Here is a 230,686-nt window from a genome sequence, read left to right as displayed (position 1 = left end):
CCATCGGGCGCAGTTCGAGCCGGTCGACGGAGGGCAGCCTGATCAGTTCGGCGAGCAGGGGCCGCAGGGGGTGGCGGCGGTGCAGGTCGTCCGCGCGGTACGAGGCGAGGAGCGCGAGGCGGTGGGGCGGGCCGCCGGGCGCGGGCCGCTGGAGGACGCCCCGGCTGAGCAGGAAACGGAGCAGGTCGCGGGAGGACTGGTCCGCCCAGTGGAGGTCCTCGATGATCAGGAGGAGCGGGGTCAGCGCGGCCAGGTCGGCGAGGAGCCCCGCGACCCCCTCGAAGAGCTGGAGGCGGCTGCCGGGGTCGGGCGCGGGGCCGGGTCCCGGGGCCGTGCCGATCAGGCGGTCCACCGCCGGGCGCCCGGCGAAGGCCGGGGCGAGCCGGTCGTCGGCGGCTGCCGCGCCGAGGATCTCCGTGAACGGCAGGTACGGCAGGCCCACGTCCCCAAGGTCCACGCAGTGGCCGGTCAGGACGGTCGTGCCGGTGGCACCGGCGTGTGCCGCGGCCTCCGTCAGCGTGCGGGTCTTGCCGACACCGGCGTCCCCGGCGACCAGGACGGCGCGGGGTTCGCCGGCCGCGGCCCGCTCCAGCACGCCGGTAAGCCGGGCGAGTTCGTCCGCCCGGCCGATGAACGGCGTATCGAATGTCTGTGCCACGGGCCCATCCTGGCACGCTCCGTCGAACGCGCCGGGGGTTCCGGGCCTCGGGGTGAGCGGGGCCCGGAGCGAGCGGGGCTCGGCGGATTGGCGGACCGAGGGCCCGGCGGATCGGGGACCTGGCGGACCGAGAGTTCGGCGGATCGGGGGCACAGCGGCCCTGGGCACAGCGGTCCCGGGCACAGCGGCCCCGGGCACAGCGGATCGGCGGCCCGGCGGACCGGGGGACCGGGGGCCCGGAGCGAGCGGGGCTCGGCGGATTGGCGGACCAAGGGCACGGCGGCCCAAGGGCCCGGCGTCAGACCGTCGCCCGCGCGACCGGCACCGCGCCGGGGGCGCCCGGCCCGGAGGTCTCGGGCCCGGAGGTCTCCAGCCCGGTGGTCTCCGGCTCGGGGCCCGCTTCCGACGCGGGGCCACGCACCGCCGCCTTGCCGAGGGCCAGTACGGAGAGGACCGCGGCGGCCAGCAGCAGGAGCGCCCCGGTGATCGCCGCCGCCCGCATGCCGTGGGTGAAGGCATCCCGCGCGGCGGCGGTCAGGGCGCGGCCCGCGTCGCTCGGCAGCCGGCCCGCGACCGCCAGAGCGCCGCCGAGCGTCTCGTGGGCCGCCGCGGGTGCGCCCGCCGGGACGTCGTGGCGGTAGACAGCCGTGCCGATGGAGCCGAGGACGGCCATGCCGAGGGCGCCGCCGAACTCGGCGCCCGTCTCCAGCAGGGACGCCGCGGAGCCCGAGTGGGAGACCGGGACGGTCCCGAGCGCCAGGTCCATCAGCTGGGACATCACGGTGACGATCCCGGCGGCGAGGACACCGGCGCCGGCCAGGACGAGCCACAGCGAACTGGTACCGGCGAAGGCCAGCAGGGCGTATCCGCAGGCGCCGACGGTGAAGCCGCCGCCGACGACATGGGCGCGGTGCACGCCCCGGGCGACGAGGCGCGCGGCGACGGGCGCCGCCACCCCGACCAGGACCGTGGGGAGCAGCGACCAGAGCGCGGCCGCCATGGAGCTCTTGCCGAGCACGGACTGGAGGTACTGCGTGGTGAAGAACGCCGAGCCCATCATCCCGAAGGAGGAGACGAGGTTCAGAACGACGGCGGGGGCGAACCCGCGGCCGCGGAACAGCTGGGGGGAGATCAGCGGCGACCCGCTGGTGCGCTGCCGGTGCACGAAGAGGGCGGCGAAGAGCAGTCCCACGGTGATCGAGACGACGTACCGCACGTTCCAGCCCTCGGACGGGATCTCCTTGATGCCGTAGATGACGGGTAGTACGGCCGCCATCGACAGCGGCACGCTCAGCAGGTCGAAGCGGCCGGGCTCGGGGTTCCTGGACTCCGGCAGCAGGACCGGGCCGAGGGCCAGGAGCAGCGCCATCGCGGGCAGGTTGACGAGGAAGACCGAGCCCCACCAGAAGTGCTCGACGAGGACGCCGCTCATCACCGAGCCGAGGGCGATGCCGCCGGTCATGACGGCCGACCAGAGACCGATCGCCTTCGCGCGCTGGCCGGGGTCGGTGAACATCGTGCGGACGATGCCCATGGTGGACGGCATGAGGGTGGCGCCGCCGATCCCGAGGAGCGCGCGGGCGGCGATGAGGGTCTCGGCGCTGTCGGCGTAGGCGGCCAGGGCGGAGGCGGCACCGAAGGCGGCGGCGCCGATCAGCAGCAGCTTGCGGCGCCCGATGCGGTCGCCGAGCGACCCCATGGTCATCAGCAGGCCGGCGAGCACGAACGCGTAGATGTCGAAGATCCACAGCTGCTGGGTGCCGGTCGGCGCCAGGTCCGCGTTGATCGCCGGGATGGCGAAGTAGAGGACCGAGACGTCCATGGAGACCAGGAGCAGCGGCAGCATCAGGACGCCCAGAGCGGTCCATTCGCGGCGCCCCGCAAGGGAGTTGGGGTTCGGGGCGGTGCCCGTCGGATTCGTCATGCCAGGGAATGTACGGCCGTCTTAAACGCTTGTCTAGTACGAGCGTTTAAGACGTGCGTCTGAATCCTCGGTAGGGTGGCGGCATGGGACATCGCGAGGATCTGCTCGAAGGCGCCAAGCGCTGCCTTCTGGAGAAGGGGTTCGTGCGCACGACGGCGCGCGACATCGTCAGGGAGTCGGGGACGAATCTGGCGTCCATCGGCTACCACTACGGTTCGAAGGACGCGTTGCTCGCGCAGGCGTACGTGGCCCTCGCCGAGGGTGCTTCGCAGGAGTGGGGCGAGCCGCGTGAACTGCCAGGTGCCCCGGGCTCGTTGGAGCGTTTCCGGGCCGTCATGGCGGGGCTCACCGACAGCCTCGGCAAGCCCGGCTCCATCTGGCACCTGTCCATCGAGCTCGTGACGATGGGGGACAAGCTCCCGGTCGTGCGCGCGGATCTGGCGGCGGCCCAGCGCGAGGCGGGCCGCGGCTTCATCGGCATGATCATGGGGGGCGAGGAGCCGCCCGCCGACGACCCGAGCGTGGACACCCTCGGCAAGTTCTTCTCGGTGCTGGTGCTCGGACTGATCGCCCAGCACACCTTCGACCCGGAGTTCTCCCCGAGCGCCGATCAACTCACCGAGGGCCTGCGGCAGTTGCTGTCCACCGCCGCGGCGGGCTGACCGCGGGCCGGACCTGACCGACGAACCCCTCCTCCCGCAGCCACCGGCCGGGGGCCCCGGAGCGCGCACCTGACGCCGCGGGACCCGCCCTTCGGGCGGGCGACGGGCAGGCGACGACACGCACTAGAGCCGCGACGCCTTGAGCCCCATGTGCAGCAGCAGCCGGTCCTCGCCCTCGTCCAGGTCGAGGCCGGTGAGCTGCTCGACGCGCGAGAGCCGGTAGTAGAGCGTCTGGCGGTGGATGCCGAGCGCCGCCGCCGTACGGCCCGCCTGGCCCGCGCAGTCGAGGAACACCTCGGCGGTGCGCGCCAGTTCACGGTGGGCGGGCGCGAGCAGCGGGGCCACCACCGGATCGTGGGCGGCCTCCGCGGGCAGCGCGGTGAGCAGCCGGTACGGGCCGATCGCCGACCACTGGGTGTCGGGGCCGAGCCGTGGATCGGCCAGCGCCGCGCGGGCCGCCGCCGTCGCCTCCTGCCAGGCCGTGGCCAGCTCGGCGAGGTCCGTGCGGGGCGCGCCGATGCCCGCCGCCGGGCCGCTGCCCGCCCGCGCCCGCAGTTTCGCCGCCGCCGTGAGCGCCGGGGCCACCACCTCGGGCGAACGGAGCCGGACCAGCAGCGCCAGGCACTGGCCGGTCGCCCCCCACGGCACCGTGCAGAGCGCGTCCGCCCCCGGGAGCGTACGGACGGCGGGGGCGTCCTGCGGATCGGCCGACGGCCAGGGCGCGACGCACACCACCGCGTGCGGTCCCTCCGCGCGGCCGCCGAGCGCCGTGCGCAGCGCGGCCACCGCCATGTCCCGCTGCCAGCCGCGCTCGGCCGTCAGGACCGAGTGGAACTCGCGGGTCAGATCGGCGCCCGCCTGCGCCTCGTCCGCCAGCTGCGCCCCGATCCGGCCTGCCACCTCCATCGCCGCGTCCAGCTGCTCCGGCGTGGGCCCCGGATCGTCGTCGAGCAGCCATACGTAGCCGAGGACGATGGACCGGTGCCGTACGGGGAGGCAGATGCGGCCGCGGTAGACGCCGGCCTCCGGAGTCGCCGGGATCCGCACCGGCTCCGTCGCCCGGGTGATGCCGAACCCCTCGAACCAGGTACGGACGGCCGCCGTGGAGCCGCGCGTCAGGATCGACCGGGTGCGGACCGGGTCGAGGGCCGAGGCGTCGAAGTCGTTGTCGGCGTCCGCGTCGCTGAGCTGCGCTCCGAAGGCGATCAGCCGGAAGTCGCGGTTCTCCAGGGTCGCGGGGGCGCCGAGGAGTGCCGAGATCTCGTCGACCAGTTCCTGGTAGTCGCCTTTCACCCCGCCATTCTCCCGCACCTCACGCCTTTCCTCATACAGATGTCTGAGGTGGCGGCCACGGATGCGTGACGTCTGTCGATGGCACAGGATCGGAGGGATCCCTAGATTTCACGGTGGTTCCCCGTGCCGTTCCCGCTCCGCGCGGGTCCGGCCTCTCCGCAACTCTTGCTCCATGGAGGTGCCCCGTGCTGGCTCCCCTGATCCTCGCCGCGTCGCGCAGTGACAAGATGCGCTCCTTCGTGTCGGCGGCGCCGGGCACCAAGCAGGTCGTCGACCGGTTCATCGCCGGTGAGACCGTCGACCAGGTCGTGCCGGTCATCGAGGACGCCAGCGCCAAGGGCCTCGAAGTCACCCTCGACGTCGTCGGTGAGGACATCACCACCGTCGAGCAGTCGCACGCCGCCCGCGACGCCTACCTGGAGCTGATCGGCCGCCTCAAGGAGCTGGGCCTGGGCGCCCGGGCCGAGATGTCCGTGAAGCTGTCGATGTTCGGCCAGGCCCTTCCCGGCGGTCACGAGCTGGCCCTCGCCAACGTGCGGCCCGTCGTCGAGGCCGCCGCCGAGATCGGCACCACGGTCACCCTGGACGCCGAGGACCACACGACCCTCGACTCGATGTTCGCCATCCACGAGGAGCTGCGGAAGGACTTCCCGCAGACCGGCTGCGTCATCCAGGCCTACCTCTTCCGCACCGAGGCCGACGCCCGCCGCCTCGCCGCCGCCGGCAGCCGCGTACGCATCGTGAAGGGCGCGTACAAGGAGCCCGCCGAGGTCGCGTACCAGGACAAGGCCGAGACCGACAAGGCGTACGTGCGGATCATGCGCATCCTCATGGAGGGCTCCGGATACCCGATGATCGGGTCCCACGACCCGCGTCTCATCTCCATCGCGCAGGAGCTCGCCAGGACGGCCGGCCGCAAGCTGGACGAGTACGAGTTCCAGATGCTGTACGGCATCCGCAGCGACGAGCACCTGCGGCTCGCCGCCGAAGGGCACCGGATGCGGGTGTACACCGCGTACGGCACCGACTGGTACGGGTACTTCATGCGCCGCCTCGCGGAGAAGCCGGCCAACCTGCTCTTCTTCGCCCGCTCGATCCTCACCAAGGGCTGAGCCGCCCCCGACAAGGGCCCCCACACTTCCCGCAACTCCCCGACCCCCCGAAGGAGATACGGACCCATGACGCTGGACGCCGTGACCCGAGTCCCCGCCCCGGTCAACGAGCCGGTGCACGGCTACGCCCCCGGTTCGCCGGAGCGTGTCCGCCTGGAGGCCAAGCTCAAGGAGCTGGCCGAGAACCCGATCGAGCTGCCCTGCACCATCGGCGGCGTCCGTCGGATGGGCGGCGGCGAGCGCTTCGACGTCGTGCAGCCGCACCACCACAAGGCCGTCATCGGCACGTACGCCAACGCCACGACGCAGGACGCCCAGGACGCGGTCGACGCCGCCCTGGCCGCCGCCCCGGCCTGGCGCGCGATGGCCTTCGACGACCGCGCCGCGATCATCCTGCGCGCCGCCGAGCTGCTCTCCACCACGTGGCGCGAGACGCTGGCCGCCTCCACGATGCTGGGCCAGTCGAAGACCGCGCAGCAGGCCGAGATCGACACCCCCTGTGAGCTCGTCGACTTCTGGCGCTTCAACGTCCACTACGCCCGCAACCTGCTCGCCGAGCAGCCGCCGGCCAACTCCACCGGCGTGTGGAACCGCATGGACCACCGCCCGCTGGAGGGCTTCGTCTACGCGATCACGCCGTTCAACTTCACGGCCATCGCGGGCAACCTGCCCACCGCCCCGGCGCTCATGGGCAACGTCGTCGTGTGGAAGCCGTCCCCGACGCAGACGCACGCCGCCGTGCTGCTCCTCCAGCTCCTGGAGGAGGCCGGTCTCCCCAAGGGCGTCATCAACCTGGTGACCGGCGACGGCCTGGCCGTCTCCGAGGTGGCCCTGAACCACCGCGACCTCGCCGGCATCCACTTCACCGGCTCGACCAAGACCTTCCAGCACCTGTGGAAGACGGTCGGCAACAACATCGAGAAGTACCGCACCTACCCGCGGCTCGTCGGCGAGACCGGCGGCAAGGACTTCGTCGTCGCCCACCCGAGCGCCGACCGCGCCGTCCTGAAGACCGCGCTGACCCGCGGCTCCTTCGAGTACCAGGGGCAGAAGTGCTCCGCCTCCTCGCGTGCGTACATCCCGGCGTCGATCTGGAACGACGGCTTCAAGGAGGAGTTCGCGGCCGAGGTCGACGGCATCAAGATGGGTGACGTCACCGACTTCTCGAACTTCATCGGCGCCGTCATCGACGAGCGGTCCTTCGCCAAGAACAAGGCCGCCATCGACCGTGCCAAGGGCGACGACACCTGCACGATCGTCGCGGGCGGCACGTACGACGACTCGACCGGTTACTTCGTGCGCCCGACCGTCATCGAGTGCACCGACCCGGCCAACGAGGTCTTCACGACGGAGTACTTCGGCCCGATCCTCGCCGTGCACGTGTACGACGACAGCTCGGACGGCCAGTACGACGCCATGCTGGAGCAGATGGAGTCGGCCTCCGACTACGCGCTCACCGGCGCGGTCATCGCCAACGACCGCGCCGCCGCCGCGCACACGATGGAGAAGCTCCGCTACGCCGCGGGCAACTTCTACATCAACGACAAGTCGACCGGCGCCGTCGTCGGCCAGCAGCCCTTCGGCGGCGGCCGCGCCTCCGGCACCAACGACAAGGCCGGTGCCCCGCAGAACCTGATGCGCTGGACGCTGACCCGCGCCATCAAGGAGACGCTGGTCCCGCCGACCGAGTACACGTACCCGCACATGGGCTGACCTCCGCCCCCGGTGGGCCCCGCCCACCCGCACGACTCCGCCCTCGGCCAGGGCCCCACCCCGGCCGAGGGCGGTGCTGTTCCCTGCGCTCGCCGCGCGCCCCTCGACCCGGGTCAGGAGGGGCGCGGTCGTGCAGTCCGTCTCAGATAGTAGGAAGTCCGAGTAATTGTGGAGACAGGAGCGGCGTCCTGTCCTAGCTTTGTAGAAGCCGAACGAATCGCTTACCTGGCGAATGGCGGCCGCGAGCCGGAGCACCTGGCAGGCAACCCCTGCAGCTCCTGGTTCCCCGCCCCTTCCGGCCCTCGAAATCCCCGTGATCTCAAGGAGTCGATCCGTCATGGCCACTGCGACGCCCGTACGCCGCCGAATCCGTCACGTCTCCCCGTCGAGCGAAGCCGACCGGCAGACCGCCAAGATCGCCGCCGCCGCCCTCCAGCGCGCACTGGACCGCAGGGACAACGGCGGCGAGACCGGTCACTGAGAGCCCGGTCACCGAGAGCCGACACCGTCAGGCGCGGGTGCGCGCCGTGCCGTTCTCCGCCTGCGCCTGAGCAGGGAGAACCCGCGGCGGCGCACCCGTGACGTCCGGTCCCGATCCGCCGGCTCGGGCCGTCCGTATTCTGGACATGACGTGTCATCCCATGGGACAGCGAGTACCGTGCGGGACATGTCTCGCAGCATCAATCTCGCAGTGATCCCCGGTGACGGCATCGGCCAGGAGGTCGTGGCCCAGGGTCTGAAGGTCCTCTCCGCCGTGCTTCCGCAGGATGTGAAGCTGGAGACCGAGGAGTTCGACTTCGGCGCCAAGCGGTACCGCGCGACCGGTGAGACGCTCACCGACGCCGACCTCGACGCCCTCAAGAAGCACGACGCCATCCTGCTCGGCGCCATCGGCGACCCGAGCGTGCCGTCCGGCGTCCTGGAGCGCGGCTTCCTGCTCAAGCTCCGCTTCGCCTTCGACCACCACGTGAACCTGCGGCCGAGCAAGCTGCTCCCCGGTGTCGCGACGCCGCTCGCCGGCCAGCCCGCGATCGACTTCGTCGTCGTCCGCGAGGGCACCGAGGGCCCGTACACGGGCAACGGCGGCACGATCCGCAAGGGCACCGAGCACGAGGTCGCCACCGAGGTCTCCGTCAACACCGCCTTCGGTGTCGAGCGCGTGGTCCGCGACGCCTTCGCCCGCGCCCAGGCCCGCCCCCGCAAGAAGCTCACGCTGGTCCACAAGAACAACGTGCTGACCTTCGCCGGACACCTGTGGACGAACGTCTTCAACAAGGTGGCGCAGGAGTTCCCCGAGGTCACCACCGACTACATCCACGTCGACGCTGCGACGATCTTCCTCGTCACCGATCCGGCCCGCTTCGACGTGATCGTCACCGACAACCTCTTCGGGGACATCATCACCGACCTCGCCGCGGCCGTCTCCGGCGGCATCGGCGTCGCGGCCTCGGGGAACATCAACCCGAGCCGCGAGTTCCCCTCGATGTTCGAGCCCGTGCACGGCTCGGCCCCGGACATCGCGGGCCAGGGCAAGGCCGACCCCACGGCCACCGTCCTGTCCGTCGCGCTGCTCCTGCGCCACCTCGGCTACGAGACCGAGGCCGCGCGCATCGAGACGGCCGTCTCCGCCGACCTCGGCGAGCGCGGCAGCGGCGTGCCCGCCGTCCGCTCCACCGAGGAGATCGGCGACGCGCTCGCCGGCCGAGTAGCCGGCTGATCCCGGCGCACCTCTCTCCACCGCAGAAGCCGCCGGGACGCAGTACGCACCCGGCGGCTTCTCGCACGCGGTCCCGGGTGTCACCATCAACCCTGGGCCGCACACGCCACAGCACCCACTGAGCCCGTTTCGAGCACACCTCCCCACGCGCGATAATCGAACGTGGGCCGCGATGTACGTAGGGAAGCTCGGACGTCCTAGTACCAGGAGTGCAGGCGTGAGCGCGGTCCGTCACAACCAACGGTGAAGGACACGCAACCATGACGACGCCCACGATCGAGCTCAAGCCCACTTCGACCCCGCTGTCCGCCGCGGAGCGCGAGGCGATCCTGGCCAACCCGGGATTCGGCCGCCACTTCACCGATCACATGGTGACGGTCCGCTGGACCGAGGGCCGCGGCTGGCACGACGGACAGCTCGTGCCCTACGGCCCGCTCTCCCTCGACCCGGCGACCAACGTCCTGCACTACGCGCAGGAGATCTTCGAGGGCCTCAAGGCCTACCGCCAGCCCGACGGCACCGTGGCCACCTTCCGCCCGGACATGAACGCCAAGCGTTTCCAGCACTCGGCCTGGCGCCTGGGCATGCCGGAGCTGCCGGTCGAGACGTTCATCGAGGCCTGTGACCTGCTCGTCCAGCAGGACCGGGACTGGGTCCCGGCACACGGTGGTGAGGAATCCCTCTACCTGCGCCCCTTCATGATCGCCACCGAGGTCGGCCTCGGCGTGAAGCCCGCGAACGAGTACCTCTTCATCGTCATCGCCTCGCCGGCCGGCGCGTACTTCCCCGGCGGCGTGAAGCCCGTCTCCATCTGGCTCTCCGAGGACCGCGTGCGCGCCGTCCCCGGCGGCGTCGGCGACGCCAAGACCGGCGGCAACTACGCGGCCTCGCTGCTCGCGCAGGCCGAGGCCGCCGCGAAGGGCTGCGACCAGGTCGCCTACCTCGACGCCGTCGAGCACAAGTGGGTCGAGGAACTGGGCGGCATGAACCTGTACTTCGTGTACGGGGACCGGATCATCACGCCCACCCTCACGGGTTCGCTGCTCGCCGGCGTCACCCGCGACTCGCTCCTCTCGGTCGCCGAGGACCTCGGCTACAAGTCGGAGGAGTCCCGGGTCTCCATCGAGCAGTGGCAGGCCGACTCCGCCTCCGGTGAGCTCACCGAGGTCTTCGCCTGCGGCACGGCCGCCGTCATCACCCCGGTCGGCACGGTCAAGCGGGCGGGCGGCGAGTGGCAGCAGTCCGGTGGCGAGGCCGGCGAGGTCACGATGAAGCTGCGCAACGCGCTCCTGGACATCCAGCGCGGCACGGCGAAGGACCCGCACGGCTGGATGCACAAGCTGGGCTGAACGCCGCTCACGCCTGCGCTTCGGCGTCGAAGCCCGCGAACATGTCGAGCAGTCTCCGCTGCGCGTCCGGGCCGAACATCAGCGTGAGGTTGGCCGCGGAGCCGGCCGCCGTCTCCGCGGCGCGCGGGAAGAGTTCCTTCTCGTACGAGGCGAGCGCGGCCTCCCGGTCACCCGGGTGCTCGACGATCGCGCGGGCCAGCTCGGCGCCGTCGAACATGGCGAGGTTCGCGCCCTCCCCGGCGAACGGCGACATCAGGTGCGCCGCGTCGCCGAGCAGGGTGACGCCCGGCACCCGGTCCCACTCGGCGCCGACGGGCAGCGCGTGGATCGAGCGCGGCGCCGGCGCTCCCGCGGCGTCCGCGATCAGCGCGCGCAGCCGCTCGTCCCAGCCGTCGAAGAGGGCGAGGACGGCGGCGCGCGCGGCCTCGGCGTCGGTGAAGTCGATCGTGCCGAGCCACTCCTCGGGGGCGCGGACCGCGACGTAGGTGTGGATGCGGCCGTCGCTCTCGCGGTGGGTCAGCAGGCCCTTGCCGTCGCCGAGGGTGAAGCTGCTGCCGCCGCCGGTGAACGCGGCGAGCTCCTCGAACCGCGCGGTGCCCGGCAGCACGTCGGTCTCGACGAACGAGATGCCGGTGTACGCGGGCCGGGCGTCGCTGAGCAGCGGGCGCACCCGGGACCAGGCACCGTCGGCGCCGATCAGCAGGTCGGTGGTGAACCGGCTCCCGTCGGCGAGGGTGACCAGATGGCGGCCGGGGACGTCGGTGGGCTCGGCCCCGGTGACCTTCGCGCCCCAGCGGATCGTGCCCTCGGGCAGCGAGTCGAGCAGGATGCGGCGCAGGTCGGCCCGGTTGACCTCGGGGCGCCCGCCGCCGCCGTCGTCCGCGTCGTGCCGGCGCAGTGTGCCGTCCGGGTCGATGACGCGGGTCTCCTCGCCGCCGGTCAGGACGATCGCGCGGAACTCCTCGTACAGCCCGGCCGCGCGCAGGGCCGCCTGGGCGGTCTCCTCGTGCAGGTCGAGCATGCCGCCCTGGGCTCGGGCGTCGGCCGAGGCGTCCAGGTCGAACAGGGCGCAGTCCACGCCGTGGACGTGCAGGACGCGGGCGAGCGTCAGCCCGCCGAGCCCGGCCCCGATCACGGCGATGGGGTGGTGGGGCGTGTGGTGGTGGGTGGCGGTGTTCATGGTGGCCTCCTCGGTCGGTGGCACTCGGTGCTTGATGCGCCGTGCCTGATGCGTGCCGTGCCTGATGTGGCTTCTCCATCACAGTAACGAACATGTTCGTAACGAACAAGTTCGTTCGAGGGTGCGATGCGCCCGGATCCGGTCGATGGCCGATGTCGGGGGGCGGTCGGTGACGGGGTCGGTCGGCGACGGGGCCGGCCGGTGACGGGGTCAGTCGGTGACGGCCGGCTCCGGCGAGGCCACGATGCCTGCGATCAGCGCGGCGAAGCCCCAGTCCAGCCGGGCCGGCGGCGCGCCCGCGAGGAGGGTCCGGGAGAGCCGGGTGAGCTGCGGGTGCCGGGCGGCGGAGGCCGTGGCGAGCGCGGCGACCGTGGCGTCCATGTGCTCCGCGTCGGCCCCCGCGTGCTCGGCGGCGGTGGCTGTCGCGCACATCAGGAGCAGGTCCACGCCCCAGGCGGCCCGCGCGTCGGGCACGCCGCCCGCGATCAGCAGCGACAGGACCGCCTCCACCAGGTCCAGGTAGTGCTCGCCCTCGGGGCGCACGGTCAGCGCGGACCGGGCCAGCGACGGATGGCGGAACAGCATCTCCAGGTACGAGGTGAGCAGCGCCTTCAGCCGGTCCTGCCAGGGCGTCGAGGTGTCCCGGGCCGAGGTGAGGTCCACCTCGGCGAGGAGCGCGTCGAGGACCGCCGCGTGCAGCTCGTCGGTGTTGCGGACGTACACGTACAGCGAGGCGGGGCCGGTGTCGAGCTCGCGGGCGAGACGGCGCATGGTCACCTTGCCGAGCCCCTCGGTGTGCAGGACGCGCACGGCGGCGGCGACGATGCCGTCCCTGCTCAGGGCGGGTTTCGCGGGCCGCTCGCGGCGGCTGCGGGGGGAGCGGCTCGGGGTGTTGTTCGGGTCGTCGCTGTTCACGGGCTTACGGTAGCGCCAGCCATCGGGGACGCGTTTGTTAGAGCAGTGCTCAATACGTAGAAAGCTCAGACCATTGGCCGTGACTTCCCTCCTGACTCCTCGCCCTTTAGAGTGGCGTTCAAATCACGAGGAGGTGTGCGGGTGTGCGACTGACCCCGACGGAGCGCGACCGGCTGCTGCTGTTCGGCGCGGCCGAGCTGGCCCGGTCCCGCAGGGCGCGCGGGCTGCGGCTCAACGTGCCCGAGGCGACGGCCCTGATAGCGGACACCGTCTGCGAAGCGGCCAGGGACGGACGGCGGCTCGCCGAGGCGATCGAGGCGGCCCGCTCCGCGCTCGGCCCCGACGACGTGCTGCCCGGAGTCGCCGACGTGGTCACCGAGGTGCACGTGGAGGCCGTCTTCGACGACGGATCGCGGCTCGCCGTCGTGACCGACCCGATCGGGGGCGGCCTGGGCGACCACGCCCCCGGGGCGCTGCTCCCCGGCCCCGAGCACGCCGAGGAGACGCCGCACGTGACGCTCACCGTCACCAACACCGCGACCGTGCCCATCTCCGTGACCTCCCACTTCCACTTCTTCGAGGCCAATCCGCGCCTCGACTTCCGCCGCGCCGACGCCTACGGGATGCGGCTCGCGGTGCCCGCCGGATCCTCCGTGCGGTTCGGGCCGGGAGAGACGCACGACGTGGGGCTCGTGCCGATCGGCGGGGCCCGGGTCGCGATCGGCTTCGCCGGGCTCGTGGACGGACCGCTGGACGCCCCCGGCGCCCGCGAAGAAGCCCTGCGCCGCGCCGCCGCCTGCGGCTACATGGGCGTTCACGACGAGGAGGCAGGCCGATGAGCCGTCCCGGAGGGCACCCCGCCGAGGCCCGCCGCCTCACCCCGCGGGAGTACGCGAGCACGCACGGCCCGCGCGCCGGCGACCGGCTCCGGCTCGGTGACTCGGGGCTCACCATCGAGGTGGAGTCCGACTCGCAGGCGTACGGCGACGAGTTCCTGGCCGGGTTCGGGAAGACCGCGCGCGACGGGCTGCACCTGAAGGCGGCCGCCGTCCGCGACACCTGCGACGTCGTCATCAGCAACGTCGTGGTCATCGACGCCGCGCTCGGCATCCGCAAGGTGTCCATCGGCATCCGCGAGGGCCGCATCCACGCGATCGGCCGCGCCGGGAACCCCGACACGCTCGACGGCGTGGACGTCGTCGTCGGGACGGGCACCTCGATCGTCTCCGGCGAGGGGCTCATCGCCACCGCCGGGGCCGTCGACACCCACGTCCACCTGCTGTCGCCGCGCATCATGGAAGCCTCGCTCGCCTCCGGGGTCACCACGGTCATCGGGCAGGAGTTCGGCCCGGTCTGGGGCGTCGGGGTCAACTCGCCCTGGGCGCTCAGGCACGCCTTCTCCGCCTTCGACGCCTGGCCCGTCAACATCGGCTTCCTGGGTCGGGGCTCCTCCTCCCACCAGGCCCCCCTGGTGGAGGCGCTCGCCGAGGGCGGCGCCTGCGGGTTCAAGGTCCACGAGGACATGGGCGCGCACACCCGCGCCCTGGACACCGCGCTGCGCGTCGCCGAGGAGCACGACGTCCAGGTCGCCCTGCACAGCGACGGACTGAACGAATGCCTGTCGGTGGAGGACACCCTGAAGGTCCTGGAGGGGCGGACCATCCACGCCTTCCACATCGAGGGCTGCGGCGGCGGTCATGTGCCGAACGTGCTGAAGATGGCGGGGGTCCCGAACGTCATCGGCTCCTCCACCAACCCCACCCTGCCCTTCGGCCGGGACGCCGTCGCCGAGCACTACGGCATGATCGTCTCCGTCCACGACCTCAAGACCGACCTGCCCGGCGACGCGGCCATGGCCCGCGACCGGATCCGCGCCGGGACGATGGGCGCCGAGGACGTCCTGCACGACCTGGGTGCCATCGGCATCACCTCCTCCGACGCGCAGGGCATGGGGCGGGCCGGCGAGACCGTGCGCCGCACCTTCGCGATGGCCGGGAAGATGAAGGCCGAGCTCGGTGACCCCGGCGTCGGGCACGACAACGAGCGCGTCCTGCGCTACATGGCCAAGCTCACGATCAACCCCGCCATCGCCCACGGCCTCGCCCACGAGATCGGGTCGATCGAGCCCGGCAAGATGGCCGACATCGTGCTGTGGCGCCCCGAGTTCTTCGGCGCGAAACCGCAGTTGGTCCTCAAGTCCGGGTTCCCCGCGTACGGAGTCGTCGGCGACCCGAACGCGGCCACCGACACCTGCGAACCCCTCGTCCTCGGACCGCAGTTCGGGGCGTACGGGGCGACCGCCGCCGAGCTGTCGGTCGCCTTCGTCGCGCAGGCCGCCGTCGACCAGGGCAACGACGGGATGCCCACGCGCCGGCGCCGCGTCGCCGTGCGCGGCACCCGTGGCATCGGCCCCGCCGATCTGCGCCTCAACTCCCGTACCGGCGCGGTCGACGTGGACCAGCGCACCGGCCTGGTCACCCTCGACGGCGAACCGCTGCGCTCCGAGCCCGCCGAGTCCGTCTCCCTCAACCGTCTCTACTTCCTCTGAGGTCCCCGCGATGACGACGCCGCACCGCACGCCGTACTTCATGCCGCCCGAGTGGGCCCCGCACCAGCGCACCTGGATGGCGTGGCCAGGGCCCAACCCCACCTTCACCGACGAACGGGAGCTGGCCGAGGCCCGCACTGCCTGGGCCGCCGTCGCCCGCGCCGTACGCCGGTACGAGCCGCTCACGATGGTCGTCGGCACGGGGCAGCTCGACTCCGCGCGCGAACTCGCCGCCGACGGGATCGACCTGGTCGAGCGGGACCTCGACGACGCCTGGATGCGGGACATCGGCCCCACCTTCGTCAAGGACCGAACGAGCGGTGAACTGGCCGCCGTGGACTGGACGTTCAACGGCTGGGGCGCCCAGGACTGGGCCCGCTGGGAGCACGACTCGAAGATCGCCCGGCACATCGCCGACCTCACCGGCGTGCCCGTGCACTCCTCGCCCCTGGTCAACGAGGGCGGCGGCATCCACGTCGACGGCGAGGGCACGGTCCTGCTGACCGAGACGGTGCAGCTCGACCCGGACCGCAACAAGGGCTGGACCAAGGAGCAGGTGGAGGCCGAGATCCATGCCCGGATCGGCACGTCGAAGGCGATCTGGCTGCCCCGCGGACTGACCGGCGACTACGGCGAGTTCGGCACGCGCGGGCACGTCGACATCGTGGCCGCTTTCGCCGCGCCCGGCGTGGTCCTGGTGCACTCCCAGCGCGACCCGGCACACCCGGACTTCGAGGTGAGCCGCGAGATCACCGGCCTGCTCTCCGGGAGCACCGACGCACAGGGCCGCCCCCTGGAGATCGTCGAGGTGCCCGCGCCGACCGTGCTCGCGGACGACGAGGGCTGGCTCGACCACTCGTATATCAACCACTACCTCTGCAACGACGGCGTCGTCCTGTGCGCCTTCGACGACCCGCGCGACGAGGAGGCCGCGGCGCTCTTCCGCCGCCTGTTCCCGTCCCGGACGGTCACCCTCGTCGACGCCCGGACGATCTTCGCGGGCGGCGGCGGCATCCACTGCATCACCCAGCAGCAGCCCGTGGCAGGGTTCTGACGTGACCCGTCGACACAGCCGCACCCCCGCCCCGCCCCTGGACAGCGTGCTGGCCGCGACCATGGCGATGATCGCCGAGCACGGCCTTGACCGGCTCACCATGGCCGCCCTCGGCCGCGAGGTCGGCATGAGCAGCGGGCACCTCGCCTACCACTTCGGGTCCAAGGACGAGCTGCTGCTGCGGACCCTCGAGTGGAGCGAGGGCCGGCTCGGCGAGGAGCGGCGGAGGTTGCTCGCGCCCGGCGGAAGCGCGCGCGAGCGGCTCGACGCCTACGTCGACCTGTACGTGCCCGACGGACACCGGGACCCGCACTGGACGCTCTGGTCGGAGGTGTGGAACCGCTCGCGGAGCGCCGCCGCCGACACCTCGGCCCGGCAGGCCGCCATCGAGCGGTCCTGGCACCGCGACCTCGTGGCGCTGCTCGCCGAGGGCATCTCGCGCGGCGAGTTCCGCGCCGTCGACCCGGACCGGTTCGCGGTGCGGCTGCGCGCGCTGCTCGACGGGTTCTCCATCCATGTGACGATCGGGCTCCCCGGCGTCGACCGGGTCCACGTCCTCTCGCACGTGAGGGAGTTCATCGACGACGGGATCGCGCCGCGGGACTCCTGAAGCGGCGTCCAGGTCCTCCGTCGTACGAGGGACCGCCCCGGCCCGGGACGGGTACGCGCGGCGCCTCAGCCGCTGGTGAAGCGCACCGGGGTGCCGGGTACCGCCTGGGCCGCGGCGGCCAGCGCCGCCTCGGGGACGACGGCGATCACCGGGTAGCCGCCGGTCGTCGGGTGGTCGTGCAGGAAGACCACCGGGCGGCCGTCCGGCGGCACCTGCACCGCGCCGAGCACCATGCCCTCGCTGGGCAGCTCACCCGTCGACCTCCGCTCCAGCGCCGGGCCCCCGGTCCGCAGCCCGATCCGGTTGCTGTGCACCGAGACCGTGTACGTCGCGGTCAGGAAGGTCCGCAGCGCGGCGGCGGTGAACCAGTCGGCGCGGGGTCCGAGGCGGGCGGGGAGGACCAGTTCGGCGGGGGGCGCGGGCCAGGGCGCCGCCGCGGGGAGCGCCGGGGGAGCGGTGGCCGGGCCGAGAGGGATCAGGTCGCCCCGCGCGAGGGGGGCCGGGCCGAGCCCCGAGAGGAGATCGGTGGACCGGCTGCCGAGCACGGGCGCGACGGCGATGCCCCCGGCGGGCGCGATGTAGGTGCGGATGCCGTGCGCCGCCGGGCCGACGTCGAGGGTGGCGCCCGCCGGGACGCGGACGGGGGCGCCCCAGGGGGCGGGGCGGCCGTCGACGGTGACCGCGCACGGGGCCCCGCCGACGACCAGGGTGGTGTCGGCGTCGGGGCGCAGGGCGCAGCCGTTCAGGGTGGTCTCCAGGACGGCGGTGTCCTGCGGGTTGCCGGCCAGCCTGTTGGCCAGGCGCATGGCGGGGGCGTCCAGGGCGCCGGAGCGCGGTACGCCCAGGTGGGCATGGCCGGCCCGGCCCGCGTCCTGGATCGTGGTCAGGGCGCCGGGCCGGACGACCGTCAGTCTCGTCGTCATCGCTCGTCCGGTTCCGGCTGGGTGTTGTCCGTTGCCCACCGGGCATCGCCGGTGGCTGGGCGCGCGGTTCCCCGCGCCCCTGGCGGGGCGAACCGGACTCGCGTTCCCGGGGCCAGCAGAGCCGCCTGTTCCCTCTCGGGGTCCCACAGCGGGGACGGGTCCGGCATCGTGCCGATGATCTGCCAGCCGCCCGGCGTCGCCCTCGGGTAGACCGCCGAGTACGGCCCCGCGAGGGCCACCGCGCCGGCCGGGACCCGGGTGCGCGGGGTGGACCGGCGCGGGACGTGCAGCGCCTCGGGCAGGCCGGTCAGATAGCCGAAGCCGGGGGCGAAGCCGCAGAACGCGACCCGGTAGGTGTACGAGGAGTGCCGCGCCGCCACCTCGTCCTCGGACACGCCCCACAGCGCGGCCACGTCGGCGAGGTCGGGGCCGTCGTAGTGGACGGGGATCGTCACCGCGTCGCCGTCGGCCGGGGGTGCGGCGGGGAGGGTCCAGGACGTGAGGCGACGGGCCAGCGCGGCGGGGTCGGGCACGCCGTCGAGCAGCACCGTGCACGCCCCGGGCACGATCTCGGCGACGGGTGGCAGGGTGCCCGCCGCCCGGCGCCGCAGCAGCTCCGCGTGGAGGGCGCCGGTGCGCTCGGCGTCCGGCAGCTCCACCAGGAGGGCGTGGCGCCCCGCGGGCCGGACCACGAGGCCGTCGGCCGCGCTCACGCGAACGCACCCACCGCGACCCCGGCCTCGGCCAGGGCCGCCCGCACCCGCGCGGCGATCCGGGCCGCGCCCGGGGTGTCGCCGTGCACGCACAGCGAGCGGGCCGCGACCGTGACGTGCGTACCGTCGATCGCCTCGACGCCGCCGTCCACGGCGAAGCCGACGGCCCGGCGCACCACCGCGTCCGCGTCCTCGACCACCGCGCCGGGTTCGCCGCGTGGCACCAGCGTGCCCCGCGCGGTGTACGCGCGGTCGGCGAAGGCTTCCCGTACCGGGGTCAGGCCCGCCTCCCCGGCGGCGGCGAGCAGCCGCGAGCCGGGCAGGCCGAGCACCGGCAGGGCGCCGCCCGCGAGCCGGACCCCGGCCACCACGGCGTGGGCCTGCGCGTCGTCGTGCACCGTCCGGTTGTAGAGCGCGCCGTGCGGCTTCACGTACGTCACCTCGGCCCCGGCGGCCTGCGCGAAGACCCGCAACGCCCCGATCTGGTACGCCACTTCGGCCGCCAGTTCGTCCGGCGGTACGTCCATGGCGCGGCGCCCGAACCCGGCGAGGTCCCGGTAGGAGACCTGCGCCCCGATCCGTACCCCGCGCTCGGCGGCCAGGTCGCAGACCCGGCGCATCACGGAGGGGTCGCCGGCGTGGAAGCCGCAGGCCACGTTGGCACTGGTCACGACGGAGAGCAGGGCCTCGTCGTCGGTGAGGGTCCAGCGGCCGAAGCCTTCGCCGAGGTCGGCGTTGAGGTCGAGCACGCCTGAGATGTCGTCCTGGGTCACCCGCTCAACGTAGGCGATCGTTCAACAATCCGACAAGGGGCCAATTTGATGGGTGATGTGCCACAACCTCTTGTTCGATCGTTGAACGATCACCTAGGGTCCGTGCATCCCCCATGGAAGCGGAGTCCCGACTTCCATGCCCTCCCCGTGCCCCTCGTCCCGAAGAAGGCGGCCGCATGATCGTGCTCCTCGGCGTGCTCGTGGTGATCCTCGGATTCGTCACGCGCCGCAACCCCGTCCTCGTGGTCGGTATCGCCGGCATCGCCACCGGGCTGCTCGGCAAGATGAACCCGCAGGAGATCCTCGCCGCCTTCGGCCAGGCGTTCGCCGACAGCCGCTCGGTCACCGTCTTCGCCATCGTGCTCCCGGTGATCGGCCTCCTGGAGCGCTACGGCCTGCGCGAGCAGGCCCGCACCCTCATCGGGAAGCTCGGCAGGCTCAGCGCGGGCCGCTTCCTCACCGTGTACCTGCTGGTCCGCCAGATCACGGCCGCCTTCGGGCTCAACAACCTCGGCGGCCCTGCGCAGACCGTACGCCCGCTCGTCGCGCCCATGGCCGAGGCCGCCGCCGAACGCACCGCCGGGGCGAAGCTCCCCGACAAGCTGCGCGAGAAGGTCCGCTCCTACTCGTCCTCCGCCGACACCGTCGGTCTCTTCTTCGGCGAGGACTGCTTCATCGCGATCGGCTCGATCCTGCTGATCACCGGCTTCGTGAACTCCACCTACCACCAGGAGCTCGAACCGACCCAGCTCGCGCTCTGGGCCGTGCCGCTGGCCGTCTGCGCCTTCGTCATCCACGGCGCCCGGCTGCTGCTTCTCGACAAGAAGCTGGAGCGCGAGATGGCCCTGGCCGCCGCCGAGAACGACCTGCCGCTGCCGCCGCAGACGCCGGGACAGACCCGTGAGGAGTCCGCCAAGTGATCAAGGTCGAATGGCTCTACTGGCTCATCGGTCTCGTCTTCGTCGTCATGGCCCTCCAGATGGCGGCCGACCGCACCAACCCCAAGCGCTGGACGTCCGCCGCCTTCTGGGGCCTGCTCGGACTGACCTTCCCCTACGGCACCGGAGTCGTCGAGGGCGGCGCGAGCTGGACCCTGCCCGCCGAACCGCTCGGCGTCGCCGTCCTCGCGCTGATCGTGCTCGCCGGATTCAACTTCATCGGCAAGGGCGTGCCCGTCACCACCACGCAGGAGCAGCGCGAGGCGTCGGCGGCCCGCCTGGGCAACAAACTCTTCATCCCGGCGCTCACCATCCCGCTGGTCGCCATCGTCTGCGCCTCCTTCCTCGACGAGTCGGGCCTCTTCGAGACCGGCAAGGCCACGCTGATCGGGCTCGGCCTCGGCTGTATCGCGGCGCTGATCGTCGGCATGCTGGTCACCGGCGAGCGCAAGGTGTCCGTCCCGGTCCACTCCGGCCGCTCGATGCTGGAGGCGATGGGCTCGGCGCTGCTGCTGCCCCAGCTCCTGTCCGTCCTCGGCTCGATCTTCGCCGTCGCCGGGGTCGGCACCCAGGTCGGCAAGCTCGTGAACGACGTCCTGCCCGACAACTCCAAGTACTTCGCCGTGGTCGCGTACTGCGTCGGCATGTTCCTGTTCACCGTGGTCATGGGCAACGCGTTCGCCGCGTTCCCCGTGATGACCGCGGCGATCGGCTGGCCGGTGCTCATCCAGCAGATGCACGGCAACGAGGCGGGGGTGCTCGCCATCGGCATGCTCGCCGGGTTCGCCGGCACGCTGTGCACGCCCATGGCGGCCAACTTCAACATCGTCCCCGCGTCGCTGCTCGAACTGAAGGATCAGTACGGGCCGATCAAGGCACAGTTGCCGACGGGGCTCGCACTGCTCGTCTGCAACATCGTGATCATGGCCGTTTTCGCGGTCTAGGAGGTCTCTTCGATGACCCGAGTCCTGCTCACCGGATTCGAACCCTTCGGCGGGGAGCACGTGAACCCGTCCTGGCAGGCGGCCCAGCTCGTCGCCGCCGCACCGCCGGAGGGGCTCGCCGTCACCGCGGTCCGGCTCCCCTGCGTCTTCGGGGCGTCGCTGGCCGCGCTGCGGACCGCCATCGACCAGGTGCGGCCCGAACTGGTGGTCTGCCTCGGCCAGGCGGGCGGCCGTCCCGGCGTCACCGTCGAACGGGTCGCGATCAACGTCGACGACGCGCGCATCCCCGACAACGCGGGAGCCCAGCCGATCGACGAGCCCGTCGTCCCGGGCGGCCCCGCCGCGTACTTCTCCTCCCTCCCGGTGAAGGCGTGCGTGGCGGCGATGCGCGCCGCCGGGGTCCCGGCGGCGCTCTCCCACACGGCCGGCACGTTCGTCTGCAACCACGTCGCGTACGGCCTGGCGCATCTGCTGGCGACCGAACTCCCCGGCGTCCGGGGCGGCTTCGTCCACGTCCCCTGGGCCCCGGCCCAGGTCCCGGACGGGTCCGCGCCGTCACTCCCCGCGGAGGTGGTGGCCACCGGGGTCCGGTCCCTACTGGCCGCTGCCGCGTCGACCCGGGACGACCTGAGGGTCACCGAGGGCGCCACCCACTGAGCGCCGTAGTACCTCCCGGTGGGGCTTCTCGCGCAGTTCCCCGCGCCCCTGGAGCATGCGACTCCGTCGCAGCCCCATGAGACGGCGCACGAAGTGCGCCTCTCAGGGGCGCGGGGAACTGCGCGCCCAGCCACGACGAGCCCGCACCCGGCAACGAACAACGCCCCGCAGACGCGCCCCCGGGGCATGCGACTCCGTCGCAGCCCTATGAGACGGCGCACGAAGTGCGCCTCTCAGGGGCGCGGGGAACTGCGCGCTCAGCCACGACGAGCCCGCACCCGGCAACGAACAACGCCCCGCAGACGCGCCCCCGACCCCGCACCCGGCACCCCGCACCCCGCACCCCGACCCCGAGAGGCACCATGCTCACCCCGGAGGAAACCGCTCAGCTGGCCGCCGCCAACATCACCCGCGAGTTCCCCAACTTCCCCGCCCACCTGGTGACCGCGGCCACCGAGAACACCCGCCCCAGCGCCCTGCACCCCGCGTTCTACGGCGCCTACGACTGGCACTCGTCCGTGCACATGCACTGGCTGCTCGTACGGACCCTGCCCGCCCTGCCGCCCGCCGCCGCGGCCCCGTACACCGACGTGCTCGACCGGCACCTCACCCCCGCCGCCCTCGCCACCGAGGCCGCCTACCTCCTGGACCGGCCGGGCTTCGAGCGGCCCTACGGCTGGGCCTGGCTGACCGCGCTCGCCGCGGAGACCCGGGACACCCGGTGGGGCGCGGCGTTCGCGCCCGCCGTGGACGCCGTGGAGCGGCTCCTCACGGACTGGCTGCCGAAGGCCACGTACCCCGTGCGCCACGGCATCCACACCAACAGCGCCTTCGCCCTCGGTCTGATCCTGGACACCGGTGAGGCGGCCGGTCTCGACGGCGCGACCCTCGACGGCGTCCGCACCCGCCTGCGCGACTGGTTCGCCGGCGACCACGACGCCCCCGCCCACTGGGAGCCCTCGGGTCAGGACTTCCTGTCGCCCGCGCTGAGCGAGGCCGACGCGATGCGCCGGGTGCTGGACGCCGAGGAGTTCGCGGCGTGGCTCGACCGGTTCCTGCCCGCGCTGCGCACCGGCGCGCCCTGCGCCGTGCTGGACGTGCCGGTCGTCTCCGACCACGCCGACCCGCACATCGGCCACCTGCTGGGCCTCGCCCTGTCCCGCGCCGCCGCCCTGCGCGCCCTCGCGGGCGCGCTGCCGGACGGACCGGTGCGGACCCGCCTCGCCGAGGCCGCCGACACCCACCTCGCGGCCGGCCTCCCCGCTGTCGACCGCGGCGACTTCACGACGGATCACTGGCTGGCCACCTTCGCGGAGCTCGCCCGCCACGCGTGACCCGCCACGCGTGACCCGCCACGAGCCGGGGGCGCCGTGCCGCCGTGAACGCAATGAACGCAAGTAGGCGCGATCGTTGCACGGTGCACCCTTGTCACGCGGTGCGGCGGTCCTCCATCGTGGCCCCCCATGGGACGAGAGCAATGGAAGAAAGTCCTGGTCGGATCGGCCGGGAACATGGTCGAGTGGTTCGACTGGTTCGTGTACGCGAGCTTCGCGACGTACTTCGCGGGGGCCTTCTTCCCCGACGGGAACCCGACCGCGCAACTGATGAACACGGCGGGCATCTTCGCCGTCGGCTTCTTCATGCGCCCGGTGGGCGGCTGGCTGCTCGGCCGGGTCGGTGACCGCAAGGGCCGCAAGGCGGCGCTGACGCTGACGGTGTCGCTGATGTCGGCGTCCGCGGTGCTCATCGCCGTCGCGCCGACCTATGCCGTGGCCGGGTACGGCGGCGCAGCCGTCCTGCTCGTCGCGCGCCTCCTGCAAGGACTCTCGGTCGGCGGCGAGTACGCGGCCAGCGCCACCTACCTCACCGAGGCGTCCGACCCGAAGCGGCGCGGCTTCGCCTCCAGCTTCCAGTACGTGTCCATGACGGCGGGGCAGATCATCGGCCTCGGCCTCCAGATCATCCTCCAGCGCACCATGTCCGACGACGCGCTGCACAGCTGGGGCTGGCGCATCCCGTTCATCGTCGGCGCCCTCGGCGCGGCGGTCATCTTCTACCTGCGCCGCAGCATGCTGGAGACCGACGTCTACGAGGAGTCGGCCGACGCGGACGGCGTCGTGGGCGGCGACGACAAGGGCACGATGAAGGCCCTATGGGCGCACAAGCGCGAGGCGTTCCTCGTCATCGCGCTCACCATGGGCGGCACCGTGGCGTACTACACGTACACCACCTACCTCACCAAGTACCTGTCCAACTCGGCCGGCCTCAGCAAGCAGACGGCGACCCTCGTCTCATTCTGCGCGCTCGTCGTCTTCGCCTGTCTCCAGCCGCTCGCGGGCGCGCTCTCGGACCGCATCGGTCGCCGCCCGCTCCTGATCACCTTCGCCGTCGGCTCGACCTTCCTGACCGTCCCGATCATGACGCTGCTCCAGCACGCCGGTTCCTTCTGGCCCGCGCTCGGACTGTCGCTGCTGGCGCTGGTCGTCGTCACCGGCTACACGTCCATCAACGCGTGCGTGAAGGCAGAGCTGTTCCCGACCGGCATCCGCGCCCTCGGCGTCGCGCTGCCCTACGCCATCGCCAACGCCCTGTTCGGCGGCACCGCCGAGTACGTCGCCCTGTGGTTCAAGGACGGCGGCATGGAGTCCGGCTTCTACTGGTACGTCGCCGGTTGCGCGGCCGTGTCGCTGATCGTCTACCTGAGCATGCGCGAGACCCGTGACATCGACCTGAACCGGGTGAAGCCGACGGCGGAGACCGCCATGGAACCGGCCGCCTGAGATCCACTGCCCGCATCGTGAGACCACAGTCCGGGCCGGTCCGGGCTGTGGCAGACTGCGGGCGTGCTCTCGTTCGCCATGATTATTGGCAGCAGGCGCGCCGGTCCGCAGTGACCGCCTCGTACGACCAGGTACGGGCGGACACCGTCGTCCTCGACCCGCGCGCAGACCTCTCGCACCCGCGAGAGGTTTTTCTGTTTCTGGCCCACCTTCAGCCAGGCGGAGAGCGCACGGGATCATAGATGGACGGTGGAGCCGGTCATTCCGGTAGACCGAGATCCCATACAGGAGCCCACCAGCATGAGCAGCAGCCCCAGCGAACGTAACGGCGAACGCACCGGCGCACCCGACGATTCCTTCCACGTCTTCGACACGACGCTGCGCGACGGCGCGCAGCGTGAGGGCATCAACCTCACCGTCGCGGACAAGCTGACCATCGCACGGCACCTGGACGACTTCGGCGTGGGCTTCATCGAGGGCGGCTGGCCCGGCGCCAACCCCCGGGACACGGAGTTCTTCGCCCGCGCGCAGGAGGAGATCGACTTCCAGCACGCGCAGCTCGTGGCGTTCGGCGCGACCCGCCGCGCCGGCGCCAAGGCCTCGGAGGACCCCCAGGTCAAGGCCCTTCTCGACGCCGGAGCACCGGTGATCTGCCTGGTCGCCAAATCCCATGACCGGCACGTCGAACTGGCGTTGCGCACGACCCTCGAAGAGAACCTGGAGATGGTCCGCGACACCGTCTCCCACCTGGTCGCCCAGGGCCGCCGGGTCTTCGTCGACTGCGAGCACTTCTTCGACGGCTACCGCGCCAACCCGTCCTACGCGAAGGCGGTCGTGCGGGCCGCGCACGAGGCGGGCGCCTCCGTCGTCGTGCTCTGCGACACCAACGGCGGCATGCTGCCCGCCCAGGTCCAGGCGATCGTGCACACCGTGCTCGACGACACCGGCGCCCGGCTCGGCATCCACGCGCAGGACGACACGGGCTGCGCCGTCGCCAACACCCTCGCCGCCGTTGACGCGGGCGCCACGCACGTGCAGTGCACGGCCAACGGTTACGGCGAGCGGGTCGGCAACTCCAACCTCTTCCCGGTCGTGGCGGCCCTGGAGCTGAAGTACGGCAAGAAGGTGCTGCCCGAGGGCGCGCTGAGCGAGATGACGCGGATCTCGCACGCCATCGCCGAGGTCGTGAACCTGACGCCCTCGACCCACCAGCCCTACGTAGGGGTGTCGGCGTTCGCCCACAAGGCGGGCCTGCACGCCTCCGCGATCAAGGTCGACCCGGACCTGTACCAGCACATCGACCCCGACCTGGTCGGCAACCGCATCCGGATGCTGGTCTCCGACATGGCCGGCCGCGCCTCCATCGAGCTCAAGGGCAAGGAGCTCGGCGTCGACATCTCCGGCGACCGCGAGCTGGTCGGCCGGGTGGTGGAGCGCGTCAAGGACCGCGAACTCCAGGGCTACACCTACGAGGCCGCCGACGCCTCCTTCGAACTTCTCCTGCGCGAGGAGGCCGAGGGCCGGGCCCGCCGCTACTTCAGGGTCGAGTCCTGGCGGGCCATCGTCGAGGACCGCCCCGACGGCAGCCACGCCAACGAGGCGACCGTGAAGCTGTGGGCGAAGGGCGAGCGCATCGTCGCCACCGCGGAGGGCAACGGCCCGGTCAACGCCCTCGACCGGGCCCTGCGCGTCGGCCTGGAGCGGATCTACCCGCAGCTCGCCAAGATGGAACTGGTCGACTACAAGGTCCGCATCCTGGAGGGCAAGCACGGCACGTCCTCCACCACCCGCGTCCTGATCTCCACGACGGACGGCGCGGGGGAGTGGTCCACGGTGGGCGTCGCCGAGAACGTCATCGCGGCGTCATGGGGAGCGCTGGAGGACGCGTACACGTACGGCTTGCTCCGCGCGGGAGTCGAACCGGTCGAGTAACCGAACTGAGCCCCTCCGGCGATTGAGGAGCGGGGTCCGGGGCAGAGCCCCGGGCCCCGGCTACAACAGCGTCCACTTCTGATTGGCGGCCCCCGTACAGGCCCAGAGCTGCGTAGCCGTACCGTCAGCCGAGGAATTCCCGGTCACATCAAGGCACTTGTCGGCGCCGGCGTTGACCAGGTCCCCGGAGGACGCCTCGTACCGCCACTGCTGCGCCGCACTCCCGTTGCAGTCGTAGAGCTGCACCTTCGCCCCGTCGGCGGTCGAACCCCCGCTGACGTCGAGGCACTTGCCGAGCGCCCGCACCGTCCCGTCGGCGCGCACGGTCCACGCCTGGTTCGGCGACCCGGTGACGCACGACCAGATCTGGGCGACCGCCCCGTTCGCCGTCGAGCCGTCCCGCACGTCCAGGCACTTGCCGCCGAGACCGTGCAGGGCGCCGGTCCGGTCCGTCCCGCCGGCCTGCGTCCCGCTCCACGTGAACGTCGCCGAGGTCTTGCCCGGCAAGGAGTAAGTGACGTGCTGGCCACCCCAGTTCAGCGTGACGTCCTTCGCGCCCGACGCGTCGTTGTAGGCGATGAGCGCCTTCGAGCCGTCGGTGTTGCGCCAGGCGACGTTCGGTACGGCGCTCGATCCGGTGGAGGCGATCCGGGACGCGCCCGGCCGCACGAACTTCGTCAGGTGACCCATCGTGTAGTACTCGATGTTGTAGTCGACCTGGCCGCTGCGCGCGTCCCCGTTGTGGACGGTGATCAGCCCGTCGCACGTGCCGCAGCCGCCGTTGTGCGGACCCCGGTTCTGGTCCACGGCCAGCGACCACTTCGTCACCGACTTCGCCCAGTTGCGGGTGTAGTCGATGAGGTTCATCATGTCCTCGCGCTGCTGGTTGGCGATCCAGGTGCCGCCGGAGTGCTCGGTCTGGAAGGCGTCCAGCTGCGGGTACTTGGTGTGGATCTCGGTCTGCTTGGCGACGTCGCCGCCGTAGCCGTGCCAGGCGATCCCGCCGAAGTTCGGGTGGGCGCGCACCGCCGCGTCGTCCACGGTCGGCGCCGCGTAGGCGTCGTAGGTGTCCCAGTTCCAGTCGTGCGCGAGGACCTTGGTCCTCAGCCCGGCGCCCGCCAGCTTCGGCAGCAGCTCGCTCTTGGTGAAGTACGCGAGCCCCGAGCCGTTCCAGCTCATCGAGGGGTAGCCGGAACAGCAGGTCGGCTCGTTCTGCGCGGTGACGTAGTCGATGGGGACGCCGGCCGCCTGGTACGCCTGGATGTACTTCACGAAGTAGGTGGCGTACGCCCCGTAGTTCTCGGCCTTCAGCCAACCGCCGTTGAGCTGCCCGCTGTCCTTCATCCAGGCGGGCGCGGTCCACGGCGAGGCCATCACGGTGGCGGCCGGGTTGAGCTGCTTGGCCTGCTTGGTCAGCGGCAGGACGTCGGCCTGGTCGTGCGCGATCGAGAACTTCGCCAGCGACGGATCGCTCTGCCCGGCCGGCACGTCGTCGTACGTGTACCCGAAGCGGGCGAGGTCCGAGCCGCCCATGGGGTTGCGGACGAAGGAGAGCCCGATGCCCTCGGTCGGCGAGAACAGCTTCTTCATCGTCGCGTCACGGGTGGCCCCCGACAGGGCGCCGCTGCTGTTCATCAGCCAGGCCGCGGTGTCCGTGAAGGAGGCGCCGCCGCCCGTGAAGGTCTGGTAGCGGGTGTTCTCGTCGACGGTGATCACGGTGCCGCTGCCGCCGGTACCGGGCGTGAACGAGACCGGGGCCTGCTGTTGCAGGCCCCGCGTGACGTGGCGGCCACCGCTGTCGTCGGTGGTGGTGAGGTGGACGGTGACCTGCTCGCCCGCGGCAAGCGCCGGGCTCGCGCCCGCGCCCGCGAGCCCGACGGTGGTCAGCGCCCCGGCCATCAGCAGCCGCAACAGGGTGGGGGGTCGCAACAGGGTGGGGGGTCTTGTGGGGGTGCGCACGATGCCTCCTGTGTCCCGACAGTCAACGCTCATGGCTTATTTCAAGACGTGAGTTAAAGGCGGTTCCATGTCCACGTCAAGACTTCACGTCGCGAACACCCCAACCCGCCATTCACACCCCGGCTGGGTTAGCGTCAAGGTATGAGGCCCTCCCTCGCAGCCCTCGCCGCTCCGCTGCTCGCCCTCGCCGCTACGTTCACCGTCACGCCCGCGGCTTTCGCCGCCTCGGACGTCTCCACGGTGGCGGACGCCTTGGAGAAGGGGCCGGTATACGTCGATCCGACCCTGGCCAAGGGCCTGACCTCGGCGGACATCGACGCGCTCGAAAAAAAGATCAAGGACGCGGACAAGCCGGTGATGGTGGCGGTGCTGCCCGCCGACTTCCCGAAGCAGGACCTGTTCAACAACCTCCGTACGAAGACGGGCGTCGTCGGTGTGTACGGGGTGCGGCTCGGTGACGCCTTCGACGCCCGCGCCGACCATCAGGTCATGTCGGCCGACGCCGTTCACAACCTGACGACGAGTGTGCGCGGCGAGCCGGTGAAGCGGCAGCTCGACGACTTCGTGAGCACCGCCGTCCGCACGGCGAGGGGCTCGGCGCCCTCCTCCTGGGGCGGCGGCGGTGGCGATGACGACGGCGGTGTGCCGGTGGGCGCCCTGATCGGCGTCGGCGCGGTCGTCGTGGCCGGTGGCGCGGGCGTGTACGCGCTGACCCGGCGCAACCGGCGCCGCCGCGAGGAGGAGCAGCGCCAGGCCCTCGACAGGCTGCGGGTCGTGGTCGACGAGGACATCACCGCGTTCGGCGAGGAGTTGGACCGGCTCGACTTCCACCCGGCGGAGGCGGGCGCCGACGACGCGATGCGCGCGGACTACGAGCGGGCGCTCGACGCGTACGAGAAGGCCAAGCAGTACATGGCGGCGGCCCAGCGGCCCGAGGACGTCCGGGGCGTCACCCAGGCGCTGGAGGACGGCCGCTACTCCCTGGCCCTGCTGGCCGCCCGCCGCGAGGGCCGCCCGCTGCCCGAGCGCCGCGTCCCGTGCTTCTTCGACCCGCGTCACGGGCCGTCGGTCCAGGACGCCGAGTGGACGCCGCCGGGCGGGGCGCCCCGCGAGGTCCCGGTCTGCGCGGCGGACGCGGCCCGGCTGCGCGACGGGGCCGAGCCGCTGGTGCGTACGGTCGATGCCGGGGCGGGCGAGCGCCGCCCGTACTACGACGCGGGCCCGATGTACGGCCCGTGGGCCGGCGGCTACTTCGGCGGCGGCATCCTGCCGGGTCTCCTCTTCGGCACGGTGCTCGGCTCGATGATGTCGAGCCCGGCCTACGCGGCGGACTACGGCTCCGGATACGGCGACTTCGGCGACGGCGGTGGTGACTTCGGCGGCGGCGACTACTCCGGCGCCGACTTCGACTCGTCGGACTTCGGCGGCGGTTTCGGCGACGGCGGTGGCGGTGACTTCGGCGGCGGCGGTGGGGGCGGCGACTTCGGGGGCGGCGGGTTCTGACCGCCCCCCCCGGGCGGCCCCCGGTGCTCAGTTGCGGCTGAGCGCCCGGGTGACTCCGGCCAGGACGGTCGTCGTCAGGACCCAGCCGAGGGCGATCAGCACGTACGCGAGTCCCTGGACGCCGCCCTCGGCCCAGTGCCAGCCGTCCCGCTGGCCGAACCCGCCCACCGGGATCAGCAGGTCGAGGGTGTACGCGACCGGGTTGAAGGGCGCGCCCTCTCCCTTCTTGTTCGGCAGCGGGGTATGGGTGTGGAAGACCAGTGAGCCCAGCAGGGTGAGCATGACCAGCCAGATCCCGGCGATCCACGGCCGGTAGCCGTAGCCGACGGTCGCTTCAAGGAGCAGCCCCCACGCCCGGCCCAGCGGGCGTTGCGTCGCCCGCCGCCTGCGCTCCCGCACCAGCAGGACCCGCCGGGCCTCGTCCTCGTGGCCCAGCTTCCGGTAGTACGCGGCCAGCTGCTCGTACGGCTGTGGTGTGAACGCCGACTGCAGCCTCAGCCACGCCAGCCGGTTCGCCGTGTCCTCGCGCTGGGTGGCCCCCGTCAGCTCCATCCAGTCGTACAGCAGCCCGTCCAGACCCAGCGGCGCGCGCCAGGTGGCCGGCCGGTCCTGGATGCGGGTTGCCCGCGCGTTGCCCAGGTTCACACCGCCCGCGGGAGGCCGGGCGAACCGCAGGTCGAGCGCCTCCACCTGTGCCCCGACCACCATCAACGACGAGCCCGTGCCCATGAGTTCGGCCTCGTGGAACGAGAGCAGGTCGTCGATGCGTGCCCCGCGCAACCGCACCCGCCCCTCGGCCCGGAACCCCTGGTGCAGCCGGACCGTCGACGCCCGCAGCGCGTCCCCGTTGAAGGCGATCTCCTCCGGAGCGACCCCGGTGATGTGCGCCCCGTCCATCCACAGCCCCCCGGGCAACTCGGCCCCGGGGAACAGTACTTGGCCCTCCGCCACGAACCCGATCTTGCAGAACACCCCGCCCTGCATGACCAGACCGCCCGCGTGCAGGGCGATCCCGTCGGTCGCCACCAGATGGGCCCGGTCGAGGATCAGCCCGCCCGCTATGTGCGTCAGCGTGACGTTGACGGCACCCCGGCGCCCGCCGGTGATCCTGGAGCCCCGCAGGTCGAGCCGGCCCCCGATCTGCGCGGTCGGCGCCACGAATCCGGGCAGCTCGCAATCCGTGACCGAGAACGCGAGGGTCGTCGTGCCCTCCAGCGTCATCGGCCCGTCGAACCGGCACCCCTCGAACCGTACGAGCCGCCTGATCTCGGCCCCGTCCAGGGCGAGGGCGCCGCGTACGTGGGCGCCGCGAAGTACGTACGGCTCGGACCCCGCGTCCGGGTCGAGAATCGCCCGCCGGACACGCTCGGCGTCGACGCTCCGCTCAGGGGCGGGTGGCATGGTTGCGCAGGAACGCGGTCCAGGTGTCGGGGGTGACGGTGAGCACGGCTCCGGTGGCGGGGTCGTTCTTGGAGTCGCGGATGTGGATGGCGGTGGCGTGGGTGGCGACCTCCAGGCAGTTGCCGCCGTTGTCGCCGCTGTAGGTCGACTTCCGCCAGTCGCAGGCGACTTCGAGGCAGTTGCCGCCTTCGCTGCCGCTGTACGTCGACTTGAACCAGTCGAGCCCGAAGGGTGCTGCGCTGCTCATCGCTCTCCTAGCATTTCGTCCAGCAAGTGCGCGCTCTCCGCTGGAGACAGTGCCTGTGACCGCAGCATTCCATACTTCAGTTGGTAGATACTCACCTCGCTGGGATCGTCGACGACGCTGCTCACGCGCTGGCCCTCCAGGTAGGCCACGAAGTCGTGATCCGGGTTCTCCAGCAGCTCCAGCGGGCCATCGAGTCCCGCGTGCGGCGCTCGGTCGGTGGGCATGACCTGGAGCCCCAGGCAGTCGAGTTCGCTCAGTGCCAACAGGCGCTGGATCTGGTCCCGCATGACGTCGGGGCCACCGATCGGCCGGTTGAGGATCGACTCCTCCAGGATGAAGGTCGCGCCGGGCGGATTCTCGCGCTCCCACACCCTCTGCCGCTCCAAGCGGCCCACGACCCAGTCGTCCAACATCCCCCGTCCGATGGGCGGATAACGGCAGTTGAAGACGGCCCGCATGTACTCCTCGGTCTGCAGCAAGCCGGGCACGACCTGAGTCTCGTACGACTGGATCGACACAGCCACCTGTTCGATCTCTACCAGGTCAGCCACCAGCACCGGGAACTTCTCCCGCGCCGGTACCTTGGCGACGGCCACGGCCAACGCCCCTTTGGTATCGAGGAGTTCGTCAATGCGGCCCGCCAGACAGAGGTCGACCGGGCGACGCCCCTGCTCGATCGACGCCATCTTGTCGTGGCTGACGCAGAGCTGATCGGCTAGGCCCGCCTGCGTCACCCCCGCGTACCGCCGAAAATGGGCGATCTGTGCCCCAATGGCGTGCCACGAAGTCACTCGCTTCTTCATACGCGGACCGTTCCCCTCTCGCACCCACCCCGACCAGCGCGGACTCGTACAAACGCAGATGTACGACCTGCCGCGCTGCCCCCACGAACCGCCCCCATAGAAGGCTGCGCGTCATGGAACAACTGCCGTACCGGCGCGAGGCGTTCTACCGCCGCGAACGCACATCGATCCCGGCGGCCCGCGCGTTCACAGCCTGGGCGTTGCGGGATTGGCGCGCAACCGAACGCCTTGACGATGCACTCTTGTGCGTAAGCGAGTTGGCGACGAACGCGCTGCTGCACGGCGTGCCGCCGGGGCGGGGTTTCCGGCTGCACATCGGGATGTGTGCGGACGGGGTCATCAGGATCGAGGTGCAGGACAGCGGCGACGGCACGGTCGAGCCCGGCGCACCGCGCCCCGAGGCCGAAGGGGGCCGCGGGCTGCTCCTCGTAGCCGCGCTGGCGGACAAGTGGGGCACGGAGGCGCGGGTGCCGGGCAAGAGCGTGTGGTGCGAGTTCGGACCTCAGTGACGTGGGGAGCCGGACTCCAGCTCCTCGGGGCGGGGCTTGGGGATGCGGGCGCCTTCCCCGTACATCCAGCGCGACAGAACGACCCGCATCCGCCGCACCCCGCGCTGGTCCCCGGCGGGCAGCGGCGCCGGCTCCTCGTGCTGGGTCAGCCGGTACAACTCCTCGCGCGGCAGCGGCTCGTGCAGCTCCACGTACTCCCCGTGCGGGAGGCGCTTGATGACGCCGGTCTCGCGGCCGTGCAGCACCTTGTCGCGGTCACGGCGCTGCAGGCCCAGGCAGACCCGCTTCGTGACGACGTACGCGAGGACGGGCCCCGCGATCAGTGCCACCCGGGCGAACCACGTGATGGCGTTGACGGAGAGGTGGAAGTGCGTGGCCCAGAGATCGTTCGCACCGGCCGCCATGGCCACCAGGAACCCGGTCAGCCAGCCGACCCCGAGCCCCGTCCGGACGGGACGATTGCGGGGCCGGTCCAGGAGATGGTGTTCGCGGCGATCGCCGGTGATCCACGACTCGACGAACGGCCACACGCCGATGAGGACGAGCCAGAGCGGGAACGCGACGAACGGGACGAGGATGCCGAGGTTGAGGGTGTGGCCCCACAGGACGAACTCCCAGCCGGGCATCGCCCGGACCAGGCCCTCCGCGAACCCGAGGTACCAGTCGGGCTGGGCACCCGTGGAGACCTGGTCGGGGCGGTAGGGCCCGTACAACCAGAGGGGGTTGACCGACGCGATCGCCGCGATCGCCGCCACCACGCCGAAGACGAGGAAGAAGAAGCCGCCCGCCTTTGCCACGTAGACGGGGAAGAACGGCTGGCCCACGACGTTCTCCTCGGTCTTTCCGGGGCCGGGGAACTGGGTGTGCTTGTGGTAGAAGACGAGGATCAGGTGGGTGACGACGAGCGCCGCCATGATGCCGGGCAGCAGCAGAATGTGCAGCGAGTAGAAGCGGGCCACGATGTCGGTGCCCGGGAACTCGCCGCCGAAGAGGAAGAACGACAGGTACGTCCCCACGATCGGGACGGAGAGCGTCATGCCCTCGATGAGCCGCATGCCCGCGCCGGAGAGCAGGTCGTCGGGGAGCGAGTAGCCGAGGAGGCCCTCGAAGAGGGCGATGAGGAGCAGCAGCCAGCCGAAGAGCCAGTTCAGCTCGCGGGGCTTGCGGAACGAACCGGTGAAGAAGTGCCGCATCATGTGCACGAACATCGCCGCGACGAAGATCAGCGCCGCCCAGTGATGGATCTGCCGGATGAGCAGCCCGCCGCGCACGTCGAAGCTGATGTCGAGCGTCGAGGAGTACGCCTCGGACATCCGCACGCCGTTCAGCGGGACGTAAGCGCCGTTGTAGGTCACCTCGTTCATCGACGGATGGAAGAAGAGGGTGAGGTAGACGCCGGTCAGGATCAGGATGACGAAGGTGTAGAGGCAGACCTCGCCCAGCAGGAACGACCAGTGGTCGGGAAAGATCTTCCGTAGGTACTTGTGGCCGAGGCCGTGGACGCCCAGTCGGCCGTCGGCCCAGTCGGCCACGCGTTCGCCCGCCGTGGGCGCCGGGGACTCCTCGGCGCGGGTGGTGCTGTCGGACATGACTGCCTCCCGTCGGTGCTCACAGCCCTGACAGCCGGGGAGGGCCGGGATGTGACACCGGACGGGGGTTGTGTGAGGCACGTCACGCGCGCGGGCGCGGGCCACGACGAGTCGGCGGCCACGCGTCTCGCGGCCGCCACGACTCGCTGATCACCCGGAGGGGTCAGGCGTTCCTGATCGCCGAGATGTCGAAGTTCAGCTTGATCTTGTCGGAGACGAGGACACCGCCGGTCTCCAGCGCGGCGTTCCACGACAGGCCCCACGCGGAGCGCAGGATCTCGGCCTTGCCCTCGAAGCCGACGCGCTCGTTGCCGAACGGGTCCTTCGCGGAGCCGTTGAACTCCAGGTCGATGGTGAGCGGCTTGGTGGTGCCGAGGATCGACAGGTCACCCGTGATGCGGTAGTCCGAGCCGCCCAGCGCCTCGGTGGACGTCGTACGGAACGTCATCGTCGGGAACTCGTCGGTCTTGAAGAAGTCGGCGCTCTTCAGGTGGCCGTCCCGGTCGGCGTTGCCCGTGTCGATGCTGTCCATCCGGACGTCGAACGACGCGGTGGACTTGGCCGGGTTCTCACCGTCCAGGTGCAGCTCGCCGGTGAAGTCGGTGAAAGCGCCCTTCACGTTCGTCACCATGGCGTGCCGGGCGACGAAGCCGAGGGTCGTGTGCGCGGGGTCGACCGTGTAGTCGCCGGTGACGGCGGCCAGAGCGGGGTCGACCGCGGCGGCGCCGGCCGGGGTGGTGTCGGTGGTGGTCTCGTTCTTGCGGTTGAAGATGCCCATGACGTGCTCCTTGGGGACGGGTCGGCACGGTGGGTGCCGGGCAAAGTTGAACGTTGAACTATCAACGAGAACGACTCTAGCGCGACAATGTTCAACTTTCAACATCAAGCGTTGCGTGTCTCCACGATTACGCCACGTTCATTACGTTGGCGCTCTTCCGGACGCGCGTAGAACCCGGGATCATCTCCCTGCTCCACCTGCACCACAGCCGTCTCCCCCTCAGCACGGTCAACAGCAGGAAGGGAACCCCCATGCGCATCCGCTCGGCGCTCACCGCGCTCGCGCTCGCCACCGGCGCCCTCGTCGCCCCCGGCTTCGGCGTCCTCACCACCGCGACCGACGCCTTCGCCGTCACCAAGATCACTCACTCCACCGCGACCTCGATGTTCAGCTCGGTCGGTGTCACCTGGTCGTCGTCGGGTGGCTGCTCGAACCGGAACAACTCCACCTGTACCTCCTTCGACCAGCTCAACCTCGCCACCGCCCAGGGCGCGCAGACCCTCAAGCGCGCCACCGGCTGCGCGCTCAACATCACCGGCGGCACCGAGACCGGCCACGCGAGCGGCACGTACTCGCACTGGAACGGCTACAAGCTCGACTTCGGCAAGAACACCTGCGTCACGAACTACGTCAAGAACACCTTCACGTACATCGGACTGCGCGGTGACGGCGCTCCGCAGTACAAGTCGGGCTCCGGCAACATCTACGCCGACGAGGGCAACCACTGGGACGTCCTCTACTACAACTGCGGCGGTTGCTGAGCGCCCCCACGCGCCTCAGCGCGCGGCGAGGCGCTCCATGAGGGCGGCGCCGCGCGCCAGCAACTCCCGCTCGTCGCCGGTCAGTTCGGCCTCGATGGCCTGAGCGAGCCAGCCGGCCCGGCGGCCGCGCTCCGTTTCGAGCGCGGCCCGTCCGGCGTCGGTGAGCTCCACCAGGGACTTGCGGCCGTCCGTGGGGTGCGGGCGGCGGGTGATCAGGCCCTGCTCCATCAGCAGGCCCACGGCGCGGGCCATCGACTGGGGGCGTACGCGCTGGTCCGTGGCGAGGTCGCTGGTGGTCATGGCGCCCTCGCGGTCCAGGGCCCCGAGGACGGCGACCTGCCCGAGCGGGATCTTGTCCTCGTGCTTCACGCGCCGCGTGAGCTTGCCCATCGCGGTACGCAGTTCGGCGGCGACGGCGGCGGATTCCGGGGTGGGCATAGGGAACTTTAACCCGCCGATACCCAGCGGAACTGCTCAGCCGACCTGCGCAGTCAAGGTGCGCAGCGTGGCTGAACAGACATGCTGAACAGCAGAACTGAACAGCATTGCTGTAGAGTCCTTCCGTGTCGGGCTCAGCGCCAGCGTCGTCGCAGCCGGGGCCCGGCCCGTGACCACGTGAAGGAACTCCCATGCCCGCACAGGCAGTTGAGTCCGGTTCCCAGCCCGGCGCCGGCGCGTCCGGCAAGGACACCACCATCCGTTCCGTCGCCGCCCGCGCCGTCCTCGACAGCCGCGGCAACCCCACCGTCGAGGTCGACGTCGTCCTCGCCGACGGCTCCCTCGGCCGCGCCGCCGTCCCCTCCGGCGCCTCCACCGGCGCCCGCGAAGCCGTGGAGCTGCGCGACGGCGACCCGCTGCGCTGGCACGGCAAGGGCGTCGACCGCGCGGTCGCCCACGTCCGGGACGAGATCGCGGCCGCGGTCACCGGCCGCGACGCCGACGACCAGGCGGCCCTCGACGCGGCGCTGGTCGCGCTCGACGGCACGCCCACCAAGTCCCGGCTCGGCGCCAACGCCCTGCTCGGCGTCTCCCTGGCCACCGCCAAGGCCGCCGCGGCCGCCCACCGGCTGCCCCTCTACCGCTACCTCGGCGGCTCCGACGCCCGCGTCCTGCCGGTACCGATGATGAACATCGTCAACGGCGGCGCCCACGCCGACAATCCGCTGGACTTCCAGGAGTTCATGATCGCGCCCGTTGGCGCCGCGACCTTCGCCGAAGCCGTCCGGATGGGCTCCGAGGTCTTCCACACCCTGCGCCGCGACCTGCTCGCCGCGGGCCACTCCACGGGCGTCGGCGACGAGGGCGGCTTCGCGCCCGCGCTGCGCACCGCCGAGGAGGCCCTCGACTTCGTCCTGGCCGCCGTCGAACGCGCCGGATACCGGCCGGGCCAGGACATCGGCCTCGTCATGGATCCGGCGTCGTCCGAGTTCTACCGCGACGGCGTGTACGCGTACACGGGTGAAGGAGTACGCCGCACCTCCGCCGAGCAGGTCGACTACCTGGCCAGGCTGATCGACGCCTACCCGGTGGTCTCCGTCGAGGACCCCATGGCCGAGGACGACCTCGACGGCTGGCGCGAACTGACCGCCCGCGTCGGCGCCCGCTGCCAGCTCACCGGCGACGACGTGTTCTGCACGAACGAGACGCTCGTACGCGAGGGCATCCGCACCGGGGTCGGCAACGCGGTCCTGGTCAAGGTCAACCAGATCGGTACGTTGACGGAGGCGCTCGGCACGGTCTCCGCCGCGCGGCGGGCCGGCTGGGCGGCGGTCATCTCGCACCGCTCGGGCGAGACCGAGGACACGACGATCGCCGACCTGGCCGTCGCCACCGGCTGCGGCCAGATCAAGACGGGCTCGCTGTCCCGCTCCGACCGCACGGCCAAGTACAACCAGCTCATCAGGATCGAGGAGGAGCTGGGCGACGCGGCCGTGTACGCGGGCGCCTCGTGACGCGCGACGGGACGTGGGGCGAGCCCCGGAAGCGCCCACACTCACCATGACGGACGGTCCGGTGTGAGGCGTATCTCACCGCCGGGCTTTGTATGACCCCGACAAGCCGACAGGGTTCTGAGCAGTGGCTTCACCTGCATAAGGGCAGGGTTCTGTTCAGGGCTACCAGGAAAACGAGCCGGAGACTGTGCGAAGTCGACGGTCCGTTTTCCTTGGTCGGCTTCGTAAGGTCACTACATGACCGTTTTGGACGACACTGCCTCAGCCCCTGGGGACGAGCCCACCGACGCCCGCGGGCGCGTGGCCGAGCTGCACGCGATCCGTGAGCAGGCTCTGCGTGGACCGAGTGACCGGGCGACCGAGGCCCAGCACGCCAAGGGCAAGCTGACGGCGCGTGAGCGTATCGAGCTGCTCCTTGACGAGGGGTCGTTCAAGGAGGTCGAGCAGTTGCGCCGGCACCGGGCGGTCGGTTTCGGCCTGGAGGCGAAGAAGCCGTACACCGATGGTGTGATCACCGGCTGGGGCACGGTCGAGGGCCGGACGGTCTTCGTCTACGCGCATGACTTCCGGATCTTCGGCGGTGCCCTGGGCGAGGCGCATGCCACGAAGATCCACAAGATCATGGACATGGCGATCGCGGCGGGTGCGCCGCTGGTCTCGCTGAACGACGGCGCGGGCGCCCGTATCCAGGAGGGTGTCTCGGCGCTGGCCGGCTACGGCGGCATCTTCCAGCGCAACACCAAGGCGTCCGGTGTCATCCCGCAGATCAGCGTGATGCTGGGCCCGTGCGCGGGCGGCGCCGCCTACAGCCCGGCCCTGACCGACTTCGTGTTCATGGTCCGTGAGACCTCGCAGATGTTCATCACCGGCCCCGACGTCGTCAAGGCGGTCACGGGTGAGGAGATCACCCAGAACGGTCTCGGTGGCGCGGACGTCCACGCGGAGACGAGCGGCGTCGCGCACTTCGCGTACGACGACGAGGAGACCTGCATCGCCGAGGTCCGTTACCTCCTGTCGATGCTCCCGCAGAACAACCGCGAGAACCCGCCGACCACCGCCTCCGACGACCCGGCGGACCGCCGCGGCGACGTCCTCCTGGACCTGGTCCCGGCCGACGGCAACCGCCCCTACGACATGACGAAGGTCATCGAGGAGCTCGTCGACGACGGCGACTACCTGGAGGTCCACGAGCGCTGGGCCCGCAACATCATCTGCGCGCTGGCCCGCCTGGACGGCCAGGTCGTCGGCATCGTCGCCAACCAGCCCCAGGCACTCGCCGGCGTCCTGGACATCGAGGCCAGCGAGAAGGCGGCCCGCTTCGTCCAGATGTGCGACGCCTTCAACATCCCCATCGTGACCCTCCTGGACGTGCCCGGGTTCCTGCCCGGCGTCGACCAGGAACACGGCGGCATCATCCGCCACGGCGCGAAGCTGTTGTACGCGTACTGCAACGCCACCGTCCCGCGCATCTCCCTGATCCTGCGCAAGGCCTACGGCGGCGCCTACATCGTCATGGACTCCCAGTCCATCGGCGCCGACCTCACCTACGCCTGGCCCACCAACGAGATCGCCGTCATGGGCGCCGAAGGCGCCGCCAACGTCATCTTCCGCCGCCAGATCGCCGACGCCGAAGACCCCGAAGCCATGCGCGCCCGCATGGTCAAGGAGTACAAGGCCGAACTCATGCACCCCTACTACGCGGCCGAACGCGGCCTGGTCGACGACGTCATCGACCCCGCCGAAACCCGCGAGGTGCTCATCCGCTCCCTGGCGATGCTCCGCACCAAACACGCCGACCTGCCCTCCCGCAAGCACGGCAACCCGCCGCAGTAACGGCGCCCCGCCGACCTAGTCGTAGGAGACCTGCCCCATGTCCACTCCTGACATCCGTGTCGAGAAGGGCCACGCCGAGCCCGAGGAAGTAGCGGCCATCACCGCGATCCTCCTCGCCCGCGCCGCCTCCACCCCCGAGGCCCCGGCCCACCGCGGCCGCCACACCCGCGCGGGCTGGCGCCGCCTGGAGCGCGAGCCCGGCTTCCGCGCCCCGCACAGCTGGCGCTGAGCGTCCCTCTCCGTACGCCCGCGGCCCCGCCCTCCTCCTGGAGAGCGGGGCCGCGGGCGTACGCGTCAGTGGATGGTCACCCGCGTGCCGGGCCGGCGCAGAACACCGGGATCGTCCGGCACGACGCAGGCGTTCAGCTCCAGTTCGCCGTGTACGTGGGGGAAGGGCTCGGCGGTCGCCAGCCACGCGGCCACGTCGATGTGGGAGAGCTGAAGGCTGCGCAGGCGGGGCAGGGTGGACAGCGCCCCGATGCCCGGCGGCAGACAGATGGTGTCCCCGGACAGATACACGTACAGGATCTCGGGGTGGCCGGTGACGAAGGTCAGCTCCGTGCCAGGGCCGGCCCCGAACACCGAGAGATAGCCCAGAGCCGGCGGCAGCGACAGGCTGCCCAGGTCGGGCATGTCCTCCAGCACGAACGACAGCGCCGCAAGCCGGTCGAAACGGCCCAGGACCTCCTGGCCCGTCACCGGCCCGTACGACATCACCGAGAGCGAGACCAGGTTCGGCTGGGCGGCCAGCGGGGACAGGTCGGCGCCGCCGAGCACGTCCCGCACGTCGAGGGTGTGGAGCTCCGGCAGCCCCTCCAGCGCCGTGAAATCCGAGAACGGGTAACTGATGTACAGCTCCGCCACGGACGGCAGCCGGGACAGGGCACGCAGCTGAGCGGCGTGGGTGACGTGCAGAGCGACCCCGCTCAGTGGCAGCGTGGCCAGCACGGCCTCCGCGTAGGCGTCGGCGTCGAAGTACCCCCAGGCCGAGACGAGTGCCTCCAGGACGACGGGCCGCTCGTCGCAGGAGTACTCGGTGAGCAGCGCCAGCGCCTCCCGCCCGCCGATGAGCGCGGCCGTGCGCACCGTCTGCACCGCCGCTCTCGCCGTCAGCTCACCCAGCGACCGGGGGAGCTTCCTGAGCAGCCCCGTTCCCACGGCGGCCAGCGCCGGCGGATCGGTCGACCGCCGCGCGGGCAACAACTTCTCCACCGCGCTGTCCAGCCGCCCGGCCAGCTCCTGGGAGATCTCCGGCAACGTCTCCTGGCAGGCCGCCGCGAGCAGCCGCAGCCGCCGTGCGTGCCGGGGCTCACGCTCCGCCCGGTCGAGGATCCCGTCCAGCAGCTCCTCCCGCTGGGGCCGGTTGGCGTGTCCGGCGGCCATGACGATGGTCTCCCGCCACAGATCGAGGTGGGCGCGCTCGACCAGATTGCCGACGCGGTCCTCCTCGGCGGCCTCCTTCGCGGCGAGATACTCCTGGAACGTGCGGTGGACGAAGTCCAGCCGCCCCTGCGCGGGGGAGCGCAGCACCCCTGAGCGGCCCCGCAGCTGCTCCAGCACCCCCCGTCCGTCGGGGCTCTCCAGATGCCGCATCCCGGCCAGCTTGCGGGCCACGTACGACTCGGCCTGCTCCAGCGGGATCTCACTGCGGTTGTTGTCCGAGAGCCGCCAGGCCAGGTCCCTGAGCAGGACCAGCTTGTCGGCGAGGCTCAGCGGGCTGTCCACCGAACTCGGTACGGCGCGGTCCGCGTCCCGCTCATGCACCAGGGTGTGCAGCGCGCTGCGGTACAGCTCCATCCGATCGCGGGGGAGCCGGCTGCCCCGGTCCAGGTGCATCGCGCACAGCATCGACGCGAGCAGGGGCGTACCGGCCAGCGACTGGAGGTGGGCCCGGTCCTTGAGGCTCGCCAGCAGCGACTGCTCGTACCGCGGCAGCTCCTCCACCTTGCACGGCAGCTCGTCGGCCAGCTCCCGTACGGCCAGATGCCACTGCCGTACGAACGCCGCGAGATCCGACGGTGTCATGCGGTCGATCTGGAGCGCGCTGAACTCCTCGCGGCGCAGCCAGTCCGCCCCGGCCGCCGCGGGCCGTGAGGTCACCACCACGCGGATGTTCTTGTACGTGCGCAACAGGGCCCGCAGCCAGTCCCGCACCGCCCGCCGCTCCGCGTCCAGGAGTTCGTCCACCCCGTCGATCAGCAGCAGCACCTTGCCGTCGACGAGCTGTCGCTCCACCCAGCCCCTCGGCATGACCCCGGTGATCGTCCGGGCCACTCCGTCCAGCATCTCCTCCGGAGCCGGAAGCGCTTCACCGCTGTACTCCCGCAACTTCACGAAGACGGGGACGAGGCCGTTCCAGTCGCTCAGCGCACCCTCGAAGGCGCCCCGCGCCGCGGTGATCGCCAGCCAGCGCAGCAGGGTCGTCTTGCCCGATCCGGCCTCGCCGCGCAGCAGCACCCGCGACGCCCCGCCGAGCGCCGACTCCACGCGCATCCCCGAGCTCTCGGCACCGCCGCGCTCCTCCCAGTCGCTCATCCCGGGCCGCACGAGCGGCAGCGAGCGCCGGGCGGGCGGGCGCTTCCCGTCGTCCCGCATGGCCCGCAGGCTCACGTACGCCACCGAAAGGCGGGCCGGCGCCGTCGCCCTCTCGGAGGCCCGGCGGAACAGCTCCACCTCGTCGAGGGACTCGCTCACCAGCCCCATGTACAGCCGCCGGAACCCCGCGTCCTGATCCGTCCCGTCCGGCGCGAACAGCGACCGGTCCGGCAGCCGCTCCAGGACCCGGGCGACCTCGGCCCCCAACGACGTGGTCCGGGCCAGAAGTTCACCCGCCACCCGCTCCTCGAACACCGGCAGGCTGCGCACCACACTCACGTAGTACTCACAGCACTCCGCGAACAGCAGCCGGTAGAAGCGGCCCTCGGCCTCGCCGAGCCCCACCGGCTCCGGCACCCCCCGGGTGATCCGCCGCACCAGCTCCGCCGCGTTCGCGTCCGCCGCCAGCACGGCCTCGTCCGACAGATCGGCCCGCGCGAACGTGTCGGCCACCCCGTCGATCGCGGCCTGCCGCCCGGCGGCGTCCAGACCTTTGAACTCCCGCGCGAGGAACGGCTCCACACGCGCCGCGACCGCGTCCGCGATCTCCTCGAACTGCCGCTCCACGCTGCGTTGCAACCGCAACCCGGGCACCTTCAGACGGATGAGCTCCGACATCGGCAGCGCCCGTTCCTGAGAGCGTCGTTTCCCGCCCAGCCACAGCCCCACCGCCGACTTCGCGACCGTCTGCCCGAGCCGTAACGCCGCCAGCTCCGCGCTCATCTGCACTTCCCCCCAGAAGACGTACTCCGGACAACGCACAACCGCCGAGGCCCCAAACGGGACCCCGGCGGCCGAAGAAACAGGACAGGTAGCTGCTACCGCAGCCGCGCCATCAGCGCGTGCTCCACCAGCGTGATCAGCGACGACTTCGCGTCGGCGCGGTGCCGGGCGTCCGTGGTGATGATCGGGGTGTCGGGGCCGATCTGCAGCGCCTCGCGGACCTCGTCGGGGCCGTAGGGCTGGTTGCCGTCGAAGCCGTTGAGGGCGATGACGAACGGCAGGCCGGAGTTCTCGAAGTAGTCGACGGCCGGGAAGCAGTCGGCGAGGCGGCGCGTGTCGACGAGGACGACGGCGCCGATCGCGCCGCGCACCAGGTCGTCCCACATGAACCAGAAACGGTCCTGGCCCGGCGTGCCGAACAGGTACAGGATCAGGTCCTGGTCGAGCGTGATGCGGCCGAAGTCCATGGCGACCGTCGTGGTCGTCTTGTCCCCGGTGTGGGTCAGATCGTCGATGCCCGCGGACGCGGACGTCATGACGGCCTCGGTGCGCAGCGGGTTGATCTCCGAGACGGCGCCGACGAATGTCGTCTTGCCGACGCCGAAGCCGCCCGCCACCACGATCTTCGCGGACGTGGTGGAGCGACTTTGAGCAACCGGCCCTCCGCTAGAGCTTGCGAAGTCCACTGAGCACCCTTTCGAGCAGTGTCACGTCTGGCTGGCCGCCGGCGTTCTCGTCGCCGCCGGGCTGATGGATGGCGACCAGGCCCGCCTCCGCCAAGTCGGCGACGAGAATCCTGGCCACGCCGAGGGGGATGGTGAGCAGGGCCGAGATCTCGGCCACCGACTTGATCTCTCGGCAGAGGTTGCAGATCCGCTGGTGCTCGGGCAGTTGGCCCTGCAACTGGTGCGGCTGCGCGGTGGTGTGCACCAGCGCCTCGATGGCGAGCTGGTAGCGCGGCCTGGTGCGGCCGCCCGTCATGGCGTACGGGCGCACCAGGGGATTGTTCGCAGCAGGGGGCCTCGCGTCAGAACGCGGCTGCGGCTGCACAGGCTGGATGCGCGGCGCCGACGGCTGGTCGTAGGGACCTGGCTGCCGGACCGGCCGCGCGTGGCTCGGCGTGGAAGGGAAGTTGTACCGGTTCTGCGAACCGTCGCCATGCCCCGCGCCTGGCTGACCCTGACCCTGGGCAGGGCCGTAGGGCGGCCAATGGGCCGACGAACCGCTCGGGGGTGTTGCTGAACCAGACACGTACTCCTCCTCCGACTGCGCTGGGCACCATCACTGTGGAGCCGCGTCCCGAAACTTTACGGCCACGGGACGCGAAAACGCACCGTCTGTCTGCTAGTTGAGAAGGCTTCCCTGAAGCTCCGCACGCAGGTCGGGCGTGAGAACCGTGCCCGCGCGGTCGACAAGAAGTGCCATCTCGTACCCAACGAGGCCAATGTCCGCCTCCGGGTGTGCAAGGACGGCAAGAGAAGAACCGTCGGAGATGGACATGATGAAGAGGAATCCTCGCTCCATCTCCACAACTGTCTGGTTCACCGCGCCGCCCTCGAAGATGCGGGAGGCACCCGCGGTCAACGAGGTCAGTCCCGACGCGACGGCCGCCAGCTGGTCGGCGCGGTCGCGGGGGAACCCTTCGGACATCGCCAGAAGGAGTCCGTCGGCGGAGACCACCACCGTGTGGGACACCCCGGGGGTGTTGTCCACGAAGTTGGTGATCAACCAGTTCAGGTTCTGTGCCGCCTGGCTCATCGGGCTCACACTAACGCTCCTGGTTGTAGGTGCTGTCAGGGCCACCGGGATACCCGCTGTCCTGGCCGTTCTTCGTCACTGCGGTCGCTACGTTCGCTACGGTCACTGCTGCTCACTGCTGCCTTCACTGCGCCCGCGCTGCACACCGCGGCGCAGATTGCTCAGCCTGCCCCGCACGTCCTCGGGGGCGCGGGAGATCTGGGGACCGCCCTGCGGCGTCGACTCCGCCGTGCCCTCGACCAGATTGGCCTTGGGGACCCGGCGCGGCAGACCGGAGGCGGTGACGCCGCCCGCCTTCGGCTCCTTCAGCCGCTCCGCGCGCCCCCACCGCTCGTCGTTGGCCGAGCGCCAGCTGGTGTCGCCGGTGGCGGGCTCCGCGGACTGGTCCTGGCCCGGCTCCTGCGCCGGCTCCTGGTGCTGCGGGGCGCCGGCGCCGCGGCGCGGAAGACCCGCGTCGGTCAGATCGTGCGTGACGGAGGGGGAGGGGCCGGCCGTCGCCCCCGGACCGGTGGAGGCACCCGGGCCGAAGCCTACGCTCTCCCGGCCCGCCGCGTCAGTGGCCTGCGCGGATTCCGTTTCGGGGGAGTACGGGGCCTGGAAGTCGTTCTGGTAGCCGTCCCGCGTCTGCCAGTCGGCCTGCCGGACGGGCTCCTCGAAGGCGTTGTAGGAGTCCCGGGGGGATTCCGCATAGCCGTTCTGCGGAGCGTATTCCTGTTCGTACGCACCCTGCTGAGCACCGTCGAAGGTCGGCTGCGCGGGCGGGAAACCGTCGTACCCGTTCTGCTGCCGGTTGTCGTACGCGCCCTGCTGCCGGTCGTCGTAGACGCCCTGGCCCTGATTGTCGTAGGAGATCTGCTGCTGAGGGTCGTAACCGAGCTGCTGACCGTCGTACGCGGACTGCTCGGGGTACGACGGCTGGTGCGGCTGGTGCGGCTGGTGCGGCTGGCCGGGCCGGGAGTGCTGGGGTCCGACCTCGTCGCGGAAGAGCGGGCGGTCGTCCTCGCCCTCCTGGCCCTGTGCCTGCGCCTCAAGGGCCGCACGCCGCTCCTCCCGCATCAGGGAGCGGCCGACCGGGTCCAGCTCGCGCGGGTCGTCCGGGACCTCGTAGCGGCTGTCGTCGAAGCCGAGCTCGGCCGCGGTGCGCAGCGGCTCCTTCTCGAACGCCGGCTGTTCCGGGATCATCGTCGAGACGGTGAACTCGCCGTACTCGGAGCCGTTCTGCTGCTGCTGGCCGCCACCGCCGTGCGTGATCGCGTCGGGCAGCATGACCAGCGAGGTCGTGCCCGCCTGCTCGCCCGAGGGACGCAGCTGGACCCGGACCCCGTGCCGGTCGGCGAGGCGGCCGACCACGAACAGACCCATGCGCTGGGAGATCGCGGCGTCCACGGTCGGCGGGTTGGCCAGCTTGTGGTTGATGTCCGCGAAGTCCTCGGCGGTGAGGCCGATGCCCTTGTCGTGGATCTCGATCATGATGCGGCCGTCGGGGAGACGGGTCGCGGTGACGCGGACCTTGGTCTGCGGGGAGGAGAACGTCGTGGCGTTCTCCAGGAGCTCGGCGAGCGCGTGCACGAGGTCGGTGACCGCGCGGCCGTGGATGTCGGCCTCGGGGACGCCGGACAGCTCGACGCGCTCGTACTGCTCCACCTCGGAGGCGGCGGCGCGCAGGACGTCGACCAGCGGGACCGGCTGGTCCCAGCGGCGGCCGGGCTCCTCGCCCGCGAGGACCAGGAGGTTCTCGCCGTTGCGGCGCATACGGGTCGCGAGGTGGTCCAGGCGGAAGAGGTTCTCCAGCTGGTCCGGGTCGGCCTCGTTGTTCTCCAGTTCGGTGATGAGGGTCAGCTGGCCCTCGATCAGCGACTGGTTGCGGCGCGACAGGTTGGTGAAGATCGCGTTGATGTTGCCGCGCAGGAGGGCCTGCTCGGCGGCGAGCCGGACCGCTTCCCGGTGGACCTGGTCGAAGGCGCGGGCGACCTCGCCGATCTCGTCCCTGGTGGTGATCGGGATGGGCTGGATACGGGTGTCCACGCGGCCCGGTTCGGTGCGCGAGAGCTGGTCGACCAGCATCGGCAGGCGCTGCTCGGCCACGTCGAAGGCGGCGGAGCGCAGGCGGCGCATCGAGCGGGACATCTGGCGGGCCATCATCCCGGCGATGATGAACGCGGCGAGCAGGGCGATCACGACGGCGGCGCCGGTGATGATCGCCTGCTGCCTGGCGTCGTCGGCGATGCCGGAGGCCTCGGCCACCGCCTTGTCGGCGAGGTCCGACTCGATCTTCCGGTAGGCGTCGAACTTGGCGGTGTTGACCGCCCACCAGTTCTCGGCCGTCACGCCCTTCTGGGCGATGGCCAGCCGGGCGCTGGGCTGGGTGCTGGGGAGCGCCACGATGTCGCCGACCATCTCGGTGGTGTCGGCGGGCGGCGGGACGTAGCTGGGGTCCTTCGCCTTGGCGGCGGCGGCCTGCTTGGCGCCGTCCTTCTTCAGCTGCGCGATCGTGGCGTCGAGCTTCTTGAGGTCCTGGGGCGTGCCACCGCCCTTGTACTCCTCGATGGCGATGCCCTCGAGGTAGGCGTAGCTGCCGAGCGCGGTGCGCTGCTTGGCGAAGGTGGTCATGGTCGGGCCGGGCTTCACCAGCAGGTGCATGCCGATGGAGCGCTCCAGGGAGAGCGCGGCCTTCGACAGCGAGATCGCGTAGACCGTACGGCCGTAGCTGGTGATGTTGCCGGTGCCGAGGCCCAGCTCGTTGGCGAACTCCATCAGCGGGTGCTGGATGGCGACGTAGCCCTCTTCGGTCGACACGCCGGGCAGCTTGGAGGTGTAGGAGGCGGCGCGCAGCTTGTCCAGGCCGCCCTCGACCTGGGTGAACTGCGCCATGCGGCGCTCCAGGCCCTCCTTGGGCGGCATGTTCTTCGCCGCGGCGTGGAACTCGGCGGCGGCGGCGTTCGTCGCCGCGCGGGCCTTGACGACCTTCGGGTCGTTCTTCTTGCCCTGGAGCAGCGGAGCGGCGGAGACGTCGCGCTCCTCGACCAGGCGGTTGCCGTACGTGAGCGATGCCTGGACGAGCCGCGCGGTGCTCTCGGCGTCCTCGGCCTCGTGCCAGGTGTCGATCGAGCTCTTCACCTGGAATCCGCCCATGACCAGGCCCACGAGGACGGGGATGAGCAGGATCGCGTTCAGCTTGGTCGGCACGCGCCAGTTGCGCGGCGACATCCGGCCGCCCGACGGCTCCGGCGCCTCGACCGGGGCGGCCTGCGCCGCTGTGCGCGGCGGCGGGGTGAAGTTGCCCCGCGCCGATGCCGGCTCGGGACTGCTCTTGCTTCGCCTCACTCGACCAACAACCTCTCGGCGTCGGCACCTACGTTGTGCCGCGGTATGTCTCCAGGCCCGTTCTTACTGGGCAGTTCAGCGCATTCCAGCACGTCAGACGGCGCACTTCCAAACAGTCGGAAGCGGAACCTCCCCGTGATGTATGCCCCAGATAAAACGGTCATAAAGAGCGAGCCCCGCCAAAAGGCGGGGCTCTTGTGAGCACAGTGGAACCGGGTGTGCGCGACGTGTGTCGGCACACCCGGAATTCTCTGTCGAAACGTTATGAACGCGGAGGCCCCGCGTGTCAAAGGCCACAGGGGCCTCCGAAGGGCCTACGACAACTACCGTACGGATTGAGCCACTTGATGGCTGACTTCGGGCTGTTTCTGTCTATTTGAGCCGAGCCATCAACGCGTGCTCCACCAGCGTGATCAGCGCACTCTTTGCATCCGCACGGTGTCGGGCGTCCGTGGTGATGATCGGGGTGTCGGGGCCGATCTGCAGCGCCTCCCGCACCTCTTCGGGGTTGTACGGCTGATGCCCGTCGAAGCCGTTGAGGGCCACGACGAACGGCAGGCCGGAATTCTCGAAGTAGTCGACGGCCGGGAAACAGTCGGCGAGACGGCGCGTGTCGACGAGGACGACGGCACCGATCGCGCCGCGCACCAGGTCGTCCCACATGAACCAGAAACGGTCCTGGCCCGGCGTGCCGAACAGGTACAGGATCAGGTCCTGGTCGAGCGTGATGCGGCCGAAGTCCATGGCGACCGTCGTGGTCGTCTTGTCCCCGGTGTGGGTCAGATCGTCGATACCGGCGCTCGCCGAGGTCATGACGGCCTCGGTACGCAGCGGATTGATCTCGGAGACAGCACCCACGAACGTGGTCTTGCCGACACCGAAGCCACCGGCCACCACGATCTTGGCCGAGGTGGTCGAACGGGGAGCGGCCCCCGTGGCGCCGTCAGAGCTTCCGAAGTCCACTGAGCACCCTTTCGAGCAGAGTCACGTCCGGCGCACCGCCGTTGTTCTCGTCGCCACCCGGCTGATGGATCGCGACGAGCCCGGCCTCGGCCAGGTCGGCGACGAGGATCCGGGCCACCCCCAGCGGCATCGACAGCAGGGCCGACACCTCGGCGACCGACTTCACCTCGCGGCACAGGTGGCATATGCGCTGGTGCTCGGGGAGCAGCGTCACCAGGGCCGCCGGGTCGGCGGTCGTGCTGACGAGCGCCTCGATGGCGAGCTGGTAGCGCGGCCGGGTCCGGCCGCCGGTCATCGCGTACGGGCGGACCAGCGGCTGGTCGCCCTCAAAACCGTAGGCGTCGTGTGCGGCTGCACTGCCGTACGGATCGTGAGGAGCGGTGGGCGGGGTCATGGATCCTCCGGGCGGGACGGCGGGCGGGGGGCCTGCCGTCTGAGGGTGGGCCGGTGGGGGGATTGTGACGGCCATACGGTGACGGGACGCAGATCGGGAGGGGATTACGTGACTTCTCTGGATTCCGGGGCTGTTGATGCGCCAGACTTCAGGTGTGACCGGGGTTACCGGTCGTCACCCCCGTCAGTGGAGCAGGGTGCCCTGCAGCTCCGCGCGCAGGTCCGGGGTGAGCACGGCGCCCGCCCGGTCGACGAGGAGCGCCATCTCGTACCCCACGAGACCGATGTCGCAGTCCGGGTGCGCGAGCACGGCGAGCGATGATCCGTCGGAGACGGACATGATGAAGAGAAAGCCGCGCTCCATCTCCACGACCGTCTGATTCACCGGGCCGCCCTCGAAGATTCTCGAGGCCCCCGCGGTGAGCGAGGTCAGACCCGAGGCCACGGCCGCGAGCTGGTCCGCGCGATCGCGCGGGAAGCCCTCGGACATCGCGAGCAGCAGCCCGTCCGCGGACACCACGACCGTGTGCGAGACACCCGGCGTGTTGTCCACGAAGTTGGTGATCAACCAGTTCAGGTTCTGTGCCGCCTGGCTCATCTGGCTCAACTAACGCTCCTGCTGGTGAGTGGGGCGGGGGTAGCTGCCGGTCTGACCGGTGGTGCCGGCCTGCCGGCCCTGCTGGATGCCCCTACGGAGATTGGTCAGCCGTCCCCGCACCTCGTCGGGTGCGCGTGAGACCTGCGGGCCGCTCTGGTTCTGCTGTTCCTGAGCCGTGCCCGCCACGAGGTTCGCCCGGGGCACACGACGCGGCAGACCCGAGACGGTGACGCCGCCCGCGGCGGGCTTGCGCACCCGCTCGGCCTGACGCATCAGCTCGTCGTTGGGGGACTGACGCCAATTGGCCTGGTTCTGGCCGGAGTCGGGGACAGCCGGTGCCTGAGCCTGCGGACGCCGCGGACCGCCCAGGGGGGCGGCGGGCTGAGCGCCGCGCTGCGGCAGGGGACGCCCCGCCTGCCCGTGCTGCGCTTCCTGACCCGGAGCCTGACCCTGACCCTGGTTCGGCGCCTGGCCCTGCCCCGGAGCCTGGCTCTGCGCCTGGCCCTGGCTCTGCTGGCCGTGGAACCAGTTCGTCTCGAGCGTGTCGTACAGCGGCGTACGGCCGTCGCCCGGTCCGGCCGGCGGCAGGTACTCCTGCTGCGGCTGCGCCGGGATGCCCTGGTCCTGCCCGCCACCACGCTGACGCTCGTACGGGCCGGCGTTGGCGGGGTCCTGGTGCAGGCCGTCGTACTGACCGGCGCCGGACGGGTCCTGCGGACGCTGGTACTGGTCGCTGAACTGGCCGGTGTTCGAGGCGTCCTGGGGCCGCTCGTACTGGCCGGTGCCGGACGGGTCCTGGTGCAGGCCGTTGAACTGACCGGCACCGGACGCGTCCTGCGGGCGCTGGTACTGACCGGTGTAGGAGTCGTCCTGGGGGCGCTCGTACTGACCGGTGTTCGAGGGGTCCTGAGGCCGCTCGTACTGACCGGTGTTCGACGGGTCCTGCGGCCGCTCGTACTGGCCGGTGTTCGAGGGGTCCTGGGGGCGCTCGTACTGGCCGGTGTGGGAGACGTCCTGCGGGCGCTCGTACTGGCCCGTGCCGGACGGGTCCTGGCGACCCGGCAGGCCGCCGTCCCGGAAAGCACCGGCGCCGGCACCGGCACCCGGCCCACCGTTCCCGTTCGGTACGCCGCCGAAGACATCGGAGCGGACGAACTGGCCGGTGCCCTGACCCTGGCCCTGGTCCTGGCCGGGCAGCGGAGCGTCGTACTCGGGGCGGGCGAACTCGGCCGTGGCACCCGGACCCTGGTGCTCGCCCTGGATCTGCGGGAACTGCGAGGTCGAGTCCGGCTCGTCATGACCGCGCGGCGCGTCGAGCTGCGGCTGCGCGTTCTCGTCGCTCCAACTCGGCACCCGGGGCTGCGGGTTGCCGCCCGGCAGCTCGGCACGCGGGCCGCCGCGCGGAGGCAGCACCGGACGGCGCCGGCCCTGCTTCTCGGCGGGGTCGCTGTGCGTGCGCTGCTGCGGCGGGACCGGGCCCTGCCCGACGCCGTTGAAGGCACCGGTGCCGGAACCGGTCGGGGCCTGCGGGTTCTGCGAGCGCTGAGGGGCCTGCGGGTTCTGCTGGTTCTGCGGATTCTGCTGGGTGCGAGCGGGCAGGGGGGCCTGCGGACGCTGGGGACCCTGAGGATTCTGCGGGCCCTGCGGACCACGCTGCGGCCCGGCATCGCGCGGGCCCTGCGGGTTCTGCGGACCCTGGGGGTTCATCGGGCCGTGCGGGCCCTGCGGGTTCTGGGCGCCACCGTCCCGGCCGGGCAGCGCCGCCCGGGCGCCACCGGCACCCGCGCCGACCTGCGGCCGCGCCGCGCCCGGCCCGGCACCGAGACGGCTCGCGACGCCGCCACCGGCCCCCGGCGCGACACCGCGCCGCGCACCGGCGACCCCGGCCGCACCCGGCGCGGCGGCCGGACCACCGGCACCGGCCTGACCGGGAACCTTCTTGCCGCCCTGGGCGACATCCACGGGAAGCATGACCAGCGCGGTCGTACCACCGGAGTCGGAGGGCCGGAGCTGGATGCGGATGCCGTGCCGCTGCGACAGCCGGCCGACCACGAACAGACCCATGCGGCGCGAGACCGACACGTCCACGGTGGGCGGCGAGGCGAGCCGCTCGTTGATCGCGGCGAGGTCCTCGGGGGAGAGGCCGATACCGGTGTCGTGGATCTCGATGAGCACCCGCCCGTCGGGCAGCGCGTGACCGGTCACCTTCACCTTGGTCTGCGGCGACGAGAACGAGGTCGCGTTCTCCAGCAGCTCGGCGAGCAGGTGCACGAGGTCGTTGACGACGCGGCCGGCGACCTCGGTCGTGGGCACCGAGGAGAGCTCGATGCGCTCGTACTGCTCCACCTCGGACGCGGCGGCACGCAGCACGTCGACGAGCGGCACGGGCCGCGTCCACCGGCGACCGGGCTCCTCACCGGCGAGGACGAGCAGGTTCTCACCGTTACGCCGCATACGGGTCGCGAGGTGGTCGAGCTTGAACAGCGAGGACAGCTGGTCCGGGTCGGCCTCGCGGGACTCCAGCTCGGAGATGAGCGAGAGCTGGCGCTGGATAAGACCCTGGGAGCGGCGCGAGAGGTTGGTGAACATCGCGTTGACGTTGCCCCGCAGCAGGGCCTGCTCGGCGGCGAGCCGGACGGCCTCGCGGTGCACGTGGTCGAAGGCCGCGGCCACCTGGCCGATCTCGTCCCGGGAGTGCACACCGACCGACTCCACGGACGTGTCGACGTCCTGCGGGTCGGACTCGGACAGCTGCTTGACCAGCTCGGGCAGGCGGTCCTGGGCGACCTTGGTCGCGGTGTCCTGGAGCCGGCGCAGCGAGCGGATCATGGAGCGGGCCACGACGAAGGCGCCGACGAGGGAGACGCCGAGCACGATCAGGATGAGCGCGCCGTTGATGATCGCGGACTGCTCGGAGGAGTTGCGCAGCTCGCGGGCCTGCTGCTCCATCTGGTTGAGCAGCGTCAGCTCGATCTTGGACATCTCCTGGATACGGGAGCTGTCCGCGTCGACCCAGTCCTTGTAGGAGCGCTTGTCCTGGGTCTTGATGCCGTCCTGCTTGGTCAGGACCCGCTCGGCGTAGCTGTCCGCCGCCTTGATGGTGGCGTTGTTCTCCTCGAGGGGCTTGAGCAGTTCCTGCGCGGCGACGTCGCCGTAGACGCTGCGGAACGAGTCGATCTGAGAGTCCTGGTTCTCGGACGCCGCGAGCGCGTACTGGCGGTCCGTCTCCGAGATCGAGCCGAAGGTCGAGCTGTTGGGCGGCAGGGCCGCCGCGATGACGGCACGCTGCTCGGACGCGTACTCCTTGGCCGAGGAGAACGCGGCCAGGGCGCGAGTCCGCTGGATCATCTCGGGGCTGCTGGTGGCCTGCGCCATGTCGGTGGACAGGGACAACAACTGCTCGATGATGCGGGCGTATGCCTCGACCGTCTGCGACGAGTTGGTCTTGCTGGCGTAGGAGCCCTGCCGGATCTTGTTGAGGCTGATCAGCTCGTGAGCGATCTGCACGGCATGCTCGCGGACACCGCTGAGGCTGTTGCTGTCGCCCTCGATGTCGGTCGTGCTCTGCAAGAACGTGTCGCGGGCACGGTTCGTCTTCGACCGTGCGGCCTTGATGCTGAAGTCGTCGGTCGCCTTGGGATTGACGGACAGCGGCCCAGCCGACTGGTCGCGCTCCTCCTGGAGCGCCGACGCCAGGTCGGTGGCCTGCTTCGTCATCTCCGTCAGCAGCTTCATGTTGTCGAGCTGCTGGATGTCGTCCAGGGACTCCGAGATGCGCAACGCGCCGAGGCTCGTCGCGGCGACCACGGGCAGCGTCAGCAGCGCCACCAGACGGGTCGAGATACGCCAGTTGCGCAGGGCTATTCGCGGTCCGGGCCCCGTGGCTCCCTTGGGCTTGGCCGAGGCCGGCGCGGGCGTGGCCGAACCGCCGGGCGCCGAACCGCGCCCGTCGCGCTCACCGGCGTCGACGGACGCCGTGCGCCCCGGGTTCTGGGCGTGCGGGGGTTGGGAGCCGCCTGTTATCGGGCCGGTCCCGCCGCGCGGCTCCGGCTCCGCCGCAGCGCTGCCATCCCTGTTCTTACGTCCCTGCACTAGCGTCGCAACCTCTGGACCAGGCGTCCCGTCCGCATACGCGGGCAAGACGGTGTCGGCGTAGTTCGAAGGGCGACCTGAACGCCCCCCTGTGGTCGTGAGTGACCGGCGCTGGTTCCCCTCCCCGCCGCAGCTCGGCGCTGAGTCGCGCCCTGGTGCGCCGGTCCGTCCCGCGGCGGTCCCGGGAATTTCAGCACAGTGCAGGATCTCCAACAAGGGCCGAGGGATGCGCCTCGTCCCCCGTGACGCCGTGTGAGGGGAGAGTCACGAGACGTAGAAAGTGATCTACGGGAAACGGGGCATTCGCGGACGTTCCCCGTACGGGCGGGGGGTGTCCCAGTCGCGATGATCGGGAGCGGAATGATGGCTTCAGTGATGCAATGTCCGTTTCCGGGGGGTGAGTTGGCGGCCCGAAGTGTCCCATTTGAGTGGCCCCTCGTGAGCAAACTCACATACTCGGGATCATAACTTCACGCCTTTCGGCGGGAATCAGATGTTTAGCCTGACGCTTTACATAGACGGTCCTACCGACAACCGAGAAGGTCCCGAGCGCAGCCATGAAGACGACGACGATGTTCCTCAACCTCGCCAACCCGCGGCGCACCACCCTCGCGCACCTCAAGGACGCCGACGAGATCAAGGCCGGGCCGCTCGTGCCGGAGCACACCCGCGAGCTGCCGACGAACACGGCCAACCCGAAGCGCACCATCCTTATGGAGAAGCCGCAGTAGGGGCGCCGCGTTAGCCTGGACCGGTCACATCCCACCCGGGCCCAACGCAAGAATGAGGGGCGCAGCCACCCGTGCGCATCGCCAGATTCTCCATCGACGGGAACGTCGCCTTCGGCGCGGTCGAGGGCGACAAGCCAGACGAGCTCGTCCTCGACATCATCAAGGGCATCCCCTTCGCGGACTTCGAGCTCTCCGGCACCAAGGTCCCGCTGAGCAAGGTCCGGCTGCTGCCGCCCGTGCTCCCCAACAAGGTGATCGCCTTCGGCCGCAACTACGCGGAGCACGCCAGGGAGCTGGGCAACGAGGTCCCCGACGCCCCCTTCGCCTTCTTCAAGCCGTCCACGTCCGTGATCGGACCCGGCGACGAGATCCAGTACCCCTCCTTCTCGCAGGAGCTGCACCACGAGGCCGAACTGGCCGTGGTCATCGGCCGTATGTGCCGCGAGGTCCCGCCCGGGCGCGTCAACGACGTGATCCTCGGCTACACCGCCGCGAACGACGTGACCGCCCGCGACGTACAGAAGCGCGAGAAGCAGTGGGCCCGCGCCAAGGGCTTCGACACCTCCTGCCCGCTCGGCCCCTGGGTGGAGACGGACCTGGACGTGGCGGCCGCCTCCGACCTCGGCATCCAGTGCACGGTCAACGGGCAGCAGCGCCAGCTCGGCTCCACGTCCCAGATGATCACGTCCATCGCGGATCTGATCGCCAACATCTCCGAGGCCATGACCCTCCTCCCGGGCGACGTCATCCTCACGGGCACCCCGGAAGGGGTCGGCCCCCTGCAGATCGGCGACGAGGTCGCCGTCAGCATCGAAGGCATCGGCACTCTCACCAACAAGGTTGTCAAGCGTGGCTAGCGCACCCTCCCTCCCCGTCCGCGTCCGTTTCTGTCCTTCCCCCACCGGCAACCCGCATGTGGGCCTGGTCCGCACGGCCCTGTTCAACTGGGCCTTCGCGCGCCACAACAAGGGCACGCTCGTCTTCCGCATCGAGGACACCGACGCGGCCCGCGACAGCGAGGAGTCGTACAACCAGCTCCTCGACTCGATGCGCTGGCTCGGCTTCGACTGGGACGAGGGCCCCGAGGTCGGCGGCCCGCACGCGCCGTACCGCCAGTCGCAGCGCATGGACCTCTACAAGGAGGTCGCGGAGAAGCTCCTCGCCGCCGGCCGCGCCTACCACTGCTACTGCTCAACGGAGGAGCTGGACGCCCGCCGCGACGCGGCCCGCGCCGCCGGCAAGCCGTCCGGCTACGACGGCCACTGCCGCGAGCTGACCGCCGAGCAGCAGCAGGCGTACGAGACCGAGGGCCGCAAGCCCATCGTCCGCTTCCGGATGCCCGACGAGACGATCACCTTCACGGACCTGGTCCGCGGTGACATCACGTACGAGCCGGAGAACGTCCCGGACTACGGCATCGTCCGCGCCAACGGCGCCCCGCTGTACACGCTGGTCAACCCGGTCGACGACGCGCTGATGGAGATCACCCACGTCCTGCGCGGCGAGGACCTGCTCTCCTCCACCCCGCGCCAGATCGCCCTGTACGCGGCGCTGAAGGACCTCGGCATCGCCAAGCAGACGCCTCTCTTCGGCCACCTCCCGTACGTCATGGGCGAGGGCAACAAGAAGCTCAGCAAGCGCGACCCCCAGTCGTCGCTGAACCTCTACCGCGAGCGCGGCTTCCTCCCCGAGGGCCTGCTCAACTACCTCTCGCTCCTCGGCTGGTCCCTCTCCGCGGACCGCGACATCTTCTCGATCGACGAGATGGTGGCGGCCTTCGACGTCGCCGACGTCCAGCCGAACCCGGCCCGCTTCGACCTCAAGAAGTGCGAGTCGATCAACGGCGACCACATCCGCCTGCTCGACCCCGAGGACTTCGCGGCCCGCTGCGCGCCCTGGCTGAAGGCGCCGTTCGCCCCCTGGGCGCCGGAGGACTTCGACGAGGCGAAGTGGGCGGCGATCGCCCCCCACGCCCAGACCCGCCTCAAGGTCCTCTCCGAGATCACCGCCAACGTCGACTTCCTCTTCCTCCCCGAGCCCGTCTTCGACGAGCCCAGCTGGACCAAGGCCATGAAGGAAGGCTCCGACGCCCTCCTGCGCACGGCCCGCGAGAAGCTGGAGTCGGCGGACTGGACGTCCCCGGAGTCCCTCAAGGAAGCGGTCCTGGCGGCGGGCGAGGCCCACGGCCTCAAGCTCGGCAAGGCCCAGGCCCCGGTCCGCGTGGCGGTCACCGGCCGCACGGTCGGCCTGCCCCTCTTCGAGTCCCTGGAGATCCTGGGCAAGGACGAGACCCTGACCCGCATCGACGCGGCCCTGGCGAAGCTCGCCGCGTAGCCGGTAGCCGTACGTGCCTGAGCGGGGGGGGGGGGGGGGGGGGGGGGGGGGGGGGGGGGGGGGGGGGGGGGGGGGGGGTTTTTTTTTTTTTTTTTTCCCCCCCCCCCCCCCCCCCCCGCTCCAGATGACCCGCGCGGTCTAGTCAGCACCCGCGAAGGCGCTCTACTCGGAAGCACCGTAGTTGGGCTTGTTCGCGCCCGGTCCGGGGCCCGGCGCCTAGTGTTGGGCCATGCCGATCAAAGCCATCGTCTGGGACGTCGACGACACGCTCTTCGACTACGCCACGGCTGACGCGACCGGCATGCGCGCCCACCTCGCCGTCGAGGGGCTCCTCCACGCCTTCGGGACGGTCGAGCAGGCACTCGTCCGCTGGAAGACGCTGACCCGCGAGCACTGGGCCCGCTTCGAGGCGGGGGAGTCGGACTGGGAGGGGCAGCGCAGGGACCGGGTGCGGGCTTTCGTGGGGGAGGCGCTGGACGACACCGCGGCCGACGCCTGGTTCACCCGTTACCTCGGCCACTACGAGGCGGCCTGGAACCTGTTCCCGGACACGGTGCCCGCCCTCGACACCCTCGCCGCCGGCTACCGCCACGCGGTCCTCTCCAACTCCTCGCTCCACAACCAGGACCGCAAACTCCGTGTCCTCGGCGTACGCGACCGCTTCGAGGCGCTCGTCTGCGCCGCCGAACTGGGCGTCGCGAAGCCCGCGGCCGCCGCCTTCCACGCCGTCTGTGACCAGCTGCGTCTCGCCCCGCACGAGGTCGCGTACGTGGGTGACCAGCCGGACACCGACGCGCGCGGAGCGGTCGAGGCGGGGCTGGCCGGCATCTGGCTGGACCGCGCCGGGACCGGTGGCCGCCCCGAGCTGGTCCGCATCACCGGGCTCGACCAGCTGCCCCCGCTGCTGGCCCGCGATACCCGTTTTGGAGCGCCGGAGACCTTCGGGTAATGTTCTTCCTGCGCCGAGGGAAGCGAGCCGCAAGGCCGGGACCCGGAAGCGCAAGCCGAACAAAAATCCAGCCAGGGTTTGCGTTCTGGTGGCCTATGGTGTAATTGGCAGCACGACGGTTTCTGGTTCCGTTAGTCTAGGTTCGAGTCCTGGTAGGCCAGCTCGCAGAGCTCATCTGCAACCGTGGATCCCAGATCCACAACGCCCCCGTTGTGTAGCGGCCTAGCACGCTGCCCTCTCACGGCAGTAGCGCCGGTTCGAATCCGGTCGGGGGTACAGATCCTTCCCGCGAGGACGGTACGGGTAGCTCCCGCCGACTTTGATGCAGGATCGCTAGGGCCCCCGTTGTGTAGCGGCCTAGCACGCTGCCCTCTCACGGCAGTAGCGCCGGTTCGAATCCGGTCGGGGGTACGGGTTGAATCTTCGGGTTGAACCATTTTGGTCTAAACCACCATGGCCTATGGTGTAATTGGCAACACTACGGTTTCTGGTACCGTCATTCTAGGTTCGAGTCCTGGTAGGCCAGCTCGCAGAGCTCATCTGCAACCGCGGATCTGATCCGCAGGGCCCCCGTTGTGTAGCGGCCTAGCACGCCGCCCTCTCAAGGCGGTAGCGCCGGTTCGAATCCGGTCGGGGGTACGTCAAAGAAGAGGCCCTTCCCGTCGCGGGAAGGGCCTCTTCGCGTATGCCGGTAGGCACCCACTTATGCCGGTAGGCACCCACGCTGGACACAACTCCGGCCGGTCGCTGCGGCGTTGGAGCGACCGGCCGGAACTGGCAGGGAAAGCGGGAGGGTTCGCGCGTCAGCCGGTGCGGCGCAGCGCCTCGGAGAGACGGCCCGCGGCGTCGATGACGGCCTGGGCGTGCATGCGGCCCGGGTGGCGGGTCAGGCGCTCGATGGGACCGGAGACCGAGACGGCGGCCACCACCCGGTTCGACGGACCGCGGACCGGCGCGGAGACGGACGCGACGCCCGGCTCCCGCTCACCGATCGACTGGGCCCAGCCCCGGCGGCGTACGCCCGACAGGGCCGTCGCCGTGAAGCGGGCGCCCTGGAGACCGCGGTGCAGGCGCTCCGGCTCCTCCCAGGCCATCAGGATCTGCGCGGACGAACCCGCCTTCATCGTGAGCGTCGAACCGACCGGAACCGTGTCCCGCAGCCCGGACAGCCGCTCCGCCGCGGCGACGCAGATGCGCATGTCGCCCTGGCGGCGATAGAGCTGCGCGCTCTCGCCCGTGACGTCCCGCAGATGCGTCAGCACCGGGCCCGCCGTCGCGAGCAGTCGGTCCTCGCCGGCCGCCGCCGACAGCTCCGCGAGACGCGGGCCGAGAATGAAACGGCCCTGCATGTCCCGCGCCACCATGCGGTGGTGTTCCAGGGCCACCGCCAGGCGGTGGGCCGTCGGTCTTGCCAGTCCGGTGGCCGCTACTAGTCCTGCGAGGGTCGCGGGCCCGGACTCCAGAGCGCCCAGGACAAGGGCTGCCTTGTCCAGAACGCCGACGCCGCTACTGTTGTCCATGCGTCGATACTCCCGTCTCACTCTGTGAAACGCAAGTTCAATTTTCCGTGGAACTTGCCACTCTGTACGGAGACCGGCCCGGGGACCAACGGGCCCGGCGGCCGACGTCCGGTACGAGGGGTACGAACGACGGCGATCCGAATCTCTAGTTGGGCCGGCGCACCTGGTCGGTCGAAGGGAAAGCGATGGGTAGGACACTCGCGGAGAAGGTCTGGGACGACCACGTCGTCCGGCGCGCCGAGGGCGAGCCCGACCTCCTCTTCATCGATCTGCACCTGCTGCACGAGGTGACCAGCCCGCAGGCGTTCGACGGCCTCCGGCAGGCCGGCCGCCAGGTGCGGCGCCTCGATCTCACCATCGCCACCGAGGATCACAACACCCCGACCCTCGACATCGACAAGCCGATCGCCGACCCGGTCTCGCGCGTACAGCTGGAGACGCTGCGCAAGAACGCCGCCGACTTCGGCGTCCGCCTGCACTCCCTGGGCGACGTCGAGCAGGGCGTCGTCCACGTGGTGGGACCGCAGCTGGGCCTGACCCAGCCGGGCACCACCGTGGTCTGCGGCGACTCGCACACCTCCACCCACGGCGCGTTCGGCGCGCTGGCGTTCGGCATCGGCACCTCGCAGGTCGAGCATGTGCTGGCCACCCAGACCCTGCCGATGGCCCGCCCGAAGACCATGGCGATCACGATCGACGGCGACCTGCCCGAGGGCGTCACGGCCAAGGACCTGATCCTGGCGATCATCGCGAAGATCGGCACCGGCGGCGGCCAGGGCTACATCCTGGAGTACCGCGGCTCCGCCATCGAGAAGCTCTCGATGGAAGCCCGCATGACCATCTGCAACATGTCGATCGAGGCGGGCGCCCGCGCCGGCATGATCGCCCCCGACGCGACCACCTTCGACTACCTCCAGGGCCGCGACCACGCGCCCGCCGGGGAGGAGTGGGACGCCGCCGTCGCGTACTGGAAGACGCTGCGCACCGACGACGACGCGGTCTTCGACGCCGAGGTCTTCATCAAGGCCGAGGAGCTCTCGCCGTTCGTCACCTGGGGCACCAACCCCGGCCAGGGCGCGCCGCTTTCCGCGGAGGTCCCCGACCCGGCTTCGTACGAAGACGCTTCGGAGCGCTTCGCCGCCGAGAAGGCCCTGGAGTACATGGGGCTGACCGCCGGGCAGGCGCTGCGCGACATCAAGGTCGACACCGTCTTCGTAGGTTCGTGCACCAACGGTCGCATCGAGGATCTGCGCGCGGCCGCCGAGATCGTGGGGGGCCGCAAAGTCGCCGACGGCGTACGGATGCTGGTCGTGCCCGGCTCCGCGCGGGTGGGTCTGCAGGCCGTCTCCGAGGGCCTGGACAAGGTCTTCAAGGAGGCCGGCGCCGAATGGCGGCACGCGGGCTGCTCGATGTGCCTGGGTATGAACCCGGACCAACTCGCCCCCGGCGAGCGCTCCGCGTCCACCTCCAACCGCAACTTCGAGGGCCGGCAGGGCAAGGGCGGCCGTACGCACCTGGTCTCGCCCCAGGTCGCCGCCGCCACGGCCGTGCTGGGCCATCTGGCCTCCCCGGCCGACCTGTCCGACGCCGACGCCCGTACGCCCGCTGGAGTCTGATCAGCCATGGAAGCATTCACCACGCACACCGGCCGGGCCGTCCCGCTGCGCCGCAGCAATGTCGACACCGACCAGATCATCCCTGCTCACTGGCTCAAGAAGGTGACGCGGGACGGGTTCGAGGACGGGCTGTTCGAGGCCTGGCGCAAGGACCCCGAGTTCGTGCTCAACAAACCCGAGCGCGAGGGTGCCACGGTGCTGGTGGCCGGCCCGGACTTCGGTACCGGCTCGTCCCGTGAGCACGCGGTGTGGGCGCTGCAGAACTACGGCTTCAAGACCGTCATCTCGGCCCGTTTCGCCGACATCTTCCGCGGTAACTCCCTCAAGAACGGGCTGCTCACCGTGGTCCTGGACCAGAAGATCGTGGACGCGCTCCAGGATCTGGTGGAGAGCGACCCGCAGGCCGAGATCACGGTCGACCTCCAGGAGCGAGAGGTTCGCGCCGAGGGGATCACCGCCTCCTTCGACCTGGACGAGAACTCCCGCTGGCGGCTGCTGAACGGTCTCGACGACATCAGCATCACGCTGAGCAACGAGAGCGACATCGCTGCCTACGAGGCGAACCGGCCCGCGCACAAACCGCGGACGATCCAGGTCTGATCCGCCGCTGGGCAAGGCGCATTCAGGCCACATCCCCAGGACCCGTACCCCCAATCGTGCAACGGTTGGGGGTACTTCTGTGTCCGCCTCCCACGGCGCCGGACGGCCCCGTACGGGTGATCTCCAGGGCCTCTCAACTCCCGTGTATATCAGGGGTGTTCGCGGGGTACGCGGGCATCGGTGCTGCTCTGGGCGGGCACGCCGCGCGAGGGCTCAGGAGGCCCTTGCGGGGCGGGAGTTACCCCCTGCGGAGGCGACAACTCGCCCCAGATGGCACAATCTGTGCATGGAACACGACGGCCAACTCCAGATGTACATGGCGGTCGCGAACCAACTCAAGGAAGCGCACGCCCGAGTGCGCGCACTGCAAGTCCCGGAGGGCGTACGGATGGCGCTGACCCGGAAGCTGCTGGCCATTACGGCCGCGGCCAAACATGATCTCGCCGGTGCGGCCGGACGTCTGGAGCGATTCAGTGCGGACCTCGACGACTTCGAAGAGGGCGCTGGCACTGAAGAGGAACTCTGAGACGGCCGAGTTCGTTGCGGCACAAGGGTGATTAGCCCGTTTCATGTTTGATTTGCGGTATATATCTGCCTAACGTGCGAAAAAGCCGGATCGAAAGAGATTCGCTCCGGCAATGTCTCCGAAGGGGAAGACGTGAACAAGGCGCAGCTCGTAGAAGCGATTGCCGACAAGGTCGGTGGCCGTCAGCAGGCCGCCGACGCCGTCGACGCGGTACTCGACGCCGTCGTCCGTGCCGTGGTCAACGGTGACCGCGTTTCGGTCACCGGCTTCGGTTCGTTCGAGAAGGTCGACCGTCCGGCTCGTTACGCCCGCAACCCGCAGACCGGTGAGCGCGTCCGGGTCAAGAAGACGTCGGTGCCGCGCTTCCGTGCGGGCCAGGGCTTCAAGGACCTCGTCGCGGGTTCGAAGAAGCTCCCCAAGAACGACGTCGCGGTCAAGAAGGCGCCCAAGGGCAGCCTGACGGGCGCCGCTTCGGCGACGGTCAAGAAGGCCGCGGCCAAGAAGACGACGGCCAAGAAGGCCGCCGCCAAGAAGACCACGGCCACGGCGAAGAAGACCGCCGCGAAGACCACGGCCGCGGCGAAGAAGACGACGGCCAAGAAGGCGTCCCCCGCCAAGAAGGCCACGCCGCAGAAGGCCACGGCCAAGAAGGCGTCCCCCGCCAAGAAGGCCACGCCGCAGAAGGCCACCGCGAAGAAGACGGCCCCCGCCAAGAAGGCCACGGCCAAGAAGGCGCCCGCCAAGAAGTCGACGGCGCGCAAGACCACCGCCAAGAAGGCCACCGCCCGCAAGAAGTAAGGGCGTACGCCACAGGCTGCTCACGCGCCGGGCCGGGCTCCCCTCGGGGAGCCCGGCCCGCGGCATGTCCAGGGCGCCGGGCCGGCCGGACCGTTCGGAAGGTCCGGTCCGTTCAGAAGGTCTGCAGGGTCACGAGCGCGATCTGCCGCGCCTCGCCCTCGCCCCGGACCTCGATGCGCACCCGCTGCCCGGGCCGCAGCAGGCGCAGCCCGCCCGCGTCGAAGGCGGCGGCGTCGAACGGCATCGGCGTGCCGTCGTCCAGAAGGACGCTGCCGGAGCGGGAATCGGGGTCGTACGTGTACGCGGTGGCCTGCATAGGGGCAGCGTACTCAGTCCAGCGTCAGCAGCCCGGCCGCGGCCCGCGCCGTGTACGGGCCCACGCCCAGGGCGAGCGCGGTGCGCAGATCGTCGCCGGTGTCCACGTCCTGGCGTACGGAGCCGACATCGTCGAGGGCGAGTTCCGCGGCGCCGGACGCCGCGTGCCGGGCGCGCGAGGCCGTACCGAATGCGGGAAGCAATTCCGTGCCGGGCGACGCGGACAAGAGTGTGGTGCCGATTCCGGCGGCATCCGGCAGAAATGCCCGGGGAAATATTGCGGCCGCGCCGAGAACACGGGCCAATTCGGCGGGGCGAAGCGCCGGAAGATCCGCGTTCAGCGCCGCCACGGGCGCGTCGGGACGAAGGGAACGCACGAACCCCGCACCGTGCGCGAGAGCCGCGTTGAGTCCGGCCCGGGGAGTGTCGGGAACGATGCCCGCGCCCAGAGCCGCCAGTTCATCGCCCGCGCGGGCATCGTCCGTGACGACCACCACATCGCGCACCGCCGAACACGCCCGCACGGCGGCCACGGTGTCCTGCGCGAACGCCAGCGCGAGGCCCGGACGCAGGTCCCCAGCAGCGGGCGCCAGCCTGCTCTTGGCCCGCACCAGCGGTTTCAGCGGTATCACCAGGGTCCACTGCACCTGCCTATTGTGACCTGTGCATGAGGTGAGGCGGTTCGGGCGGGCGTACGGTGTTCTCGACAGACCGGTGGCCTGGGGCGACACTTGTGCGGCCCGACGGGTGCACCTGCCAGGTCCTAGAGGAAGGTGTCCGAGTGTCCCGCCGCAGAATCGGCTTCTGGTACCGCTTCGCTGCGGTCCTCTGCAAACCGCCCCTGGTGGTTCTGTTCAAGCGGGACTGGCGCGGAATGGAGAACATTCCTGCCGATGGCGGATTTATCACCGCCGTGAACCATAATTCGCATCTGGACCCGTTCCTCTACGCCCACTTTCAGTACAACACCGGGCGGGTCCCGCGATTCCTCGCCAAGCACGGTCTGTTCCGCAAGGGCTTCGTGGGCGCCGCGATGCGTGGCACCGGACAGATTCCCGTCTATCGCGAGTCGACGAACGCGCTCAGCGCCTTCCGCGCCGCGATCGCCGCGGTGGAACGCGGTGAGTGCGTCGCTTTCTATCCGGAGGGAACGCTCACCCGGGATCCCGAACTGTGGCCGATGACCGCTAAGACCGGCGTCGCGCGCGTCGCACTGCAGACACAGTGCCCGGTCATTCCCGTCGGCCAGTGGGGCGCCACCGAAGCGCTCGCGCCCTATGCGAAGAAGCCGCATTTCTTTCCGCGCAAGACGCACCACGTCCTTGCCGGTGAGCCCGTCGACCTGACGCGCTTCTACGACAAGGAAATGACCCCGGACCTCCTGAAGGAGGCGACCGAGGCCATCATGACCGACATCACCTCGCTGGTGGCGGAGCTGCGCGGCGAGAAGGCCCCGCGCAAGCGTTACGACCCGCGTGAGGCGCGCATCGAGCAGCGCCGCAAGTTGCAGGCGCAGGGCGGCAGTTCGGAGGAGAGCAAGTGACGCGACCCGTGAAGACCGCAGTCTTCGGGACCGGATCGTGGGGCACGGCCTTCGCCATGGTGCTCGCGGACGCGGGGTGCGAGGTCACGCTCTGGGGCCGGCGCGCCGAACTCGTCGACGCCATCAACTCGACGCACACCAACCCGGATTACCTCCCCGGCGTCGAACTCCCCGCGAGCGTACGGGCGACGGCAGACGTGGCGGAGGCCGCGGCGGACGCCGAGTTCACCGTGCTCGCCGTGCCCTCGCAGACGCTGCGCGGCAACCTCGCCGCATGGGCGCCGCAGCTCGCCCCCGACACCGTGCTCGTCTCGCTGATGAAGGGCGTCGAGCTCGGTTCGGCGATGCGGATGAGCGAGGTGATCGAGGACGTCACGAGGGTCGGCGAGGACCGCATCGCGATCGTCACCGGACCGAACCTCGCGCGGGAGATCGCCGCCCGCCAGCCCGCCGCCGCGGTCGTCGCCTGCCGCGCCGAGTCCGTGGCACAGCGCCTCCAAGTCGCCTGCCACACCCCGTACTTCAGGCCGTACACCAACACCGACGTGGTCGGCTGCGAGCTCGGCGGCGCCATCAAGAACGTCATCGGGCTCGCCGTCGGCATCGCCGACGGCATGGGTCTCGGCGACAACACGAAGGGCTCGCTCATCACGCGCGGGCTCGCGGAGACGACCCGGCTCGGGCTCGCCATGGGCGCCGACCCGCTGACCTTCGCCGGGCTCGCCGGACTCGGCGACCTCGTCGCCACGTGCTCGTCGCCGCTGTCGCGCAACCACACCTTCGGCACGAACCTCGGCAAGGGCATGACGCTGGAGGAGACCATCGCGGTCACCAAGCAGACCGCCGAGGGCGTCAAGTCCTGCGAATCCGTACTGGACCTGGGGCGCCGCCACGGCGTCGACATGCCGATCACCGAGACGGTCGTGGGCATCGTCCACGAGGGGAAGCCCCCGGTCGTCGCCGTCAAGGAGCTGATGTCGCGCTCCGCCAAGCCCGAGCGACGCTGAGCGACGCCGAGCGACAAGGCTCTGCGGACGCTGACTCCCGTACTACCAGCAGGTACGCTCAACGCGATATGAGCAGCGAGAACCTCCCCCAGAGCCCTGCGTCTTCAGCGTCCTCGGCGTCTTCGGCGTCTTCGGCGTCTTCGGTGTCCTCAGCGTCCTCTGCGAGCGGTACGAGCGGCGCGAGCGGACAGAAGCCGCGGGTCGCCGTCGTCTTCGGTGGTCGTAGCTCCGAACACGGCGTCTCCGTCGTCACCGCCGGCGCCGTGCTGCGCGCCATCGACCGCTCCAAGTACGACGTGCTGCCCATCGGCATCACGCGCGAGGGGCGCTGGGCGCTGACGACGGACGATCCCGAGCGCATGGCCATCACCGATCGCAGGGTGCCGGACGTCGCCGACCTCGCGGATTCGCCCGAGGGCGGCGTGGTGCTGCCCGTCGACCCGGCCTCGCGCGAGGTCGTCTACACCGAACCCGGCGCCGTGCCCAAGGCACTCGGCGACGTCGACGTCGTCTTCCCGGTACTGCACGGACCCTACGGCGAGGACGGCACGATCCAGGGCCTCCTGGACCTGTCCGGCACGCCCTACGTCGGCTGCGGTGTGCTCTCCTCGGCCGTCGGCCAGGACAAGGAGTACATGAAGCGGATCTTCACGTCCTTCGGACTGAAGGTCGGGCCGTACCTCGTCGTCCGGCCGCGCGAGTGGGAACTCGACCAGGAAGGCGCGCGACGGCGCATCGCCGACTTCGTCGGCGAACAGGGCTGGCCCCTGTTCATCAAGCCCGCGCGCGCCGGGTCCTCGATCGGCATCACGAAGATCGAGTCCTTCGAGGCGCTCGACGAGGCCATGGAGACCGCCCGCGCCCACGACCCGAAGGTCATCATCGAGGCGGCGATCGCCGGGCGCGAGATCGAATGCGGCGTGCTCGAGTTCGAGGACGGGCCGCGGGCCTCCGTCCCGGCCGAGATCCCGCCGGTACAGGCCCACGACTTCTACGACTTCGAGGCCAAGTACATCGACTCCGCCGCCGGGATCGTGCCCGCGCCGCTCACCCCGGAAGAGACGGCGGAGGTCCAGCGGCTCGCCGTGGCCGCCTTCGACGCCGTGTCCTGCGAAGGCATCGTGCGGGCGGACTTCTTCCTCGGGGAGGACGGCGAGTTCGTGATCAACGAGATCAACACGCTGCCCGGCTTCACGCCGATCTCGATGTACCCGCGGATGTGGCAGGAGAGCGGCGTCAGCTACCCGGAGCTGGTGGACCGGCTGCTCCAGGCCGCACTACGCCGCCCCACGGGCCTGCGCTGACACTCCGGACGCTCTGTTCCTCCGTTCCACAGACGGCTCGACACCGTTCGGCACTGCTCGACGCTGTTCGGCACCGTTCGCCAGGAGACGGTTCCTTCGCTCCTCAGGAGGCGATTCCTTCGGGGATCGCCTTCTTCACGGCCGGGGCCAGGTCCACGAGAGCACCGGAACTGTCCCGGCCCTTCTCCGCACTCACCTCGACATACGCCTTCCGGCCGGCGGTGGTGAACCGGTACGACCCGTCGTCCTGCTCCTCCATCAACCAGTCGACCCCGTTCACCCCACCGGCGACGGCGTCGGGGTCGGTGCCCTCGGCCACCTTCGGATCGATCATCTTGGGGGGTTGCGCGACCCCACAGCGCAGTATGATCGCGTTGCCTCCCCAGGCCGCGGTCAACGTGGACGCGGGCTCGGGGTCCTCGCGGCTCAGGCCGTCAATCCTCGACGGCAGAACCTTGTCCAGGTTCTCGCACAGCTTCGAGGCCGTCGCGCCCGGACGGGGAACCACGACCGACGCGCCGCCGTCCGCTGAGGAGCAGCCCGCTGCGCCGATCAGCAGGCAGAGCGCGGGCAGCCCGAGAACAGTGCGGAGCCGGTGACGGAAAGAGTTCACCGGCACAGGGTAGACGGGGGCTACAGGTGGACGACCGGGCAGGTCAGAGTGCGCGTGATGCCGTCCACTTGCTGGACCCTGGCAACCACCATCCGACCCAGTTCGTCGACGGTGTCGGCCTGGGCCCGGACGATCACGTCGTAGGGACCGGTGACGTCTTCGGCCTGGATCACTCCCGGAATCTTCGCGATCAGCTCGGCGACAGTCGACGCCTTGCCTACTTCGGTCTGGATCAGGATGTACGCCTGTACCACGGAACCTCCAGGGCGGCCACGAGGATCATGTGGGGAGAAGGGACGCCACGGTATCGCGTCGCCGCTCGTCGCGGGGAGACCCGGGGTGGCTGTGGCGTACTCGCCGTGTGCACGGCGGCCCGCGCAAGGGATCGTAGAGGCAGGCCCATGAGGGAAGCAGAGGGCGGGCCCATGACACAAACCGTACCCATGACAGAGACGGCCCGCGACCGCGAGCAGGCCGGGGCAGAAGGGGCAGTAGGCGCATGAAGGGCACCGTCGGAGAGCTGGGGGAGTTCGGGCTCATCCGGGAACTGACCTCACGGCTCACCACCACCCCGGCCGTACGGATCGGCCCCGGCGACGACGCCGCCGTGATCGCCGCGCCGGACCGTCGAGTCGTCGCCAGCACGGACATCCTGCTGGAGAACCGGCACTTCCGGCGCGACTGGTCCACGGCGTACGACGTCGGGCGCAAGGCCGCCGCGCAGAACCTGGCCGACATCGCCGCCATGGGCGCCGTCCCCACAGCCCTGCTGCTCGGCCTCGTCGTACCCGCCGAACTGCCCGCCTCCTGGCCGTCGGAGCTGATGGACGGTCTGCGGGACGAGTGCCAGGTGGCCGGCGCCGCCGTGGTCGGCGGTGACGTCGTCCGCGGCGACACCATCACCATCGCCATCACCGCGCTCGGTGATCTCCGCAACCACGAGCCCGTGACCCGCGCCGGCGCACAGCCCGGCGACGTCGTGGCCGTGACCGGGTGGCTCGGCTGGTCCGCGGCAGGATACGCCGTGCTCTCCCGCGGCTTCCGCTCACCGCGCGCCTTCGTCGAGGCACACCGCAGGCCCGAACCGCCGTACCACGCGGGCCCCGCCGCTGCCGGGCTCGGCGCGACCGCCATGTGCGACGTGAGCGACGGACTCATCGCCGACCTGGGCCATATCGCCGAGGCCAGCAAGGTCCGCATCGACATCAAGTCCGGGAAGGTCGATGTGCCGTCCCAGATGAACGACATCGGCCAGGCCGTCGGCGTCGACCCGCTGCAATGGGTGCTGACCGGGGGAGAGGACCACGCGATCGTGGCCACCTTCCCGCCGGACGTGAAACTGCCCGCCCGCTGGAAAGTGATCGGCGACGTGGTGCACCCCTCCGCCCTGCCGCAGGTCACCGTCGACGGCGCGCCCTGGACCGCCAAGGGCGGCTGGGACCACTTCGCGGACGACTTCCCCGGCGGGGAGATCGAGTCGTGACGGCCTCCGCCCACGCGCCCGCACGGGTACTGACCGTCGCCGGGTCCGATTCCGGGGGCGGCGCCGGCATCCAGGCCGACCTGAAGACGATGCTCGCCCTCGGCACCCACGGCATGAGCGTCGTCACCGCCGTCACCGCGCAGAACTCCCTCGGCGTGCAAGGAGCCTGGGAGCTTCCGGCGGAGGCGGTACGCGCCCAGTACCGCAGCGTCGTCGACGACATCGGGGTCCAGGCCGTCAAGACGGGCATGCTCGCCTCGCCCGAACTCGTCGAATGCGTCGCCGAGTTGCTCGCGGGCACCGACGCCCCCATCGTGATCGACCCGGTCGGCGTCTCCAAGCACGGGGACTCGCTGCTCGCCGCGTCCGCACTGGACTCCGTCCGCACGAAGCTGCTGCCGACAGCGACCGTCGCGACCCCGAACCTCGACGAGGTGGCCCAGCTCACCGGCCTGCACGTCGAGACGGAGGACGACATGCGCCGCGCGGCCGCCGCCATGCTCGCGTACGGGCCGCGGTGGGTGGTCATCAAGGGGGGACATCTGCGCTCCTGTTCTGATTCAGGTGGGGTGGGCTTCGCTGCTGGGGGCTCCGGCTCCGGGGGGCCCGGTACCGCCAGCTCCGCTTTCGGGGGGTCCGCTTCGGGCGGCTCTGTCACCGCGGGTCCCGGCGCCTCCAGCCCCGTAATCTCCGGCTCCGTGACCTCGGGTCCTGTGACCCCGCGCCCCGTCGAGGCGGGCTCCGTCGAGGCGGTGGATCTGCTGACGGACGGTTGCGAGGAGCACTGGCTGCGCGCCCCGCGCCACGACAACCGCCACACGCACGGCACGGGCTGCACCCTCGCCTCCGCCATCGCGGCCCAGCTGGCAAAGGGGCAGACGGTGCCCGAGGCCGTGCGCGCGGCCAAGGACTATGTGACCGGAGCGATCGCCGCCGGGTTCGCACTCGGTGGCGGCATCGGGCCCGTGGATCACGGCTGGAGGTTCAGGTCCGCCGCGGGCACGGACTCGCCGGCCAGTCCGTAGTCCTTCAGCGCCAGATTGCTCGCCGCCTTCTCCGTCAGACGTTTGAAGAAGCCGGCCAGGAAGCGTGAGCCGAGCATCCGGTATGCCCGGTCACGGCTGCGTATCTTCTTCTCCGTCGGCGGGGCGAAGAACGGCCCCGCGTTCCCGGAGAGTTTCTGGCAGCCCTTCGCGTACTTCGTTATCTCCGCCTCGAAGGCCGCGAACGCGGTGCGGTGGTCGCCGCGCGCCGCGACGAGTTCACCCGCCAGGACATAGGCCGACACGAGAGCCGTACCGGTGCCTATGCCACCCATCGTGGCGCCGTGTCCCGCGTCGCCGAGCAGGATCACACGGCCTCTGGAGAGCCGGTCCATGTGAACCTGGGCGATCGCGTCGAAGTACAGGTCGTCCGTCGTGTCCAGTGCGTCCAGCATCTGCCGCACGTGGGGCCAGGCCATGCCGCGCAGTCGCTCGGCGACGATCCGCTTCTGTTCGGCCATGTCCTTGCGGTCGTACGTCAGCTGCTGCGACCGGAAGACCACGGCCGCGCCCGCCCGGTCGTGGGCCCCGTCGTAGTTGTTGATCATCGCGCTGCGGCCGGGCTCGCTGTACAGACGGGCCGTACGGTCGAGGCCCAGGTGGTTGGGCATGTCGAAACCGGCGATGTAGTAGTCGAAGAAGCGCAGGTACCGGGACTCGTCACCGAAGACAAGACGCCGGGTGTGGGAGTGCAGGCCGTCCGCGCCCACCACCAGATCGAAGGTGCGGGGCGCGCCGTCGTCGAACGTGACGTCGACGCCGGTGGCCGTCTCCGTGAGCGAGGCGATCGAGTCGCCGAAGACGTACGCGACGCTGTCCTTCGTCCGCTCGTACAGGAGCTCGGAGAGGTCACCGCGGAACACCTCCACGTCACCGCTCATCAGATACGCGGGCAGGTCCACACGCTCCCTGTCGTCCGCGTCGACAATGGTCTGGCGGCCCATGTCGGTCCGCATGCGGTGCAGGTCGTCCCAGATGCCCATGCGCGTGAGGACGGTGCGGTGGACACGGCCGCGGAAGTCGACGGCGAAGCCGCCTCCGCGCAGGGCGGGAGCCTTTTCGACCACCGTGACACGGGCACCCTGGCGGGAGAGCCAGAACGCGATCGCGGGGCCGGCGACGCTGGCGCCGGAGACCAGGACATCCAGGTGCGCCAGTGCCTCGGCGCCGGACACGTCCGCGGCGGACCCTGCGTCGGGGCGGGCGGCGTTGCGGTGTGCGGCGCTGCTTCCGCTGCGGGCGGGCGTCCGGTCACGGGTGGTTGCCGGGGGCAGGTGGCCGACGGTGGGGCGAGGGCCGGTGGTGGGGTGGTCGTTGTCGGTGGCGGAAGGCCGGTCGGTGGGGTGGTCGTTGTCGGTGGCGTGAGGTCGGTCGGTGGTGCGGTCGTTGTCGGTGGCGGAAGGCCGGTCGGTGGTGCGGTCGCCGTCGGCGGTGTGCGTTCGCTTCGTCATGGCAGTGAGCTTGCGCCGGGGTGCTTACCGTTCGCTGACCACTCGCTTACCGTCCCTTACCGGCCGCTGACCGGGGCGCTCCGCGGGGCCCTGGACGGGCTGTAGGAAGGGCCGACGGCTGATGGGCGAGGAGAGTGAGGGCTGAGCGGTTGTCCGGCGCGGCCGCCGATCGGTGGGCGGAGCCTGGCGCGCCAGGGGTGCCCAGAGACCTGATCGGCCGGAAACCAGATCGGCTGAAAGCCAGGGCGCTCGGTACGGCCCCGCTACGCCTCACGCACGGCGCGATGCCGCAGACTTCCGCCCAGCTCGAAGGCCTTTTTGTACACCTCGGGCGCGAGCAAGCGCCGGAGCCGTTGCTCGACCGGGGTGACGTCGGGATCGTCCACGATCAGCTGCCCGCGCAGCGCCGCCGCGGCGCCGAGCAGGGTCACCGCCCGCTCGGGCTCGGTGGCCCGCGCGGCCAACGCCTCGGCGACCCGGGCGAGCTCGAGCCCCTGCGTCTGGTCCCCCGTCGACAACGTGCGGGCCTGCGTGAACCAGTCGTCCGCCTCGTCCGTACGCCCCTCGGCCAGGGCCGCGCGACCCAGCCCCAGGAAGATGTGCGCCGTCTGGCCGACGCTGTACCAAGAGCGTGCGCTCGTCTCCAGAGCCGCCTCATAGTGCTCCCGCGCAAGGGCCGTGTCCCCGGACAGCCGTGCCGCGTCACCCATGCCCCACAGAGCTCCGGCCACCTTCCCCGGCGCACCCGCCGCGCGGGCCCGCTCACCGGCCCGCTCGAAGTCCGCGGCGGCCTCGTCGTACGCCCCGCTGCGCAGCAGGACGGCTCCGCGTCGGCACAGAAGGTCAGCGGTCTCCTCGGGCGCCGCCAACTCCCGTGCGTAGCCCAGCGCTTCGTCGATGAGCTCCAGCGCGCGCGTACGTTCGCCCCGCCAGTCGGCGTACATCCCCAGTTGGTCGAGGGAGTTGGCCATGCCCCAGCGGTCCCCGGTCTTCCGGAATCCCGCCAGAGCCTGCGCGAACAGTGCCTCCGACGCCGCGGGGCGCCCCGCGAACTGCTCCTGGAACCCGAGGCCCACGGCGAGCAGCGCTTGGCCCCAGGGATCGCTTCCGACCTGCGCGCGCACCCGCTCGTCGCGGGAGCGCTCGGGCCCGACGGCGAGCGTCCAGAGAACCACCGTGAACGGCAGCCGCAACTGGCGGTTGATCGCGCTCAGCACCCGGTCCGCGCGGGCCAGCCGCACCGCGTCACCCTCACCGTCGCCCAGGACGGAGTTGAGCGCGCACAGCGCGTACTCCTCCTCCAGACCGGGCGGCGCCTGCGGGCCCACCGCGTTCACCAGCTCACGGGCCAGGGCCACTCGTTCACCGGCCAGGCCGTGCAGCCGCCAGAACCACGTGAGATCCGCCATGAGACGCAGCCCGTCGCTCGGGGCGGCACGGAGGAAGTGGCGCAGGGCGGCGTCCAGATTGCCGCGGTCCGTGGAGAGCCGGGCCAGCCACGGAAGTTGATCGTGCCCGCGCAAGCACGGTTCAGCCTCTGCCGCGAGCCGCAGGAAGTAGGCGGCGTGCGCACTGCGCAGCTCCGCCAGGACGTCGTCCGTCAGCTGCTCGGCACAGAAGGCGCGAATCGTCTCCAGCATGCGGTAGCGCCCCTCGGACGCCTCCAGGAACGACTGCTCGGCGAGTGAGGCCAGCAGATCCTCCGGATAAGGGATGCCGCACACCGCTTCCACGGCGTCCAGCGTCGCGCCGCCGGTCAGACCGCTGCCCACGAACACCGTCAAGCGGCGGGCCAGGTCCCGTTCCTCGTCGTCGAGCAGCTCCCAGCTCCACTCCACGACGGCCCGCAGCGTGCGGTGGCGAGGCTCCTTGGTGCGATCTCCCCGCGACAGCACCCGGAAGCGGTCGCCGAGCCGCTCTGCCAGCTCGTCGAGGGTGAGCGTACGCAGCCGGGCAGCGGCCAGCTCGATCGCCAGCGGCAGACCGTCCAGGGTCTCGCAGATGCTGTCGATCCGGGCTTCCCGCGCGCGGTCGTGCGTCGCGAAGTCCGGCCGTACCGCCGCCGCCCGCTCCCGGAACAGTTGGGCCGCGGGGCCGGGCGCGAGGGGCGGTACCGGGCACAGCACCTCGCCCGTGATGCCGAGCGCCTCCCGGCTGGTCGCCAGGATCCGCAGGCCGGGACAGGTGCCCAGGAGCAGCCCTGCCGTCCGGGCGGCGTCCTCGACCAGGTGCTCACAGTTGTCGAGCACGAGCAGTAGATCGCGGCCCTCCAGCGCGGCCATGAGCCGCTCCGTGGTCTCCTCACCCTGTGGTCCGCGGAGCCCCTCGCGCACACCAAGGGCGCTGAGGATCGCGTACGGGATGCCCGCGCCGTCGGACAGTGCCGCCAGTTCCACGTAACAGACGTCATCGCGGGCCCGCGCTGCCTCGATAGCGAGCCGTGTCTTGCCCGCGCCACCCGGCCCGGTGAGGGTCACCAGCCGGGCACCGGTCAGCAGTACGTCGATCCTGGCCAGCTCGGCCGTCCGCCCCACGAAGCCCGTCAACTGGGCCGGCACCCCGCGCTGTCGCACGGACTCCTGCCGTTGGTCCCGCAGCAGCTCCAGGTGGAGCGCCGACAGCTCCGGCGACGGGTCGGCGCCCAGCTCCTCCGCGAGCACGCGCCGCGCCTCCTCGTAGACGCGCAGAGCTTCGGCGGACCGCCCTGTCGCGTGCAGAGCGCGCATCAGCAGCCCGTACAGCCGCTCGCCGAGCGGATACCGCGCGATCAGCTCGCGCACCTCCGCGACCAGCTCCGCGGCGTCGCCCGCGCCCAGGTCCGCCTCGATCCGGTCCTCTACGGCAGTGCGTCGCAGCTCGTCCAGGCGCGGCAGGTCGTCCGGGGCCGCACCGCGCCACAGGGCGAGGGCCTCGTGCAACAGTGTCGCCGCGTGCGCGTGGTCCCCTGCGGTCAGCGCCTGTCGACCCTCGCGCGCCAGGCGCTCGAAGCGGTGCACGTCCACGGTGTCCGGATCGACGACGAGCCGGTATCCGGCCGGTCCCGTCTCGATCTCCAGACCGAGCCGCTTACGCAGCCGGGAGACCTGCGACTGCAACGCGTTGGGGGCGTTCGCCGGAGGATCTTCGCCGTAGAGGTTGTCGATCAGGCGCTCCGCGGAGACGGTCCGGCCGGCATCCAGGAGCAGCAGGGTCAGCAGGGCACGCGGCCGCGGCCCCCCGGGGTCCAGGGGGCTGCCGTCGTGGGCCCGCACGTCGAGGGGGCCGAGGATGCCGAACCGCATGCGCAGAGTCTGGCAGCCACCACTGACAGTGGTGCCCGAAAAGGGGTCGTGTGCCTTCTCAGGTCGTGTGCCTTCTCAGGGGGTGGGCACACGAAAGAGCCGGCCCCCGAGGGGACCGGCTCTTTCAGGCAACCAGCTAGGTGGCCGCGCTACGCGATACGTCAGCGCGAGACCTTGCCGGCCTTGATGCACGAGGTGCAGACGTTGAGCCGCTTCGGCGTCCGCCCGACCACTGCACGCACACGCTGGATGTTCGGGTTCCAGCGACGGGACGTACGGCGGTGCGAGTGCGAAATGTTGTTGCCGAAGCCCGGCCCCTTGCCGCAGACGTCGCAGTTGGCAGCCACGGGTCACTCCAAAGACTTCAGATGCACTTACGGTTGATCCCGACATGCCGGGATCAGGTCGGAGGATCTGAGTGGCGGTGCCGGGTAGAGCCCGATGGATATCGGGCAACCGGAGCAGCATACAACGGCTGCTTCGGTACAACGAAACTACCATGACTGCCCAGGCCGCCGCCCCGCCCGCCGGGCCGGGCCCCTTCCCCGGCGGCCTGCCGGCGGGGTCTACTCTGCGAGGCCAGACCAGCCGCTCAAGGAGGCGCAGGTGCCGCAGGTGCTCGACGTCGTCGCGGTCCGCACCTGGTGCTCACTGGCCCTCGAGGCGCTCGGCCGTGACCGCGCGGAGATCGACGCGATCAACGTGTATCCCGTGGCCGACGGGGACACCGGTACCAATCTCTACCTGACTGTCGAGTCCGCGCAGCAAGCCGTCGAAGCGGTCTTCGCGGGGCTCGAGGCCGGCCGCGAGCCCTCGGTGCCCGCGCTGCCCGACGTGATGCGCGCGATGGCCCACGGCGCCCTCCTCGGCGCCCGGGGCAACTCGGGGACGATCCTCGCGCAGCTGCTGCGGGGGATGGCGCAGGTGCTGGCCGATGGTGGCAACCGTGACGGGGATCACGCAGGAGCAGACGCGGGCGCACTGCGTCTCGCGCTGCGGCGGGCTGCCGAATCCGCGCGCGAGGCCGTCGCCCACCCAGTGGAGGGCACGGTCCTGACCGTCGCAACGGCGGCCGCCCAAGCGGCGTCGGACACCATCGACGGGGACTGCGGGGCCGTCCTTCGCGCTGCCTATGAAGGCGCGTGCACGGCGCTCGACGCGACGCCGGAGCAGCTCGCGGTGCTGGGCCGCGCCGGGGTCGTGGACGCGGGCGGGAGGGGGCTCGTCGTGGTGCTGGGGGCGTTGAGCGAGGCCGTCTCCGGGCAGGCTGTCCCCGTACGCGCGCGTGCGAGCGCGGGGCACGCATGCGAGGAGGGCGGGGACGCTGCCGAAGACCCTCCCGTCGAATGCGCGGAGGACGGCGCGGCGGGTCCGGCCTTCGAGGTCATCTACCTGCTCGAAGCCGACGACCGGGCCGTGACCCGGCTGCGGGCCAGGCTCGACGCTCTGGGGGACTCACTGGTCGTCGTGGGCGGGGACGGCCTGTGGAACGTCCATGTGCATGTCGACGACGCGGGCGCCGCCGTGGAGGCGGGCGTCGAGGCCGGCCGGCCGTACCGCATCCGCATCACGCACTTCGGCCTCGGTGACGCGCACGCCGCCCGCTCATCGGCGCCCCCGCGCGAGCGGGCCCAGCGGGCCGTCGTGGCGGTCGTGCCGGGCGACGGGCTCGCGGGTCTCTACGCGGAGGCCGGGGCGACGACCGTGCCCGACCGGCCCGGCGAACCGCCCGCGAGCGGAGAGCTGGTCGACGCGATCCGGCGCGCCCACGCGCGTGAGGTGGTGCTGCTGCCGAACGACCCGGGGCTGCGGCACACCGCGGCCGCCGCGGCCGAGCAGGCCAGATCCGAGGGCGTACGGGTCGCGCTCATCCCGACCCGGTCCGCGGTGCAGGGCATCGCCGCGCTCGCCGTGCACGAACCCGACCGGCGTTTCGACGAGGACGTCGTCGCGATGACCTCGGCCGCCGGAGCGACCAGGTACGCCGAACTGGCCGTCGCCGAACGGCAGTCGTGGACGATGGCAGGCATCTGTCAGGCCGGTGACGTCCTCGGCCTCATCGACGGCGATGTCGCCGTCATCGGAGGCGAAGTCCCGGCGACCGCCCGCACCGTCCTCGACCGGATGCTCGCGGCCGGTGGCGAACTCGTCACGCTCGTCCTGGGCGACGAGATCCCCGACGAGGTCGCGGACGGCCTGGAACAGTACGTCCGCGAGACCTATCTGGCCGTGGACACCGTGGTGTACCGGGGCGGGCGGCAGTCGGCGCCGATGCTGATCGGCGTCGAGTAGCCGCTCGCCCCAGGGACCACCCCTACCGTGCGAGCGCCGCGCGGGCCTCGTCCCGCCGGTCGGTGTCGCCCGCCTCGTCGAACGCGGCGGCGGCACGCTCCAACTGGACCGTGCTCTGCGCGTCGTCGCGCCGCCCCAGAAGCTCGGCGAACTGCCGTCGGGTATGTCCGAGTTCGGACAGCAGGGCTTCGCGGTCGACGTCCTCCGAGGCCAGGGCTTCCTCGCAGGCGCGGATCGCCGCGCTCATCAGCTCCCGCTCGTCGTCCGCCGACGCGGAGTCCAGCCAGGCACGCGCGCGTAGGCACCGCACCACGGCATATACGTGCCCGAGGGAGCCCCACAGCTCGCCCGCGCGCGCGTAGGCGTGATCCGCGTCCTCGGGCCTCCCGGCGCGGTCGAGGGCGTCCGCCGCGAGGTTCGCCAGCATCGCGTGGTCGCGCTGTTCGGGCCAGTGCTGGGCGATCTCCGCCGCCTTCAGCCACGCCTCCGCGGACTGCAGGTGCTCGCCGAGAGCGCGGGAGCAGTCGCCGAGCCACCAGTGGGCCTGGACGATCGCCCCGTCACCGTGGTCCTCCGCGGTCAGGTCGAGCAGAGCCGACTCCAGCACCTCGGCAGCCTCCGCCATGCGCTCCTCACGCAACAGGTGCCCGCCGAGCTGGAAGCGCGCCCAGGCCCCGAGGCCGGCGTCGTCCCCCGCCTCGTCGGCCCAGTGCGTGGCCTCCAGAGCATGCGCGGACGCGGGCCCGAACTGCTCGGTGGCGGCCAGGACATCGGCCAGCTGGAGGTGGAGCCGCGCCGCGCCGTACGGGTCCAGATACCCCGCTCCGTGCTCCAGCGCCGCCCGCAGCGCCCGCTCGGCCCCCGCCATGTCGTCCCGCTCCCGCGCGATCCCGGCGAGCCGCACCGCGCAGTCCACGGCCAGCCAGGGGCGCCCAGCCGCTACATGCGCGGCGGCGGACTCGTCGTAGAGCGCCATGGCCGTCTCCGGGTCCCCGCGATGCACCGCGATGTCCCCGAGCATCGACCGCGCCGACGCGGCCTGCGAAGCGAGCCGCGGAACGTCGCCGAACCGCTCCGTGAGGGCGAGCAGCTGGTGGACGCACTCCTCGGCCGCCGCTACCTCGGCGTCCCCGGAGTGGGCCGCCAGCAGGATGCGGGCGCGGCATGCCAGGACGGCGGCGGCCGGGCGGGCCGCCGCGGCGTCCAGGTCCTTGAGGGCGCCGAGCACCTGCTCGTACGGCTCCTGGATCGCGACAGCGGCCTCGTCGCTGCGTCCCGCGCGGGACAGCGCGTACGCGCCACGCGCGCGTGCCGCCCTCGCCTCGTCCGGGGCGCCGGCCGTCTCGTACAACTCGGCGGCATGCACGAAGAGGTCGGGTGCGCCCTCCGAGTCCATCGCCGTGTAGTCGGCGATCTCCGCGCGGTCGTGGACGGTGAGCTCCAGGCCCTCCGCCTCGGCGGCCCGCGCCGCCGTCTGCCAGGCGCGGGCCGCGTCGGGGCCCCCTTCGGACTCCGAGATCCGCCGCGCCTCGGCCACCAGTGCCTCCGCGTCCTCGACCGGTTCGGCGGGCGCGGGGGCCACGGGCTGCACGGGAGGTGTCCGCACGACGCGTACGCCCAGCGGCAGGCGCTCCAGCAGCGGCTGCTGGTCCATGCGCTGCCGGATCCGTGCGCTCACGCGGGCGGTGCCGTTGCGCTCGTCGAAGCGGGCCGCGATGGACAGCGCCTCCACGCGCGCGTGGGCGGCGAGTTCCCGGGCAGTCCAGGCGCGGCCCGCGGGGCCGGGAACACTCCGCTCGCCCAGGCCGAGCGTGACCAGCCGATCCATGACCAGCGCCGTCACGCCGAGATAGTCCATCAGAGCCCGCGGATTGCCGCTGTCCGTGAAGTACGCGGGCCGCTCAGCCAGCAGCTCCAGCGCCCGTGCCTCGTTGCCGGTGAGGGCGCAGAACTCGATGTGCGAGGCGAAAGCGCCCCGCATGGACTCCATGGGCCGTACGAGACGGTAGCCCCGCAGATGGTTCGCGCGGGCCTCCTCGGGCCGCCCCAGACGCAACAGAGGCAGCAGCGACGTGGCGAGCGTGGCATGCGGCTCGTGGGCGCACTTGAACTCGCCCTCCAGGACCGGCCGCCACAGCTCAAGGGCCCGCTCGTCCAGCAACAGGTCCGACTGGCGCTCGCCCTGTCCGTTCAGCTCGCAGGCATGGCAGTCGGCCATGTTGTCGCGGTCGGCCGCCAGCCACGCCTCGTACGCGCGCGTGGCCCGCTCCTCGTCGCCTATGTGGTCGGCGACGTAGAACTCGCTCATTCGGACGGCCCGTTCGGAATGTCCGGCCACCCTGTAGCGGTGCTCCATCTCGCCGAGCCACTTCTCTATGGAGGCGAGCGGGATGTGCGGCTGGTTCAGCATGCCGCCGGACATCCACTTGAAGACCCAGTGCAACGAGTGCGTCTCGTAGGCGTCGAAGTCCTCGGGGCGCTCGTCCCACAGGCGCAGCAGCCGCGCGAAGGGGACGAACATCTTGTCCTTCTCGGAGCTGTAGTTGTACATCTGCAGCTGGTGGCCGAGCGCCTCGATCACGGCGAGCGGGACGCCGAGCTTCTCGGCCTCGACGAGCAGCTGCTCCGCGCGGGCACCGCGGGCGGGCCCCTCGGGCTGCGCGGCGTTCTCCGCCATCTCTCGGCGCAGTGCGTCCAGGTCCATGGTCCCGTTCATCGGGGGTCGTCCTTTCCGGTGCCGGGGTGCGTGGCCCACTCCAGGAGGCCGATGAACGAGCGGTTCAGAAGTGCGGAGTCGGCGGGGCGCAGCGGACGCTGCGCCATCAGGAGCGCCTGTCCGTACAGCGCCTCGGCCGCCGTGCCGATCAGCTCCGCGTCGGAGAGCGAACTCACCCGGCGGATCAGCGGATTGAGGTGGTTGAGCACCAGCCGCGCGCGTGGGGCGGTGCCGCGCAGCGAGCCGAGGATCCCCGCCCACAGGTCGTCGGCCTGCGCTTCGGCGTCCGCGCGCGCCTGCTCGTGCCGGGCGGCACGGTCGTCCAGGTGCAGCGCGGGCACCGTCAGCGGATGGAAGGCACGCAGAGCGACGTCACAGCCCAGCGGATCGAGCCGGGCCCGCGCGGCCGCCAGGAAGGCGGACAGCGCCAGCTCCTCGGCCGGATCGACGGCGTCCAGATGCGCGGTCACCGTGTCCGCGTCCAGCTCCGAGACGGCCGTGCCGGGGCGCACCGAAGGCAGCGCCTCGACGAGATCGGCGTCATACGTATAACCGCCGTTGACGACCCCGATGCCCTGCGCGGAGGCGATCGGCGCGACCTGCCGGTACTCCTCCACGGTCCGCGTGAAGTGCACGACAGGGTGCCGCTGGGCGAACTCCTCCAACGAGAGCCGCCCGTCCGTCGTCTCGAAGGGGAGCCAGGGGAGCATCGTGCGCAGCATTTCCTTGTCGTGCCGCGCGAGGGACTTGACCCCGAGGTGGTGCACCGACAAGAAGGCGGCGAGCCGCTCGGGATCACCGGCCGCGAGGGAGGTCAGCCACTCGCGGATCCGCTCGCCCAGGGCCTCCCGTACGGCGGCCAGGGTCTCGTCCTCGTAGAGCGACTCGCGCGACGCGGTGGGACGCAGACTGTCCGTGTCGATCACGCAGCGCACGAAGAAGGCCCAGTCGGGCAGCAGCTGCTCGGCCCGGTCGGTGAGCAGCATGCCCTTGAGGTGGACGCGGTGACCCGCGCGCTGCGCCGGGCTGACGGCCTGCGGCAGCACATGGGCGACGCCCCGGATGCCGGCGAGCGGCACCTCGAGGTCGATCGAGTCCAGCGGCGTGAAGCCGAACAGGTCGTGGCAGTGGCGGGCCAGGGCCACCCGGCGGGCGGCCGGGCTGGGATACGGACGGCTCCACGTGGCGGGCAGATCCGTGACCGGGTCGTCCCCGACGCGCACGTCGTACGGCAGCAGCGAGCCGAAATCGTGTGCCAGGGCCAGGACCCGCTCCGCGGCCAGCCAGTCGGCGGCGCCCGCGCGGGCCTCCAGATGCACGGTCGTGCCGGGCTCGACGCGAGCCGAGTCCGGGAGCGTACGGACCGTGTACGAGCCGTCGTCGCGGGCCGTCCACTCGACCGGCGGCGCGTCGGGCGTGCGCGCGCTGCGGCTGACCACACGGATCCGCTCGGCGACGACGAAGCAGGCGAGCAGGCCGATGCCGAACTGGCCGAGGAAGTCGGCGCGGGCCGCCTCCAGGCCGTCGCCGCGCTTGGAGCTGCGGCCGATCGTCGCGAGCAGGCTGTGCACATCGGTCTCGGTCAGGCCGATGCCCGAGTCCTCCACCCGCAGCGACCCGCCCTCGGCGAACAGACGCACCGTGGCGGGGGCGTCGGGCTGTTCGGCGCGGCGGGCCGTGATGGCGTCCACCGCGTTCTGCAGAAGCTCGCGCAGATAGACCTTCGGGCTGGAGTACAGATGGTGGGAGAGCAGATCGACGAGGCCGCGCAGGTCGACCTGGAAGGTGTGCGGTGTCTGTGAGTTCATCGTCGCTGCGCCGGTGGGGGGACAGGCGACGGCGCGGGTCGGGCGGTCCCGCGAGAGGTGACCGCGATCAAGGGCCGGAGCGCGTCATCCTAGGGCCGGAGAGTCCCTTGTGACCAGCGGTTTTCAGGGATGTTCGCAGGATTGTCAGTGGCGTGGTGTGCAATGGATCTCGTGCCCGTGCTCGAAGAACCGCTGAAGAAAGTGCTCGGCCCTCCCACCGCGAAGGTGATGGCCGAGCACCTAGGCCTGCACACCGTGGGGGATCTGCTCCACCACTACCCGCGCAGATACGCGGAGCGCGGGGAGCTGACGCGCCTCGCGGAGCTGCCTCTCGACGAGCACGTCACGGTCGTCGCCCAGGTCGCGACCGCCCGCGTCCTGCGGTTCAACGGGGGCAGTGGACAGCGCCTGGAAGTCACCATCACCGACGGCAGCGGCCAGCTCCAGCTCGTCTTCTTCGGCCGGGGCATCCACAAGCCGCACAAGGATCTGCTGCCGGGCACGCGCGCGATGTTCGCCGGCAAGGTCGGGGTCTTCAACCGGAAGATGCAGCTGGCGCACCCCGCCTACCAGTTGCTGAACGCCGACTCCTCGGAAGAGGCCGCCGAGGCCGTCGGCTCCTGGGCCGGGGCGCTGCTCCCGATCTACCCGGCCACCGCCAAGCTGGAGTCCTGGAAGATCGCCAAGGCCGTCGACCTGGTGCTGCCCAGCGCCCCCGAAGCCGACGATCCGCTGCCCGACGCGCTCCGGGAGGGCCGGGCCCTGATCCCGCTCCCCGAGGCGCTGCTCAAGATCCACCGGCCGCACACGAAGGCCGACATCGCCGACGCGCGCGCCCGCCTCAAGTGGGACGAGGCGTTCGTCCTCCAGGTCGCCCTCGCCAGACGTCGTTTCGCGGACACCCAGTTGAGCGCCGCCCCGCGCGTGGCGAAGCCGGACGGGCTCCTCACCGCCTTCGACGCGAAGCTGCCGTTCACGCTCACCGAGGGCCAGCAGAAGGTCTCCAAGGAGATCTTCGACGACCTGGCCACCGAGCATCCGATGCACCGCCTCCTCCAGGGCGAGGTTGGTTCCGGCAAGACGATGGTCGCGCTGCGCGCCATGCTCGCCGTCGTCGATGCGGGCGGCCAGGCCGCGATGCTCGCTCCCACCGAGGTCCTCGCCCAGCAGCACCACCGCTCGATCACCGAGATGATGGGCGAGCTGGCCGAGGGCGGCCTGCTCGGCGGCGCGGAGGACTCCACCAAGGTCGTACTGCTCACCGGCTCCATGGGTACCGCCGGGCGCCGTCAGGCCCTGCTCGACCTCGTCACCGGCGAGGCCGGCATCGTCATCGGCACGCACGCGCTGATCGAGGACAAGGTGCAGTTCCACGATCTGGGCCTGGTCGTCGTCGACGAGCAGCACCGCTTCGGCGTGGAGCAGCGTGACGCCCTGCGCTCCAAGGGCAAGCAGCCTCCGCACCTCCTGGTCATGACCGCGACGCCGATCCCGCGCACGGTCGCCATGACGGTCTTCGGCGACCTGGAGACCTCCGTCCTCGACCAGCTCCCGGCCGGCCGTTCGCCCATCGCCAGCCATGTGGTGCCCGCCGCCGACAAGCCGCACTTCCTCTCCCGCGCGTGGGAGCGCGTGCGGGAAGAAGTGAGCAAGGGGCATCAGGCGTACGTGGTCTGTCCCCGCATCGGTGACGACGAGGACGAGAAACCGAAGAAGGGCGCCAAGAGCGCGGCCAAGAAGCAGTCCGCCGAGGACGAGGCGGAGAAGCGGCCGCCGCTCGCCGTGCTCGCCGTCGCCAAGGAGCTGGCGCACGGACCGCTCCAGGGGATCAAGGTGGAGGTGCTGCACGGCCGGATGCAGCCCGATGACAAGGACGCCGTGATGCGCCGCTTCGCAGCGGGCGAGACCGACGTCCTGGTGGCGACGACGGTCATCGAGGTCGGTGTGAACGTGCCGAACGCGACCGCCATGGTGATCATGGACGCCGACCGCTTCGGCGTCTCCCAACTCCATCAGCTGCGAGGACGTGTCGGCCGTGGCTCGGCGCCCGGCCTGTGCCTCCTCGTCACCGAGATGCCCGAGGCCAGCCCCGCCCGCGCGCGCCTGGGGGCCGTCGCTGCCACACTCGACGGCTTCGAGCTCTCCCGTATCGACCTGGAGCAGCGCCGGGAGGGTGATGTCCTCGGACAGGCCCAGTCCGGCGTGCGTTCCTCCCTGCGGATGCTCGCCGTCATCGAGGACGAGGAGATCATCGGCGAGGCGCGGGAGGAGGCGACCAGGGTGGTCGCGGCCGACCCCGACCTGGAGCGGCTGCCCGGCCTGCGTACCGCGCTCGACGCACTCCTGGACGAGGAGCGTGAGCAGTACCTCGACAAGGGCTGAGAGACTGATCAGGACGGACCGGCCGACACCGCGTGTCGGAGCGGGCCCGTCACCGAGAGACCGATGAGTCGACAAGCCGACAAGGACTGAGATGACCCGCGTGATCGCCGGGCGCGCCGGCGGACGCCGCCTGGCCGTGCCGCCGGGCAACGGCACCCGCCCCACCTCCGACCGGGCGCGCGAGGGGCTCTTCTCCACCTGGCAGGCGTTGCTCGGCACGCTCGACGGCACCCGCGTCGCCGACCTGTACGCGGGCTCGGGCGCCGTCGGCCTGGAGGCGCTCTCCCGGGGCGCGGCGCACGCGCTGCTCGTCGAGGCCGACGCCCGCGCCGCCCGTACCGTCCGCGAGAACATCCGCGCACTCGGCCTGCCCGGAGCGGAGGCGCGGACCGGGAAAGCGGAGCAGGTCGTCGCGGGGCCGCCCCCGGCCTCCCCCTATGACCTGGTCTTTCTCGACCCCCCGTACGCCGTCTCCGACGACGATCTTCGGGAGATCCTGCTCACACTCCGCACTCAGGGCTGGCTCACGGACGACGCGCTCGTCACCGTTGAACGCAGCACCAGAGGCGGCGATTTCCGGTGGCCGGACGGTTTCGAGGGACTGAGGTCCCGTCGCTACGGCGAGGGCACGTTTTGGTACGGTCGCGCCGCCTTGAACACCACCCTCACGTGCGACGACGCACGATGACCGGACCGGAGAGCGAGGGACTTCCCGTGCGCCGCGCAGTCTGTCCCGGGTCATTCGACCCCATCACCAACGGCCACCTCGACATCATCGCCCGAGCCTCCAAGCTGTACGACGTCGTGCACGTCGCGGTGATGATCAACCAGTCCAAGCAGGGACTCTTCACGGTCGACGAGCGGATCGAGCTGATCCGTGAGGTCACCGCCGAATTCGGCAACGTAGAAGTGGAGTCCTTCCACGGCCTCCTCGTCGACTTCTGCAAGGAGCGCGACATCCCGGCCATCGTGAAGGGCCTGCGCGCGGTCAGCGACTTCGACTACGAGCTGCAGATGGCCCAGATGAACAATGGCCTCTCGGGCGTCGAGACCCTCTTCGTCCCCACCAACCCCACCTACAGCTTCCTCTCCTCCTCGCTCGTCAAGGAGGTCGCGGCCTGGGGCGGTGACGTATCGCACCTGGTCCCGCCACTGGTGCACGAGGCACTCACCGAGCGCCTCCCCAAGAAGTGACACCCACCCGCCAGTTGGGCTTACAGTCGTCCCGTCCGTCTCCAAACCCCCTGTCACCCCGGTGACAAGACGAGAGAGTGGCGAGCACACGGTGGACGTGCAGAAGAAGCTCGACGAGATCGTCGCCGCGGTCGGCAGCGCCCGGTCCATGCCCATGTCGGCCTCGTGCGTGGTCAACCGCGCCGACCTGCTCGCGATGCTCGAAGAGGTGCGCCAGGCGCTGCCCGGCTCCCTCGCCCAGGCCCAGGAGCTCATCGGCGGCCGTGAGCAGCTGGTCGAGCAGGCCCGGGCGGAGGCCGACCGGATCATCGAGACCGCGCACGCCGAGCGCGGCTCCCTGATCTCCGACACCGAGATCGCCCGCCGCTCGCAGAACGAGGCCGACCGGATCCTCGCCGAAGCCCGTCAGGAGGCCGAGGAGGTCCGCGCCGAGGCCGACGACTACGTCGACTCCAAGCTGGCCAACTTCGAGGTCGTGCTCACCAAGACCCTCGGCTCGGTCGGCCGCGGCCGCGAGAAGCTCCTCGGCACGGGCCCCGGCACGGACGCCCAGGGCTACGAGGACGAGGACGCTCCCGAGCGCAGCCACGACCCGGAGACGCTGCGCCGCGACGCCGACACCTACGTCGACACCAAGCTGGGCGCCTTCGAGGCGGTGCTCGCCAAGACCCTGGACGCCGTCGGCAAGGGCCGCCAGAAGCTGCACGGCCGCATCGCCAGCGACGACCTGGGCGCGCTGTCCATGGACGGCCAGGGCGGCGCCCAGGCGCACACCAGCGACGCCGACTACCTGGCGGGCCTGGCCGACCTCAGCGGTCAGGGCCAGGACCAGTCCCGGAGCGAGGGCCAGAGCCAGGAACGGCAGCAGCCCGAGCCCGTGGCAGCGCCGCAGATCCCGGCCCAGCAGCTGGCCGCGGCATACGCGCAGCAGGACGCCTACGCGTACCAGCAGCAGACATACGGACAGCAGGACCCGTACGCCGCGTACCAGCAGCAGGATCAGTACGGTTACCAGCAGCCCCAGCAGGACCCGTACGCGGCCTATCAGCAGCAGGATCAGCAGGATCAGTACGGGTACCAGCAGCCGCAGCAGCACGAACCGCACGATCCGCAGCAGGACCAGGCGGGTGCGCTCGACGAGACCAGTCTCTTCGACACGAGCATGATCAGCCTGGAGCAGATGCAGCAGTACGAGCAGGGCCGCTGACGCCGCTTCCCAGGGGCCGCCACGGGGTCGCTTCCGGGGAGGTCAGGACCGGATTGGGCCGAGAGCGAAAGGTCCAGTACCCTGGTTCTTCGGTCGCGCGTACACGTGTGATCTCAAGCTGCCCGGAAATCTCGGGGTGGCGATCCCCATGAGTTTCGAAGATCGAAAGCAGGACCAGCTCTGAATACGCATCTCGACCACCGCAACCCACTCGTGTTCGATACGCACGAGCTGGGCCGGCGTCCTGGTGCCATGCAGCGGCTGTCCCGCACGGTCGACGCTCCCAAGGACTTCGGTATCCAGGGAGTCATCGGGGTGCCGGAAGGCGACCCGGTGGAGCTCGAGCTCCGTCTGGAGTCGGTCATGGAAGGGGTGCTTGTCACAGGCACCGCCCGTGCACTGGCGAAGGGGGAGTGCGTAAGGTGTCTGGAGCCGATCGGCCTCGACGCCGAAGCGGACTTCCAGGAGATGTTCTCGTACCCTGACGCCGATGACCGGGGCCGCGTAAAAGCGGAACCGGCCGACGACGCCGAGGACGACGAGGACAGGCTCTTCCTCGAGGACGGTTTGTTCGACCTCGAGACCGTGCTGCGTGATGCGGTGGTGCTCGCACTGCCGATGCAGCCGGTGTGCCAGGACGACTGCGAGGGACTGTGCTCCGAGTGTGGAGTGCGGCTCGCGGACGAACCGGGACATCATCATGACGCCGTCGATATCCGTTGGGCGGCTTTGCAGGGACTCGCTGGATCCATCCAGGACGGCGAGAAGGACGAGATGAGCGGCGACGCGCCCCGATCGGCGCACGTCGACGAGAAGCAGGAGAAGTAGCCGTGGCTGTTCCGAAGCGGAAGATGTCGCGCAGCAACACGCGCCACCGCCGGTCGCAGTGGAAGGCTGCGGTCCCCACCTTGGTTTCGTGTGAGCGTTGCCAGGAGCCCAAGCTGCAGCACATCGCGTGCCCCGCTTGTGGCACCTACAACAAGCGCCAGGTCCTCGAGGTCTGAGCGGCTGGTGAGAGGCACAGTGGCTAGCCATAAACCGGCGGATGACGCCAAGAAAAAGGCCGACACCACAGCCTCGTCCCACACGCTTCTGGAAGGGCGGCTCGGGTACAAGCTCGAGTCCGCCCTTCTGGTGCGTGCGCTGACGCATCGCTCGTACGCGTACGAGAACGGCGGACTGCCCACGAACGAGCGCCTGGAGTTCCTCGGTGACTCCGTGCTCGGCCTCGTGGTCACCGACACGCTCTACCGCACCCACCCCGACCTGCCCGAAGGCCAATTGGCCAAGTTGCGGGCCGCGGTGGTCAATTCGCGTGCACTGGCGGAGGTCAGTCGCGGACTCGACCTGGGCTCCTTCATCCGGCTCGGCCGGGGCGAGGAAGGCACGGGCGGCCGGGACAAGGCGTCCATTCTGGCCGACACCCTTGAAGCGGTGATCGGCGCGGTCTATCTGGATCAGGGGCTGGACGCGGCCGGTGAATTGGTGCACCGGTTGTTCGACCCGTTGATCGAGAAGTCCTCGAATCTGGGAGCCGGCCTGGACTGGAAGACCAGTCTCCAGGAGCTCACGGCGACCGAGGGGCTCGGTGTTCCCGAGTACCTGGTCTCCGAGACCGGACCCGATCACGAGAAGACCTTCACTGCTGCCGCCCGCGTCGGAGGCGTCTCGTACGGCACCGGCACCGGCCGCAGCAAGAAGGAAGCGGAGCAGCAGGCCGCTGAGTCCGCGTGGCGTGCGATTCGCGCCGCCGCGGACGAGCGGGCAGAGGCCGCGGCTTCGGCCGCTGTCCCGGAGGGGGCGGCCGCCGAGACCGCCCCCGGCGCGTGACCGCTGCGCTTCCTTGACCCGTCCTCACCGGTTTCGACCGGTGGGGACGGGTGTTTTTCCGGGGTACGTGCGGTGTGTGTGCGGCTCGGCGGGGGTCGCGCGCGCGACTGCCCGCGCCCCTGACGGGCGCGATACGCTCCCCGGGCCCCTCGCCCCCGCCCCTTTCCCCGGAGGACCGTCGTGCCAGAGCTGCCCGAAGTCGAGGTCGTCCGGCGCGGTCTCGCCCGATGGGCGGCGCACCGGACCGTCGCCGACGCGGAGGTCCTGCATCCCCGGGCCGTACGACGCCACATCGCGGGCGGTGACGACTTCGCGCACCGCCTCAAGGGGCAGCGGATCGGCGAGCCCAGCCGACGCGGCAAGTACCTCTGGCTGCCGCTGGAGACGACACATCTGTCCGTGCTCGCGCACCTCGGCATGAGCGGCCAGCTCCTGGTCCAGCCGCACGACGCCCCGGACGAGAAGCACCTGCGCATCCGCGTCCGGTTCGCCGACGACCTCGGCACCGAACTCCGCTTCGTCGACCAGCGCACCTTCGGCGGACTGTCGCTGCACGAGACCGCGCCCGACAGCGCGGACGGGCTGCCGGACGTCATCGCCCACATCGCCCGCGACCCGCTGGACCCGCTCTTCGACGACGCGGCCTTCCATGTGGCGCTGCGCCGCAAGCGCACCACCATCAAGCGCGCGCTGCTCGACCAGTCGCTCATCAGCGGGGTCGGCAACATCTACGCGGACGAGGCGCTCTGGCGCGCGAAACTGCACTACGAGCGCCCCACCGCCGGGCTCACGCGCCCGCGCACGGCCGAACTCCTGGGCCACGTGCGGGATGTGATGAACGCGGCGCTCGCGGTGGGCGGGACGAGCTTCGACTCGCTCTACGTCAACGTGAACGGGGAGTCGGGCTACTTCGACCGGTCCCTCGACGCGTACGGGCGCGAGGGCGAGCCGTGCCGGCGCTGTGCCACGCCCATGCGCCGCAGGCCCTGGATGAACCGGTCGAGCTACTACTGCCCGCGTTGTCAGCGCGCCCCGCGCGTGCTGTCGTAACGCTCGCGCGCCACCAGTACGTCGTCCATCCGCCCCTCCACGAAGTGGATGAGGCCCAGCAGGCGCTCGGCCACACCATGGCCCAGGGGCGTCAGTTCGTAGTCCACGCGCGGCGGGTTCGTCGGCTGGGCCTCGCGGTGCACCAGGCCGTCGCGCTCCAGCGCGTGCAGCGTCTGCGACAGCATCTTCTCGCTCACCCCGTCGACGCGACGGCGCAGCTCGTTGAAGCGGAGCGAGCCCTCGTGCAGCGCCCCGAGCGTGAGCGCGCCCCAGCGGCCGGTGACGTGCTCCAGGGTGCCGCGGGAGGGGCACGCCCTGGAGAAGACGTCGTAGGCGAGGTCGATGGAGTCCATGCGCCGAGAATACTCCGCGCGGCGCGTTCCGACGGGTGGCGCCCACTAAAAGTAAGCGCCATTCGAAGCGGCTCGTCCTCGGCGGATCAGAAGCCGAAGTCCTGCGTCCACCAAGGACCGCCGGAGCCGAAGTGCACGCCCACGCCGAGGGTCTTGTAGTCGCAGTTGAGGATGTTCGCCTTGTGGCCGGGGCTGTTCATCCAGGCGTCCATCACGGACTGGGCGTTGGCCTGGCCGCGAGCTATGTTCTCGCCGCCGAGGTCCGTGATGCCCACCTTCTTGGCGCGGTCCCACGGCGTGGCGCCGTCCGGGTCCGTGTGGTCGAAGAAGTCCCGCGCGGCCATGTCCTCGCTGAACGAGGTCGCCAGCGCGGCGAGGCCGCTGTCGGCGGTCACCGGGGAGCAGCCGGCCTTGGCCCGCTCCTGATTGACGAGGCTCAGTACCTGGACCGCGGCCGTGCTCCGCGCCGACGTGGCGGGCGCGTCGGCGGTGGGCGCCGATGATTTCTCGGGGGCCTTGGCCGACGGGCTCGCGCTCTTCGTCGTACCGCTGCCACCACCGTTGCCGCCGCCGGAGGAGGTCCGGGACGGCGCCGGCTTCTTCGAGGGTTCCGCGGACGGCTTGGCCGGCGCGGCCTTGGAGGGGGAGACCGACGGGGTGGCGCGCGCGTTGTCACGGCTCGCGGCCGACGGGGCGCGGTCCTCGACCGTGCCGTCCGTGCCGCCCTGGGCCTCGACGGACGGGGAGTCGGCGGCCTGCACCCGGTTTCCGTCGTGGTCGCCGCCGAACTTGTAGGTGTCGACGCCCGGGATCAGTCCGGAGGCCACCGCGACCGCGCCCATGGCGACGGCGGCGGAGACACCGAGCAGCCCGGTACGGACGGGAACGGCGCCACGCTTCTTGCGCCGGTGCGACCGGCCGCCCGCCTCCTGGACCGAGCCGCCGGCCGAGGATATGGAGCCGTAGACGCCGGTCACGGTCGCGTCGTCGTCCGGGAAGCCGGAGTAGCCGGAGTGGGCGGCGGGACCGGTGGGGCCGGAGTAGTCGGCGGGACCGGTGGGGCCGGAGTAGCCGGCGGGGTCGGGGACGCTCCAGTGCGGTGACTGGCCGGAGTGGGCGCGTGCCTGTTCGACAGCGGGCTCGGCGGCGTGGTCGTACCCGTATTCATGCGCGTACCTGTGCGACTGCTGATACGGATACGCGGTCGAGTGCGGCCCTGTCTGACCTGCGCCATACGTCTCGCCGAATTCTCCGGCGTACGTTCCCTCGGGACAGATCTCCGGGGTGCCCGTGGCGGCGCGGCCGGCGGCGGAGCGTCGGTGGCGTCCCATGTGTTGGCCTTCCTCGTCCTCGCGGTCGACAATGTGACTCACCCATACGGGTGAGGCTCATCGGTCCGCGACGGTACCGCAAGACGCAAGGGGGCGAAGTGCCCCCAGTGCAATTGGCCGGTTAGCGTGCACCCATGAACGAAGACGTACGACTCACGGCCTGGGTGCGAGGACGCGTCCAACGTGTGGGTTTCCGTTGGTTCACCCGGGCGAGGGCCCTGGAGATCGGCGGCCTGAGTGGTTTTGCTCTCAATCTGGAGGACGGCCGCGTCCAGGTGGTCGCCGAGGGGCAGCGCCAGGCGTGCCGGCAACTGCTCGACTGGCTCCACGACGGCGACACACCCGGCCGAGTCGACGGTGTCACTGAGATCTGGGACACGCCCCGCGGTGGTTACGACGGGTTCGCCATCCGCTGAGTCATCGGTCCGGGCGGGGCCTCGGACCCCGGGGTGAAGGCACCGCCAGGAGGGGTGCGAGGGAGAAACGCCCTGGTGGTTGCCAAGGCGAGGCGCTCATGGCAGGCTCCGGAGAGACGGAAGATCACTACGCCCCTGGGCCCCGAAGGTCAGGCCGCGCCGGATGACGTACGGCGTGAAGCACCGGGTTGCCCACCAATACGGGGCGTGATCGTGTTGACCGTCAAACTTTTTGGTGAGACTCTGAAATCCCCGCGCACCTTAGCTGTTTGGCATGTAAGAACGGCAGCAAGACACAACAAGTGCCAAGCACCGCGGGTGCGATTCCCTCACGACCCACACCGCTTTCGGTCGGTCACTCAGTGTGGAGGACCATTCATCATGGCAAAGGCGCTTCTCGGTTACGTCGGCGGCAGCGACCCGCGACTCCTCTCCGAGATGCGACGGCTCCAGCAGCGCGTTCAGGACCTCGAATCCGAGCTCGGCAGGATTCAGGCCGAGAACGACGCGCTCGCGGCTGCCGCTTCTCACGACTCTCTCATGGAGAGCATCGACGTACCCCAGGCGGAGCCGGCGCTCACCTGATCACGCCCAGCGACGCGCGTGAGCAGGTTGTTCGTAACCAGCCGCTCTACAGAAATACGCGAGGGACGCTTCGGCGTCCCTTCTTTCTTTCCCCCTGGTCCCGGTGGCCCCTGACGGACCTGGTCGCTACGCCCCCACGCACCTCAGCGCTTGCCTGCGTTCTGATCTAAGTTCTGATGTGCCCTGCACCTTCATCGGTGAAACCGTGGGTTCACGCAGTGAGACAGAGGCGCCGGGTAGAGTCCGACGGCGTGCATCTCAAGGCTCTGACCCTGCGCGGGTTCAAATCATTCGCCTCGGCCACCACGCTGCGGTTCGAGCCGGGCATCACCTGTGTCGTGGGCCCCAACGGGTCGGGCAAGTCCAATGTCGTGGACGCCCTCAGCTGGGTCATGGGGGAGCAGGGAGCCAAGTCGCTGCGCGGCGGCAAGATGGAGGACGTCATCTTCGCCGGTACCACGGGGCGCCCCCCGCTGGGCCGCGCCGAGGTGTCGCTCACCATCGACAACTCCGACGGCGCGCTGCCCATCGAGTACGCCGAGGTCACCATCACGCGGATCATGTTCCGCAACGGCGGCAGCGAGTACCAGATCAACGGGGACACCTGCCGGCTGCTCGACATCCAGGACCTCCTGTCCGACTCCGGCATCGGGCGCGAGATGCACGTCATCGTCGGGCAGGGACAGCTCGACGGCGTACTGCACGCCGACCCCATGGGGCGGCGCGCCTTCATCGAGGAGGCCGCGGGCGTCCTGAAGCACCGCAAGCGCAAGGAGAAGGCGCTGCGGAAGCTGGACGCGATGCAGGCCAACCTCGCCCGCGTCCAGGACCTCACCGACGAACTGCGGCGGCAGCTGAAGCCGCTGGGCAGACAGGCCGCCGTCGCGCGCCGGGCCGCCGTCATCCAGGCCGACCTGCGCGACGCGCGGCTGCGCCTGCTCGCCGACGATCTCGGGCGCCTCCAGGAGGCCCTGAGCACCGAAGTCGCGGACGAGGCCGAGCTGAAGCAGCGCAAGGAAGCCGCCGAGGAGGAGCTGAAGAAGGCGCTGCAGCGCGAAGGTCACCTGGAGGACCAGGTGCGCCGGCTGACGCCCCGGCTGCACCGGGCGCAACAGAGCTGGTACGAACTGTCGCAGCTCGCCGAGCGGGTCCGCGGCACGATCTCGCTGGCCGACGCGCGCGTCAAGAGCGCCACGTCGGCCCCGGTCGAGGAGCGGCGCGGGCGTGAGCCGGAGGACCTGGAGCGGGAGGCCGCCCGGGTACGGGAACAGGAGGCCGAGCTGGCGGCGGCGCTCGAAGCGGCCCAGGTGGCGCTCGACGAGACCGTCGCCCACCGGGCGGACCTGGAGCGGGGGCTGGCGGCCGAGGAGCGGCGCCTCAAGGACGTCGCCCGCGCCATCGCCGACCGCAGGGAAGGGCTGGCCCGGTTGCAGGGCCAGGTCAACGCCGCCCGGTCGCGCGCCACGTCCGCGCAGGCCGAGATCGACCGGCTCGCCGCCGCCCGGGACGAGGCACAGCAGCGGGCCGACGCGGCGCAGGAGGAGTACGAGCAGCTCAGGGCCGAGGTCGACGGGCTCGACGCCGGGGACGAGGAACTCGTGGCCCAGCTGGACGACGCCAAGGGCGCGCTCGCCGGTGCCGAGTCCGCACTCGCCGCGGCACGTGAGGCGGCCACGTCCGCAGAGCGCAGGCGGGCCGCTGTCGCCGCGCGGCACGAGGCGCTCGCGCTGGGGCTGCGCAGGAAGGACGGCACCGGTGCGCTGCTCGGTGCGCGGGAGCGGCTGACGGGGGTACTCGGGCCCGCCGCCGAGCTGCTGTCGGTGGCGCCCGGCTTCGAGGTGCCGGTGGCGGCGGCGTTCGGCGCGGCCGCCGACGCGATCGCCGTGACCACGCCCGCCTCCGCCGCGGAAGCGATTCGCCTCCTGCGTAAACAGGACGCGGGCCGGGCCGCGCTGCTCCTGGCGGGGGACCCGGCCGGGGGCGCCTATGGATCGGGTCGGGGAGCAGGGATGCCGGGCGGGGGTCCTGCCGGTTCGGAGCCGGGTGGCGGGCCCGCCGGGATGCCCGCCGGCTCGCCGCCGGGCGGTCCGTCGAGCCCGCTCCCCAGCGACCTGAAGAGCCCGCTCCCGGGCTCGTCTCCGGGCGACCCGTCGAGCCCGCCCCCGAGCGACCCCAAGGGCTTCCCACCGAGCCCCCCTCCGCCCACCCCGCCCCCCGCCGCCGACCTGGTCCGCGGACCCGCCGAGCTGATGCCCGCCGTGCGGCGACTGCTGCGCGGCATCGTGGTCGTAGGGACGCTGGAGGACGCCGAGGACCTGGTCTACGCGCGGCCCGAGCTGACCGCGGTCACCGCCGAAGGGGATCTGCTCGGCGCGCACTTCGCGCAGGGCGGGTCCGCCGGGGCGCCCAGCCTTCTCGAGGTGCAGGCGTCCGTCGACGAGGCCGCCGCCGAGCTGGAACAGCTGGCCGCGCAGTGCGAGGAGCTGGCCGAGGCGCAGCACCTGGCGGTCGAGCGGCGCAAGGAGTTCGCCGTGCTCGTCGAGGAACTGGGGCAGCGGCAGCGCGCCATAGAGCGGGAGCGTTCGGGCCGCGCCCAGCAGCTCGGCCGGCTCGCCGGGCAGGCGCGGGGCGCCGCGGGCGAGGCCGAGCGGAGCGTCACCGCGGCGGCCAAGGCGCAGGACGCGTTGGAACAGGCGGCCATGGACGCGGAGGAGCTGGCCGAGCGGCTCGTGGTGGCCGAGGAGCAGACCCCCGACGGGGTTGGTGACGAGGAACCGGACACCTCGGTGCGCGACCGGCTCTCCGCCGACGGGGCCAACGCGCGGCAGACCGAGATGGAGGCCCGCCTCCAGGTACGTACGCACGAGGAGCGGGTGCGGGGGCTGGCGGGGCGGGCCGACTCGCTCGACCGGGCGGCCCGCGCCGAACGCGAGGCACGCGCGCGTGCGGAGCGACAGCGGGCCCGCCTGAAGTACGAGGCCACCGTCGCCGGGGCGGTCGCGGCCGGCGCCCGGCAGCTCCTCGCGCACGTCGAGGTGTCCGTCACCCGGGCCGACGAGGAGCGGACGCTGGCGGAGCGGGCCAAGGGCGAGCGGGAGCGGGAGCTCGTCGCCGAGCGGGGCCGCGGCCGCGATCTCAAGGCAGAGCTCGACAAGCTGACTGATTCAGTTCACCGAGGCGAGGTACTAGGAGCCGAGAAGCGGCTGCGGATCGAGCAGCTGGAGACCAAGGCCCTGGAGGAACTGGGTGTCGAACCGGCCGGGCTCGTCGCGGAGTACGGTCCCGGCCAGTTGGTGCCGCCCTCGCTCCCCGCCGAGGGCGAGGAAGTGCCGGAGGACCCGGAGCATCCGCGCAACAGGCCGCGGCCCTTCGTCCGTTCGGAGCAGGAGAAGCGGCTCAAGTCCGCCGAGCGCGCGTACCAGCAGCTCGGGAAGGTCAATCCGCTGGCCCTGGAGGAGTTCGCGGCGTTGGAAGAGCGCCACAAATTCCTCAGTGAGCAGCTGGAGGATCTGAAGAAGACCCGCATCGACCTCCTTCAGGTGGTGAAGGAGGTGGACGAGCGCGTCGAGCAGGTCTTCACCGAGGCCTACCGTGACACGGCGCGTGAGTTCGAGGGTGTCTTCAGTCGCTTGTTCCCGGGCGGAGAGGGACGGCTGATCTTGACCGATCCCGACAACATGCTCACCACGGGCGTGGATGTCGAGGCCCGCCCGCCGGGCAAGAAGGTCAAGCGCCTGAGCCTGCTCTCGGGTGGCGAGCGGTCGCTGACCGCGGTGGCCCTGCTGGTCTCCATCTTCAAGGCGCGGCCCAGCCCGTTCTACGTGATGGACGAGGTGGAGGCCGCCCTCGACGACACCAATCTGCAGCGCCTCATCCGCATCATGCAGGAGCTGCAGGAGGCCTCGCAGCTCATCGTGATCACGCACCAGAAGCGCACGATGGAGGTCGCGGACGCCCTGTACGGAGTCTCCATGCAGGGTGACGGCGTGTCGAAGGTGATCAGCCAGCGGCTCCGTTAGTCCAGGACCGCCGGGGCATGGCCGCGGAGAGTCGTGGGCGCTCCTGCGCAACGGTTCGGCAACGCATAACAGTCTTCAAGTCTTGAACTCAAGGCGCCACGCCTATGCCAATAAATTCACAGTATCTGGAGTCTTGACTTCGAAACTTGAAGGCATAGTCTCTGCAACGTTGCTTTTACCTTCAGGTGGTGGGCGGCGTGCAGTTGTGCGCCACTGGAAGGGCTCGCCCCCACCCCCGGCAGCGAAGCCGGTGGCCCGAGGAGTACACGTGACCAGCACTGAGGCACCTTCAGGCGCCAGGAACGCCCAGCCCGATCATCTCGGGCACGTCATCTTCATCACGGCGGCAGCCGCGATGGGTGGCTTCCTGTTCGGCTACGACAGCTCCGTGATCAACGGCGCGACCGTCGCCATCCAGCACAGGTTCGACGTCAGCGCCGACACCCTGGGCTGGATCATCGCGTCCGCGCTGCTCGGCTGCGCCGTCGGTGCCGCCATCGCCGGACGCATCGCCGACCGCATCGGCCGTATCCGCTGTATGCAGATCGCCGCCCTCCTCTTCGCGATCAGCGCCATCGGCTCCTCCCTGCCGTTCGCGGCCTGGGACCTGACGATGTGGCGTGTCATCGGCGGCCTCGGCATCGGCATGGCGTCGGTGATCGGCCCGGCCTACATCGCCGAGGTGGCTCCGCCCGCGTACCGCGGCCGGCTCGCCTCGTTCCAGCAGGCCGCCATCGTCATCGGCATCGCGATCTCCCAGCTCGTCAACTGGGGCATCCTGAACATGGCCGACGGTGACCAGCGCGGCAAGCTCGGCGGCCTGGAAGCCTGGCAGTGGATGCTCGGCGTCATGGTCATCCCGGCCCTGCTCTACGGCCTGCTCTCGTTCGCGATCCCCGAGTCCCCCCGCTTCCTGATCTCCGTCGGCCGCAAGGAGCAGGCCAAGAAGGTGCTCAGCGAGGTCGAGGGCACCGGTATCGACACCGACGCCCGTGTGGCGGAGATCGAGCACGGCATCCACCGTGAGCACAAGTCGTCCTTCAAGGACCTGCTCGGCGGCAAGTTCGGCTTCCTGCCGATCATCTGGATCGGCATCTTCCTGTCGGTCTTCCAGCAGCTCGTCGGCATCAACGTGATCTTCTACTACTCGAACCAGCTGTGGCAGTCCATCGGCAAGGACCCCTCCAGCTCGTTCCTGTACTCGTTCGAGACGTCGATCGTGAACATCATCGGTACGGTCATCGCGATGGTCTTCGTCGACCGCATCGGCCGCAAGCCGCTCGCGATCATCGGCTCCACCGGTATGGCGCTCGCCCTGTTCACCTGCGCCTGGGCCTTCTCGTACCGGACCGGCACCGGCGACAACGTCTCCCTGCCGAACGCGCAGGGTCTGACCGCCATCATCGCGGCCAACGCCTTCGTCCTCTTCTTCGCCCTCTCCTGGGGCGTGGTGGTCTGGGTGCTGCTCGGCGAGATCTTCCCGAACCGGCTGCGCGCCGCGGCGCTCGGTGTGGCGGCGTCGGCCCAGTGGCTGGCCAACTTCGCCATCACCAAGACCTTCCCGAGCATGTCCGAGTGGAGCCTGACCGGCTCGTACATCATCTACGGTGCCTTCGCCGCGATCTCCATCCCGTTCGTGATGAAGTTCGTGAAGGAGACCAAGGGCAAGTCCCTGGAGGAGATGGGCTGACCTGCCCGCTCCCCGCGAGACCCGGGGAGATGGATCAAGTCCCCGCTGCCATCTCCCCGTTCACGTCGCTGCCCCGGCTCGTTCCCCGAGCCGGGGCAGTACGTTTTCGCAGAACAGGTGCAGACTGCGCCACCCCTCGTCGACCGGCATTCCGCCCGACAGCGGATGCAGTACGTAGTTTTCGAGGCCCAGCGCCAGGCACTCCTGCGGTGTCAGGATGCGGTAGACGCCCTCGGCGCGCAGTTCGTCGACCGTCGTCGCCGCCGACTTCACGGCGGAGCGGATGTCCGGCGACTGCCAGGACGCGTAGGTCCGCGCCTCGTGCAGGAAGTGCTTGCCATGCTCGGCCCAGGTGCGGTCCGGGTCCTCGGACAGGTGCAACAGTGGCGTGATCTTCGCGGGCATCATGGTCCACCCCTCGGTGCCGTACTCGGCGAGCCGCTCCCTGTAGTACGCGTCGAGCTCCGGCAGATGAGCGCTGGGGAAGAAGGGCAGGCCGAGTCGGGCCGCCCGGCGCGCGGCCGCCCGCGAGGAGCCGCCGACCAGGAGGAGCGGGTGCGGCTGGGTCAGCGGGCGCGGGGTGACGCGCACCTGACGCCCGCGGAAGGTGAACTCCTCGCCGGACCAGGCCGCCAGCAACGTTTCGAGCAGCTCGTCCTGGAGCTTGCCGCGCCGCTTCCACTCCACGTCGAACTGCGCGTACTCCTGTGGCCGGTAGCCGATCCCCGCGACCGTCACCAGGCGGCCGCCGCTCAGCAGATCCAGTACGGCGATGTCCTCGGCGAGGCGCAGTGGATCGTGCAGCGGACCGATGATCGCGGAGACGGTGACCGCGATGCGGCGCGTGGCGCCAAGGACCGCGCCCGCGAAGGTGAACGGGGAGGGCAGCCAGTTGTTGGCGACCCCGTGGTGCTCCTCGGTCTGCACCGTGTCGACGCCCCGGTCGTCGGCGTACGCCGCCATCTCCACCGCCGCCCGGTAGCGGGCGCTCAGCGACTCGGGGGTGCCGGCCGGGTCGACCAGATTGAACCTTACGACGGACACGGGCATGACAGCGTCCCCCTTCACGCGGGCTGTGGGTGAAGGGGGACGGTAGCTGACGAGGCGTCAGACGGCCAGGGGTGCGGGCTTCCCGCTCTCGTCCGGGGCCGTCGTGGTGTCCGCGGGCCTGGGCAGCGCCAGGTACAGCAGGCCCGAGACGACGATCGTGACGACCCAGCCGAGACCGTACTGGCCGAGGAAGTTGTGCGTGGCGAGCGGCCCGGTGAACCAGTCCGACGACGTGAACAGCAGCCCCGCCACGAGGCCGACGGCCCAGGCGATGACGGCCGCGGGGGAGAAGCCGCCCTTGTACCAGTACGCGCTGGTGCGGCCCGTGTCGATCAGGGCCGCGCCGTCATAGTGCTTGCGCGTGAACATGTCCGCGCCGAAGACGCCGACCCAGGCCGAGAACGCGACGGCGAGGAGCGAGAGGAAGGCGATGAACGAGCCCATGAAGCTCGTCGCCACCAGCATCAGGACACCGCCGAAGACCAGAGAGATCAACGCGTTGACCGAGACGGCCCAGTGGCGCGGGACCTTGAAGCCGAGCGTCTGGGCGGTGAACCCGGCCGAATACATCGACATTGCGTTGATCAGCAACATGCCGACCAGGGCGATCAGCAGGTACGGCACCGCGATCCACATCGGCAGGATCTCGCCGAGGAAGGAGACCGGGTCGGCGGCCGAGGCCAGGTCGGGCGTGGAGACCGCCATGACGGCGCCCATCAGGACCATGGGGAGGACGACGATGCCGGCGCCGCCGATGGAATTGCGGACGATCGCCTTCGAGGAGGCGGTACGCGGCAGATAGCGGGTGAAGTCCGGGGAGGCGGGGATCCAGCTGACGCCACCGGCGGCGATCAGGCCGATGCCCGCCACCATCAGGGACGTCTGTCCCGCGGGCCGGTCGAAGACCTCCGACCAGTCGGTGTCGACGATCAGGAAGACCAGGACCAGGGCCGTGAAGAGGCCGAAGAGGTACGTCGCGTACTTGTTGCACTTCTGCACGGCGTTGATGCCGAGACCCGAGATCACGAACGTGGCGACCACGAAGAGCAGCAGCGTGACGATCACCAGGGCGTTGTTCTGCTTGATCCCGAACAGGATGTCCAGGACGGTGAGCACGGCGTACGCGCCCGTCACCGCGTTGATCGTCTCCCAGCCCCAGCGCGCCACCCAGATCAGCGAACCGGGCAGCAGATTTCCGCGCTGGCCGAAGACCGCACGGGACAGCGCCATGCCGGGCGCGCCGCCCCGCTTGCCCGCGATGCCGATGAGGCCGACGAGCCCGTACGACACGATGGGCGCCGCGATCGCGACGACGACGGCCTGCCAGAAGTTGAGCTTGTACGCCACGACGAGGCTCGCGCCCATCGTGAGCAGCAGCACGCTGATGTTGGCCGCGACCCACGTCGGGAACAGCTCGCGGGTCTTGGCGGTGCGCTCTGCATCGGGGACGGGCTCGATGCCGCGCGTCTCCAGGGCACCTTCGGATTCGGCGGTCTTGCTCATGCGGTGGGGTTCCGTGCCTCTGTGGGGTGGGGCGGGGGAGGGAGATCGCGATGGACTCTACGCGCGTTGATGCGAGCTCTACCATCGTAGTTTAGTCCGAGTAATACCTTCCAGAGACGTTTGTCCTTTGGAGGAAGTGCCAGGAACGGCCCCGCCGGAGCCTCATGGCTGATACTGGACGAGTTATGGACATCGTCATCCTTGCTGTAGTCATCGCCGTGGTCGTGATCGGCGCGCTCGGCGGGCTCGTGGTCGGTAGCCGCAAGAAGAAGCAGCTGCCGCCCCCGCCGCCCTCGGCGCCCGACATCACCACCGCCCCGCCCACTGAGCCGCACGTCGGCGACGAGGCCGAGACGCCGCGCGACGAAGCGCGGCGCACGATCGAGGAGGTCGACCTCCCGGTCACCGAGCCGGTCACCGAAACGGAGCCGTCGGCACCGGCGGCCCCCGAGGTCGAGGTGCCGGAGCCGGCCGCCGGCCGCCTGGTGCGGCTGCGCACCCGGCTCTCCCGGTCGCAGAACGCGCTCGGCAAGGGACTGCTCACGCTCCTGTCCCGCGAGCACCTCGACGAGGACACCTGGGAGGAGATCGAGGACACGCTGCTCACCGCCGACGTCGGCGTGCAGCCCACACAGGAATTGGTCGAACGGCTGCGCGAGCGCGTGAAGGTGCTCGGCACCCGCACCCCGGACGAACTGCGCGGTCTGCTGCGCGAGGAGCTGCTGACGCTGCTCGTCCCCGAGTTCGACCGCACGGTGAAGACCGAGGGGAACGCCGACGGAGCCACCCCGGGCATCGTCATGGTCGTCGGGGTCAACGGCACCGGCAAGACCACCACGACCGGCAAGCTCGCGCGCGTGCTCGTCGCCGACGGCAAGAACGTCGTGCTGGGCGCGGCGGACACCTTCCGCGCGGCCGCCGCGGAGCAGTTGCAGACATGGGGCGAGCGGGTCGGCGCGCGGACGGTGCGCGGGCCCGAGGGCGGCGACCCGGCGTCCATCGCCTTCGATGCCGTGAAGGAAGGCATCGCGGCAGGCGCGGACGTCGTGCTCATCGACACCGCGGGCCGGCTGCACACCAAGACCGGCCTGATGGACGAGCTCGGCAAGGTCAAGCGCGTCGTGGAGAAGCACGCGCCGCTGGACGAGGTGCTGCTGGTGCTCGACGCGACGACGGGGCAGAACGGTCTGGTCCAGGCCCGGGTGTTCGCCGAGGTCGTCGACATCACCGGCATCGTGCTGACCAAGCTGGACGGCACGGCCAAGGGCGGCATCGTCGTGGCCGTCCAGCGCGAGCTGGGTGTGCCGGTGAAGCTGATCGGTCTCGGCGAGGGGCCGGACGATCTGGCGCCGTTCGAGCCCGAGGCGTTCGTGGACGCGCTGATCGGGGAGTAGGCGCTCCGCGCGGTGCGGGTCATGCACCGCGGAGTGTGCTGTGTGCGGGGAACCGTGGGCCGGTGGAACCGGTCACGCGGTTCCCCGCACCGCTTGCCGGGGCCTTATGTCCGGGGTGACCCGTGCGCGACGTAGCGCCGCTTGCGGGGTCCTTCCGCGCAGGACGACCTGTGCGCGACATACGCCAAGGTCCCCAGCAGCAGCCGCGCCTGAGGTGGCTGTGTCGCCGTGTCCAGGGACGGCGCGCGCAGCCAGGTGGCCGGTCCGAGGCCCGCGCGGTCGGAGGGCGGGGCCGTGATGTACGAGCCCGGGCCGAGTGCGTGCAGGTCGAGGGTCGCGTCGTCCCAGCCCGTGCGGTAGAGCAGCGTCGGCAGCTGCGCCGCGGCACCGGGAGCCACGAAGAAGTGGGCGCGGCCCTCGGGGGTGGCGATCACCGGGCCGAGGGGGAGGCCCATCCGCTCCAGGCGGACGAGGGCGCGACGGCCCGCCGGTTCCGGGACGGAGATGATGTCGAAGGCGCGGCCGACCGGAAGCAGTACGGAGGCGCCGGGGAACCGGCCCCAGGAGTCGGTCACTTCGTCGAGGGTGGCGCCGGCCGGGACCACGGCGGCCGGGTCGAGGGGGTGGGCGCCGGGCGCCGGGCACTCCGCCTTGCCGCAGGAGCACTCGGGCCCCGCGGCGCGCGCGCCGGGCACCACGTCCCAGCCCCACAGTCCGGTGAACTCCGCCACGGCGGTGCACTCCGAGGCCCGCCCTGTCGTACGGCCCCGGCGACGTGAGCCGGAGCGCATTTCGCGAATGCCGCCGATCGTGAAGCCCATGCCCCCTCCAACGGGTCCTGCGCGCCGGTGGTTACGCGACGGAATCGGATCGTGACCCAGTGTGCACGAACCGCTCGATGGCGGTGGCGCTGAATGGCAACTGGGGTGGTGCGCTCGGCATTGCACGCCCCGGCGCACACCGTTTCGCGTACTTCCGGATGTCCTATGTCAAGTGAATCGCGTGTGGGAGCCCCTGAGTTCATTCGAAGGGGTGGCGAATGGTGGCGTTTCCAGGTTCACCCTCGCCGGAGGCGTGATCGTAGGATTACTTTCAGTACACGGCCCCCCCGGAGTAAGTGCACCCGTGGGTATGCCGCAGGCAAGTCGGTTTCCTGTTCGAGGAGTGACAACTGCCGGACGGGGGCCCGTAGTTGACGGCATTCTGATAGGGCTAGCGGACGAGAGTGGCCGACAACACGTGGCGTTGAGTGTCTTTGAGATGGCTTGAGGGATGGGGGCGTTCCAGTGGGCGGCAGCGACGGAAGCGTGACGAACGCTGAGAAGCGCCCGAACGAACTGCTCGGCTCGTGGTTCGTGCGCAGCGGCTGGTCGAAGGGCGAGCTGGCGCGCCAAGTGAACCGCCGGGCCCGGCAGTTGGGCGCCAACCACATCTCCACCGACACCTCGCGGGTGCGGCGCTGGCTCGACGGGGAGAACCCGCGCGAGCCGATCCCGCGCATCCTCAGCGAGCTGTTCTCCGAGCGGTTCGGCTGTGTGGTCGCCGTCGAGGACCTCGGACTGCGCGCCGCGCACCAGGCACCCTCGGTATCCGGCGTCGACCTGCCCTGGACAGGGCCGCAGACCGTCGCGCTGATCGGCGAGTTCTCGCGCAGCGACCTGATGCTGGCCCGCCGCGGCTTCCTCGGCAGCTCGCTGGCGCTCGCCGCGGGCCCCTCCCTCATCGAGCCCATGCAGCGCTGGCTGGTACCGGGGCCCGGCGGCGCGGCGGCCAGGGCCGAGCCCGAGTCCGCCGCGCAGCGCCGTGGGAGCCGGCTGTCCAGGCCGGAGTTGGACCTGCTCGAATCCACCACCGTCATGTTCCGCCAGTGGGACGCCCAGTGCGGTGGCGGCCTGCGCCGCAAGGCGGTCGTAGGACAACTGCACGAGGTCACCGACCTCCTCCAGGAGCCGCAGCCGGAGTCCACGACGAAGCGCCTGTTCAAGGTGGCTGCCGAGCTGGCCGAGCTGGCCGGATGGATGAGTTACGACGTGGGCCTGCAGCCCACCGCGCAGAAGTACTTCGTGCTCGCCCTGCACGCCGCCAAGGAAGCGGGCGACAAGCCGCTGGGCTCCTATGTCCTGAGCAGCATGAGCCGGCAGATGATCCATCTCGGCCGCCCCGAGGACGCCCTGGAGCTCATCCACCTCGCCCAGTACGGCAGCCGCGACTGCGCCGGCCCGCGCACCCAGTCCATGCTGTATGCGATGGAGGCCCGCGCCTACGCGAACATGGGGCAGCCCGGCAAGTGCAAGCGGGCCGTGCGCATGGCCGAGGACACCTTCTCCGACGCCGCCGACTGGGACGACCCGGACCCCGACTGGATCCGCTTCTTCTCCGAGGCCGAGCTGCACGGGGAGAACAGCCACTCGTTCCGCGACCTCGCCTACGTGGCAGGGCGCAGCCCCACCTACGCGTCGATGGCCGAGCCGGTGATGCGGAAGGCCGTCGAGCTGTTCGGCAAGGACGTCGAGCACCAGCGTTCGTACGCACTGAACCTGATCGGCATGGCCACGGTGCACCTGATCCAGAAGGAGCCCGAGCAGGCCACCGTCATGGCGGAACAGGCGCTGGGGATCGCCAGGAAGGTCCGCTCCGAGCGGGTCAACACCCGGATCCGCAAGACCGTGGACACCGCGGTGCGCGACTTCGGGGACGTCGCCGAAGTCATCCAGCTGACCGACCAGCTGGCCCTCCAGCTGCCCGAGACCGCCGAAGCGGCGGTCTGACACCCCACGAACGCCGGCCGCGGCCGACCGTCCCGAACAGCCCGACTCGGCTCCCCTACGCCAGGTCAACGAGGACGGTGGGCCGCGGCCGGTCTGTCGTAGCGGCGTTCGGTTGCGTCACCATAACGATCGGCACCGCCGCTGACCGGCACTTCATGTACGCGTAACACCCAGGACCTCTTCGTCACTGCGGCGAAACATCGAGGGGCACCCACGGAAACCGCGCTGCGCCAATGTTCTGGCGCATAACCGGCCCACCCCTCATGACCGCTTCAGGCTTCGCCCGCACGGGGCCGTACCAACGACGAGGAGACGCCGATGGCACCAGCCGCCATCACGCTCGCCGCAGAGGCACCCAAGCTCTCTGCCGCGAACACAGGCTTCATGCTGATCTGTTCCGCCCTGGTGATGCTCATGACGCCGGGCCTGGCCTTCTTCTACGGAGGCATGGTCCGCGTCAAGAGCACCCTGAACATGCTGATGATGAGCTTCATCAGCCTCGGGATCGTCACGATCCTGTGGGTGCTGTACGGCTTCTCCCTCGCGTTCGGCACCGACAAGGGGTCGCTGATCGGCTGGGACGGTGACTACGTCGGCCTCAGCGGGATCGGCCTGACCCAGCTCTGGGACGGGTACACCGTCCCGGTCTACGTCTTCGCCGTCTTCCAGCTGATGTTCGCCATCATCACGCCCGCGCTGATCAGCGGCGCCCTCGCGGACCGCGTCAAGTTCACCGCCTGGGCCCTGTTCATCACCCTGTGGGTCACCATCGTCTACTTCCCCGTCGCGCACTGGGTGTGGGGGACCGGCGGCTGGGCCTTCGACCTCGGCGTCATCGACTTCGCCGGTGGCACGGCCGTGCACATCAACGCCGGTGCCGCCGCGCTCGGCGTGATCCTCGTCATCGGGAAGCGCGCCGGCTTCAAGAAGGACCCGATGCGGCCGCACTCGCTGCCCTGGACGATGCTCGGCGCCGGTCTGCTGTGGTTCGGCTGGTTCGGGTTCAACGCCGGTTCGTGGCTCGGCAACGACGACGGCGTCGGCGCGCTGATGTTCGTCAACACGCAGGTGGCCACCGCCGCCGCCATGCTCGCCTGGCTCGCCTACGAGAAGCTGCGCCACGGCGCGTTCACCTCGCTCGGCGCCGCCTCCGGTGCCGTCGCCGGTCTCGTCGCGATCACCCCCTCCGGTGGTGCCGTCTCGCCGCTCGGCGCGATCGCCGTCGGCGCCATCGCCGGTGTGCTGTGCGCCATGGCCGTGGGCCTCAAGTACAAGCTCGGCTACGACGACTCGCTCGACGTCGTCGGCGTCCACCTGGTCGGCGGCATCGCCGGCTCCCTGCTCATCGGCTTCTTCGCCACCGGTGGCGGCCAGTCCGACGCGACGGGCGTCTTCTACGGCGACCACTCCTTCGACCAGCTGTGGAAGCAGTGCGCGGGCGTCGGCGGCGTCCTGGCCTACTCGCTCGTCGCCTCCGCGATCCTCGCCTTCCTCATCGACAAGACGATGGGCATGCGGGTCAGCGAGGACGACGAGGTCGCCGGGATCGACACGGCCGAGCACGCCGAGACCGCGTACGACTTCAGCGGTGCGGGCGGTGGCACCGCGGCCCGCACGGCCGTACCCGCCCCGGCCGCCACGGCTGCTCAGGACACGAAGAAGGTGGACGCATGAAGCTCATCACCGCGGTCGTCAAGCCGCACCGCCTCGACGAGATCAAGGAGGCGCTCCAGGCCTTCGGCATCCAGGGCCTGACCGTGACGGAGGCCAGTGGGTACGGCCGTCAGCGCGGCCACACCGAGGTCTACCGTGGGGCGGAGTACACCGTCGACCTGGTGCCCAAGATCCGTATCGAGGTACTGGTCGAGGACGACGACGCCGAGCAGCTGATCGATGTCGTCGTGAAGGCCGCACGAACCGGCAAGATCGGCGACGGCAAGGTCTGGGCGGTCCCCGTCGAGACAGCCGTGCGCGTCCGGACCGGCGAGCGCGGCCCGGACGCGCTGTAACCGATTCGACCGACCGAACGGGAGTCGCTGGGTGACGAGTGTGAACGACGGACAGACCGAGAAGACGGACGACAAACCCAGCGGCTACGCGGCGGCCCGGCTGCGCCTCCTGCACGAGGAGGCGCGGTCCGGGCCGCCGCGCCGTTCCGCCCTCGCGGAGCTCACCGACGACTGGCTCACGGATCTGTTCGGCGCCGGGGCGCCGGGATCCAGCGTCTCGCTGGTGGCCGTCGGCGGCTACGGGCGCGGCGAACTCTCCCCGCGCAGCGACCTCGACCTGCTGCTCCTGCACGACGGCACCGCCGATCCCGCTGCCGTCGCCGCGCTCGCCGACCGCATCTGGTACCCGGTCTGGGACCTCGGCCTCGCTCTCGACCACTCCGTCCGCACACCCGCGGAGGCGCGCAAGACCGCGGGCGACGACCTCAAGGTGCAGTTGGGGCTGCTCGACGCGCGGCACCTCGCGGGCGACCTCGGCCTCACCGCCGGACTGCGCACCGCCGTCCTCGCCGACTGGCGCAACCAGGCACCCAAGCGCCTCCCGGAGCTGCGCGAACTGTGCGAGGAGCGCGCCGCCCGCCAGGGCGAGCTGCAGTACCTCCTCGAACCCGACCTGAAAGAGGCGCGAGGCGGACTCCGGGACGCCACCGCGCTGCGCGCCGTCGCGGCCTCGTGGCTGGCCGACGCGCCGCGCGAAGGCCTCGCCGACGCCCGCCGTCGTCTCCTTGACGTGCGCGACGCCCTGCACCTGGCGACCGGCCGCGCGACCGACCGGCTCGCCCTCCAGGAACAGGATCAAGTCGCCGAGGAACTCGGTCTGCTGGACGCCGACACACTGCTGCGGCAGGTGTACGAAGCGGCCCGCACCGTGTCGTACGCCAGCGACGTGACCTGGCGCGAGGTCGGCCGGGTCCTCAAGTCCCGCTCCGTCCGGCCCCGGCTGCGCGCCATGCTGGGCGGCAAGGCCGCACCCGTGGAGCGGTCGCCGCTCGCCGAGGGCGTCGTCGAGATGGACGGCGAGGTCGTACTCGCGCGCGCGGCCCGGCCCGAGCGGGACCCGGTGCTGCCGCTGCGCGCCGCCGCCGCGGCGGCCCAGGCCGGTCTCCCGCTGTCGCTGCACGCGGTCCGGCGGCTGGCCGCTGCTGCCCGGCCGCTCCCCACGCCCTGGCCCGCCGAGGCCCGCGAACAACTCGTCACGCTGCTCGGCGCCGGCCGCACCACGGTCGAGGTGTGGGAGGCGCTGGAGGCCGAAGGGTTGATCACGCGACTGCTGCCGGACTGGGAGCGGGTGAGGTGCCGCCCGCAGCGCAACGCCGTCCACACCTGGACCGTCGACCGGCACCTCGTCGAGACCGCGGTGCGCGCATCGGAGCTGACACGGCGTGTCGGGCGGCCCGACCTGCTGCTCGTGGCGGCGCTGCTGCACGACATCGGCAAGGGCTGGCCGGGCGACCACTCGGTCGCCGGCGAGACCATCGCGCGGGACGTCGCCGCGCGGATCGGCTTCGACCGGGCCGATGTCGCGGTGCTCGCCTGCCTCGTCCGGCACCACCTGCTGCTCATCGAGACCGCCACCCGGCGCGACCTGGAGGACCCGGCGACCGTGCGAGCCGTCGCGGACGCGGTCGGCTCGCAGGGGACGCTGGAACTGCTGCACGCGCTGACCGAGGCGGACGCGCTCGCCACTGGCCCCGCCGCGTGGTCGTCGTGGCGCGGATCGCTCGTGACCGACCTGGTCAAGCGGGTCTCCGCGGTGCTCGCCGGCGACGAACCCGTCGACCCCGACGCCCCCGACGCGGTCGAGCCCACCGCCGAGCAGGAGCGGCTCGCCGTCGAGGCGTTCCGCACGGGTGGCCCCGTGCTCTCGCTGCGCGCACAGACCGAGGCGGCGCCCGCGTCCGAGGGCGCCTCCGAGGCGGTCGAGCCGGAGCCACTGGGTGTCGAGCTGCTGATCGCCGTGCCGGACCAGTCGGGGGTGCTCCCCGTGGTGGCCGGGGTGCTCGCCATGCACCGGCTGGCCGTGCGCACGGCGGAGCTGCGGTCCCTGACGCTGCCCGACGAATGGGGCGAGGGAGCGCGCCGGACGCAGGCTGCCGGCGGCCGGGACAACCGTTCGGTCCTGCTGCTGAACTGGCGGGTCTCCGCCGAGTACGGCTCCCTGCCGCAGGCGGCCCGGCTCCGTGCCGATCTCGTACGCGCCCTCGACGGATCGCTCGACATCGCGGCGCGGCTCGCCGAACGGGACGCGGCCTACCCGCGCCGCCGCGGTGTGGTGGCGCCGCCGCCCCGGGTCACCGTCGCGTCGGCGGACTCCCGGCTGGCGACCGTCATCGAGGTACGGGCCCAGGACGCCCCCGGGTTGCTGCACAGGATCGGACGTGCGCTGGAGGTCTCCGACGTGCGGGTGCGCTCCGCCCACGTCTCCACGCTGGGCGCCAACGCGGTGGACGCCTTCTACGTCACCGGACCCAAGGGGGCGCCCCTGCCCTCCCAGGAAGCGGTATCGGTGGCGCGGTCGCTGGAGAAGGCGCTGCAGACAAGCCCCTCCGGCGGCTGAAAGGAGGCGGCCGCGGCAGGTCTCGGGGCGGTCCCCCAGGGCCCCGCGCCGCCGCCGGCCGAGGTGTCTCCGAAGAGGGCGGGCGGCGTCCGGCGGCCCGTCCGGTTCCTCGTGCCCCTGACGGGGCGCTGACCCATTCGGCCGCGACCGATACCCTGGAAGGCCACCCGTCCGTAGAGCTACCCGACCCGAGGATTCGCGACCGCCGTGTTCGACACTCTTTCCGATCGCCTCGCAGCGACATTCAAGAATCTCCGCGGCAAGGGTCGCCTCAGCGAGGCGGACATCGACGCCACGGCGCGCGAGATCCGGATCGCCCTGCTGGAAGCCGACGTGGCCCTGCCGGTCGTCCGCGCCTTCATCAAGCAGGTCAAGGAACGCGCGGCCGGCGCCGAGGTCTCCCAGGCGCTGAACCCCGCGCAGCAGGTCATCAAGATCGTCAACGAGGAGCTCGTCGGTATCCTCGGTGGCGAGACCCGGCGTCTGCGCTTCGCCAAGACCGCGCCGACCGTGATCATGCTCGCGGGTCTGCAGGGTGCCGGTAAGACGACCCTCGCGGGCAAGCTCGGCCACTGGCTGAAGACCCAGGGCCACTCGCCCCTGCTCGTCGCCTGTGACCTGCAGCGCCCGAACGCCGTGAACCAGCTCAGCGTCGTCGCCGAGCGCGCGGGCGTCGGCATCTACGCCCCCGAGCCGGGGAACGGGGTCGGGGACCCGGTCAAGGTCGCCAAGGACTCCATCGAGTACGCGAAGTCCAAGGTCTTCGACGTCGTCATCGTCGACACCGCCGGCCGTCTGGGCATCGACCAGGAGCTGATGCAGCAGGCCGCGGACATCCGTGACGCGGTCTCGCCGGACGAGGTCCTCTTCGTCGTCGACGCGATGATCGGTCAGGACGCGGTCAACACCGCCGAGGCGTTCCGCGACGGCGTCGGCTTCGACGGTGTCGTGCTGTCGAAGCTCGACGGCGACGCGCGCGGTGGTGCGGCGCTCTCGATCGCGCACGTCACCGGCCGTCAGATCATGTTCGCCTCCAACGGCGAGAAGCTCGACGAGTTCGACGCGTTCCACCCGGACCGCATGGCGTCCCGCATTCTCGGCATGGGCGACATGCTCACGCTGATCGAGAAGGCCGAGCAGACCTTCTCGCAGCAAGAGGCCGAGAAGATGGCCTCGAAGCTGGCCTCCAAGAAGGGCCAGGACTTCACGCTCGACGACTTCCTGGCGCAGATGGAGCAGGTCAGGAAGATGGGCTCCATCTCCAAGCTGCTCGGCATGCTGCCGGGTATGGCCCAGATGAAGGACCAGATCGCCAACCTCGACGAGCGTGACGTCGACCGCACCGCGGCCATCATCAAGTCGATGACCCCGGCCGAGCGCGCCGACGCCACGATCATCAACGGCTCGCGCCGTGCCCGTATCGCCAAGGGTTCCGGTGTCGAGGTCAGCGCGGTCAAGAACCTGGTCGAGCGGTTCTTCGAGGCCCGCAAGATGATGTCCCGCATGGCCCAGGGCGGCGGCATGCCGGGGATGCCCGGCATCCCCGGGATGGGTGGCGGTGCAGGGCGGCAGAAGAAGCAGGCGAAGAAGGCCAAGGGCAAGCAGCGCTCCGGCAACCCGATGAAGCGCAAGCAGCAGGAGCAGGAGGAGGCCGCCCGGCGTGCGGCCGCCGCCGAGGCGGGCGGCGCGCTCGGCCTGCCCGGCGCCGACCAGGGTGGCAAGGACTTCGAACTGCCCGACGAGTTCAAGAAGTTCATGGGCTGACGTCATGGGCCGGTGACCTTTCCGTACGCGAAGGGGTTCAAAGACAGGCTCTGAGGGGCGCTCGCTGGTGCGGGCGCCCCTCACCCCTGTGCGGAGGTGGTCAGGCGGCCCGCGTGGAGGCCTCGCGTATCTCCGTGCCGTTGGCCAGGCCGGCCGGGTCGAGGCCGAGCGCCGCCGCTGCCGTGGCGCCCACGTCGGCCAGGCTCGCCGCGTCCGGCAGCAGCTCGGGGCCGGGCGCCTCGGGGCGGTGGATCAGCACCGGGACGTACTCGCGCGTGTGGAAGGCGTGACCGATCGTCGGGTCGTTGCCGTGATCGCCCGTGACGATCAGCCGGTCGCCGGGTTCGGACAGCAGGGACAGCAGCGCCGCGAGGCCCGCGTCGACCTGCTCCAGGATCCTGCCGTAGCGCTCGGCGTCCTGCTGGTGACCGGCGAGGTCGGACTCCTGCACGTTCGCCACGACCAGCGCGTCCCCGTCGGCCCGCGCCGCCTCCAGCGTGTGCGCGAGGACCTCGGCCGTGTCCACGGCGGGCCTTCGCACCGCCGCCTCGCAGGCCAGGATGTCCGCCGCCTTGCCGACGAGCGTCACCGGGACACCGGCCCGCGCCGCCAGGTCCGGCAGCTGACGGGTGTGGTCCGACGCGGCGCCCAGATGCTGCACCTGGAGCCCGCTGTTGCGGTAGAAGCCGGTCGCCGGGGTGTCCAGGCCGACCGTGCCTCCCTCACCCTCCCGCACGAACGTGTCCAGGGGCCCGTCCGCGTGCCCGCCCACCGCGATGACCCGGGCGACCGGGGCGACGGCCCGGACGGTACGGGCGATGGCCAGGATGCCGTCGAAGTCCAGGTCGTCGAGCCGGCCCGACGCGTTCCAGTTGATCCCCGGATCCGCCTCCAGGTTGTCGTGGACGAGGACCGTGGCGTCGACGACCAACAAGGGCTTGTCGTCGAGCAGTTCGACCTTGTGGCCCGCGTCCGTCAGTGCCTGGGTGACCTGGTCCAGGTGCTCGGCGAGCCGGGCCACTGTCACCCCGCTGAAGTCCGCGCCCATCATCGTCTGGTGCCCCGCGAACGTGTCCGCCCCCGGATAGCCGAGCGCGACCCGCCCCACCGCCACCGGCAGAGGCGTGTGCCGGGCCAGGTCGGGGTGCGGGTGGACCAGTCCGAGACCGAGCGCGCCGAGCACCGGCAGTCGCAGGGGCCTGCCGAATGTCTCCCGGCACCGGTCGAGCACATGCCCGCAGGTGTCCGCGGCCAGGTCGCCGGGGCGCAGGGCCCCCGCGTCCGCCATGGCGCCGACGCCGAAACCGTCCACCACCACGATCACGGTCCTGCTCATGAGACGACCTTCCCTTGTGCGTCGTACAGCCCGACCAGGCGGGGCGCCCCTGTCGAGAGCCCGCCCACCACCGCGACCGTCGAGCGCGTCACGAAGATCTGCGTACGGAAGGCGAGTAGCGCCGTGTCGCCCGGCCGGACGTCCGATCCGGCCTCGGGGGCGTCGAGCAGCCGGTAGTAGTCGATGTTCTCCGGCGGCGCTTCCTGTACCGGCAGACGCAGGCCGGTGCGGGGGAGCAGCGCCGATCTGATGTGGGAACGCGCGTAGAAGCCGCCCCCGAACACCGCCGGTCGGCCGTCGGCGAGGGTGTGCGCGACCTCGGTGACGTAGACGTAGGCGGGCTTCTCGGGCTGGTCGAGGTCCCGCGCGTGGAGCGGGGTGGTGCCGGTGAGCGAATGGCCGGGCTCGCCGTGGGTGGCGCCGAGCTCGGCGAGCAGCGGCAGCGTGGCCATGGAGGTGGCGCTGGGGGCGCTGAGTTTCAGGTTCTCGTGCCCGCGCGCGGCCAGCACCTTGCGTGCTTCGAGGGCGATCCCGAAGTTCGGTGTGGGGGCGGGCCTTCCCGTGACCGGGTCGCACAGCACGCACGGGAACGCCGTGACGCCCGCGATCCGCACCCCGGGAAGCCGCTCCACCGAGGCCGCGAAACCATCGATCCCGGCGAGTGGAACACCGCCCTCCTGCCCGGGGTAGACGGAGCCCTCCGCCCCTTCGAGGCGGATCAGCACATCCTGTGTCAGGCCGGCCGCGCGGGCCGCGTCGGACACCGCCCGCGCGTTCGCCAGGTCGTACACGGTCACCGTCTCGGGATGCCACGCCAGCATCTCGGGGAGGGCACGCCGCGGGAGCTGGACCAGATGCCCGAGGTTGCCCGCCCGGGCGCCGGCCGCGTGCAGTGTGCGGGCCTCGGGCGGGTCGATGGCCGCGTACTTCGGGATGTGCCGGGCGATGGCTCTGATCAGCTCAGGGTTGCGGCCGAGCTGCTTGACGACGAACCAGAGGGTCCGGCCGAGCCGCTCGGCCTCCGCGGCGAGCAGGGCCGCGTTCTCCTCGATCGCGTCGAGGTCCATCACGTAGGTGTCCGGCGGGATGGCACCGCTCACGTGGAGATCGGTCGCCGTGTCGATGAGAGCGGGGTTGCGGGCGAGCAGACTGTCGAGGAACACGGTCGGTCAGTCCTTGCTGAGTTCGTGGAGCGAGCGGCGCAGGATGGAGACGACCAGGTCGGCTCCCGCGCGCATCGGGTTGATCCGGACCGTCCAGTCGGCCAGCTCCGGAGCGTCGTCGAGGGAGGAACTCGACATGCGGTAGAAAAGCGGCGCGATCTCGTACCGGCTGTTGGAGCCCACCGGGTAGGGCGCCGCCCCGAATCTGGCCGCCACGGCGGGCAGTTCGCGCGCCACGGGCCGGTCGAGCCGCACCAGCAGACAGCGGTCCTGCGCGTTGGCGACCCGTACCTCGGCGACGCCAGGCACCTCACCGGCCGCGAGACGCTCGGCGACCTCGGCGCCGACCCGCGACTGCAGCGCCCACATCACCGGCACGTGCGTGAGCGCACGCAGCGCGTCGAGTGCCTGATGGCCCTGGACCTGACCGCCCCCCGAGTAGTTGTCGGCGTGCACGTGCTCGACGAGATCACGGGCACCCACCACGGCACCCACGCCTTCCGGACCGTGCAGCTTGAAGAGGGAGAAACAGGAGGCGTCGGCGCCCAGTTCGACACCCGCCGCAGGGACCCGCAGCACCGCGTAGTTGTCGTCCACCACGGTGCGTACTCCGGCCGCGCGGCACGCGGCCAGCACCTCACCCGGGTCATAGGAGTCCCCGAGCCGCTGGCGCGTGTGCTGCACGTACGCCCAGCGGAAGCGGCCGGAGCCGAGAGCGGCGTGCAACGCGTCGGCGTCGTTGAAGTCGACTTCATGGGTCCGTACGCCGAGGCCGCGCAAAGTGACGTCGGTGGTGCGGTAGACAGGCGCGCGATGGATGAGCAGCGGATCGCCTGCCCGTACCGCCGCACTCAGCGCGGCCCGGATGGCGCCCGTGCCGGCGCCCTGGACCAGAGCGGCGTCCTCGGCGCCGAAGAAGTCGGCGAGCACGGCCTCCACCTGGGCCGTGGTCCTGGGCCTGCCGAGGCCGGGCACGACACCGGCGTCGGCGGCGAACAGCTCGGCACCCCGGAAGTGCGCGGCCGTGCATTCCAGGAGCCGGAACTGCCGCACCGCGGCCTCCTCGACGGGGACGGTGGCGAGCGGATATGTCGTGGGCAGAGAGGGCGGCGGAGACGTCGACAGAGCGTTCGAGGGAGAAGGCGGGGAGGGTGGGTTCAGCGGAGAGGGCGGGTTCGGCAGGGAGGGAGAGTTCGGGAAAGGCATGATCAGATCTCCTCCGTGCTCGCGCCGGTCAGGAAGCGCACGGGGTTGCGCCGCGTCATCAGGTCGATCAGGTCGTCATCCACTCCGGCGGCCCGCAGCCGGGGCAGGAACGAGCGGAACAGATGCCCGTAGCCCTGACCGCCCTCCGACACCAGGTAGCCGTGCCGGGAGATGTCGCAGCTGAGCAAGGCCCGATCGGCGTGGCCCGCTTCGATGAGGCCGAGCAGGAGCCGGAGCCGGGTGTCGTCGCTCTGGTAGCTCTCCTTGCCGACCGTGTCGAAGGCGACGTATGCGCCTGCTTCCGCCAGCTCCTTGTGTACGGCCGGATCGTCCAGGAGGTCCTGGTGCCCCACGCAGACACGGTGCGCGGGCAGCCCTTCGGCGGTGAGCAGCTCCAGCTGGGCGAGGCCGCCGCGTCCCAGCTGCGCGTGCGTGGCGACGGACAGGCCGGTGGCGACGGCGGCCCGAGCGGCGGCGCGTAGCGAGCGGGTCTCGGGTTCGCTCGGCACGTCACCGTGGCTGCCGACCTCGCCCAGGACGCCGGGCCGGATGCCGGTGGCGTCGAAGCCGTCCTCGATCTCGCGCACGAGGGTCGCCGCCAGCTCCTCCACGCCCGCCGAGACCAGCTCCGGTGGGTGGAACGGCTCGTAGTACCAGCCGGTGGCCGCGATGATCGCGACCCCCGCCTCCCGCGCGATCGCGGCGAGTGCGTGCGGGTCGCGCCCCATTCCGCGGCAGGTCAGTTCTATGACGAGGGAGAGATCGAACTCCTCTCGCAGGGCCGCGAGTTCGCCGGTGACGGCCGGGCCGTGCCGTTTCGCGTCCAGGACGGCGCTGCCGTCGCCCGCGCGGTCCAGGTCCAGGACGAGGTGCTCATGGGAGAGCGCGGGGCCGCGGACGGCTTCGTGGGAAAGGGGTCCCGTGACGGTGTGGAGAGGGGTGATGTGCATGGTGGGGGGTGTTCCTTTCCGGCGTACTGGCCCCGGCGGGTCGGCTGGTGCGGGTGCCTCGGTCGGCTCCTGCTCACTTCGTCAACGGCCCGCGCCCCGCCCGAGTTCCACGGAGAGTGACGAAATCTGCGGAGAATTTCACGGAGCGTGAAAGGGTTGGTGAGTCGGCGCCGATGCCGGTCACCCCTTGACCGGGGTGAACAGGTCGAGCCAGTACAGGACGTTGAGTGCGATACCGCCGACGATCACGGCCGCGGGCGCCGCCGCCATCCGCACGACGGGGCGGCCCATCGCCTCGTTGAGCAGGTACAGCCCGCCCACGACGAGGATGCCGAGCCCCGCTCCCATCGCGTTCGCCGCCATCAGCGAGCCGAACAGGATCGCCAGTTGCAGCGTGTCGGAGATGGCGCTGCGCAGGTGCTCCGACGAGTCGCGCACACTCGGGAGCTTGCCGAGGAACTTGCCGATGTACGACAGGGCGAGCACCTCGGCCGCGAAGACGAGGGCGCCGACGACGGCCGCGAGGAACGGGTTCGGCAGCAGATAGCCGATGGGGTAGACCAGGGTGAAGCCCGCGATGCCGTACGCGCCGGAAGCCAGGGCCGTGGTCGCGATCAGCGGGATGAAGCCGAAGACGCGGTAGAAGTCGACCTGGGCCGCTTCTCCGTACTGCCCCTTGGCGATCAGGAAGCTCGTGGCCTCGCCGCCGCCGAATATGTGCATCTGGGCCAGCACGCAGACGCCCGCGCCGAGCACCATGAAGAGCGGCACGTATCTGCGCAGCCGCGCCGCGCTCACACTGAACAGGGAGGCCATCGGATCGTCGGCGAGCGCGATCTCCTCGACTCCGGCCACCCGGTCCGCCTTGCGCTGCTTGAGGTCCTTGACGACCGCGAGAGCGATCAGCATCAGGACGCCGACGGCCATGGCGATGGCGCCCGCGAAGACGTTGGGCCACAGCTTCATGGTCATGACGACCAACGCCAGTTCGGCCACGCCCGCGATCGCGCCCCACTTGCGCCCGAACTGCTTGGTGATCGCGAGCACCGGGAACAGCGTGAACAGGAACAGGATCGGCGTCGACATCTGCTGCATCGCGGTCAGGAAGTCGACGGGCAGGTCGTGCGCGAGGTTGTTGGCGCCGTTCAGGCCGAAGACGACGACCGCTCCCCAGGCTCCGCCCAGGATCGGCGCGAGCCACTTCTTGGGCGCGAGGATGCCGAGGATGTCGGTGGGCAGGAACACCAGCCACGGGTTGAGGACGCCCGTGGACAGGGCCATCGGCGCGCCCAGGCCGAAGATGAACCCGGCGGACAGGCCGAAGGAGACCGCCGTGGTGGCGCTGCGGGTGGACCGCCCCTGGATGAAGTCGAGCATGAAGGGGCGCACGCCGTCGTTGAAGACGGCCAGGGCCATGTGCGAGATGAACGCGGTCAGCGCGCACAGGGCGATCACGGTGAGCTGCTGCGCGAGCGTGAAGTCGAGGTGCGCGCCGGCGGCGATGACGGTACCCGTGGAGGTGTGCATGGCGGTGTCCTACGTGGTTACGAGCGGGCCGCGATCGCCCGGGCGATCAGCGGCGCGATCCGGTCGATCTGGTCCATGGAGAAGCCGAACACCTTTTTGCCGTCCGCCAGCAGGGCGTTGACCTCGTCCTCGGTCGGCACGCCGCGCCCGAAGGTGTGGCAGGCGGGCTGTCCCATCAGTCCGACGAGGACGCCCAGGGAGGCTCCCGCGCCGGTGTGGCAGGTGCCCAGGAAGTAGTCGGCCTGCCCGGCGCGCAGCTTCATCGCGGCGTCCATGTCGCTGGAGAGGATGACCTCGACGCCGTCGAGCCCCAACTCCTTGACCGTGTTCGCCACCTCGACCTTGCCGACACCGCCGGTGAGGATCTTCGTCATGACTGGTTCCTTCTTTCGTGGGGCTCGCGTCGGCCCGAGTGGGGCCGGCAGGGCTCAGTGGGAGGGCTGCTGCGCCAGAACGGCGAGGTGCATGGCCAGGAAGTTGATCTCCGACTCGGGCAGGGTCGCCCCGAGTTCCGCCCGTGCCCGCGCGGAGACCCGGCGGGCGCGCTCCACGGCCTCGGGGTGGCCCGTGAGCTCGGCGGCGACCTGTTCGTCCGTGAGGAACTGGTCGATCGGGGCGCCGTCCAGGAGCCGGGTCAGCGCCATCATCAGGTGGCTGGTCAGCATCCCGGCGCTCTCCTCGGTCACGGGACGGCCCTCCTCCTCCAGTGCCGCGAGTTCGGCGGCCACGAAGCTGGCCACCTCGGGACGGACCTGGCCGCTCTCGCGGAACAGTCGGATGCGGAGGGCTAGTTGGTCGTCCATGGGGACCTCCCAATCAGGACAGTAACCGGGATATTGGATTTTGAGTCGAGGGGTGGCCCCAAAGGGAACGATTCCCTTGACCGGCCGACTCTGGTGGCCTGCTGCGATGACGTGTCTTCAGTACGAAGGAATGCGCTCGCCTCGTAGTACCTCGGACTGCAGTTGTGCCACCTGGGACAGATCGAGGGCGTCGCGCACCGCGGACAGCGCCTTGGCGCCCTCGGTCCTGCCGATGATCGCCGCACTGGAGTTGCGCAGCGCAAGGTCGCGGGTGACCTCGTCGCCCAGGGGGAGTACGTCCACCTCCATGCCGAGCAGGCCCTGCACCTCATCGAGGTTCCAGACGGTGGCGTCGGCCTGCTTCTGTGCGAAGAGATCGCCCAGTTGCATGTATGACGACTCGACCCATCGGATGTCGTCGCGTCCCGCGAAGGCCCGCTCCGCCAGCAGACGCTGGTCCTCGGAGGCGTGGTCCACCGCGACCCGCAGACCGGGCGCGTCCAGGGATGCCCCGTCGCGCACCAGGAATCCGTGGGCGCCTACATAGGTGGCCGGTCCCAGGTCGGCGACGAGGGCCAGTTGGTCCTTGTGCTGTTCGACCAGTCCGTCGGCCGCGAGCCGCGACAGAACCACCAGGTCCACCTTGCCTTCGAGGAGGGCGGCGGTACGGGCGGCCGCGCCTCGCATGAAGGTGATGGCAAAAGGCGTACCGGCCTCTTCGAAGGCGGCGCGCAGGCCGGTGGCCAGGCCCTCGTAGCGTCGCGAGTAGGGGAGCGGCATTGCGGCCAGCAGGGTGCCCAGTCCGGACAGGCGCCACAGTATGGCGCGGTCCGAGCGGACCAGGAAGGTCCCCAGGTGGCCCCGGGCCGCGGTCGCGATGCCGCCCGACTCCTCGAGAAGGCGCAGGGCGGCCTGCACGGTCCCGTTCCCGCAGCCCAGCTCCTGGGCGAAGTCCCTCACGCGCGGGAGCCGCGTGTCCGGCTCGTGGCCCATGAGGAGGACCGCGAGCTGACGGGCCGCGAGGCCGTTGCGCGTAAGAAAGCGATCGTCGAAACCGTTCACAGCCTGGACAGTAACCAGGATTCTGGATACTGGCAAGGGGTCGGGATCTGTGCGGTCATGGGCCCAAGGCTCATGGGCCCAGAAGGCGCGTGACGGCGGCAGCCGGCAGGAGGAGAACAGGCGTGGCGAACCCCGTACCCCCGCGCGATCGGACCGATCAGCCCTGGCGCTCCGAGGGCGCCCCACCGCCACCGCCTCAGCAGACACCCAAGCGGAAGATGCCCGGCGGCTGGGGCGGACTCATCCTCACGGCCCTGGTCGTCTACCTCATCGCCAACCTGGTGCTGTCGTTCTTCAACCAGGGCGACGAGCCCACGATCTCGTACACCGAGTTCAGCAAACAGGTCGCCGACGACAATGTCACCAAGATCTACGCCAAGGGCGACGCGATCCAGGGACAGCTGAAGAAGGAGCAGCCCACTCCGGACGACAGCGACAGCCGCAGCAAGCACTACACGAAGTTCACGACGCAGCGTCCCTCATTCGCCGATGACGACCTCTGGGTGAACCTGGAGAAGCACGACGTCACCGTGACGGCCGAACCGGTCGTCCAGGAGCGCAGCTTCCTCTCCAACCTGCTCATCTCCCTCGCCCCGATGCTGCTCCTGGTCTTCCTGTGGATCTTCATCGCCCGGCGCATGAGTCAGGGGATGGGCGGCGCGGGCGGCATGCTCGGACGCAAACAGCCGCCCAAACCGGTCGAGCTGGAGCCCGGGAAGAAGCGCACGACCTTCGAGGACGTCGCCGGCATCGACGAGGTCGAGGGCGAGCTCAACGACGTCGTCGACTTCCTCAAGAACCCCGACGCGTACCGCAGGATGGGCGCGAAGATGCCACGTGGCGTGCTTCTCGCGGGCCCGCCCGGCACCGGCAAGACACTGCTCGCGCGCGCGGTCGCGGGCGAGGCCGGAGTGCCGTTCTTCTCGGCCTCCGCCTCGGAGTTCATCGAGATGATCGTCGGCGTCGGCGCCTCACGGGTCCGGGAACTCTTCGCCGAGGCCCGCAAGGTCGCCCCGTCGATCATCTTCATCGACGAGATCGACACCATCGGCCGCGCGCGCGGCGGCGGCAGCGGCATGGGCGGCCACGACGAGCGCGAGCAGACCCTGAACCAGATCCTCACGGAGATGGACGGCTTTACCGGCTCCGAGGGCGTCATCGTCATCGCCGCCACCAACCGCGCCGACGTCCTCGACCCCGCACTCACCCGGCCCGGCCGCTTCGACCGCGTCGTCAACGTCTCGCCGCCCGACCGCGACGGCCGCGCGGCCATCCTCAAGATCCACTCCCGGGAGATCCCGCTCGCCGCCGACGTGGACCTCGCCCAGGTCGCGCGTACGACACCGGGCATGACCGGTGCCGATCTCGCCAACCTCACCAACGAAGCCGCGCTCCTCGCCGTCAAACGCAAGCAGGAGCAGGTCACCCGGACCGACCTCTCCGAAGCGCTCGAAAAGATCCAACTCGGTGCCGAACGCCCCCTGGTGATGCCCGACGAGGAGCGCCGCCGCACCGCCTATCACGAGAGCGGCCACGCCCTACTGGGCATGCTCCAGCCCGGCGCCGACCCGGTCCGCAAGATCACGATCGTGCCGCGCGGCAGGGCCCTGGGCGTGACACTGTCCACCCCGGACGCAGACAAGTACGCGTACACGGAGGAGTACCTGCGCGGGCGCATCATCGGGGCCCTCGGGGGCATGGCGGCCGAGCAGGTCGTCTACGGAGTCGTCACGACCGGGGCGGAGAACGACCTGGAACAGGTCACCAGCATCGCCCGCGGCATGGTTGCCCGCTGGGGCATGAGCGAGAAGGTCGGCCGCCTGTCGGCCCTCCCGAACGACGCCCAGCAGGCGTACGGGCTCGCCGCCGCCCCCGAAACCCTCGACACGATCGACGGCGAGATGCGCCGCATCGTGGACGAGTGCTACCAGGAGGCGTGCGACAAGCTCCGCGAGAACCGCGACAGGCTGGACGCCCTGGCCGCCGCGCTCCTGGAGAACGAGACCCTTGAAGAGGCGCACGCCTACCGGGTCGCCGGCGTCACGCGCCTCGCCAAGGACTGAGCCCGGTCACGCCTCAATGGGTACGGGCGATCAGGTACCGGAAGACGTTCGGCATCCACACGGTGCCGTCCGTGCGCACATAAGGTTGCAGCGCCTCGGTCACCTCCTTGACCACCTGCGCGAGATCCGTCGCCTCCACCGCCGCGTCGAACAGCCCGGTGGACAGCAAGCCGCGTACCGCGCTCTCCGCGTCGGCGTATCCGAAGGGGCACGCCACGCGTCCCGAACCGTCGGGCCGCAGCCCCGCCCGCTGGGCCACCTCCTCCAGGTCGTCCCGCATTGCGGGCCGCCAACTGCCCGTACTGCGGCAGGGGTCCGTGAGTTTTGTGGCCACCCGTAGGACGGACGAGGTGGTGCACCGCTCCGGTGGCCCCCAGCCGACGAGCACCACGGGGGCACCGCGCTCCGCCAGCGGCGCCACGCTCTCCAGAAGCGCGGACAGGCCGGCCGAGTCCCCGGCCGTGCAGCCGACCGGCTGGAAGGCCGTGATGACGTTGTACGCGGGTTCGTCGGGCCCGGTCACCGTGAGGCCGTCCTCGCCGCCGTCCGTCAGCCGGACGGCCCGGGAGCCGCGCTCGCCCCCGGCGGCGGACAGCAACCGGTCCTTGGCGAGTGCCAGCCGTTCGGGTTCCGTGGGATCGACGCCTGTCACGGCGGCGCCGCGCGAGGCCGCCATGAGCAGAGCCAGTCCGGTGCCGCAGCCGAGGCCGAGGAGCCGGGAGCCCGAGCCGACCTCGAGCCGCTGGTACACCGCTTCGTACACAGGGACCAGCATCCGCTCCTGGATCTCCGACCAGTCACGCGCGCGTGCGCACAGGTCCACGCGCGGCGTGGGAGCCGCGTGGGGAAGGTGTCGCCGCACGAGCGTAGGTGTCATCGAAAGTGCCCCAATCCGCCGAGAGATGCCGAGAGTTGTCGCTGTGGTGTGTCGACCGTGTTCGCGCGCTGCTCGCACTCCCCCCGTAAGCCAGAGAACTCCGCATCGTCCGTCTCGTCTAGGGGGTGTTTGGCACGTGTGCCGACAATGCGCGCGTGCACCGTCGTGCGCCCCCGGGAAGCGGACGCACCGGCGGGCGGGGGGCATCCGGGCGAAAAGGATTCCCGTGCGCCGTGGCCCGCGCCGTAGCATGCGCGCCATGGCCAAAGCACCTGTTCTCACGCCCCAGGCGGAAGACTTCCCGCGCTGGTACCAGGACCTCGTATCCAAGGCCGAACTGGCCGAGAACGGACCGGTGCGCGGCACGATGGTCATCCGACCGTACGGCTACGGGCTGTGGGAGCGGATGCAGCAGGACATGGACGCCCGGATCAAGGAGACGGGCACGCAGAACGCGTACTTCCCGCTCCTGATCCCGCAGTCCTACCTGGCCAGGGAGGCCGACCACGTCGAGGGCTTCGCGCCCGAACTGGCCGTGGTAACCCACGGCGGCGGCAAGGAGCTCGAGGAGCCCGCCGTCGTCCGCCCCACCTCCGAGATGATCGTCAACGAATACTTCTCCAAGTGGGTCCAGAGCTACCGCGACCTGCCGCTCCTCATCAACCAGTGGGCCAACGTGGTGCGTTGGGAACTGCGCCCTCGCCTCTTCCTGCGCACGACGGAATTCCTGTGGCAGGAAGGCCACACGGCGCACGCGACATATGAGGAGGCGCGCGATTTCGCGGCACGCATCCATCGGCACGTTTACGCGGACTTCATGGAGAACGTGCTCGCCATGGATGTCGTCCTGGGGCGCAAGACGCCCAAGGAGCGCTTCGCGGGTGCCATCAACACCCTCACCCTCGAAGGGATGATGGGTGACGGCAAGGCCCTCCAGATGGGCACCAGCCACGAGCTCGGCCAGAACTTCGCCAAGGCGTTCCACACCCAGTACCTGTCCAAGGAAGGCAAACAGGAGCTGGTCTGGCAGACCTCCTGGGGCTCGACGACCCGCATGATCGGCGCTCTGGTGATGATGCACGGCGACGACAACGGGCTGCGCGTGCCGCCCCGGCTCGCCCCCGTCCAGGTCGTGGTGCTCGCCATCAAGGGCGACGAGGCCGTGCTCGGCAAGGTGCGCGAGATCGGCGACGCCCTCAAGGCGGCCGGCCTGCGCGTCCACGTCGACGACCGCACGGACACCCCGTTCGGGCGCCGCGCGGTCGACTGGGAGCTGAAGGGCGTCCCCGTACGCGTCGAGGTCGGACCCCGCGACCTGGAGAACGGCACCGCGATGCTCGCCCGCCGTATCCCCGGCGGCAAGGAAGCGGTGGCCGTCGACGCCCTGGCCGGACTCCTGCCCACGATCCTCGAGGAGGACCAGGCGCTGCTCCTCAAGGAGTCGCGCGACCGCCGCGAGTCCCGTACCAGCGATGTCTCCACCATCGAAGAGGCCGTCGAGGCGGCCACCGCCGGCGGATGGGCCCGCATCCCGTGGGCGACTCTCGGCGAAGCGGGCGAGACGACCCTGGCCGAGCACGCGGTGTCCGTACGGTGTCTGCTCGCCGCGGACGGGTCGGTGCCCGAGGCCGACGACGCACCCGGTAACGTCGCGGTCGTGGCACGCGCCTACTGAGCGAACCTCCGCCCTGCGGAAGAGACCGAAACGCCTCTTGCGCATCCGGCAGTGACGTACGCCCCGGCGCGAGTGGGCCACTTACACGCCGGGGCGTACGTGTTGCTACGCACCACCTTGGTGCGAGCTGTGAGGCTTCTCCGCAGATCAGCGCACCCGCCCTCGTCCGGATGCATGAGCGGCAACTGACTGGTACGTGCAAAATATTTGGGATGCCCCGGAATAGGAACACAGAGGCACCTCGGCTCGTTGTCACGACGTGAGCACGACACCACCTGTTCTCGCCGCAGAGCTGGCAGGGGCGTGGGCCGACATTCAGCGGCACCACCCCGAACTGCCGGATCTCGCCGCGCCCGAATCCCTGATCGGGGAGTCGTCGTCCGCCTGCGGGCACGAGCTCTCCTTCGAGCGACTCCTCCATGAGGCAGTCCATGGCATCGCCGCCGCCCGCGGAATCCGCGACACGTCGCGCGCCGGCCGCTACCACAACCGCAGATTCCTGGCCATTGCCGAGGAGCTGGGCCTCGACCACCCCGAGGAGCCACACCCCAGCAGCGGTTTCTCGCTGGTCACGCTCAACCCCGACGCCAAGCAGCGCTACCGGCAGACGATCGAGCGGCTGCACCGCGCCCTGAAGGCGCACACCGTCGCCACCGCCGCGGACACCAAGCGCAGCTTCCGCGGCCCGGCCGCCCGGCACGGCTCCTCCGGGGGCGGCGTCCGCGTCAAGGCCGTCTGCGACTGCGGCCGCAATGTCCGCGTCGTACCGTCGGTGCTGGCCCAGGCCCCGATCGTGTGCGGCGGATGCGGCAAGCCGTTCCGCATCCCGGAGGTCGTCGGAGCCGCCGTGGGCTGACCGCCCGGTGGCTGGTGGGGCGGCCGGCACGTGCGCGGGGGAGGGTTCGGCCGCCCTGACGAGGTATGGCACAATGGCTAGCTGTACTCGACAGTCGCATAGGACCCCTCTCTCCTCCGGCTGACGCGTCCATCGGGCACTCGGGTACCGCAACCCCACGCGGCAATCTCGCCGTGCCCACCCACGTCAAGACCAGGAGACACCACTTCCGTGGCAGTCAAGATCAAGCTGAAGCGTCTGGGCAAGATCCGCGCGCCTCACTACCGCATCGTCGTCGCCGACTCCCGTACCCGCCGTGATGGTCGGGCCATCGAGGAGATCGGCCTGTACCACCCGGTGCAGAACCCGTCGCGCATCGAGGTCGACTCGGAGCGTGCGCAGTACTGGCTGAGTGTCGGCGCACAGCCGACCGAGCCGGTCATGGCCATCCTGAAGCTCACCGGCGACTGGCAGAAGCACAAGGGTCTGCCCGCCCCGGAGCCGCTGAAGGTCGCCGAGCCGAAGAAGGCTCGCCCCTCCTTCGAGGCGCTTGCCACGGCCGACGAGCCCAAGGGCGAGGCCATCACGCAGAAGAAGAAGGCTGAGAAGAAGGACGAGGCCGCTGAGGCTGCGTCCGAGTCGACCGAGGCCTGAGCATGCTCGAGGAGGCTCTTGAGCACCTCGTGAAGGGCATTGTCGACAACCCCGACGACGTGCAGGTCGCCTCGCGCAACCTGCGGCGCGGGCGCGTACTCGAGGTTCGGGTCCACCCCGACGACCTCGGCAAGGTGATCGGTCGTAACGGCCGCACCGCGCGCGCTCTGCGTACTGTCGTCGGAGCCATCGGCGGCCGTGGTGTACGCGTCGACCTCGTCGACGTCGACCAGGCTCGCTGACAAAGTTGAACACCGGCTCGGGCCGGGGAGGGCTTACGAGCCGTCCCCGGCCCTAGTCGTATGACAGGCATGACAGGAGTCATCGATCGTGCAGTTGGTAGTCGGGCGTATCGGCCGCGCCCACGGCATCAAGGGCGACGTCACCATCGAGGTGCGCACCGACGAGCCCGAGCTGCGGCTCGGCCCCGGTGCGGTGCTCGCCACCGACCCCGCCTCCACCGGGCCGCTCACCATCGAATCCGGCCGTGTCCACAGCGGCCGGCTGCTGCTGCGCTTCGCGGGCGTACGCGACCGGAGCCAGGCGGAGGCGCTGCGCAACACGCTCCTGATCGCCGAGGTCGACCCGGAGGAGCTCCCGGAGGACCCGGAGGAGTTCTACGACCACCAGCTCATGGACCTCGACGTCGTCACCGCCGACGGCCTGGAGGTCGGCCGCATCACGGAGATCTCGCACCTGCCCTCGCAGGACCTGTTCATCGTGGAGCGTCCCGACGGCAGCGAGGTCATGATCCCGTTCGTCGAGGAGATCGTCACCGAGATCGATCTCGAGGAGCAGAAGGCCGTCATCACCCCGCCGCCCGGCCTCATCGACGACCAGGCGGAGATCGTCTCCAGCCGCGACGCCGACGCCGACGCCGCGGAGGACGAGTCCGCATGAGGCTCGACGTCGTCACGATCTTCCCCGAGTACCTCGAACCGCTGAACGTCTCACTCGTCGGCAAGGCACGCGCGCGTGGGCAACTCGATGTCCACCTGCACGACCTGAGGGAGTGGACGTACGACCGGCACAACACGGTCGACGACACCCCCTACGGCGGCGGCCCCGGCATGGTCATGAAGACCGACCCCTGGGGCGCGGCCCTCGACGACGTACTGGCCGACGGGTACGAGAACGGGGCTCGGGGGCCCGTCCTGGTCGTCCCCACGCCCAGCGGGCGCCCCTTCACGCAGGAGCTCGCCGTAGAGCTCTCCGAGCGCCCCTGGCTGGTCTTCACGCCCGCACGCTACGAGGGCATCGACCGCCGCGTCATCGACGAGTACGCGACGCGCATGCCTGTCTACGAAGTCTCCATCGGTGACTACGTCCTCGCGGGCGGGGAAGCCGCGGTACTCGTCATCACGGAGGCCGTCGCCCGCCTGCTGCCCGGCGTGCTCGGCAACGCGGCCTCGCACCAGGACGACTCCTTCGCGCCCGGCGCCATGGCCAACCTCCTGGAGGGGCCCGTCTACACCAAGCCGCCCGAGTGGCGCGGCCGGGACATCCCGGACGTGCTCCTCAGCGGCCACCACGGCAAGATCGCCCGCTGGCGCCGTGACGAGGCGCTGCGCCGCACCGTGCGCAACCGGCCGGATCTCATCGAACGCACGGACCCGAAGGCCTTCGACAAGAAGGACCGGGAAATGCTCTCGATCCTCGGCTGGCGGCCCGGCCCCGACGGGCGATTTGGGCCAACGCCCGAGGCCGTGGAAGAATAGGCCGCTGCTGTACGTCCAGCCTGCGCCCCTGCCACAGGGGGAACGACGCAAGGCCCGACGCGAACAGCTACCGAAACTCATCGCATACCTCCCGCCGATGACCTGTGGCATCGGTGAAGAAAGCAGACGATCATGACTCACCTGCTCGACTCCGTCGACGCCGCGTCGCTCCGCAGCGACCTCCCGGCCTTCCGCCCGGGTGACACCGTCAACGTCCACGTCCGCGTCATCGAGGGCAACCGCTCCCGTGTGCAGCAGTTCAAGGGCGTAGTCATCCGTCGCCAGGGCGCCGGTGTCCGCGAGACCTTCACGGTCCGCAAGGTCTCCTTCTCCGTCGGCGTCGAGCGCACCTTCCCGGTGCACACGCCGATCGTCGAGAAGATCGAGCTCGTCACCCGGGGTGACGTCCGTCGCGCCAAGCTGTACTACCTGCGCGAGCTGCGCGGTAAGGCCGCGAAGATCAAGGAGAAGCGCGAGAACTGATCTCGCGCCCGCGGGAGCACCTCTCGCGGACGGCGTCACAGCGCGGCCGGATAGCATCTGGCCTCGATGGACACCGAAGCACAGCACTTGGAGCGCGATCGCTCCTCCCAGCCCTCGGAGAACACCCCGGCGGGCGAGGAGGACCGGTCGCGCTCCTCTTTGCTGTCCGGGGTCGCCGCCTGGCTGCCCGGCGGCCGCATCACGCTCACGCTGCTCGTGTGCCTGGCGTTCCTGCTGACGTTCAGCGCCTTCGTGATGCAGCCCTTCCAGATCCCCAGCAGCTCGATGGAGACCACATTGAGGGTCGGGGACCGCGTTCTCGTAAATAAGTTGGCGTACCGTTTCGGTGCCGAACCGGGGCGAGGGGACGTGATCGTCTTCGACGGCAGCGGGTACTTCGGTGACGCCGACTACATCAAGCGCGTCGTCGGCGTAGGGGGAGACCACGTGGTCTGCTGCGACAGCAAGGAGAGGATCGAGGTGAACGGGCAGTCCGTGGACGAGCGCGCCGTGTTGCACACGGGGGACGCTCCTTCGGAAGTGCCCTTCGACATCGAGGTCCCCGAAGGCACGCTCTTTCTGCTCGGTGACCATCGCAGCGACTCCCGCGACTCCCGCGACTATCTGGGCGCCCCCGGCGGCGGCTTCGTCCCCGTCGGCCAAGTGATCGGGAAGGCCCAGTGGATCGCCTGGCCCGCCGGACATTGGCACTCCTTGTCACGCACGGACGTCTACGCGCGCGTGCCCGCCCCCGCCGGCGGTGCTCATGGGTAGGCGTGGCAAGGCTCCATCGGGCCATCGCTCCGATGATCAACTGCCCACCGGCAGCCGCCCCACCAGTGGTCCGGCGCTGCCCGGTCGTGCCGAGCGCCGCAAGCTCGCCCGCAAGGTCAAGCGACGCAGACGGCGTTCCGCGATCAAGGAGATACCGCTCCTCATAGGGGTGGCCCTATTGATCGCCCTCGTCCTGAAGACGTTCCTCGTGCAGGCCTTCGTGATCCCGTCGGGCTCCATGGAACAGACGATCAAGATCGGTGACCGGGTCGTCGTCGACAAGCTCACCCCGTGGTTCGGCGCGAAGGTGCAGCGTGGCGACGTGGTCGTCTTCCAGGACCCTGGTAAGTGGCTGGAGCAGGAGACCGGTCGGACGACGGACGCCCCCGTCGGGGTCAAGCAGATCAAGTCGGGCCTGACCTGGATCGGGCTGCTGCCGTCCGACAATGAGCGCGATCTGATCAAGCGGGTCGTCGGGGTCGGTGGCGACACCGTGAAGTGCTGCGACAAGCAAGGACGCGTCACGGTCAACGGAGTCCCGCTGAACGAGACTGCGTACATCCACCCGGGCAACGCCCCCTCCAAGTTCGACTTCTCGGTGAAGGTGCCCGCGGGGCGGCTGTTCGTCATGGGGGACCATCGCGCCAACTCGGCGGACTCGCGCTATCACCTCACCGACAAGTTCGACGGGACCGTCTCCGAGGAGTCGGTCGTGGGCCGTGCCCGGTGGATCGTGTGGCCCTTCGCGCACTGGTCCGGACTCGGGGAACCGGACACGTTCGCGGCGGTGACCGAAGCGCGTCGTGACGGATCGACCGCGGCCTCCGCCGCGTCGCATAGGCTGACCACTGCGAACAGCGTCGTATCGAGTTCGAACGCACCGGATTCGGACGGATTGATCCCCCTCCCGACCCCTGCGGAACTCCCGCTCGTTATGGGAATGGTGGGCCTGCATCGCGTAGGGATCAGGCAGCGGCACGGAGTGAGGAGTGGATGTGGGGGACTTGGCGGTCGGCGCACGGTCAGGGCATGGGCCCGAAGAACAGCCCGGGCGATCCGGCGACGCGGCGAGTCCGGCCGTGACGGACCGTGTTCCCGGGGACGGTGACGCCGTGGAACCGGCGTCCTCGACCGAGGCGGGATCCGGCGGCGACGAGGCCGCGAGCAAGCAGAAGAAGCCCCGCTCCTTCTGGAAGGAGCTGCCGCTCCTCATCGTCATCGCCCTCGTCCTCGCGCTGGTGATCAAGACGTTCCTGGTCCAGGCGTTCTCGATCCCGTCGGCTTCGATGGAGAACACGCTGCAGATCGGCGACCGGGTGCTCGTCGACAAGCTCACTCCGTGGTTCGGCTCGGAGCCGGAGCGCGGCGAGGTCATCGTCTTCCACGACCCGGACGGGTGGCTGGAGGGCGAGCCGACGGCGGAGCCGAACGCGGTGCAGCAGGTTCTCAGTTGGGTCGGCCTGATGCCGTCCGCCGACGAGAAGGACCTCATCAAGCGCGTCGTCGGCGTCGGTGGCGACACCATCGAGTGCAAGGGCACGGGCCCGCTCAAGGTCAACGGCAAGGCGCTCAGCGAGCCGTACGTGTACGCGGGCAACACCCCGTGCACCCCTGACAACGCGGGCGGAACCTTCAAGAAGAAGGTCCCTGAAGGCAAAGTTTGGGTCATGGGCGACCACCGCCAGGACTCGATGGACTCCCGTTACCACCAGAACGACAAGAACCAGGGCTTCGTGCCGGTCGGCAATGTCGTGGGTCGGGCCATCGTCGTAGCCTGGCCGCCCACGCACTGGTCGACGCTGCCGGTGCCGGACACCTTCGACCAGCCGGGTATCAACGCCGCGGCGAGCGCGGCTCCGGGTGCGCTCGGTCTCGCGGGCGCGGTGCCCCTGGTCCTGTGGCGCCGACGCAAGATCAATCAGCGTCTTACCGACGGGAACACCAGGGTTTCTGGGACCGGTACCGCCGGGTAGGGTGCCGTCCCAGATCGTCGATCTCCCGAGGTCCGTGCCGCTCAGAGGCCGGACCGGGGGGACCGGATTCTCCAACGCGGGGAGCAACTGGGATGAGCAGGACACGTCGTACGGGTGAGGGCCACGGCCGGGTCGGCAGCGTGCTGTCGGGCATAGCCGTGGCCCTCGGCTGTGTGCTGTTCCTCGGCGGATTCGTGTGGGGCGCGATCGTCTACCAGCCGTACACGGTGCCTACCGACTCGATGACGCCGACGATCGGCGCGGGCGACCGGGTCCTCGCACAGCGCATCGACGGCAATGAGGTCAAGCGCGGTGACGTCGTCGTTTTCCAGGAGGCCACCTGGGGTGACATGCCGATGGTCAAGCGCATCGTCGGCGTCGGCGGCGACCGGGTCGCCTGTTGCACCGACGGCAAGCTGACGGTCAACGGCAAAAAGATCGAAGAACCGTATCTGCCGGCCGGGAAGAGCGCGGCGCTCACCGGTATCGAGTCCACGACCGTCCCCAAGGGCCGGCTGTTCCTGCTCGGCGACGAGCGCAGCGGTTCCCTCGACTCCACCGTCCACCTTGACGACGCGGACCACGGCTCGGTGGAGCGCGGCGCGGTGCGGGGCCGGGTGGACGCGGTGGCCTGGCCCATGGACGGCATGCTGGCGAAGCCCACCGGTTTCGAGGCGTTGCCCGGCGGGATCTCGCAGCCGGGACCGCTCACTTTGATGGTGACAGCCGTCCTCGTGGGCGCCGTCCTCGTGCTGGGCGGTGCGGCGTACGGCCCGATCGCCAAGCGGGCGCGGCGGCCTCGCGCCAGGAGCTCGGAACCGGTTCGTGCCTGAGCCCGGCCGCGAACTGCGCAAGGTGGCCCGGGTCGTGCTGCTCGACCCGGAGAGCCGTGTCCTGCTGCTGCACGGTCACGAGCCCGGTGACAGCGCCGACGACTGGTGGTTCACGCCGGGCGGCGGCCTGGAGGGCGGCGAGACGCGTGAACAGGCGGCGCTGCGGGAACTGGCTGAGGAGACCGGCATCACCGACGTGGAGCTGGGCCCTGTGCTGTGGAAGCGGATCTGCTCGTTCCCGTTCGACGGGCGGCGCTGGGACCAGGACGAGTGGTACTTCCTGGCTCGTACGACCGCCGCGGCGGTGCGGCCGGAGATCAATGAGAAAGGCCTGACCGAACTCGAACGCCGCAGCGTCGCCGGAGCGCGCTGGTGGACGTACCGGGAACTGGCCGAGGCGCATGAGACGGTGTATCCGACCAGACTCGCCGAACTACTGAACCGGCTGTTCGACGAAGGTCCCCCGAGCAGGCCGCTGGTCCTCGACACGGAAATCGTCTAGAGGCTCCAGGGGCTGGCGCACAATAGGGGGACGCACGGCTGAAGGGGAACATGCCATGAGCGCCGAGGACCTCGAGAAGTACGAGACCGAGATGGAGCTGAAGCTCTACCGGGAGTACCGCGATGTCGTCGGACTGTTCAAATACGTGATCGAGACCGAGCGGCGTTTCTACCTCACCAACGACTACGAGATGCAGGTGCACTCGGTCCAGGGCGAGGTGTTCTTCGAGGTGTCGATGGCGGATGCGTGGGTCTGGGACATGTACCGGCCGGCGCGATTCGTGAAGCAGGTGCGTGTTCTCACGTTCAAGGACGTGAATATTGAGGAGCTCAACAAGAGCGACTTGGAGCTCCCGGGCAGCTGATCAGCTTCCGAGCGACCCACCACTGCCTCCCTCCACAGCTATGCCACCCCGGGTTTGCCTCCCTCGCGTGGGTGACAGGGTTTTCCACAACCCGTAAGTAGTTCACCAAGATCCACTTCCGTCGGACCTGTGCGTCAGCGTGGGTCTCGGAGGTGGTGCCGACGTGAACGCACGGGGCGCAATGGGCAAGTACGGCGAAGAACTCGCCGCGAGGCAGCTGACCGACGCCGGGATGACGGTGATCGCGCGGAACTGGCGAGCGGGACGGACGGGCGAGCTCGACATCGTGGCGCGGGACGGCGACGCGATCGTCGTCTGCGAGGTCAAGACCCGCAGGGGCCGTGGCAGGAAGGGTGACGCCTTCGAGCACCCCATGGCCGCGATCACCCCGATCAAGGCCCGTCGGTTGCGGGAGCTCGCGGAGCGTTGGGTGCAGGAGCACGGGGGAGCGCCACCCGGAGGCGTCCGGATCGACCTGGTCGGCGTTCTGCTCCCCGAGCGCGGAGCTCCCCGCATCGAGCATGTGCGGGGGGTGTCCTGATGGGGTTCGCGCGTACGTGTTCCGTGGCCCTGGTGGGCGTCGAGGGCGTCGTCGTGGAGGTGCAGGCCGACCTGGAGCCGGGCATCGCCGCGTTCACGCTCGTGGGCCTGCCCGACAAGAGCCTCAGCGAGAGCCGTGACCGGGTCAGGGCCGCGGTGGTCAACTCCGGGGCCGACTGGCCGCAGAAGAAACTCACCGTGGGGCTCAGCCCGGCGTCCGTACCAAAAGGCGGCAGCGGTTTCGATCTAGCTGTTGCCTGCGCGGTGCTCGGGGCGGCCGAGCGGATCGATCCCCGGGTCCTCGCCGACATCGTGATGATCGGGGAGCTCGGGCTCGACGGGCGGGTGCGACCGGTGCGGGGCGTGTTGCCGGCCGTCCTCGCCGCGGCCGACGCGGGGTACGAGCAGGTCGTGGTCCCCGAATGCACGGCCGGGGAGGCGACCTTGGTGCCCGGCGTCTCCGTTCTCGGTGTCCGCAGCCTGCGCCAGCTCATCGCCGTGCTCACGGACGAGCCGGTGCCGGACGAGGACCCGGACGAGCGCGGCCGCCCCGATCCGATGCTCGCGGGACTGAGCGTCCCGGGCAGCGGGGCGGGCATGGGGTTCGGCGCGCCGGTGAACGACGGGCACACGCTGGATCTCGCCGATGTCGTCGGCCAGATGTCGGCCCGCACCGCGATCGAGGTCGCCGCCGCCGGCGGACACCACGTGATGCTCTCGGGCCCGCCGGGTGCGGGCAAGACCATGCTCGCCGAGCGGTTGCCCGCCGTCCTGCCGCCGCTCACCCGCGCGGAGTCCCTGGAGGTCACGGCGATCCACTCGGTGGCCGGGATGCTGCCACCGGGCAAATCCATGATCGACACGCCTCCGTACTGCGCGCCTCACCACTCGGCGACGATGCAGTCCCTCGTCGGGGGCGGGCCCGGTGTGGCCCGGCCGGGAGCGGTGTCCTTGTCTCACAGAGGCGTGCTTTTTCTGGACGAAGCGCCTGAATTCAGTGGCCGGGCGCTCGACGCACTACGCCAGCCACTCGAAGCGGGACACGTGGTGATCGCCCGCAGCGCGGGGGTGGTGCGGCTGCCCGCGCGGTTCCTGATGGCGCTCGCCGCGAACCCCTGTCCCTGTGGACAGTTCCGGGCCCTGGGCGGTGAGTGCGACTGCCCGCCCGCCACGGTGCGGCGTTACCAGGCGAGGCTCTCCGGACCGCTCCTCGACCGGGTCGACCTACGGGTCGAGGTGGACGCGGTGACCCGCAACGAACTGTCAGGTCATGGGCCACGAGGTGAGAGCACTCAGACCGTCGCGGACCGGGTGCGCGCGGCCCGGGAGCGGGCGGTGGCACGGCTCACCGACACACCGTGGCGGACCAACAGCGAAGTGCCGGGGCACGCCCTGCGGACGCGGTGGCCCACCGCCCCCGGCGCCCTGGACGAAGCGGAAATGGATCTGGAGCGCGGCTTCCTGACCGCCCGCGGGCTCGACCGGGTCCTGCGCGTGGCCTGGACGGTGGCCGACCTCGCCGGGCGCGACCGGCCCTTCGCGCAGGACGTGGCGCTCGCGCTGCAACTGCGGACCGGGATCTCCCGCGGGGTCCCGATGACGATCGGAGCCGGCTCGTGACGGCGGCGCGGGTCCCGGAAGAGGTACGGCTCGCCCGGGCCCGCCTCTCCCGGATCGTCGAACCGGGCTGGGAGGTGTCGGGGCGCTGGCTCAAGGAGTTCGGGCCGGTGGAGACCGTGCGGCGGATCGACGAGGCCGACGAGGGAGTGGACGAGCCGTTGCCGTTGCCGGGGGTGCGGGCGGAGCGCTGGGCGGGGATCCTCGCGCGGGCCCGCGACGCGCCGCCGCCGGAGCGGGACCTGGCGCGGGTGGAGGGGCTCGGGGGACGGTTCGTCTGCCCCGGGGATGCCGAGTGGCCGGGGCAGTTGGACGACCTGGGGGACGAGCGGCCTGTCGGGCTGTGGGTGCGGGGCGGGGCCAGTCTGCGGATGTGGGCGCTGCGCTCGGTGGCGGTGGTGGGTGCGCGGGCATGTACCGATTACGGGGTGCGGATGGGTGCGAGCCTCGGGGCCGGCCTGGCCGAGCGCGGCTGGGTCGTCGTCTCCGGTGGCGCCTACGGGGTCGACGCGGCGGCGCACCGTGGGGCGCTCGGCGCGGCCGGGGCCACTGTCGCCGTGCTGGCCTGCGGGGTCGATCGCGTTTATCCGCGCGGGCACACCCAGTTGATCGACAGGATCGCGGAACAGGGTCTTGTGGTGGGTGAGTTGCCGCCCGGTGATCATCCGACGCCCGCCCGTTTCATCCTGCGGAACCGGGTGATCGCCGCGCTCACCAGAGGCACGGTCGTCGTCGAGGCGGCCTACCGCAGCGGAGCGCTGGGCACGGTCCGCTGGGCACAGCGCCTGGGGCGGCACGCGATGGGGGTGCCGGGGCCGGTGACCAGTGGTGTCTCCGCCGGGGTTCATGAACTGCTGCGCAAGGAGGGTGTCCTGGTCACCGACGCCGCGGAAGTCATCGAACTGGTCGGCGAGATGGGGGAGCTGGCACCGGAGCGGCATGGGCCCGTGCTGCCGCACGATCTGCTGCCACCGGCCACGGCACGGGTACTCGCCGCACTGCCCGCGAACGGGGTGCACACCGTCCAGGAGATCGGCCGGGGAGCGGGGACGAGTGTGGACGACGCGATCGGGAGGCTGTACGAACTGCGCTCTTTGGGGTTCGTCGAACGACATGGCGACGGCTGGCAGTTGACACGCCAGGCGATCCGCTCGGTGTTTTCGGCTGAGGGAGAGCCCTGACGCAGAGTATTGCGCCGTCCGGATGACACCCCGATGGCCTTGGCAATTCCGGCAGTTGGCGAGGTGGCCCGGTCACGTACGGCGACGGAAGCGTTCGCGCAAGTCCCCCAACGGAACGTATCTGCGCGCGTACGATCCCATGCCCTTCGCTCACTGCGACACTCCAGTCACGCTACGCTCACCAGGATTCGGGTTCGTCACCTCAATCCGGAATCAGGCAGGCGGTTCGACACCAGTCACCATCCAGACGGGCAAGACTCCATCTTCACCAGCAAAGCGACTCCAACGACCACAGAGTCGGCCACCCGCCCGGGCTCGCTCCCCGGCTCTTCCCCCGGCCCCCTCTCCGACTCCCTCGGTACGCAGCAGAACGGCACAAGGCGGCGCATGCCACAGCACACCTCCGAGTCCGACCGGGCGGCGGTACCTCCCGCGGCCCGCGGCTCCAGCGTGCGGCCTCCGGCTCCCTCCTCCCTAGAGGAGCTGTGGAGGTCGTACAAGGCGACCGGTGACGAGCGGCTGCGCGAGCAGTTGATCCTGCATTACTCGCCGCTGGTGAAGTACGTCGCCGGCCGCGTCAGTGTGGGGCTGCCGCCCAATGTGGAGCAGGCCGACTTCGTCTCGTCCGGGGTCTTCGGGCTGATCGACGCGATCGAGAAGTTCGACATCGAGCGCGAGATCAAGTTCGAGACGTATGCGATCACCCGGATCCGCGGGGCGATGATCGACGAGCTGCGAGCCCTGGACTGGATCCCGCGGTCCGTGCGGCAGAAGGCGCGCAATGTGGAGCGCGCCTACGCGACGCTGGAGGCCAAGCTGCGGCGCAGTCCCTCGGAGAGCGAGGTGGCCGAGGAGATGGGGGTCGCGCTGGAGGAACTGCACGCTGTTTTCAGCCAGTTGTCGCTGGCCAACGTGGTGGCGCTCGAGGAGTTGCTGCACGTCGGAGGCGAGGGCGGGGACCGGCTCAGCCTCATGGACACCCTGGAGGACCGCGCGGCGGACAATCCGGTGGAGGTCGCGGAGGATCGGGAGCTGCGGCGGTTCCTGGCGCGTGCGATCAATACGCTGCCGGAGCGCGAGAAGACCGTGGTGACGCTCTACTACTACGAGGGGCTCACCCTCGCCGAGATCGGCAATGTGCTCGGCGTCACGGAGAGCCGGGTCAGTCAGATCCATACGAAGTCGGTGTTGCAGCTGAGGGCGAAGCTGGCCAGTTTCGGTCGATGAGCGGGCGGGGGCCGCTGGTGGCGAATCGTCCCTGCCGGATCGTCGGCGGGCCCGCACCGTGGGTGGCCGGTGAGACTCCCCTCCCGGGCGGCGCGTCCGTAAAGTGGAGCCGTGCCAAGGATTCGAGCGGCCTCTGTGGCCGAGCACCGGTCGATGCAGCGCGGCGCCCTTCTGGACGCGGCGCGCTCCCTGCTGTCCGAGGGTGGGACGGAGGCGCTGACGTTCCCCGCGTTGGCTGAGCGGACGGGGCTCGCGCGGTCGTCCGTGTACGAGTACTTCAAGTCCCGCGCGGCCGTGGTCGAGGAGCTGTGCGAGGTCGATTTCCCGGTGTGGGCCGCGGAGGTCGAGGACGGGATGGGCCGGGCCGCGACGGCCGAGGGCAAGGTCGGGGCCTATGTGCGGGTCCAGTTGACCCTGGTGGGGGACCGGCGGCACCGTGCCGTGGTGGCCATCTCGGCGAGTGAGCTGGACGCGGGCGCCCGCGAGAAGATCCGGGCCGCGCACGGTGGCCTCGTCGCCATGATCGTCGAGGCGCTCGCCGACCTGGGGCACGAGCAGCCCCGGCTCGCCGCGATGCTCTTGCAGGGTGTCGTGGACGCGGCGGTACGCCGGATCGAGCTCGGCGCCGCGGAGGATCCGGGCGTGATCGTGGACGCGGCTGTGGGGATGGCGTTGCGGGGCGTTCGGGGGTGAGGTCCGGCTTGGATTTCGGACCGTGGGCCGGCATCCGTCGGGCCCGGAGCTGATCTCGCGTAGAGCAACTGGTGGGCTCGGGGCTGAGCTTTGCTGGGCAACTGGTGGGGCTCGGGGCTGAGCCTCGCTGGGCAGCCGGATGTGCCCGGGGATGAGCTCGCTGGGCCGCTGTAGGCGCCTTGCAGGGGGCCTGAGCCTCAGGCGCCCCGCCGCCCGCCCCCGGGGCTGAGCCCCCGCCGCTGCCGCGGAGCTCCAGGGCCGGGCCCCCGTACCCGGCGCCGGGCCCCAGGAGCCCCTACGCCTGCCGCTGGCCGCCCGCCCCCGGGGCTGAGCCCCCGCCGCTGCCGCGGAGCTCCAGGACCGGGCCCCCGTACCCGGCGCCGGGCCCCAGAAAGCCTTTTCGCCTCCCCCGCTGGGTTCCAAGGCTGGCCCCCACCTCTCTCACCGGGCCCCAGGAGCCCCTACGCCCCCCGCCGGGCTCCAAGGCTGCCCCACCTCTCTCGCCGGGCTCCACGGCTGAACCCCCACACCTGTCGCCGCCTCCCAGGCCCGGCCTCCGTGATCGCCGCCGTCGGAGCCCATAGCCGTGCCCCCGGACAGCCCCTGTTCGCCGCGCCCCATCAGGAGACGTAGACGCAGGCGCTCGGCGTCGGGGCCCGTCGGCGGGGGCCACCCCCACACCGGCAGGAGCCGTGCCGGGCTTCGGCGGGACAGTGAGGGGTCCAGCAGGGAGAGCGGGTCCAGGTACGTGGTGCCTCTGCGCAGACCCCAGTGGAGGCACGAGGGGGAAGAGAGCGGGCAGTGCCCCGTAGGGAGCTGCAGGGTCCCGATCGGGTCGCCCGGGGCCACGTCGGCGCCCTTCTCGACCGTCGCCGTCACCGGTTCGTACGTCGTGCGCAACGGGGGATCCCCCGTGTCCGCCAGCTCCACCGACACCACGCCCCGGCCCGCCACCTCGCCCGCGAACGAGACCCGGCCGGCGGCGACCGTGCGGACCGGGGCGTCGATGGGCGCGGCCAGGTCGACGCCGCGGTGGCCCGGTCCGTAGGGGGACGCGGGCGGATTCCAGGGGCGTACGACGGTCGGGCGGTCGCCCACGGGCCAGAAGCGGGAACCGGCCGCGAGTGCGTCGTGCGGCAGCGTGTACGAGAGCGCGCAGACGAGCAGGATCAGCGTCACGCCGAGTAGTTTTCGCATGGCTCCGACGATCCCCGGCCGGGTCGGTTCCGGGGGATCATGGCCGGGAAACGTGGACTACCGGGCGGTTGTGGACAGTGGCGTCACCCCCTACCTCGCGGGTCCCGTACACTTCATGTGGCGATCCGGGCCACCGGATCGACTTCGCACGCCCCGACACCGAGCCTCACCGGCTTCGTGGCAGCGTCCTTCGGTCCCGTACTCACGTACGCGGCAGGCGCGCGGCGGGGTGTCAGGAAACAACCGAGAACACACAAGGAGTACGGCCATGGCCGTCGTCACGATGCGGGAGCTGCTGGAAAGCGGCGTCCACTTCGGTCACCAGACCCGTCGTTGGAACCCGAAGATGAAGCGATTCATCTTCACGGAGCGCAACGGCATCTACATCATCGACCTGCTCCAGTCGCTGTCGTACATCGACCGCGCCTACGAGTTCGTCAAGGAGACCGTCGCCCACGGCGGCACGGTCATGTTCGTCGGCACGAAGAAGCAGGCGCAGGAGGCGATCGCCGAGCAGGCGACCCGCGTCGGCATGCCCTACGTGAACCAGCGCTGGCTGGGCGGCATGCTCACCAACTTCTCGACCGTCTACAAGCGTCTGCAGCGCCTCAAGGAGCTCGAGCAGATCGACTTCGAGGACGTCGCCGCGTCCGGTCTCACCAAGAAGGAGCTTCTCGTGCTCTCGCGCGAGAAGGCCAAGCTGGAGAAGACCCTCGGTGGTATCCGCGAGATGTCCAAGGTGCCCAGCGCCGTCTGGATCGTGGACACCAAGAAGGAGCACATCGCGGTCGGTGAGGCCCGGAAGCTCAACATCCCGGTCGTCGCGATCCTCGACACCAACTGCGACCCCGACGAGGTCGACTACAAGATCCCGGGCAACGACGACGCGATCCGCTCCGTCACCCTGCTCACCCGCGTGATCGCCGACGCCGTCGCCGAGGGCCTCATCGCCCGTTCCGGCGCTGCGACCGGCGACCAGAAGCCGGGCGAGAAGGCCGCTGCCGAGCCGCTCGCCGAGTGGGAGCGCGACCTGCTCGAGGGCGAGAAGAAGGCCGACGAGAAGGCCGAGGAGGCCCCGGCCGCCGAGGCTGCCGCCGCTGAGGCTCCGGCCGCCGAAGAGGCGCCCGCCGCCGAGGCTCCGGCCGCTGAGGAGGCTCCGGCCGCCGAGGCCGCCGCCACCGAGGCTCCGGCCGCGGACGCCGAGCAGGCCTGACCCGTACGGGTACCGGCTTCAACACCGGTTTCATGAGGTGACGGCGGGGGCCCACGCGGCCCCCGCCGTTCACCCGTGACCTCCGACTTCAGACTTCGTAGAGAGAAACCAGGATCATGGCGAACTACACCGCCGCTGACGTCAAGAAGCTCCGTGAGCTCACGGGCGCCGGCATGATGGACTGCAAGAAGGCCCTCGACGAGGCCGACGGCAGTGTCGACAAGGCCGTCGAGGCCCTGCGCATCAAGGGTCAGAAGGGCGTCGCCAAGCGCGAGGGCCGTTCCGCCGAGAACGGTGCCGTTGTCTCCCTCATCGCCGACGACAACACCTCCGGTGTCATCGTCGAGCTGAAGTGCGAGACGGACTTCGTCGCCAAGGGCGAGAAGTTCCAGGCCGTCGCGAACCAGCTGGCCGCGCACGTCGCCGCGACGAAGCCGGCCGACCTGCAGACGCTGCTCTCCTCCGAGATCGAGGCCGGCAAGACCGTCCAGGCCTTCGTCGACGAGGCCAACGCCACCCTCGGCGAGAAGATCGTCCTGGACCGCTTCGCGCAGTTCACCGACGGTTACGTGACCGCGTACATGCACCGCACGATGCCTGACCTGCCCCCGCAGATCGGTGTCCTTGTCGAGCTCGACAAGGAGAACGCCGAGATCGCCAAGGGTGTCGCGCAGCACATCGCCGCCTTCGCGCCGAAGTACCTCTCCCGTGAGGACGTGCCGGCCGAGGTCGTCGAGTCCGAGCGTCGCGTCGCCGAGGAGACCACCCGCGCCGAGGGCAAGCCCGAGGCCGCGCTCCCGAAGATCGTCGAGGGTCGCGTCAACGGCTTCTTCAAGGAAGCGACGCTGCTCGGTCAGCCGTACGCCCTCGACAACAAGAAGTCCGTCGAGAAGGTCCTCCAGGAGGCCGGTGTCACCCTGAAGCGCTTCTCGCGCATCAAGGTCGGCATCTGAGTCCGTACGCGACAGCCGCGAGACCCCGCTAGGGTCGACAGCAGTCGCCGGGCCCGCACCGGACGACCGCAGATGTGACGAGGAGGCCATTGCCGCGCATGGGATGCGAACACCCCACCGGCAGTGGCCTTCTTTGTATGTGTGCCAAGTAAAAGAGGCGAGAACTCCATGACCACCACCCAGGCCGACAATGGTGACAAGAGCGACGACGGCAAAGGCGCGGGCCGCTTTCTGCTGAAGCTTTCCGGCGAGGCGTTCGCCGGGGGCGGGGGTCTGGGTGTCGACCCCGACGTGGTGCACGCCATCGCCCGGGAGATCGCGGCCGTGGTCCGTGACGGGGCGCAGATCGCCGTCGTCATCGGCGGCGGCAACTTCTTCCGCGGCGCGGAGCTGCAGCAGCGCGGCATGGACCGGGCCCGCTCCGACTACATGGGCATGCTCGGCACCGTCATGAACTGCCTGGCGCTCCAGGACTTCCTGGAGAAGGAAGGCATCGACAGCCGCGTGCAGACCGCGATCACCATGGGGCAGGTCGCCGAGCCGTACATCCCGCTGCGCGCCGTGCGCCACCTGGAGAAGGGCCGCGTCGTCATCTTCGGCGCCGGCATGGGCATGCCCTACTTCTCCACCGACACCACCGCCGCGCAGCGCGCCCTGGAGATCGACGCCGAGGCGCTGCTCATGGGCAAGAACGGGGTCGACGGCGTCTACGACTCGGACCCCAAGACGAACCCCGAGGCCGTGAAGTTCGACGCGCTCAGCTACAGCGAGGTCATCACCCGCGACCTGAAGGTCGCCGACATGACCGCGATCACCCTGTGCCGCGACAACAAGCTGCCCATTCTCGTCTTCGAGCTGCTGGCGTCGGGCAATATCGCCCGGGCCGTCAAGGGTGAGAAGATCGGGACGCTCGTGGGCGACCAGAGCACCCGCGCCTGACCCACACGTCCGTACCGCTCCGCGAGGGATGGACAATGTCCTGCCGGTCGGACACCGTGCAAGGACACCGCAGGAAACCGCGCGGGAAACAGACACGCGACGCAGCCGGCCGCCCCCGTGCAAGCCGGGCCTCACTCAAGACACGCAGGAGCAAGTGGTGATCGAAGAGACCCTCCTCGAGGCCGAGGAGAAGATGGAGAAGGCCGTCGTCGTCGCCAAGGAGGACTTCGCCGCGATCCGCACCGGTCGTGCGCACCCGGCGATGTTCAACAAGATCGTGGCCGACTACTACGGTGCGCTGACGCCGATCAACCAGCTGGCGTCGTTCTCGGTCCCCGAGCCGCGCATGGCCGTGGTGACCCCGTTCGACAAGACCGCGCTGCGCAACATCGAGCAGGCGATCCGGGACTCCGACCTGGGCGTCAACCCGAGCAATGACGGCAATATCATTCGAGTGACGTTCCCCGAGCTCACCGAGGAGCGCCGCCGGGACTACATCAAGGTCGCCAAGAGCAAGGCGGAGGACAGCAAGGTCTCCATCCGCTCCGTCCGTCGCAAGGCCAAGGAAGCCATCGACAAGGCGATCAAGGACGGCGACATCGGCGAGGACGAGGGCCGCCGAGGCGAGAAGGAACTGGACGACACCACCGCCAAGTACGTGGCCCAGGTGGACGAGCTGCTCAAGCACAAGGAAGCCGAGCTGCTCGAAGTCTGAGCGAGCGCGGAACATCGAGGTTCGAGGAATCCGTGAACGACTCTTCCTGGGGGGCGCCGTCCGGGCCCGGGTACTGGGGGCCTGCCGGCCAAGGGCCCGCCTACGGTCAGGGCCCCGCGTACGGTCAGGGCCCCGCGTACGACCAGGGGCGTGCTCCGGCGGGTCCCGCGTATGAACGGCACGCGGTTGAGGAGACTCGGCCCATGCCCATCGTGCCCGAGATGCCTGACGTGCCCGCCGGTGGCGGGGACGGTGACCAGGACGTCGACCGGGGGGCCGCTCGGCCGAGCGGCCCCTTGTTCCGCGACGAGACGCCGCAGGAGCCCATGCCCAGCGCAGCACCGCAGCCCGCCCCGGCGGCTCCCGCACCTTCGCAGCCTCAGCCGCAGCCCCAGAAGAAGAGCGCGGGCCGGGACCTCGGGGCGGCCATAGGGGTCGGTGTCGGGCTCGGCGCGGTGATCATCGCGTCGCTCTTCATCGTCAAGGCCGTCTTCGTCGGGGTGATAGCGGTCGCCGTCGTCGTCGGCCTCTGGGAGCTGACGTCGCGGCTCGAGGAGCGCAAGGCCATCAAGGCCCCGCTCGTTCCGCTCGCCGTCGGCGGCGCGGCCATGGTCGTCGCCGGGTACGTCCGCGGCGCCGAGGGCGCCTGGGTGGCGATGGCGCTGACCGCGCTCGCCGTCCTGGTGTGGCGGATGACCGAGCCGCCCGAGGGCTACCTGAAGGACGTCACGGCGGGGGTCTTCGCCGCGTTCTACGTACCGTTCCTCGCGACCTTCGTGGCGATGATGCTCACCGCGGACGACGGGGCGTGGCGCGTCCTGACGTTCCTGATCCTCACCGTGGTCAGCGACACCGGGGCGTACGCGATCGGCTGGCGCTTCGGCAAGCACAAGCTCGCGCCGCGCATCAGCCCCGGCAAGACCCGCGAGGGCCTGGTCGGCGCGGTGACGTTCGCCATGGTGGCCGGTGTGCTCTGCATGGAGTTCCTGGTGGACGACGGCGCCTGGTGGCAGGGGCTGATCATCGGCGTCTGTGTCGCCGCGAGCGCGACCCTCGGCGACCTCGGCGAATCCATGATCAAGCGGGACCTCGGCATCAAGGACATGGGCACGCTGCTCCCCGGGCACGGGGGCATCATGGACCGCCTCGACTCGCTGCTGCCGACCGCGCCGGTCGTGTGGCTGCTGCTGGTGCTGTTCGTGGGGTCCTGACGGGCCGCGCGGCTGCCGCGCTCCACGACACGGGCTCTCACCTTCGGGTGGGGGCCCGTTGCCGTACGCGATCCCTGTGCGCATCGGGGCGTGGGGCTCTTTCTCGCCTGGGTGGGGACGGTTTCTCGTCCCGGTGTTGCCGTACGCCGTTCTGAGTTCACTGCTGGGCTCGGCGGACGGCAGCCCGAGGAGCGGGAGCGTCGCCGACCCGTCGATGCCGGTCGCCTGGAGCGGCTGGAAGCTTCCATTGACCCTGTACCTTGCAGTCGCGCGACCGACCGATTCGGCCCTGCCGGAAAACCTCGCGCTCGCGGCGGTCCTGCACGTGGCCGCGGTGGGGGCGGGTGCGGCGATGCTGCGCGCGCTCGTCCGTACGCGGCTGGTGCCGGCGCCCTCGTGGACGACCCTCAGGGACGCCGGGTGTGACGCCGGCTGGTCAGACCGGGCCAGTGACGGGGGTCCCAGGTGACGACCCCAGGCCACCCTCATCCATCTGCGACACTGGTACAGCCATGCCTAAGCCCGGAGAACTCACTTTCGTCGCCCCCCGCGGAGCCAAGAAGCCGCCGCGGCACCTTGCTGATCTTTCGCCTGCCGAGCGGAAGGAAGCCGTTGCCGCGGTCGGTGAGAAGCCGTTCCGCGCCAAGCAGCTGTCGCAGCACTACTTCGCGCGGCTCGCGCACGATCCCGCGGAGTGGACCGACATCCCCGCCGGTTCGCGCGAGAAGCTGCGGGAGGCCTTGCTTCCCGAGCTGATGACCGTCGTACGGCACCTGTCGACCGACCAGGACACCACGCGCAAGACGCTGTGGCGGCTGTTCGACGGGACGCTCGTCGAGTCGGTGCTCATGCGGTACCCGGACCGGGTCACCATGTGCATCTCCTCGCAGGCCGGCTGCGGGATGAACTGCCCGTTCTGCGCCACCGGCCAGGCCGGCCTCGACCGGAACCTGTCGACCGGCGAGATCGTGCACCAGATCGTCGACGGGATGCGGGCCCTGCGCGACGGGGAGATCCCCGGTGGCCCGGCGCGGCTGAGCAACATCGTGTTCATGGGGATGGGCGAGCCGCTCGCCAACTACAAGCGGGTCGTCCAGTCGATCCGCGCCCTCACCGACCCCGAGCCGGACGGGCTCGGGCTCTCGCAGCGGGGTATCACCGTGTCGACGGTCGGGCTCGTCCCGGCCATCCACCGGTTCTCCGACGAGGGCTTCAAGTGCCGCCTCGCCATCTCGCTGCACGCGCCCGACGACGAGCTGCGCGACACCCTCGTACCGGTCAACACGCGGTGGAAGGTGCGGGAGGTCCTCGACGCCGGATGGGAGTACGCGGCGAAGTCGGGCCGCCGGCTCTCCATCGAATACGCGCTCATCCGCGACATCAACGACCAGGCGTGGCGCGGTGACCGGCTCGGCCGGCTGCTGCGGGGCAAGCCGGTGCACGTCAACCTGATCCCGTTGAACCCGACGCCGGGCTCGAAGTGGACGGCGTCGCGGCCGGAGGACGAGAAGGCGTTCGTCGAGGCGATCGCCGCGCACGGTGTGCCCGTCACCGTCCGGGACACCCGTGGCCAGGAGATCGACGGGGCGTGTGGTCAGCTCGCCGCCACCGAGCGGTAGCCTTTACGCCAGTACCCACATCTGCATATTCCGACAGGGGAGCGCCACAGCGCTGAGAGTGCGGCACCAGAGCAGAACAGGCCGCAGACCCTCTGAACCTCGCCCGGGTCATTCCGGGTAGGAAGTTCGGTCACCACTCATGCTGTTGCGCCCTGCCCGGGGACCTTCGAAGGTCCCCGGGCAGGGCCGCGTCTTCTCCTGGTCATTCCAGGAGGAATTCGAATGAGAACGAGCAAGAAGACGTACGGGACCGTGGCGGCGGCCGTGGGCCTCGGGCTGGTCACGTTGTCCGCGTGCGGGTCGTCGAACGGTTCGGGCTCCGACGGCGATGCCAAGACCGTCACCCTCGTCAGCCACGACTCCTGGGCCGTCTCCAAGAACGTGCTGAAGGACTTCGAGAAGAAGTCCGGCTACACGGTGAAGGTGCTGGAGGACGGCGACGCCGGGCAGGCCGTCAACAAGGCGATCCTGTCCAAGGGCAACCCGCAGGGCGACGTCTTCTTCGGCGTCGACAACACCCTGCTCTCCCGGGCGCTCGACAACGGGGTCTTCACCTCGTACAAGGCGAAGGGCCTCGGCGCGGTGCGGAGCGAGTACCGCCTCGACGCCGGCAAGGACCGGGTCACGCCGGTCGACACCGGTGACATCTGCGTCAACTACGACAAGAAGTACTTCGCCGACCACAAGCTGACGCCGCCCGCCTCCTTCGCCGACCTCACCGAGCCGCGGTACAAGAACCTGCTGGTCACCGAGAACGCGGCCACCTCGTCGCCGGGCCTCGGATTCCTGCTCGGGTCCGCCGCGCGGTACGGCGACGACGACTGGCAGGGCTACTGGAAGAAGCTCGTCGCCAACGGTGTGAAGGTCGTCGACGGCTGGGATCAGGCCTACAACGAGGAGTTCAGCGGCAGCGCCGGAGGCAAGAAGGCCGGGGGCGAGCGGCCCCTCGTGGTGTCGTACGCCTCCTCGCCGCCCGCCGAGGCGATCTACTCCGACCCGCAGCCGAGGACGGCGCCGGTCGGTGTCGCCACCGGGACCTGTTTCCGGCAGGTCGAGTTCGCCGGGCTGCTCGACGGGGCCGGGAACGAGAAGGGCGGCAAGGCGCTCCTCGACTTCCTGATCTCCAAGGAGTTCCAGCAGGACATGCCGCTCAACATGTTCGTCGACCCGGTGTCGGAGAACGCCACCGCGCCCGCCGACTACACGAAGTACGCCGTGCGGGTCGACGATCCCGAGACCATGAGCCCGCGCAGGATCGCGGACAACCGTGACAACTGGGTCAAGTCGTGGACCTCGCTCGTCAGGAAGTAGCGCACGGGGCGAAGCCCCGCGCCGCCCGCGCACGCCGGTCTGGGAGCGTGGTGCGGCTCGGGCTCATGGCCGTGCCCGTCGCCTTCTTCGCCCTCTTCTTCGCGTACCCGGTCATCGCGATCGTCCGGCGCGGGCTGCTCGTCGACGGCGCCTGGCGGTTCGGGCGGATCGTGGACGTGCTGGGGGAGTCGGACATCCGGCACGTCCTGTGGTTCACGGCATGGCAGGCGCTCGCCTCGACCGCTCTCACGCTGCTGATCGCGCTGCCGGGCGCGTATGTCTTCGCCCGCCTCGACTTCCCCGGCAAACAGGTGCTGCGGGCGGTCGTGACCGTGCCGTTCGTGCTGCCGACCGTCGTCGTCGGGACGGCGTTCCTGGCCCTCGTCGGCCGCGGCGGGCTGCTCGACGACGTGTGGGGCGTCCGGCTCGACACCACGGTGTGGGCGATCCTGGCCGCGCACGTCTTCTTCAACTACGCCGTCGTGGTGCGCACGGTCGGCGGGCTGTGGGGGCAGCTGGATCCGCGTCAGGAGGAGGCCGCGCGGATGCTCGGCGCCTCCCGGTTCACCGCGTGGCGCAAGGTGACCCTGCCGGCGCTCGGCCCCGCGGTGGCGGCCGCGGCGCTGATGGTCTTCCTCTTCACGTTCACGTCGTTCGGGGTCGTGCAGATTCTCGGCGGGCCGGGATACTCGACCCTCGAAGTCGAGATCTACCGGCAGACCGCGCAGATCTTCGACCTGTCGACCGCGGCCGTCCTGACGATCGTGCAGTTCGTCGCGGTGGGGCTCATTCTCGGCGTGCACGCCTGGAGCGTGCGCCGGCGGGAGAGCGCCCTGCGGCTCGTCGACGCCGCGCACACCGCGCGCCGCCCGCGCGGGGCGGGCCAGTGGGCGCTGCTCGGCGCGGTGCTCGCGAGCGTCGCCGTGCTGATCCTGCTGCCGCTGGGCGTGCTGGTGCAGCGCTCGCTCGACGCTCCGGGCGGGTACGGGTTCGCCTACTACCGGGCGCTCGGTGACGCCGACGGCGGGACCTTCCTCGTGCCGCCCATCGACGCCGTCCGGAACTCGCTGGAGTACGCGCTCGCCGCCACCGGGATCGCGCTCGTCATCGGCGGGCTCGCCGCCGCCGCGCTGACCCGGCGGGCGGGACGCCTGGTGCGCGGGTTCGACGCCCTGCTGATGCTGCCGCTCGGCGTCTCCGCGGTGACCGTCGGCTTCGGGTTCCTGATCACGCTCGACAAGCCGCCGCTGGACCTGCGGGCCTCGTGGATCCTGGTGCCGCTCGCCCAGGCGCTGGTCGGGGTGCCCTTCGTCGTACGGACCATGCTGCCGGTGCTGCGCGCCGTGGACGGGCGGCTGCGGGAGGCCGCCGCCGTGCTCGGGGCCTCACCGCTGCGGGCCTGGCGGGAGGTCGATCTGCCCCTGGTGCGGCGGGCGTTGCTGGTCGCGGCGGGGTTCGCGTTCGCCGTGTCGCTGGGCGAGTTCGGGGCGACGGTGTTCATCGCGCGGCCCGACAACCCGACCCTCCCGGTCGCCGTGGCACGGCTGCTCGGCCGGGCCGGTGACCTCAACTACGGGCAGGCGATGGCCCTGTCGACGGTCCTCATGGCCGTCTGCGCCGCCGCCCTGCTGCTGCTCGAACGCATGCGGCCCGCGCGGGCCTCGACCGGGGAGTTCTGATGGCGGCCTTGCTCGCACTCGACGACGCGACCGTACGGTTCGGTGGGCGCGCCGCGCTCGACGGCGTCGGCCTCGAGGTCGCCGAGCACGAGATCGTCTGCGTGCTCGGCCCCAGCGGCAGCGGCAAATCGACGCTGCTGCGGGCCGTCGCCGGGCTGCAACACCTCGACTCCGGGCGGGTGTTCCTCGACGGGCGTGACCAGACGGGCGTACCCGCGCACAAGCGGGGCGTGGGCCTGATGTTCCAGGACCATCAGCTGTTCCCGCAGCGGGACGTGGGCGGCAATGTCGCCTTCGGGCTGCGGATGCGCGGCGCCGGCCGGGACGAACAAGCCTCCCGGGTCGGAGAGTTGCTCAAGCTCGTCGGGCTGCCCGGCGCCGAGCGCCGGTCCGTCGCCGCGCTGTCCGGCGGCGAGCAGCAGCGTGTCGCGCTCGCCCGCGCCCTCGCCCCCCGCCCCCGGCTGCTGATGCTGGACGAGCCGCTCGGCCAGCTAGACCGGTCGCTGCGCGAGCGCCTGGTCGTCGAACTGCGTGAACTCTTCGGCGAGTTGGGCACCACCGTGCTGGCCGTCACACACGATCAGGGCGAGGCCTTCGCGCTCGCCGACCGGGTCGTCGTCATGCGCGACGGGCGGATCGCCCAGTCCGGCACGCCGCTCGACGTGTGGCGGCACCCGGCCGACGAGTTCGTGGCCCGCTTCCTCGGCTTCGACAACGTCGTCGAGGCGACCGTGTCGGTCTCGGGCGACGCCGCCGACACCCCCTGGGGCAAGGTGCCGGTCCCGGCCGGTTCGCCGCCGGGCCCCGGCAAGCTCCTCGTACGACCCGCGGGCGTACGCCTCGTCGCGGCCGCCGACGCCCAGCTGACCTGCACCGTCGCCGCCCGCACCTTCCGCGGCACGCATGTCGCGCTGCACCTGCAGCCCGACGGGGCGCCCCGGCTCGAAGCGGCCTGCGCGCTGCGTGCGGCGCCGGAGCAGGGCGCCGAGGTCGGCATCGCCTTCGACGCCGCGGAGATCGTGCTGCTGGGCGAGGGCCCGACTCCGTAGGGTCGGCGCATGACGACACCCGCGCAACGACGGCCCGCGCACCTCTCCCACGACCGGTTCTGCGACGAGATCGGCGCGCAGACCGACCTGTTGAGGACACATCTGGCCGGCGCCGATCTCTCCACGACCGTGCCGACCTGCCCCGACTGGACCCTGCGCGAGCTCGCCGAGCACGTCGGCCGCGCCCACCGCTGGGCCGAGGCGATGGTGCGTACCCGGGCGACGACGATGCTGCCCGACGAGGAGGTACCGGACCGCGCGCCGGACGGCGCCGACCCCGCCGCGCTCACCGCCTGGCTCGGCGACGGCGCCGGGCGCCTCGCACAGACCCTGCGGGCCGCGGGGCCCGACACGGCCTGCTGGAGCTGGGGCTGGCAGCAGGACGCCGCGTTCTGGGCCCGCCGGATGACGCACGAGACGGTGATCCACCGGGCCGACGCGGCGCTCGCGGTGGGGGCCGGGTACGACGTGGCGCCCGAGATCGCGGCCGACGCGATCGACGAGTGGCTGCGGATCGTGCGCTTCGTCCAGGACGTGAACGCCCGTGAGTCCGCCCAGGAGTTGAAGGCCGGCGGCCGCACCCTGCACCTGCACGCCACCGACACGGCCCCGGAGCTGGCCGCCGAGTGGCTGATCGAGCTGCGCGACGAGGGTGTCGTCTGGCGCCGCGACCACGCGAAGGCCGATGCCGCGCTGCGCGGCCCGCTGACGGCCGTGCTGCTCGCCTTCTACCGCCGTGAACCGGTCGACGGCGGGCGCGTCGAGGCGCTGGGCGACCGGGAGTTGCTCGACCACTGGCTGACCCGGGCCAGCTTCGGCTGAGCCGCAGGGGCCCGCGGGAACCGGGGGACCGGGGAACCGGGGGCCGGAGAAACGAAGAAGGGGCCGTACGAGGCTCCGGCCCGATTGCTCGACCCGGGACACCTCGTACGACCCCTCAAGCGGCTAGCGCTGGGCCGCACCGCGCTTGCGCAGGGCGAACACCACGCCGCCGCCCGCGACGACGAGCGCCGCGGCGATGCCGGCGAAGAGGCCGGTGTTGCTGCTGGCGCCGGTCTCGGCGAGGTCCGAACCACCGGCCGGGGAGGCCGAGTTGCTCGGGGCCGGCGCGGGGGCCGCCGGGCTGGTGGACTCCGGGGCCGACGGGGCCGACGTGGGCGGCGTGGCCGTCTCGGCCGGCGTCGACGTGCTCGGCGCGGGGGAGGACGGGGCCGGGGAGGACGGCGTCGGCTTGTCCGTGGGCTTCTCGGTGGCGCAGGCCGTCGCCGGGGTGGTGACGCCGCCCTTGATGTCGTCGTCCACGTTGTACTTCTTGGTCTTCACGTGGACGCGGTAGTGCGTGTTCGGCGCCCAGTTCTCGGTGAACGTGACGGTGGCGCCCTCCTTGGTGCCGGTCACGGTCTGGGTGCCGACGAGCTTCTCGTCACTGCCCGACCCGGTGAACAGGGTGATGGTGGCGGGCGTGCCGGAGGCGTCGACGTCCTTGACGGTGATGACGCCCTGGTCGCCGTCGCAGGCGGCCTCGGCGCTGAACTCACTGATGTTGCACGCCGAAGCGGTACCGGCGACGCCCAGCGTCAGCGCGGTGGCGGCGGCCGCCACACCGGCGAAGCGCGCGGCGCGTGCGGATATACGGGGGGTTACGGACACGGTTGTCCTTCACGGGATCAAGTACAGAAAAAGTGGGGTGCCGCGAGGCATCGCGTGGCTCTTCGCCTCAGCGCCCTCACGGTCCCCTCACGTTTACAAGCGCCTATAACGCAACGTCAATACGCGGAGACCACTGGGAGTTCAGTCTTGACCGTTACGTGACCTGTCGCAGGTTTCAGGCCATGCGCTCCAGTGCCTCGCCCGCCTCCTCCACCGTGTCGACGAGCGCGATCCGCGACTCCATCGACCGGCCTCGCGCGAGCGCCTGCAACAGCGGCCAGGCGGGCAGCTTCCGCGTCCAGTGGTCCCGGTCGACGAGGACCATCGGGGTCGGTTCGCCCCGCGACTCGTAGTAGTTGGGCGTCGCGTTGTCGAAGATCTCCTGCACCGTGCCGGCCGCGCCGGGCAGGAAGATGACACCCGCGTTCGAGCGGGCCAGGAGGCCGTCCTCGCGGGTGGCGTTGGCGAAGTACTTGGCGAGGTGCGCGGCGAACGCGTTGGGCGGCTCGTGCCCGTAGAACCACGTGGGGATGCCGACGGAGGCGCCCCCGCGCGGCCAGCGCGAGCGCACCTCGAACGCGGCGAGGGCCCAGTCCGTGACCGACGGCGTGAACGACGGTGCCTTGGACAGGAGTTGGAGCGCCTCCTCCAGCATGCCGTCGGCGTAGGGAGCCGCGTACCCGCCCAGGTTCGCCGCCTCCATGGCGCCCGGGCCACCGCCCGTCGCCACCGTGAACCCCGCCCGCGCCAGCGTCCGCCCGAGCCGGGCGGCGCCCGCGTACTCCTGGGTGCCGCGCGCCATCGCGTGGCCGCCCATGACGCCCACCACCCGGGCCCCGACGAGGAGTTCGTCGAGGGCGTCGGAGACCGAGTCGTCGTGCACGGCGCGCAGCATGGACGCGAACACGTCGCCGTCCGTCTTGGTCCGCTGGAACCAGGCGTACGCGCGGGCGTCCGGTGTCGTCTCGTACCCGCCCTGCGTGGACAGGCCGTCGAACAGCTCGTCGGGCGTGTAGAGATGGCCGCGGTACGGGTCGAACGGGAGCCCGGGGACCGGCGGGAAGACCAGCGCCCCGGCGGCTCTGACGTGCGCGGCGGCGGCGGGCTCCATGGGGCAGCCGAGGAAGACGGCGCCCGCGACCTCGGCGGCGAGCAGCCGGTCCGTGCGCTCCGTCAGATCGACGGCCTGCACCCGGTGACCGGCGAGCGAGCCGTGCGCGGCGACCGTCTCGTCGAACTCGGCGAGGGTCTCGATCTCACGGTCGGAATCGGTCCCGGAAGGGGCGGACACGGATGACTCTGCTGATGTCGGCTGCACCCGCCCATGCTAGGACCCTGTCGCTCAGCCCTGGACGGCCGACGGGTCCACCCACGCGACCTCGAAGGTGTGACCGTCCAGGTCGTCGAAGGCGCGCCCGTACATGAAACCGTGGTCCTGCTTCTCACCGTGCTCGGTGGCGCCCGCCGCGAGGGCCAGCTCGACCAGCTCGTCGACCTTCTCCCGGCTCTCCGCGCTCAGACACAGCAGCACCTCGCTGCTCGACGTCGAGTCGATGATCGTCTTCTGGGTGAAGCCCGCGTACTTCTCCTTGGTCATCAGCATCAACACGATGGTGTCGCTGACCTCCACGGCGGAAGCGGTCTCGTCCGTGAACTGTTTGTTGATGGAGAACCCGAGCTCCGAGAAGAACTTCTTGGCGGCGTCCAGGTCGTTCACGGCCAGGTTCACGAAGATCATCTGCTGGTACATGGGAGGCCCGTCGCCTTCTGTATGGGTCGGTGTCGTGTCCGTACGCAGGATTAGACGGGCCGGGCCGGCAAAAGTCATCGGGAGATCAGAGGAATGGCCGAAAGCTCCGCGACGGTCCAGGTCAGCGGCGCGAAGAGGGCCAGCAGAGCGCCCGCGCGCAGCGCCACGACACCGCGCAGCTTCGACGCGGGGGCACCGAGCCGCAGGAGCGCGGCGGCGGTGTGCCTGCGGGCCTGCCGGGCCTCGACGGCCGCGGTCGCCAGCGTCGCGAGGGTGCAGCCGACGACGAGCGACGCGCCCAGCGCCGACATCGGCCCGAGGCCGTCGTGCCCCTTCCCGGCGTCGCCGTACATCACGTGCGCCGCGTACGCGCCGGAGGCCACCGCGCAGACGACGCCGAGGGGGCGCCCGATGCGCCGCGCCTCCTGCTGGAGCACGCGCCCGGCGAGCAGCCGGACGGCCCCCGGGCGCACGGCCTGCAGAGCCCGTCCGCACAGATGGGTCAGGCCGGGCCCGGCGAGCGCCAGGCCGAACGCGGTCAGCGTCCAGCCGGCCATGACCCCGCTGGGGCTCCCGCCGAGGCCGCCCGGCATCGCGGGCCCCTCGCTGCCGGGGGAGTGCGCGGCGTACGTCTCCACGGCGAGCCCGGCGGCGAGCAGCGCGACGCCCCACGGCAGCCCCGTCGGCGCGGCGGACCGCTCGGCGAACGGCTCCGCCGGCTCCCCGGCCGGGGCCGGGTCCGTCCTGGCGGGCCGTGGGCGCAGCGCGAGGGCGGCGGCGCCGGACGCGGCCAGCGGCACGAGCGCGAGCAGGGTCAGCGTGGCGCCCAGGGGCAACGGCTCGCCCGCGGCGAGGAGTTGGCGGGCCGCGCCGTCGAACGGGAGCCCGGAGAGGTCGCCGCGCAGGTGCAGGAAGAACAGCAGCGCCAGCATCGAGCCGAGTGTGCAGGCCACCGCGGTGGAGATGGTGGCGAGCAGGGTCAGGCCGGCCGGGCCGAGGCCCACAGCGGAGAGGCCGGGCCGCGGCTTCGTGGCCGGGTCGGAGCGGGCCACGGCGACCGCGAAGTACACGGTGGCGGCGAGCGGCACCACGCACCAGGCGAGCCGGGCCAGGGCGGCGGCGGACGCTTCGGGGTGGCCCATCGCGTACCCCAGCGTGCACAGCAGCAGGAAGCCGCTGCCCGCCGAGGCTGCGGCCACCATGAGCCGGCGGAGCTGCACCACGGGACGGGCGCCGCGGGCTAGACGGAGAGCGAGCACGCGGCGCGGCCTTCCGGGTCGGCGGCCGCGGCCGGCAGGTGCACGTTGGTGACGGGGCGTCCGTCGAGCAGCGACACCGTGCGGTCGGCCAGCGCGCTGACCTCGGGGTCGTGCGTGGCCAGGACGACGGTGATGGCGTGCGAGCGGGCGGCCGCGGTCAGCGTCCGCAGGACGTGCGCGCGGTCGGCGCGGTGCAGGGTCGCGGTCGGCTCGTCGGCGAAGACCACGTTCGGGGCGTGCACCAGGGCGCGGGCGATGGCGACGCGCTGCCGCTCGGCCATCCGCAGGGCGCCGGGCCGCTTGCGGGCGAGGTGGCCGACGTCGAGCCGGTCGAGCCACTCCTGGGCGGCGCTCCTGGCAGGGCGGCGGCCGGTGCCGCGCAGCATCAGCGGCAGGGCCGTGTTCTCCCAGACGTTCAGTTCGGGGACGAGGGCGGGCTCGGGGTCGATCCAGCCGAACCGGTCGCGGCGCAGCCGCTCGCGCACGAGCGCGCCCATGGTGTGCACGGGGGAGCTGTTGAACCACACCTCGCCCTGCTGCGGCAGGAGCTGGCCCGACAGGCAGTGCAGCAGAGTCGTTTTACCGGCGCCGCGCGGGCCGCTGACCGCGAGGATCTCGCCCTCGCGGACACCGAGCGAGACGCCCATGAGCGCGGGGGAGCCGTTGTGCGAGAAGTGCAGGGCGCGTGCCCGGAGCACATCGTTGTCCGGCGGGGCCACCATGGCGTACACCTCGGTTCAGATCAGTAGTGCCGGGAGATCCCGTCCCCCGTACGGGGGAACGAAGGCAGGGCCGATCGGTCACAGGGCACGCTAGGTTTCCCGGGCCATACGTCCACAAAGGACGCGGCCCGGCCACACCCATCTCACTCGGATGGGCGCGCCGGACCGGGCCGGAAGGCTGATCAGATCTTCGTCCAGGCCTCCGTGAGGACCTGGCGGACGATGCCCTCGATCTCGTCGAACGTCGACTGGTCGGCGATCAGCGGCGGGGAGAGCTGGATGACCGGGTCGCCACGGTCGTCGGCGCGGCAGTACAGGCCGTACTCGAAGAGCTTCTTGGAGACGAAGCCGTAGAGCACGCGCTCCGACTCCTCGTCCGTGAAGGTCTCCTTGGTGGCCTTGTCCTTGACGAGCTCGATGCCGTAGAAGAAGCCGTTGCCGCGGACGTCGCCGACGATCGGCAGGTCGTGCAGCTTCTGCAGCGTCTGGAGGAAGTTCGCCTCGTTGTCGAGCACGTGCTGGTTGAGGCCCTCGCGCTCGAAGATGTCGAGGTTGGCGAGGCCCACGGCCGCGGAGACCGGGTGGCCGCCGAACGTGTAGCCGTGCAGGAAGGTGTTGTCGCCCTTGTAGAACGGCTCGGCGATGCGGTCCGAGACGATCGCGGCGCCGATCGGGGAGTAACCCGAGGTCATGCCCTTGGCGCAGGTGATGATGTCCGGCACGTAGCCGAACTTGTCGCAGGCGAACATCGTGCCGAGGCGGCCGAAGGCGCAGATGACCTCGTCCGAGACGAGCAGCACGCCGTACTTGTCGCAGATCTCGCGCACGCGCTCGAAGTAGCCGGGCGGGGGCGGGAAGCAACCGCCCGCGTTCTGTACCGGCTCCAGGAAGACGGCCGCGACCGTCTCCGGGCCCTCGAAGAGGATCTCCTGCTCGATCTGGTCGGCGGCCCAGCGGCCGAAGGCCACCGGGTCGTCGCCGTGGATCGAGGCGCGGTAGATGTTGGTGTTCGGCACCTTGTGCGCGCCCGGGACAAGCGGCTCGAAGGGGGCCTTGAGGGCGGGCAGGCCGGTGATGGACAGGGCGCCCTGCGGGGTGCCGTGGTAGGCGACCGCGCGCGATATGACCTTGTACTTCGTGTGGTTGCCGGTGAGCTTGTGGTACTGCTTCGCCAGCTTCCACGCGGTCTCGACGGCCTCGCCGCCACCGGTGGTGAAGAAGACCTTGTTGAGGTCGCCCGGGGCGTGGTGGGCGAGGCGCTCCGCCAGCTCCACGGCCTTGGGGTGGGCGTACGACCAGATGGGGAAGAAGGCCAGCTCGGCCGCCTGCTTGGCGGCGACCTCGGCGAGCTCGCGGCGGCCGTGTCCGGCCTGGACCACGAAGAGGCCGGCGAGGCCGTCGAGGTACTTCTTGCCCTTGTCGTCGTAGATGTAGGTGCCCTCGCCACGCACGATGGTGGGAACGGGCGCGTTCTCGTACGACGACATGCGCGTGAAGTGCATCCACAGGTGGTCGTACGCGGTTCGGCTGAGGTCCTTGCTCACGGCTATCGGGTTCCCCACATATAGGTCTGCTTCTTGAGCTTGAGGTAGACGAAGCTCTCGGTGGAGCGCACTCCGGGAAGGGCCCGGATGCGTTTGTTGATGACGTCCAGAAGGTGGTCGTCGTCCTCGCAGACGACCTCCACCATCAGGTCGAACGAGCCTGCCGTCATCACGACGTACTCGCACTCCGGCATGGCCGTCAGGGCGTCCGCGACGGGATCCAGGTCGCCCTCGACGTTGATCCCGACCATCGCCTGCCGGCGGAAGCCCACGGTGAGCGGGTCCGTGACGGCGACGATCTGCATCACGCCTTGGTCGAGCAGCTTCTGGACGCGCTGGCGCACGGCCGCCTCCGACAGGCCGACGGCCTTGCCGATGGCGGCGTACGGGCGCCTGCCGTCCTCCTGGAGCTGCTCGATGATGGCGAGGGAGACGGCGTCCAGCGGCGGACTCCCGCCGCTTCTCGAACGGGGTCCCTTGGGATCTGCGCTGCGACTGGCCACAACCTCACTCTGCACGAGGACTCGACAGTTCCGCAACCCCGGATCGATGTAATCCGTTGTCTGGGGCTCCGATAGTCACGGATTTCGTAGGTGCGGACCGGTGGGGGGTGTCGAAAACGTCGGTGCACGGCATAGGGTGGGTGTCTCAAGCAGTGGACATCTGCCTTTCGATCAGCAAGGAGGCCGGTCAGTGACCACCAGTGAGCCGCGTCAGCTGCGGACATTCCGTAACTACATCGCCGGCGAGTTCCGGGACGCCGCCGACGGGCGGACCACCGAGGTGGTCAACCCGGTCACGGGCGAGGCGTACGCGACCGCGCCGCTCTCCGGGCAGGCCGACATCGACGCCGCCATGGCCGCCGCCGAGGCGGCCTTCCCCGCCTGGCGCGACCAGACCCCGGCGGCGCGTCAGCGAGCCCTCCTCAAGATCGCGGACGCGTTCGAGGAGCGGGCCGAGGAGCTCATCGCCGCGGAGGTGGAGAACACGGGCAAGCCCATCGGGCTGACCCGCAGCGAAGAGATTCCGCCGATGGTCGACCAGATCCGCTTCTTCGCGGGCGCGGCCCGGATGCTCGAAGGCCGCTCCGCCGGCGAGTACATGGAGGGGCTGACCTCCATCGTCCGGCGTGAGCCGATCGGTGTCTGCGCGCAGGTCGCGCCGTGGAACTACCCGATGATGATGGCCGTGTGGAAGTTCGCCCCGGCCCTGGCCGCGGGCAACACGGTCGTACTGAAGCCCTCGGACACCACCCCTGCCTCCACGGTGCTGATCGCCGAGATCATCGGTTCGATCGTCCCCAAGGGCGTCTTCAACGTGGTGTGCGGTGACCGCGACACGGGCCGCCTGATGGTCGAGCACCCCACCCCGGCGATGGCGTCGATCACGGGCTCCGTGCGCGCGGGCATGTCCGTCGCCGAGTCGGCGTCCAAGGACCTGAAGCGGGTCCACCTGGAGCTGGGCGGCAAGGCCCCGGTCGTCGTGTTCGAGGACCTCGACAGTGCGGCCATCGCCAAGGCCGTCGAGGACATCTCGGTGGCGGGCTTCTTCAACGCCGGTCAGGACTGTACGGCCGCCACCCGCGTCCTCGTCCAGGAGTCGATCCACGACGAGTTCGTGACCGCGCTCGCCAAGGCCGCCGCCGACACCAGGACGGGGCAGCCGGACGACGAGGACGTGCTCTTCGGCCCGCTCAACAACGCCAACCAGCTCAAGCAGGTCTCCGGGTTCATCGAGCGGCTGCCCGCGCACGCCAAGGTCGAGGCCGGTGGCCACCAGGTCGGCGAGAAGGGCTACTTCTACGCCCCGACCGTCGTCTCGGGCCTCAAGCAGGACGACGAGATCATCCAGAACGAGGTCTTCGGCCCGGTCATCACCGTCCAGTCCTTCACGGACGAGGCACAGGCCGTCGAGTGGGCCAACGGCGTCGACTACGCGCTGGCGTCCTCGGTGTGGACCAAGGACCACGCGCGCGCGATGCGCATGTCCAAGGTGCTCGACTTCGGCTGCGTGTGGATCAACACACACATCCCGCTGGTCGCCGAGATGCCGCACGGCGGCTTCAAGAAGTCCGGCTACGGCAAGGACCTGTCCGGCTACGGCTTCGACGACTACACGCGCATCAAGCACGTGATGACGTCGCTGGACGCGTGATCCCTCTTACGTACGCGGAGGTCGGCGCGACCCTGACGGAGGGGGAACTCCCGTCGGGCTACGCCCACCTGGACCGCCGTGTCCGGATCGGCTCGGGGCAGGACTGCTTCGAGCGGGCGGGCGCGGCGGTCCTCGCGTGGGGCGCGCAGCGCGGGGCCGGTCTCCGCGTGACCCCGGGCGACGACGTCCGCGAGGGCGCCGATGTGGTGCTGCGCTTCCTGACGCTGCGGATCCCCTGCCGGGTGGTGCGGGTCGTCCGGGACGCGTCCTGTACCGGTTTCGCCTACGGGACGCTGCCGGGGCACCCGGAGTGCGGCGAGGAGGCGTTCCTCGTCGAGCGGGACGCCGCTGACGCCGTGTGGTTCCGGATCCGGGCGTTCTCCCGGCCGGGACGCTGGTACACGCGGGCGGGCGGGCCGCCGGCGCGGGCTGTGCAGATGTGGATGACGCGGCGCTATCTGCGGGCCGTCGCCGCCGCCGTGGCGCCTTAGGGCGCAGGCCCGTGCGGGGACCGGGGCCGACGCCCTCGGTCCCCGCACGTTCCCCTCTCCGCCGGTCGTGCGGTGGGGCCGGGTCAGCCGGCGATGGTGCTGCCGAACAGGGGCGGCTTCCCGTCGACCTTGCCCGGGCGGACCTCCTTGTGTCCCGGCTTACCCGGCTTGCCGTGCTTGTGCTTGTACCAGTGGCCGTCACCCGGGTGCTTCGGCGGGGCCGGTGCGTCCCCGGGGCCGGGGAACGGCGCGTTCTTCTTCGAGAAGCCCACGCCCGCGTCCTCCAGGGGGCCCTTGCACGCCTTGAACGCGGCCAGGAACTCCTCCGAGTTCAGATCGACCGGCTTGCCGTTCTTCGCGCCGACCCGCACCGAGAACGAGATGCTGCCCTTGGCGTCCTTGGTCGCGTGGAACGTCGGGTACGTGTCCTGCCCGTGCTCTTCCATGCACGCGGCGAAATCGTCGTTGGCGGCGTTCAGGTCGTCCGGCGCGTCGTCGGTCGGCGCATAGCTGATCGGCGCCTTCTTCGGGTGGCTCTGCTCGGGCGCATCGTCGGTGGCCGAGGCCTGGGACGCCGTGACGCCGGCGAGGGCGGTGGCCGAGATCAGTGCGGCGGTGGCGAACAGGCGGCGCCTGTGCGGTGTGCGCATGGTGAGTCAGTCCTTCCAGTGGATGAGCGGGGTAGCGGACTCGGGCGGCAGCGGCCGGGGTTCGACCGGCACCGTGATCCGGCCGTCGTGCGGATGGCGGCCGCGCTCCTTGATGCCGCGCGCGTAGTGGCGGCGTTCGGTGCGGGCGCCCGCGCGGGACGTGACGCGGTGGATCCCGAACGTCGGGAAGTGCCGCTCGCCGTGCCGGCTCGGACAGCGCTCGAAGCGCTGCGTGACGGTCACGACCGAGATGCCGTCCCGGCGCGGCGTCCGTCCGAGGCGAGGGCCGGTGTCGCGCCCACGGCGGTGACGGTCGGCGCGGTCGGTGCGGCCCCGGCCAGGGCCGGGCGTTTTCGGCGTACGGGATGCATGGGCGGATACCTCCGGTGGCGGTCGCGGCCCGGTGCCGCGGCATGCGACTCACTTCACCGGTCGGGCGGTTACGGCACGGGAACGGTCGGCCTTATCCGCCCGTAACCGCCGCGCCGCCACACTGGCGGCATGCGTGTGCTGGTGGTCGAGGACCACGAAGAGCTCGCCGAGACCGTCGCCGCGGGGCTGCGCCGCCAGGGCATGGCCGTGGACGTGGTGTGCGACGGCGGGGCCGCACTGGAGCGCGTCACGGTCCACGGGTACGACGTCGTCGTGCTCGACCGCGATCTGCCGGGGGTCCACGGGGACCAGGTGTGCCGCGCCCTGGTCGAGGGGGAGGGGCACGAGCGTGTGCTGATGCTCACCGCGTCCGGAGCCGTCGCCGACCGCGTGGCCGGGCTCGGCATGGGCGCCGACGACTATCTGCCCAAACCGTTCGCCTTCACCGAACTCACGGCGCGCGTACGGGCGTTGGGGCGCAGGTCGCAGCCCGCGCTGCCGCCCGTGCTCGTCCGGGGCGGACTGCGCCTCGACCCGGCACGCCGCGAGGCCGTCCGCGACGGACGTCAACTCCCGCTGAGCCCCAAAGAGTTCGCCGTGCTGGAGCTGCTCCTCGCGGCAGACGGCGCCGTCGTCTCCGCCGAACAGCTCCTGGAGCGCGCATGGGACGAGGCCGCCGACCCGTTCACCCAGACCGTGAAGGTGACCGTCAGCCGACTGCGCCACAAGCTGGGCGAGCCGCCGCTGATCGAGACCGTCGACCGCGCCGGATACCGGCTGTGACCGTGCCGACCACGCGTCACCTCCTTCGATGCCTACGGCCGCCGGGCAGCGTCAGATGGCGGCTCACCTTCGTCTACAGCGGGCTGTTCGTGCTCGCCGCCGGGGTGCTCCTGGCGTTCGTGTACGCGCGGGTGGCCGGGGCCCACACGGCAGGGAAGGGGACGACGACGCACCCCGGGACCGACGGGCACACGCTCGGCCAGAGCGGCGACATCGAGGTCGTCGTCGAACACAGCCTGCAAGTGCAGCGCGACGGACAACTGCACCGCCTCCTCGTCGAGTCGGGTGTCGCCCTCGGCCTGATGGCGCTCGCCTCGCTGCTGCTCGGCTGGCTGGTCGCCGGACAGGTGCTCGCGCCGCTGCGCACCATGGCGTCCAAAGCGCGCCGGATCTCCGCCGACGACCTGCACGAGCGGCTCGCGGTGAGCGGCCCGCGCGACGAACTCGGGGACCTGGCCGAGACGTTCGACGGTCTGCTGGCCCGCCTGGAGGGCGCGTTCGATGCGCAGAAGAGGTTCGTCGCCAACGCCTCCCACGAACTGCGCACCCCCATCACCCTCCAGCAGGCCGTCGTCGACGTGGCCCTCGACGACCCGGACGCGAGCGCAGAGACGCTGCGCGCCGCCTGCCGCCGGGTACGCGCGGCGGCCGAGGAGCAGGAGCGGATCATCGAGGCGCTGCTGATGCTGGCGCGCAGCCAGCGCGGCCTGGAACAACGGGAGTACGTGGATCTCGCCGATGCCGTACGGGACGTGCTGTCGGCGGGGCAGCGGCGCGGGCCACCGGTGCGGGCCGAGCTTGGTCCGGCGCCACTCCTCGGCGACCGGCGCCTGGTCGAGCGGCTCGTCGGCAACCTCGTCGACAACGCCGTACGCCACAACGTCCCCGCCCCCGAGGACGGCTGGGTCACCGTGTGGACGGGGCAGCACGAGGGGCGGCCCACCCTGCGCGTCGGCAACAGCGGCCCGCTCGTGCCGGTCGGTGACCTCTCCACCCTGTTCGAACCGTTCCACCGCCTCGGCCCGCCGCGCACCCGGCACCGCGAGGGGCTCGGCCTCGGCCTGTCCATCGTCGACGCCATCGCGCGGGCGCACGGCGGGCAGGTGCGGGCGTGGCCCGGCGAGCGGGGCGGCCTGCGGATCGAGGCCGTGTTCCCGCCGCTGTAGCCGACCGATGGTGACGTCCGCGACGAGCGGGTCCTGCTCGGTCGCCCGGTGGTGCCCGGCACCGAAGCCGTCGAGGCCCTCGGGCTGCTCGCCGGCCGGACCGGCTCACCGGATCGACAGGGTGACCGGCCCCGGCGCGCCCCGCTCGACGCAGCGTCCATTGCCCCTGCCCGTTGCGCGACGGCATCCTGCGACGGTGCGAGCCAACCCCATGAACCCCGGTCCGACCCGTCGTTCCCTGCTGCGCGCCCTCGGCGGTGGTGCCGGGGCCGCGGCGGTCGGCGCCCTCGCCACCGGGTGCGGGGTGCCCGCGGCCTACGTCGCGCCCGGCGACCGCGCCGCCCCGGACCTCTCCGCCGCGCAGAAGCGGCTCACCTGGGCGAACTGGCCGCTCTACATCGATGTCGACGACGACGACCCGGCGCGGCGGCCCAGCCTCGACGCGTTCGAGAAGCGGACCGGCATCCAGGTCACGTACACCGAGGAGATCAACGACAACGACGAGTTCTTCGGCAAGGTCAGCCCGTCACTGATGAACCACCAGAAGACCGGCCGCGACCTCCTCGTCATCTCCGACTGGATGTGCGCACGCTTCGTACGCCTCGGCTGGGTGCAGGAGATGGACCGCGCTCGCCAGCCGAACGTGACGAAGTACCTGGATCCGCTGCTGCGGTCGCCCGCCTTCGACCCCGGCCGCAAGTACACCGTGCCGTGGCAGTCCGGGATCACCGGCATCGCGTACAACAAGCGACGGCTCGGCCGGGAGATCCAGCACGTCGGTGACTTGTGGGCCGACGACCTCAAGGGGCGCGTCACCCTCCTGTCCGGCCTCGACGAGTCGTTCGCGCTCCTCATGCAGGGCAACGGCGTCGACATCACCAAGTGGACCGCCGACGACTTCCACACGGTCTGCGACCAGGTCGAGAAGCGCGTGAAGTCCCAGCACATCCGCCGTTTCACCGGCAACGACTACATCAAGGACCTCTCCAGCGGGGACGTCCTCGCCTGCCAGGCCTACAGCGGTGACGTCATCCAGCTCCAGGCCGACGACCCGGACATCGAGTTCGTCGTCCCGCGGGAAGGCGCCGAACTGTGGGCGGAGTCCCTGATGATCCCCGATCTGGCCGACCACAAGGCCAACGCCGAGCGCCTGATCGACCACTACTACGAGCCCGAGGTCGCCGCCGAACTCGCGGCCTGGGTCAACTACGTCTGCCCGGTCCCGGCCGCCAAGGACATCCTGGCCTCCGCCAAGGACAAGGAGACCGCCGAACTGGCCGAGGACCCGCTCATCTTCCCCGACGACTCGATGCGCTCCCGGCTGGCGATCGCGCGGGACATCCGGCCCTCGGAGCGCACGGAGTTCGCGAAGCGGTGGAACGCGATCGCGGGGCTGTAGGGCGTCGAGTCGTCGGGCCCCCGGGCGTCCGGGTCAGTGGTTCGAGGTGGCCGCCACGACGATGCGCTGGGCCACCGGGTTCATGCCCTCGGCCTTGGCGTCCGTGGCACCGACGCAGTAGACGACGGTTCTGGACAGGTTCCGGGTCGCCGCGAACGCGCTCGCGTATCCGTAACGGGCGCCGGACTTGCCCCAGTACACCGTGGTACCGAGCTTTACCCGTTCCAGGCCCGCGCTCATCGTCGCGCCCTCGATGCCGGGCGGCACCGTGAACATCTCCGTCAGCTGGGGCGCGGGCACGATCCGCCCGCGAAACAGGGCGGTCAGCAGCCGTTCCAGGTCGGCCGTCGTGGAGATCATGTCGCCCGCCGCCCACCGGTCGCTCTGCACCCACTCCGTGACGTCGACGAACTCGCCGTCCACGCGCTGGTATCCGCGGTTGTGCGGACCATGGATCACCGGGTCGTCGCCCGGGAAGGAGGTGTCGCGCATCCCGGCGGGGCGCAGCACAAGCCGCGTCGCCACCTCCCCGTATGGGCGCCCCGTCACTTTCTCGATCACCATGCCGAGCAGCGTGTAGTTGATGTTGAGGTAGTTCTGCCGGCGGCCCGGGCGGAACTCCGGGCCTCTGGCGAGCGCGGACGCGACCACGCGCTCGGGCGTGAAGACGTCGTAGCGGTGTGCGTACACCTCGGCGAACGTGGCGCCCCAGCCGTCACCGGGCTGGATGCCGCTCGTGTGGTCGAGCAACTGCCGTACGGAGATGGGGTGGTGGAAGGCGGTGCCGTGGAAGAGGCCCGGCAGGTAGCGCTGGACCGGGGCGTCCAGGCGGACCCTGCCGTCGGCGGCGAGCCGGAGCACGGCGGCGGCCGTGACCACCTTGGTCGTCGAACCGGCCCGGAAGCGCGCGTGCTCGTCGGCCGGGCGCCCCGAACCCAGGTCGCGGACCCCGCCCGAACCGCGCCAGGACCCGCCGCTGCCGCCGACCCGGACGAGGGCCGCGGTGGCGTCGTCGTCGGGCAGCCCGGCGACGACGGCGGCCAGCGCCGCGGCGTCGGGGGCCCCGGGGATGCGCGCGCCGGGCGCGGAACGGCTCGCCCGCGCCGGGGCCGCCGCGAGCGGCACCGCGACCGCGCCGAGGGCGAGCGACGCGGGGAGGGCGAGGACGGAGCGACGCTTCAAGGGGGCCTCCTGGTACGGGAGTCGACCCGTGCGGCCGACAGGCACCATCCTCGGCGGCGCCCACCGTCACCGGGTCGTCGTACGGGAGGAGGCGGACCCTGGTTCGGGCCGTGCCGGACCCTTAGGGGCTGCGGAGTGTCAGGCCCCGCGCAGCGCCGCCAGTACGTCGACGCGGTTGGTCGTGACGGAGTCCGCGCCCGCGTCGAGCAGCCGGCGCATCGAGCGCCGGGTGTCCGGGGTCCAGGCGGAGACCAGGCAGCCGTCGCGGTGGACGCGGGCCACCAGGTCCCGGCCCACCAGCGGGAAGCGGTAGTTGAGCCAGCGCGGGCGGACCGCGTCGAGCAGGGCGCGGCGCGGCGGGGCCAGCGTCGTCCAGGTCAGGGCGATCTCGGCGGCCGGGTCCTCGGCCCGTACCCGGAGCATGGTCCTGGCGCCCGCGCAGTAGTAGACGCGCTCCTCTGCGCCGCACTCCCGGACGGTGCCGACGACCGTGCGGACCGCCGCGGCGTCCGCGCCGGGCAGGTCGATCATGAGCCGGGCCCCGGCGCTCTGTCCGAGGGCGTCGACGAGCGTGGGCACGCCGCCCGCCGTCAGCCCGCGCACCTCGTCCGCGGAGAGCGCGGAGAGCGGGCGGTCGTGCCCCCACAGCCGTTCGAGCGTCGCGTCGTGCAGGAGCACGGGCACGCCGTCGCGGGTCAGCCGGACATCGATCTCCACCGCGTCCGCGCCCCTTTCCAGCGCGGAGCGCAGCGAGGGGAGGGTGTTCTCACGGACGCGGTAGGGATCGCCCCGGTGGGCCACGGCAGTCACGGTTCGCATGGCCACCATTGTGTGGCGGATCAGCGGCGCCGCGTGCGGTTACGCTCCGGCGAGCCAGCCCTGCGTGTACGTGTCGATCTCCGCGGTGATCCGGGCCTTGCCCGCCTCGTCGAGGAAGGAGGCGCGCACCGCGTTCTTCGCCAGGTCGGCCAGGCCCCGCTCGTCGAGATCGAGGAGGCGGGCCGCGACCGCGTACTCGTTGTTGAGGTCCGTGGAGAACATCGGCGGATCGTCCGAGTTGATGGTGACGGTCACGCCCGCGTCGACGAACTGCCGCAGGGGGTGCTCGTCGAGGGTGGCCACGGCGCGGGTCGCGATGTTCGAGGTCGGGCACACCTCCAGCGGGATCCCGCGCTCGGCGAGGTGCGCGAGCAGCTTCGGGTCCTGGGCGCTGGACGTGCCGTGGCCGATGCGCTCGGCGCCCAGGTACGTCAGCGCGTCCCACACCGTCCCGGGGCCGGTCGTCTCCCCGGCGTGCGGTACGGAGCGCAGGCCCGCCGCGAGCGCCCGGTCGAAGTACGGCTTGAACTGCGGCCGGGGCACCCCGATCTCGGGGCCGCCGAGCCCGAAGGAGACCAGGCCCTCGGGGCGCAGCGCGTCGTCCGTCGCGAGGCGCGTCGTCTCCTCGGCGGCCTCCAGGCCGGCCTCGCCGGGGATGTCGAAGCACCAGCGCAGGATGGTCCCGAACTCCGACTCGGCGGCCTTGCGGGCGTCCTCGATGGCGTCCATGAACGCGCGGGGGTCGATACCGCGGCGGGTGGAGGAGAACGGGGTGAGGGTCAGCTCGGCGTAGCGCACGTTCTGCCGGGCCAGGTCGCGGGCCACCTCGTAGGTGAGGAGGCGGACGTCCTCCGGCGTACGGATCAGGTCGACCACGGACAGGTACACGGTGATGAAGTGCGCGAAGTCCTGGAAGGTGAAGAAGTCCGCGAGGGCCTCGGGGTCGGAGGGCACCGAGGAGTCGGGGTGGCGGGCGGCGAGCGTCGAGACGATGCGGGGTGAGGCGGAGCCCACATGGTGCACGTGGAGTTCTGCTTTCGGCAGCCCGGCGATAAAGGTCTGCAGGCTCTGGCTCACGGATTCCTCCCCAGGAACTCGGGTGATCGGCTGATCGGGGTCCCCGGCATCGTATGCGGGGGAGCTCCGGGCGCGGGTGAGCGGGATCGCGACCGGCGGGGAGGGCACAGGACGGGCCCCGTAGCATGACGGGACGACGACCTAAGGGGGCGCTTCACATGGCAGGCGGCACCACACCACAGGGGAAGGACCTCTGGGCAGCGCCGCAGGACGCGGCGGCACAGCGGCCGGACGGGCCGGAGGCACGCGGCATCCACGAGAGCCAGACGGTGACGGCGATGCCGGCGCACCAGCCGCCGCGCGCCCCGCAGGCACCTCAGGCGCCCCAGCCCCCGCAGGCACCTCAGCCCTCGCAGGCGCAGCAGTCCCCTTACGCCCCGCAGGCGCCGGTGCCGCACCAGGCGCCGCAGTCGCCCTATGCCCCGCAGCCGCCCCAGTCGCCCCACGGGGCGCCCGCCGCGCAGCACGGTGGCGGCCCCGTGCCGCCCCCGCCGGTCTCGCCCGCCGGTCCTGGCCTGCCGTCGTACGGCAGTTACCAGGGTGCCCCGCAGTACGGCTACCCGGGGCAGCAGCCCGCGCCGTACGGAGCCGGGCCCCAGTACGGCTGGGCCGGCGGGATGCCTGCGCAGCCGAGCAATGGCATCGGGGTCACCGCGATGGTGACCGGCATCGTCTCCGCCGTGCTGTGCATGATGTGGCCGATCGCCATCATCCTGGGCATCCTCGGAATCGTCTTCGGCATCATCGGCCGGGGCAAGGCCAAGCGCGGCGAGGCGGCCAACCCCGGGCAGGCACTGACCGGCATCATCTGCGGCTCGTTCGGGCTGGTCGTGGGCATCGGGTTCATCGTGCTGCTGATCGGGCTCAACAGCTGAGCCGAGGCCCGCGCCCGACGTGCGGCCGGCCGGCCCGGGGCGCCGCCCCGGGCCCGCGGCACGCACATCGGGCGCGGGCCCCGCTGTCCGACGCCGGGCTCAGAGACCGCCCGAGACTCAGCCGCGCAGTCGCCGGCGCGCCGCCATGAGCGCGAAGCCCAGCAGGTTCGGCCCTCTCCAGGCGCCGGGGTCCTGCGCCGCCGCGTCGTCCGCCGCGAGGCCGATGCCCCAGATCCGGTCCACCGGGCTCGCCTCCACCAGCACCCGGTCGCCCGTGCCGAGCAGGAACTCCCGCAGGGCCGGGTCCGCCGCGAACTTGTGGACGCCGCCCTCGACGACGATCCGGAAACGCTCGCGCCGCCACACCGCGTCGTCGAAACCCCGCACCAGCCGGCCCGCGGCCTTGGCCTGGGACGGATGCCCCGCCGCCAGCACCTTCCGCGCGGCCTCCGCGTCGTCGAAGAGCCGGGCCTTCGCCGCCATCATCCAGTGCTCCGCCGTCGCGTACTCCACGCCGTCCACGGTGAACGGCGACGGCCACCACTGACTCAGGCAACTCGCCCCCAGCACACCGTCCCTGCGCGGCGTGTGCCCCCAGAAGTGCAGATACGTCACCCGCGCCCCCGCAGCCAGGGCCGCGACCAGCGATTCCCTGCTGTCGATCTCCATGCACGCGAGTCTGGCACGCACCACTGACACTCCGTCCTGGGTTTTTCAGGGTGACTCGACATCTGGTCGACAGATTCCGTCGCGTAACCAAAAGGCAACAACGGAATCACTTGTTGGAGTACTGGAGCTCTGTCAGGATCGGCACTCAAATCGAGCTGGAGCCACGTCGGCGCCCCGGGACGGGACGCCGACGGAGGAGAGCGAGAGCGAGAGCGAGCACTCATGCACCACCCCACCTCGGACCACCCCACCTCGGATCACCCCGCCCCGGCCGCGTCTGTCGCCGCCACCGCGCGCGAACGTTTCGCCGACGGGGCGAACTTCATCGCCGGTCGCCTGGCCAAGGGCGCCTCCGGCCGCACCCACGCCGTCGTCGACCCGGCCACCGGCGACGACGTGTACACGTACGAACTGGCGGGCGCGGCCGACGTGGACGCCGCTGTGGCCGCCGCCCGGTCCGCCTTCCCGGAGTGGTCGGGCGCGACGCCCGGCGAGCGGTCCGACGCGATGCACCGGTTCGCGGGCGTGCTGGCCGAGAGCGCCGAGGAGCTGGCGCGCCTGGAGTCGCTCCAGTGCGGCAAGCCGCTCAGGCTGAGCCGCGAGTTCGACGTCCCCGGGACGGTCGACAACGCCGCGTTCTTCGCGGGCGCCGCCCGCCATCTGCAAGGCCAGTCGGCCGGCGAGTACAGCGCGGACCACACCTCGTACGTACGCCGTGAGGCCATCGGCGTGGTCGGGTCCATCGCCCCCTGGAACTACCCGTTGCAGATGGCCGCCTGGAAGGTGCTGCCGGCCATCGCCGCCGGGAACACCATTGTCCTCAAGCCCGCCGAGCTGACCCCGTTCACCTCGCTGCTCTTCGCGCAGGCCGCGACCGAGGCCGGGATCCCCGACGGCGTCGTCAACGTCGTCACCGGCGCGGGACGGGACGCGGGCGAGCACCTCGTCGGCCACCCCGATGTCGCCATGACCTCCTTCACCGGCTCCACCGGCGTCGGCAAGCGCGTCGCCGAGATCGCCACCGCCACCGTGAAGCGGCTGCACCTGGAGCTCGGCGGCAAGGCCCCCTTCGTCGTGTTCGACGACGCCGATCTGGAGGCCGCCGTGCACGGCGCCGTCGCGGGCGCCCTCATCAACACCGGGCAGGACTGCACCGCCGCCACGCGCGCGTACGTGCAGCGCCCGCTCTACGACGCGTTCGTCTCCGGCGTCGCGGACCTCATGCGCACGGTCCGGGTCGGCGACCCGTTCGCCGACGGCACCGACCTCGGGCCGCTCATCTCGCACGCCCACCGCGACCGCGTCGCCGGTTTCGTCGACCGGGCACGCGGCTACGCGCGCGTGGTCACCGGCGGCGAGATCCCCCAGGGCGAACTCGCGCGCGGCGCGTACTATCCGCCCACCCTCATCGCCGACGCCGCGCAGGACAGCGAGGCCGTGCAGTCGGAGATCTTCGGGCCCGTCCTGGTCGTGCTGCCCTTCGACAGCGACGAGGAGGGCATGCGGCTCGCCAACGACACCCTCTACGGCCTCGCCGCCTCCGCCTGGACCCGGTCCGTGTTCCGCGCGAACCGCGCCACCCGCGAGATCAAGGCCGGCTGCGTCTGGATCAACGACCACATCCCGATCCTCAGCGAGATGCCGCACGGCGGCTACAAGGCATCCGGCTTCGGCAAGGACATGTCCGCGTACTCCTTCGAGGAGTACACGCAGGTCAAGCACGTCATGTTCGACAACACCGCGGTCGCGAGGAAGGACTGGCACCGCACGATCTTCGGGGACCGATAGCACCCAGGCCGTCCGACCAGCGGCCGACCCACCTCCCGTAAGGGCCTCCCGAAAGGGCACCACGCGCATGGAGCAGTACGAGCCCGACCGCCTGTCCCCAGCCCAAGTGGCCGCTGTACGGCGGAGTCTGCGGAACAGCCGTGCCAGGGCGGCACTCTCCCGCCGCTCCCTGCTCCGCGGCTCGGCGGGCGGCGCGCTCGCCGTCGGCGGGCTCGGGACGCTGAGCGGCTGCGGCATCCCCGCCGCGAGCAAGTCCCAGGGCGGCATCTCGTCCGAGGACCATTCGGCCCAGGAGAAGCGGCTCACCTTCTCCAACTGGACCGAGTACATCGACATGAGCGACGACGAGAAGCACCGGCCCAGCCTGGAGGCGTTCACCGAGCGCACCGGGATCGAGGTCAAGTACACCGAGGACATCAACGACAACGTCGAGTTCTTCGGCAAGGTCAAGCCGCAGCTCGCGGCGGGCCAGGACACCGGCCGCGACCTCATCGTGCTCACCGACTGGCTCGCCGCCCGCCTCATCCGCTACGGCTGGGTGCAGAAGCTCGACCCCGCGCACCTGCCGCACGCGTACACCAACCTGGCGGGCCAGTTCCGCAACCCGGACTGGGACCCGGGCCGCGCCTACTCCTACCCCTGGCAGGGCATCGCGACGGTCATCGCCTACAACACGAAGGCCACGGGCGGCAAAGAGGTCACCTCGGTCGCGCAGCTCCTCGACGACCCGAAGCTGAAGGGCAAGGTCGGGCTGCTCTCCGAGATGCGCGACACCATCGGCATGACCCTGCTCGACCTCGGCAAGGACCCGCGCGACTTCAAGGCCGACGATTTCGACGCGGCCGTCGCCCGCCTCCAGAAGGCCGTCGACAAGAAGCAGGTCCGCCGCTTCACCGGCAACGACTACATAGCCGACCTCAGCAAGGGCGACCTGGCGGCCTGTCTCGCCTGGGCCGGTGACGTGGTGCAGCTCCAGGCGAACAACCCGCACGTCAAGTTCGCGATCCCGGACGCCGGTTACATCTCGTCGACCGACAACATGCTGGTCCCGAACAAGGCACGGCACAAGACGAACGCCGAGAAGCTCATGGACTACTACTACGAGCCGGCCGTCGGCGCCGAACTCGCCGCCTGGATCAACTACGTCACTCCGCTCGACAGCAGCGTCGTCACACCGGAACTCGCCAAGATCGACAAGGACGTCGCCAACGACCCTCTCATCGTCCCCGACAGGACGATGGCGGCCAGGGCGCACAGCTTCCGCTCGCTGACCGCGAAGGAAGAGACGGCGTTCGAGGAGAAGTTCGCCCGGCTCACCGGCGGCTGAGCCGTTCCGGTCCGCGCCTCCAACCGCCCCCGCCCCCAGACTCCTTGGACTCACCATGACGACCGACCACGGCGGCGACGTCCGTCTCACCGGGATCAGCAAGACCTACGACAACGGGTTCGCCGCAGTCCAGCCGCTCGACCTCACCGTCCCGCAGGGCTCCTTCTTCGCCCTGCTCGGCGCCTCCGGCTGCGGCAAGACGACCACGCTGCGCATGATCGCGGGCCTGGAGGAACCGACGACAGGAACGGTTCACCTCGGCGATCAGGACGTGACCGCGCTGCCGCCCCACAAGCGGCCGGTGAACACCGTCTTCCAGTCCTACGCGCTCTTCCCGCACCTGGACATCTTCGAGAACGTCGCCTTCGGCCTGCGCCGCCGCGGCATCAAGTCGGTGAAGAAGCAGGTCGAGGAGATGCTCGACCTGGTGCAGCTCGGCGAGCACATCCGCAAGAAGCCGCAGCAGCTCTCCGGCGGCCAGCAGCAGCGCGTCGCCGTGGCCCGGGCCCTCATCAACCACCCGAAGGTGCTCCTCCTCGACGAGCCGCTCGGCGCCCTGGACCTCAAGCTGCGCCGCCAGATGCAGCTGGAGCTCAAGCGCATCCAGACCGAGGTCGGCATCACCTTCGTCCACGTCACGCACGACCAGGAGGAGGCCATGACCATGGCCGACACCGTCGCCGTGATGAACCGGGGCCGCGTCGAGCAACTCGGCGCCCCCACCGACCTGTACGAGAACCCGGGCTCCACCTTCGTCGCCAACTTCCTCGGCACGTCGAACTTCATCGAGGCCGAGATCGCCGGCCGCACCGGAGCGGACCTGACGCTGAAGGCGGGCGACGGCACGCTGGTCCTGCCCGCCGCGCGATGTTCCGCAGCCACCGCCACGGGCGACAAGGTCCTGGTCGGCGTACGGCCCGAGAAGATATCGCTCACCCACGCCGACGACGCGGGCACGATCCCCGGCGGCCGCAACCGCATCACCGGCCGCATCGCCGACTCCAGCTTCATCGGCGTCTCCACGCAGTACGTCGTCGACAGCCCGCTCTGCGACGCGTTCGAGGTCTACGCCCAGAACATCGAGCGCGACGGCCGCCTGATGCCCGGCGCCGAGGTCGTCCTGCACTGGAACCCGGCCCACACCTTCGGGCTGGACGCCGGGCAGGACGCCGAGGCGGGCGTCGAGAAGGTCTCGGAGGACGCGGCGGCATGAGCACGATCACCGACGCGCCGCCCGCACCGCAGGCGCGCAAGCCGCGCAAGCCCCGCAGGCGCGGCCGCCTCGTCCCGTACTGGCTGCTGCTGCCCGGCATCCTCTGGCTGGTCGTCTTCTTCGCCCTGCCGATGGTCTACCAGGCATCGACCTCCGTGCAGCAGGGGTCGCTGGAGGACGGCTTCAAGGTCACCTGGCACTTCGCCACGTACTGGGACGCCCTTGCCGACTACTACCCGCAGTTCCTGCGCTCCGTCCTCTACGCGGGCTGCGCCACCGTCCTGTGCCTGCTGCTCGGCTACCCGCTGGCCTACCTGATCGCGTTCCGCGCGGGCCGCTGGCGCAACATCGTCCTGATCCTGGTCATCGCGCCGTTCTTCACCAGCTTCCTGATCCGTACGCTCGCCTGGAAGACGATCCTCGCCGACGGCGGCCCGGTCGTCGGCGCGCTCAACACCCTGCACCTCCTCGACGTCACGAGCTGGCTCGGGATGACCGAGGGCGACCGGGTGCTCGCCACCCCGCTCGCGGTGGTGTGCGGACTCACCTACAACTTCCTGCCGTTCATGATCCTGCCGCTCTATACGTCGCTCGAACGCATCGACAACAGGCTGCACGAAGCCGCCGGTGACCTCTACGCCTCGCCCGCGACCACCTTCCGCAAGGTGACCTTCCCGCTGTCGATGCCCGGCGTCGTCTCCGGCACGCTGCTCACCTTCATCCCGGCGGCCGGCGACTACGTCAACGCGGACCTGCTCGGCTCCACCGACACCCGCATGGTCGGCAACGTCATCCAGACGCAGTTCCTGCGCATTCTCGACTACCCGACGGCGGCGGCCCTCTCCTTCATCCTCATGGCGGCCATTCTCCTCATGGTCACCGTCTACATTCGCCGGGCCGGAACGGAGGACCTCGTCTGATGCGCTGGCTGCGGAAGAACCTCGTGGTGATAGCGGGCCTGATCACGCTCGCCTATTTGCTCCTCCCGAACGTCGTCGTCACCGTCTTCTCCTTCAACAAACCCAAAGGCCGCTTCAATTACGAGTGGCAGCAGTTCTCGCTGGACGCCTGGAAGAATCCGTGCGGCGTCGCCGACATGTGCGGATCGCTGTCGCTGAGCCTGCGGATCGCGGTCTGGGCGACCGTCGGCGCGACGGTCCTCGGCACGATGATCGCCTTCGCGCTGGTGCGGTACCGGTTCCGGGCGCGGGGAGCGGTGAACTCGCTGATCTTCCTGCCGATGGCGATGCCCGAGGTCGTGATGGCGGCCTCGCTGCTCACGCTCTTCCTCAACATGGGCGCCCAGCTGGGCTTCTGGACCATCCTGATCGCCCACATCATGTTCTGTCTGAGCTTCGTGGTGACGGCTGTGAAGGCGCGGGTCATGTCGATGGACCCGCGACTGGAGCAGGCCGCGCAGGACCTGTACGCGGGGCCCGTGCAGACCTTCCTCCGCGTGACGCTGCCGATCGCGGCGCCGGGGATCGCGGCGGGCGCGCTGCTCGCCTTCGCGCTCTCCTTCGACGATTTCATCATCACGAATTTCAACGCGGGCTCGACCGTGACGTTCCCCATGTTCGTCTGGGGATCGGCGCAGCGCGGCACACCCGTTCAGATCAATGTCATCGGTACGGCCATGTTCCTCGTCGCCGTGCTGTGCGTTCTCGCCGGAATGATGGTCGGCAAGCGCAAGAACAAGGCAGTTTCCTGAATTCTCCGAGGGAGTTGAAATCATGGCCGCTCGCGCCATGAACCGCGTCAACCGCTGGACCGCGTCGCTCGCCGACGCCAAGCCCGTCCCGTACTGGCTGGACGACCCCGGCAAGCCGGCCGCCCGCCCCGCCCTCACCGGCGACGAGCGCTGCGACCTGCTGGTCGTCGGCGGCGGGTACAGCGGCCTGTGGACGGCCCTGCTCGCCAAGGAGCGCGACCCAGGGCGTGACGTCGTGCTCGTCGAGGGCCGCGAGATCGGCTGGGCCGCGTCCGGCCGCAACGGCGGGTTCTGCGCCGCCTCCCTCACGCACGGCACGGCCAACGGGCTCGCCCGCTGGCCCGCCGAGATCAAGCGGCTGGAGGAACTGGGCGCCGCCAACCTCGACGCCATCGAGGAGGCGGTCACCCGCTACTCCATGGACTGCGACTTCGAGCGCACCGGTGAGCTGGACGTGGCGACGCAGCCGCACCAGGTGTCCGAACTCCGGGAGTACTACGCGGAGTTGAGCGAGGCGGGACTTGCCGGCGGCCTCGAACTGCTGGACGCGGACGAGGTGCGCGAACAGGTCGCGTCGCCGACCTTCCTCGGCGCCCTGTACGACCGCGACGGCGTCGCCATGCTCCACCCGGCGAAGCTGGCGTGGGGCCTCAAGCGGGCCTGCGTCGAACTCGGCGTACGCGTCTACGAGCACACCCCGGCCACCCGACTCGCCTCGAACGGCACCGGGGTGGCGGTCCGCACCCCCTACGGCCGGATCTTCGCCCGGCACGCGGCACTCGGCACCAACGTCTTCCCGTCGCTGGTCAAGCGGGTGCGCTCGTACACGGTCCCCGTCTACGACTACGCGCTCATGACCGAGCCCCTGACCGTGGGCCAACTGGAGTCGATCGGCTGGAAGAACCGCCAGGGGCTCGGCGACTCGGCCAACCAGTTTCACTACTTCCGGCTGACATCGGACAACAGGATCCTCTGGGGCGGCTACGACGCGATCTACCCGTACGGCGGCCGGGTACGGGAGGAGCTCGACCATCGCCCCGAGACGTACGCGAAGCTCGCCGGCCACTTCTTCACCTGCTTCCCGCAGCTGGAGGGGGTGCGCTTCACGCACGCGTGGGGCGGCGCCATCGACACCTGCTCCCGCTTCTCGGCGTTCTTCGGCACCGCCCACGGCGGACGCGTCGCCTACGCCGCCGGATACACCGGCCTGGGGGTCGGCGCGACCCGGTTCGGCGCGGACGTCATGCTCGACCTGCTGTCGGGCGAGCGCACGCACCGCACGGAGCTGGACATGGTCCGCACCAAGCCGCTCCCGTTCCCGCCGGAGCCGCTCGCGTACACCGGTATCGCCCTCACCAAGTGGTCCCTGGCCCGGGCCGACGCCCACGCGGGCCGCCGCAACCTGTGGCTGAAGACGATGGACACGCTGGGCCTGGGATTCGACAGCTGACCCGGCGGACCTGGCCCTCCGCTGCCGGAAAGTGATCCGAACCCGCGTAATGCCCGGCCCCCCGGCCGCTCTCCCTCAGGACACATCCGCGTCGGAGCGAAGAGGGAGGCCCCCATGGTCGGGCCGGAGGACAGGGCGGCGATCGCATGGCTGGCGGCGGCGGCGCCGGATCCGCAGGCGTGCCGCTGGGAGTGGGAGCGCAATCCGCTCGGGGTGGCGCTGCTGCCCGCGGGCAAGCGCTGGGACGTACTGATCCTGCCGGGGGAGCTGGGCTGTCCCACGCTCGATGTCCTCACCCGGGTCGTCGACCGGCCGGGCCCGGTCCTCGCGGACTTCGGCGACGCCCGCACGGGCTTCTTCGTGCCGGCGGGCACCGCCGCCCGCTGGCTCGGTACGGGGGTGCGCGGCGCGGGGCGCGGCACCTGGATCGTGGTGCCCTACCCGGGCCGCGCCCGCGGTGACGTGCGCTGGCTGGTGCCGCCGGACGGCTCCGGCACGCTCACCGACCCCGGCGTGCTGGAGCTCGCGATGCACGAGGCCGCGGCCCAACTGGCCCGGGACCGGGGGGAGCAGGGGCGGTGAAGGGGTTGACAAGCCAATTGGTCTGGACCAAGTTGGGCGCGCTCCACCGTGCCCGTTCCCCCGCCCCGCCCGGAGGCACCCATGGACCACCCCGGACCCCGAACCCGTACCCGGCGCAGACTTCTCACCACGCTCACCGCCGCCGCCCTCGCCGCGACCGGCCTCACCGCCCTGTCCGCGCCCACAGCCGGCGCGGCCGACGCCGACCTGGCCAGGAACGGCGGCTTCGAGTCGTCGCTCACCGGCTGGACCTGCTCGGCGAACACCGGCGCGATCGTCGACTCGCCCGTGCGCACCGGCACTTCCGCCCTCCGGGCCACCCCGACCGCCGCCGACAACGCCCAGTGCGCGCAGACCGTCACCGTGCGACCGGACTCGGCCTACACCCTCTCCGGCTACGTCCGCGGCACCTACGCCTACCTCGGCGCGAGCGGCACCGGCACCACCGACGTCTCGACCTGGACCCCGTCGGCCCCTGACTGGCAGAAGCTGACGACGACGTTCCGTACCGGCCCGGCCACGACCAAGGTCACGATCTACACCCACGGCTGGTACGGCACCCCGGCCTACCACGCCGACGACATCACGCTCGTCGGCCCCGGCGCGCAGGCCCCCGTCCCGCCCGTGGCGCCCACGGGCCTGACCGCGGGCCCGGCCACCGCCACGAGCGTCGCCCTCTCCTGGACGGCGGTGCCGGGCGCGACGAGCTACGCGCTCTACCAGAACGGCACCAAGGCCCGCACGGTGACCGGCACCTCGGCGACCCTCACCGGCCTCACCCCCGCCACGGCGTACAGCTACCAGGTGACCGCGGTCAACGACGCCGGCGAGTCCCCGAAGTCCGCGCCGGTCACGGCGACGACGGCGCAGGGCCCGGGTGGCGGCGGCGGCTCGCCGGACCTCCCGGCCCACGCGCTGGTCGGCTACCTCCACGCGAGCTTCGCCAACGGCGCCGGCTACACCCGCCTCGCCGACGTCCCCGACAGCTGGGACGTCATCGACCTCGCCTTCGGCGAACCCACGTCGACGACCTCCGGTGACATCCGCTTCGACCGCTGCCCCGCCACCGAGTGCCCCACGGTCGAGTCGGACGCCGAGTTCAAGGCGGCCGTCAAGGCCAAGCAGGCGGCGGGCAAGAAGGTCCTCATCTCCATCGGCGGCCAGAACGGCCAGGTCCAGCTCACCACGGCCGCGGCCCGCGACACCTTCGTCTCGTCCGTATCGAAGATCATCGACACCTATGGCCTCGACGGCCTCGACATCGACTTCGAGGGCCACTCCCTCTCCCTGAACGCCGACGACACGGACTTCAGGAACCCGCGGACCCCGGTGATCGTCAACCTCATCGCGGCGCTCAAGACCCTCAAGGCCAAGTACGGCGAGAAGTTCGTCCTGACGATGGCCCCGGAGACGTTCTTCGTCCAGAACGGCTACCAGTTCTACGGCACCGGCAAATGGGGCGGCCAGGACCCGCGCTGCGGCGCCTACCTCCCGGTCATTCACGCACTGCGCGACGACCTGACGCTCCTGCACGTCCAGGACTACAACTCCGGCCCGATCATGGGCCTCGACAACCAGTACCACTCCATGGGCGGCGCCGACTTCCACATCGCCATGACCGACATGCTCCTCACGGGCTTCCCGGTCGCCGGCGACGCCGACAAAATCTTCCCGCCGCTGCGCCCCGACCAGATAGCCATCGGCATGCCCGCCACGACCAACGCGGGCAACGGCTACGTCTCCCCGGCCGAGACCCGCAAGGCGCTGAACTGCCTCACCAAGAAGACCGACTGCGGCGCCTACCCCACCCACGGCACGTGGCCGGCGCTGCGGGGCCTGATGACGTGGTCGGTGAACTGGGACCGGTTCAGCGGCTGGGAGTTCCAGAAGAACTTCGACGCCTACTTCGGCTGACCGCGTACGCGGCGGCGTACAGCAGCACCAGCGAAAGACACCAGCTGCCGACCACGTCCAGCGGCCAGTGGTACCCCTGCCGGACGAGCCCCAGGCCCACGGCCGCGTCGACGCCGACGACCCCGGCGACCATGACGCGGCCGTGGGCCGTCGCGCGTCCGCGGTGCGCCCGGAGCAGCAGCACCGCGCAGAGCCCGTACGCGACCGCCGCCGTCGCCGTGTGGCCCGACGGGTAGAAGCCGGTCTCCGGGGCCATCGGCGGCGGGCCGGGGCGGGCGAGCCAGGACTGGAGCGGGGCGACGAGGGCCGGGACCAGCGCCATGGTGACGATCGCCGTGAGGGCGGGGAGCCAGTGCCGGGTGCGCCAGGTGACGTAGAGGAGGGTGGCCGCGAGGACCGGCAGAGCCACCGTCATGTTGCCGAGGTCGGCGAAGAACTCGGCCGGGCCCGACGGGAGAGCGCTCGTGCGGATCGCGTCGCCGAGCCGCTCGTCGGCGGCGAGGAGCGGGCCGTCCACCGCCACCTGCCAGGTGATCCCGGTGAACAGGAGCAGGACGAGACCCATGAGAGAGGGGAGAAAAATGCTCGGCCGGCCCGGAACAGGGGGGGTGGTTCCGAGCCGGCCGAACTGACCGGCGTGCCGCGCGCCCCGGGGGGTTTGGGGCGGGCGACCGTCCGATCGGTGAGGAGTTCCGGAGCCGGAAGCTCCGGGTGTGTGCGCGAGGGCACGACCAGGGCGGGGCTGGGGAGGCTCCGACCCGGCGTCGCCCACAGTCCCCTGTGGGCGAGGTGTTTCTCTCATCTGCAAAAACCGTACGGCAGGGGGCGGGGGTACGACAGTCGGTTGGGGAACATCCCATCGGCCCCCCACACCTTCTTCACACGGCCCGACCGTCGCCGCAGGTCACGGAGTGGACACCGGTGCAGCGGCCAAGGACCCGCGGGCCCGTTCTCACAGCGCCGCGAAGGCGTTCTCGATGATGTCGAGCCCCTCGTTCAGCAGGTCCTGGCCGATCACCAGCGGGGGGAGGAAGCGCAGGACGTTGCCGTAGGTGCCGCAGGTGAGGACGAGGAGACCCTCGGCGTGGCAGGCCTTGGCGAGCGCCGCCGTCGCCTCCGGGGCCGGCTCCTTGGTGAGGCGGTCCTTCACCAGCTCGATGGCGATCATGCCGCCGCGGCCGCGCACGTCACCGATGACGGAGAACTTCTCCGCCATGGACGACAGCCGCGCCTTCATCGTCTGCTCGATCTCCTTCGCGCGGGCGTTGAGGTCGAGCTCCTTCATCGTCTCGATGGCGCCGAGCGCACCGGCGCAGGCGACCGGGTTGCCGCCGTAGGTGCCGCCGAGGCCGCCCGCGTGCGCGGCGTCCATGATCTCGGCGCGGCCCGTCACGGCGGCCAGCGGGAGGCCGCCCGCGATGCCCTTGGCGGTGGTGATCAGGTCCGGGACGATCCCCTCGTCCTCGCAGGCGAACCACTGGCCGGTGCGGCAGAAGCCGGACTGGATCTCGTCCGCGACGAAGACGATGCCGTTGGCGGAGGCGAACTCGCGGATCGCGGGCAGGAAGCCCTTGGCCGGCTCGATGAAGCCGCCCTCGCCGAGCACCGGCTCGATGATGATGGCGGCGACGTTCTCCGCGCCGACCTGCTTGGTGATCTCGTCGATCGCCTGGGCGGCGGCCTCGGAGCCGGCGTTCCCGGGCCCGGTCGGCCAGCGGTAGCCGTACGCCACCGGCACCCGGTAGACCTCGGGCGCGAACGGGCCGAAGCCCTGCTTGTACGGCATGTTCTTGCTGGTCAGGGCCATCGTCAGATTCGTGCGGCCGTGGTAGCCGTGGTCGAAGACGACGACCGCCTGGCGCTTGGTGTACGAACGTGCGATCTTGACCGCGTTCTCGACGGCCTCGGCGCCCGAGTTGAACAGCGCCGACTTCTTCGCGTGGTCACCCGGCGTCAGCTCGGCCAGCGCCTCGGCGACGGCGACGTAGCCCTCGTACGGCGTGACCATGAAACAGGTGTGGGTGAAGTCCTGGAGCTGGGCCGACGCCCGGCGCACGACCGCCTCGGCGCTCGCGCCGACGGAGGTGACCGCGATGCCGGAACCGAAGTCGATCAGACGGTTGCCGTCGACGTCCTCGACGATGCCGCGGTCCACCCGGGCGGTGAAGACGGGCAGCGTGGAGCCCACGCCGGCCGCGACGGCCGCCAGGCGGCGGGCCTGAAGCTCCTGCGACTTCGGGCCGGGGATGGCGGTGACGAGGCGGCGCTCCTGCGGGATGTCGCTCATGCGGGGCTCCTGGTTCTGATTCTGGTTCCGGTTTCGCCGGGACGGGCGGGGATCTCGGGAGATCGGGGGTGTTCTCGCAGGTTAGGCGGGGGGCCACCGGCCGGTCATGCTCCATTGGGGTGGGATTGCGCGGCCTTGTTGTCCGGGATGGACACATGGGTGTGGCGGCGCGCAGGTGCCGCCGGGGCGCGTAAGCAGTGAACTCCCCAGGCGCGGGCACTAGATTGAGCCCCGATCCACGCGCTGAGTACGGACGGACCGGCAGGTCAGGGGGCAAGGCCAATGAGCAGCGAGGGCATGCAGGGCACGGGCGGCTTCGCCGGGGAACGCGGTCTTCCCCCCGGCGGGGCGGTGCCGCCGCCGCGCCCCGCCCACGCACCGGGCGAGCAGGGCGTCTCCGCGGGCACCACGTTCCTGACCTGGCTGCGCACGCCGCGCCCCGTCGCCGCGCCGGGTGTGTGGCGGTTCGGGCACCGCCCGCGGGCCGCGCAGGAGCCGGAGCGGACCCCGACCCGGCAGCTGCTCAGCGGCGCGCTCATCGCGTTCCTGGTGGGCTGGCTCGTCTGGTCGCTGCTGTGGAACGGGTATCTGGGCGGCTGGTGGCTGCTGCCCCTGTACGCGATGATCCCGGACTCCTGGGCGTCACCGCACTCGGTCGCCTCGGTCGTCGTCGTCTACCTCTACTACGCCGTGTTCGCGGTCGGGATCATGGTCGCGGTGGGCCGGCTCGGCCGCTGGGGCGAGGTCTGGCGCCGCTTCGGCTGGCCCGCCTGGCGCGCGGCCACCCCCGTCCAGGCCGAGCGCGCGCCCGCCCCCGAGAAGGACCCCGCCCAGTGGCCGCAGCTGCGCGAGGCCGGGGCCGTCGAGGCCGCCGAACGGCTCGGGGCCGACGCCCGCGCCGGGCTGATGCGCGACGTCGACCACGCCCGCATCACCCGCGCCTGGCAAGGCGTCAAGCGCGGCCGGCACACCCTCGCCGCGTTCGCCGCCGCGGTCGTCAAGGACGGCGCCGCCGCCTGCCCGCACCCCTCCGGCACCCGCGACCTGCCCGCCCGCGCGGCCCGCCACGACCTCGCCACCGCCCAGGTCAGGATCGGCACCGCCGCCGACGACGCCCGCAACCCCTACGCCTACCGGGGCGTCGGCCTCGCCCTCGGCCCCGACCTGCTCGCCACGTCACTGCTCGCCGTCGGCCCGCCCGGCGCGGGCAAGACCAGCGGTGTCGTGTGGCCGCTGGCGGAGTCGCTCTGCCTCGGCGCGCTCGCCGGGCGGGCCGCCGTGGTCGTCGTCGGGGCGGCCGGGGCGGGGCTCGGCTCGCAGGAGACGTATGACGTCGTCGTCCGCGTCGGACAGCCCGACTCCGTCTACGACCTCGATCTTTACGGCGGCAGCAAGGACCCCGACGAGGCCGCGGCCATGCTCGCCGAGGCGCTCGTCGGTGACCTCGCCGACCCGCACCCCGGCGGCGACAGCCGACGCTCCACCACCGTCCTCGCCCAGCTCCTCGGCCCCTTCCACACCGTCCACGGGCGCTTCCCCTCCGTGCCCGAGCTGCGCCGGCTGCTCGACGGCACGCCCGCGGCGCTCGACGCGCTGCGCACGGCGCTCACCGAGGCGGGGCAGGACGCCATGCTGCGCGAACTCGACGCCCGTGAGCGCCAGTTGGGCCACCCCGGCGATGTCGGAGCGGTGCTCGCCGACCGGATCGCCCTGCTCGACCGGCCCGCGTTCGCGTCGTTCTTCGACACCTCGGGCGCCACCAGGCCCTTCTCGCTGCGCGCCCTCGACCACCCGGTCCGCGTCCGGATCGACCTGCCCGAGCGCGGCCACGCGGACGCCTCCCGGATCCTGGCGCGGCTCGTGCTCGCCCAGTTCATGACGAGCGTCGCCGTGCGCGAGGACCGCTCGCTCTTCGCGTGCCTGGTCCTCGACGACGCCACCGGGGTCGTCACACCCCACGCCGTCCGCGGCATCCAGCGGCTGCGCTCCGCCAACGCGGGGGCCGTGCTGACGCTGCGCACCCTCGACGACGCGCCGCGCCCGCTGCGCGGACCGCTCCTCGGCTCCGTCGGCTGCCGCATGGCGCTGTCCGGGCTCACCCCGTGGGACGGGCAGGACTTCGCCGAGGTGTGGGGCAAGGAGTGGACCGAGGCCCGCGACGTCACCGACCGGCAGATCGTCGCCGAGACCCCGGCGGGCAAGGCGCTGCACGCCGTCCGCCGGGTGATCACCGGGCGCGCGCCGACCGCCCGCGCCGTCACCGTCCGCCAGGTCGAGCGCGAACGCTGGTCCGCCTCCGATCTGGCCCACGCCGTCCCGCCCGGCCACGCCGTGCTCTCGCTCACCACCGTGCGCGGGGAGCACGCGCCGCCCCTGCTCATGGAGCTGCGGACCTGAAGGTGTGCTGAGAATCGCCGGGGTGGACTTCCCAGGTACGTACGGTGAGGCAGAATCGGCACTGGTCGTTCATACGGACCGGCCAAAAGCTTCACCATTCCGGTGCACCCCCCACGTACCTCCAGCCCACCTGAAGGCCCCATGCCGCCCACGCTCGCCTCCCTCGTCCACCACTCGGCGCTCAAGCTCACCGTGCGGGCGGGCGAGGACCATCTGGACACCGCCGTCCGCTGGGCCCACGTGAGCGAACTCGCCGACCCCGTCCCCTACATGGAGGGCGGCGAACTGCTGCTGATCACCGCCCTGAAACTGGACGCCGAGGACTTCGAGGCGATGCGCCGGTACGTGAAACGGCTGTCGGCCGCGGGCGTGGTCGGCCTCGGCTTCGCGGTCGGCGTCAACTACGACGCCGTACCGGAAGCACTCGTCAAGGCGGCGAAGGACGAAGGGCTCCCGCTGCTCGAAGTGCCGCCCCGCACGCCCTTCATCGCCATCAGCAAGGCGGTCTCCGCGGCCATCGCCGCCGACCAGTACAGGGCTGTCACCTCCGGCTTCGCCGCCCAGCGCGAGCTGACCAAGCAGGCCCTGAGCGAAGGGCCCGAGGGGCTGCTCGCGGTGCTCGCCGCCCAGGTGGACGGGTGGGCCGCGCTCTACGACGCGTCGGGCGCCGTCGTGGCCACCGCCCCCGAGTGGGCGGGCCGCCGGGCCGCCCGGCTCACCGCCGACGTGGAGCGGCTGCGGGAGCGGCCCGCGCCCGCGAGCGCCGTCGTCGCGGGCGGCCCCGACGACCGCGTCGAACTGCACTCGATCGGCACGGGCCGACGGGCGCGCGCCGCGCTCGCCGTGGGCACGGCGTCGGCCCTCGGCACAGCGGAGCGGTACGCGCTGCACTCCGCGATCGCCCTGCTCACCCTGACCACCGAGCGCTCACGCGCGCTGTACGCCGCCGAACAGCGGATCGGCGCGGCGGTGCTGCGGATGCTGCTCGCGGGCGAGCCCGACCACGCGCGGGCCGTCGCGGGGGATCTGTACGGGGCGCTCCTGGACGCGCCGTTCCGCATGGTCGCCGCGGAGGTCGTGGCGCCGCCGCCGTCGGGGGTCGCGGCCCCCGCGGGGACGTCCGCGGGCAACGCGGCCGGGACCGGCACGGCGCTGCTCCTCGCGGAGGCGATGACCGGCGCGGGCGGGGAGCCCGGCGATCCGCTCTCCGTCCTCGCCGACGTCGTCGAGTCCGCCGCCGCGCGCGCCGGCGAGGCCGTCCTGGTCGTCCCGCACGGGGAGCGGACGGTGCTGCTCGTCGTCGACGGCGGCGCGGCCGCGGAGGCGTGTGCGCAGTACGCCGAGGTGCTGGAGGCGACGCGGGCGGAGGGGTCCGCCGACGACGAACTGGTCATCGGGTTCTCCGCGCCGTCCGGGCCGATCGCCGCCGCGACCGCGTTCAAACAGGCCGAGCAGGCGCTGTCCGTCGCGCGGCGGCGCGGGCGGGTCCTCGTCGAGCACGAGGACGTCGTGGCCGGATCGGTGCTGCCGCTGCTCGGCAACGACGCGGTGCGGGCCTTCGCCGACGGGCTGCTGCGGGCGCTGCGGGACCACGACGCGACGGGCCGCGGTGACCTGGTCGCCTCGTTGCGGGCGTGGCTGTCGCGGCACGGGCAGTGGGACGCCGCCGCGGCCGATCTGGGCGTGCACCGGCACACGTTGCGGTACCGGATGCGACGGGTCGAGGAGATCCTCGGGCGGTCGCTCGACGATCCCGATGTCCGCATGGAGCTGTGGCTGGCGCTGAAGGCGACCGGCGCGTAGTCGCCCCGCGGCCCCCTGGCACCTGTGCGCTTGCGCCGGTTCGGCCAAAGCATGTGCCGCAACCGCTCCATCCTGGCCACATCGTCATCCGCGGTGCCCGGCCTACCGTGGGGCCACATAAACGCCCGTACACCGAAAGGCCGGTAGAGACACATGACCGCCGCCCACGCCTTCTGGCTCGCCGGCCGCCAGGCCACCGGGGACGCCACCTTCGACGTCACCAACTCCTACGACGGCCGCCTCGTCGGCACCGTCAGCGTGCCGACCGAGGCGCAGGTCGAAGAGGCCGTCGCCGCCGCGCACGCCGTGCGCGAGGAGTTCGCCGCGACCCCGGCGCACGTCCGCGCCAAGGCCCTGAACCACGTCGCCGACCGGCTCGCCGAGCGCACCGAGGAGATCGCCCGGCTGATCTCCGCCGAGAACGGCAAGCCGATCAAGTGGGCCCGCGGCGAGGTCGGCCGTGCCGTGTCCGTGTTCCGGTTCGCCGCCGAGGAGGCCCGCCGCTGGAACAGCGGTGACGCCCAGCGCCTCGACACCGACCAGGGCGGCACCGGCCGGCTCGCGCTGACCCGCCGCATCCCCAAGGGCGTCGTCCTCGGTATCGCCCCGTTCAACTTCCCGCTGAACCTGAGCGCCCACAAGGTCGCCCCGGCCATCGCGGTCGGCGCCCCGATCATCCTCAAGCCCGCCCCGGCGACGCCCCTGTCGTCCCTGGTCCTCGGCGAGCTGCTGGCCGAGACGGAGCTGCCCGCCGGTTCCTGGTCGGTCCTCACCGTCCCGAACGACCGGATGCCCGCCCTCGTCCAGGACGAGCGGCTGCCCGTCATCTCCTTCACGGGTTCGGGCCCGGTCGGCTACGCGATCATGGACAGCGTGCCGCGCAAGCACTGCACGCTGGAGCTCGGCGGCAACGGCGCGGCCGTCGTCCTCGCCGACTACGCCTCCGAGGCCGACCTGGACTGGGCGGCGGGCCGCGTCGCCACCTTCTCCAACTACCAGGGCGGCCAGTCCTGCATCTCCGTGCAGCGGGTCATCGCGGACGCCGCCGTGTACGACCGGCTGCTCCCGAAGATCGTCGCCGCCGTCGAGGCGCAGGTCACCGGCGACCCGGCCGACGACGCCACCGACGTGGGCCCGCTGGTCAGCGAGGACGCGGCCAAGCGCGTCGAGAGCTGGGTGACCGAGGCCGTCGACGCGGGCGCCTCGCTGCTCACCGGCGGCAAGCGCGACGGCGCGACCTACGCGCCGACGGTCCTCGCCGACGTACCGGCCGACACCACGATCTCCTGCGAGGAGGTCTTCGGCCCGGTGCTGACGGTGAAGAAGGTGGACGGCGAGGCCGCCGCCTTCGACGAGGTCAACTCCTCCAAGTACGGCCTCCAGGCCGGGGTGTTCACCCACGACCTCCAGACCGCGTTCCGCGCCCACCGCGCCCTGGAGGTCGGCGGTGTCGTCATCGGCGACGCGCCGTCCTACCGCGCGGACCAGATGCCGTACGGCGGCGCCAAGCAGTCCGGTGTCGGCCGCGAGGGCGTGCGCTACGCCATGGACGACTACACGTACGAGCGGGTCCTCGTCCTGACCGGTCTGGCGCTGTAGTCCGGAGCCGGGGAACCCCCGGCCCCACGAGCCGACGGCCGGAGCCCACTGTGCGGGGGCTCCGGCCGTCGGCTCGTGCGAGTTCGTCAGAGTTCGTCAGAGCTCGTGAGAAAGGGGACGCACCCGGCGCGGACCGGGGCGGCGCCGCCTCAGCGCGCGGCGAGCGTCGTGCGCAGGGTGCTGACGGCCAGGGCGATGGCCGTCTCGGCGGCGTGGGTGTCGCGCAGGGCGTTGAGCATCACGAAGTCGTGGATGACGCCCTGGAAGCGGACCGCGGTGACCGGCACCCCGGCCTGGCGGAGCTTGTTCGCGTACGCCTCGCCCTCGTCCCGCAGCACGTCGGCCTCACCGGTGATGACCAGGGCCGGCGGCAGCCCGGTCAGCTGCTCGGTGGTGGCCCGCAGCGGCGACGCGGTGATCTGCGCGCGCTCGCTCTCGTCGGTCGTGTACTGGTCCCAGAACCACTGCATGCCGTCCCGGCGCAGGAAGTAGCCCTCCGCGAACTGGCGGTAGGAGTTGGTGTCGAAGCTCGCGTCGGTGACCGGGTAGAACAGCACCTGGCCCAGCAGGGTGACGTCCCCGCGCTCCTTGGCCATGAGCGTCAGCGCGGCGCTCATGTTGCCGCCCACCGAGTCCCCGGCCACCGCGAGCCGCCCGCCGTCCAGACCGTGCGACGCGCCCTCGGTGACGACCCAGCGGGCCACCGCGTAGTTCTGCTCGATCGCCACCGGGTAGCGGGCCTCGGGCGAGAGGTCGTACTCCGGGAACACCACGGCGGCCCGCACGCCCACGGCCAGCTCGCGCACCAGCCGGTCATGGGTGTGCGCGTTGCCGAACACCCAGCCCGCGCCGTGGATGTAGAGGATCACCGGCAGCGTGCCGGAGACCCCCGCGGGCCGCACGATCCGCGCCCGCACACTGCCCGTCGGACCACCGGGGACCGTCATCCACTCCTCGTCCACCTCCGGCAGCTCCACCGGGCCGGACTGCACCTCGTCGACGGCCTTGCGGCCCTCCTCGGGCGCCAGCTCGAACAGGAACGGGGAACGCGACGTGGCCTCCGCGAACGCGGCGGCCGCCGGCTCCAGCACCGGCACGACCGGCTCGAATGCATCCGACATGGAGAACTCCTCAGAACTCGACTCAGCCACCGCACCGGACTGCCCGGCGGGGCCGTCCCGCCAAGCTAAAGGCGCGGAGGCGGGGTGAATTGCCCGCCAGCGCACCACATGTGACCTCACAGCGCACTGCATGACCTGCCGGTTCGCCGCGCAATGGCCTCCAGCGTGGCCGCGCACCCCCACCGGAGCCTGCCGCCGTCCACCGGAGCCTGCCGCGGTCCACCGGACCCTGCCGCCGTCCCGGCAGCACTGCGCTACGGGGCCAGAAGCCGTGCGCTCTCGGTCATGGCGGACCCCCCGGCCGAACCTACGGTGACGCGACCGCACCCCCACACCGGCAGGGGCCACCATGAGTACCGCACCATCGGCGACGGGCGCACCGGCCGAGGACCCGTCCTCGCCCTGGGCCCCGCTCGCGGCGCGCGTCTTCCGCGCGCTGTGGATCGCCCAACTCGTCTCCAACGTCGGCAGCTGGATGCAGACGGTCGGCGCCCAATGGCTGCTGATCGGGCACGACGCCACGCTGGTCACCCTCGTGCAGACCGCCTCCAGCCTCCCCGTCGTCCTGCTCGCCCTGCCGTCCGGCGTGCTGGCCGACCGGTACGACCGCCGTACGGTGCTGCTCGCCGCCCAGGCCGCCATGCTCGCCGTCTCGACCGCGCTGACGGTACTGGCGTTCTCCGGCGGCCTCACCCCGGCCGTACTCCTCACCCTCACCTTCGTACTCGGGTGCGGCACCGCGCTGATGGGCCCCGCCTGGCAGGCCGTCCAGCCCGAACTCGTGGAACGACGCCAGCTCGGCCAGGCCGCCGCGCTGGGCGCCGTGAACATGAACCTGGCCCGCGCCGTCGGCCCCGCGCTCGGCGGTGCGGTGGTCGCGGCCGCCGGCGCGGGCTGGGTCTTCGCCTTCAACGCCGCGTCGTACCTCGGCATCGCCGCCGTCCTGGCGCTCTGGAAGCGGCCCGCGCCCCGGACGCCCGCCGCCCGGGGCGAGACGCTCCTGGCCGCCACGTACGCCGCGCGCCGCTACGTGTGGAACGCGCCCGGTGTCCGCCGGGTCCTGCTGCGCACGGCCCTGTTCATCCCCGGCGGGGCGGCCATGTGGTCGCTGCTGCCCCTGGTCGCGAGCGGCCCGCTGGGGCTCGGCTCCAGCGGGTACGGGCTGCTCCTCGGGGTGGTCGGGGCCGGCGCGGTCGGCGGGGCGTTCGCGCTGCCCGCGATCCGGCGCGCCATCGGAGTCAACGGCATCCTCGCCGCGGGCACCGTCACCTTCGCCGCGGTGCTGGCGGTCCTGGCCACCGTCCGCACCCCCTGGGTCGTGGCGGTCGCACTGCTGCCCGCGGGGCTGGCCTGGATCGCTGTACTGTCCACGCTCAACGCGGCCGTCCAGACGCGGCTGCCCGGCTGGGTCAGGGCGCGCGGCCTCGCCGTCTACCTCCTGGTCTTCCAGGGCGGGCAGGCGCTGACGGCACCCCTGTGGGGGCTGCTCGCCGACCGGGTCGGGCTGCGCGGCGCCCTCCTGACCGGCGGTGTCCTGCTGCTGGCCGGAGCGGCGAGCCTGCGCCGGTGGCCGCTGCGGAGCACGGACGGCATCGACCCGAGCCCGTCGGACCACTGGCCCGAGCCGCCCCTCGTCTTCGCACCGGGCCCGGCCGACGGCCCCGTCCTCGTCTCCGTCACCTACCGGATCGCTCCCGGCAACGAGGCCGCCTTCACCGACCGCATGGCTGACGTGGCCCGCTCCCGCCGGCGTACGGGAGCCCTCTCCTGGGGCCTCTACCAGGACGGCAACGAGCCCGGCCGGTTCCTGGAGAACTACCTGGTCGCCTCCTGGGCGGAGCACCTCGCCCAGCACCACACGCGGCTCACGGCCACGGACCGCCGCCACGAGGAGCACGCCCGCGCCCTGCTCGCGGCCGGGACCACGCCCCGGGTGACCCATGCCTTCGACGTCTCCGCGGGACCCGTGGCGGGCGGGAAGGTCCCCCCGGACGAGCCGGGGTGACCTGCCTCGCCGGGCGCGGGCGCACCGCTCAGGCAAGAGCCCCCAGAGCCGACTCGACCGCCCGGTGGAACGTCGGGTACGTGTAGATCATGTGCTGGAGACGGGCGACGGGGACCTCGGCGTGGACGGCCACGTTCAGCCCGTACAGGACCTCCCCGCCCGCGGGGCCCGCGGACGTCGCGCCGACCAGGACGCCCCGGCCGGCGTCCTCGACGAGCTTGATGAACCCCTCACCGCCCGCCCCGTGGATCCAGCCGCGTGTGGAGGAGGAGAGCGGCACGACCGCCGTCCGTACGCGCAGCCCACGCTCCCGCGCCTGCCGCTCCGTCAGCCCCACGGCGCCGATCTCCGGGTCCGTGAAGGTGACCCGCGGCAGGGCCCGGTAGTCCGCGTCGGGCCCCGGCTGCCCGAGGATGTCCCGCACCGCGATCTGCGCCTGGTACATGGAGACGTGGGTGAACGCGCCCCGCCCGGTGACGTCGCCCACCGCCCACAGCCCCTCCGCGACCCGCAGCTGCCCGTCGGTCTCCAGGGCACGGGCCGCCGGGTCCAGCCCCACGGTGTCGACGCCGAGCGCGGTCAGATCCGCGTACCGGCCGGTGGCGACCAGCAGTCTCGCCGCGCGCAGCGGCGCGTCGTCGCCCTCGAACCGGACGGTGAACTCGGCGCCGTCATGGCTCACCTCCCGGGCCCGGGCGGCGGTGCGGACGGTGACGCCGTCGGCCCGCAGCGCCTGCGCCGCCAGCTCGCCCGCCTCCGGCTCCTCCTGGGAGAGCAGCCGGTCCTGTCCCTCGACCACGGTGACCGCACAGCCGAAACGGGCGAAGACCTGGGCCAGTTCGACCCCGATGGCGCCGCCGCCCAGCACGATCATCGACGCCGGCACCTCACCGGCCGCCATGGCGTCCCGGTTGGTCCAGTACGGCGTCCGCGCGAGGCCCGGCACCGGCGGAACCCGGGGCCGCGTGCCGGTGGCCAGCACCACCCCGCGCCGGGCCTCGAACGTGCGGTCGCCGACGGAGACCCGCCGGGGCCCGTCCAGCCGTCCCCTGCCACGGACGAGCCGGCCGCCCTTGCCCGTCAGCCGGTCCGCGGCCACCTGGTCGTTCCAGTCGTCGGTGGCCTCGCCCCGCACACGCCCGGCGACCTTGCCCCAGTCGGGCTCCACGCGGGCCGCGCCGGCGAGGGCAGGTACCCGGCCCGCCTCGGCGAGCAGGTTCCCGGCCCGGATCATCATTTTGCTGGGCACACAGCCCCAGTACGGACACTCGCCCCCGACGAGCTCCGCCTCGACCCCCACCACGTCGAGGCCCGCCTCGGCCAGCGTGCCCGCGACGTACTCGCCGCCCGGCCCCAGACCGACGACGACCACATCCACCTGTTCGTCCGTACGCATGTCACTCCTCGTCAACGGTTTCCGCGCCGAGGCTAGGCACGGTGGGCCGGACGCCCGCGCCCCTGCGCGCACGGGATCTTGACCGAGAGCGAACGCCCCCTGCCCGGCGCCCGGCGCAGTGCGCTGACGGGCATCCGCGCATGCGCTCCACGGCAACTCGCCCCGCCCACGGCCGCCTAACGTCACGGCCGTACCCAGCGCACAGCACCACCGGAGGCGGAACATGACCAGCAACTCCCAGCCCGTGCACGGCAGTCAGCCGTGGCTGCACCAGAAGGGCGAGGTCATCCAGGAGTTCGGGACCGTCAAGCAGTTCCCCGTCGGCCTCTCCTACGAGGCCCGGATGTACGCCTGCCAGCGCCTGAACAAGGTCCTGGCCGACACGCAGATCCTCTACGGCCTCTACAAGAAGCACCACTGGCTGATGCGCGGCGCGACCTTCTACCAGCTGCACATCGTCCTGGACAAGCACGCCGGGGAGCAGCTCGAACTCGTCGACACCCTCGCCGAGCGCGTCCAGTCCCTGGGCGGCGTCGCGGTCGGCGACCCCCGCCACGTCGCGGAGATCACGTCGATCCCGCGGCCCCCGGACGGCGTGGAGGAAGTACCGGCGATGCTCTCCCGCCTTCTGGAGGCCCACGAGGCGATTCTCATCGACGCCCATGACGCCGCGGCCCGCACCGCCGAGCTGGGCGACGACGGCACCAACGACCTCCTGGTCTCGCAGGTGATCAGGGCCGGCGAACGCCAGGCGTGGTTCCTGGCGGAGCACCTGGTCGACACCCCGCTCGTCCGCGCCTGAGAAGCGCCGAACACTCAGGGGTGCGCGAGGGCTGGCCGGTTCGGACCGGATCGGGTACATACGATCGAGTAGCACCGATCGGTAACGGACCGGCCCGGTGCACCCGACGCGCGGCGAGGTGAACCTCATGTCCGCAACACCCCATCCCCGGGCCAAGGTCTCGGAACGGGAGGCCCGGCAGGTCGCCGAGGCCGCCCGGGAACAGGACTGGCGCAAGCCCAGCTTCGCCAAGGAACTGTTCCTCGGCCGCTTCCGGCTCGACCTCATCCATCCGCACCCGATGCCCCCCGACGAGGACGCGCGACGCGGCGAGACCTTCCTCGCCCGGCTGCGGGACTTCTGCGACACGAAGATCGACTCGGCCCGCATCGAGCGCGAGGCCCGGATCCCCGACGAGACGATCAACGGGCTCAAGGAGCTCGGCGCGCTCGGCATGAAGATCGACACCAAGTACGGCGGCCTCGGCCTCACCCAGGTCTACTACAACAAGGCGCTCGCCCTGGCCGGCTCGGCGAGCCCCGCCATCGGGGCGCTGCTCTCCGCCCATCAGTCGATCGGCGTACCGCAGCCGCTGAAGATGTTCGGCACCCAGGAACAGAAGGACGCGTTCCTGCCGCGCTGCGCGCGCACCGACATCAGCGCGTTCCTGCTGACCGAGCCCGACGTGGGCTCCGACCCCGCACGCCTCGCCACGACCGCCGTCCCGGACGGCGACGACTACGTCCTCGACGGGGTGAAGCTGTGGACGACGAACGGGGTCGTCGCGGACCTCCTCGTCGTCATGGCGCGCGTGCCCAGGTCCGACGGGCACAAGGGCGGCATCACCGCGTTCGTCGTGGAGGCCGCGGCGGACGGCATCACCGTCGAGAACCGCAACGCCTTCATGGGCCTGCGCGGCCTGGAGAACGGTGTCACCCGCTTCCACCAGGTACGGGTCCCCGCGGCGAACCGGATCGGACCCGAGGGCGCCGGCCTGAAGATCGCCCTCACCACGCTCAACACCGGCCGCCTCTCCCTGCCCGCGATGTGCGTGGGCGCCGGGAAATGGTGTCTGAAGATCGCCCGCGAATGGTCGGCGGTGCGCGAACAGTGGGGCAAGCCCGTCGCGTTCCACGAAGCGGTCGGTGCGAAGATCTCCTTCATCGCCGCCACCACCTTCGCCCTGGAAGCGGTCCTCGACCTCTCCTCCCAGATGGCCGACGAGGACCGCAACGACATCCGCATCGAGGCCGCCCTCGCCAAGCTGTACGGCTCCGAGATGGCCTGCCTGATGGCCGACGAACTCGTCCAGATCCGCGGCGGCCGCGGCTTCGAGACCGCCGACTCCCTCGCCGCCCGCGGCGAACGCGCCGTCCCCGCCGAACAGGTCCTGCGCGATCTGCGGATCAACCGCATCTTCGAGGGCTCGACCGAGATCATGCATCTGCTGATCGCCCGCGAGGCCGTCGACGCCCACCTGTCCGTCGCCGGCGACCTCATCGACCCGGAGACCTCCCTCACGGACAAGGCCAAAGCAGGCGCGAAGGCCGGCGGCTTCTACGCGAAATGGCTGCCGAAACTGGTCACCGGCCCCGGCCAGCTCCCGCGCTCCTACGCCGAGTTCCACCCGCAGGGCCACCCGGACCTCTCCGGCCACCTGCGCTACGTGGAGCGCTCCGCGCGCAAACTCGCCCGCTCCACCTTCTACGCCATGTCCCGCTGGCAGGGCCGCATGGAGACCAAACAGGGCTTCCTCGGCCGCATCGTCGACATCGGCGCCGAACTCTTCGCCATGAGCGCGGCCTGCGTACGCGCCGAACTCCTGCGCACCACCGAGGAGTACGGCCGCGAGGCCTACCAGCTCGCCGACGCCTTCTGCCGCCAGTCCCGGATCCGCGCCGACGAACTCTTCGACCGCCTGTGGACCAACACCGACGACCTCGACCGCAAGGTCGTCAAGGGCGTCCTCGGCGGCACGTACACCTGGCTGGAACAGGGCATCGTCGACCCGAGCGGCGAAGGCCCCTGGATCGCCGACGCCGCGCCCGGACCCAGCAAGCGGGAGAACGTCCACCGCCCGATCCGCTGACGCCCGCCCCGCCCGACGGATCCGCCGGAGCCCGGCGGATCCGTCACCACAGCACCGGGGCCCGGCTCGCCGACGACAGCTCCCGGAACCCGTACGGAGTCAACCGGGGACACCCTGTCGGCCGCACAGGAAGGCCAGGCAACAATAGGGGCATGACCGACAGCCCATCGCCGCTCGCCGACCCGCACCTCGTCTTCGACCCCGCCCCCGGCGACGCCCCCCGGGACATCGCCGTCCTCGGCTCGACGGGCTCGATCGGCACGCAGGCCATCGACCTCGTGCTGCGCAACCCGGACCGGTTCCGCGTCACCGCCCTCAGCGCCGCCGGCGGCCGGGTCGCCCTCCTGGCCGAGCAGGCGCACCGGCTGCGCGTCCGTACCGTCGCCGTCGCCCGCGAGGACGTCGTGCCCGCGCTGCGCGAGGCGCTGGCCGCGGCGTACGGGCCGGGGGAGCCGCTGCCCGAGATCCTCGCGGGGCCGGACGCCGCCACCGAGATCGCGGGGCGCGGCGACTGCCACACCGTGCTCAACGGCATCACCGGCTCGATCGGCCTGGCGCCCACGCTCGCCGCCCTCGAAGCGGGCCGCACCCTCGCCCTCGCCAACAAGGAGTCGCTGATCGTCGGCGGCCCCCTGGTGAAGGCGGTCGCCGCGCCCGGCCAGATCATCCCGGTCGACTCCGAGCACGCCGCGCTCTTCCAGGCACTGGCCGCCGGCACCCGCGCCGACGTCCGCAAGCTCGTCGTCACCGCGTCCGGCGGCCCCTTCCGCGGCCGCACCAAGGCCGACCTGGCCGACGTCACGGTCGAGGACGCGCTCGCCCACCCGACCTGGGCGATGGGCCCGGTCATCACGGTCAACTCGGCGACCCTGGTCAACAAGGGCCTGGAGGTCATCGAGGCGCACCTGCTCTACGACATCCCGTTCGACCGCATCGAGGTCGTCGTGCACCCGCAGTCCTACGTGCACTCCATGGTCGAGTACGTCGACGGCTCGTCCATCCTCCAGGCGACCCCGCCCGACATGCGCGGCCCGATCGCCATCGGCCTCGGCTGGCCCGAGCGGATCCCGGACGCGGCCCCCGCCTTCGACTGGACAAAGGCCGCGAGCTGGGAGTTCTACCCCCTCGACAACGACGCGTTCCCGTCGGTGGGCCTCGCCCGGCACGTGGGCGAGCTCGCGGGCACGGCCCCGGCGGTGTTCAATGCCGCCAACGAGGAATGCGTCGCCGCGTTCTTGAAGGGCGCCCTGCCGTTCAACGGGATCATGGAGACCGTGACGAAGGTGGTCGAGGAACACGGCGCCCCCTCGACGTCGGCGCCGGGAACCTCTCTCACCGTCGCGGACGTCCTCGAAGCGGAGACCTGGGCACGCGCCCGGGCCCGTGAACTGACGGCGACGAACCGGACGACGACCGCGGAGGCTCGTGCATGACGACCTTGATGATGATTCTCGGCGTAGTCGTCTTCGTGGTGGGCCTGCTCATCTCCATCGCCTGGCACGAACTGGGCCACCTGTCGACGGCGAAGCTCTTCGGCATCCGCGTCCCGCAGTACATGGTCGGCTTCGGACCCACCATCTTCTCGCGGAAGAAGGGCGACACCGAGTACGGCGTCAAGGCGATCCCCCTCGGCGGCTACATCCGCATGATCGGCATGTTCCCGCCCGGCGCGGACGGCCGGATCGAGTCCCGCTCGACCTCGCCGTTCCGCTCCATGGTGGAGGACGCCCGCGCGGCCGCCTTCGAGGAGCTGCAGCCCGGCGACGAGACGCGCCTGTTCTACACGCGCAAGCCGTGGAAGCGCGTCATCGTCATGTTCGCGGGCCCCTTCATGAACCTGATCCTCGCGGTCGGCCTCTTCTTCGTGGTCCTCATGGGCTTCGGCGTCACCCAGCAGACGAACATGGTCGAGTCGGTCTCGCCGTGCGTCATCCAGGCCAGCGCCCAGCGCGACACCTGCAAGGCGTCCGACCCGCAGTCCCCGGCGAAGGCCGCGGGCCTGCAGCCCAAGGACAAGATCATCTCGTTCGACGGGGTCACGACGGACAAGTGGAACACCCTGTCCGACGAGATCCGCGAGAGCGCGGGCAGGACCGTCCCGGTCGTCGTGGAGCGCGACGGACAGCGCAAGACGCTCACCGCGACCATCGCCACGAACCAGGTCGCGAAGAAGGACTCCAGCGGCCAGATCACCGACGGCTACGTCAAGGCGGGCTTCCTCGGCTTCACCGCCGCCACCGGCGTCGTCCACCAGGACTTCGGTGACTCCGTGACGTGGATGGGCGACCGGGTCGGCGACGCCGTCGACTCCATCGTCGCCCTCCCGGCGAAGATCCCCGCCCTGTGGGACGCGGCGTTCGGCGACGGCCCCCGCGACCAGGACTCACCGATGGGCGTGGTCGGCGCGGCCCGCGTCGGCGGCGACATCGCCGCCCTCGACATCCCCGCCACCCAGAAGCTGGCCATGTCGTTGATGCTGGTCGCCGGCTTCAACCTGTCGCTCTTCCTGTTCAACATGCTGCCGCTGCTCCCGCTCGACGGCGGGCACATCGCGGGCGCCCTGTGGGAGGCGCTGCGGCGCAACCTGGCCCGGATCTTCCGCCGCCCCGACCCGGGCCCCTTCGACGTGGCGAAGCTCATGCCGGTCGCGTACGTGGTGGCCGGGATCTTCGTCTGCTTCACGATCCTCGTACTGATCGCGGACGTCGTTAACCCGGTGCGAATCTCCTGATTGCGTGGGGTTCATGGCGGCCGGGCATCCTGTGTGCCCGGCCGCTCACCTTTGAGTGGGTTTACGGGGCGCGGTGTGCTCGGTCGTGCGCCGGTGACGTAATCTCGGAAGCCTCTGGACTCGATCCTCGATCCATACCTTGGGGTTGCACAGCAGATGACTGCGATTTCACTCGGCATGCCGGATGTCCCGATCAAGCTCGCCGAGCGGCGCAAGAGCCGGCAGATCCAGGTCGGCACGGTCGCCGTCGGCGGGGACGCCCCGATCTCGGTGCAGTCGATGACGACGACGCGGACGTCCGACATCGGCGCCACGCTCCAGCAGATCGCCGAGCTGACCGCGTCCGGCTGCCAGATCGTGCGTGTGGCCTGCCCCACGCAGGACGACGCCGACGCGCTGCCCGTCATCGCCAAGAAGTCGCAGATCCCGGTCATCGCCGACATCCACTTCCAGCCGAAGTACGTCTTCGCCGCCATCGAGGCGGGCTGCGCCGCGGTCCGGGTCAACCCGGGCAACATCAAGCAGTTCGACGACAAGGTCAAGGAGATCGCCAAGGCGGCGCGGGAGCACGGCACCCCCATCCGCATCGGCGTGAACGCGGGCTCCCTCGACCGCCGCCTGCTCCAGAAGTACGGCAAGGCGACCCCCGAGGCGCTCGCCGAGTCGGCGCTCTGGGAGGCGTCCCTCTTCGAGGAGCACGACTTCCGCGACATCAAGATCTCGGTCAAGCACAACGACCCGGTCGTCATGGTCAACGCCTACCGCCTCCTCGCCGAGCAGTGCGACTACCCGCTGCACCTCGGCGTCACCGAGGCGGGCCCCGCCTTCCAGGGCACCATCAAGTCGGCCGTCGCGTTCGGCGCGCTGCTCTCCGAGGGCATCGGCGACACCATCCGCGTCTCGCTCTCCGCCCCGCCGGTCGAGGAGATCAAGGTCGGCAACCAGATCCTGGAGTCGCTGGGCCTGCGCCCGCGCCGCCTGGAGATCGTCTCCTGCCCGTCCTGCGGCCGCGCCCAGGTCGACGTCTACAAGCTGGCCGAAGAGGTCACCGCCGGTCTCGACGGCATGGAGGTCCCGCTGCGCGTGGCCGTCATGGGCTGCGTCGTGAACGGGCCGGGCGAGGCCCGTGAGGCCGACCTCGGCGTCGCCTCCGGCAACGGCAAGGGCCAGATCTTCGTCAAGGGTGAGGTCATCAAGACCGTCCCCGAGTCGAAGATCGTGGAGACGCTGATCGAGGAGGCGCTGAAGATCGCCGAGCAGATGGAGAAGGACGGCGTGGCCTCCGGCGAGCCCACCGTGGCCGTCGCGGGCTGACATCGGCTCGGGGGTCGGTTCTTCGCGCGCTCGTCTGCGGGCGTCTCTTGGAGAGCGGGCTCGCCTCGCGTCGTGGCTGGTTGCGCAGTTTCCCGCGCCCCTGGAGCATGCGGCTCCGCCGCGGGGGCGCGAGAAGCCCCACCGGACCCGCGCCCGCGACCCGACCCGGACCCGGCGAACGAGCAGGCGAAGGGCCGCCGAACGCAGGCCCCCTGCGACCCCAGGCACCGCCAGGTACAGTGCGGAGATCAGCAGCGCCCACCCCAAAGGCCCCGCACGTGTTGACCCAGACCACCACACGGGTCCTCGAACCGAGTGACCTCGACGCCGCGCTCGCCGTGCTCGCCCGCGAGCCGGTCGCCAATGCCTTCGTGACGGCCCGCGTCCGCATCGCGGGCCTCGACCCGTGGCGTCTCGGCGGCGAGATGTGGGGCTGGTACGAGGACGGCATGCTCGAGTCGCTCTGCTATGCGGGCGCCAACCTCGTGCCGATCTGCGCGACCGACCGCGCTGTCCGCGGCTTCGCCGACCGGGCGCGGCGGGCCGGCCGCCGCTGCTCCTCGATCGTCGGGCCCGCCGGACCGACCTCCCTGCTGTGGCGGCTGCTGGAGGCGAACTGGGGCCCCGCCCGCGACGTACGGCCCCACCAGCCGCTGATGGTGACGGACCGGATGCCCGCCGATATCGCCCCGGACCCGTACGTGCGCCGCATCCGCAAGGACGAGATGGACGCGATCATGCCGGCCTGCGTCGCGATGTTCACCGAGGAGGTCGGCGTCTCCCCGATGGCGGGCGACGGCGGCCTGCTCTACCAGGCGCGGGTGGCCGAACTGGTCGGCTCCGGGCGCTCGTTCGCCCGCCTCGACGAGCACGGCAAGGTCGTCTTCAAGGCGGAGATCGGCGCCGCCACCGACCAGGCCTGCCAGATCCAGGGCGTCTGGGTGGCCCCCGAGTACCGCGGCCGCGGCCTCGCCGCCCCCGGCATGGCCGCCGTGCTGCGCTACGCCCTGGCCGATGTCGCCCCCGTCGTCAGCCTCTACGTCAACGACTTCAACACCCCGGCCCGTGCCGCGTACCGGCGCGTGGGTTTCGAGGAGGTCGGGGCCTTCATGAGCGTCCTGTTCTAGGACGCTCCTCCCGTACATGTGGTGCCCGTCTCATCTTTTTAACGACGTTTGACATTAGTGAGCCTTATGGACCATAAAGGGAGAACTTTGGTTCAAGGTTCACTGACTGTAGGTGCCACGCGATGTCTGTTTCCGGCCATGCCGCCCTGTCCGACGACCCCCAGGGGGCCTGGGAGGCATGGCGCGCCGAGCGGCACCGCTCGGTGACCGCCCCCACCGGGAACCTCGCTCTCGTCGAGACCCGTTGGCTGGCCGCCGGTGAACTCCCCGACCTGGACGCCGCCCGCGCCGGCGAGTCCGACTCGGTGACGGTCACCGCCCTGGAGCGGAGCGACATGGTCTCCGGCGCGCCCGAGCACGGCCTGCGCCGCTGGGACGCGAACTCCCCGGCCATCCAGGACTTCGAGCGCATCGACGCCTTCCCGTACGACCCGCGGTGGGTCCTCGACGCCACGTACACGCCCGTCGAGGGCGCCCGCCTCGTCGCCTTCGAGCACCTCCGCGACAACGGCGGCACCCGCGAGAAGGTCGTCCCCGGCGACATCAGCCTCACCGTCGACGGCACCGCCTACACGCTCTCCGCCTTCGACGACGACGGCACGCTCCTGCTCGTCTTCGGCGATCCCACCAACGGCGACACCACGTACGGCGCCGGCCGCTTCCTCTTCGTGGATCACGTCGAGCCCGTCGACGACACCGGCCGGGGCCGCGTACGCCTCGACTTCAACCGGGCCTTCGTGCCCCCGTGCGGCTTCTCCGATCAGTACAACTGTCCGATGCCGCCGCGGCAGAACCGCTTCCACCTCCCCGTAGAGGCGGGCGAGAAGCTCCCGGTCTTCCGCGACGGCGCCACCGGCACCGCCCACTGATCCCCCCGCCACCCTCCGCCGCTCTCCCCGAAGCTCCGCGCAAAGGCACCCCATGAACCTTCCCAAGAAGCCCCTCTCCCTCGGCGTGCTCACCGTCGCCCTCGCGGTCACGCTCGCCGCCTGCGGTGGTGGTGGCAACTCCGCCTCCGGCAACGGCGGTTACGACAAGAACGCCGCCGTCAACATAGGCTCGCTCTACGAGCCGCAGAACCTGGACAACACCGCCGGCGGCGGCCAGGGCGTCACCGAAGCCCTCAACGGCAACGTCTACGAGGGCCTCTTCCGCCTCACCGACGACGGCAAGACCGACAAGCTCCTCGCCCAGGAGTACAAGGTCGGCGGCGACGGACTCACGTACACCTTCACCCTCCGCGACGACGTCAAGTTCCACAGTGGCAAGGCCCTCACCAGCAAGGATGTCAAGTACAGCCTGGAGAAGGTGATCGCGAAGGACTCGCAGTCCGCGCGCAAGGCCAACCTTGAGGTCATCAAGGACATCGCCACCCCGGACGCGAAGACCGTCAAGGTCACGCTGAAGAAGAAGTCGATCTCCTTCGTCTACAACCTCTCCTACGTCTGGATCATCAACGCCGACGCGAAGAACCTGAAGACGACGGAAGACGGCACCGGCCCGTACAAGCTGAGGAAGTGGACGCGCGGCTCGGCGCTCAGCCTCGACCGGTTCAGCGGCTACAGGGGCTCCGCCGCCAAGAACAAGCAGGCCGTCTTCCACTACTACAAGGACGCGACGGCCCTCAACAACGCGCTCCTCACCAACGCCGTCGACGTCGTCACCAGCGAGCAGTCGCCGGACGCCCTCGACCAGTTCAAGTCCAACCAGAACTACAAGGTCAACGACGGCGAGTCGACGACCAAGCTGCTCCTCGCCTTCAACGACAAGGCCAAGCCGTTCACCGACGTCAAGGTGCGCCGGGCCGTCTCCGCCGCCATCGACGACAAGAAGCTCCTCGCATCCGTCTGGGGCGGCTACGGCAAGGAGATCGGGTCGATGGTGCCGCCCACCGACCCCTGGTACGAGGACCTGACCAAGGTCAACGCGTACGACGTCACGCAGGCGAAGAAGCTGCTGAAGGAGGCCGGGTACGACAAGGGCTTCAGCTTCACGCTGGACACCCCGAACTACGACCCGCACCCCACCGCCGCCACCTTCATCAAGTCGCAGCTCGCCAAGGTCGGCATCACCGTCAAGATCAACACGATCACGCCCGACGAGTGGTACACGAAGGTCTACAAGAACCACGACTTCACGGCGACGCTCCAGGAGCACGTCAACGACCGCGACCTCGTCTGGTACGGCAACCCCGACTTCTACTGGGGCTACGACGACCAGCAGGTCCAGAAGTGGGTCGAGCAGGCCGAGGAGGCCTCCAGCACGCAGGCGCAGACCGAGCTGCTGAAGAAGGTCAACCGCAGGACCGCCGAGGACGCGGCCAGCGACTGGCTGTACCTGTATCCGCAGATCGTCGTCGCGAGCACGAAGCTGTCGGGCTACCCGCTCAACGGCCTCAACTCGCAGTTCTTCGCGTACGACATCAAGAAGAGCAGCTGACCCTCCCATGGTCAGGTACCTCCTGCGGAGGCTGGTGTTCCTGCTGGTCTCCCTCGTCCTCGCGTCCGTCGTGCTCTTCGTGCTGCTGCGGATGCTGCCCGGCGACCCGGCGAACGCGCTCACCTCGGTGGGCGCCTCGCCGGAGCAGATCGCCGCGGCCCGCCACTCCATCGGCTCCGACCAGCCGCTGCCGCAGCAGTTCACCCACTGGGTCGGCCAGTTGGCGAGCGGCGACCTCGGCACGTCGTTCGTCAGCTCGCTGCCGGTGGGCCCCGAGGTCTCGCAGCGCCTGAACGTGACCGTGCCGCTGACCCTCTCGGCGTTCGTGCTCGCCGTGCTCGTCGCCGTCCCCGCCGGGTTCGTGGCCGCGTACAAGAAGAACACCTGGTACGGGGCGCTGCTCAGCGGCGTCTCGCAACTGGGCATCGCCGTCCCGGTGTTCTGGCTCGGCATGATCCTCATCGCCGTCTTCGCGCTGAACGCGGGCTGGCTGCCGTCCGGCGGCTTCCCGCAGGACGGCTGGGACACCCCGGCCGAGGCGGTCCGCTCGCTGGTCCTGCCGGTGGTGACGGTGGCGCTGGTGATGTCGGCGTCCCTGATCCGGTACGTACGCTCGGCCACCCTCGACGTCCTCGGCAGCGAGTACCTGCGCACCGCGCGGGCGCTCGGCTCGTCGTTCGGCCGGGCCATGTGGCGCCACGGGCTGCGCAACGCCGCCGTGCCGGTCATCTCGGTGCTCGGCATCGAGCTGGCGTCCACGCTGCTCGGCGCCGTGGTCGTCGAGTCCGTGTACGCGCTGCCGGGCCTCGGCTCGATGCTCGCGACCGGCATCGCGCAGCACGACTACCCGGTGATCCAGGGCGTGCTGTTCGTATCGACGTTCGCCGTGCTGATCATCGGGTTCGTGGCGGACCTCGTGCAGCGGATCGTGGACCCGCGGCTGCGGGGTCGGCTGTCGGGCGGTGGTGCGTGATGAAGCGCAGATCGTCCCTGACCCTGTGGACGGGCGGGGTGCTGGCGGGCCTCGTCGTCCTGCTCGCCCTCGTCTCCCTCTTCTGGCTGCCCTACGACAGCGACGACACCTCCGGCGGGCGGCTCGCCGGCCCCGGCGACGGGCACCTGCTCGGCACCGACAAGCTGGGCCGAGACCTGTTCACGCAGCTCATGACCGGCTCCCGGATCGCCCTGGAGTCCGGGCTCGGCGCGGTGACCGTCGCCGCGCTGCTCGGCGTCACCCTCGGCGTCCTCGCGGCGTTCGCGCAGGGCTGGTTCGACGACACGCTCTCCGCGCTGCTCGACATCCTCATCGCGTTCCCGACGCTGCTGCTCGCCATGCTGATCGTCGCCGCGCGGTCGGCGACGCTCGGCTCCGCGATCCTCGCGATCGGCCTCGCGCAGAGCGCGGTGGTGGCCCGCCTGACGCGGATCCTGGTCAAGCGTGTCCTCGCGCGGGACTACATCACCGCCTCCCGCACCTCGGGCACGTCCTGGCCGCGGGTCGTCGCCGGGCACGTGCTGCCCAACATCTGGCCGACGCTCGCGGTCAACCTCGCGCTCCAGTTCGGCCTCGCCGTGCTCGCCGAGGCGGGCCTGTCCTACCTGGGCCTCGGCGCACCGCCGCCGAACGCCTCATGGGGCCGCATGCTCCAGGAGGCCCAGGCGACGTTCACCACGGCACCGGCGGGCGCGCTCGCCCCGGGCGTGCTGCTCGTCCTCCTGGTGATCGGCGTCAACCTGATCGCGGACGGGCTGCGCGACGTCCTCGACCCGACCGCGCGCAAGGGGAGGGCCGCGCTGTGAACGACGTCCTGCTGTCGGTGTCCGGCCTGACGATCCGTACCGCCGAAGGGCGCCCGCTCGTCTCGGAGCTGAGCTTCGACATCGCGCGCGGCGAACGGCTCGGCCTCATCGGCGAGTCCGGCTCCGGCAAGTCCCTGACCACCCTGGCCGCGCTCGGCCTGCTGCCGCCCGGCATGACGGTGACCGGCAGCGTCGAGCTGGACGGCACGCAGATCGTCGGCGCCGCCGAACGGACCCTCGTGGGCGTACGCGGCCGAAGCGCGGCCGTCGTCTTCCAGGAGCCGCTGACCGCGCTCGACCCGTTGATGCGGGTGGGCCGCCAGATCGCCGAACCCCTGCGCCGACGACGGCAGCTGAAAGGCGCGGAGCTGCGGACCGCGGTGACCGCACTGCTCGGCCAGGTGCGGCTGCCCGACCCGGACCGCGTCGCCCGCGCCTTCCCGCACGAGATCTCCGGCGGCCAGCGCCAGCGGGTCGCGCTCGCCATGGCCCTCGCCTGCGAACCGGCGCTGCTCATCGCCGACGAACCGACCACGGCCCTCGACGTGACGGTGCAGTCCGAGATGCTCGACCTGATCGACGGGCTCGTCCGCGAACGCGGCATGGCCGTGCTCTTCGTCAGCCACGACCTCGCCGTCGTCTCGCGCGTCACCGACCGGGTGCTGGTCATGAAGGACGGCCGCGCGGTCGAGACGGGCGCCGTCGCCGACGTCGTACGGGCACCCCGCGAGGAGTACACCAAAGCGCTGGTCGACAGCGCACGCCGACTGGAATCGGCGCTCGATCTGGGAGGTGCGCGATGACTCCGATCCTGGAGCTCGACGCCGTGTCGTACGCGTACCGGGGGAGCACGGACCCGGTCGTCCGGGACGTGTCCGTGGCCGTGGAGGCCGGGCAGAGCCTGGCGCTCGTCGGCGAGTCAGGGGCCGGCAAGACGACGCTGCTGCGCATGCTGCTCGGCCTCGCAGGACCCACCACCGGGACCGTGCGCTTCGACGGGGCGGAACTGCGGCTGCGCGACCGGGCCCTGATGAAGGCGTTCCGGCGCAGCGTCCAGTGCGTCTTCCAGGACCCGTACGCCTCCCTGGACCCGCGCCGCCGCGTCCGCCGCATCGTGGCCGAACCCCTCACCTCCCTCGGCGTCGCCTCCGGCGCGGACGCCGCGCGGCGCGTCGCCGAGGCGCTCGAACGGGTGGGCCTCCCGGCGGACGCGGGGGAGCGCTACCCGCACGAGTTCTCCGGCGGCCAGCGCCAGCGCATCGCCATCGCGCGGGCCACCGTCTGCGACCCGCGGGTCCTCCTCGCCGACGAACCCGTCTCCGCGCTCGACGTCACGACCCGCGTGAAGGTCGTCGACCTGCTGGCCGAGCTGAAGGAGACGGCGGGCCTCACGGTCGTCATGGTCTCCCACGACCTGTCCGTGGTGGCCGCCCTGTGCGAACGCACCGCCGTGCTGGAGCGCGGCCGGGTCGTCGAGTCGGGCGCCACGGCCACGGTCCTCGGCGCCCCCGCGCACGCCTACACCCGGCGCCTGCTGGAGAGCGTGCCGCGGCTCCCCGCGGCGGGCTGACCCCGCGGCCCGCCCGTACGGCCGGGCCATGCCCCGGGGTACTCTCCGGGAATGCCGCACCGGAACCGTACGGACGACGCCGCCGTCACCATCGGCCCCCTCGATCTGCACGCCCGCATCGACGAGGCGCTCGCCGTCCAGGCCCACGCCTTCGGCCTCAGCGACGACGAGATCGCCGTCCGCCGCCAGATCGTGCTGCGCCACATCACCTACGCCGGGGCCCGCGCACTCGGCGCCACGACGGAGACCGGCCGCCTCGTCGGCTTCGTCTACGGCATGCCGAACGACCGCACCCACTGGTGGTCCACGGTCGTCGAGCCGTACCTGCGCGCGGCCGGCCACGACCACTGGCTCGACGACTCCTTCGTCATCACCGAGCTGCACGTCCACCCCGGCTACCAGAACCGCGGCATCGGCCGCACCCTCATCACCACCATCACCGACGCCGCCACCCAGCCCCGCTCGATCCTCTCCGCGATCGACTTCGACAGCCCGGCCCGCGGCCTCTACCACTCCCTCGGCTACGACGACCTGTCCCGCCAGGTCCTGTTCCCGAGCGCCCCGAAGCCGTACGCGGTGATGGGCGCGCCCCTCCCGCTGCGCCGCTGAGACGGACCGATTTCCGGCCGCGCCCACCGCCCGGCTAACCTCCTGGACACAACCCTTTCGTCGCAGGAGTCGAGAAATCATGGCCAAGGCCCAGGTCCAGCGCATGTCCCGCTTGATGGTGAAGACCCTGCGCGATGACCCGGCTGACGCCGAGGTGCTCAGCCACAAACTGCTGGTCCGCGCCGGTTTCGTGCGCCGCACCGCCGCCGGCGTCTGGTCCTGGCTGCCGCTCGGCCGCAAGGTCTACGCCAACGTCGAGCGCGTCGTCCGCGAGGAGATGGACGCCATCGGCGCCCAGGAGGTCCTGCTCCCCGCCCTCCTGCCCAAGGAGCCCTACGAGGCGACCGGCCGCTGGGAGGAGTACGGCGCCGAGCTGTTCCGCCTCAACGACCGCAAGGGCGGCGACTACCTCCTCGGCCCCACCCACGAGGAGATCTTCACCCAGCTGGTCAAGGACCAGTGCACGTCCTACAAGGACCTGCCGGTGATCCTCTACCAGATCCAGACCAAGTACCGCGACGAGGCCCGCCCCCGCGCCGGCATCCTGCGCGGCCGCGAGTTCCAGATGAAGGACTCGTACTCCTTCGACCTGACGGACGAGGGCCTCGCCGAGTCGTACGCCCTGCACCGCGCCGCCTACCAGCGCATCTTCGAGCGCCTCGGCCTCGACTACCGCATCTGCGCCGCCACCGCCGGTGCCATGGGCGGCTCCAAGTCCGAGGAGTTCCTGGCCCCGGCCGCGGCCGGCGAGGACACCTTCGCCGACTGCCCGAACTGCGACTACGCGGCCAACACCGAAGCGGTCACGTACGCGCTGAAGCCGGTGGACGCGGCCGGCGCCCCCGCGCTCGAAGAGATCCCCACGCCCGACACCCCGACGATCGAGACGCTCGCCGCCCACCTCGACGTCCCGGCGTCGGCCACGCTCAAGAACCTGCTGGTCAAGGTCGCCGGCGAGATCGTCGCCATCGGTGTCCCCGGCGACCGCGAGGTCGACCTGGACAAGGTCGAGGCCCACTTCTCCCCGGCCGCCGTCGAGCTCGTGACGGCCGAGGACTTCGAGGGCCGCGACGACCTCGTGCGCGGCTACGTCGGCCCGCAGGGCCTGGAGAAGGTCACCTACCTCGCCGACCCGCGCGTCGCCACCGGCACCGCCTGGATCACCGGCGCCAACAAGGACGGCGTCCACGCCAGGAACGTCGTCGCGGGCCGTGACTTCGAGGTCTCCGAGTACGTCGACGTCGTCGTGGTGCAGGAGGGCGACCCGTGCCCCGCCTGCGGCACAGGGCTCAAGCTGGACCGCGCCATCGAGATCGGCCACATCTTCCAGCTCGGCCGCAAGTACGCCGACGCCTTCCAGCTCGACGTGCTCGGCCCGAACGGCAAGCCGGTCCGCGTCACCATGGGCTCCTACGGCATCGGCGTCTCCCGCGCCGTCGCCGCCCTCGCCGAACAGCACGCCGACGACAAGGGCCTCATCTGGCCCGAGGAGATCGCCCCGGCCGACGTGCACGTCGTCGCCGCCGGCAAGGCCCTCCAGACCGAGCTGGCCCTGGAGGTCTCCGACAAGCTGGCCGCGGCCGGCGTCCGCGTCCTGGTCGACGACCGGCCCGGCATCTCCCCGGGCGTGAAGTTCACCGACTCCGAGCTGATCGGTGTGCCGAAGATCCTGGTCGCCGGGCGGCGCAGCGCCGACGGCGTCCTGGAGCTGAAGGACCGCCGCACCGGCGAGCGCGAGGAGCTCACGGTCGAGGAGGCCGTGGCCCGCCTCACCGCCTAGTCGTCTCGCACAGAACAGCGCCCCGGACCATCCGATCCGGGGCGCTGTCCTGCCTCGTACGTCTCAGAGCCTGTCTCAGAGCCAGCCCGCGAACTCCAGCAGGTTCTCGCCGTCCCGCTCGCGCCCCACCCGCAGCGCCCGCACCCCGGACTCCACGGCCCGGAACAGCGTCCAGCCCCGCAGCCGCTCCTGGTCCACGTCGAGGGACTCGGCGAGGCGCTTCACACGGCGGCGCGTGATGGCAGGCCCGGACGGGGAGCCGATCAGATCCTCGACCCGGTCCCGCACCAGCCGCGCCAGATCGAAGGCACACTCGCCCACGACCGGGTCGGGGCCGATGGTCAGCCACGGCATCCGCTCGCCCTGGAGCACCTTGCTCTGCCGGAACGTGCCGTGCAGCAGACGGAGTTCGGGCGGCGCCGTCACCAGTTCGTCCCGTGCCCCCAGGGCCGCGTCGACCAGCGGCGCCACCTCCGGGAAGGCGTCCACGCTCGCCCGCATCGCCGCCGCCTGCCGGCCCGTGCGCTCGGGCACGGTCTCGCAGTTGCGCCCGGCGGGCGGCTCCGTCCACAGCCGGCGCAGCGTCCCCGCCGCCTCCAGCAGCGCCTTCGCCTCCGGCAGCGTCCGCACGGAGACCTCGGGGTGCAGCCGCTCCAGGAGCAGCGCCCCGTCGTTGACCCCCGGATCGAGCAGCCGTACCGCGCCGAACCCGTCCCAGTGCGTCAGCGCCGCCCGCTCCGCCTCGGGGCGGAACCGCTCGGGCGCCAGCTTCAGCACCGCGGGCGCGCCGTCCGCGGCCCGGACATGGGCGACCACGCTGCTGCGTCCGCCGGGCACGTGGATGCGCTCCACGGTCACCCCACGCCGGGCCGCGGCCTCGTCGAGCAGATCACCGGCCCGGCCGAGCCACGCCGACGCCCCGTCGTCGCGCACCTCGCCGAGCGCGTTCACCAGCCGCTGCGGCGGTTCGAAAGCCATGCGCGAGAGTTTCCTTCCAGGCTGCGCGGCCACTGCCCCAGTGACCGCTCACGTACGCGGAGACGCCGGGGCCGACGCGGAAGGCGCCGTGGCCCGTTCGGCGAGCCCAGGGAAGGCTACGCTCCCGCCGCGCCACCGCACCGCACGGACCGCCGCCTCCCGCAGCGCGTCCGCCGCGCCCCGGCGCCGGTCGCCGGTGGCCGCCCGGACGAGGTCCGAGTACACCCCGGCGACCTTGTCCTCGATGTCCGCCGCGAGCCGGGCCGCCGCCGCCGAGTCCGGCACCGGGAACGGGAGCGCGTACGCACCCGCCGACTCCTCGGGGTCGCCGCCCAGGTCCCGCACCGTGCGCCGCAGCTCGTCGCGGCGGGCGCGATGCGCGTCGTACGCGGCCTTCGCCTCCGCGCGGCGGCCCTCGCGGATCCGGCCGCCGACCACCCCGTACCCGTACACCGCCGCGTGCTCCGCGCGCAGCGCCGCCTGCACCGAGGCGAGCAGTCCGCTCTCGTCCATCCCCGTCACTCCTCCGTCAGCAGGTACGCGTGCCCCGCGCCGGCCGCCGCCACCGAAGCGAGCAGCCGCGCGTGCTCGGCCGGGACGGCGGGGTCGACGAGAGCCGCCGTCCGCCGGTCCGACAGGCCGCGCTCGGCTGCCGCCAGCGCCTTCAGCACGTCCTTCTCGGCCACCGGCGGCGTGGTCGGCGACGGGGCGAGCGCCGACGGCCCGGCAGCCCCGCCGAACGCCTTCACGTGCCGCTCGACCTCCGCGCGCAGCGGGTGGAGCCGGGCGGCGAGCGAGGGATGCGCGGCGAGCGCCGCGTCGTAGCTCCCCACCAGATCCGCGCTCTCCCGGGCCGCCCGCGCCTTCAGCCGCCGCTCACGGGAGGCGGCGGGGGCGCCCGCGGCCTCGGCGCCCTCGTCGCCGCCCCCGGAACAACCGGTCAGCAGCGCGGCCCCGGCCAGCGAGGCGAGCAGACTCCTACGGCGTGGCCCCGGGCGGGCCTGGATGGTGAGCGGCACGGGCGGTCGTCCTCGGCAGAAAGGCGCGGCGCGAAGCAGCGGGACACGGCGGGGCGGGAGGGCTCGGAGCGGTTTCGGCACGACCGGGACGGAGCGGCCGGTGATCACCGTACAGTCGCCCCCTGCCCGGTGGACCGCAACACCCCCCTGGACCGGATACCCTTTGACCTGACACGCATGGAACGCCGACACACCACAACAGCACACGCGGCCGAGGAGTCACCCGGATGAGCACGACCCAGAACGAGAGGCTGCGGGAACTACTGGAACCGCTCGTCGGCTCCCAGGGGCTCGACCTCGAAGAGATCGAACTCGCCTCGGTAGGACGCAAGCGCGTGCTGCGTGTCGTCGTGGACTCCGACGAAGGAGCCGACCTCGACCGGATCGCCGATGTGAGCCGCGCGCTCTCGGCGAAGCTCGACGAGCCCGACGGCACCGCCGTGATGGGCGACGGCGAGTACGAGCTGGAGGTCGGGACGCCGGGCGCCGAGCGTGTCCTCACCGAGCACCGCCACTACGTCCGCGCCACGGACCGCCTCGTCCGGTTCCAGCTGACCGACGAGTCCGAGGTGGTCGCGCGCATTCTGGCGGTCGACGACGACGGCCTCGATCTCGAAGTGCCGGGCGTGAAGGGCCGCAAGGCCACCGCCCGACGACTCGGCTTCACGGACATCGCCAAGGCGCGCGTCCAGGTCGAGTTCAACCGCAAGCCCAAGAACGACGCTCAAGAAGTAGAGGAGGCGTAGCCGTGGACATCGACATGAGTGCCCTGCGGGGTCTGGTCCGGGAGAAGGAGATCTCCTTCGACCTGCTGGTCGAGGCGATCGAGTCGGCCCTCCTCATCGCCTACCACCGCACCGACGGGAGCTTCCGCCGCGCACGCGTGAAGCTGGACCGCGAGAGCGGCCACGTGACGGTGTGGGCGACGGAGGACCCGGCGGATCTCGAAGAGGGCCAGGAGGCCAAGGAGTTCGACGACACCCCGTCGGACTTCGGCCGCATCGCCGCCACCACCGCGAAGCAGGTCATCCTGCAGCGGCTGCGCGACGCCCAGGACGACGCGACGCTCGGCGAGTACGCCGGCCGTGAGGGCGACATCGTCATGGGCATGGTCCAGCAGGGCCGCGACCCGAAGAACGTGCTGGTCGACATCGGCAAGCTCGAGGCGATCCTGCCGGTGCAGGAGCAGGTGCCGGGCGAGGAGTACCAGCACGGCATGCGCCTGCGCTCGTACGTCGTCCGCGTCGCGAAGGGTGTGCGCGGTCCGTCCGTGACGCTGTCGCGCACGCACCCGAGCCTGGTGAAGAAGCTCTTCGCCCTCGAGGTGCCGGAGATCGCCGACGGCTCCGTCGAGATCACGGCCATCGCCCGCGAGGCCGGCCACCGGACGAAGATCGCCGTGCGGTCGACGCGCAGCGGGCTCAACGCCAAGGGCGCGTGCATCGGCCCCGTGGGCGGTCGCGTGCGCAACGTGATGGCCGAGCTGAACGGTGAGAAGATCGACATCGTCGACTGGTCGGACGACCCGGCGGAGATGGTGGCCAACGCGCTCTCCCCGGCCCGGGTCTCCAAGGTCGAGGTCGTCGACATGGCGGCCCGTTCGGCCCGCGTGACCGTCCCCGACTACCAGCTCTCCCTCGCCATCGGCAAGGAGGGGCAGAACGCCCGGCTCGCGGCCCGCCTCACCGGCTGGCGCATCGACATCCGTCCCGACACCGAGCAGGGCGGGGAATAAATTCAGGCGCTCCGCGCTTGGATCACGACAGTATGTGACAAGAAACAGCCGTTCGATTTATGCCCCGCAAGGGGTGAGGTCGGTACGGGGAGGTAGACTTAAGCGTGTCTGGCCGGACGCATGACCGCGCATGCCCTGAGCGAACCTGTGTGGGATGCCGGGAGCGAGCGGCCAAGAGCGATCTGTTGCGGATCGTGGTGATCGAGGGGCGATGTGTCCCCGATGATCGCGGTACGCTGCCCGGCCGGGGTGCCTACGTGCACCCCGCCCTGGTCTGTCTCGACCTGGCGGTCCGCCGCCGGGCGTTCCAGCGGGCTTATCGTGCCCCTGGACCGTTCGACACGGAGGCGCTGCGCCACCGGGTCGAGCAGGCGACACCGTAAGAAGCGCCGCACGGAACCCCTGTGCGGCCCTGGTACCCCGCGAGTTGGAAGTAGGTCGAGATTGCGATGAGCACTCGATGAGCACGCGATGAGTACGCCCATGAAGTAGCGACGGTCCGGCGTAACCCGGACCTAAAAGGAGCGAAGTGGCTAAGGTCCGGGTATACGAACTCGCCAAGGAGTTCGGAGTGGAGAGCAAGGTCGTCATGGCCAAGCTCCAAGAACTCGGTGAATTCGTACGTTCTGCGTCCTCGACGATCGAGGCGCCGGTAGTACGCAAATTGACTGACGCCCTCCAGCAGGGCAACGGCGGCAAGCCTGCCGCCAAGAAGGCCGCGCCCGCGAAGCCCGCGGCGCCGCGTCCCACCCCTTCCCCCGCGCAGGCCGCCAAGCCTGCCGCGCCGCGTCCGCCGGCCCCCAAGCCGGCCGCCGCCGAGGCGCCCGCTGCCGAGGCGCCCGCCGCCCCGGCCGCGACGCCGGGTCCGCGTCCCGCCCCGAGGCCGGCTCCCAAGCCCGCCTCGCCGGCGCCGACCGCGCCCGAGTTCACGGCGCCCCCCGAGGCTCCTGCCGCCCCGGCCGCCTCGTCGGCCCCGGCTGCCGGCAGTGCGCGTCCGGGTGCCCGTCCCGGCGCCCCCAAGCCCGCCGGCCGTCCGGCCCCCGGTCAGGGTGGCCAGGGCCGTGACAACCGCGGCGAGCGCGACAACCGCGGTGACCGCGGCGACCGTCAGGGCGCTCCGCGCCAGGGCGGCCAGGGTGCTCCCCGTCCCGGCGGTGCCCGTCCCGCGGGTCCGCGTCCGGGTAACAACCCCTTCACCTCTGGTGGCTCCACCGGCATGGCGCGCCCGCAGGCGCCCCGTCCGGGTGGCGCCCCGCGTCCCGGCGGCCAGGGTGCCCCGGGCGGCCCCCGCCCGCAGGGTGGCGGCCAGGGTGGTCCCCGTCCGCAGGGTCAGGGCGGCGCCCGTCCGACCCCGGGCGGCATGCCTCGCCCGCAGGGCGGCGCGGCCGGTCCGCGTCCCGGCGGTGCCCCCGGTGGTAACCGTCCGAACCCGGGCATGATGCCGCAGCGTCCCGCCGCGGGCCCGCGTCCCGGTGGTGGCCCCGGCGGTGGCCGTGGTCCCGGCGGCGGCGGTCGTCCCGGTGGCGGTGGCGGCGGCGGTCGTCCCGGCTTCGCCGGTCGTCCGGGCGGTCCCGGTGGCGGTGGCGGCGGTTTCGCCGGTCGTCCCGGTGGCGGCGGCGGTGGCGGTTTCGCCGGTCGCCCCGGTGGTGGCGGCGGTTTCGCCGGTCGTCCCGGTGGCGGTCGTCCCGGTGGTCCCGGTGCCCGTGGTGGCACGCAGGGTGCGTTCGGCCGTCCCGGCGGGCCCGCCCGTCGTGGTCGCAAGTCGAAGCGGCAGAGGCGCCAGGAGTACGAGGCCATGCAGGCCCCGTCGGTCGGCGGCGTCATGCTGCCTCGCGGCAACGGACAGTCCGTCCGCCTGTCGCGCGGTGCCTCGCTCACCGACTTCGCGGAGAAGATCAACGCCAACCCGGCGTCGCTCGTCGCCGTGATGATGAACCTCGGCGAGATGGTCACTGCCACGCAGTCCGTCTCCGACGAGACGCTGCGGCTCCTCGCGGACGAGATGAACTACGTCCTGGAGATCGTCAGCCCGGAGGAGGAGGACCGCGAGCTGCTCGAGTCCTTCGACATCGAGTTCGGCGAGGACGAAGGTGGCGAGGAGTTCCTCGTCGCGCGTCCGCCGGTCGTGACCGTCATGGGTCACGTCGACCACGGTAAGACCCGCCTGCTCGACACCATCCGCAAGACGAACGTCATCGCGGGTGAGGCCGGCGGCATCACGCAGCACATCGGTGCGTACCAGGTCACGACCGAGGTGAACGAAGAAGAGCGCAAGATCACCTTCATCGACACCCCCGGTCACGAGGCCTTCACCGCCATGCGTGCCCGTGGTGCGAAGTCGACCGACATCGCGATCCTCGTGGTCGCGGCCAACGACGGTGTCATGCCGCAGACGGTCGAGGCGCTCAACCACGCCAAGGCCGCCGAGGTCCCGATCGTCGTCGCGGTCAACAAGATCGACGTCGAGGGTGCCGACCCGACCAAGGTGCGCGGTCAGCTGACCGAGTACGGCCTCGTGGCCGAGGAGTACGGCGGCGACACCATGTTCGTCGACATCTCCGCCAAGCAGGGCCTCAACATCGAGGCCCTCCTGGAGGCCGTGGTCCTGACCGCGGACGCCTCGCTCGACCTGCGGGCCAACCCGGAGCAGGACGCGCAGGGTATTGCGATCGAGTCCCACCTCGACCGTGGTCGCGGTGCGGTCTCGACCGTCCTGGTCCAGCGCGGCACGCTGCGCATCGGCGACACGATGGTGGTCGGCGACGCGTACGGCCGAGTCCGGGCGATGCTCGACGACAACGGGAACAACGTGGAGGAAGCGGGTCCCTCGACCCCCGTCCTCGTGCTCGGTCTCACCAACGTCCCGGGTGCCGGCGACAACTTCCTGGTGGTGGACGAGGACCGTACGGCCCGTCAGATCGCCGAGAAGCGTGCCGCTCGCGAGCGCAACGCCAACTTTGCGCGCCGCGGCGTCCGGTTCTCCCTGGAGAACCTGGACGAGGCCCTCAAGGCCGGTCTGGTGCAGGAGCTCAACCTCATCATCAAGGGCGACGCGTCCGGTTCGGTGGAGGCTCTCGAGTCCTCGCTGCTCCAGCTCGACGTCGGCGAAGAGGTCGACATCCGCGTCCTGCACCGCGGTGTGGGTGCGGTCACCGAGTCCGACATCAACCTGGCGACCGGCTCCGACGCCATCGTCATCGGCTTCAACGTCCGGGCAGCCGGCCGTGCGCAGCAGATGGCGGAGCGCGAGGGCGTCGACGTCCGGTACTACTCGGTGATCTACCAGGCCATCGAGGAGATCGAGGCGGCCCTCAAGGGCATGCTCAAGCCGGAGTACGAAGAGGTCGAGCTCGGCACGGCGGAGATCCGCGAGGTCTTCAAGTCGTCCAAGCTGGGCAACATCGCCGGTGTGCTCGTCCGGTCCGGCGAGGTCAAGCGCAACACCAAGGCGCGCTTGCTGCGTGATGGCAAGGTCATCGCGGAGAGCCTCAACATCTCCGGTCTGCGTCGCTTCAAGGACGATGTCACCGAGATCCGCGAAGGGTTCGAGGGCGGTATCAACCTCGGCAACTTCAACGACATCAAGGTCGACGACGTCATCGCGACGTACGAGATGCGCGAGAAGCCGCGCGCCTGATCCACACGGATCCACGCGGCAGCAGGTTCGGGGCCGGTCGGCGGAGCTTATTTCCGTCGATCGGCCCCGGCCGTTGCGTGTACGGTTCCTGTATCGGCGTACCGGAAGTGCGCCCATACGACCCCGAACCGGCGGGACATCCGGATACATACATGTATGTAGGGACTCTGTCCTTCGATCTGCTCCTCGGCGACGTCCACTCGCTGAAGGAGAAACGCTCCCTGGTCCGCCCGATCGTGGCCGAACTCATGCGCAAGTACGCGGTGAGCGCGGCGGAGACGGGCAGCCAGGACCTCCACCGCAGGGCCGAGATCGGGCTCGCGGTGGTCTCCGGGGACACGGGACACCTCACCGACGTACTGGACCGCTGCGAGCGTCTGGTCGCCGGGCGGCCCGAGGTGGAACTGCTCTCGGTTCGACGCAGGCTCCACAGCGACGAAGACTGAAGCAACACAAAGCGAGACAGTTACTAAGGAGACGGACCGATGGCCGACAACGCGCGCGCCAAGAGGCTGGCGGACCTCATCCGAGAGGTGGTGGCCAAGAAGCTGCAGCGCGGCATCAAGGACCCGCGGCTCGGCACCCACGTCACCATCACGGACACCCGGGTCACGGGTGACCTGCGGGAGGCGACCGTCTTCTACACGGTGTACGGGGACGACGAGGAGCGGGCCGAGGCGGCCGCCGGGCTGGAGAGCGCCAAGGGCGTCCTGCGGTCCGCGGTCGGTGCGGCGGCGGGCGTGAAGTTCACGCCGAGCCTGACCTTCGTCGCGGACGCCCTGCCGGACAACGCCAAGACGATCGAGGACCTCCTCGACAAGGCGCGGCAGTCCGACGAGAAGGTGCGTGAGACGTCCGCGGGCGCCACGTTCGCCGGCGGGGCGGACCCGTACCGCAAGCCGGAGGACGACGACGACGCCGACGACGATGCCGACGACGCCGCCGGTGCCGACGGTGCCGACGACAAGACGGACGGCGACGCCTGAGCATGTCGGACCGCACCCCACCGCCCGACGGGCTTGTCATTGTCGACAAGCCGTCGGGCTTCACTTCGCACGACGTCGTGGCCAAGATGCGCGGGATCGCGAAGACCCGCCGCGTCGGCCACGCGGGCACCCTCGACCCGATGGCGACGGGCGTGCTCGTGCTCGGCGTCGAGCGGGCCACCAAGCTCCTGGGCCATCTCGCGCTGACCGAGAAGGAGTACCTGGGCACCATCCGCCTGGGGCAGAACACCCTGACCGACGACGCGGAGGGCGAGATCACCTCGTCCACCGACGCGTCCGGGGTGCGCCGCGAGGCCGTCGACGCGGGCATCGCCAAGCTGACCGGCGCCATCATGCAGGTGCCGTCCAAGGTCAGCGCCATCAAGATCAAGGGCGTACGCAGCTACAAGCGGGCCCGGGACGGCGAGGAGTTCGAGATCCCGGCGCGGCCGGTCACCGTCTCGTCCTTCGCCGTGTACGACGTCCGGGACGCGGTCGCCGAGGACGGCACGCCCGTGCTCGACCTCGTCGTCTCCGTGGTGTGCTCCTCCGGCACCTACATCCGGGCGCTCGCCCGTGACCTGGGCGCGGATCTCGGCGTCGGCGGGCATCTGACCGCGCTGCGCCGCACGCGCGTGGGCCCGTACAAGCTGGATACGGCGCGCACGCTCGACCAGCACCAGGAGGAGCTGTCCGTGCTGCCGGTGGCCGAGGCCGCCGCTGCCGCGTTCCCCCGGTGGGACGTCGACGAGCGCCGCGGGAAGCTGCTGCTGAACGGCGTACGACTCGACATGCCCGGCGAGTACGCCGGCCGGGGCCCGATCGGTGTGTACGACCCCGCCGGTCAGTTCCTGGCGCTGGTGGAGGAGTCGAAGGGCAAGGCCAAGAGCCTCGCCGTGTTCGCCTGAGCCACCGGGTTCTTCGGTGGAGCGGCGGTTGTCCGGTTCCTGGGTGGCCGCCGCTCCACGTTCCCCCTTGTTCCCCCCGACAAGGGTCTCTCCGACATGCCCGATCGGTTCACCCCTTCGGGCGGGCGCTCGGAGGGATACGGGGGAGTGGAAGGGGGCGCGTTCGCCCGGGAGCCTGTCCAGCCGATCACCGCGCGCCTACCGTCGGACATACGGGGCGTAACGGGGAGCGGTGGGGAGGGGCGCGGCATGGTGGATCCGCCTCTGGTACGGATCTGCGATCTGGCCGGGCGTCCACGCGGGACGGGGTTCGTCGCGGACGACCGCGGCACCGTCCTCACCAGCCACGAGGTGGTGGACGGGGCCGAGGGCCTGGAGGTGCGCGCGCCGGGCGGTGCGACCTGTGTGGTGGGACCGGAGTCGGTCGTCGAACTGCCCGGGGTGGACCTCGCGACGGTGCGCACGCAAGGGCTCGACGCGGCGGCGCTGCCCGTCGCGGCCGACCCGGCCACAGCGGCCGGGTCGTATCTGCGGATCGCTGCCGGTGGCTGGCGCGAGGCCCGGGTGCTCGGGCACGTCGACGCGGTGTACACCGCCACCGGCGGCTCCCATCGGCTGGAGCGCGCCATGGAGCTGGCGGTCGGGACGGCCGGCGCCGACGCGCTGCGACCGGGTGGCGGGGCCGCAGGCGGACCCGTCCTCGACGCCCGGACGGGCGCCGTCGTCGCGACCCTGGGGACCGCGCTGCGGGCCGGGCACCAGGGAGCCGGATTCGCGGTGCCGTTGCGGGCTGCGGCCGCGGTCGAGCCCCGGCTGGCCGCGCTGCTGGCGCGCAACGACGCCACCGTCCCCGCGTACGGCTCCGAGCTGAACCTCGCCGGGGTACTGCACCTGACCGCCGTCTCGGTGGGCAGCGACGGCCCCGGCCGCGCGAGTGTCGAGCCGGTCGAACGGCCGGACGTGGTGGATGAGTTGGCGGCGTTCGAGACGGGCGGGGCGTCCGTGCTCGCGCTCGTCGGGGCCCCGGGCAGCGGCCGTACGACGGAGCTGGCCGCCCTCGCCGCGCTGCGGGCCGGGGGCGAGGGCGCCGCGCCGACCCTGTGGCTGCGCGGCGCCGACCTGCGGGGCGACGACCCCTCGGTGGCCGGCGCCGTGGGACGCGCCCTGGAGCGGGCGGGGCGGATCGTCGCGGCCTCCCGGTCCGTCGGGCCCGGCGATCTCGGCGACATCTCGCCTGAGCGCGTCGCCGGGATCGCCCGCGAGGCAGGGCGGCCGCTCATGCTGCTGCTCGACGGGCCCGAGGAGATGCCGCACGTGCTCGCGCACCGGCTCGCCGCGTGGTCGCGGGAGACCGAGCGGTGGCTGGCGGCCTGCGGTGTACGGCTCGTCGTGGCATGCCGCGGGGAGTACTGGGAGCAGGCCGGGACGCTCTTCACCGGCGCCGTGCTGCACGGGCGGGCCGGACGGCTGCCCGCCTGCGTACGGATCGGGGCGCTGACCGCGGACCAGGCACGGCGGGCGCGCGAGCGGTTCGAGGTCCCCGAGGACGCGCTCGCCCCGGCGGACGCGGGGCACCCACTCGCATTACGGCTGCTCGGCGAGGTACGGGCGGCGCTGTCCGAAAGGACGGCAGGACGGCCCGGCCGGGACGAGATCTTCGCGGCCCATCTCGATCTGCTGTGCCTGCGCGTGGCGGTGCGGCTCGCCGCGGCGAGCGGTGCCCGGGGCAGGGCGGTGCGGCGGCTCGCGGCGCGGGTCTGCGGGCAGCTGCACGAGGCGGCCCGCCGCAGTCTGGGACCTGGCGAGGGCGAACTGGACCGGAAGACGTTCGAGGAGCTGTTCCCGTGGGGCACCCGGGGCGGGGTGAGCGGCTGGGCGTCGGCCGTGCTCGCGGAGGGCGTACTGGTGCCCGCGGGGAGCGGCTACCGGTTCGCGCACGAGGAGGTCGCCGACTGGATCCAGGGCATGCACCTGGATGTGGACGCGGCGCTGGACGCGCTCGTCCTGCGGCGCCGCGGCGGCGGGACGGTGCCGGTGCCGCGCCACCGGGCCGGGCCCGTCGTGCGGGCGCTGCTCCTGGTCGAGCGACAGCAGGGCCCGGCCGAACTCGCCCTGCGGCTCAGCGAGTTGAGCGAATGGTGCGGACCGCCCGGGGCGACGGAGGAGGGCGGCGAAGCGGGCTGGTGGGCCCGGCACCTCGTCGCGGAGGTGCTGCCGCGTGTCCGTGACGCCCGCGCCTACCGCCCCGTACTCGAAGGGCTCGCCGACCGCGGCGCCTTCGGGCCCTGGTTCTGGACCGCCCTGCCCGTGGACGACGACCTCCGGTTCGAGCTGCTGCGGCGACTCGTCGTGCACGACGCGCGGCAGCCGGGCGGCCGGTACCTGGACGCCGTCGCCGACGCCCTCGCCGCCGAGCCGGTACGGGCGCAGCGACGGCTCACCCGCTGGTTCGACGACGAGCGGCCCCTGCCCGCGCTGCCCGACGCCACTGTGGCGGACGCCGCGCAGGCGCTGCTCCACACCCACCGGCGCCGGGCCGTCGACGACCTCGTCGAGGCGCTCGTCGACCGCGCTCATCCACGCGCCGAGGAGCTGCTCACCGCCGTGGCCGACGAGGAGCCGTCCGCGCTGTGCCGAGCCGTCGCCCGCTGGGCCGTGGACGAGCGGCCTGCCCGGCGCGCGGCAGCCGCGGCGCACGGTCTGCGGGTGGCCGCCCGCGTGACGGCCGAGGTAGACAGGACCCCACTGCGCCGCGCCGCGCTCACCCTGCTGGCCCGCCCCGACGACCGGGCGCTGCACGGCGCCGCGCTCGCCCTGCTCGTACGGGACCCGCGGTCGCGCTCCGCCTACCTGGCGCGGGCCGTCGGGCACTTCACCTCCGGGGACCCGCGGCTGCCCGCCGCCGCGCTGGCCGCAGCGCTCACCACGGACCCGGAACCGGTCTTCGAGGCGTTCCGGACCCGGCTCACGGCACCGGGGCCCGGCGCGGCGGAGCTGCCGCTCACCCTGGCCGACCTCGCCCCGCCCGACCTGGCGCGGCGCGCGGCCGTGCTCATGGAGGAGCTGGCGCGAGCCGCGCCGGAGACCACCGCCGGGCATCTGGCGGCCTTCGTCGACCGGCGCCTGGAGCACGGGTCCGCGGCCCGCGCCGAGCTGGTCCCCCTCGTCTCGGGGCTGCTGCGGACCGGCCCCGCCCCGGTCCGCGCCGCGCTCGCCCCGGTCCTCACCGCGCCCGGCACCGCCGCCTCGCGCGGGTCGCGGACCGAGCTGCTCGACGTGCTGCTCGGGCAGGAGCGCGAACCGGCGGTCCTGGACGCCGCGCTGAGGGCCGCCGCGCGGGCCGCGGTACGGCTCGGGCAGCCCCGGACGCGGGAGCTGGTGCACCGCACGGGCGAGTTGCTCGCCCGCACCCCGCAGGGCGCCGTCCGCTTCGACCGGACCCTGGTCGAACTCGCGCGCGACGTGCCGGGGTTCGCCGCGCCGCTGGCCCACTGGCTCGCGGCCGGCGCCCAGGAGTGGGCGGCGCTGGTCGGGCCGGGCGCCCGGCGCACCATCGAGAACCTGGCCGGGGTGCGGGTCCCCGCCCGCGGAGCCTGTGCCCCCGCCCGATGAGAGACGCGGGCGGTCGGCATGGCACTCTTAGACCTGCGTAATCGGTAGGAGGCGCAGGAATCGGCGAGGCCCGTCGAGGACTGGCTGAGCCGGCGGGGCCGCCGGGCCGACCGAGAGCGCGGAGACCGCAGAGACGGATTCGTCGTACACAGGTTTGCGAGGAGCAATCACCGTGCAGCGCTGGCGTGGCTTGGAGGACATCCCCCAGGACTGGGGGCGCAGCGTCGTCACCATCGGCTCCTACGACGGGGTGCACCGCGGACACCAGCTGATCATCGGGCGGGCCGTCGAGCGGGCGCGCGAGCTGGGCCTTCCGGTGGTCGTCGTCACGTTCGACCCGCACCCGAGCGAGGTCGTGCGCCCCGGCTCGCACCCGCCGCTGCTCGCGCCGCACCACCGGCGCGCCGAGCTGATGGCCGAGCTGGGCGTCGACGCCGTGCTGATCCTCCCCTTCACCACCGAGTTCTCGAAGCTGCCGCCCGCCGAGTTCGTGGCGAAGGTGCTCGTCGACAAGTTGCACGCGCGGGTCGTCGTCGAGGGCCCCAACTTCCGCTTCGGACACAAGGCCGCGGGCGATGTCGGCTTCCTCGCCGAGCAGGGCGGGACCTACGACTTCGAGGTGGAGGTCGTGGACCTGTTCGTGAGCGGCACCGCGGGCGGCGGGCAGCCGTTCTCCTCGACGCTGACGCGCCGGCTGGTCGCCGAGGGCGACATGGAGGGCGCCCGGGAGATCCTCGGCAGGCCGCACCGCGTGGAGGGCGTGGTCGTCCGCGGCGCGCAGCGCGGCCGCGAGCTCGGCTTCCCCACCGCGAACGTGGAGACGCTGCCGCACACGGCGATCCCCGCGGACGGCGTCTACGCCGGGTGGCTGCACGTGAACGGGGAGGCGATGCCGGCGGCGATCTCCGTGGGCACCAACCCCCAGTTCGACGGTGTCGAGCGCACCGTCGAGGCGTACGCCATCGACCGGGTGGGGCTCGACCTGTACGGCCTGCACGTGGCAGTCGACTTCCTGGCGTTCGTGCGCGGCATGGCGAAGTTCGACTCGCTCGACCAGCTCATCGAGGCCATCGCCCATGACGTGAAGTGCTCCCGGGAGCTCGTCGAGGCGTACAGCGCCTGAGCCTCGCGGCCGCGTGGCGCAGCTCACACGCGGGCATGTCACAAGCGGCCCGCCCGCCCCGTCTCGTTGGTGGAAGCACACACCACGGCACAGGGAGCCCGTCATGGAAGCTCGTCTGAACATGTTCGCCAGCAAGTCCGCGATGGGGTTCGTGAAGCGCCTCGTCGGGGCCAACATGCCGCTCATCGACTCGGCCCTGCCGGCCGCCACGCAGGAACTGGTGAAGATCCGCGCCAGCCAGATCAACGGCTGCTCGGGCTGTCTCGACATGCACACCAAGGAGGCCGCGGCCGCGGGGGAGACCTCGCTGCGGCTCCACCTGATCGCGGCCTGGCGTGAGGCCACGGTGTTCACCGAGGCCGAGCGCGCCGCCCTCGAAATGACGGAACAGGGCACCCGCCTGGCCGACGGCGCCGGCGGCGTCACGGACGAGGCCTGGGCCGACGCCGCCAAGCACTACGACGAGGACCAGCTCGGCGCGCTGGTGTGCCTGATCGCCAGCATCAACGCCTTCAACCGTCTGAACGTCATCGTGCAGCAGCCCGCGGGCGGTTACGAGGTCGGCCAGGCGGCGGCGTTCCACAAGGCGTGACCCGGCCGCCGTTCCCCGCGCCCGTCGGGGGCGCGGGGAACGGTCCGGCAGGACTTTCCCGCCGGCACCGGCCGGGCAGGAGCTACGGCGTACCCTCGGTCACGCGTGCCCGAGCCCAGTGGCAGGCCACCTGCGCCTCGCCCCCGCCGCCGAGGAGCGGCAGATCCACGGTGCGGCACGACTCGGCGACACCGGCCCGCTCCGCCTCCCCGCTCGCGAGGACCTGACACCGCGCGTGGAACCGGCAGCCCCCGGGGATCCGCGACGGATCCGGCGGCTCGCCGGTGAGCACCACGGGCTCGCCCGGCGCCTCCGGCAGGACCGACAACAGGGCCTGCGTGTACGGGTGCCGGGGCGCCGTCAACACCTCCTCGACCGCCCCCGTCTCGACGATCCGGCCCAGGTACATCACCGCCACCCGGTCCGCGATGTTCCAGGCCAGACCCAGGTCGTGCGTGACGACCAGCGCCGAGAGCCCCAGCTCGTCGCGGAGCCTGAGCAGCAGCGCCAGGATCTCGCCGCGTACCGACGCGTCCAGCGACGCCACCGGCTCGTCCGCCACGATGAGTTCCGGCTCCAGGACCAGCGCGCCCGCGATGACGACACGCTGGCGCTGCCCACCGGACAGCTCGTGCGGGTAGCACAGGAAGAACCGCTCGGGGGGCCGCAACCCCGCCCGCGACAGGGCGTGCCCGACCGCCTCGCGCTCGTCGCCCGCGTACCCGTGGATGCGCAGGCCCTCCGCCACCGCGTCGTACACGGTGTGCCGCGGGTTGAGCGAACCGCTCGGGTCCTGGAGCACCAGCTGCACCCGCTTGCGGTACGCCTTCAGCGCGCGGGATCCGTAGTCCAGCGGCTCACCGGCGAAGGTGACCCGCCCCGCCGCCGGCCGCTCCAGGCCCAGCAGCGTGCGCGCCAGGCTCGTCTTGCCGCAGCCGGACTCGCCGACCAGGGCCACGATCTCGCCCGGCGCGATGTCCAGGTCGACACCGTCCACGGCCCGCGCCTCGGGCGCGCCGCGCCGCCCCGGGAACGTCACCTTCAACCGGTCCGCGGAGAGCAGACTCTGAGTGCGCGTCATGCGGTGGTGCTCCTTGCCTCTGCGTCGAGCGTCCCCGCCTCGTCCGATACGTGTACACAGGCCGCCCGGCGCCCGCCGCCCGCGTCCCGCAGCGGCTGGTCCTCGACCGCGCAGACATCCAGGGCCACCGGACAGCGCGGGTGGAACGTGCAGCCCGTGGGCAGCGCCGAGGGGTCCGGCGGATCACCGGGCAGGCCGCGCGGCGCGAACCGGGAGGCCGGGTCGCCGATGGTCGGGAACGCCGCCGAGAGGGCGTTGCCGTACGGGTGCAGCGCGTTCTCGTAGACCTGCGCCGCGGGACCCTCCTCGACGACGCGGCCCGCGTACATCACCGCGAGCCGGTCGCAGGTGTCGGAGAGGACCGCCAGGTCGTGGCTGATCATGATGAGCCCGAGGTCCTGTTCCGTCACCAACTGCTCGATCAGGCGCAGGATCTGGGCCTGGATCATCACGTCCAGGGCCGTCGTCGGCTCGTCGGCGATGATCAGCTCGGGGTCGCAGGCGAGCGCCATCGCGATCATCACGCGCTGGCGCTGGCCGCCGGAGAGCTCGTGCGGGTACGCCGCCGCGCGCGCCGCCGGAAGTCCTACGTGTTCGAGCAGCTCGGCGACCTTCTTCCTCGCGCCGGCCTGCGTCGCCTTCTTGTGCAGCAGGATCGGCTCGGCGATCTGGTCGCCGACCCGGTGCACGGCGTTGAGGGAGTGCATCGCGCCCTGAAAGACGATGGAGGCACCGGCCCAGCGCACCGCGCGGACCCGGCCCCACTTCATCGTCAGGATGTCCTCGCCGTTGAGCAGGATCTCGCCGCTGACCTTCGTCCCGGCGGGCAGCAGCCGCAGCAGCGCCAGCGCGAGCGTCGATTTGCCGCAACCCGACTCGCCCGCGATGCCGAGCTTGCTGCCCGCCTCGACGGAGAGGTTCACCCCGCGCACGGCCTGCGCCCCGCCGGCGTACGTCACCGTCAGGTCGTTCACCTGGAGCAGTGTCATGACCGGGCCCCCAGTTTCGGGTTGAGGACGGCCTCGATGGCGCGGCCGCACAAGGTGAAGGCGAGGGCCACGACGGCGATGGCGATGCCGGGCGGGGCCAGGTACCACCAGTCGCCCGCGCTGACCGCGCCCGCCTCGCGCGCGTCCTGGAGCATGCCGCCCCAGGAGGTGATCGTCGGGTCCGACAGGCCGAGGAAGGCGAGCGTCGCCTCGGTCAGGATCGCGGACGAGATGATCATGGTGGTCTGGGCGAGGACCAGCGGCATCACGTTCGGCAGCACGTGCCGGGTCATGATGTGGCCGTGGCCGCCGCCCAGGGCGCGGGAGCGCTCGATGTAGGGCCGGGACTCCACGGCCAGGGTCTGGGCGCGCACCAGGCGGGCCGTCGTCGGCCAGGTCGTCACGCCGATCGCGATGATCACCGTCCACATGGAGCGGTCCATCACGGTCGCGAGCGCGATGGCGAGGACCAGCGTCGGCATCACCAGGAACCAGTCCGTGATCCGCATCAGGACCGTCGCGAACCAGCCGCGGAAGTGCCCCGCGACGATCCCGATGACCGTGCCGATCGCCACGCACAGGAACGCCGCGAGCAGGCCCACGGTGAGCGAGACCCGCGCCCCGTACACCAGGAGGGCGAGCACGCTGCGGCCGAACTGGTCGGTGCCGAGCGGGAACGCGCCGCTCGGGCCCTCCAGCGGCCCGCCGGGCGCGTCCGTCACGCTCTGCGCGTCCGCGCCGGCCAGGGCCGGGGCGAGAATGGCGATGAGCGCGATCAGGATGAGCAGGCCAAGGCCCCACAGGCCGCTGCGGTGCGCGCGGTACGAGCGCCAGAAGCGGGCCACGGACCGGCGCTTGCGGGCCCGTGCGAGCGCCCGTGGATTGCCCGTCTCGGGGACGGGAGCGGTCTCGGTCGTCATCGGCCCACCCTCGGGTCGAGCAGCGGATAGAGGATGTCGGCGAGGGTGTTCGCCAGGATCACCGCGGTGGCGAAGACGAAGAACAGGCCCTGGACCAGCGGGAGATCGGGCACGGAAAGGGCCGAGTAGAACAGTCCGCCGAGGCCCGGCCAGGAGAAGACCGTCTCGACGAGGATCTGTCCGGCGACCACGTGCCCGAGGTTCACGAACATCAGCGTGAACGTGGGCAGCATCGCGTTCGGCACCGCGTGCTTGCGGCGCACCACGTCGTCCCGCAGCCCCTTGGCCCGCGCGGTCGTCAGGTAGTCGCTGCCCATCTCGTCGAGCAGCGAGGAGCGCATGACCAGCAGCGTCTGCGCGTAGCCGACCGCGACGAGCGTGATCACGGGCAGGATCAGATGGTGCGCGACGTCGACGACGTACGCGAAGCCGCTCTCGCCGCCCGATTCGAGGCCGCCGGTCGGGAACATGCCGGGGATCGGCCCGATGCCCACCGAGAAGACGATGATCAGCAGCAGACCCAGCCAGAACGACGGGATCGAGTAGAGGGTCAGCGCGAAGGCCGTGTTGAAGCGGTCGCTGCGCGAACCGTTGCGCCAGGCCGTACGCGTCCCCAGCCAGATGCCGAGCGCCGAGTACAGGACGTACGCCGTGCCGGTCAGCAGCAGCGTCGCCGGGAGCGCGTCGGCGATCTTGTCGATGACGGGGGTGTGGAACTGGTACGAGGTGCCGAAGTCACCGGTGAGCGCGTCTCCGATGTACGACGTGAACTGCTTCCACATCGGCTGGTCGAGGCCGAACTGGTGGCGCAGGTTCTCCAGTTGCTGCTCGGAGACCCGCTTGCCGCCCGTCATCTGCTTGACCGGGTCGCTCGGGATGAGGCGGAAGAGGAAGAAGCTGGTGACGAGGACGGCGAAGAGCGAGACGATCGCGCCCCCGATCTTCGCCGCCGCGTACCGGAGGTACGCCTTGGTGTCGCGGGCCCGTGGGCCGCGGGCGCCCGGCGACGCCCCGGCCGGGAAGGCCGGGTCGCCGTCGGGCGCGTCCGCGGGATGCACGAGCGCCGGAGTGCTGTCAGCTGTCATGGTTCATGCGAACTCTCGTTACTCGTGCGGGTGGTGACCGGTCGTGGTCGTCGCAGTGGTTACTCGCGGTCGTCCGTCGTGGTCCTTCGCCGCCTGGCGAAGAAGACGCCGCCGCCGATGACGACGAGCGCGGCGACGACGATCCCGATCACGAGGCCGGTGGAGGAACCGGACGAGTCCGAGTCGCTGCTGGACGCGGCGGCGGGCTCGGCCGACCACCAGCTCCAGTAGCCGTCCTGGCCGTAGATGTTCCCGGCCGCGGTCGGCATGGTCCGGATGGACTTGATCTGGTCCGTGCGGTACGCCTCGACCGCGTTCGGGTAGGCCATGACATTCATGTACCCGGAGTCGTACAGCCACGACTCCATCTGCTTGACGTAACCGGCGCGCTTGGCCGGGTCGTACTCGGCGAGCTGCTTGTTGTACAGGTCGTCGTAGGTCTTGTCGCAGATGCCGTTGTCGGTCGCGGCCGTCTCCCGCGCCTTGGTGGGCAGGGCGGCGCAGGTGTGGATGCCGAGGACGAAGTCCGGGTCCGGGTTGACCGACCAGCCGTCGAAGGCGAGGTCGTACTCACCCGCGTACCAGGGCACCGAGACGTCGTCGACGCAGTTGAGTTCGAGGCCGACGCCGATCTTGCCCCACCACTCCTTCAGGTACTTGCCGACCGCCTTGTCGTTCGGGTCGGTCGCGTGGCACAGCATGCGCAGGTTCAGCGGCTTGCCGTCCTTGCCGACGCGCTTGCCGCCCTTGAGCGGGTAGCCCGCGTCGTCGAGCATCTTGCCCGCCGCCGTCACGTCGTACGACAGCTTCTGGCTGTCCGACGGCTGCCAGTAGTAGTCCGAGAAACGGGGCGGGATGTACCCCGCGCCCTGCACGGCGTGGCCCTGGAAGACCTTGTCGACGATGGCCTTGGTGTCGACCGCGCGGAACAGCGCCTGGCGCACCTTCTGGTCGAGGAGCGCCTTGTTGCCGTCGCCGAACTTCTTGCCGTCCTTGGTCCGCCAGCCCGGGTTCACGGCGATCGCGTAGAAGCGGCGGCCCGGACCCTCGTTGACCTTGATGTTCTTCTCGCCCTTGAGGGACGCCGCCTGAGCGGGCGTCAGCGCGGGCGAGCCGGCGACGAAGGAGACCTCGCCCTTGCGCAGGGCGGCGACGGCGGCGTCCTGGTCCTTGTACGTCTTGAAGACGATCTCGTCGAACTGCGGTGTCTTCGTCTTGCGCCAGAAGTCCTTGTTGGCCTTCAACTTCACGTACTGGTCGGTCTTGTAGTCGGTCAGGACGAACGGGCCGTTGCCGACGACGGGGAACTTCTCGTCGTTGTTGAACTTCGCGTAGTCCTTGACGTCCTTCCAGATGTGCTCCGGCACGATCGGGACGTCGAGAGCGGTCATCGTCGACTGCGGCTTCTTCAGCTCGACGACGAGCTGGGTGTCGCTGGGCGCGGTGACCTTCTTGAAGTTGCCGACGAACGAGCCGTTGGCCGTGGCCGCGCCCTCGTCGGTCATCATCTTGTTGAACGTGAAGGCCGCGTCCTTGGCGGTCGCCTTCCGGCCGTCGGACCACTTCGAGTTCGACCGAATGGTGTACGTCCACGTCAACTTGTCGGACGATGATTCCCACTTCGTGGCGAAGCCCGGGACGACGTGGTTGTCCTTCGGGTCGTAGTTCGTCAGGAACTCGTTCGTCAGGCGCAGGACGCTCGTGCTGAGGAGACGCTGCGCCAGGAACGGGCTCAGCGAGTCGACGCTCTGCGCGACCGCCACCGTGAGGGTCTTCCTACCGCCGTCGGTCTTGGCCTCGGCCTGCTGGGGGGCCGGGTTGAGCGGCGTGGCCAGGCCCGCCGTCAGAGCGAGGGCGGCGGCACCTGCCGCGAGGTAGAGCCGCACGCCGCGCCGCCCGGCAGGCGCCGTTCTGTGGTGCTGGTGTTGCTGAGCCGTTGTATCCATCGGTCGGGGACCTCACGCATCGCTCGCACAGCATGGCTGGACTTGAGTGTTCAGGATGTTCGGGGGGAATGAAGTGTTGGTTTATCAGCGGCAGTTGACGCACGTCAACGGCAGGTGAACCCCATGTGGCCTGCGGAAATAACGAGTTGACGTGTATTTCACGCACATTGGTGGAGACCTCTGACGCTTTGCAGGCCAGCGAGTGGCGCCCATAACGCGGCGGTACGGTCCAGTACACGCGAAAGGCCCGCACCGTCCAAGGGTGCGGGCCTTTCGGGGAGTTGTTCCTACGGTTACTGCTGCTGTGGCGGCTGCTGCTGCCAGGCCGGGGGCGGGCCGGGCTGCTGCGGTGGCTGCTGCACGGGCTGCTGCTGCGCCTGCGGCGGGGGCGGCGGGACCTGCCAGCCGGGCTGGGGTCCCGGCTGCTGGGGCTGCGCCGGCGGCGGGCCCTGCTGCGGCGCCCCGTGCGGCGGGTAGGGCGCGGACGGCTGCTGCTGCCCGGGGTAGGGCTGCTGACCCGGGTACGGCTGCTGTCCGGGGTACGGCTGCTGGCCGCCGGGCATCGGCGGGGCCATCGTGGGCGGCGGGTTGCCGTCCGAGGTCCACAGGCCCTGCTGCTGCTGGGCGCGGGAGAAGTCCTCGGCGACCATCGCGGAGAGGTTGAAGTACGCCTCCCGCACCTTCGGCCGCATCATGTCGAGGTCAACCTCGGCGCCGGCCGCCAGATGTTCGTCGAACGGGACCACGACGACCCCGCGGCAGCGCGTCTCGAAGTGGCTGACGATGTCCTCCACCTTGATCATCTTGCCGGTCTCGCGGACCCCGGAGATGACCGTGATCGAGCGCGAGACGAGATCGGCGTAACCGTGCGCGGAGAGCCAGTCCAGGGTCGTACTGGCGCTGCTCGCACCGTCCACCGACGGGGTCGAGATGATGATCAACTGGTGGGCCAGGTCCAGGACTCCGCGCATCGCGGAGTAGAGCAGCCCGGTACCGGAGTCGGTCAGGATGATCGGGTACTGCTTGCCGAGCACATCGATCGCGCTGCGGTAGTCCTCGTCGTTGAACGTCGTCGAGACCGCCGGGTCCACGTCGTTCGCGATGATCTCCAGGCCGGACGGCGCCTGCGAGGTGAACCGCCGGATGTCCATGTACGAGTGCAGATGCGGGATCGACTGCACCAGGTCACGGATGGTCGCGCCGGTCTCGCGGCGCACGCGGCGGCCGAGCGTGCCCGCGTCCGGGTTGGCGTCGATCGCGAGGATCTTGTCCTGCCGCTCGGTGGCGAGCGTCGAGCCGAGCGCCGTGGTCGTGGTCGTCTTGCCGACGCCGCCCTTGAGGCTGATCACGGCGATCCGGTAGCAGGACAGGACCGGCGTACGGATCAGCTCCAGCTTCCGCTGCCGCTCGGCCTCCTCCTTCTTGCCGCCGAGCTTGAAGCGCGCGTTGCCGCTGCCGGGGCGGGCGCTCTTCGCCTTCTGCCGCTTGTTGTTGAGCAGCCGGTCGGCGGAGAGCTCCACGGCCGCCGTGTAGCCGAGCGGGGCGCCGCCGACGTTCGTGGGCTGGCGCTGGTCGTGCTGCACGGGCTGCGGCCAGGCGGCACCGGAGCGCGGGTCCGCCGCGGCGGGCGGCTGGGGAGCGCCGTACGGGGGCTGCGGGCCCGGCTGGGCCTGGGCCCCGGGCTGCGCCTGCTGCGGGGGGAAGCCGTAACCGGCGCCCGGCTGCTGCGCCGGGGGCTGCGGTTGCGGCTGCGCCTGCGGTGGGGGCTGCGGCTGGCCCTGCGCCGGGGGCTGCGCCTGCTGCGGGAAGCCGTACCCGGGCTGCGGGGCGGGGGCGTGGGGCGCGGGGTGGCCCTGACCCTGGACCGGCGGCTGCGGCAGGGGCTGCGCCGGAGGCTGGGGGAAGCCGTAACCGCTCTGCGGCGGGGCGGGCGGCTGCGGGAATCCGTAACCGCTCTGCGGCGGGGCCTGGGGGGTCTGCGGGGCCTGCTGGGGCACGGTCGGCGCCGCCGGTGCGGGGGCTGCCGCGGCGGGCTGCGCGGGCCAGCCGGGCGGGGCGGCGGGCGGCTGCTGCGCCGCGGCGGGGTCGGTCCACTGCGGTGCGGCGGGCGGCGCGGCCGGCTGGAACGCCGGGGGCAGCGGCGGCACTCCACCATCCGGCGCGGGCGGGGGAGTCCATGCCTCGGCGGGAGCCTGCGGCGCGCTCGGGGTGTGCGGTGTGGGCGCCACGTCGCCGGTGGCGGCGGGGGTGGCTTCGGGAGCCGGTGCTGGTGCCGGTGCCGGGAAGGGGGTGGGAGCGGCGGCGTCGGGGGCGGGCGCGGGCGCCGGGGCGGTGGGCTGTTCGGCGTGGTCGTCCCCGTCGGTGCCCGCGGCGGCGGCCTCCGGAGCGATCGGGGCCCCCTCGGGCTCCGCTTCCGGCTCCTGCTGTGCGGTCGCGCCGGTCGGGCCGGTCGTGCCCGTCGCGCTGTCGGCGGCGGCCAGAGCGAAGTCCGTGCCGGCCGGCGCCTCAGCGGGTTCGGCGGACGCGGTGGGTTCAGCGGACTCGGCGGTGTCGGCGCCAAAGGTGGTGTGGGGGCTGGTGTGGGGGCCGGGAGCGCCGTGGGCGTCCACCCAGGACCGGGGCGTCTCGTCGGCACCGGTGCCGGAAGCCACGTCGGAGGTGGCACCGGCGGCAGCGCCGGAGGTGGCGTCCGCGCCGGTCGGGCCCGTGACCTCCGGGCCCTGCACGGCGGCGGCGTCCTTCTGCTCACCGAGGGCGGCCAGCTCTGCGAACTCCCGCTTCAGCGCGGCCGCGGAGAACTTCATCGTCGCGCCGCTCTCCAGGTCGCCGTTGCCGGAACCGAAGTCCGGCTCGGGGGAGACCGGTGGCGCGGCGGCCGGCGGCGGAGCCGGGACCGAGGGGACAGGGGCGGCGGGCGGCGGCACGGGGACCGGCGGCGCCGGGGGCGCCGGGGGCGCGGGCGGCTCGGGAGCCGCGGACGCCGACGCGTTCTGCGTGTACCAGGCCGGGGGGGCGTAGTCGATGGTGAACTCGCCCGTCATCTCGACACTGGACTCCGCGTCGGACTGATCATCGACGGGTGAATCCCAGCCCCCGCGGATATCGTCCCGATCGCTGTTCACAATGCCTCCTGGTGTGGTCGAGCACCCTCGTGCCGTGCTGGGGGCGACCGTTCCTGTTCGATCCGCCGGGCTGACCCCCTGGCCCCCTGACGCCCGCGGCACCCGCACACGAGTGCTCACAACACGTCCTGCCCCAGCCTAATCACGAAAACCACGTGCACGGCAGGCCCGTCCACCCGGTCACGGATGTCCACTGCGTCACGTAAGGCCCGAGAGCGCCCGCGCCCGCGGCGGACGTACACCAAAACGTGACGAACGAGCACCGCCCAGTGCTGGCAAATGCCCGGATCGTACGGAAAACAGCCGTAGGGGGCCGTAGTTCGCGAGTCCTGGGGGGGGGGGGGGGGGGGGGGGGGAGAGGGGGGGACGGATTAGGTTCGCCGTCCAGCGGGTTTCAGTACCTCGGTC

General features: G+C 71.2%; 199 protein-coding genes, 5 tRNA genes and 1 pseudogene (1 of these 205 only partly in view). 130 read left to right on the top strand and 75 right to left on the bottom strand.

The window, feature by feature from the left end:
• On the bottom strand, positions 1–658 hold the 5' portion of the coding sequence (locus tag ACZ45E_RS16185) for a helix-turn-helix transcriptional regulator (RefSeq protein WP_468221230.1). Its footprint begins 2,318 nt before the window's first position; the window shows 658 of its 2,976 coding nt (coding positions 1–658); its start codon is at positions 656–658; its stop codon lies off the left edge, out of view.
• A 298-nt stretch (positions 659–956) separates the two neighbouring features.
• On the bottom strand, positions 957–2,582 hold the full coding sequence (locus ACZ45E_RS16180; RefSeq protein ID WP_468221227.1) for an MFS transporter: 1,626 nt from the start codon (positions 2,580–2,582) through the stop codon (positions 957–959).
• A gap of 83 nt (positions 2,583–2,665) precedes the next feature.
• Between ACZ45E_RS16180 and ACZ45E_RS16175 the strand changes: the two genes are divergently transcribed.
• Positions 2,666–3,244, top strand: a complete 579-nt coding sequence (locus ACZ45E_RS16175) for a TetR/AcrR family transcriptional regulator (RefSeq protein ID WP_468221225.1) — start codon at positions 2,666–2,668, stop codon at positions 3,242–3,244.
• A 123-nt stretch (positions 3,245–3,367) separates the two neighbouring features.
• On the opposite strand, the gene ACZ45E_RS16170 is transcribed toward ACZ45E_RS16175, so the two are convergent.
• Positions 3,368–4,537 (bottom strand): PucR family transcriptional regulator, encoded by a 1,170-nt coding sequence (locus tag ACZ45E_RS16170; protein ID WP_468221224.1) that lies wholly within the window; start codon positions 4,535–4,537, stop codon positions 3,368–3,370.
• Positions 4,538–4,722: 185 nt separating this feature from the next.
• On the opposite strand from ACZ45E_RS16170, the gene ACZ45E_RS16165 reads away from it, so the two are divergent.
• The 5 genes from ACZ45E_RS16165 (at position 4,723) to ACZ45E_RS16145 (ending at position 10,428) form a co-directional block, all read left to right on the top strand.
• Positions 4,723–5,649: a proline dehydrogenase family protein gene (locus ACZ45E_RS16165; protein WP_468221222.1), complete on the top strand. Its 927-nt coding sequence runs from the start codon at positions 4,723–4,725 to the stop codon at positions 5,647–5,649.
• Between the two features lie 72 nt (positions 5,650–5,721).
• The gene (gene pruA / locus ACZ45E_RS16160; protein ID WP_468221435.1) at positions 5,722–7,362 is read left to right on the top strand and encodes an L-glutamate gamma-semialdehyde dehydrogenase; all 1,641 of its coding nucleotides are present in this window, start codon (positions 5,722–5,724) and stop codon (positions 7,360–7,362) included.
• 337 nt (positions 7,363–7,699) lie between these two features.
• Positions 7,700–7,843, top strand: a complete 144-nt coding sequence (locus ACZ45E_RS16155) for a hypothetical protein (RefSeq protein WP_468221219.1) — start codon at positions 7,700–7,702, stop codon at positions 7,841–7,843.
• Between the two features lie 186 nt (positions 7,844–8,029).
• A complete protein-coding gene (locus ACZ45E_RS16150) occupies positions 8,030–9,079 on the top strand; it encodes a 3-isopropylmalate dehydrogenase (RefSeq protein WP_468221218.1) in 1,050 nt (349 codons plus the stop codon).
• Positions 9,080–9,339: 260 nt separating this feature from the next.
• Positions 9,340–10,428, top strand: coding sequence for a branched-chain amino acid aminotransferase (locus ACZ45E_RS16145; RefSeq protein WP_468221215.1), 1,089 nt, complete (start codon positions 9,340–9,342; stop codon positions 10,426–10,428).
• Between the two features lie 7 nt (positions 10,429–10,435).
• On the opposite strand, the gene ACZ45E_RS16140 is transcribed toward ACZ45E_RS16145, so the two are convergent.
• Both ACZ45E_RS16140 and ACZ45E_RS16135 read right to left on the bottom strand, forming a co-directional pair.
• The gene (locus tag ACZ45E_RS16140; protein ID WP_468221213.1) at positions 10,436–11,608 is read right to left on the bottom strand and encodes an FAD-dependent oxidoreductase; all 1,173 of its coding nucleotides are present in this window, start codon (positions 11,606–11,608) and stop codon (positions 10,436–10,438) included.
• Positions 11,609–11,818: 210 nt separating this feature from the next.
• A complete protein-coding gene (locus ACZ45E_RS16135) occupies positions 11,819–12,523 on the bottom strand; it encodes a TetR/AcrR family transcriptional regulator (RefSeq protein WP_468221211.1) in 705 nt (234 codons plus the stop codon).
• Between the two features lie 143 nt (positions 12,524–12,666).
• On the opposite strand from ACZ45E_RS16135, the gene ureA reads away from it, so the two are divergent.
• The 4 genes from ureA (at position 12,667) to ACZ45E_RS16115 (ending at position 16,735) form a co-directional block, all read left to right on the top strand.
• On the top strand, positions 12,667–13,362 hold the full coding sequence (gene ureA / locus ACZ45E_RS16130; RefSeq protein ID WP_468221209.1) for an urease subunit gamma: 696 nt from the start codon (positions 12,667–12,669) through the stop codon (positions 13,360–13,362).
• On the top strand, positions 13,359–15,071 hold the full coding sequence (locus ACZ45E_RS16125) for an urease subunit alpha (RefSeq protein WP_468221207.1): 1,713 nt from the start codon (positions 13,359–13,361) through the stop codon (positions 15,069–15,071). The genes ureA and ACZ45E_RS16125 overlap by 4 nt, the downstream gene beginning before the upstream one ends.
• Before the next feature lie 10 nt (positions 15,072–15,081).
• Positions 15,082–16,125, top strand: coding sequence for an agmatine deiminase family protein (locus ACZ45E_RS16120; RefSeq protein ID WP_468221205.1), 1,044 nt, complete (start codon positions 15,082–15,084; stop codon positions 16,123–16,125).
• Positions 16,126–16,186: 61 nt separating this feature from the next.
• Complete coding sequence (locus ACZ45E_RS16115; RefSeq protein WP_468221433.1) at positions 16,187–16,735, top strand: TetR/AcrR family transcriptional regulator; 549 nt, start codon at positions 16,187–16,189, stop codon at positions 16,733–16,735.
• A 65-nt stretch (positions 16,736–16,800) separates the two neighbouring features.
• Here the strand turns inward: ACZ45E_RS16115 and ACZ45E_RS16110 are convergent, their stop codons facing one another.
• The 3 genes from ACZ45E_RS16110 to ACZ45E_RS16100 are packed head-to-tail and all read right to left on the bottom strand — an operon-like array spanning position 16,801 to position 19,120.
• Positions 16,801–17,658, bottom strand: a complete 858-nt coding sequence (locus ACZ45E_RS16110) for a 5-oxoprolinase subunit C family protein (RefSeq protein WP_468221202.1) — start codon at positions 17,656–17,658, stop codon at positions 16,801–16,803.
• Positions 17,655–18,371 carry a 5-oxoprolinase subunit B family protein gene (locus ACZ45E_RS16105; RefSeq protein WP_468221200.1) on the bottom strand — a complete coding sequence of 239 codons (717 nt, stop codon included), beginning with the start codon at positions 18,369–18,371 and terminating at the stop codon, positions 17,655–17,657. The genes ACZ45E_RS16110 and ACZ45E_RS16105 overlap by 4 nt, the downstream gene beginning before the upstream one ends.
• A complete protein-coding gene (locus ACZ45E_RS16100) occupies positions 18,368–19,120 on the bottom strand; it encodes a LamB/YcsF family protein (RefSeq protein WP_468221430.1) in 753 nt (250 codons plus the stop codon). Before ACZ45E_RS16100 ends, ACZ45E_RS16105 begins: the two co-directional genes overlap by 4 nt.
• Before the next feature lie 200 nt (positions 19,121–19,320).
• Between ACZ45E_RS16100 and ACZ45E_RS16095 the strand changes: the two genes are divergently transcribed.
• The 6 genes from ACZ45E_RS16095 to cimA all read left to right on the top strand — a co-directional run bounded on the left by ACZ45E_RS16095 (position 19,321) and on the right by cimA (position 26,395).
• The gene (locus tag ACZ45E_RS16095; RefSeq protein WP_468221197.1) at positions 19,321–20,064 is read left to right on the top strand and encodes a DUF969 domain-containing protein; all 744 of its coding nucleotides are present in this window, start codon (positions 19,321–19,323) and stop codon (positions 20,062–20,064) included.
• Positions 20,061–21,026 (top strand): DUF979 domain-containing protein, encoded by a 966-nt coding sequence (locus ACZ45E_RS16090; RefSeq protein ID WP_468221195.1) that lies wholly within the window; start codon positions 20,061–20,063, stop codon positions 21,024–21,026. The genes ACZ45E_RS16095 and ACZ45E_RS16090 overlap by 4 nt, the downstream gene beginning before the upstream one ends.
• Before the next feature lie 12 nt (positions 21,027–21,038).
• Complete coding sequence (pcp, locus tag ACZ45E_RS16085; protein WP_468221194.1) at positions 21,039–21,683, top strand: pyroglutamyl-peptidase I; 645 nt, start codon at positions 21,039–21,041, stop codon at positions 21,681–21,683.
• 362 nt (positions 21,684–22,045) lie between these two features.
• On the top strand, positions 22,046–23,017 hold the full coding sequence (locus ACZ45E_RS16080) for a DUF2891 family protein (RefSeq protein WP_468221191.1): 972 nt from the start codon (positions 22,046–22,048) through the stop codon (positions 23,015–23,017).
• A 129-nt stretch (positions 23,018–23,146) separates the two neighbouring features.
• Entirely contained in the window at positions 23,147–24,463 is a 1,317-nt protein-coding gene (locus tag ACZ45E_RS16075) for an MFS transporter (protein WP_468221189.1), read from the top strand.
• A gap of 300 nt (positions 24,464–24,763) precedes the next feature.
• Positions 24,764–26,395 (top strand): citramalate synthase, encoded by a 1,632-nt coding sequence (gene cimA, locus ACZ45E_RS16070; RefSeq protein ID WP_468221187.1) that lies wholly within the window; start codon positions 24,764–24,766, stop codon positions 26,393–26,395.
• A 60-nt stretch (positions 26,396–26,455) separates the two neighbouring features.
• Here cimA and ACZ45E_RS16065 read toward each other — a convergent pair whose 3' ends face one another.
• Positions 26,456–28,294: an RICIN domain-containing protein gene (locus tag ACZ45E_RS16065; protein WP_468221428.1), complete on the bottom strand. Its 1,839-nt coding sequence runs from the start codon at positions 28,292–28,294 to the stop codon at positions 26,456–26,458.
• A gap of 201 nt (positions 28,295–28,495) precedes the next feature.
• On the opposite strand from ACZ45E_RS16065, the gene ACZ45E_RS16060 reads away from it, so the two are divergent.
• Entirely contained in the window at positions 28,496–29,857 is a 1,362-nt protein-coding gene (locus tag ACZ45E_RS16060; RefSeq protein ID WP_468221185.1) for a hypothetical protein, read from the top strand.
• Positions 29,858–29,884: 27 nt separating this feature from the next.
• On the opposite strand, the gene ACZ45E_RS16055 is transcribed toward ACZ45E_RS16060, so the two are convergent.
• From ACZ45E_RS16055 to ACZ45E_RS16045, 3 genes are read right to left on the bottom strand one after another with little or no spacing between them, the layout of a single operon-like run.
• Positions 29,885–31,258, bottom strand: coding sequence for an oxidoreductase (locus ACZ45E_RS16055; RefSeq protein WP_468221183.1), 1,374 nt, complete (start codon positions 31,256–31,258; stop codon positions 29,885–29,887).
• A complete protein-coding gene (locus tag ACZ45E_RS16050; RefSeq protein WP_468221181.1) occupies positions 31,242–31,505 on the bottom strand; it encodes a DUF397 domain-containing protein in 264 nt (87 codons plus the stop codon). The genes ACZ45E_RS16055 and ACZ45E_RS16050 overlap by 17 nt, the downstream gene beginning before the upstream one ends.
• Entirely contained in the window at positions 31,502–32,308 is an 807-nt protein-coding gene (locus tag ACZ45E_RS16045; RefSeq protein WP_468221179.1) for a helix-turn-helix domain-containing protein, read from the bottom strand. The genes ACZ45E_RS16050 and ACZ45E_RS16045 overlap by 4 nt, the downstream gene beginning before the upstream one ends.
• Before the next feature lie 104 nt (positions 32,309–32,412).
• Here ACZ45E_RS16045 and ACZ45E_RS16040 point away from each other — a divergent pair, with 104 nt between their 5' ends.
• Positions 32,413–32,817 carry an ATP-binding protein gene (locus ACZ45E_RS16040; protein WP_468221426.1) on the top strand — a complete coding sequence of 135 codons (405 nt, stop codon included), beginning with the start codon at positions 32,413–32,415 and terminating at the stop codon, positions 32,815–32,817.
• On the opposite strand, the gene qcrB is transcribed toward ACZ45E_RS16040, so the two are convergent.
• Together qcrB and ACZ45E_RS16030 are read right to left on the bottom strand one after the other, a co-directional pair.
• Positions 32,811–34,406: a cytochrome bc1 complex cytochrome b subunit gene (gene qcrB / locus ACZ45E_RS16035; protein ID WP_468221177.1), complete on the bottom strand. Its 1,596-nt coding sequence runs from the start codon at positions 34,404–34,406 to the stop codon at positions 32,811–32,813. The genes ACZ45E_RS16040 and qcrB overlap by 7 nt on opposite strands.
• Before the next feature lie 163 nt (positions 34,407–34,569).
• Entirely contained in the window at positions 34,570–35,184 is a 615-nt protein-coding gene (locus tag ACZ45E_RS16030) for a YceI family protein (protein WP_468221175.1), read from the bottom strand.
• A 251-nt stretch (positions 35,185–35,435) separates the two neighbouring features.
• Between ACZ45E_RS16030 and ACZ45E_RS16025 the strand changes: the two genes are divergently transcribed.
• Entirely contained in the window at positions 35,436–35,945 is a 510-nt protein-coding gene (locus ACZ45E_RS16025) for a hypothetical protein (RefSeq protein WP_468221172.1), read from the top strand.
• Positions 35,946–35,960: 15 nt separating this feature from the next.
• Here ACZ45E_RS16025 and ACZ45E_RS16020 read toward each other — a convergent pair whose 3' ends face one another.
• Positions 35,961–36,383, bottom strand: coding sequence for a MarR family winged helix-turn-helix transcriptional regulator (locus ACZ45E_RS16020; RefSeq protein ID WP_468221170.1), 423 nt, complete (start codon positions 36,381–36,383; stop codon positions 35,961–35,963).
• Positions 36,384–36,574: 191 nt separating this feature from the next.
• Here ACZ45E_RS16020 and eno point away from each other — a divergent pair, with 191 nt between their 5' ends.
• The 3 genes from eno (at position 36,575) to ACZ45E_RS16005 (ending at position 39,959) form a co-directional block, all read left to right on the top strand.
• Positions 36,575–37,897 (top strand): phosphopyruvate hydratase, encoded by a 1,323-nt coding sequence (gene eno, locus ACZ45E_RS16015; protein WP_468221168.1) that lies wholly within the window; start codon positions 36,575–36,577, stop codon positions 37,895–37,897.
• Positions 37,898–38,134: 237 nt separating this feature from the next.
• Positions 38,135–39,730 (top strand): acyl-CoA carboxylase subunit beta, encoded by a 1,596-nt coding sequence (locus ACZ45E_RS16010; RefSeq protein ID WP_468221166.1) that lies wholly within the window; start codon positions 38,135–38,137, stop codon positions 39,728–39,730.
• Positions 39,731–39,767: 37 nt separating this feature from the next.
• On the top strand, positions 39,768–39,959 hold the full coding sequence (locus ACZ45E_RS16005) for an acyl-CoA carboxylase subunit epsilon (protein WP_468221164.1): 192 nt from the start codon (positions 39,768–39,770) through the stop codon (positions 39,957–39,959).
• Between the two features lie 65 nt (positions 39,960–40,024).
• Here the strand turns inward: ACZ45E_RS16005 and ACZ45E_RS16000 are convergent, their stop codons facing one another.
• The 9 genes and pseudogenes from ACZ45E_RS16000 to ACZ45E_RS15960 all read right to left on the bottom strand — a co-directional run bounded on the left by ACZ45E_RS16000 (position 40,025) and on the right by ACZ45E_RS15960 (position 54,176).
• The gene (locus tag ACZ45E_RS16000) at positions 40,025–43,048 is read right to left on the bottom strand and encodes an NACHT domain-containing protein (RefSeq protein WP_468221162.1); all 3,024 of its coding nucleotides are present in this window, start codon (positions 43,046–43,048) and stop codon (positions 40,025–40,027) included.
• Positions 43,049–43,143: 95 nt separating this feature from the next.
• The gene (locus tag ACZ45E_RS15995; protein ID WP_356494527.1) at positions 43,144–43,734 is read right to left on the bottom strand and encodes a GTP-binding protein; all 591 of its coding nucleotides are present in this window, start codon (positions 43,732–43,734) and stop codon (positions 43,144–43,146) included.
• Positions 43,715–44,299: a DUF742 domain-containing protein gene (locus ACZ45E_RS15990; RefSeq protein WP_468221159.1), complete on the bottom strand. Its 585-nt coding sequence runs from the start codon at positions 44,297–44,299 to the stop codon at positions 43,715–43,717. Before ACZ45E_RS15990 ends, ACZ45E_RS15995 begins: the two co-directional genes overlap by 20 nt.
• A 93-nt stretch (positions 44,300–44,392) precedes the next feature.
• On the bottom strand, positions 44,393–44,806 hold the full coding sequence (locus tag ACZ45E_RS15985; RefSeq protein WP_026057603.1) for a roadblock/LC7 domain-containing protein: 414 nt from the start codon (positions 44,804–44,806) through the stop codon (positions 44,393–44,395).
• Positions 44,807–44,816: 10 nt separating this feature from the next.
• Positions 44,817–48,130, bottom strand: a pseudogene (locus ACZ45E_RS15980) (nitrate- and nitrite sensing domain-containing protein).
• 372 nt (positions 48,131–48,502) lie between these two features.
• Positions 48,503–49,093 carry a GTP-binding protein gene (locus ACZ45E_RS15975; RefSeq protein WP_404218549.1) on the bottom strand — a complete coding sequence of 197 codons (591 nt, stop codon included), beginning with the start codon at positions 49,091–49,093 and terminating at the stop codon, positions 48,503–48,505.
• Positions 49,074–49,487 (bottom strand): DUF742 domain-containing protein, encoded by a 414-nt coding sequence (locus ACZ45E_RS15970; protein WP_468221157.1) that lies wholly within the window; start codon positions 49,485–49,487, stop codon positions 49,074–49,076. The genes ACZ45E_RS15975 and ACZ45E_RS15970 overlap by 20 nt, the downstream gene beginning before the upstream one ends.
• Positions 49,488–49,670: 183 nt before the next feature.
• Positions 49,671–50,084, bottom strand: a complete 414-nt coding sequence (locus ACZ45E_RS15965; protein ID WP_356494565.1) for a roadblock/LC7 domain-containing protein — start codon at positions 50,082–50,084, stop codon at positions 49,671–49,673.
• A 9-nt stretch (positions 50,085–50,093) separates the two neighbouring features.
• Positions 50,094–54,176, bottom strand: a complete 4,083-nt coding sequence (locus ACZ45E_RS15960) for a sensor histidine kinase (RefSeq protein WP_468221155.1) — start codon at positions 54,174–54,176, stop codon at positions 50,094–50,096.
• A 557-nt stretch (positions 54,177–54,733) separates the two neighbouring features.
• Here ACZ45E_RS15960 and ACZ45E_RS15955 point away from each other — a divergent pair.
• From ACZ45E_RS15955 to ACZ45E_RS15915, 9 genes are all read left to right on the top strand, one after another.
• The gene (locus ACZ45E_RS15955) at positions 54,734–54,907 is read left to right on the top strand and encodes a hypothetical protein (RefSeq protein WP_468221153.1); all 174 of its coding nucleotides are present in this window, start codon (positions 54,734–54,736) and stop codon (positions 54,905–54,907) included.
• Between the two features lie 71 nt (positions 54,908–54,978).
• Complete coding sequence (locus ACZ45E_RS15950) at positions 54,979–55,764, top strand: fumarylacetoacetate hydrolase family protein (protein WP_468221150.1); 786 nt, start codon at positions 54,979–54,981, stop codon at positions 55,762–55,764.
• Positions 55,757–57,241 (top strand): glutamate--tRNA ligase, encoded by a 1,485-nt coding sequence (gene gltX, locus ACZ45E_RS15945; RefSeq protein ID WP_468221148.1) that lies wholly within the window; start codon positions 55,757–55,759, stop codon positions 57,239–57,241. The genes ACZ45E_RS15950 and gltX overlap by 8 nt, the downstream gene beginning before the upstream one ends.
• 229 nt (positions 57,242–57,470) lie before the next feature.
• Positions 57,471–58,190: an HAD family hydrolase gene (locus ACZ45E_RS15940; RefSeq protein WP_468221147.1), complete on the top strand. Its 720-nt coding sequence runs from the start codon at positions 57,471–57,473 to the stop codon at positions 58,188–58,190.
• Between the two features lie 89 nt (positions 58,191–58,279).
• A tRNA-Gln gene (locus ACZ45E_RS15935) sits at positions 58,280–58,351 on the top strand.
• A gap of 42 nt (positions 58,352–58,393) precedes the next feature.
• Positions 58,394–58,466, top strand: a tRNA-Glu gene (locus ACZ45E_RS15930).
• A 62-nt stretch (positions 58,467–58,528) separates the two neighbouring features.
• Positions 58,529–58,601 (top strand) — tRNA-Glu (locus ACZ45E_RS15925).
• Positions 58,602–58,644: 43 nt separating this feature from the next.
• Positions 58,645–58,716 (top strand) — tRNA-Gln (locus ACZ45E_RS15920).
• Between the two features lie 40 nt (positions 58,717–58,756).
• Positions 58,757–58,829, top strand: a tRNA-Glu gene (locus ACZ45E_RS15915).
• Between the two features lie 164 nt (positions 58,830–58,993).
• Here the strand turns inward: ACZ45E_RS15915 and ndgR are convergent.
• A complete protein-coding gene (gene ndgR / locus ACZ45E_RS15910) occupies positions 58,994–59,710 on the bottom strand; it encodes an IclR family transcriptional regulator NdgR (protein WP_324767461.1) in 717 nt (238 codons plus the stop codon).
• Positions 59,711–59,895: 185 nt separating this feature from the next.
• Here ndgR and leuC point away from each other — a divergent pair, with 185 nt between their 5' ends.
• The 4 genes from leuC to ACZ45E_RS15890 all read left to right on the top strand — a co-directional run bounded on the left by leuC (position 59,896) and on the right by ACZ45E_RS15890 (position 63,250).
• Positions 59,896–61,326: a 3-isopropylmalate dehydratase large subunit gene (leuC, locus tag ACZ45E_RS15905; protein WP_468221144.1), complete on the top strand. Its 1,431-nt coding sequence runs from the start codon at positions 59,896–59,898 to the stop codon at positions 61,324–61,326.
• Positions 61,327–61,332: 6 nt separating this feature from the next.
• Entirely contained in the window at positions 61,333–61,926 is a 594-nt protein-coding gene (gene leuD / locus ACZ45E_RS15900; RefSeq protein ID WP_468221142.1) for a 3-isopropylmalate dehydratase small subunit, read from the top strand.
• 286 nt (positions 61,927–62,212) lie between these two features.
• Positions 62,213–62,452 (top strand): SCO5555 family protein, encoded by a 240-nt coding sequence (locus ACZ45E_RS15895; protein WP_468221141.1) that lies wholly within the window; start codon positions 62,213–62,215, stop codon positions 62,450–62,452.
• Positions 62,453–62,584: 132 nt separating this feature from the next.
• Positions 62,585–63,250, top strand: a complete 666-nt coding sequence (locus ACZ45E_RS15890; protein ID WP_468221139.1) for an HU family DNA-binding protein — start codon at positions 62,585–62,587, stop codon at positions 63,248–63,250.
• A gap of 112 nt (positions 63,251–63,362) precedes the next feature.
• Here ACZ45E_RS15890 and ACZ45E_RS15885 read toward each other — a convergent pair whose 3' ends face one another.
• Both ACZ45E_RS15885 and cofC read right to left on the bottom strand, forming a co-directional pair.
• The gene (locus ACZ45E_RS15885) at positions 63,363–63,566 is read right to left on the bottom strand and encodes a hypothetical protein (protein ID WP_468221137.1); all 204 of its coding nucleotides are present in this window, start codon (positions 63,564–63,566) and stop codon (positions 63,363–63,365) included.
• Positions 63,567–63,579: 13 nt separating this feature from the next.
• Positions 63,580–64,212: a 2-phospho-L-lactate guanylyltransferase gene (gene cofC, locus ACZ45E_RS15880; RefSeq protein WP_468221135.1), complete on the bottom strand. Its 633-nt coding sequence runs from the start codon at positions 64,210–64,212 to the stop codon at positions 63,580–63,582.
• A 134-nt stretch (positions 64,213–64,346) separates the two neighbouring features.
• On the opposite strand from cofC, the gene ACZ45E_RS15875 reads away from it, so the two are divergent.
• From ACZ45E_RS15875 to ACZ45E_RS15865, 3 genes are all read left to right on the top strand, one after another.
• A complete protein-coding gene (locus ACZ45E_RS15875; RefSeq protein ID WP_468221132.1) occupies positions 64,347–65,108 on the top strand; it encodes a lysophospholipid acyltransferase family protein in 762 nt (253 codons plus the stop codon).
• Complete coding sequence (locus tag ACZ45E_RS15870; RefSeq protein WP_468221130.1) at positions 65,105–66,115, top strand: NAD(P)H-dependent glycerol-3-phosphate dehydrogenase; 1,011 nt, start codon at positions 65,105–65,107, stop codon at positions 66,113–66,115. The genes ACZ45E_RS15875 and ACZ45E_RS15870 overlap by 4 nt, the downstream gene beginning before the upstream one ends.
• A 143-nt stretch (positions 66,116–66,258) precedes the next feature.
• Positions 66,259–67,419 carry a D-alanine--D-alanine ligase family protein gene (locus ACZ45E_RS15865; protein WP_468221128.1) on the top strand — a complete coding sequence of 387 codons (1,161 nt, stop codon included), beginning with the start codon at positions 66,259–66,261 and terminating at the stop codon, positions 67,417–67,419.
• A gap of 103 nt (positions 67,420–67,522) precedes the next feature.
• Here ACZ45E_RS15865 and ACZ45E_RS15860 read toward each other — a convergent pair whose 3' ends face one another.
• Together ACZ45E_RS15860 and ACZ45E_RS15855 are read right to left on the bottom strand one after the other, a co-directional pair.
• Positions 67,523–68,032: a DUF3515 domain-containing protein gene (locus ACZ45E_RS15860; RefSeq protein ID WP_468221125.1), complete on the bottom strand. Its 510-nt coding sequence runs from the start codon at positions 68,030–68,032 to the stop codon at positions 67,523–67,525.
• A 20-nt stretch (positions 68,033–68,052) separates the two neighbouring features.
• On the bottom strand, positions 68,053–68,286 hold the full coding sequence (locus ACZ45E_RS15855) for an Lrp/AsnC family transcriptional regulator (RefSeq protein WP_383270803.1): 234 nt from the start codon (positions 68,284–68,286) through the stop codon (positions 68,053–68,055).
• Between the two features lie 245 nt (positions 68,287–68,531).
• Here ACZ45E_RS15855 and ACZ45E_RS15850 point away from each other — a divergent pair, with 245 nt between their 5' ends.
• Together ACZ45E_RS15850 and thiD are read left to right on the top strand one after the other, a co-directional pair.
• A complete protein-coding gene (locus tag ACZ45E_RS15850; protein WP_468221123.1) occupies positions 68,532–69,515 on the top strand; it encodes a thiamine-phosphate kinase in 984 nt (327 codons plus the stop codon).
• Positions 69,512–70,540 (top strand): bifunctional hydroxymethylpyrimidine kinase/phosphomethylpyrimidine kinase, encoded by a 1,029-nt coding sequence (gene thiD / locus ACZ45E_RS15845; RefSeq protein WP_468221120.1) that lies wholly within the window; start codon positions 69,512–69,514, stop codon positions 70,538–70,540. The genes ACZ45E_RS15850 and thiD overlap by 4 nt, the downstream gene beginning before the upstream one ends.
• Here thiD and ACZ45E_RS15840 read toward each other — a convergent pair.
• The 3 genes from ACZ45E_RS15840 to rpmB all read right to left on the bottom strand — a co-directional run bounded on the left by ACZ45E_RS15840 (position 70,486) and on the right by rpmB (position 75,637).
• Positions 70,486–72,009 (bottom strand): FAD-dependent monooxygenase, encoded by a 1,524-nt coding sequence (locus ACZ45E_RS15840; protein ID WP_468221118.1) that lies wholly within the window; start codon positions 72,007–72,009, stop codon positions 70,486–70,488. The genes thiD and ACZ45E_RS15840 overlap by 55 nt on opposite strands.
• Before the next feature lie 263 nt (positions 72,010–72,272).
• The gene (locus ACZ45E_RS15835; protein WP_468221116.1) at positions 72,273–75,290 is read right to left on the bottom strand and encodes an AfsR/SARP family transcriptional regulator; all 3,018 of its coding nucleotides are present in this window, start codon (positions 75,288–75,290) and stop codon (positions 72,273–72,275) included.
• A 161-nt stretch (positions 75,291–75,451) separates the two neighbouring features.
• Positions 75,452–75,637, bottom strand: coding sequence for a 50S ribosomal protein L28 (gene rpmB, locus ACZ45E_RS15830; RefSeq protein WP_003957616.1), 186 nt, complete (start codon positions 75,635–75,637; stop codon positions 75,452–75,454).
• A gap of 259 nt (positions 75,638–75,896) precedes the next feature.
• Here rpmB and ACZ45E_RS15825 point away from each other — a divergent pair, with 259 nt between their 5' ends.
• Positions 75,897–77,582, top strand: coding sequence for a DAK2 domain-containing protein (locus tag ACZ45E_RS15825; RefSeq protein ID WP_468221113.1), 1,686 nt, complete (start codon positions 75,897–75,899; stop codon positions 77,580–77,582).
• 22 nt (positions 77,583–77,604) lie between these two features.
• On the opposite strand, the gene ACZ45E_RS15820 is transcribed toward ACZ45E_RS15825, so the two are convergent.
• Together ACZ45E_RS15820 and ACZ45E_RS15815 are read right to left on the bottom strand one after the other, a co-directional pair.
• Complete coding sequence (locus tag ACZ45E_RS15820) at positions 77,605–80,298, bottom strand: tetratricopeptide repeat protein (protein WP_468221111.1); 2,694 nt, start codon at positions 80,296–80,298, stop codon at positions 77,605–77,607.
• A complete protein-coding gene (locus ACZ45E_RS15815) occupies positions 80,295–82,106 on the bottom strand; it encodes an HSP90 family protein (RefSeq protein ID WP_468221109.1) in 1,812 nt (603 codons plus the stop codon). Before ACZ45E_RS15815 ends, ACZ45E_RS15820 begins: the two co-directional genes overlap by 4 nt.
• A gap of 162 nt (positions 82,107–82,268) precedes the next feature.
• Here ACZ45E_RS15815 and recG point away from each other — a divergent pair, with 162 nt between their 5' ends.
• From recG to mutM, 8 genes are all read left to right on the top strand, one after another.
• Positions 82,269–84,488, top strand: coding sequence for an ATP-dependent DNA helicase RecG (gene recG / locus ACZ45E_RS15810; protein ID WP_468221106.1), 2,220 nt, complete (start codon positions 82,269–82,271; stop codon positions 84,486–84,488).
• Positions 84,489–84,579: 91 nt separating this feature from the next.
• Entirely contained in the window at positions 84,580–85,176 is a 597-nt protein-coding gene (rsmD, locus tag ACZ45E_RS15805) for a 16S rRNA (guanine(966)-N(2))-methyltransferase RsmD (RefSeq protein ID WP_468221104.1), read from the top strand.
• A gap of 26 nt (positions 85,177–85,202) precedes the next feature.
• Positions 85,203–85,682, top strand: a complete 480-nt coding sequence (coaD, locus tag ACZ45E_RS15800; RefSeq protein WP_468221103.1) for a pantetheine-phosphate adenylyltransferase — start codon at positions 85,203–85,205, stop codon at positions 85,680–85,682.
• Positions 85,683–85,773: 91 nt separating this feature from the next.
• The gene (locus ACZ45E_RS15795; protein ID WP_468221423.1) at positions 85,774–86,889 is read left to right on the top strand and encodes an ATP synthase F0 subunit B; all 1,116 of its coding nucleotides are present in this window, start codon (positions 85,774–85,776) and stop codon (positions 86,887–86,889) included.
• A 180-nt stretch (positions 86,890–87,069) separates the two neighbouring features.
• Positions 87,070–87,717, top strand: a complete 648-nt coding sequence (locus tag ACZ45E_RS15790) for a YceD family protein (RefSeq protein WP_468221422.1) — start codon at positions 87,070–87,072, stop codon at positions 87,715–87,717.
• A 2-nt stretch (positions 87,718–87,719) separates the two neighbouring features.
• Positions 87,720–87,893, top strand: a complete 174-nt coding sequence (gene rpmF, locus ACZ45E_RS15785; protein WP_030361955.1) for a 50S ribosomal protein L32 — start codon at positions 87,720–87,722, stop codon at positions 87,891–87,893.
• 7 nt (positions 87,894–87,900) lie between these two features.
• Positions 87,901–88,719: a ribonuclease III gene (rnc, locus tag ACZ45E_RS15780; RefSeq protein WP_468221100.1), complete on the top strand. Its 819-nt coding sequence runs from the start codon at positions 87,901–87,903 to the stop codon at positions 88,717–88,719.
• A gap of 180 nt (positions 88,720–88,899) precedes the next feature.
• Entirely contained in the window at positions 88,900–89,769 is an 870-nt protein-coding gene (gene mutM, locus ACZ45E_RS15775) for a bifunctional DNA-formamidopyrimidine glycosylase/DNA-(apurinic or apyrimidinic site) lyase (protein ID WP_468221098.1), read from the top strand.
• Here the strand turns inward: mutM and ACZ45E_RS15770 are convergent.
• Together ACZ45E_RS15770 and ACZ45E_RS15765 are read right to left on the bottom strand one after the other, a co-directional pair.
• A complete protein-coding gene (locus ACZ45E_RS15770) occupies positions 89,742–90,122 on the bottom strand; it encodes a winged helix-turn-helix transcriptional regulator (protein ID WP_468221095.1) in 381 nt (126 codons plus the stop codon). The two genes, mutM and ACZ45E_RS15770, sit on opposite strands and share 28 nt — an antisense overlap.
• Before the next feature lie 86 nt (positions 90,123–90,208).
• Positions 90,209–91,453, bottom strand: a complete 1,245-nt coding sequence (locus tag ACZ45E_RS15765; protein ID WP_468221093.1) for a CAP domain-containing protein — start codon at positions 91,451–91,453, stop codon at positions 90,209–90,211.
• A gap of 134 nt (positions 91,454–91,587) precedes the next feature.
• Here ACZ45E_RS15765 and ACZ45E_RS15760 point away from each other — a divergent pair, with 134 nt between their 5' ends.
• From ACZ45E_RS15760 to ACZ45E_RS15745, 4 genes are all read left to right on the top strand, one after another.
• On the top strand, positions 91,588–91,869 hold the full coding sequence (locus tag ACZ45E_RS15760; protein WP_468221090.1) for an acylphosphatase: 282 nt from the start codon (positions 91,588–91,590) through the stop codon (positions 91,867–91,869).
• Between the two features lie 381 nt (positions 91,870–92,250).
• Positions 92,251–92,454, top strand: a complete 204-nt coding sequence (locus ACZ45E_RS15755; RefSeq protein WP_324767428.1) for a hypothetical protein — start codon at positions 92,251–92,253, stop codon at positions 92,452–92,454.
• A 251-nt stretch (positions 92,455–92,705) separates the two neighbouring features.
• Complete coding sequence (locus tag ACZ45E_RS15750; protein WP_468221087.1) at positions 92,706–96,473, top strand: AAA family ATPase; 3,768 nt, start codon at positions 92,706–92,708, stop codon at positions 96,471–96,473.
• Between the two features lie 268 nt (positions 96,474–96,741).
• Positions 96,742–98,163, top strand: coding sequence for a sugar porter family MFS transporter (locus tag ACZ45E_RS15745; protein ID WP_468221085.1), 1,422 nt, complete (start codon positions 96,742–96,744; stop codon positions 98,161–98,163).
• Positions 98,164–98,223: 60 nt separating this feature from the next.
• On the opposite strand, the gene ACZ45E_RS15740 is transcribed toward ACZ45E_RS15745, so the two are convergent.
• Together ACZ45E_RS15740 and ACZ45E_RS15735 are read right to left on the bottom strand one after the other, a co-directional pair.
• A complete protein-coding gene (locus tag ACZ45E_RS15740; RefSeq protein ID WP_468221082.1) occupies positions 98,224–99,213 on the bottom strand; it encodes an LLM class flavin-dependent oxidoreductase in 990 nt (329 codons plus the stop codon).
• A 57-nt stretch (positions 99,214–99,270) separates the two neighbouring features.
• The gene (locus tag ACZ45E_RS15735; RefSeq protein WP_468221081.1) at positions 99,271–100,716 is read right to left on the bottom strand and encodes a cytosine permease; all 1,446 of its coding nucleotides are present in this window, start codon (positions 100,714–100,716) and stop codon (positions 99,271–99,273) included.
• A gap of 185 nt (positions 100,717–100,901) precedes the next feature.
• Here ACZ45E_RS15735 and ftsY point away from each other — a divergent pair, with 185 nt between their 5' ends.
• Entirely contained in the window at positions 100,902–102,110 is a 1,209-nt protein-coding gene (gene ftsY, locus ACZ45E_RS15730) for a signal recognition particle-docking protein FtsY (RefSeq protein ID WP_468221078.1), read from the top strand.
• A gap of 104 nt (positions 102,111–102,214) precedes the next feature.
• Here ftsY and ACZ45E_RS15725 read toward each other — a convergent pair whose 3' ends face one another.
• The gene (locus ACZ45E_RS15725) at positions 102,215–102,931 is read right to left on the bottom strand and encodes a bifunctional DNA primase/polymerase (protein ID WP_468221076.1); all 717 of its coding nucleotides are present in this window, start codon (positions 102,929–102,931) and stop codon (positions 102,215–102,217) included.
• Between the two features lie 465 nt (positions 102,932–103,396).
• On the opposite strand from ACZ45E_RS15725, the gene nsdA reads away from it, so the two are divergent.
• From nsdA to ffh, 5 genes are all read left to right on the top strand, one after another.
• Entirely contained in the window at positions 103,397–104,878 is a 1,482-nt protein-coding gene (gene nsdA, locus ACZ45E_RS15720) for a transcriptional repressor NsdA (RefSeq protein ID WP_468221073.1), read from the top strand.
• Between the two features lie 318 nt (positions 104,879–105,196).
• Entirely contained in the window at positions 105,197–106,552 is a 1,356-nt protein-coding gene (locus ACZ45E_RS15715) for an ammonium transporter (protein WP_468221071.1), read from the top strand.
• Positions 106,549–106,887 (top strand): P-II family nitrogen regulator, encoded by a 339-nt coding sequence (locus ACZ45E_RS15710; RefSeq protein ID WP_100595057.1) that lies wholly within the window; start codon positions 106,549–106,551, stop codon positions 106,885–106,887. Before ACZ45E_RS15715 ends, ACZ45E_RS15710 begins: the two co-directional genes overlap by 4 nt.
• A 40-nt stretch (positions 106,888–106,927) precedes the next feature.
• Positions 106,928–109,444, top strand: a complete 2,517-nt coding sequence (locus ACZ45E_RS15705) for a [protein-PII] uridylyltransferase (RefSeq protein ID WP_468221420.1) — start codon at positions 106,928–106,930, stop codon at positions 109,442–109,444.
• A 207-nt stretch (positions 109,445–109,651) separates the two neighbouring features.
• The gene (ffh, locus tag ACZ45E_RS15700; RefSeq protein ID WP_468221067.1) at positions 109,652–111,208 is read left to right on the top strand and encodes a signal recognition particle protein; all 1,557 of its coding nucleotides are present in this window, start codon (positions 109,652–109,654) and stop codon (positions 111,206–111,208) included.
• A gap of 100 nt (positions 111,209–111,308) precedes the next feature.
• Here the strand turns inward: ffh and ACZ45E_RS15695 are convergent, their stop codons facing one another.
• The 8 genes from ACZ45E_RS15695 to yhfZ all read right to left on the bottom strand — a co-directional run bounded on the left by ACZ45E_RS15695 (position 111,309) and on the right by yhfZ (position 119,255).
• Positions 111,309–112,544 (bottom strand): phosphopentomutase, encoded by a 1,236-nt coding sequence (locus ACZ45E_RS15695; RefSeq protein WP_468221064.1) that lies wholly within the window; start codon positions 112,542–112,544, stop codon positions 111,309–111,311.
• Complete coding sequence (locus ACZ45E_RS15690) at positions 112,541–113,707, bottom strand: alanine racemase (RefSeq protein ID WP_468221063.1); 1,167 nt, start codon at positions 113,705–113,707, stop codon at positions 112,541–112,543. The genes ACZ45E_RS15695 and ACZ45E_RS15690 overlap by 4 nt, the downstream gene beginning before the upstream one ends.
• 6 nt (positions 113,708–113,713) lie before the next feature.
• Complete coding sequence (locus ACZ45E_RS15685; RefSeq protein WP_468221417.1) at positions 113,714–114,832, bottom strand: aminotransferase class V-fold PLP-dependent enzyme; 1,119 nt, start codon at positions 114,830–114,832, stop codon at positions 113,714–113,716.
• 83 nt (positions 114,833–114,915) lie between these two features.
• Positions 114,916–115,863, bottom strand: a complete 948-nt coding sequence (locus ACZ45E_RS15680; RefSeq protein WP_468221061.1) for a phosphotriesterase family protein — start codon at positions 115,861–115,863, stop codon at positions 114,916–114,918.
• A 180-nt stretch (positions 115,864–116,043) separates the two neighbouring features.
• Positions 116,044–117,390 carry a YhfT family protein gene (locus ACZ45E_RS15675; RefSeq protein WP_468221059.1) on the bottom strand — a complete coding sequence of 449 codons (1,347 nt, stop codon included), beginning with the start codon at positions 117,388–117,390 and terminating at the stop codon, positions 116,044–116,046.
• 17 nt (positions 117,391–117,407) lie between these two features.
• The gene (locus ACZ45E_RS15670; protein WP_468221057.1) at positions 117,408–117,764 is read right to left on the bottom strand and encodes a DUF2620 domain-containing protein; all 357 of its coding nucleotides are present in this window, start codon (positions 117,762–117,764) and stop codon (positions 117,408–117,410) included.
• Between the two features lie 54 nt (positions 117,765–117,818).
• Entirely contained in the window at positions 117,819–118,193 is a 375-nt protein-coding gene (locus tag ACZ45E_RS15665) for a PRD domain-containing protein (RefSeq protein ID WP_468221055.1), read from the bottom strand.
• A gap of 117 nt (positions 118,194–118,310) precedes the next feature.
• A complete protein-coding gene (yhfZ, locus tag ACZ45E_RS15660) occupies positions 118,311–119,255 on the bottom strand; it encodes a GntR family transcriptional regulator YhfZ (protein WP_468221053.1) in 945 nt (314 codons plus the stop codon).
• 122 nt (positions 119,256–119,377) lie between these two features.
• Here yhfZ and ftsH point away from each other — a divergent pair, with 122 nt between their 5' ends.
• The gene (ftsH, locus tag ACZ45E_RS15655; protein ID WP_468221050.1) at positions 119,378–121,318 is read left to right on the top strand and encodes an ATP-dependent zinc metalloprotease FtsH; all 1,941 of its coding nucleotides are present in this window, start codon (positions 119,378–119,380) and stop codon (positions 121,316–121,318) included.
• 13 nt (positions 121,319–121,331) lie between these two features.
• Here the strand turns inward: ftsH and ACZ45E_RS15650 are convergent, their stop codons facing one another.
• Positions 121,332–122,195, bottom strand: coding sequence for an SAM-dependent methyltransferase (locus ACZ45E_RS15650; protein WP_468221048.1), 864 nt, complete (start codon positions 122,193–122,195; stop codon positions 121,332–121,334).
• A 259-nt stretch (positions 122,196–122,454) separates the two neighbouring features.
• Here ACZ45E_RS15650 and proS point away from each other — a divergent pair, with 259 nt between their 5' ends.
• From proS to ACZ45E_RS15560, 18 genes are all read left to right on the top strand, one after another.
• A complete protein-coding gene (proS, locus tag ACZ45E_RS15645; RefSeq protein ID WP_468221046.1) occupies positions 122,455–123,870 on the top strand; it encodes a proline--tRNA ligase in 1,416 nt (471 codons plus the stop codon).
• 259 nt (positions 123,871–124,129) lie between these two features.
• Positions 124,130–124,726 (top strand): hypothetical protein, encoded by a 597-nt coding sequence (locus ACZ45E_RS15640; protein WP_468221044.1) that lies wholly within the window; start codon positions 124,130–124,132, stop codon positions 124,724–124,726.
• Between the two features lie 210 nt (positions 124,727–124,936).
• Positions 124,937–125,359 carry a 30S ribosomal protein S16 gene (gene rpsP, locus ACZ45E_RS15635; protein ID WP_356493214.1) on the top strand — a complete coding sequence of 141 codons (423 nt, stop codon included), beginning with the start codon at positions 124,937–124,939 and terminating at the stop codon, positions 125,357–125,359.
• A gap of 2 nt (positions 125,360–125,361) precedes the next feature.
• Positions 125,362–125,601 (top strand): RNA-binding protein, encoded by a 240-nt coding sequence (locus ACZ45E_RS15630; protein ID WP_324767399.1) that lies wholly within the window; start codon positions 125,362–125,364, stop codon positions 125,599–125,601.
• Positions 125,602–125,689: 88 nt separating this feature from the next.
• Positions 125,690–126,259, top strand: a complete 570-nt coding sequence (gene rimM / locus ACZ45E_RS15625) for a ribosome maturation factor RimM (RefSeq protein ID WP_468221042.1) — start codon at positions 125,690–125,692, stop codon at positions 126,257–126,259.
• Positions 126,256–127,077, top strand: coding sequence for a tRNA (guanosine(37)-N1)-methyltransferase TrmD (gene trmD / locus ACZ45E_RS15620; RefSeq protein WP_468221040.1), 822 nt, complete (start codon positions 126,256–126,258; stop codon positions 127,075–127,077). Before rimM ends, trmD begins: the two co-directional genes overlap by 4 nt.
• A gap of 132 nt (positions 127,078–127,209) precedes the next feature.
• Positions 127,210–127,560 carry a 50S ribosomal protein L19 gene (gene rplS, locus ACZ45E_RS15615; RefSeq protein WP_356493218.1) on the top strand — a complete coding sequence of 117 codons (351 nt, stop codon included), beginning with the start codon at positions 127,210–127,212 and terminating at the stop codon, positions 127,558–127,560.
• A 66-nt stretch (positions 127,561–127,626) separates the two neighbouring features.
• The gene (gene lepB / locus ACZ45E_RS15610) at positions 127,627–128,334 is read left to right on the top strand and encodes a signal peptidase I (RefSeq protein WP_468221038.1); all 708 of its coding nucleotides are present in this window, start codon (positions 127,627–127,629) and stop codon (positions 128,332–128,334) included.
• A complete protein-coding gene (gene lepB / locus ACZ45E_RS15605; protein WP_468221035.1) occupies positions 128,327–129,442 on the top strand; it encodes a signal peptidase I in 1,116 nt (371 codons plus the stop codon). Before lepB (ACZ45E_RS15610) ends, lepB (ACZ45E_RS15605) begins: the two co-directional genes overlap by 8 nt.
• Positions 129,330–130,307, top strand: a complete 978-nt coding sequence (gene lepB, locus ACZ45E_RS15600; protein WP_468221033.1) for a signal peptidase I — start codon at positions 129,330–129,332, stop codon at positions 130,305–130,307. The genes lepB (ACZ45E_RS15605) and lepB (ACZ45E_RS15600) overlap by 113 nt, the downstream gene beginning before the upstream one ends.
• A 92-nt stretch (positions 130,308–130,399) precedes the next feature.
• Positions 130,400–131,140 carry a signal peptidase I gene (lepB, locus tag ACZ45E_RS15595; RefSeq protein WP_468221031.1) on the top strand — a complete coding sequence of 247 codons (741 nt, stop codon included), beginning with the start codon at positions 130,400–130,402 and terminating at the stop codon, positions 131,138–131,140.
• Positions 131,133–131,642, top strand: a complete 510-nt coding sequence (locus tag ACZ45E_RS15590) for an NUDIX hydrolase (protein WP_468221029.1) — start codon at positions 131,133–131,135, stop codon at positions 131,640–131,642. The genes lepB (ACZ45E_RS15595) and ACZ45E_RS15590 overlap by 8 nt, the downstream gene beginning before the upstream one ends.
• Before the next feature lie 55 nt (positions 131,643–131,697).
• Positions 131,698–132,006, top strand: coding sequence for a DUF2469 domain-containing protein (locus ACZ45E_RS15585; protein WP_005311352.1), 309 nt, complete (start codon positions 131,698–131,700; stop codon positions 132,004–132,006).
• Between the two features lie 163 nt (positions 132,007–132,169).
• On the top strand, positions 132,170–132,547 hold the full coding sequence (locus ACZ45E_RS15580; protein WP_468221026.1) for a YraN family protein: 378 nt from the start codon (positions 132,170–132,172) through the stop codon (positions 132,545–132,547).
• Complete coding sequence (locus ACZ45E_RS15575; RefSeq protein WP_468221023.1) at positions 132,547–134,166, top strand: YifB family Mg chelatase-like AAA ATPase; 1,620 nt, start codon at positions 132,547–132,549, stop codon at positions 134,164–134,166. Before ACZ45E_RS15580 ends, ACZ45E_RS15575 begins: the two co-directional genes overlap by 1 nt.
• Complete coding sequence (dprA, locus tag ACZ45E_RS15570) at positions 134,163–135,344, top strand: DNA-processing protein DprA (protein ID WP_468221021.1); 1,182 nt, start codon at positions 134,163–134,165, stop codon at positions 135,342–135,344. The genes ACZ45E_RS15575 and dprA overlap by 4 nt, the downstream gene beginning before the upstream one ends.
• 387 nt (positions 135,345–135,731) lie before the next feature.
• A complete protein-coding gene (gene whiG, locus ACZ45E_RS15565) occupies positions 135,732–136,571 on the top strand; it encodes an RNA polymerase sigma factor WhiG (RefSeq protein WP_468221019.1) in 840 nt (279 codons plus the stop codon).
• 135 nt (positions 136,572–136,706) lie between these two features.
• Complete coding sequence (locus tag ACZ45E_RS15560; RefSeq protein ID WP_468221415.1) at positions 136,707–137,264, top strand: TetR/AcrR family transcriptional regulator; 558 nt, start codon at positions 136,707–136,709, stop codon at positions 137,262–137,264.
• A gap of 441 nt (positions 137,265–137,705) precedes the next feature.
• Here the strand turns inward: ACZ45E_RS15560 and ACZ45E_RS15555 are convergent, their stop codons facing one another.
• Positions 137,706–138,461, bottom strand: a complete 756-nt coding sequence (locus ACZ45E_RS15555) for a murein hydrolase activator EnvC family protein (protein WP_468221017.1) — start codon at positions 138,459–138,461, stop codon at positions 137,706–137,708.
• Between the two features lie 268 nt (positions 138,462–138,729).
• Between ACZ45E_RS15555 and rpsB the strand changes: the two genes are divergently transcribed.
• The 10 genes from rpsB to ACZ45E_RS15505 all read left to right on the top strand — a co-directional run bounded on the left by rpsB (position 138,730) and on the right by ACZ45E_RS15505 (position 149,972).
• A complete protein-coding gene (gene rpsB, locus ACZ45E_RS15550; RefSeq protein ID WP_468221014.1) occupies positions 138,730–139,674 on the top strand; it encodes a 30S ribosomal protein S2 in 945 nt (314 codons plus the stop codon).
• A gap of 116 nt (positions 139,675–139,790) precedes the next feature.
• Positions 139,791–140,627: a translation elongation factor Ts gene (gene tsf, locus ACZ45E_RS15545; RefSeq protein WP_468221012.1), complete on the top strand. Its 837-nt coding sequence runs from the start codon at positions 139,791–139,793 to the stop codon at positions 140,625–140,627.
• A gap of 168 nt (positions 140,628–140,795) precedes the next feature.
• Positions 140,796–141,566 (top strand): UMP kinase, encoded by a 771-nt coding sequence (gene pyrH / locus ACZ45E_RS15540; RefSeq protein ID WP_468221010.1) that lies wholly within the window; start codon positions 140,796–140,798, stop codon positions 141,564–141,566.
• 157 nt (positions 141,567–141,723) lie between these two features.
• Positions 141,724–142,281 (top strand): ribosome recycling factor, encoded by a 558-nt coding sequence (gene frr, locus ACZ45E_RS15535; protein WP_468221007.1) that lies wholly within the window; start codon positions 141,724–141,726, stop codon positions 142,279–142,281.
• Between the two features lie 32 nt (positions 142,282–142,313).
• Complete coding sequence (locus ACZ45E_RS15530; protein WP_468221005.1) at positions 142,314–143,492, top strand: phosphatidate cytidylyltransferase; 1,179 nt, start codon at positions 142,314–142,316, stop codon at positions 143,490–143,492.
• Between the two features lie 512 nt (positions 143,493–144,004).
• Entirely contained in the window at positions 144,005–145,111 is a 1,107-nt protein-coding gene (gene rlmN, locus ACZ45E_RS15525; protein ID WP_468221002.1) for a dual-specificity RNA methyltransferase RlmN, read from the top strand.
• Positions 145,112–145,333: 222 nt separating this feature from the next.
• Complete coding sequence (locus tag ACZ45E_RS15520) at positions 145,334–146,422, top strand: thiamine ABC transporter substrate-binding protein (protein WP_468221001.1); 1,089 nt, start codon at positions 145,334–145,336, stop codon at positions 146,420–146,422.
• A gap of 65 nt (positions 146,423–146,487) precedes the next feature.
• Complete coding sequence (locus tag ACZ45E_RS15515; RefSeq protein ID WP_468220999.1) at positions 146,488–148,101, top strand: ABC transporter permease; 1,614 nt, start codon at positions 146,488–146,490, stop codon at positions 148,099–148,101.
• Positions 148,101–149,150 carry an ABC transporter ATP-binding protein gene (locus ACZ45E_RS15510; RefSeq protein WP_468220996.1) on the top strand — a complete coding sequence of 350 codons (1,050 nt, stop codon included), beginning with the start codon at positions 148,101–148,103 and terminating at the stop codon, positions 149,148–149,150. Before ACZ45E_RS15515 ends, ACZ45E_RS15510 begins: the two co-directional genes overlap by 1 nt.
• A gap of 9 nt (positions 149,151–149,159) precedes the next feature.
• A complete protein-coding gene (locus ACZ45E_RS15505; protein ID WP_468220994.1) occupies positions 149,160–149,972 on the top strand; it encodes a maleylpyruvate isomerase family mycothiol-dependent enzyme in 813 nt (270 codons plus the stop codon).
• 123 nt (positions 149,973–150,095) lie between these two features.
• Here ACZ45E_RS15505 and ACZ45E_RS15500 read toward each other — a convergent pair whose 3' ends face one another.
• The 7 genes from ACZ45E_RS15500 to ACZ45E_RS15470 all read right to left on the bottom strand — a co-directional run bounded on the left by ACZ45E_RS15500 (position 150,096) and on the right by ACZ45E_RS15470 (position 156,593).
• Positions 150,096–150,800 (bottom strand): LAETG motif-containing sortase-dependent surface protein, encoded by a 705-nt coding sequence (locus tag ACZ45E_RS15500; protein WP_468220993.1) that lies wholly within the window; start codon positions 150,798–150,800, stop codon positions 150,096–150,098.
• Positions 150,801–150,975: 175 nt separating this feature from the next.
• Entirely contained in the window at positions 150,976–152,091 is a 1,116-nt protein-coding gene (locus ACZ45E_RS15495) for an LOG family protein (RefSeq protein WP_468220991.1), read from the bottom strand.
• Between the two features lie 51 nt (positions 152,092–152,142).
• On the bottom strand, positions 152,143–152,550 hold the full coding sequence (locus ACZ45E_RS15490; protein ID WP_468220989.1) for a VOC family protein: 408 nt from the start codon (positions 152,548–152,550) through the stop codon (positions 152,143–152,145).
• Between the two features lie 74 nt (positions 152,551–152,624).
• Positions 152,625–153,809, bottom strand: a complete 1,185-nt coding sequence (locus ACZ45E_RS15485; protein WP_468220986.1) for a hypothetical protein — start codon at positions 153,807–153,809, stop codon at positions 152,625–152,627.
• A complete protein-coding gene (locus tag ACZ45E_RS15480; protein ID WP_468220984.1) occupies positions 153,791–154,531 on the bottom strand; it encodes an ABC transporter ATP-binding protein in 741 nt (246 codons plus the stop codon). Before ACZ45E_RS15480 ends, ACZ45E_RS15485 begins: the two co-directional genes overlap by 19 nt.
• Before the next feature lie 182 nt (positions 154,532–154,713).
• On the bottom strand, positions 154,714–156,093 hold the full coding sequence (locus ACZ45E_RS15475; RefSeq protein ID WP_468220981.1) for an aspartate aminotransferase family protein: 1,380 nt from the start codon (positions 156,091–156,093) through the stop codon (positions 154,714–154,716).
• The gene (locus ACZ45E_RS15470; RefSeq protein ID WP_468220979.1) at positions 156,078–156,593 is read right to left on the bottom strand and encodes an Lrp/AsnC family transcriptional regulator; all 516 of its coding nucleotides are present in this window, start codon (positions 156,591–156,593) and stop codon (positions 156,078–156,080) included. The genes ACZ45E_RS15475 and ACZ45E_RS15470 overlap by 16 nt, the downstream gene beginning before the upstream one ends.
• A 175-nt stretch (positions 156,594–156,768) precedes the next feature.
• On the opposite strand from ACZ45E_RS15470, the gene ACZ45E_RS15465 reads away from it, so the two are divergent.
• Both ACZ45E_RS15465 and ACZ45E_RS15460 read left to right on the top strand, forming a co-directional pair.
• Entirely contained in the window at positions 156,769–158,229 is a 1,461-nt protein-coding gene (locus ACZ45E_RS15465) for a gamma-aminobutyraldehyde dehydrogenase (protein WP_468220978.1), read from the top strand.
• Positions 158,226–158,720: a DUF1990 family protein gene (locus ACZ45E_RS15460; RefSeq protein ID WP_468220976.1), complete on the top strand. Its 495-nt coding sequence runs from the start codon at positions 158,226–158,228 to the stop codon at positions 158,718–158,720. The genes ACZ45E_RS15465 and ACZ45E_RS15460 overlap by 4 nt, the downstream gene beginning before the upstream one ends.
• An 83-nt stretch (positions 158,721–158,803) precedes the next feature.
• Here ACZ45E_RS15460 and ACZ45E_RS15455 read toward each other — a convergent pair whose 3' ends face one another.
• Entirely contained in the window at positions 158,804–159,370 is a 567-nt protein-coding gene (locus ACZ45E_RS15455) for a hypothetical protein (RefSeq protein ID WP_468220974.1), read from the bottom strand.
• A gap of 6 nt (positions 159,371–159,376) precedes the next feature.
• The gene (locus tag ACZ45E_RS15450) at positions 159,377–159,613 is read right to left on the bottom strand and encodes a hypothetical protein (RefSeq protein ID WP_468220972.1); all 237 of its coding nucleotides are present in this window, start codon (positions 159,611–159,613) and stop codon (positions 159,377–159,379) included.
• Between the two features lie 258 nt (positions 159,614–159,871).
• Here ACZ45E_RS15450 and ACZ45E_RS15445 point away from each other — a divergent pair, with 258 nt between their 5' ends.
• The 3 genes from ACZ45E_RS15445 (at position 159,872) to ACZ45E_RS15435 (ending at position 163,090) form a co-directional block, all read left to right on the top strand.
• Positions 159,872–160,525, top strand: coding sequence for a response regulator transcription factor (locus ACZ45E_RS15445; RefSeq protein ID WP_468220970.1), 654 nt, complete (start codon positions 159,872–159,874; stop codon positions 160,523–160,525).
• Between the two features lie 2 nt (positions 160,526–160,527).
• The gene (locus ACZ45E_RS15440) at positions 160,528–161,691 is read left to right on the top strand and encodes an ATP-binding protein (RefSeq protein ID WP_468220967.1); all 1,164 of its coding nucleotides are present in this window, start codon (positions 160,528–160,530) and stop codon (positions 161,689–161,691) included.
• A gap of 211 nt (positions 161,692–161,902) precedes the next feature.
• Entirely contained in the window at positions 161,903–163,090 is a 1,188-nt protein-coding gene (locus ACZ45E_RS15435; RefSeq protein ID WP_468221413.1) for a polyamine ABC transporter substrate-binding protein, read from the top strand.
• Between the two features lie 33 nt (positions 163,091–163,123).
• On the opposite strand, the gene ACZ45E_RS15430 is transcribed toward ACZ45E_RS15435, so the two are convergent.
• The 3 genes from ACZ45E_RS15430 to ACZ45E_RS15420 form a co-directional block, all read right to left on the bottom strand.
• Positions 163,124–164,272: a serine hydrolase domain-containing protein gene (locus ACZ45E_RS15430; RefSeq protein WP_468220966.1), complete on the bottom strand. Its 1,149-nt coding sequence runs from the start codon at positions 164,270–164,272 to the stop codon at positions 163,124–163,126.
• A gap of 138 nt (positions 164,273–164,410) precedes the next feature.
• Positions 164,411–165,091, bottom strand: a complete 681-nt coding sequence (locus ACZ45E_RS15425) for a glycerophosphodiester phosphodiesterase (RefSeq protein WP_468220964.1) — start codon at positions 165,089–165,091, stop codon at positions 164,411–164,413.
• Positions 165,092–165,130: 39 nt separating this feature from the next.
• Positions 165,131–166,195 (bottom strand): adenosine deaminase, encoded by a 1,065-nt coding sequence (locus ACZ45E_RS15420; RefSeq protein ID WP_468221410.1) that lies wholly within the window; start codon positions 166,193–166,195, stop codon positions 165,131–165,133.
• Between the two features lie 131 nt (positions 166,196–166,326).
• Here ACZ45E_RS15420 and ACZ45E_RS15415 point away from each other — a divergent pair, with 131 nt between their 5' ends.
• Positions 166,327–167,043, top strand: a complete 717-nt coding sequence (locus ACZ45E_RS15415) for a DUF4190 domain-containing protein (protein WP_468220961.1) — start codon at positions 166,327–166,329, stop codon at positions 167,041–167,043.
• Positions 167,044–167,160: 117 nt separating this feature from the next.
• On the opposite strand, the gene ACZ45E_RS15410 is transcribed toward ACZ45E_RS15415, so the two are convergent.
• Positions 167,161–167,712 carry an NADAR family protein gene (locus ACZ45E_RS15410; RefSeq protein WP_468220959.1) on the bottom strand — a complete coding sequence of 184 codons (552 nt, stop codon included), beginning with the start codon at positions 167,710–167,712 and terminating at the stop codon, positions 167,161–167,163.
• Positions 167,713–167,934: 222 nt separating this feature from the next.
• Here ACZ45E_RS15410 and ACZ45E_RS15405 point away from each other — a divergent pair, with 222 nt between their 5' ends.
• The 8 genes from ACZ45E_RS15405 to ACZ45E_RS15370 all read left to right on the top strand — a co-directional run bounded on the left by ACZ45E_RS15405 (position 167,935) and on the right by ACZ45E_RS15370 (position 177,697).
• The gene (locus tag ACZ45E_RS15405) at positions 167,935–169,500 is read left to right on the top strand and encodes a gamma-aminobutyraldehyde dehydrogenase (RefSeq protein ID WP_468220957.1); all 1,566 of its coding nucleotides are present in this window, start codon (positions 167,935–167,937) and stop codon (positions 169,498–169,500) included.
• Positions 169,501–169,567: 67 nt separating this feature from the next.
• On the top strand, positions 169,568–170,827 hold the full coding sequence (locus ACZ45E_RS15400) for a polyamine ABC transporter substrate-binding protein (protein WP_468220954.1): 1,260 nt from the start codon (positions 169,568–169,570) through the stop codon (positions 170,825–170,827).
• Positions 170,828–170,882: 55 nt separating this feature from the next.
• On the top strand, positions 170,883–172,040 hold the full coding sequence (locus tag ACZ45E_RS15395) for an ABC transporter ATP-binding protein (protein WP_468220952.1): 1,158 nt from the start codon (positions 170,883–170,885) through the stop codon (positions 172,038–172,040).
• Positions 172,037–172,960: an ABC transporter permease gene (locus ACZ45E_RS15390; protein WP_468220949.1), complete on the top strand. Its 924-nt coding sequence runs from the start codon at positions 172,037–172,039 to the stop codon at positions 172,958–172,960. Before ACZ45E_RS15395 ends, ACZ45E_RS15390 begins: the two co-directional genes overlap by 4 nt.
• On the top strand, positions 172,960–173,751 hold the full coding sequence (locus ACZ45E_RS15385) for an ABC transporter permease (protein ID WP_468220947.1): 792 nt from the start codon (positions 172,960–172,962) through the stop codon (positions 173,749–173,751). Before ACZ45E_RS15390 ends, ACZ45E_RS15385 begins: the two co-directional genes overlap by 1 nt.
• 22 nt (positions 173,752–173,773) lie before the next feature.
• Complete coding sequence (locus tag ACZ45E_RS15380; RefSeq protein ID WP_468220945.1) at positions 173,774–175,201, top strand: NAD(P)/FAD-dependent oxidoreductase; 1,428 nt, start codon at positions 173,774–173,776, stop codon at positions 175,199–175,201.
• Between the two features lie 114 nt (positions 175,202–175,315).
• On the top strand, positions 175,316–175,783 hold the full coding sequence (locus ACZ45E_RS15375) for a hypothetical protein (RefSeq protein ID WP_468220943.1): 468 nt from the start codon (positions 175,316–175,318) through the stop codon (positions 175,781–175,783).
• 81 nt (positions 175,784–175,864) lie between these two features.
• Complete coding sequence (locus ACZ45E_RS15370; RefSeq protein WP_468220941.1) at positions 175,865–177,697, top strand: chitinase; 1,833 nt, start codon at positions 175,865–175,867, stop codon at positions 177,695–177,697.
• Here ACZ45E_RS15370 and ACZ45E_RS15365 read toward each other — a convergent pair.
• Together ACZ45E_RS15365 and gabT are read right to left on the bottom strand one after the other, a co-directional pair.
• A complete protein-coding gene (locus tag ACZ45E_RS15365; protein WP_468220939.1) occupies positions 177,651–178,262 on the bottom strand; it encodes a phosphatase PAP2 family protein in 612 nt (203 codons plus the stop codon). The two genes, ACZ45E_RS15370 and ACZ45E_RS15365, sit on opposite strands and share 47 nt — an antisense overlap.
• A 387-nt stretch (positions 178,263–178,649) precedes the next feature.
• Positions 178,650–179,984: a 4-aminobutyrate--2-oxoglutarate transaminase gene (gene gabT / locus ACZ45E_RS15360; RefSeq protein WP_468220937.1), complete on the bottom strand. Its 1,335-nt coding sequence runs from the start codon at positions 179,982–179,984 to the stop codon at positions 178,650–178,652.
• Positions 179,985–180,266: 282 nt separating this feature from the next.
• Between gabT and ACZ45E_RS15355 the strand changes: the two genes are divergently transcribed.
• The 3 genes from ACZ45E_RS15355 to ACZ45E_RS15345 all read left to right on the top strand — a co-directional run bounded on the left by ACZ45E_RS15355 (position 180,267) and on the right by ACZ45E_RS15345 (position 185,783).
• On the top strand, positions 180,267–182,381 hold the full coding sequence (locus ACZ45E_RS15355; protein ID WP_468220936.1) for an ATP-binding protein: 2,115 nt from the start codon (positions 180,267–180,269) through the stop codon (positions 182,379–182,381).
• Positions 182,382–182,522: 141 nt separating this feature from the next.
• Positions 182,523–184,184, top strand: a complete 1,662-nt coding sequence (locus ACZ45E_RS15350) for a PucR family transcriptional regulator (protein ID WP_468220934.1) — start codon at positions 182,523–182,525, stop codon at positions 184,182–184,184.
• Between the two features lie 153 nt (positions 184,185–184,337).
• The gene (locus tag ACZ45E_RS15345) at positions 184,338–185,783 is read left to right on the top strand and encodes an aldehyde dehydrogenase family protein (RefSeq protein WP_468220931.1); all 1,446 of its coding nucleotides are present in this window, start codon (positions 184,338–184,340) and stop codon (positions 185,781–185,783) included.
• 149 nt (positions 185,784–185,932) lie between these two features.
• Here the strand turns inward: ACZ45E_RS15345 and ACZ45E_RS15340 are convergent, their stop codons facing one another.
• Complete coding sequence (locus ACZ45E_RS15340; protein ID WP_468220929.1) at positions 185,933–186,904, bottom strand: alpha/beta hydrolase; 972 nt, start codon at positions 186,902–186,904, stop codon at positions 185,933–185,935.
• Between the two features lie 349 nt (positions 186,905–187,253).
• On the opposite strand from ACZ45E_RS15340, the gene ACZ45E_RS15335 reads away from it, so the two are divergent.
• Positions 187,254–188,909 (top strand): MFS transporter, encoded by a 1,656-nt coding sequence (locus ACZ45E_RS15335; protein ID WP_468220927.1) that lies wholly within the window; start codon positions 187,254–187,256, stop codon positions 188,907–188,909.
• A gap of 28 nt (positions 188,910–188,937) precedes the next feature.
• On the opposite strand, the gene ACZ45E_RS15330 is transcribed toward ACZ45E_RS15335, so the two are convergent.
• A complete protein-coding gene (locus ACZ45E_RS15330) occupies positions 188,938–190,305 on the bottom strand; it encodes a dihydrolipoyl dehydrogenase family protein (RefSeq protein ID WP_468220924.1) in 1,368 nt (455 codons plus the stop codon).
• Between the two features lie 223 nt (positions 190,306–190,528).
• Here ACZ45E_RS15330 and ACZ45E_RS15325 point away from each other — a divergent pair, with 223 nt between their 5' ends.
• From ACZ45E_RS15325 to ACZ45E_RS15260, 14 genes are all read left to right on the top strand, one after another.
• Positions 190,529–191,107 carry a Dps family protein gene (locus ACZ45E_RS15325; protein WP_468220922.1) on the top strand — a complete coding sequence of 193 codons (579 nt, stop codon included), beginning with the start codon at positions 190,529–190,531 and terminating at the stop codon, positions 191,105–191,107.
• A gap of 127 nt (positions 191,108–191,234) precedes the next feature.
• Positions 191,235–193,175, top strand: a complete 1,941-nt coding sequence (locus tag ACZ45E_RS15320) for an acyl-CoA dehydrogenase family protein (protein ID WP_468220919.1) — start codon at positions 191,235–191,237, stop codon at positions 193,173–193,175.
• A gap of 152 nt (positions 193,176–193,327) precedes the next feature.
• Entirely contained in the window at positions 193,328–194,608 is a 1,281-nt protein-coding gene (gene dxr / locus ACZ45E_RS15315; protein WP_468220917.1) for a 1-deoxy-D-xylulose-5-phosphate reductoisomerase, read from the top strand.
• Positions 194,605–195,906 (top strand): M50 family metallopeptidase, encoded by a 1,302-nt coding sequence (locus tag ACZ45E_RS15310; protein ID WP_468220914.1) that lies wholly within the window; start codon positions 194,605–194,607, stop codon positions 195,904–195,906. Before dxr ends, ACZ45E_RS15310 begins: the two co-directional genes overlap by 4 nt.
• A gap of 156 nt (positions 195,907–196,062) precedes the next feature.
• Positions 196,063–197,220: a flavodoxin-dependent (E)-4-hydroxy-3-methylbut-2-enyl-diphosphate synthase gene (gene ispG / locus ACZ45E_RS15305; protein WP_468220912.1), complete on the top strand. Its 1,158-nt coding sequence runs from the start codon at positions 196,063–196,065 to the stop codon at positions 197,218–197,220.
• 278 nt (positions 197,221–197,498) lie between these two features.
• Entirely contained in the window at positions 197,499–198,347 is an 849-nt protein-coding gene (locus ACZ45E_RS15300; RefSeq protein ID WP_468220910.1) for a GNAT family N-acetyltransferase, read from the top strand.
• A gap of 122 nt (positions 198,348–198,469) precedes the next feature.
• Complete coding sequence (locus ACZ45E_RS15295) at positions 198,470–199,216, top strand: DUF1684 domain-containing protein (protein ID WP_468220907.1); 747 nt, start codon at positions 198,470–198,472, stop codon at positions 199,214–199,216.
• 52 nt (positions 199,217–199,268) lie between these two features.
• Positions 199,269–200,786: an ABC transporter substrate-binding protein gene (locus ACZ45E_RS15290; protein WP_468220905.1), complete on the top strand. Its 1,518-nt coding sequence runs from the start codon at positions 199,269–199,271 to the stop codon at positions 200,784–200,786.
• Positions 200,787–200,793: 7 nt separating this feature from the next.
• Positions 200,794–201,759 carry an ABC transporter permease gene (locus ACZ45E_RS15285; protein ID WP_468220902.1) on the top strand — a complete coding sequence of 322 codons (966 nt, stop codon included), beginning with the start codon at positions 200,794–200,796 and terminating at the stop codon, positions 201,757–201,759.
• Complete coding sequence (locus ACZ45E_RS15280; protein WP_468220901.1) at positions 201,759–202,586, top strand: ABC transporter permease; 828 nt, start codon at positions 201,759–201,761, stop codon at positions 202,584–202,586. The genes ACZ45E_RS15285 and ACZ45E_RS15280 overlap by 1 nt, the downstream gene beginning before the upstream one ends.
• On the top strand, positions 202,583–203,389 hold the full coding sequence (locus ACZ45E_RS15275) for an ATP-binding cassette domain-containing protein (protein WP_468220899.1): 807 nt from the start codon (positions 202,583–202,585) through the stop codon (positions 203,387–203,389). Before ACZ45E_RS15280 ends, ACZ45E_RS15275 begins: the two co-directional genes overlap by 4 nt.
• A complete protein-coding gene (locus ACZ45E_RS15270) occupies positions 203,386–204,156 on the top strand; it encodes an ABC transporter ATP-binding protein (RefSeq protein ID WP_468220896.1) in 771 nt (256 codons plus the stop codon). Before ACZ45E_RS15275 ends, ACZ45E_RS15270 begins: the two co-directional genes overlap by 4 nt.
• A 51-nt stretch (positions 204,157–204,207) precedes the next feature.
• Positions 204,208–204,765, top strand: coding sequence for a GNAT family N-acetyltransferase (locus tag ACZ45E_RS15265; RefSeq protein ID WP_468220893.1), 558 nt, complete (start codon positions 204,208–204,210; stop codon positions 204,763–204,765).
• Between the two features lie 79 nt (positions 204,766–204,844).
• Positions 204,845–206,545, top strand: a complete 1,701-nt coding sequence (locus tag ACZ45E_RS15260) for a proline--tRNA ligase (protein WP_468220891.1) — start codon at positions 204,845–204,847, stop codon at positions 206,543–206,545.
• Between the two features lie 75 nt (positions 206,546–206,620).
• Here the strand turns inward: ACZ45E_RS15260 and ACZ45E_RS15255 are convergent, their stop codons facing one another.
• Genes ACZ45E_RS15255 through ACZ45E_RS15245 form a run of 3 tightly spaced genes read right to left on the bottom strand, consistent with a single transcriptional unit; the run spans position 206,621 to position 208,542 of the window.
• Positions 206,621–207,523: an aminoglycoside phosphotransferase family protein gene (locus ACZ45E_RS15255; protein WP_468220889.1), complete on the bottom strand. Its 903-nt coding sequence runs from the start codon at positions 207,521–207,523 to the stop codon at positions 206,621–206,623.
• A 48-nt stretch (positions 207,524–207,571) separates the two neighbouring features.
• Positions 207,572–208,036, bottom strand: a complete 465-nt coding sequence (locus ACZ45E_RS15250) for a ferritin-like domain-containing protein (protein WP_468220888.1) — start codon at positions 208,034–208,036, stop codon at positions 207,572–207,574.
• 5 nt (positions 208,037–208,041) lie between these two features.
• Positions 208,042–208,542 (bottom strand): hypothetical protein, encoded by a 501-nt coding sequence (locus ACZ45E_RS15245; RefSeq protein WP_468220885.1) that lies wholly within the window; start codon positions 208,540–208,542, stop codon positions 208,042–208,044.
• Between the two features lie 227 nt (positions 208,543–208,769).
• Between ACZ45E_RS15245 and rimP the strand changes: the two genes are divergently transcribed.
• The 10 genes from rimP to ACZ45E_RS15195 all read left to right on the top strand — a co-directional run bounded on the left by rimP (position 208,770) and on the right by ACZ45E_RS15195 (position 221,135).
• Complete coding sequence (rimP, locus tag ACZ45E_RS15240; protein ID WP_468220884.1) at positions 208,770–209,288, top strand: ribosome maturation factor RimP; 519 nt, start codon at positions 208,770–208,772, stop codon at positions 209,286–209,288.
• A gap of 2 nt (positions 209,289–209,290) precedes the next feature.
• Entirely contained in the window at positions 209,291–210,277 is a 987-nt protein-coding gene (gene nusA / locus ACZ45E_RS15235) for a transcription termination factor NusA (RefSeq protein WP_468220882.1), read from the top strand.
• A 104-nt stretch (positions 210,278–210,381) separates the two neighbouring features.
• Complete coding sequence (locus ACZ45E_RS15230) at positions 210,382–210,660, top strand: YlxR family protein (RefSeq protein ID WP_468220879.1); 279 nt, start codon at positions 210,382–210,384, stop codon at positions 210,658–210,660.
• A 146-nt stretch (positions 210,661–210,806) separates the two neighbouring features.
• Positions 210,807–213,914 carry a translation initiation factor IF-2 gene (infB, locus tag ACZ45E_RS15225; protein ID WP_468220877.1) on the top strand — a complete coding sequence of 1,036 codons (3,108 nt, stop codon included), beginning with the start codon at positions 210,807–210,809 and terminating at the stop codon, positions 213,912–213,914.
• A gap of 152 nt (positions 213,915–214,066) precedes the next feature.
• Entirely contained in the window at positions 214,067–214,360 is a 294-nt protein-coding gene (locus ACZ45E_RS15220) for a DUF503 domain-containing protein (protein ID WP_404154420.1), read from the top strand.
• A gap of 39 nt (positions 214,361–214,399) precedes the next feature.
• Positions 214,400–214,900, top strand: coding sequence for a 30S ribosome-binding factor RbfA (gene rbfA, locus ACZ45E_RS15215; protein ID WP_468220874.1), 501 nt, complete (start codon positions 214,400–214,402; stop codon positions 214,898–214,900).
• 2 nt (positions 214,901–214,902) lie between these two features.
• Entirely contained in the window at positions 214,903–215,808 is a 906-nt protein-coding gene (truB, locus tag ACZ45E_RS15210) for a tRNA pseudouridine(55) synthase TruB (RefSeq protein WP_468220872.1), read from the top strand.
• A gap of 249 nt (positions 215,809–216,057) precedes the next feature.
• Complete coding sequence (locus ACZ45E_RS15205; RefSeq protein WP_468220871.1) at positions 216,058–219,420, top strand: trypsin-like peptidase domain-containing protein; 3,363 nt, start codon at positions 216,058–216,060, stop codon at positions 219,418–219,420.
• A 172-nt stretch (positions 219,421–219,592) separates the two neighbouring features.
• Positions 219,593–220,543: a bifunctional riboflavin kinase/FAD synthetase gene (locus ACZ45E_RS15200; RefSeq protein WP_468220868.1), complete on the top strand. Its 951-nt coding sequence runs from the start codon at positions 219,593–219,595 to the stop codon at positions 220,541–220,543.
• Positions 220,544–220,646: 103 nt separating this feature from the next.
• On the top strand, positions 220,647–221,135 hold the full coding sequence (locus ACZ45E_RS15195; RefSeq protein ID WP_468220865.1) for a carboxymuconolactone decarboxylase family protein: 489 nt from the start codon (positions 220,647–220,649) through the stop codon (positions 221,133–221,135).
• 82 nt (positions 221,136–221,217) lie between these two features.
• Here the strand turns inward: ACZ45E_RS15195 and ACZ45E_RS15190 are convergent, their stop codons facing one another.
• From ACZ45E_RS15190 to ACZ45E_RS15165, 6 genes are all read right to left on the bottom strand, one after another.
• A complete protein-coding gene (locus ACZ45E_RS15190) occupies positions 221,218–222,216 on the bottom strand; it encodes an oligopeptide/dipeptide ABC transporter ATP-binding protein (RefSeq protein ID WP_468220863.1) in 999 nt (332 codons plus the stop codon).
• The gene (locus ACZ45E_RS15185) at positions 222,213–223,205 is read right to left on the bottom strand and encodes an ABC transporter ATP-binding protein (protein WP_468220860.1); all 993 of its coding nucleotides are present in this window, start codon (positions 223,203–223,205) and stop codon (positions 222,213–222,215) included. The genes ACZ45E_RS15190 and ACZ45E_RS15185 overlap by 4 nt, the downstream gene beginning before the upstream one ends.
• On the bottom strand, positions 223,202–224,125 hold the full coding sequence (locus ACZ45E_RS15180; RefSeq protein WP_468220858.1) for an ABC transporter permease: 924 nt from the start codon (positions 224,123–224,125) through the stop codon (positions 223,202–223,204). The genes ACZ45E_RS15185 and ACZ45E_RS15180 overlap by 4 nt, the downstream gene beginning before the upstream one ends.
• Complete coding sequence (locus ACZ45E_RS15175; protein ID WP_468220855.1) at positions 224,122–225,210, bottom strand: ABC transporter permease; 1,089 nt, start codon at positions 225,208–225,210, stop codon at positions 224,122–224,124. The genes ACZ45E_RS15180 and ACZ45E_RS15175 overlap by 4 nt, the downstream gene beginning before the upstream one ends.
• A 59-nt stretch (positions 225,211–225,269) precedes the next feature.
• On the bottom strand, positions 225,270–227,156 hold the full coding sequence (locus ACZ45E_RS15170) for an ABC transporter substrate-binding protein (protein WP_468220854.1): 1,887 nt from the start codon (positions 227,154–227,156) through the stop codon (positions 225,270–225,272).
• Between the two features lie 293 nt (positions 227,157–227,449).
• A complete protein-coding gene (locus ACZ45E_RS15165; RefSeq protein WP_468220852.1) occupies positions 227,450–230,278 on the bottom strand; it encodes an SCO5717 family growth-regulating ATPase in 2,829 nt (942 codons plus the stop codon).
• Between the last annotated feature and the right edge of the window lie 408 nt (positions 230,279–230,686).

It is taken from the genome of Streptomyces sp. NPDC030991, assembly GCF_055571235.1.
The sequence above is the reverse complement of the archived record's forward strand: the minus strand, read 5'-3'. Positions and strand labels throughout refer to the sequence as shown.

Excerpts from the sequence above, each read along its gene's own strand:
- ACZ45E_RS16075 (WP_468221189.1), top strand. The coding sequence starts at position 23,147 with ATGGGACGAGAGCAATGGAAGAAAGTCCTGGTCGGATCGGCCGGGAAC.
- pcp (WP_468221194.1), top strand. The coding sequence starts at position 21,039 with ATGACCCGAGTCCTGCTCACCGGATTCGAACCCTTCGGCGGGGAGCAC.
- ACZ45E_RS15510 (WP_468220996.1), top strand. The coding sequence starts at position 148,101 with ATGGCGGCCTTGCTCGCACTCGACGACGCGACCGTACGGTTCGGTGGG.
- ACZ45E_RS16150 (WP_468221218.1), top strand. The coding sequence starts at position 8,030 with ATGTCTCGCAGCATCAATCTCGCAGTGATCCCCGGTGACGGCATCGGC.
- ACZ45E_RS15895 (WP_468221141.1), top strand. The coding sequence starts at position 62,213 with ATGGAACACGACGGCCAACTCCAGATGTACATGGCGGTCGCGAACCAA.
- ACZ45E_RS15310 (WP_468220914.1), top strand. The coding sequence starts at position 194,605 with ATGACGACCTTGATGATGATTCTCGGCGTAGTCGTCTTCGTGGTGGGC.
- ACZ45E_RS15405 (WP_468220957.1), top strand. The coding sequence starts at position 167,935 with ATGCACCACCCCACCTCGGACCACCCCACCTCGGATCACCCCGCCCCG.
- ACZ45E_RS15765 (WP_468221093.1), bottom strand. The coding sequence starts at position 91,453 with ATGGGACGCCACCGACGCTCCGCCGCCGGCCGCGCCGCCACGGGCACC.
- ACZ45E_RS15650 (WP_468221048.1), bottom strand. The coding sequence starts at position 122,195 with ATGACACCTACGCTCGTGCGGCGACACCTTCCCCACGCGGCTCCCACG.
- ACZ45E_RS15330 (WP_468220924.1), bottom strand. The coding sequence starts at position 190,305 with ATGCGTACGGACGAACAGGTGGATGTGGTCGTCGTCGGTCTGGGGCCG.
- ACZ45E_RS16000 (WP_468221162.1), bottom strand. The coding sequence starts at position 43,048 with ATGAGCGCGGAGCTGGCGGCGTTACGGCTCGGGCAGACGGTCGCGAAG.
- rsmD (WP_468221104.1), top strand. The coding sequence starts at position 84,580 with ATGACCCGCGTGATCGCCGGGCGCGCCGGCGGACGCCGCCTGGCCGTG.
- ACZ45E_RS15175 (WP_468220855.1), bottom strand. The coding sequence starts at position 225,210 with ATGACAGCTGACAGCACTCCGGCGCTCGTGCATCCCGCGGACGCGCCC.
- ACZ45E_RS15670 (WP_468221057.1), bottom strand. The coding sequence starts at position 117,764 with ATGACGAAGATCCTCACCGGCGGTGTCGGCAAGGTCGAGGTGGCGAAC.
- ACZ45E_RS15400 (WP_468220954.1), top strand. The coding sequence starts at position 169,568 with ATGGAGCAGTACGAGCCCGACCGCCTGTCCCCAGCCCAAGTGGCCGCT.
- lepB (WP_468221031.1), top strand. The coding sequence starts at position 130,400 with ATGAGCAGGACACGTCGTACGGGTGAGGGCCACGGCCGGGTCGGCAGC.
- ACZ45E_RS16180 (WP_468221227.1), bottom strand. The coding sequence starts at position 2,582 with ATGACGAATCCGACGGGCACCGCCCCGAACCCCAACTCCCTTGCGGGG.
- ACZ45E_RS15585 (WP_005311352.1), top strand. The coding sequence starts at position 131,698 with ATGAGCGCCGAGGACCTCGAGAAGTACGAGACCGAGATGGAGCTGAAG.
- ACZ45E_RS16175 (WP_468221225.1), top strand. The coding sequence starts at position 2,666 with ATGGGACATCGCGAGGATCTGCTCGAAGGCGCCAAGCGCTGCCTTCTG.
- ACZ45E_RS16080 (WP_468221191.1), top strand. The coding sequence starts at position 22,046 with ATGCTCACCCCGGAGGAAACCGCTCAGCTGGCCGCCGCCAACATCACC.
- ACZ45E_RS15220 (WP_404154420.1), top strand. The coding sequence starts at position 214,067 with ATGTATGTAGGGACTCTGTCCTTCGATCTGCTCCTCGGCGACGTCCAC.
- ACZ45E_RS15770 (WP_468221095.1), bottom strand. The coding sequence starts at position 90,122 with ATGGACTCCATCGACCTCGCCTACGACGTCTTCTCCAGGGCGTGCCCC.
- ACZ45E_RS16055 (WP_468221183.1), bottom strand. The coding sequence starts at position 31,258 with ATGCCACCCGCCCCTGAGCGGAGCGTCGACGCCGAGCGTGTCCGGCGG.
- ACZ45E_RS15715 (WP_468221071.1), top strand. The coding sequence starts at position 105,197 with ATGGCACCAGCCGCCATCACGCTCGCCGCAGAGGCACCCAAGCTCTCT.
- ACZ45E_RS15725 (WP_468221076.1), bottom strand. The coding sequence starts at position 102,931 with ATGGGCTTCACGATCGGCGGCATTCGCGAAATGCGCTCCGGCTCACGT.
- gabT (WP_468220937.1), bottom strand. The coding sequence starts at position 179,984 with ATGAGCGACATCCCGCAGGAGCGCCGCCTCGTCACCGCCATCCCCGGC.
- ACZ45E_RS15555 (WP_468221017.1), bottom strand. The coding sequence starts at position 138,461 with ATGCGAAAACTACTCGGCGTGACGCTGATCCTGCTCGTCTGCGCGCTC.
- ACZ45E_RS15290 (WP_468220905.1), top strand. The coding sequence starts at position 199,269 with ATGAACCTTCCCAAGAAGCCCCTCTCCCTCGGCGTGCTCACCGTCGCC.
- ACZ45E_RS16030 (WP_468221175.1), bottom strand. The coding sequence starts at position 35,184 with ATGGGCATCTTCAACCGCAAGAACGAGACCACCACCGACACCACCCCG.
- ACZ45E_RS16120 (WP_468221205.1), top strand. The coding sequence starts at position 15,082 with ATGACGACGCCGCACCGCACGCCGTACTTCATGCCGCCCGAGTGGGCC.
- ACZ45E_RS15280 (WP_468220901.1), top strand. The coding sequence starts at position 201,759 with ATGAAGCGCAGATCGTCCCTGACCCTGTGGACGGGCGGGGTGCTGGCG.
- ACZ45E_RS15380 (WP_468220945.1), top strand. The coding sequence starts at position 173,774 with ATGGCCGCTCGCGCCATGAACCGCGTCAACCGCTGGACCGCGTCGCTC.
- ACZ45E_RS15955 (WP_468221153.1), top strand. The coding sequence starts at position 54,734 with ATGAAGACGACGACGATGTTCCTCAACCTCGCCAACCCGCGGCGCACC.
- ACZ45E_RS16145 (WP_468221215.1), top strand. The coding sequence starts at position 9,340 with ATGACGACGCCCACGATCGAGCTCAAGCCCACTTCGACCCCGCTGTCC.
- ACZ45E_RS16065 (WP_468221428.1), bottom strand. The coding sequence starts at position 28,294 with ATGGCCGGGGCGCTGACCACCGTCGGGCTCGCGGGCGCGGGCGCGAGC.
- ACZ45E_RS16060 (WP_468221185.1), top strand. The coding sequence starts at position 28,496 with ATGAGGCCCTCCCTCGCAGCCCTCGCCGCTCCGCTGCTCGCCCTCGCC.
- ACZ45E_RS15760 (WP_468221090.1), top strand. The coding sequence starts at position 91,588 with ATGAACGAAGACGTACGACTCACGGCCTGGGTGCGAGGACGCGTCCAA.
- ACZ45E_RS15820 (WP_468221111.1), bottom strand. The coding sequence starts at position 80,298 with ATGAACGGGACCATGGACCTGGACGCACTGCGCCGAGAGATGGCGGAG.
- ACZ45E_RS15435 (WP_468221413.1), top strand. The coding sequence starts at position 161,903 with ATGAACCCCGGTCCGACCCGTCGTTCCCTGCTGCGCGCCCTCGGCGGT.
- ACZ45E_RS15185 (WP_468220860.1), bottom strand. The coding sequence starts at position 223,205 with ATGACACTGCTCCAGGTGAACGACCTGACGGTGACGTACGCCGGCGGG.
- ACZ45E_RS15295 (WP_468220907.1), top strand. The coding sequence starts at position 198,470 with ATGTCTGTTTCCGGCCATGCCGCCCTGTCCGACGACCCCCAGGGGGCC.
- ACZ45E_RS16095 (WP_468221197.1), top strand. The coding sequence starts at position 19,321 with ATGATCGTGCTCCTCGGCGTGCTCGTGGTGATCCTCGGATTCGTCACG.
- pyrH (WP_468221010.1), top strand. The coding sequence starts at position 140,796 with ATGACCACCACCCAGGCCGACAATGGTGACAAGAGCGACGACGGCAAA.
- ACZ45E_RS15710 (WP_100595057.1), top strand. The coding sequence starts at position 106,549 with ATGAAGCTCATCACCGCGGTCGTCAAGCCGCACCGCCTCGACGAGATC.
- leuD (WP_468221142.1), top strand. The coding sequence starts at position 61,333 with ATGGAAGCATTCACCACGCACACCGGCCGGGCCGTCCCGCTGCGCCGC.
- ACZ45E_RS16045 (WP_468221179.1), bottom strand. The coding sequence starts at position 32,308 with ATGAAGAAGCGAGTGACTTCGTGGCACGCCATTGGGGCACAGATCGCC.
- ACZ45E_RS15445 (WP_468220970.1), top strand. The coding sequence starts at position 159,872 with ATGCGTGTGCTGGTGGTCGAGGACCACGAAGAGCTCGCCGAGACCGTC.
- ACZ45E_RS15260 (WP_468220891.1), top strand. The coding sequence starts at position 204,845 with ATGGCCAAGGCCCAGGTCCAGCGCATGTCCCGCTTGATGGTGAAGACC.
- ftsY (WP_468221078.1), top strand. The coding sequence starts at position 100,902 with ATGGACATCGTCATCCTTGCTGTAGTCATCGCCGTGGTCGTGATCGGC.
- cimA (WP_468221187.1), top strand. The coding sequence starts at position 24,764 with ATGAGCAGCAGCCCCAGCGAACGTAACGGCGAACGCACCGGCGCACCC.
- rpsB (WP_468221014.1), top strand. The coding sequence starts at position 138,730 with ATGGCCGTCGTCACGATGCGGGAGCTGCTGGAAAGCGGCGTCCACTTC.
- ACZ45E_RS15375 (WP_468220943.1), top strand. The coding sequence starts at position 175,316 with ATGGTCGGGCCGGAGGACAGGGCGGCGATCGCATGGCTGGCGGCGGCG.
- ACZ45E_RS15965 (WP_356494565.1), bottom strand. The coding sequence starts at position 50,084 with ATGAGCCAGGCGGCACAGAACCTGAACTGGTTGATCACCAACTTCGTG.
- ACZ45E_RS15270 (WP_468220896.1), top strand. The coding sequence starts at position 203,386 with ATGACTCCGATCCTGGAGCTCGACGCCGTGTCGTACGCGTACCGGGGG.
- leuC (WP_468221144.1), top strand. The coding sequence starts at position 59,896 with ATGGGTAGGACACTCGCGGAGAAGGTCTGGGACGACCACGTCGTCCGG.
- ispG (WP_468220912.1), top strand. The coding sequence starts at position 196,063 with ATGACTGCGATTTCACTCGGCATGCCGGATGTCCCGATCAAGCTCGCC.
- ACZ45E_RS15265 (WP_468220893.1), top strand. The coding sequence starts at position 204,208 with ATGCCGCACCGGAACCGTACGGACGACGCCGCCGTCACCATCGGCCCC.
- ACZ45E_RS15335 (WP_468220927.1), top strand. The coding sequence starts at position 187,254 with ATGAGTACCGCACCATCGGCGACGGGCGCACCGGCCGAGGACCCGTCC.
- ACZ45E_RS15840 (WP_468221118.1), bottom strand. The coding sequence starts at position 72,009 with ATGACGAAGCGAACGCACACCGCCGACGGCGACCGCACCACCGACCGG.
- ACZ45E_RS16110 (WP_468221202.1), bottom strand. The coding sequence starts at position 17,658 with ATGACGACGAGACTGACGGTCGTCCGGCCCGGCGCCCTGACCACGATC.
- ACZ45E_RS15680 (WP_468221061.1), bottom strand. The coding sequence starts at position 115,863 with ATGCACATCACCCCTCTCCACACCGTCACGGGACCCCTTTCCCACGAA.
- ndgR (WP_324767461.1), bottom strand. The coding sequence starts at position 59,710 with ATGGACAACAGTAGCGGCGTCGGCGTTCTGGACAAGGCAGCCCTTGTC.
- ACZ45E_RS15285 (WP_468220902.1), top strand. The coding sequence starts at position 200,794 with ATGGTCAGGTACCTCCTGCGGAGGCTGGTGTTCCTGCTGGTCTCCCTC.
- ACZ45E_RS15195 (WP_468220865.1), top strand. The coding sequence starts at position 220,647 with ATGGAAGCTCGTCTGAACATGTTCGCCAGCAAGTCCGCGATGGGGTTC.
- ACZ45E_RS16050 (WP_468221181.1), bottom strand. The coding sequence starts at position 31,505 with ATGAGCAGCGCAGCACCCTTCGGGCTCGACTGGTTCAAGTCGACGTAC.
- ACZ45E_RS15695 (WP_468221064.1), bottom strand. The coding sequence starts at position 112,544 with ATGAGCAGGACCGTGATCGTGGTGGTGGACGGTTTCGGCGTCGGCGCC.
- ACZ45E_RS15325 (WP_468220922.1), top strand. The coding sequence starts at position 190,529 with ATGACCAGCAACTCCCAGCCCGTGCACGGCAGTCAGCCGTGGCTGCAC.
- dxr (WP_468220917.1), top strand. The coding sequence starts at position 193,328 with ATGACCGACAGCCCATCGCCGCTCGCCGACCCGCACCTCGTCTTCGAC.
- ACZ45E_RS15480 (WP_468220984.1), bottom strand. The coding sequence starts at position 154,531 with ATGGTGGCCCCGCCGGACAACGATGTGCTCCGGGCACGCGCCCTGCAC.
- ACZ45E_RS16005 (WP_468221164.1), top strand. The coding sequence starts at position 39,768 with ATGTCCACTCCTGACATCCGTGTCGAGAAGGGCCACGCCGAGCCCGAG.
- ACZ45E_RS15390 (WP_468220949.1), top strand. The coding sequence starts at position 172,037 with ATGAGCACGATCACCGACGCGCCGCCCGCACCGCAGGCGCGCAAGCCG.
- truB (WP_468220872.1), top strand. The coding sequence starts at position 214,903 with ATGTCGGACCGCACCCCACCGCCCGACGGGCTTGTCATTGTCGACAAG.
- ACZ45E_RS15970 (WP_468221157.1), bottom strand. The coding sequence starts at position 49,487 with ATGACCCCGCCCACCGCTCCTCACGATCCGTACGGCAGTGCAGCCGCA.
- ACZ45E_RS15630 (WP_324767399.1), top strand. The coding sequence starts at position 125,362 with ATGCTCGAGGAGGCTCTTGAGCACCTCGTGAAGGGCATTGTCGACAAC.
- ACZ45E_RS16010 (WP_468221166.1), top strand. The coding sequence starts at position 38,135 with ATGACCGTTTTGGACGACACTGCCTCAGCCCCTGGGGACGAGCCCACC.
- ACZ45E_RS15370 (WP_468220941.1), top strand. The coding sequence starts at position 175,865 with ATGGACCACCCCGGACCCCGAACCCGTACCCGGCGCAGACTTCTCACC.
- ACZ45E_RS15815 (WP_468221109.1), bottom strand. The coding sequence starts at position 82,106 with ATGAACTCACAGACACCGCACACCTTCCAGGTCGACCTGCGCGGCCTC.
- ACZ45E_RS15350 (WP_468220934.1), top strand. The coding sequence starts at position 182,523 with ATGCCGCCCACGCTCGCCTCCCTCGTCCACCACTCGGCGCTCAAGCTC.
- ACZ45E_RS15575 (WP_468221023.1), top strand. The coding sequence starts at position 132,547 with ATGGGGTTCGCGCGTACGTGTTCCGTGGCCCTGGTGGGCGTCGAGGGC.
- qcrB (WP_468221177.1), bottom strand. The coding sequence starts at position 34,406 with ATGTCCGACAGCACCACCCGCGCCGAGGAGTCCCCGGCGCCCACGGCG.
- whiG (WP_468221019.1), top strand. The coding sequence starts at position 135,732 with ATGCCACAGCACACCTCCGAGTCCGACCGGGCGGCGGTACCTCCCGCG.
- ACZ45E_RS15740 (WP_468221082.1), bottom strand. The coding sequence starts at position 99,213 with ATGCCCGTGTCCGTCGTAAGGTTCAATCTGGTCGACCCGGCCGGCACC.
- ACZ45E_RS15835 (WP_468221116.1), bottom strand. The coding sequence starts at position 75,290 with ATGCGGTTCGGCATCCTCGGCCCCCTCGACGTGCGGGCCCACGACGGC.
- ACZ45E_RS15415 (WP_468220961.1), top strand. The coding sequence starts at position 166,327 with ATGGCAGGCGGCACCACACCACAGGGGAAGGACCTCTGGGCAGCGCCG.
- tsf (WP_468221012.1), top strand. The coding sequence starts at position 139,791 with ATGGCGAACTACACCGCCGCTGACGTCAAGAAGCTCCGTGAGCTCACG.
- ACZ45E_RS15985 (WP_026057603.1), bottom strand. The coding sequence starts at position 44,806 with ATGAGCCAGGCGGCACAGAACCTGAACTGGTTGATCACCAACTTCGTG.
- ACZ45E_RS15505 (WP_468220994.1), top strand. The coding sequence starts at position 149,160 with ATGACGACACCCGCGCAACGACGGCCCGCGCACCTCTCCCACGACCGG.
- ACZ45E_RS15425 (WP_468220964.1), bottom strand. The coding sequence starts at position 165,091 with ATGCGAACCGTGACTGCCGTGGCCCACCGGGGCGATCCCTACCGCGTC.
- ACZ45E_RS15885 (WP_468221137.1), bottom strand. The coding sequence starts at position 63,566 with ATGCAGGCCACCGCGTACACGTACGACCCCGATTCCCGCTCCGGCAGC.
- ACZ45E_RS15940 (WP_468221147.1), top strand. The coding sequence starts at position 57,471 with ATGCCGATCAAAGCCATCGTCTGGGACGTCGACGACACGCTCTTCGAC.
- ACZ45E_RS15455 (WP_468220974.1), bottom strand. The coding sequence starts at position 159,370 with ATGCGCACACCGCACAGGCGCCGCCTGTTCGCCACCGCCGCACTGATC.
- ACZ45E_RS16155 (WP_468221219.1), top strand. The coding sequence starts at position 7,700 with ATGGCCACTGCGACGCCCGTACGCCGCCGAATCCGTCACGTCTCCCCG.
- ACZ45E_RS15250 (WP_468220888.1), bottom strand. The coding sequence starts at position 208,036 with ATGGACGAGAGCGGACTGCTCGCCTCGGTGCAGGCGGCGCTGCGCGCG.
- ACZ45E_RS15205 (WP_468220871.1), top strand. The coding sequence starts at position 216,058 with ATGGTGGATCCGCCTCTGGTACGGATCTGCGATCTGGCCGGGCGTCCA.
- rimP (WP_468220884.1), top strand. The coding sequence starts at position 208,770 with ATGAGCACGACCCAGAACGAGAGGCTGCGGGAACTACTGGAACCGCTC.
- ACZ45E_RS15180 (WP_468220858.1), bottom strand. The coding sequence starts at position 224,125 with ATGACGACCGAGACCGCTCCCGTCCCCGAGACGGGCAATCCACGGGCG.
- rbfA (WP_468220874.1), top strand. The coding sequence starts at position 214,400 with ATGGCCGACAACGCGCGCGCCAAGAGGCTGGCGGACCTCATCCGAGAG.
- ACZ45E_RS15340 (WP_468220929.1), bottom strand. The coding sequence starts at position 186,904 with ATGTCGGATGCATTCGAGCCGGTCGTGCCGGTGCTGGAGCCGGCGGCC.
- ACZ45E_RS15255 (WP_468220889.1), bottom strand. The coding sequence starts at position 207,523 with ATGGCTTTCGAACCGCCGCAGCGGCTGGTGAACGCGCTCGGCGAGGTG.
- proS (WP_468221046.1), top strand. The coding sequence starts at position 122,455 with ATGGCCAAAGCACCTGTTCTCACGCCCCAGGCGGAAGACTTCCCGCGC.
- ACZ45E_RS15190 (WP_468220863.1), bottom strand. The coding sequence starts at position 222,216 with ATGACGCGCACTCAGAGTCTGCTCTCCGCGGACCGGTTGAAGGTGACG.
- ACZ45E_RS15345 (WP_468220931.1), top strand. The coding sequence starts at position 184,338 with ATGACCGCCGCCCACGCCTTCTGGCTCGCCGGCCGCCAGGCCACCGGG.
- ACZ45E_RS15365 (WP_468220939.1), bottom strand. The coding sequence starts at position 178,262 with ATGGGTCTCGTCCTGCTCCTGTTCACCGGGATCACCTGGCAGGTGGCG.
- lepB (WP_468221038.1), top strand. The coding sequence starts at position 127,627 with ATGGACACCGAAGCACAGCACTTGGAGCGCGATCGCTCCTCCCAGCCC.
- ACZ45E_RS16020 (WP_468221170.1), bottom strand. The coding sequence starts at position 36,383 with ATGCCCACCCCGGAATCCGCCGCCGTCGCCGCCGAACTGCGTACCGCG.
- ACZ45E_RS15395 (WP_468220952.1), top strand. The coding sequence starts at position 170,883 with ATGACGACCGACCACGGCGGCGACGTCCGTCTCACCGGGATCAGCAAG.
- ACZ45E_RS16125 (WP_468221207.1), top strand. The coding sequence starts at position 13,359 with ATGAGCCGTCCCGGAGGGCACCCCGCCGAGGCCCGCCGCCTCACCCCG.
- rlmN (WP_468221002.1), top strand. The coding sequence starts at position 144,005 with ATGCCTAAGCCCGGAGAACTCACTTTCGTCGCCCCCCGCGGAGCCAAG.
- ACZ45E_RS15355 (WP_468220936.1), top strand. The coding sequence starts at position 180,267 with ATGAGCAGCGAGGGCATGCAGGGCACGGGCGGCTTCGCCGGGGAACGC.
- ACZ45E_RS15675 (WP_468221059.1), bottom strand. The coding sequence starts at position 117,390 with ATGCACACCTCCACGGGTACCGTCATCGCCGCCGGCGCGCACCTCGAC.
- ACZ45E_RS15410 (WP_468220959.1), bottom strand. The coding sequence starts at position 167,712 with ATGGAGATCGACAGCAGGGAATCGCTGGTCGCGGCCCTGGCTGCGGGG.
- ACZ45E_RS15735 (WP_468221081.1), bottom strand. The coding sequence starts at position 100,716 with ATGAGCAAGACCGCCGAATCCGAAGGTGCCCTGGAGACGCGCGGCATC.
- rplS (WP_356493218.1), top strand. The coding sequence starts at position 127,210 with ATGACTCACCTGCTCGACTCCGTCGACGCCGCGTCGCTCCGCAGCGAC.
- ACZ45E_RS15520 (WP_468221001.1), top strand. The coding sequence starts at position 145,334 with ATGAGAACGAGCAAGAAGACGTACGGGACCGTGGCGGCGGCCGTGGGC.
- ACZ45E_RS15385 (WP_468220947.1), top strand. The coding sequence starts at position 172,960 with ATGCGCTGGCTGCGGAAGAACCTCGTGGTGATAGCGGGCCTGATCACG.
- ACZ45E_RS15320 (WP_468220919.1), top strand. The coding sequence starts at position 191,235 with ATGTCCGCAACACCCCATCCCCGGGCCAAGGTCTCGGAACGGGAGGCC.
- ACZ45E_RS15755 (WP_324767428.1), top strand. The coding sequence starts at position 92,251 with ATGGCAAAGGCGCTTCTCGGTTACGTCGGCGGCAGCGACCCGCGACTC.
- ACZ45E_RS15850 (WP_468221123.1), top strand. The coding sequence starts at position 68,532 with ATGAAGGGCACCGTCGGAGAGCTGGGGGAGTTCGGGCTCATCCGGGAA.
- ACZ45E_RS15170 (WP_468220854.1), bottom strand. The coding sequence starts at position 227,156 with ATGGATACAACGGCTCAGCAACACCAGCACCACAGAACGGCGCCTGCC.
- ACZ45E_RS16115 (WP_468221433.1), top strand. The coding sequence starts at position 16,187 with ATGGCGATGATCGCCGAGCACGGCCTTGACCGGCTCACCATGGCCGCC.
- ACZ45E_RS16025 (WP_468221172.1), top strand. The coding sequence starts at position 35,436 with ATGCGCATCCGCTCGGCGCTCACCGCGCTCGCGCTCGCCACCGGCGCC.
- ACZ45E_RS16140 (WP_468221213.1), bottom strand. The coding sequence starts at position 11,608 with ATGAACACCGCCACCCACCACCACACGCCCCACCACCCCATCGCCGTG.
- ACZ45E_RS15490 (WP_468220989.1), bottom strand. The coding sequence starts at position 152,550 with ATGTACCAGCAGATGATCTTCGTGAACCTGGCCGTGAACGACCTGGAC.
- ACZ45E_RS15515 (WP_468220999.1), top strand. The coding sequence starts at position 146,488 with ATGGCCGTGCCCGTCGCCTTCTTCGCCCTCTTCTTCGCGTACCCGGTC.
- recG (WP_468221106.1), top strand. The coding sequence starts at position 82,269 with ATGGATCTCGTGCCCGTGCTCGAAGAACCGCTGAAGAAAGTGCTCGGC.
- lepB (WP_468221035.1), top strand. The coding sequence starts at position 128,327 with ATGGGTAGGCGTGGCAAGGCTCCATCGGGCCATCGCTCCGATGATCAA.
- trmD (WP_468221040.1), top strand. The coding sequence starts at position 126,256 with ATGAGGCTCGACGTCGTCACGATCTTCCCCGAGTACCTCGAACCGCTG.
- eno (WP_468221168.1), top strand. The coding sequence starts at position 36,575 with ATGCCCGCACAGGCAGTTGAGTCCGGTTCCCAGCCCGGCGCCGGCGCG.
- ACZ45E_RS15665 (WP_468221055.1), bottom strand. The coding sequence starts at position 118,193 with ATGGACGACCAACTAGCCCTCCGCATCCGACTGTTCCGCGAGAGCGGC.